This is a genomic window from Hyphomicrobium sp. (genome assembly GCF_019744875.1).
Classification (GTDB): domain Bacteria; phylum Pseudomonadota; class Alphaproteobacteria; order Rhizobiales; family Hyphomicrobiaceae; genus Hyphomicrobium_C.
In genome coordinates, this window is record NZ_JAIETU010000005.1 from 796,975 (window position 1) to 1,020,863 (window position 223,889).

At 63.7% G+C, this 223,889-nt stretch carries 216 protein-coding genes, 1 tRNA gene, 1 pseudogene and 1 riboswitch (2 of these 219 only partly in view); of the genes and pseudogenes, 127 read left to right on the forward strand and 91 right to left on the reverse strand.

The genetic code is table 11. From position 1 onward, the window contains the following. The 6 genes from phoB to K2Y42_RS13725 form a co-directional block, all read right to left on the reverse strand. Positions 1-233, reverse strand: partial view of a phosphate regulon transcriptional regulator PhoB gene (gene phoB, locus K2Y42_RS13700; protein ID WP_291153425.1) — the beginning only. Its footprint begins 463 nt before the window's first position; only the first 233 of its 696 coding nucleotides appear in the window; it begins with the start codon at positions 231-233; its stop codon lies off the left edge, out of view. A 25-nt stretch (positions 234-258) separates the two neighbouring features. Continuing rightward, positions 259-969: a phosphate signaling complex protein PhoU gene (gene phoU / locus K2Y42_RS13705; protein ID WP_291154059.1), complete on the reverse strand. Its 711-nt coding sequence runs from the start codon at positions 967-969 to the stop codon at positions 259-261. Positions 970-1,127: 158 nt separating this feature from the next. Then, on the reverse strand, positions 1,128-1,943 hold the full coding sequence (pstB, locus tag K2Y42_RS13710) for a phosphate ABC transporter ATP-binding protein PstB (protein WP_291153428.1): 816 nt from the start codon (positions 1,941-1,943) through the stop codon (positions 1,128-1,130). Between the two features lie 27 nt (positions 1,944-1,970). Then, positions 1,971-3,272, reverse strand: coding sequence for a phosphate ABC transporter permease PstA (gene pstA / locus K2Y42_RS13715; protein WP_291153430.1), 1,302 nt, complete (start codon positions 3,270-3,272; stop codon positions 1,971-1,973). A gap of 20 nt (positions 3,273-3,292) precedes the next feature. Beyond that, positions 3,293-4,756 (reverse strand): phosphate ABC transporter permease subunit PstC, encoded by a 1,464-nt coding sequence (gene pstC, locus K2Y42_RS13720; protein WP_291153433.1) that lies wholly within the window; start codon positions 4,754-4,756, stop codon positions 3,293-3,295. Positions 4,757-4,941: 185 nt separating this feature from the next. After that, positions 4,942-5,970, reverse strand: coding sequence for a substrate-binding domain-containing protein (locus K2Y42_RS13725; protein WP_291154061.1), 1,029 nt, complete (start codon positions 5,968-5,970; stop codon positions 4,942-4,944). Positions 5,971-6,365: 395 nt separating this feature from the next. Between K2Y42_RS13725 and K2Y42_RS13730 the strand changes: the two genes are divergently transcribed. Both K2Y42_RS13730 and K2Y42_RS13735 read left to right on the forward strand, forming a co-directional pair. Then, entirely contained in the window at positions 6,366-7,145 is a 780-nt protein-coding gene (locus K2Y42_RS13730) for a succinate dehydrogenase iron-sulfur subunit (protein ID WP_291153435.1), read from the forward strand. Positions 7,146-7,193: 48 nt separating this feature from the next. After that, positions 7,194-7,580, forward strand: coding sequence for a VOC family protein (locus tag K2Y42_RS13735; protein ID WP_291153437.1), 387 nt, complete (start codon positions 7,194-7,196; stop codon positions 7,578-7,580). Between the two features lie 134 nt (positions 7,581-7,714). Here the strand turns inward: K2Y42_RS13735 and K2Y42_RS13740 are convergent, their stop codons facing one another. Together K2Y42_RS13740 and K2Y42_RS13745 are read right to left on the reverse strand one after the other, a co-directional pair. Continuing rightward, on the reverse strand, positions 7,715-7,894 hold the full coding sequence (locus K2Y42_RS13740) for a hypothetical protein (protein WP_291153440.1): 180 nt from the start codon (positions 7,892-7,894) through the stop codon (positions 7,715-7,717). A gap of 274 nt (positions 7,895-8,168) precedes the next feature. Beyond that, entirely contained in the window at positions 8,169-8,744 is a 576-nt protein-coding gene (locus K2Y42_RS13745) for a GNAT family N-acetyltransferase (protein ID WP_291153443.1), read from the reverse strand. A 317-nt stretch (positions 8,745-9,061) separates the two neighbouring features. Here K2Y42_RS13745 and zapE point away from each other — a divergent pair, with 317 nt between their 5' ends. The 7 genes from zapE (at position 9,062) to lpdA (ending at position 19,690) form a co-directional block, all read left to right on the forward strand. Next, entirely contained in the window at positions 9,062-10,171 is a 1,110-nt protein-coding gene (gene zapE / locus K2Y42_RS13750) for a cell division protein ZapE (RefSeq protein ID WP_291153445.1), read from the forward strand. 202 nt (positions 10,172-10,373) lie between these two features. Next, positions 10,374-11,339: a malate dehydrogenase gene (gene mdh, locus K2Y42_RS13755; RefSeq protein WP_291153448.1), complete on the forward strand. Its 966-nt coding sequence runs from the start codon at positions 10,374-10,376 to the stop codon at positions 11,337-11,339. Between the two features lie 296 nt (positions 11,340-11,635). Then, a complete protein-coding gene (gene sucC, locus K2Y42_RS13760) occupies positions 11,636-12,835 on the forward strand; it encodes an ADP-forming succinate--CoA ligase subunit beta (protein WP_291153450.1) in 1,200 nt (399 codons plus the stop codon). A gap of 61 nt (positions 12,836-12,896) precedes the next feature. Then, positions 12,897-13,796 (forward strand): succinate--CoA ligase subunit alpha, encoded by a 900-nt coding sequence (gene sucD / locus K2Y42_RS13765; RefSeq protein ID WP_291153453.1) that lies wholly within the window; start codon positions 12,897-12,899, stop codon positions 13,794-13,796. A 122-nt stretch (positions 13,797-13,918) separates the two neighbouring features. Continuing rightward, complete coding sequence (locus K2Y42_RS13770; RefSeq protein ID WP_291153456.1) at positions 13,919-16,867, forward strand: 2-oxoglutarate dehydrogenase E1 component; 2,949 nt, start codon at positions 13,919-13,921, stop codon at positions 16,865-16,867. Positions 16,868-16,930: 63 nt separating this feature from the next. Further along, the gene (gene odhB, locus K2Y42_RS13775; RefSeq protein ID WP_291153459.1) at positions 16,931-18,208 is read left to right on the forward strand and encodes a 2-oxoglutarate dehydrogenase complex dihydrolipoyllysine-residue succinyltransferase; all 1,278 of its coding nucleotides are present in this window, start codon (positions 16,931-16,933) and stop codon (positions 18,206-18,208) included. Between the two features lie 78 nt (positions 18,209-18,286). Then, positions 18,287-19,690: a dihydrolipoyl dehydrogenase gene (lpdA, locus tag K2Y42_RS13780; RefSeq protein WP_291153462.1), complete on the forward strand. Its 1,404-nt coding sequence runs from the start codon at positions 18,287-18,289 to the stop codon at positions 19,688-19,690. 22 nt (positions 19,691-19,712) lie between these two features. On the opposite strand, the gene K2Y42_RS13785 is transcribed toward lpdA, so the two are convergent. Together K2Y42_RS13785 and K2Y42_RS13790 are read right to left on the reverse strand one after the other, a co-directional pair. Further along, positions 19,713-20,711 carry a TraB/GumN family protein gene (locus tag K2Y42_RS13785; protein ID WP_291153464.1) on the reverse strand — a complete coding sequence of 333 codons (999 nt, stop codon included), beginning with the start codon at positions 20,709-20,711 and terminating at the stop codon, positions 19,713-19,715. A gap of 77 nt (positions 20,712-20,788) precedes the next feature. Continuing rightward, a complete protein-coding gene (locus tag K2Y42_RS13790; protein ID WP_291153467.1) occupies positions 20,789-21,757 on the reverse strand; it encodes a tyrosine recombinase XerC in 969 nt (322 codons plus the stop codon). 505 nt (positions 21,758-22,262) lie between these two features. On the opposite strand from K2Y42_RS13790, the gene K2Y42_RS13795 reads away from it, so the two are divergent. Then, positions 22,263-22,628, forward strand: a complete 366-nt coding sequence (locus K2Y42_RS13795; protein WP_291153470.1) for an HU family DNA-binding protein — start codon at positions 22,263-22,265, stop codon at positions 22,626-22,628. A gap of 119 nt (positions 22,629-22,747) precedes the next feature. On the opposite strand, the gene fsa is transcribed toward K2Y42_RS13795, so the two are convergent. After that, complete coding sequence (gene fsa / locus K2Y42_RS13800; protein WP_291153474.1) at positions 22,748-23,401, reverse strand: fructose-6-phosphate aldolase; 654 nt, start codon at positions 23,399-23,401, stop codon at positions 22,748-22,750. Between the two features lie 218 nt (positions 23,402-23,619). On the opposite strand from fsa, the gene K2Y42_RS13805 reads away from it, so the two are divergent. Then, complete coding sequence (locus tag K2Y42_RS13805; protein ID WP_291153477.1) at positions 23,620-25,845, forward strand: primosomal protein N'; 2,226 nt, start codon at positions 23,620-23,622, stop codon at positions 25,843-25,845. A 31-nt stretch (positions 25,846-25,876) separates the two neighbouring features. Here the strand turns inward: K2Y42_RS13805 and K2Y42_RS13810 are convergent, their stop codons facing one another. After that, complete coding sequence (locus tag K2Y42_RS13810; RefSeq protein WP_291153480.1) at positions 25,877-26,158, reverse strand: hypothetical protein; 282 nt, start codon at positions 26,156-26,158, stop codon at positions 25,877-25,879. 195 nt (positions 26,159-26,353) lie between these two features. Beyond that, a complete protein-coding gene (locus K2Y42_RS13815) occupies positions 26,354-26,980 on the reverse strand; it encodes a BA14K family protein (protein WP_291153483.1) in 627 nt (208 codons plus the stop codon). A gap of 365 nt (positions 26,981-27,345) precedes the next feature. Here K2Y42_RS13815 and K2Y42_RS13820 point away from each other — a divergent pair, with 365 nt between their 5' ends. From K2Y42_RS13820 to atpC, 7 genes are all read left to right on the forward strand, one after another. Further along, positions 27,346-27,906, forward strand: coding sequence for a F0F1 ATP synthase subunit delta (locus K2Y42_RS13820; RefSeq protein WP_291153486.1), 561 nt, complete (start codon positions 27,346-27,348; stop codon positions 27,904-27,906). Positions 27,907-28,028: 122 nt separating this feature from the next. Further along, on the forward strand, positions 28,029-29,558 hold the full coding sequence (gene atpA / locus K2Y42_RS13825) for a F0F1 ATP synthase subunit alpha (RefSeq protein ID WP_291153489.1): 1,530 nt from the start codon (positions 28,029-28,031) through the stop codon (positions 29,556-29,558). 88 nt (positions 29,559-29,646) lie between these two features. Beyond that, positions 29,647-30,537 (forward strand): F0F1 ATP synthase subunit gamma, encoded by an 891-nt coding sequence (locus K2Y42_RS13830; protein WP_291153492.1) that lies wholly within the window; start codon positions 29,647-29,649, stop codon positions 30,535-30,537. Between the two features lie 43 nt (positions 30,538-30,580). Continuing rightward, positions 30,581-30,982: an organic hydroperoxide resistance protein gene (locus tag K2Y42_RS13835; protein WP_291153495.1), complete on the forward strand. Its 402-nt coding sequence runs from the start codon at positions 30,581-30,583 to the stop codon at positions 30,980-30,982. Between the two features lie 20 nt (positions 30,983-31,002). Continuing rightward, on the forward strand, positions 31,003-32,436 hold the full coding sequence (gene atpD, locus K2Y42_RS13840; RefSeq protein ID WP_291153498.1) for a F0F1 ATP synthase subunit beta: 1,434 nt from the start codon (positions 31,003-31,005) through the stop codon (positions 32,434-32,436). A gap of 54 nt (positions 32,437-32,490) precedes the next feature. Beyond that, positions 32,491-32,742, forward strand: coding sequence for a hypothetical protein (locus K2Y42_RS13845; RefSeq protein WP_291153501.1), 252 nt, complete (start codon positions 32,491-32,493; stop codon positions 32,740-32,742). Between the two features lie 63 nt (positions 32,743-32,805). Next, complete coding sequence (atpC, locus tag K2Y42_RS13850) at positions 32,806-33,195, forward strand: ATP synthase F1 subunit epsilon (protein WP_291153504.1); 390 nt, start codon at positions 32,806-32,808, stop codon at positions 33,193-33,195. Between the two features lie 89 nt (positions 33,196-33,284). On the opposite strand, the gene K2Y42_RS13855 is transcribed toward atpC, so the two are convergent. The 5 genes from K2Y42_RS13855 to K2Y42_RS13875 form a co-directional block, all read right to left on the reverse strand. Next, positions 33,285-33,830 (reverse strand): nuclear transport factor 2 family protein, encoded by a 546-nt coding sequence (locus K2Y42_RS13855; RefSeq protein WP_291153507.1) that lies wholly within the window; start codon positions 33,828-33,830, stop codon positions 33,285-33,287. A gap of 100 nt (positions 33,831-33,930) precedes the next feature. Next, the gene (locus tag K2Y42_RS13860) at positions 33,931-34,455 is read right to left on the reverse strand and encodes an RNA pyrophosphohydrolase (RefSeq protein WP_291153510.1); all 525 of its coding nucleotides are present in this window, start codon (positions 34,453-34,455) and stop codon (positions 33,931-33,933) included. Positions 34,456-34,630: 175 nt separating this feature from the next. Next, positions 34,631-35,143, reverse strand: coding sequence for an RNA pyrophosphohydrolase (locus K2Y42_RS13865; RefSeq protein ID WP_291153513.1), 513 nt, complete (start codon positions 35,141-35,143; stop codon positions 34,631-34,633). 71 nt (positions 35,144-35,214) lie between these two features. Then, positions 35,215-36,663: a S41 family peptidase gene (locus K2Y42_RS13870; RefSeq protein ID WP_291153515.1), complete on the reverse strand. Its 1,449-nt coding sequence runs from the start codon at positions 36,661-36,663 to the stop codon at positions 35,215-35,217. After that, positions 36,663-38,282, reverse strand: coding sequence for a peptidoglycan DD-metalloendopeptidase family protein (locus K2Y42_RS13875; RefSeq protein WP_291153518.1), 1,620 nt, complete (start codon positions 38,280-38,282; stop codon positions 36,663-36,665). The genes K2Y42_RS13870 and K2Y42_RS13875 overlap by 1 nt, the downstream gene beginning before the upstream one ends. 346 nt (positions 38,283-38,628) lie before the next feature. Between K2Y42_RS13875 and K2Y42_RS13880 the strand changes: the two genes are divergently transcribed. The 8 genes from K2Y42_RS13880 to K2Y42_RS13915 all read left to right on the forward strand — a co-directional run bounded on the left by K2Y42_RS13880 (position 38,629) and on the right by K2Y42_RS13915 (position 44,448). Then, a complete protein-coding gene (locus tag K2Y42_RS13880; RefSeq protein WP_366512399.1) occupies positions 38,629-38,853 on the forward strand; it encodes a twin transmembrane helix small protein in 225 nt (74 codons plus the stop codon). 79 nt (positions 38,854-38,932) lie between these two features. Then, positions 38,933-39,511, forward strand: a complete 579-nt coding sequence (locus tag K2Y42_RS13885; protein WP_291153521.1) for a cob(I)yrinic acid a,c-diamide adenosyltransferase — start codon at positions 38,933-38,935, stop codon at positions 39,509-39,511. A gap of 41 nt (positions 39,512-39,552) precedes the next feature. Then, positions 39,553-40,254 carry a rhomboid family intramembrane serine protease gene (locus tag K2Y42_RS13890; protein ID WP_291153524.1) on the forward strand — a complete coding sequence of 234 codons (702 nt, stop codon included), beginning with the start codon at positions 39,553-39,555 and terminating at the stop codon, positions 40,252-40,254. A gap of 263 nt (positions 40,255-40,517) precedes the next feature. Continuing rightward, positions 40,518-41,273 (forward strand): electron transfer flavoprotein subunit beta/FixA family protein, encoded by a 756-nt coding sequence (locus tag K2Y42_RS13895; RefSeq protein WP_291153527.1) that lies wholly within the window; start codon positions 40,518-40,520, stop codon positions 41,271-41,273. Further along, positions 41,273-42,217, forward strand: coding sequence for an FAD-binding protein (locus K2Y42_RS13900; RefSeq protein ID WP_291153530.1), 945 nt, complete (start codon positions 41,273-41,275; stop codon positions 42,215-42,217). The genes K2Y42_RS13895 and K2Y42_RS13900 overlap by 1 nt, the downstream gene beginning before the upstream one ends. A gap of 35 nt (positions 42,218-42,252) precedes the next feature. After that, on the forward strand, positions 42,253-43,182 hold the full coding sequence (locus K2Y42_RS13905) for a 3-hydroxybutyryl-CoA dehydrogenase (RefSeq protein WP_291153533.1): 930 nt from the start codon (positions 42,253-42,255) through the stop codon (positions 43,180-43,182). 13 nt (positions 43,183-43,195) lie between these two features. Continuing rightward, on the forward strand, positions 43,196-43,957 hold the full coding sequence (locus tag K2Y42_RS13910; protein ID WP_291153536.1) for an SDR family oxidoreductase: 762 nt from the start codon (positions 43,196-43,198) through the stop codon (positions 43,955-43,957). Between the two features lie 95 nt (positions 43,958-44,052). Beyond that, complete coding sequence (locus K2Y42_RS13915) at positions 44,053-44,448, forward strand: hypothetical protein (protein ID WP_291153539.1); 396 nt, start codon at positions 44,053-44,055, stop codon at positions 44,446-44,448. Positions 44,449-44,583: 135 nt separating this feature from the next. Here K2Y42_RS13915 and K2Y42_RS13920 read toward each other — a convergent pair whose 3' ends face one another. From K2Y42_RS13920 to K2Y42_RS13935, 4 genes are all read right to left on the reverse strand, one after another. Beyond that, complete coding sequence (locus K2Y42_RS13920; protein ID WP_291153541.1) at positions 44,584-44,850, reverse strand: PepSY domain-containing protein; 267 nt, start codon at positions 44,848-44,850, stop codon at positions 44,584-44,586. A gap of 121 nt (positions 44,851-44,971) precedes the next feature. Beyond that, positions 44,972-46,363 (reverse strand): HAMP domain-containing sensor histidine kinase, encoded by a 1,392-nt coding sequence (locus tag K2Y42_RS13925; RefSeq protein ID WP_291153543.1) that lies wholly within the window; start codon positions 46,361-46,363, stop codon positions 44,972-44,974. Beyond that, positions 46,360-47,025, reverse strand: coding sequence for a response regulator transcription factor (locus K2Y42_RS13930; protein ID WP_291153545.1), 666 nt, complete (start codon positions 47,023-47,025; stop codon positions 46,360-46,362). Before K2Y42_RS13930 ends, K2Y42_RS13925 begins: the two co-directional genes overlap by 4 nt. Continuing rightward, entirely contained in the window at positions 47,025-47,351 is a 327-nt protein-coding gene (locus tag K2Y42_RS13935; protein WP_291153547.1) for a PepSY domain-containing protein, read from the reverse strand. Before K2Y42_RS13935 ends, K2Y42_RS13930 begins: the two co-directional genes overlap by 1 nt. Before the next feature lie 178 nt (positions 47,352-47,529). On the opposite strand from K2Y42_RS13935, the gene K2Y42_RS13940 reads away from it, so the two are divergent. Next, on the forward strand, positions 47,530-47,829 hold the full coding sequence (locus K2Y42_RS13940; protein WP_291153549.1) for a PepSY domain-containing protein: 300 nt from the start codon (positions 47,530-47,532) through the stop codon (positions 47,827-47,829). A 95-nt stretch (positions 47,830-47,924) separates the two neighbouring features. On the opposite strand, the gene K2Y42_RS13945 is transcribed toward K2Y42_RS13940, so the two are convergent. Then, the gene (locus K2Y42_RS13945) at positions 47,925-48,230 is read right to left on the reverse strand and encodes a plasmid stabilization protein (RefSeq protein WP_291153551.1); all 306 of its coding nucleotides are present in this window, start codon (positions 48,228-48,230) and stop codon (positions 47,925-47,927) included. Positions 48,231-48,459: 229 nt separating this feature from the next. On the opposite strand from K2Y42_RS13945, the gene serA reads away from it, so the two are divergent. The 3 genes from serA (at position 48,460) to K2Y42_RS13960 (ending at position 51,798) form a co-directional block, all read left to right on the forward strand. Continuing rightward, entirely contained in the window at positions 48,460-50,058 is a 1,599-nt protein-coding gene (serA, locus tag K2Y42_RS13950) for a phosphoglycerate dehydrogenase (RefSeq protein ID WP_291153553.1), read from the forward strand. Between the two features lie 97 nt (positions 50,059-50,155). Then, on the forward strand, positions 50,156-51,319 hold the full coding sequence (locus K2Y42_RS13955) for a phosphoserine transaminase (protein ID WP_291153555.1): 1,164 nt from the start codon (positions 50,156-50,158) through the stop codon (positions 51,317-51,319). Between the two features lie 260 nt (positions 51,320-51,579). Next, on the forward strand, positions 51,580-51,798 hold the full coding sequence (locus K2Y42_RS13960; protein ID WP_291153557.1) for a hypothetical protein: 219 nt from the start codon (positions 51,580-51,582) through the stop codon (positions 51,796-51,798). A gap of 55 nt (positions 51,799-51,853) precedes the next feature. Here K2Y42_RS13960 and K2Y42_RS13965 read toward each other — a convergent pair whose 3' ends face one another. Beyond that, positions 51,854-53,089: a hypothetical protein gene (locus tag K2Y42_RS13965; protein ID WP_291153559.1), complete on the reverse strand. Its 1,236-nt coding sequence runs from the start codon at positions 53,087-53,089 to the stop codon at positions 51,854-51,856. Between the two features lie 256 nt (positions 53,090-53,345). Here K2Y42_RS13965 and hisC point away from each other — a divergent pair, with 256 nt between their 5' ends. From hisC to crcB, 4 genes are read left to right on the forward strand one after another with little or no spacing between them, the layout of a single operon-like run. Beyond that, the gene (gene hisC, locus K2Y42_RS13970; protein WP_291153561.1) at positions 53,346-54,449 is read left to right on the forward strand and encodes a histidinol-phosphate transaminase; all 1,104 of its coding nucleotides are present in this window, start codon (positions 53,346-53,348) and stop codon (positions 54,447-54,449) included. After that, positions 54,446-55,402: a prephenate/arogenate dehydrogenase family protein gene (locus K2Y42_RS13975; RefSeq protein WP_291153562.1), complete on the forward strand. Its 957-nt coding sequence runs from the start codon at positions 54,446-54,448 to the stop codon at positions 55,400-55,402. Before hisC ends, K2Y42_RS13975 begins: the two co-directional genes overlap by 4 nt. A gap of 18 nt (positions 55,403-55,420) precedes the next feature. After that, on the forward strand, positions 55,421-56,146 hold the full coding sequence (locus K2Y42_RS13980; RefSeq protein ID WP_291153564.1) for a gamma-glutamylcyclotransferase: 726 nt from the start codon (positions 55,421-55,423) through the stop codon (positions 56,144-56,146). A gap of 4 nt (positions 56,147-56,150) precedes the next feature. Then, positions 56,151-56,531 carry a fluoride efflux transporter CrcB gene (crcB, locus tag K2Y42_RS13985; RefSeq protein ID WP_291153566.1) on the forward strand — a complete coding sequence of 127 codons (381 nt, stop codon included), beginning with the start codon at positions 56,151-56,153 and terminating at the stop codon, positions 56,529-56,531. Positions 56,532-56,641: 110 nt separating this feature from the next. On the opposite strand, the gene K2Y42_RS13990 is transcribed toward crcB, so the two are convergent. Beyond that, positions 56,642-57,076: a hypothetical protein gene (locus K2Y42_RS13990; RefSeq protein WP_291153568.1), complete on the reverse strand. Its 435-nt coding sequence runs from the start codon at positions 57,074-57,076 to the stop codon at positions 56,642-56,644. A 317-nt stretch (positions 57,077-57,393) separates the two neighbouring features. Next, positions 57,394-59,790: an adenosylcobalamin-dependent ribonucleoside-diphosphate reductase gene (locus tag K2Y42_RS13995; protein WP_291153571.1), complete on the reverse strand. Its 2,397-nt coding sequence runs from the start codon at positions 59,788-59,790 to the stop codon at positions 57,394-57,396. A 125-nt stretch (positions 59,791-59,915) separates the two neighbouring features. Between K2Y42_RS13995 and K2Y42_RS14000 the strand changes: the two genes are divergently transcribed. Both K2Y42_RS14000 and K2Y42_RS14005 read left to right on the forward strand, forming a co-directional pair. Next, the gene (locus K2Y42_RS14000) at positions 59,916-60,065 is read left to right on the forward strand and encodes a hypothetical protein (protein WP_291154069.1); all 150 of its coding nucleotides are present in this window, start codon (positions 59,916-59,918) and stop codon (positions 60,063-60,065) included. After that, entirely contained in the window at positions 60,037-60,213 is a 177-nt protein-coding gene (locus tag K2Y42_RS14005; RefSeq protein WP_291153573.1) for a DUF1905 domain-containing protein, read from the forward strand. The genes K2Y42_RS14000 and K2Y42_RS14005 overlap by 29 nt, the downstream gene beginning before the upstream one ends. An 18-nt stretch (positions 60,214-60,231) precedes the next feature. Here the strand turns inward: K2Y42_RS14005 and K2Y42_RS14010 are convergent, their stop codons facing one another. From K2Y42_RS14010 to ftsE, 4 genes are all read right to left on the reverse strand, one after another. Further along, complete coding sequence (locus K2Y42_RS14010) at positions 60,232-60,948, reverse strand: lysophospholipid acyltransferase family protein (protein WP_291153575.1); 717 nt, start codon at positions 60,946-60,948, stop codon at positions 60,232-60,234. Between the two features lie 180 nt (positions 60,949-61,128). Further along, positions 61,129-61,770, reverse strand: coding sequence for a YdcF family protein (locus tag K2Y42_RS14015; protein ID WP_291153577.1), 642 nt, complete (start codon positions 61,768-61,770; stop codon positions 61,129-61,131). Between the two features lie 168 nt (positions 61,771-61,938). After that, entirely contained in the window at positions 61,939-63,075 is a 1,137-nt protein-coding gene (locus K2Y42_RS14020; protein ID WP_291153579.1) for an ABC transporter permease, read from the reverse strand. After that, positions 63,059-63,715, reverse strand: a complete 657-nt coding sequence (gene ftsE / locus K2Y42_RS14025; RefSeq protein WP_291153582.1) for a cell division ATP-binding protein FtsE — start codon at positions 63,713-63,715, stop codon at positions 63,059-63,061. Before ftsE ends, K2Y42_RS14020 begins: the two co-directional genes overlap by 17 nt. A 320-nt stretch (positions 63,716-64,035) precedes the next feature. On the opposite strand from ftsE, the gene hpt reads away from it, so the two are divergent. Beyond that, positions 64,036-64,593 (forward strand): hypoxanthine phosphoribosyltransferase, encoded by a 558-nt coding sequence (gene hpt / locus K2Y42_RS14030; protein ID WP_291153585.1) that lies wholly within the window; start codon positions 64,036-64,038, stop codon positions 64,591-64,593. A gap of 31 nt (positions 64,594-64,624) precedes the next feature. Next, on the forward strand, positions 64,625-64,984 hold the full coding sequence (locus tag K2Y42_RS14035; RefSeq protein WP_291153588.1) for a response regulator: 360 nt from the start codon (positions 64,625-64,627) through the stop codon (positions 64,982-64,984). Between the two features lie 9 nt (positions 64,985-64,993). Here the strand turns inward: K2Y42_RS14035 and K2Y42_RS14040 are convergent, their stop codons facing one another. Then, on the reverse strand, positions 64,994-66,118 hold the full coding sequence (locus K2Y42_RS14040; protein ID WP_291153591.1) for a TRAP transporter substrate-binding protein: 1,125 nt from the start codon (positions 66,116-66,118) through the stop codon (positions 64,994-64,996). Positions 66,119-66,270: 152 nt separating this feature from the next. On the opposite strand from K2Y42_RS14040, the gene K2Y42_RS14045 reads away from it, so the two are divergent. Genes K2Y42_RS14045 through K2Y42_RS14060 form a run of 3 tightly spaced genes read left to right on the forward strand, consistent with a single transcriptional unit; the run spans position 66,271 to position 68,584 of the window. Then, positions 66,271-66,600 (forward strand): hypothetical protein, encoded by a 330-nt coding sequence (locus K2Y42_RS14045; protein ID WP_291153594.1) that lies wholly within the window; start codon positions 66,271-66,273, stop codon positions 66,598-66,600. Beyond that, positions 66,597-67,856 (forward strand): molybdenum cofactor guanylyltransferase MobA, encoded by a 1,260-nt coding sequence (gene mobA, locus K2Y42_RS21280; RefSeq protein ID WP_366512400.1) that lies wholly within the window; start codon positions 66,597-66,599, stop codon positions 67,854-67,856. The genes K2Y42_RS14045 and mobA overlap by 4 nt, the downstream gene beginning before the upstream one ends. Then, complete coding sequence (locus K2Y42_RS14060) at positions 67,853-68,584, forward strand: hypothetical protein (RefSeq protein ID WP_291153597.1); 732 nt, start codon at positions 67,853-67,855, stop codon at positions 68,582-68,584. The genes mobA and K2Y42_RS14060 overlap by 4 nt, the downstream gene beginning before the upstream one ends. A 266-nt stretch (positions 68,585-68,850) precedes the next feature. Here K2Y42_RS14060 and K2Y42_RS14065 read toward each other — a convergent pair whose 3' ends face one another. Beyond that, positions 68,851-70,548 carry an OFA family MFS transporter gene (locus K2Y42_RS14065; protein ID WP_291153599.1) on the reverse strand — a complete coding sequence of 566 codons (1,698 nt, stop codon included), beginning with the start codon at positions 70,546-70,548 and terminating at the stop codon, positions 68,851-68,853. Positions 70,549-70,763: 215 nt separating this feature from the next. On the opposite strand from K2Y42_RS14065, the gene moaA reads away from it, so the two are divergent. Together moaA and K2Y42_RS14075 are read left to right on the forward strand one after the other, a co-directional pair. Continuing rightward, entirely contained in the window at positions 70,764-71,810 is a 1,047-nt protein-coding gene (gene moaA / locus K2Y42_RS14070; protein ID WP_291153602.1) for a GTP 3',8-cyclase MoaA, read from the forward strand. Positions 71,811-71,845: 35 nt separating this feature from the next. Next, complete coding sequence (locus K2Y42_RS14075) at positions 71,846-72,625, forward strand: hypothetical protein (protein WP_291153604.1); 780 nt, start codon at positions 71,846-71,848, stop codon at positions 72,623-72,625. Positions 72,626-72,686: 61 nt separating this feature from the next. Here the strand turns inward: K2Y42_RS14075 and K2Y42_RS14080 are convergent, their stop codons facing one another. After that, positions 72,687-73,238 carry a hypothetical protein gene (locus K2Y42_RS14080; RefSeq protein WP_291153607.1) on the reverse strand — a complete coding sequence of 184 codons (552 nt, stop codon included), beginning with the start codon at positions 73,236-73,238 and terminating at the stop codon, positions 72,687-72,689. 227 nt (positions 73,239-73,465) lie between these two features. Between K2Y42_RS14080 and K2Y42_RS14085 the strand changes: the two genes are divergently transcribed. Then, on the forward strand, positions 73,466-74,059 hold the full coding sequence (locus K2Y42_RS14085) for an NnrU family protein (protein ID WP_291153610.1): 594 nt from the start codon (positions 73,466-73,468) through the stop codon (positions 74,057-74,059). A 26-nt stretch (positions 74,060-74,085) separates the two neighbouring features. Here K2Y42_RS14085 and K2Y42_RS14090 read toward each other — a convergent pair whose 3' ends face one another. Beyond that, positions 74,086-75,888 (reverse strand): L,D-transpeptidase family protein, encoded by a 1,803-nt coding sequence (locus tag K2Y42_RS14090; protein WP_291153612.1) that lies wholly within the window; start codon positions 75,886-75,888, stop codon positions 74,086-74,088. Between the two features lie 317 nt (positions 75,889-76,205). On the opposite strand from K2Y42_RS14090, the gene panB reads away from it, so the two are divergent. The 8 genes from panB (at position 76,206) to K2Y42_RS14130 (ending at position 86,278) form a co-directional block, all read left to right on the forward strand. Beyond that, the gene (panB, locus tag K2Y42_RS14095; protein ID WP_291153615.1) at positions 76,206-77,081 is read left to right on the forward strand and encodes a 3-methyl-2-oxobutanoate hydroxymethyltransferase; all 876 of its coding nucleotides are present in this window, start codon (positions 76,206-76,208) and stop codon (positions 77,079-77,081) included. 194 nt (positions 77,082-77,275) lie between these two features. Then, positions 77,276-78,085: a tetratricopeptide repeat protein gene (locus tag K2Y42_RS14100; protein WP_291153618.1), complete on the forward strand. Its 810-nt coding sequence runs from the start codon at positions 77,276-77,278 to the stop codon at positions 78,083-78,085. Between the two features lie 122 nt (positions 78,086-78,207). After that, positions 78,208-79,614, forward strand: a complete 1,407-nt coding sequence (locus K2Y42_RS14105; RefSeq protein WP_291153620.1) for a PQQ-binding-like beta-propeller repeat protein — start codon at positions 78,208-78,210, stop codon at positions 79,612-79,614. A gap of 196 nt (positions 79,615-79,810) precedes the next feature. Next, positions 79,811-81,145 carry a trypsin-like peptidase domain-containing protein gene (locus K2Y42_RS14110; RefSeq protein ID WP_291153623.1) on the forward strand — a complete coding sequence of 445 codons (1,335 nt, stop codon included), beginning with the start codon at positions 79,811-79,813 and terminating at the stop codon, positions 81,143-81,145. Positions 81,146-81,212: 67 nt separating this feature from the next. Continuing rightward, entirely contained in the window at positions 81,213-83,396 is a 2,184-nt protein-coding gene (locus K2Y42_RS14115; RefSeq protein WP_291153625.1) for a DUF4189 domain-containing protein, read from the forward strand. A gap of 243 nt (positions 83,397-83,639) precedes the next feature. Continuing rightward, positions 83,640-85,022 carry a ribosome biogenesis GTPase Der gene (gene der, locus K2Y42_RS14120; protein WP_291153627.1) on the forward strand — a complete coding sequence of 461 codons (1,383 nt, stop codon included), beginning with the start codon at positions 83,640-83,642 and terminating at the stop codon, positions 85,020-85,022. A 208-nt stretch (positions 85,023-85,230) separates the two neighbouring features. Continuing rightward, positions 85,231-85,527 (forward strand): hypothetical protein, encoded by a 297-nt coding sequence (locus tag K2Y42_RS14125; protein ID WP_291153630.1) that lies wholly within the window; start codon positions 85,231-85,233, stop codon positions 85,525-85,527. Positions 85,528-85,813: 286 nt separating this feature from the next. Then, on the forward strand, positions 85,814-86,278 hold the full coding sequence (locus tag K2Y42_RS14130) for a DNA polymerase III subunit chi (protein ID WP_291153633.1): 465 nt from the start codon (positions 85,814-85,816) through the stop codon (positions 86,276-86,278). Positions 86,279-86,329: 51 nt separating this feature from the next. Here K2Y42_RS14130 and K2Y42_RS14135 read toward each other — a convergent pair whose 3' ends face one another. From K2Y42_RS14135 to argB, 3 genes are all read right to left on the reverse strand, one after another. Continuing rightward, positions 86,330-86,830 (reverse strand): Csp1 family four helix bundle copper storage protein, encoded by a 501-nt coding sequence (locus K2Y42_RS14135; protein ID WP_291153636.1) that lies wholly within the window; start codon positions 86,828-86,830, stop codon positions 86,330-86,332. Between the two features lie 75 nt (positions 86,831-86,905). Continuing rightward, a complete protein-coding gene (locus K2Y42_RS14140) occupies positions 86,906-87,712 on the reverse strand; it encodes a pyrimidine 5'-nucleotidase (protein WP_291153639.1) in 807 nt (268 codons plus the stop codon). Further along, the gene (argB, locus tag K2Y42_RS14145) at positions 87,712-88,650 is read right to left on the reverse strand and encodes an acetylglutamate kinase (protein WP_291154067.1); all 939 of its coding nucleotides are present in this window, start codon (positions 88,648-88,650) and stop codon (positions 87,712-87,714) included. The genes K2Y42_RS14140 and argB overlap by 1 nt, the downstream gene beginning before the upstream one ends. A gap of 312 nt (positions 88,651-88,962) precedes the next feature. On the opposite strand from argB, the gene K2Y42_RS14150 reads away from it, so the two are divergent. Together K2Y42_RS14150 and K2Y42_RS14155 are read left to right on the forward strand one after the other, a co-directional pair. After that, positions 88,963-90,666: a Clp protease N-terminal domain-containing protein gene (locus K2Y42_RS14150; RefSeq protein ID WP_291153641.1), complete on the forward strand. Its 1,704-nt coding sequence runs from the start codon at positions 88,963-88,965 to the stop codon at positions 90,664-90,666. After that, the gene (locus tag K2Y42_RS14155) at positions 90,656-91,180 is read left to right on the forward strand and encodes a DNA-deoxyinosine glycosylase (protein WP_291153644.1); all 525 of its coding nucleotides are present in this window, start codon (positions 90,656-90,658) and stop codon (positions 91,178-91,180) included. The genes K2Y42_RS14150 and K2Y42_RS14155 overlap by 11 nt, the downstream gene beginning before the upstream one ends. Before the next feature lie 22 nt (positions 91,181-91,202). On the opposite strand, the gene K2Y42_RS14160 is transcribed toward K2Y42_RS14155, so the two are convergent. The 5 genes from K2Y42_RS14160 to rpmH form a co-directional block, all read right to left on the reverse strand. Continuing rightward, positions 91,203-92,261 carry a linear amide C-N hydrolase gene (locus tag K2Y42_RS14160; RefSeq protein WP_291153647.1) on the reverse strand — a complete coding sequence of 353 codons (1,059 nt, stop codon included), beginning with the start codon at positions 92,259-92,261 and terminating at the stop codon, positions 91,203-91,205. A gap of 161 nt (positions 92,262-92,422) precedes the next feature. Then, positions 92,423-93,073, reverse strand: coding sequence for a ribosome biogenesis GTP-binding protein YihA/YsxC (gene yihA / locus K2Y42_RS14165; protein WP_291153650.1), 651 nt, complete (start codon positions 93,071-93,073; stop codon positions 92,423-92,425). Continuing rightward, positions 93,070-94,947 (reverse strand): membrane protein insertase YidC, encoded by a 1,878-nt coding sequence (yidC, locus tag K2Y42_RS14170; RefSeq protein ID WP_291153654.1) that lies wholly within the window; start codon positions 94,945-94,947, stop codon positions 93,070-93,072. Before yidC ends, yihA begins: the two co-directional genes overlap by 4 nt. 134 nt (positions 94,948-95,081) lie before the next feature. After that, positions 95,082-95,513 (reverse strand): ribonuclease P protein component, encoded by a 432-nt coding sequence (gene rnpA / locus K2Y42_RS14175; protein ID WP_291153657.1) that lies wholly within the window; start codon positions 95,511-95,513, stop codon positions 95,082-95,084. 52 nt (positions 95,514-95,565) lie between these two features. Next, on the reverse strand, positions 95,566-95,700 hold the full coding sequence (gene rpmH, locus K2Y42_RS14180) for a 50S ribosomal protein L34 (RefSeq protein WP_291153660.1): 135 nt from the start codon (positions 95,698-95,700) through the stop codon (positions 95,566-95,568). A gap of 459 nt (positions 95,701-96,159) precedes the next feature. Between rpmH and K2Y42_RS14185 the strand changes: the two genes are divergently transcribed. The 4 genes from K2Y42_RS14185 to K2Y42_RS14200 all read left to right on the forward strand — a co-directional run bounded on the left by K2Y42_RS14185 (position 96,160) and on the right by K2Y42_RS14200 (position 101,581). Next, positions 96,160-97,680 (forward strand): FAD-dependent oxidoreductase, encoded by a 1,521-nt coding sequence (locus tag K2Y42_RS14185; RefSeq protein WP_291153661.1) that lies wholly within the window; start codon positions 96,160-96,162, stop codon positions 97,678-97,680. A 237-nt stretch (positions 97,681-97,917) separates the two neighbouring features. Further along, entirely contained in the window at positions 97,918-99,432 is a 1,515-nt protein-coding gene (locus K2Y42_RS14190) for a HAMP domain-containing sensor histidine kinase (RefSeq protein ID WP_291153664.1), read from the forward strand. 142 nt (positions 99,433-99,574) lie between these two features. Beyond that, the gene (locus K2Y42_RS14195) at positions 99,575-100,228 is read left to right on the forward strand and encodes a response regulator transcription factor (RefSeq protein ID WP_291153666.1); all 654 of its coding nucleotides are present in this window, start codon (positions 99,575-99,577) and stop codon (positions 100,226-100,228) included. Between the two features lie 3 nt (positions 100,229-100,231). Further along, entirely contained in the window at positions 100,232-101,581 is a 1,350-nt protein-coding gene (locus K2Y42_RS14200) for a HAMP domain-containing sensor histidine kinase (RefSeq protein ID WP_291153669.1), read from the forward strand. A 2-nt stretch (positions 101,582-101,583) separates the two neighbouring features. Here K2Y42_RS14200 and K2Y42_RS14205 read toward each other — a convergent pair whose 3' ends face one another. Together K2Y42_RS14205 and K2Y42_RS14210 are read right to left on the reverse strand one after the other, a co-directional pair. Then, a complete protein-coding gene (locus K2Y42_RS14205; protein WP_291153672.1) occupies positions 101,584-101,814 on the reverse strand; it encodes a hypothetical protein in 231 nt (76 codons plus the stop codon). A gap of 179 nt (positions 101,815-101,993) precedes the next feature. After that, positions 101,994-103,013: a helix-turn-helix domain-containing protein gene (locus tag K2Y42_RS14210; RefSeq protein ID WP_291153674.1), complete on the reverse strand. Its 1,020-nt coding sequence runs from the start codon at positions 103,011-103,013 to the stop codon at positions 101,994-101,996. A 210-nt stretch (positions 103,014-103,223) separates the two neighbouring features. Between K2Y42_RS14210 and eat the strand changes: the two genes are divergently transcribed. From eat to eutC, 3 genes are read left to right on the forward strand one after another with little or no spacing between them, the layout of a single operon-like run. Beyond that, entirely contained in the window at positions 103,224-104,669 is a 1,446-nt protein-coding gene (eat, locus tag K2Y42_RS14215) for an ethanolamine permease (protein WP_291153676.1), read from the forward strand. A 33-nt stretch (positions 104,670-104,702) separates the two neighbouring features. Further along, on the forward strand, positions 104,703-106,091 hold the full coding sequence (locus K2Y42_RS14220; protein WP_291153677.1) for an ethanolamine ammonia-lyase subunit EutB: 1,389 nt from the start codon (positions 104,703-104,705) through the stop codon (positions 106,089-106,091). Positions 106,092-106,117: 26 nt separating this feature from the next. After that, the gene (gene eutC / locus K2Y42_RS14225) at positions 106,118-106,930 is read left to right on the forward strand and encodes an ethanolamine ammonia-lyase subunit EutC (RefSeq protein WP_291153680.1); all 813 of its coding nucleotides are present in this window, start codon (positions 106,118-106,120) and stop codon (positions 106,928-106,930) included. A 33-nt stretch (positions 106,931-106,963) separates the two neighbouring features. On the opposite strand, the gene K2Y42_RS14230 is transcribed toward eutC, so the two are convergent. Further along, positions 106,964-107,326 (reverse strand): helix-turn-helix domain-containing protein, encoded by a 363-nt coding sequence (locus K2Y42_RS14230; RefSeq protein WP_291153682.1) that lies wholly within the window; start codon positions 107,324-107,326, stop codon positions 106,964-106,966. 153 nt (positions 107,327-107,479) lie between these two features. On the opposite strand from K2Y42_RS14230, the gene K2Y42_RS14235 reads away from it, so the two are divergent. Beyond that, on the forward strand, positions 107,480-108,199 hold the full coding sequence (locus tag K2Y42_RS14235; RefSeq protein ID WP_291153684.1) for an SDR family NAD(P)-dependent oxidoreductase: 720 nt from the start codon (positions 107,480-107,482) through the stop codon (positions 108,197-108,199). Between the two features lie 8 nt (positions 108,200-108,207). Here K2Y42_RS14235 and K2Y42_RS14240 read toward each other — a convergent pair whose 3' ends face one another. Continuing rightward, positions 108,208-108,846: a TetR/AcrR family transcriptional regulator gene (locus tag K2Y42_RS14240; RefSeq protein ID WP_291153685.1), complete on the reverse strand. Its 639-nt coding sequence runs from the start codon at positions 108,844-108,846 to the stop codon at positions 108,208-108,210. 190 nt (positions 108,847-109,036) lie between these two features. On the opposite strand from K2Y42_RS14240, the gene K2Y42_RS14245 reads away from it, so the two are divergent. From K2Y42_RS14245 to K2Y42_RS14255, 3 genes are read left to right on the forward strand one after another with little or no spacing between them, the layout of a single operon-like run. Further along, positions 109,037-109,942: an NADP-dependent oxidoreductase gene (locus tag K2Y42_RS14245; RefSeq protein ID WP_291153687.1), complete on the forward strand. Its 906-nt coding sequence runs from the start codon at positions 109,037-109,039 to the stop codon at positions 109,940-109,942. Positions 109,943-109,985: 43 nt separating this feature from the next. Beyond that, positions 109,986-111,197, forward strand: coding sequence for a TCR/Tet family MFS transporter (locus tag K2Y42_RS14250; RefSeq protein WP_291153688.1), 1,212 nt, complete (start codon positions 109,986-109,988; stop codon positions 111,195-111,197). A gap of 15 nt (positions 111,198-111,212) precedes the next feature. Beyond that, positions 111,213-111,611, forward strand: coding sequence for a VOC family protein (locus K2Y42_RS14255; protein ID WP_291153690.1), 399 nt, complete (start codon positions 111,213-111,215; stop codon positions 111,609-111,611). 252 nt (positions 111,612-111,863) lie between these two features. On the opposite strand, the gene K2Y42_RS14260 is transcribed toward K2Y42_RS14255, so the two are convergent. Continuing rightward, positions 111,864-113,189: an FAD-dependent monooxygenase gene (locus K2Y42_RS14260; protein ID WP_291153693.1), complete on the reverse strand. Its 1,326-nt coding sequence runs from the start codon at positions 113,187-113,189 to the stop codon at positions 111,864-111,866. A gap of 69 nt (positions 113,190-113,258) precedes the next feature. Here K2Y42_RS14260 and K2Y42_RS14265 point away from each other — a divergent pair, with 69 nt between their 5' ends. Then, complete coding sequence (locus K2Y42_RS14265) at positions 113,259-113,888, forward strand: TetR/AcrR family transcriptional regulator C-terminal domain-containing protein (RefSeq protein WP_291153696.1); 630 nt, start codon at positions 113,259-113,261, stop codon at positions 113,886-113,888. A gap of 3 nt (positions 113,889-113,891) precedes the next feature. Here the strand turns inward: K2Y42_RS14265 and K2Y42_RS14270 are convergent, their stop codons facing one another. After that, positions 113,892-114,329, reverse strand: coding sequence for an Rrf2 family transcriptional regulator (locus tag K2Y42_RS14270; RefSeq protein WP_291153698.1), 438 nt, complete (start codon positions 114,327-114,329; stop codon positions 113,892-113,894). Between the two features lie 171 nt (positions 114,330-114,500). Between K2Y42_RS14270 and K2Y42_RS14275 the strand changes: the two genes are divergently transcribed. The 3 genes from K2Y42_RS14275 (at position 114,501) to K2Y42_RS14285 (ending at position 116,852) form a co-directional block, all read left to right on the forward strand. After that, positions 114,501-115,187 carry a class I SAM-dependent methyltransferase gene (locus K2Y42_RS14275; protein WP_291153700.1) on the forward strand — a complete coding sequence of 229 codons (687 nt, stop codon included), beginning with the start codon at positions 114,501-114,503 and terminating at the stop codon, positions 115,185-115,187. A 38-nt stretch (positions 115,188-115,225) separates the two neighbouring features. Further along, positions 115,226-115,912 carry a glutathione S-transferase family protein gene (locus tag K2Y42_RS14280; protein ID WP_291153701.1) on the forward strand — a complete coding sequence of 229 codons (687 nt, stop codon included), beginning with the start codon at positions 115,226-115,228 and terminating at the stop codon, positions 115,910-115,912. A 67-nt stretch (positions 115,913-115,979) separates the two neighbouring features. Further along, positions 115,980-116,852, forward strand: coding sequence for an aminoglycoside phosphotransferase family protein (locus tag K2Y42_RS14285; RefSeq protein ID WP_291153703.1), 873 nt, complete (start codon positions 115,980-115,982; stop codon positions 116,850-116,852). Positions 116,853-116,908: 56 nt separating this feature from the next. Here the strand turns inward: K2Y42_RS14285 and K2Y42_RS14290 are convergent, their stop codons facing one another. Beyond that, a complete protein-coding gene (locus K2Y42_RS14290; RefSeq protein WP_291153704.1) occupies positions 116,909-117,949 on the reverse strand; it encodes an aldehyde reductase in 1,041 nt (346 codons plus the stop codon). A gap of 68 nt (positions 117,950-118,017) precedes the next feature. Between K2Y42_RS14290 and K2Y42_RS14295 the strand changes: the two genes are divergently transcribed. The 6 genes from K2Y42_RS14295 to K2Y42_RS14320 all read left to right on the forward strand — a co-directional run bounded on the left by K2Y42_RS14295 (position 118,018) and on the right by K2Y42_RS14320 (position 124,926). Further along, positions 118,018-118,575, forward strand: a complete 558-nt coding sequence (locus tag K2Y42_RS14295) for a TetR/AcrR family transcriptional regulator (protein WP_291153706.1) — start codon at positions 118,018-118,020, stop codon at positions 118,573-118,575. 257 nt (positions 118,576-118,832) lie between these two features. Further along, positions 118,833-119,486, forward strand: a complete 654-nt coding sequence (locus tag K2Y42_RS14300) for a response regulator transcription factor (protein WP_291153709.1) — start codon at positions 118,833-118,835, stop codon at positions 119,484-119,486. Between the two features lie 2 nt (positions 119,487-119,488). After that, positions 119,489-120,841 carry a HAMP domain-containing sensor histidine kinase gene (locus tag K2Y42_RS14305; protein WP_291153711.1) on the forward strand — a complete coding sequence of 451 codons (1,353 nt, stop codon included), beginning with the start codon at positions 119,489-119,491 and terminating at the stop codon, positions 120,839-120,841. Positions 120,842-120,952: 111 nt separating this feature from the next. Then, a complete protein-coding gene (locus K2Y42_RS14310; protein WP_291153713.1) occupies positions 120,953-121,834 on the forward strand; it encodes a MurR/RpiR family transcriptional regulator in 882 nt (293 codons plus the stop codon). Between the two features lie 313 nt (positions 121,835-122,147). Continuing rightward, positions 122,148-124,352 (forward strand): TonB-dependent siderophore receptor, encoded by a 2,205-nt coding sequence (locus tag K2Y42_RS14315; protein ID WP_291153715.1) that lies wholly within the window; start codon positions 122,148-122,150, stop codon positions 124,350-124,352. A 70-nt stretch (positions 124,353-124,422) separates the two neighbouring features. After that, the gene (locus K2Y42_RS14320; RefSeq protein WP_291153718.1) at positions 124,423-124,926 is read left to right on the forward strand and encodes an Rrf2 family transcriptional regulator; all 504 of its coding nucleotides are present in this window, start codon (positions 124,423-124,425) and stop codon (positions 124,924-124,926) included. Between the two features lie 298 nt (positions 124,927-125,224). Here K2Y42_RS14320 and K2Y42_RS14325 read toward each other — a convergent pair whose 3' ends face one another. The 10 genes from K2Y42_RS14325 to K2Y42_RS14370 all read right to left on the reverse strand — a co-directional run bounded on the left by K2Y42_RS14325 (position 125,225) and on the right by K2Y42_RS14370 (position 137,773). Further along, on the reverse strand, positions 125,225-126,598 hold the full coding sequence (locus K2Y42_RS14325; protein WP_291153719.1) for a DUF1254 domain-containing protein: 1,374 nt from the start codon (positions 126,596-126,598) through the stop codon (positions 125,225-125,227). Then, entirely contained in the window at positions 126,595-127,611 is a 1,017-nt protein-coding gene (locus K2Y42_RS14330) for a DUF1254 domain-containing protein (protein WP_291153722.1), read from the reverse strand. Before K2Y42_RS14330 ends, K2Y42_RS14325 begins: the two co-directional genes overlap by 4 nt. A gap of 26 nt (positions 127,612-127,637) precedes the next feature. Then, a complete protein-coding gene (locus K2Y42_RS14335; RefSeq protein WP_291153724.1) occupies positions 127,638-128,279 on the reverse strand; it encodes a hypothetical protein in 642 nt (213 codons plus the stop codon). 54 nt (positions 128,280-128,333) lie between these two features. Beyond that, entirely contained in the window at positions 128,334-130,211 is a 1,878-nt protein-coding gene (locus K2Y42_RS14340; RefSeq protein ID WP_291153727.1) for an alkyl sulfatase dimerization domain-containing protein, read from the reverse strand. An 839-nt stretch (positions 130,212-131,050) separates the two neighbouring features. Beyond that, positions 131,051-132,955 (reverse strand): propionyl-CoA synthetase, encoded by a 1,905-nt coding sequence (locus K2Y42_RS14345; protein WP_291153730.1) that lies wholly within the window; start codon positions 132,953-132,955, stop codon positions 131,051-131,053. A 72-nt stretch (positions 132,956-133,027) separates the two neighbouring features. Continuing rightward, positions 133,028-133,807, reverse strand: coding sequence for a 3-oxoacyl-ACP reductase FabG (fabG, locus tag K2Y42_RS14350; RefSeq protein WP_291153732.1), 780 nt, complete (start codon positions 133,805-133,807; stop codon positions 133,028-133,030). Positions 133,808-133,823: 16 nt separating this feature from the next. Next, a complete protein-coding gene (locus K2Y42_RS14355; RefSeq protein WP_291153735.1) occupies positions 133,824-134,630 on the reverse strand; it encodes an ABC transporter permease in 807 nt (268 codons plus the stop codon). Then, positions 134,630-135,484, reverse strand: coding sequence for an ABC transporter permease (locus K2Y42_RS14360; protein WP_291153739.1), 855 nt, complete (start codon positions 135,482-135,484; stop codon positions 134,630-134,632). The genes K2Y42_RS14355 and K2Y42_RS14360 overlap by 1 nt, the downstream gene beginning before the upstream one ends. 1 nt (position 135,485) lies before the next feature. Beyond that, entirely contained in the window at positions 135,486-136,643 is a 1,158-nt protein-coding gene (locus K2Y42_RS14365) for an ABC transporter ATP-binding protein (protein ID WP_291153741.1), read from the reverse strand. Further along, positions 136,640-137,773, reverse strand: coding sequence for a PotD/PotF family extracellular solute-binding protein (locus tag K2Y42_RS14370; protein ID WP_291153744.1), 1,134 nt, complete (start codon positions 137,771-137,773; stop codon positions 136,640-136,642). The genes K2Y42_RS14365 and K2Y42_RS14370 overlap by 4 nt, the downstream gene beginning before the upstream one ends. A gap of 209 nt (positions 137,774-137,982) precedes the next feature. Here K2Y42_RS14370 and K2Y42_RS14375 point away from each other — a divergent pair, with 209 nt between their 5' ends. Together K2Y42_RS14375 and K2Y42_RS14380 are read left to right on the forward strand one after the other, a co-directional pair. Then, entirely contained in the window at positions 137,983-138,981 is a 999-nt protein-coding gene (locus K2Y42_RS14375) for a phosphotransferase (RefSeq protein WP_291153746.1), read from the forward strand. A 12-nt stretch (positions 138,982-138,993) separates the two neighbouring features. After that, positions 138,994-140,343 (forward strand): aspartate aminotransferase family protein, encoded by a 1,350-nt coding sequence (locus tag K2Y42_RS14380; protein WP_291153747.1) that lies wholly within the window; start codon positions 138,994-138,996, stop codon positions 140,341-140,343. A 9-nt stretch (positions 140,344-140,352) separates the two neighbouring features. On the opposite strand, the gene K2Y42_RS14385 is transcribed toward K2Y42_RS14380, so the two are convergent. The 9 genes from K2Y42_RS14385 to K2Y42_RS14425 form a co-directional block, all read right to left on the reverse strand. After that, positions 140,353-141,120, reverse strand: coding sequence for a DeoR/GlpR family DNA-binding transcription regulator (locus K2Y42_RS14385; protein ID WP_291153750.1), 768 nt, complete (start codon positions 141,118-141,120; stop codon positions 140,353-140,355). 412 nt (positions 141,121-141,532) lie between these two features. Beyond that, complete coding sequence (locus K2Y42_RS14390; RefSeq protein WP_291153753.1) at positions 141,533-142,474, reverse strand: efflux RND transporter periplasmic adaptor subunit; 942 nt, start codon at positions 142,472-142,474, stop codon at positions 141,533-141,535. Continuing rightward, on the reverse strand, positions 142,471-142,716 hold the full coding sequence (locus K2Y42_RS14395) for a DUF3302 domain-containing protein (protein WP_291153756.1): 246 nt from the start codon (positions 142,714-142,716) through the stop codon (positions 142,471-142,473). Before K2Y42_RS14395 ends, K2Y42_RS14390 begins: the two co-directional genes overlap by 4 nt. Positions 142,717-142,755: 39 nt before the next feature. Continuing rightward, entirely contained in the window at positions 142,756-144,174 is a 1,419-nt protein-coding gene (locus tag K2Y42_RS14400) for a DUF1254 domain-containing protein (protein ID WP_291153759.1), read from the reverse strand. A gap of 57 nt (positions 144,175-144,231) precedes the next feature. Then, positions 144,232-144,699 carry a hypothetical protein gene (locus K2Y42_RS14405; protein WP_291153762.1) on the reverse strand — a complete coding sequence of 156 codons (468 nt, stop codon included), beginning with the start codon at positions 144,697-144,699 and terminating at the stop codon, positions 144,232-144,234. A 51-nt stretch (positions 144,700-144,750) separates the two neighbouring features. Continuing rightward, positions 144,751-146,055, reverse strand: a complete 1,305-nt coding sequence (locus K2Y42_RS14410; protein ID WP_291153764.1) for a DUF1214 domain-containing protein — start codon at positions 146,053-146,055, stop codon at positions 144,751-144,753. Positions 146,056-146,069: 14 nt separating this feature from the next. Further along, the gene (locus tag K2Y42_RS14415) at positions 146,070-147,518 is read right to left on the reverse strand and encodes a DUF1254 domain-containing protein (protein WP_291153767.1); all 1,449 of its coding nucleotides are present in this window, start codon (positions 147,516-147,518) and stop codon (positions 146,070-146,072) included. An 11-nt stretch (positions 147,519-147,529) separates the two neighbouring features. After that, positions 147,530-148,528 (reverse strand): HAD family hydrolase, encoded by a 999-nt coding sequence (locus tag K2Y42_RS14420; protein ID WP_291153770.1) that lies wholly within the window; start codon positions 148,526-148,528, stop codon positions 147,530-147,532. Positions 148,529-148,537: 9 nt separating this feature from the next. Next, positions 148,538-148,891 (reverse strand): DUF1622 domain-containing protein, encoded by a 354-nt coding sequence (locus tag K2Y42_RS14425; protein ID WP_291153773.1) that lies wholly within the window; start codon positions 148,889-148,891, stop codon positions 148,538-148,540. Between the two features lie 242 nt (positions 148,892-149,133). Here K2Y42_RS14425 and K2Y42_RS14430 point away from each other — a divergent pair, with 242 nt between their 5' ends. Next, on the forward strand, positions 149,134-149,352 hold the full coding sequence (locus K2Y42_RS14430; RefSeq protein WP_291153775.1) for a hypothetical protein: 219 nt from the start codon (positions 149,134-149,136) through the stop codon (positions 149,350-149,352). A 61-nt stretch (positions 149,353-149,413) separates the two neighbouring features. Here K2Y42_RS14430 and K2Y42_RS14435 read toward each other — a convergent pair whose 3' ends face one another. The 5 genes from K2Y42_RS14435 to K2Y42_RS14455 all read right to left on the reverse strand — a co-directional run bounded on the left by K2Y42_RS14435 (position 149,414) and on the right by K2Y42_RS14455 (position 153,499). Next, entirely contained in the window at positions 149,414-150,976 is a 1,563-nt protein-coding gene (locus K2Y42_RS14435; RefSeq protein ID WP_291153778.1) for an arylsulfatase, read from the reverse strand. Positions 150,977-151,073: 97 nt separating this feature from the next. Next, positions 151,074-151,703 carry a DUF202 domain-containing protein gene (locus K2Y42_RS14440; RefSeq protein WP_291153781.1) on the reverse strand — a complete coding sequence of 210 codons (630 nt, stop codon included), beginning with the start codon at positions 151,701-151,703 and terminating at the stop codon, positions 151,074-151,076. Then, positions 151,700-152,209, reverse strand: coding sequence for a hypothetical protein (locus K2Y42_RS14445; protein ID WP_291153784.1), 510 nt, complete (start codon positions 152,207-152,209; stop codon positions 151,700-151,702). The genes K2Y42_RS14440 and K2Y42_RS14445 overlap by 4 nt, the downstream gene beginning before the upstream one ends. A 4-nt stretch (positions 152,210-152,213) precedes the next feature. Next, positions 152,214-152,555 (reverse strand): hypothetical protein, encoded by a 342-nt coding sequence (locus K2Y42_RS14450; protein WP_291153787.1) that lies wholly within the window; start codon positions 152,553-152,555, stop codon positions 152,214-152,216. A gap of 29 nt (positions 152,556-152,584) precedes the next feature. Beyond that, positions 152,585-153,499, reverse strand: coding sequence for a formylglycine-generating enzyme family protein (locus K2Y42_RS14455; RefSeq protein WP_291153790.1), 915 nt, complete (start codon positions 153,497-153,499; stop codon positions 152,585-152,587). Positions 153,500-154,248: 749 nt separating this feature from the next. Here K2Y42_RS14455 and K2Y42_RS14460 point away from each other — a divergent pair. The 3 genes from K2Y42_RS14460 to K2Y42_RS14470 all read left to right on the forward strand — a co-directional run bounded on the left by K2Y42_RS14460 (position 154,249) and on the right by K2Y42_RS14470 (position 159,211). Beyond that, positions 154,249-155,181, forward strand: coding sequence for a transporter (locus tag K2Y42_RS14460; RefSeq protein WP_291153793.1), 933 nt, complete (start codon positions 154,249-154,251; stop codon positions 155,179-155,181). A 40-nt stretch (positions 155,182-155,221) separates the two neighbouring features. Then, a complete protein-coding gene (locus K2Y42_RS14465; RefSeq protein WP_291153796.1) occupies positions 155,222-155,455 on the forward strand; it encodes a hypothetical protein in 234 nt (77 codons plus the stop codon). A 300-nt stretch (positions 155,456-155,755) separates the two neighbouring features. Further along, entirely contained in the window at positions 155,756-159,211 is a 3,456-nt protein-coding gene (locus K2Y42_RS14470) for a polysaccharide deacetylase family protein (protein WP_291153799.1), read from the forward strand. 38 nt (positions 159,212-159,249) lie between these two features. Here K2Y42_RS14470 and K2Y42_RS14475 read toward each other — a convergent pair whose 3' ends face one another. Then, a complete protein-coding gene (locus K2Y42_RS14475) occupies positions 159,250-160,095 on the reverse strand; it encodes a chitosanase (protein ID WP_291153802.1) in 846 nt (281 codons plus the stop codon). Between the two features lie 196 nt (positions 160,096-160,291). Here K2Y42_RS14475 and K2Y42_RS14480 point away from each other — a divergent pair, with 196 nt between their 5' ends. The 10 genes from K2Y42_RS14480 to K2Y42_RS14525 all read left to right on the forward strand — a co-directional run bounded on the left by K2Y42_RS14480 (position 160,292) and on the right by K2Y42_RS14525 (position 170,012). Next, entirely contained in the window at positions 160,292-160,936 is a 645-nt protein-coding gene (locus tag K2Y42_RS14480; protein WP_291153804.1) for a DUF2076 domain-containing protein, read from the forward strand. Positions 160,937-161,016: 80 nt separating this feature from the next. Next, positions 161,017-161,277 carry a PsiF family protein gene (locus K2Y42_RS14485; protein WP_291153807.1) on the forward strand — a complete coding sequence of 87 codons (261 nt, stop codon included), beginning with the start codon at positions 161,017-161,019 and terminating at the stop codon, positions 161,275-161,277. Between the two features lie 462 nt (positions 161,278-161,739). Next, positions 161,740-162,993, forward strand: a complete 1,254-nt coding sequence (locus K2Y42_RS14490; protein ID WP_291153810.1) for a hypothetical protein — start codon at positions 161,740-161,742, stop codon at positions 162,991-162,993. A 148-nt stretch (positions 162,994-163,141) separates the two neighbouring features. Further along, positions 163,142-163,438, forward strand: a complete 297-nt coding sequence (locus tag K2Y42_RS14495) for a metalloregulator ArsR/SmtB family transcription factor (protein WP_291153813.1) — start codon at positions 163,142-163,144, stop codon at positions 163,436-163,438. 2 nt (positions 163,439-163,440) lie between these two features. Beyond that, complete coding sequence (locus K2Y42_RS14500) at positions 163,441-164,280, forward strand: phosphate ABC transporter substrate-binding protein (RefSeq protein ID WP_291153816.1); 840 nt, start codon at positions 163,441-163,443, stop codon at positions 164,278-164,280. A gap of 33 nt (positions 164,281-164,313) precedes the next feature. After that, a complete protein-coding gene (pstC, locus tag K2Y42_RS14505; RefSeq protein ID WP_291153819.1) occupies positions 164,314-165,180 on the forward strand; it encodes a phosphate ABC transporter permease subunit PstC in 867 nt (288 codons plus the stop codon). Next, positions 165,173-166,066: a phosphate ABC transporter permease PstA gene (pstA, locus tag K2Y42_RS14510; protein WP_291153822.1), complete on the forward strand. Its 894-nt coding sequence runs from the start codon at positions 165,173-165,175 to the stop codon at positions 166,064-166,066. Before pstC (K2Y42_RS14505) ends, pstA (K2Y42_RS14510) begins: the two co-directional genes overlap by 8 nt. Beyond that, a complete protein-coding gene (locus tag K2Y42_RS14515) occupies positions 166,063-166,926 on the forward strand; it encodes a phosphate ABC transporter ATP-binding protein (RefSeq protein ID WP_291153824.1) in 864 nt (287 codons plus the stop codon). The genes pstA (K2Y42_RS14510) and K2Y42_RS14515 overlap by 4 nt, the downstream gene beginning before the upstream one ends. 25 nt (positions 166,927-166,951) lie before the next feature. Continuing rightward, the gene (locus tag K2Y42_RS14520; protein WP_291153826.1) at positions 166,952-167,482 is read left to right on the forward strand and encodes an arsenate reductase (azurin) small subunit; all 531 of its coding nucleotides are present in this window, start codon (positions 166,952-166,954) and stop codon (positions 167,480-167,482) included. Between the two features lie 10 nt (positions 167,483-167,492). Next, positions 167,493-170,012, forward strand: a complete 2,520-nt coding sequence (locus K2Y42_RS14525; protein WP_291153828.1) for an arsenate reductase (azurin) large subunit — start codon at positions 167,493-167,495, stop codon at positions 170,010-170,012. A gap of 7 nt (positions 170,013-170,019) precedes the next feature. On the opposite strand, the gene K2Y42_RS14530 is transcribed toward K2Y42_RS14525, so the two are convergent. Genes K2Y42_RS14530 through K2Y42_RS14540 form a run of 3 tightly spaced genes read right to left on the reverse strand, consistent with a single transcriptional unit; the run spans position 170,020 to position 172,786 of the window. Next, positions 170,020-170,655 (reverse strand): TIGR04282 family arsenosugar biosynthesis glycosyltransferase, encoded by a 636-nt coding sequence (locus K2Y42_RS14530; RefSeq protein ID WP_291153831.1) that lies wholly within the window; start codon positions 170,653-170,655, stop codon positions 170,020-170,022. Next, positions 170,652-171,341: a TIGR04283 family arsenosugar biosynthesis glycosyltransferase gene (locus tag K2Y42_RS14535; RefSeq protein ID WP_291153833.1), complete on the reverse strand. Its 690-nt coding sequence runs from the start codon at positions 171,339-171,341 to the stop codon at positions 170,652-170,654. The genes K2Y42_RS14530 and K2Y42_RS14535 overlap by 4 nt, the downstream gene beginning before the upstream one ends. Before the next feature lie 17 nt (positions 171,342-171,358). Next, positions 171,359-172,786 (reverse strand): FAD-dependent oxidoreductase, encoded by a 1,428-nt coding sequence (locus K2Y42_RS14540; protein ID WP_291153835.1) that lies wholly within the window; start codon positions 172,784-172,786, stop codon positions 171,359-171,361. A 1,030-nt stretch (positions 172,787-173,816) separates the two neighbouring features. Here K2Y42_RS14540 and K2Y42_RS14545 point away from each other — a divergent pair. The 5 genes from K2Y42_RS14545 (at position 173,817) to K2Y42_RS14565 (ending at position 179,981) form a co-directional block, all read left to right on the forward strand. Next, on the forward strand, positions 173,817-175,142 hold the full coding sequence (locus tag K2Y42_RS14545) for a site-specific integrase (RefSeq protein WP_291153837.1): 1,326 nt from the start codon (positions 173,817-173,819) through the stop codon (positions 175,140-175,142). A 234-nt stretch (positions 175,143-175,376) separates the two neighbouring features. Further along, complete coding sequence (locus tag K2Y42_RS14550; protein WP_291153839.1) at positions 175,377-175,568, forward strand: AlpA family phage regulatory protein; 192 nt, start codon at positions 175,377-175,379, stop codon at positions 175,566-175,568. Positions 175,569-176,152: 584 nt separating this feature from the next. Beyond that, the gene (locus K2Y42_RS14555) at positions 176,153-178,039 is read left to right on the forward strand and encodes a bifunctional DNA primase/polymerase (RefSeq protein ID WP_291153841.1); all 1,887 of its coding nucleotides are present in this window, start codon (positions 176,153-176,155) and stop codon (positions 178,037-178,039) included. Between the two features lie 243 nt (positions 178,040-178,282). Further along, the gene (locus tag K2Y42_RS14560) at positions 178,283-178,615 is read left to right on the forward strand and encodes a hypothetical protein (RefSeq protein ID WP_291153843.1); all 333 of its coding nucleotides are present in this window, start codon (positions 178,283-178,285) and stop codon (positions 178,613-178,615) included. 175 nt (positions 178,616-178,790) lie between these two features. Continuing rightward, entirely contained in the window at positions 178,791-179,981 is a 1,191-nt protein-coding gene (locus K2Y42_RS14565; protein ID WP_291153845.1) for a phage major capsid protein, read from the forward strand. 121 nt (positions 179,982-180,102) lie between these two features. Here K2Y42_RS14565 and K2Y42_RS14570 read toward each other — a convergent pair whose 3' ends face one another. Continuing rightward, positions 180,103-180,333 (reverse strand): hypothetical protein, encoded by a 231-nt coding sequence (locus K2Y42_RS14570; RefSeq protein ID WP_291153848.1) that lies wholly within the window; start codon positions 180,331-180,333, stop codon positions 180,103-180,105. 31 nt (positions 180,334-180,364) lie between these two features. Between K2Y42_RS14570 and K2Y42_RS14575 the strand changes: the two genes are divergently transcribed. The 4 genes from K2Y42_RS14575 to K2Y42_RS14590 all read left to right on the forward strand — a co-directional run bounded on the left by K2Y42_RS14575 (position 180,365) and on the right by K2Y42_RS14590 (position 184,064). Then, positions 180,365-182,008: a hypothetical protein gene (locus K2Y42_RS14575; RefSeq protein ID WP_291153850.1), complete on the forward strand. Its 1,644-nt coding sequence runs from the start codon at positions 180,365-180,367 to the stop codon at positions 182,006-182,008. Positions 182,009-182,028: 20 nt separating this feature from the next. Then, entirely contained in the window at positions 182,029-182,223 is a 195-nt protein-coding gene (locus K2Y42_RS14580; RefSeq protein ID WP_291153853.1) for a hypothetical protein, read from the forward strand. Between the two features lie 94 nt (positions 182,224-182,317). Beyond that, positions 182,318-182,782, forward strand: a complete 465-nt coding sequence (locus K2Y42_RS14585) for a P27 family phage terminase small subunit (protein WP_291153855.1) — start codon at positions 182,318-182,320, stop codon at positions 182,780-182,782. 355 nt (positions 182,783-183,137) lie between these two features. Next, a complete protein-coding gene (locus K2Y42_RS14590) occupies positions 183,138-184,064 on the forward strand; it encodes a helix-turn-helix domain-containing protein (protein ID WP_291153858.1) in 927 nt (308 codons plus the stop codon). Here K2Y42_RS14590 and K2Y42_RS14595 read toward each other — a convergent pair. After that, complete coding sequence (locus K2Y42_RS14595; protein WP_291153860.1) at positions 184,044-184,322, reverse strand: hypothetical protein; 279 nt, start codon at positions 184,320-184,322, stop codon at positions 184,044-184,046. The genes K2Y42_RS14590 and K2Y42_RS14595 overlap by 21 nt on opposite strands. Positions 184,323-184,381: 59 nt before the next feature. Between K2Y42_RS14595 and K2Y42_RS14600 the strand changes: the two genes are divergently transcribed. After that, positions 184,382-184,891 (forward strand): hypothetical protein, encoded by a 510-nt coding sequence (locus K2Y42_RS14600; protein WP_291153863.1) that lies wholly within the window; start codon positions 184,382-184,384, stop codon positions 184,889-184,891. Between the two features lie 48 nt (positions 184,892-184,939). Here the strand turns inward: K2Y42_RS14600 and K2Y42_RS14605 are convergent. Next, positions 184,940-185,016: transfer RNA gene (locus K2Y42_RS14605), tRNA-Arg, on the reverse strand. Positions 185,017-185,444: 428 nt separating this feature from the next. Next, entirely contained in the window at positions 185,445-186,473 is a 1,029-nt protein-coding gene (locus K2Y42_RS14610) for an NAD-dependent epimerase (protein ID WP_291153866.1), read from the reverse strand. Between the two features lie 296 nt (positions 186,474-186,769). On the opposite strand from K2Y42_RS14610, the pseudogene K2Y42_RS21285 reads away from it, so the two are divergent. The 17 genes and pseudogenes from K2Y42_RS21285 to K2Y42_RS14695 form a co-directional block, all read left to right on the forward strand. Next, a pseudogene (locus K2Y42_RS21285) lies at positions 186,770-187,237 on the forward strand (acyltransferase family protein); the annotation flags it as partial. Positions 187,238-187,325: 88 nt separating this feature from the next. Continuing rightward, on the forward strand, positions 187,326-187,742 hold the full coding sequence (locus tag K2Y42_RS14620) for a hypothetical protein (RefSeq protein ID WP_291153870.1): 417 nt from the start codon (positions 187,326-187,328) through the stop codon (positions 187,740-187,742). A gap of 161 nt (positions 187,743-187,903) precedes the next feature. Next, the gene (locus K2Y42_RS14625) at positions 187,904-188,236 is read left to right on the forward strand and encodes a MarR family EPS-associated transcriptional regulator (RefSeq protein ID WP_291153872.1); all 333 of its coding nucleotides are present in this window, start codon (positions 187,904-187,906) and stop codon (positions 188,234-188,236) included. A gap of 39 nt (positions 188,237-188,275) precedes the next feature. Continuing rightward, the gene (locus tag K2Y42_RS14630; protein WP_291153874.1) at positions 188,276-190,051 is read left to right on the forward strand and encodes an ABC transporter ATP-binding protein; all 1,776 of its coding nucleotides are present in this window, start codon (positions 188,276-188,278) and stop codon (positions 190,049-190,051) included. Positions 190,052-190,087: 36 nt separating this feature from the next. Beyond that, positions 190,088-191,119: a UDP-N-acetylglucosamine 4,6-dehydratase (inverting) gene (gene pseB, locus K2Y42_RS14635; protein ID WP_291153876.1), complete on the forward strand. Its 1,032-nt coding sequence runs from the start codon at positions 190,088-190,090 to the stop codon at positions 191,117-191,119. Then, positions 191,116-192,276, forward strand: coding sequence for a UDP-4-amino-4,6-dideoxy-N-acetyl-beta-L-altrosamine transaminase (gene pseC / locus K2Y42_RS14640; RefSeq protein WP_291153878.1), 1,161 nt, complete (start codon positions 191,116-191,118; stop codon positions 192,274-192,276). Before pseB ends, pseC begins: the two co-directional genes overlap by 4 nt. Next, entirely contained in the window at positions 192,273-192,968 is a 696-nt protein-coding gene (gene pseF, locus K2Y42_RS14645; protein ID WP_291153880.1) for a pseudaminic acid cytidylyltransferase, read from the forward strand. The genes pseC and pseF overlap by 4 nt, the downstream gene beginning before the upstream one ends. Next, positions 192,965-194,476, forward strand: a complete 1,512-nt coding sequence (pseG, locus tag K2Y42_RS14650) for a UDP-2,4-diacetamido-2,4,6-trideoxy-beta-L-altropyranose hydrolase (RefSeq protein WP_291153882.1) — start codon at positions 192,965-192,967, stop codon at positions 194,474-194,476. The genes pseF and pseG overlap by 4 nt, the downstream gene beginning before the upstream one ends. A gap of 3 nt (positions 194,477-194,479) precedes the next feature. Continuing rightward, a complete protein-coding gene (pseI, locus tag K2Y42_RS14655) occupies positions 194,480-195,541 on the forward strand; it encodes a pseudaminic acid synthase (protein ID WP_291153884.1) in 1,062 nt (353 codons plus the stop codon). Continuing rightward, complete coding sequence (locus K2Y42_RS14660; protein WP_291153886.1) at positions 195,538-196,563, forward strand: zinc-binding alcohol dehydrogenase; 1,026 nt, start codon at positions 195,538-195,540, stop codon at positions 196,561-196,563. The genes pseI and K2Y42_RS14660 overlap by 4 nt, the downstream gene beginning before the upstream one ends. After that, on the forward strand, positions 196,548-197,633 hold the full coding sequence (locus K2Y42_RS14665; protein ID WP_291153888.1) for a Gfo/Idh/MocA family oxidoreductase: 1,086 nt from the start codon (positions 196,548-196,550) through the stop codon (positions 197,631-197,633). Before K2Y42_RS14660 ends, K2Y42_RS14665 begins: the two co-directional genes overlap by 16 nt. 51 nt (positions 197,634-197,684) lie before the next feature. Beyond that, positions 197,685-198,989: a hypothetical protein gene (locus K2Y42_RS14670; RefSeq protein ID WP_291153889.1), complete on the forward strand. Its 1,305-nt coding sequence runs from the start codon at positions 197,685-197,687 to the stop codon at positions 198,987-198,989. Further along, positions 198,986-199,591 carry an imidazole glycerol phosphate synthase subunit HisH gene (gene hisH, locus K2Y42_RS14675; RefSeq protein ID WP_291153890.1) on the forward strand — a complete coding sequence of 202 codons (606 nt, stop codon included), beginning with the start codon at positions 198,986-198,988 and terminating at the stop codon, positions 199,589-199,591. The genes K2Y42_RS14670 and hisH overlap by 4 nt, the downstream gene beginning before the upstream one ends. Continuing rightward, positions 199,588-200,352: an AglZ/HisF2 family acetamidino modification protein gene (locus tag K2Y42_RS14680; RefSeq protein ID WP_291153892.1), complete on the forward strand. Its 765-nt coding sequence runs from the start codon at positions 199,588-199,590 to the stop codon at positions 200,350-200,352. Before hisH ends, K2Y42_RS14680 begins: the two co-directional genes overlap by 4 nt. Continuing rightward, a complete protein-coding gene (locus tag K2Y42_RS14685) occupies positions 200,349-201,476 on the forward strand; it encodes an N-acetyl sugar amidotransferase (RefSeq protein WP_291153894.1) in 1,128 nt (375 codons plus the stop codon). Before K2Y42_RS14680 ends, K2Y42_RS14685 begins: the two co-directional genes overlap by 4 nt. Continuing rightward, on the forward strand, positions 201,473-202,585 hold the full coding sequence (locus K2Y42_RS14690; protein ID WP_291153896.1) for a hypothetical protein: 1,113 nt from the start codon (positions 201,473-201,475) through the stop codon (positions 202,583-202,585). The genes K2Y42_RS14685 and K2Y42_RS14690 overlap by 4 nt, the downstream gene beginning before the upstream one ends. Then, the gene (locus tag K2Y42_RS14695; protein ID WP_291153897.1) at positions 202,582-203,766 is read left to right on the forward strand and encodes a glycosyltransferase family 4 protein; all 1,185 of its coding nucleotides are present in this window, start codon (positions 202,582-202,584) and stop codon (positions 203,764-203,766) included. Before K2Y42_RS14690 ends, K2Y42_RS14695 begins: the two co-directional genes overlap by 4 nt. A 57-nt stretch (positions 203,767-203,823) precedes the next feature. Here K2Y42_RS14695 and K2Y42_RS14700 read toward each other — a convergent pair whose 3' ends face one another. Beyond that, on the reverse strand, positions 203,824-204,378 hold the full coding sequence (locus tag K2Y42_RS14700) for a sugar transferase (protein WP_291153899.1): 555 nt from the start codon (positions 204,376-204,378) through the stop codon (positions 203,824-203,826). Positions 204,379-204,742: 364 nt separating this feature from the next. Here K2Y42_RS14700 and K2Y42_RS14705 point away from each other — a divergent pair, with 364 nt between their 5' ends. Then, complete coding sequence (locus tag K2Y42_RS14705; RefSeq protein ID WP_291153901.1) at positions 204,743-205,900, forward strand: glycosyltransferase; 1,158 nt, start codon at positions 204,743-204,745, stop codon at positions 205,898-205,900. A 32-nt stretch (positions 205,901-205,932) separates the two neighbouring features. Here K2Y42_RS14705 and K2Y42_RS14710 read toward each other — a convergent pair whose 3' ends face one another. Then, positions 205,933-206,883 carry an NAD-dependent epimerase/dehydratase family protein gene (locus tag K2Y42_RS14710; RefSeq protein WP_291153902.1) on the reverse strand — a complete coding sequence of 317 codons (951 nt, stop codon included), beginning with the start codon at positions 206,881-206,883 and terminating at the stop codon, positions 205,933-205,935. Between the two features lie 362 nt (positions 206,884-207,245). Between K2Y42_RS14710 and K2Y42_RS14715 the strand changes: the two genes are divergently transcribed. Together K2Y42_RS14715 and K2Y42_RS14720 are read left to right on the forward strand one after the other, a co-directional pair. Continuing rightward, complete coding sequence (locus K2Y42_RS14715) at positions 207,246-209,234, forward strand: acyltransferase family protein (protein ID WP_291153904.1); 1,989 nt, start codon at positions 207,246-207,248, stop codon at positions 209,232-209,234. 188 nt (positions 209,235-209,422) lie between these two features. After that, positions 209,423-210,364, forward strand: coding sequence for a hypothetical protein (locus K2Y42_RS14720; protein ID WP_291153905.1), 942 nt, complete (start codon positions 209,423-209,425; stop codon positions 210,362-210,364). Between the two features lie 126 nt (positions 210,365-210,490). Here the strand turns inward: K2Y42_RS14720 and K2Y42_RS14725 are convergent, their stop codons facing one another. Continuing rightward, positions 210,491-210,787 carry a hypothetical protein gene (locus tag K2Y42_RS14725; protein WP_291153906.1) on the reverse strand — a complete coding sequence of 99 codons (297 nt, stop codon included), beginning with the start codon at positions 210,785-210,787 and terminating at the stop codon, positions 210,491-210,493. 265 nt (positions 210,788-211,052) lie between these two features. After that, positions 211,053-211,131: riboswitch (SAM riboswitch) on the forward strand. Positions 211,132-211,210: 79 nt separating this feature from the next. Between K2Y42_RS14725 and K2Y42_RS14730 the strand changes: the two genes are divergently transcribed. Together K2Y42_RS14730 and metW are read left to right on the forward strand one after the other, a co-directional pair. Continuing rightward, complete coding sequence (locus K2Y42_RS14730) at positions 211,211-212,449, forward strand: homoserine O-acetyltransferase (protein WP_291153908.1); 1,239 nt, start codon at positions 211,211-211,213, stop codon at positions 212,447-212,449. After that, positions 212,449-213,081 carry a methionine biosynthesis protein MetW gene (gene metW / locus K2Y42_RS14735; RefSeq protein ID WP_291153910.1) on the forward strand — a complete coding sequence of 211 codons (633 nt, stop codon included), beginning with the start codon at positions 212,449-212,451 and terminating at the stop codon, positions 213,079-213,081. Before K2Y42_RS14730 ends, metW begins: the two co-directional genes overlap by 1 nt. A 113-nt stretch (positions 213,082-213,194) precedes the next feature. Here the strand turns inward: metW and K2Y42_RS14740 are convergent, their stop codons facing one another. Then, positions 213,195-213,908 carry a class I SAM-dependent methyltransferase gene (locus K2Y42_RS14740; protein ID WP_291153912.1) on the reverse strand — a complete coding sequence of 238 codons (714 nt, stop codon included), beginning with the start codon at positions 213,906-213,908 and terminating at the stop codon, positions 213,195-213,197. A gap of 141 nt (positions 213,909-214,049) precedes the next feature. Here K2Y42_RS14740 and gloB point away from each other — a divergent pair, with 141 nt between their 5' ends. The 3 genes from gloB (at position 214,050) to K2Y42_RS14755 (ending at position 217,606) form a co-directional block, all read left to right on the forward strand. After that, positions 214,050-214,820 (forward strand): hydroxyacylglutathione hydrolase, encoded by a 771-nt coding sequence (gene gloB, locus K2Y42_RS14745; RefSeq protein WP_291153914.1) that lies wholly within the window; start codon positions 214,050-214,052, stop codon positions 214,818-214,820. Between the two features lie 38 nt (positions 214,821-214,858). Beyond that, entirely contained in the window at positions 214,859-215,296 is a 438-nt protein-coding gene (locus K2Y42_RS14750; RefSeq protein ID WP_291153916.1) for a cupin domain-containing protein, read from the forward strand. Positions 215,297-215,485: 189 nt separating this feature from the next. Then, a complete protein-coding gene (locus K2Y42_RS14755) occupies positions 215,486-217,606 on the forward strand; it encodes an NYN domain-containing protein (RefSeq protein WP_291153918.1) in 2,121 nt (706 codons plus the stop codon). Between the two features lie 191 nt (positions 217,607-217,797). Here K2Y42_RS14755 and phbB read toward each other — a convergent pair whose 3' ends face one another. Both phbB and K2Y42_RS14765 read right to left on the reverse strand, forming a co-directional pair. Continuing rightward, positions 217,798-218,526, reverse strand: a complete 729-nt coding sequence (gene phbB / locus K2Y42_RS14760; RefSeq protein ID WP_291153919.1) for an acetoacetyl-CoA reductase — start codon at positions 218,524-218,526, stop codon at positions 217,798-217,800. 171 nt (positions 218,527-218,697) lie between these two features. Next, complete coding sequence (locus K2Y42_RS14765; protein ID WP_291153921.1) at positions 218,698-219,888, reverse strand: acetyl-CoA C-acetyltransferase; 1,191 nt, start codon at positions 219,886-219,888, stop codon at positions 218,698-218,700. 226 nt (positions 219,889-220,114) lie between these two features. Here K2Y42_RS14765 and phaR point away from each other — a divergent pair, with 226 nt between their 5' ends. After that, positions 220,115-220,786 carry a polyhydroxyalkanoate synthesis repressor PhaR gene (gene phaR, locus K2Y42_RS14770; RefSeq protein ID WP_291153923.1) on the forward strand — a complete coding sequence of 224 codons (672 nt, stop codon included), beginning with the start codon at positions 220,115-220,117 and terminating at the stop codon, positions 220,784-220,786. Between the two features lie 61 nt (positions 220,787-220,847). Here the strand turns inward: phaR and K2Y42_RS14775 are convergent, their stop codons facing one another. The 4 genes from K2Y42_RS14775 to mtgA all read right to left on the reverse strand — a co-directional run. Next, complete coding sequence (locus tag K2Y42_RS14775) at positions 220,848-221,639, reverse strand: EAL domain-containing protein (RefSeq protein WP_291153925.1); 792 nt, start codon at positions 221,637-221,639, stop codon at positions 220,848-220,850. A 28-nt stretch (positions 221,640-221,667) separates the two neighbouring features. Next, on the reverse strand, positions 221,668-222,114 hold the full coding sequence (locus K2Y42_RS14780; protein ID WP_291153927.1) for a hypothetical protein: 447 nt from the start codon (positions 222,112-222,114) through the stop codon (positions 221,668-221,670). Positions 222,115-222,299: 185 nt separating this feature from the next. Continuing rightward, positions 222,300-222,485, reverse strand: a complete 186-nt coding sequence (rpmF, locus tag K2Y42_RS14785) for a 50S ribosomal protein L32 (RefSeq protein ID WP_291153928.1) — start codon at positions 222,483-222,485, stop codon at positions 222,300-222,302. 198 nt (positions 222,486-222,683) lie between these two features. Beyond that, positions 222,684-223,889 carry the 3' portion of a monofunctional biosynthetic peptidoglycan transglycosylase gene (mtgA, locus tag K2Y42_RS14790; RefSeq protein ID WP_291153930.1) on the reverse strand. The gene runs 477 nt beyond the window's last position, so the window shows 1,206 of its 1,683 coding nt (coding positions 478-1,683); its start codon lies off the right edge, out of view; the stop codon is at positions 222,684-222,686.

Here is a 223,889-nt window from a genome sequence, read left to right on the forward strand (position 1 = left end):
GGGATGGACTTGGTTTCCATGCGCGCGCGCATGCGCCGACAGATTTCGATGCCGGAGACGCCTGGAAGCATCCAGTCGAGCACCAGCAGGTCGGGCTTTTCTTCCGCCACCAGGATTTCCGCCTCCTCGCCGTTTTCGGCGTGGGACACACGGAAGCCCTCAGCTTCGAGATTGTAACGAAGCATCTCGGCGAGAGGCGCTTCGTCCTCGATCAGTAGAATCTTGGCGGTCATCTATCTGAGATTCCGTCTCTCTGGGTCAGCTCTTGGAGAAGAGCGTCGAGCTTGTGTCATCGCTCTTCGGGCGATCGTCAGCAATGTTCACGCCACGGACCAGGAAGTGCACGGTTTCGGCGATGTTGGTGGTGTGATCGCCGACACGCTCGATGTTCTTCGCACCGAAGAGGAGGTGCGTAGAGAGGCCGATGCTGCGCGGATCTTCCATCATGTACGTCAGAAGCTCGCGGAACAGCGAATTGTACATCGAGTCGATCTGTTCGTCCGAGCGCCAGACAGCGAGTGCACGGTCGGCGTTGCGCGCGGCGTAGGCGTCGAGCACTTCCTTGAGCTGGGCAAGGGCCAGATCGCCCATGTGGCGCATACCGGTCATGAGGGGCTTCGGATGCGATTCGTGGGCGATGGCGAGGGCGCGCTTGGCGATGTTCTTGGCCAAGTCGCCGATGCGCTCCAGGTCGCCGGTGACGCGGAGCGCCGCCATGACATGGCGGAGGTCGTTGGCGAGCGGCTGGCGGCGGGCGATCATCGAGATCACCTGCTCTTCGATTTCACGCTCGAGCTGGTCGATCTGCTTGTCGGCCTTGACCACCTGCTCGGCGAGCTTCGGGTCGCGGCGCTCGATGGCGTCGAACGACTGGGCGAGAATGTGCTCGGCGAGGCCGCCCATCTGGGCGATCTTCCGGTCGAGAAGTGCGAGCTCGTCCTCATAGGACTTTACGATGTGCTCGTTCATGTCGTCTCCTTTGGGCCGCAGGGCCGGTTCGGCTCGGGTCAGTTCGTTCGAGGCGGCCGCGGTTGCCTTGGTCGTTTCGGGCGTCGACGTCCGCCACGGCATGAAGCCGGACAGCAGCGTCTTGCGGTCGGTTGTCATTGCACAAACTTTCGCCTGGATCAGCCGAAGCGGCCAGTGATGTAGTCCTGCGTGCGCTTGTCAGTGGGGTTCTGGAAGATCTCTTCCGTGTTGCCTTCCTCGACGATGACGCCGAGGTGGAAGAACGCGGTACGCTGGGATACGCGAGCGGCCTGCTGCATCGAGTGCGTAACGATGATGATGCAGAAGTTCTGCTTGAGCTCGTCGATCAGCTCTTCGATCTTGGCGGTGGCGATCGGGTCGAGGGCCGAGCACGGCTCGTCCATCAGGATCACCTCGGGGTTGACGGCCACGGCGCGCGCGATGCACAGGCGCTGCTGCTGGCCGCCCGAAAGGCCGGTGCCGGGATCGTTCAGGCGATCCTTCACTTCCTTCCAGAGCGCGGCGCGCTCAAGGCTCTTCTGGACGATTTCGTCCAGCTCCGCCTTCGACGACGAGAGGCCGTGAATGCGCGGGCCGTAAGCCACGTTCTCGTAGATGGACTTCGGGAACGGGTTCGGCTTCTGGAACACCATGCCGACGCGGGCGCGAAGCTGAACGACGTCGAGGGAGGGATCGTAGATGTCCTCGTTCTCGATGGTGATCTTGCCGGTGACGCGGCAGATCGGGATGGTGTCGTTCATGCGGTTGATGCAGCGCAGGAACGTCGACTTGCCGCAGCCGGACGGGCCGATGAAGGCCATGACGCCACGGTCGGGGATGTTGACGCTGACGTCGAAGAGCGCGCGCTTTTCGCCGTAGTAGACGCTGACGTCCTTGGCGACGACCTTCGGCTCCTGGAGATGAGGGGCCTGGGCGGTGGCGCGCTGAAGGGACGAGGGTTCAACATTTAGCATCGTTTGAAACTCCAGCTTTCGTATTTTCTACCAGCGACGCTCGTAGCGGCGGCGCAGAATGACGGCGGTGACGTTCATGACGACGAGGAAGGCCAGCAGGATCAGCGTGGCGCCGGCAGTGCGTTCGACGAAGCCGCGTTCAGCGGCCGTCGCCCACATGTAGATCTGCACGGGCAGGGCGGTTGCGGCATCCATCGGCGTCGACGGATATTCGACGACGAAGGCGACCATGCCGATCATGAGCAGGGGAGCCGTTTCGCCGAGAGCCTTGGCGAGGCCGATGATGGTGCCGGTCAGGATGCCCGGGACCGCCAGCGGCAGCACGTGGTGGGTGATGGACTGCATCTTCGATGCGCCGACGCCGAGGGCCGCTTCGCGAATGGAGGGCGGCACGGCAGATACGGCGGCGCGCGTGGCGATGATGATCGTCGGCAAGGTCATGAGCGCCAGCACCAGGCCGCCGACGAGCGACGCTGAGCGTGGAATGCCCATGAAGTTGATGAAGATCGCAAGGCCGAGCAGACCGAAGACGATGGAGGGGACAGCGGCGAGGTTGTTGATGTTGACCTCGATCGTGTCGGTGATGAAGTTCTTCGGAGCGAACTCTTCGAGATAGACCGCCGCTGCAACGCCGAGCGGTACGGCGACCAGAAGCACGATGGTCATCATGTAGAGCGAGCCGACCAGGGCGACGCCGACGCCAGCCGTTTCAGGCTTGCTGGACGCGCCGTAGGTGAAGAGGCCGGTGTTGAACTTCTTCGTCAGGATGCCGGACTCGATGGCGCGGTCGAGCCATCCGAGCTGCTTGTCGGAGAGCTTGCGGCGGCTTTCCGCGACGGACCGGTCGAACTGGCCCTTGAGAAGGCTGTCGACGTTACCGTGCGCGAGAACGTCGACCTTGACCGTCTGTCCGACGAGCGAAGGGTCTGCGGTCACGATCTTGCGGATCTGCGTGTCGGCATTCTGCGACAAGAGATCGGCGGCGGCGCGGGCGTCGGCCTTGTTGTTCGGATCGACGCCGAGCGCCTGCTGGATCGCGCGGTTGGCGATCTTGGTGTAGTCGGCCATGCGCAGTTCGGACGGCGTCGGCGCGGACGAGCCGAAGGCGGCCTGATCGAGCACCACGCTGAGCGTGAAGGTCGATTGCTGGAACGCCGTGTAGCCGCGCGCGAAGATGGTCGAGAACAACGCCACGAGGAAGGCCAAGCCGAACAGGATGGCGGCGATGCCGTAAGCGCGGAAGCGCCGTTCGGCGGAGTAACGCCGCTTGATGCGCGCGCGGATGGCTTCGTTCTTGCGACTTGCCGACAGTGCTGAGTCTGGTGTCATAGGAGCTGTTTCTACCGCCATTATTCGTATTGCTCCCTATACTTGCGCACGATGTAGAGCGCGTAAATGTTGAGCGCGAGCGTGAACACGAAGAGGGTCAAGCCGAGCGCGAATGCGACGAGCGTCTGAGGTGAGTTGAACTCGAGGTCGCCGGTGAGCTGGCTGACGATCTTGACCGTGATGGTCGTGACCGGCTCGAATGGGTTCAACGTCAGGTTCGGAGCGATGCCGGCGGCGAGCACCACGATCATGGTTTCGCCGATGGCACGAGAGGCGGCCAGCAGGATGGCGCCGACGATGCCCGGGAGGGCGGCCGGCAGGATGACCCGCTTGATCGTCTCGGACTGAGTGGCGCCGAGGCCGTAGGAGCCTTCGCGCAGAGACTGCGGGACGGCGTTGATGATGTCGTCCGACAGCGACGAGACGAACGGGATCAGCATCACGCCCATGATGAGCCCCGCGGTGAGCACGCTCGTGGCCGAGATCGACAGGCCGACGTGCGCGCCGAGATCGCGGAGCAGCGGACCGAAAGTGATCAGGGCGAAGAAGCCGTAGACGATGGTGGGGATGCCAGCCAGGATTTCGAGCAGCGGCTTGGTCATCAGGCGGACGCTGCCGGAGGCGTACTCCGACATGTAGACGGCGCTGAACAGACCGACCGGAACCGCAACCAGAAGAGCCACGAACGAGATGTAGAGCGTGCCCCAGAGCAGTGGGAGGAGACCGAACTGGCCGCCCGCCTCGCCGGAAGAGCCGGCGGCGGAGAAGCGCGGATCCCAGACCGTGCCGAAGAGGAAGTCCTGGATCGGCACGATGCCGAAGAAGTGGATGCTCTCGAACAGCATCGAGAGAACGATGCCGAGCGTGGTGAGAATGGCCACCATGGAGCAGGCGAACAATCCGGCCAGGGCGACGCGTTCAACCGCGTTTCGCGACCGCAGCTTGGGGCCGACCTGGAAAAGCGCAAAGCCGAGACAGAGGAGCGCTAGGCCGATTGCCGAGATCGTCAGCAGCAGCTGGCTGGAGCGCTTCGCCTGAAGCTGGAACAGTGCGGCGTTGACGGCGTAGGGCTCCGGGTTGATGGCGAGCGGCGCGCCCTTGGAGAGCAGCAGAGCCTTGACGTCGGTGTTCGGCTGGGCGGCCTTTTCGAGATCTTCGGCCGAGAGCGTGGCGAGGCCGCGCTCGATCGTGTTGATGGCTGATGTCGTGAGCGAGCGGGCCTGCGTGACGCCGTCCTGCACATTCTGCGGCAGGCGCGACGACACCATGTTGGAAACAACCATGGGCGAGATCGCAGACCAGAGCACGATCAGGAAGAACGCCGGCAGGATCGTCCAGCACAGCACGTATGCGCCGTAATAGCCGGGACGCGAATGGAGCGTTGAAACTTTGCCGCCGACGGATGCTTTCGATCGCCAACTGCCGAGCAGCCAACCAATGGCCCCCAGGGCGACTACTACCGCGGCAAGAAGAGGTGTCGACACCGGGTTGTTCCTATTCCGAGTTGAGAGACGGCCGGGCCCGAGAACGTGGGTTGCGCCGGAGGTCTTGGATCAAAGGGCCGGAGAATAATGAGTGGAGCAGAAAATCAGGGGAGCGCGATTTTGAAATCGCCGCTCCCCCTTCGATCAGATGTCCTGCGGGCCGTTCAAGCGGCCGCAAGCCAGTCTTACTTCGCAGCCGTCGAGAGGGTCTTGCCCGACTTCACGAGTTCCTGAACTTCCTTGCGCTCTGCATCGGGAAGCGGAACCAGGCCGTACTCAACGAGCGGGCCGTCAGCCGAAAGGATGCGGTCGCTGGTGAAGAATTCGACGTATTCCTTGAGGCCAGGGATCACGCCGAGGTGAGCCTTCTTGACGTAGAAGAAGAGCGGACGCGAGACCGGGTACTTGCCCGAGGCAACGGTTTCGAGCGAGGGCTCGACGCCGCTGACGGTCGCGACCTTCAGCTTGTCCTTGTTGTTCTCGTAGAACGAGAGACCGAACACGCCCACGCCCTGCTTGTTGGACTGGATGCGAGCCAGCGTCTCGGTGTAGTCGCCGTCGATGTCGACTGCAGCGCCGTCCTTGCGGACCTTGTTGCAAGCCTTGTCAGCGGCCTTCTTCTTGGCGTCGTCGTCCTTGCCTTCGGCCTTAGCAAGCTGGAGCTTGTCGCCGCCGGAGGCCTTGCAGCCAACGTGCAGGATCTTTTCTTCGAACACTTCGCGCGTGCCGTGCTTTTCGCCCGGGATGAAAGCGGCGATCGGCGTGTCGGGGAGCGAAGCGTTCACTTCCTTCCAGGTCTTGTAGGGGTTGGCGACGAGGGCGCCGTCCTTCGGAACTTCAGCGGCGAGGGCGAGGTAGAGGTCCTGGGGCTCGAGCTTCCAGGTGCCGGCGCTCTCGTCCACGGCGAACACGATGCCGTCATAGCCGAACTTCACTTCGACGATGTCGTTGACGCCGTTCTTGGCGCACTCTTCCTGCTCGCCTGCCTTGATCTTGCGCGAGGAGTTGGCGATGTCGAGCTTGTCCTCGCCGACGCCGGCGCAGAACTGCTTGAGGCCGCCCGACGAACCGCCCGACTCGATGACCGGGGTCTTGAGATCGCCGAAGGCCTTGCCGAACTGCTCAGCCACGATGTTGGCGTAGGGCAGAACGGTGGATGAGCCTGCAACCTTGACCTGGTCGCGCGCCAGTGCCGCACAGGCGAACGCGCCCATTCCGACAGCCGCTGCCGTCGTGAAGGCGATGAACTTGTTGTTCACGCTAATCTCCATTGTCTCGTGGACTATGCAACGACGCGGCCCTCCGCCAGCGCGTTGCTGCCGGGGCGCTTGCCTCGGCGCCACCGTTCTAGGCCGTGGAGACTGTGGATTTATGACAGATCATCAGTCTGATATAAATAGAAAATATGTCGTTGACAGCGGGCTGATGAATATTGCTGCGTAGGCGTGCAAAGCCTGCCGGCTCGCTCATTCGGCAATGGCAAAAGCCGCTGCGCGTATTCGACTTTTCGCCGTTGCCGCAGTGCACATCCGTTCGTTGACAGCGGGCGTGCGCAGTTTCATGGATAGCAAACGCTCACATTCACCGTGTTCGACCGAGGCTCGTTTCCATGGTTCAGCTCACGCTTCCCAAGTCTTCGAAAGTTCAGACGGGTAAAACCTGGAATGCGCCCGAGCTTAAGGGAACCTGGCGCGAGTTCCGCATCTACCGCTGGAACCCCGACGACGCCGACAATCCGCGCATGGACACCTACTGGGTGGACGAAGAGCAGTGCGGGCCGATGGTGCTCGATGCGCTCATCAAGATCAAAAGCGAGATCGATCCGACGCTGACGTTCCGCCGCTCCTGCCGCGAGGGCATCTGCGGATCGTGCGCCATGAACATCGACGGCACCAACGATCTGGCCTGTCTCAAGGGGCTCGACGAGGTCAAGGGGCCGATCAAGGTCTATCCGCTGCCGCACATGCAGGTGATCAAGGACCTCGTGCCGGACCTCACCAATTTCTACGCCCAGCACCGCTCCATCGAGCCGTGGCTGCAGACGGATACGGCCGCGCCGCCCAAGGAATGGAAGCAATCGCGCGAAGATCGCGAAAAGCTCGATGGGCTTTACGAGTGCATCCTGTGCGCCTGCTGCTCGACCTCGTGCCCGAGCTACTGGTGGAATTCCGACCGTTATCTCGGGCCCGCCGCGCTGCTGCAGGCCTATCGCTGGGTGATCGACAGCCGCGACGAGGCGACGGGCGAGCGGCTCGACAATCTCGAGGATCCGTTCCGGCTCTATCGCTGCCACACGATCATGAATTGCGCGAAGGCGTGCCCCAAGGGCTTGAGCCCGGCGAAGGCGATCGCGGAACTCAAGAAGCTGATGGTGCAGCGGCGCGTCTGAGCCAAGGCGCATCGACAGGGCGTTCCAGCAGACAGCGGAGGATCACGCGTGCTCGACCATATCGGTTTGCCGGTCTCCGATTTCGAACGCTCGAAAGCGTTTTATACCGCGGTGCTCGCGCCGCTCGGCATCAGCCTGCTTCTGGAAAAGGATTTGTCGGACGAAGGCGGCCCCGCCGGATATTGCGGTTTCGGCGTTGATCGGCCCCAGTTCTGGATTGGAACCGGAAAGCCATTTACCGGCCGCTTGCATGTCGCATTTGCTGCTACAAGCCGAAATCAGGTTTCGGACTTTTATAAAGCGGCCCTGGCGGCCGGTGCAAAAGACAATGGTCCGCCCGGCCTTCGCCCGCATTATCACGCGAACTACTTTGGTGCCTTCGTCATTGACCCGGACGGTCACAATGTCGAAGCCGTCAGCCATCTGCCGGAATAAGCGCGCGCCCAAAAACAACAAGACCGGTGGCGCGTCCCGCAGCCACCGGTCTTCAAGTTGGAACTGAATCCAAAAAAGAGCCGCGACACCCGCGCCCTGTTGCCCAGACAGGTGCGGGGAGGCGGGTCCGCCTATTAAGCGGCCTTCTTCTTCTTTGCAGCCGGCTTCGCAGCCTTGCGAGCGGCAGGCTTAGCGGCCTTGCGAGCAGCCGGCTTCGCGGTCTTGCGAGCGGCGGGCTTTGCAGCGGCCTTACGAACAGCCGGCTTCTTCGCCTTAGCGCGAGCCGGAGCCTTCTTCACAGCAGTCTTAGCCATAGGTTCTCTCCCTCTAAATCGTCCGAATCATTTCGAACAAAAAAATCATGAGCAAATTCGATGATTTTGTTGACATGAAAAGTGGATTCGTCCTGCAGATTCATCGGAATTCGACCAAAAGTGTTGCGCCAAGTCTACAATTTTGTCGATATTTGAAAGTGCTACGGCGAATTTCTCATAGCGACGTGAGCTTCGCGACGCGAAAGCGAGCGCGAAAAACGGCGTCGCGAGTCGCGAAACGGACTCGGATTCGGAAAATTCTGGGAGCGGAATGCTACGCCGCGAGGCCGACGCGGCGTTGCAGATCGAGGACCGCCATCATGAAGTCCATGCGGTCTTCGACGGCCTCGGCGAAGAGCGAAAAGTAGTTCGCTTCCTGCGGGACGATCTCGCCGATCACTTCGCCGAGCTCGAAACGGAGCTCTGCATCGTGCTTGCGGGCGATGGCCTGCATGCCGGCGTTCGATGCCAGGCAGCTGATATAGAGAAGGTGCACACCGCGGTTGCGGGCGGCGCGGATGACGCGGCCCATCATCTCGGTTCCGAGACCCTGGTCCTGGAATGCGCTCTCGACCGAGAAGGCGGCTTCGGCTTCATTGCCCCAGATGGGACCCAGCTTCTTCAGCTCGGCCGCGGCGCGAACCTGGCCGTCCTCGACATAAGCAAAGACAGTCGAGCCCGCGTCGGCCATCTGGCGCGCGTAGTCCTCGATGAAGCTGTCCGAGACACCGTGCGCGAACCGCATGGCCCGGCTCGTCTTGTCGAGCCGAAGCAGGTGGTCGCGGAACAGCGCCTGTTCGTGCGGCCATAACTTGCGGAACGTGCCGTGGACATTTGTCGTGTCGGTCATCTGTGTTCTCCCCGGAGGCGGGGCATGAGCTTTCGCCATATCCGTTCTCCGTATCGCAGGGCGCAGCGGGATCCGCCGCGGTGCTCTGTAGATATGTTGAGTTGTGCGCTGCACAATGGCGCAAATCTATGACATTTAAGCCATTCCGTGATTTTCTGTGGGGCTGTGGCCCCGAAAATGCGCTGCAGTGCAAGAAACGCGGGGCAGCGTTGTTCGCACTGCAGAGGCGGGCGCTTGCGCAATTCAGTTTGAGGGGCCGGGCGCATCTGGCAGGGTCGCGGCCCGGCGACAATGGCGGTCAGCGGCGGGGTCGGTGATTGGGCAATTCGGTTCTGGAGCACTACGAGCGGCGCGTCGCCCTCGGCGAAATCGAGCCCGATGCGGCCCAGCATGACGCCGCGCGGCGGCTCGATGCGCTGTCGCGTGCGCTCGACGACTGGCGGCTGCAGCGGCAGGGCGGACGGCTCGCCGCCTTTTTTAAATCCAAGGTGCCACCACCGCGCGGGCTCTATCTGCACGGCGGCGTCGGGCGCGGCAAAACCATGCTGATGGATCTCTTTCACGATGCGACGGCGTTCACGCCGAAGCGCCGGCTGCACTTCCACGCGTTCATGAGCGAGGTGCACGAACGAATCCAGCGCGGGCGGGCCACCACGGACGGCGATCCCATTCCCTTCGTGGCGGCGGAGATCGCGGCCGAGGCGGGGCTATTGTGTTTCGACGAGCTCACGATCACGGACATCGCGGACGCGATGATCCTGGCGCGGCTGTTCAAGGCACTGTTTGCGCGTGAGGTCGTGGTGGTCGCAACCTCGAATGCGCCGCCCGAGCGGCTTTACTGGAACGGTCTCAACCGCCAGCTCTTCCTGCCGTTCATCGCGCTGCTGGAGCAGCACATGGATACGGTCGAGCTCAAGTCCGCCAAGGATTTCCGCCTCGACAAGCTCGTGGGGCGCCCTCTTTATTTCACGCCGTGCGATGCGGCGGCGGCGGCCGGCGTCGAGGACCATTGGGTGCGGCTGACCGGTCAGCATCCGGGCGCGCCGACGTTCCTGGACGTCAAGGGGCGGCAGGTGCGCGTGCCGATGGCCTCCATGGGGGTTGCGCGCTTTTCATTCGCCGACTTGTGCGAGAAGCCGCTCGGGGCGCTCGACTATCTCCATATCGCGCATGCCTTCCATACGGTCGTGATCGAGGGCGTGCCGGTGCTGACGCCGGAGCGGCGCAACGAGGCCCGGCGGCTGATCCATCTGATCGATACGCTCTACGATTGCCGGACGTCGCTGATCATGTCGGCGGAGGCGGAGCCGGATCACCTTTATCCCGAGGGAGAGGGATCGCAACTGTTCGAGCGGACGGCGTCGCGCCTCATGGAAATGCGCAGCGAGGCCTATCTTGCCCGGGCGGCGGAATTGCGCGGTGATTAGGCACACGCGTGTTCGGAGCCTGCGCATTCCGTCGAATCACGGCGATCAACAGCCGTCGGACTTGAGCGCACTCACATTTCGTCCTACCAAAGCCGGATATTTTCTCGTCTCCAGATGACTTACCGACATATCCGTCTTACGCACTGCAGCACGGAAACCTGGGCCCGGCGCAAGGGTCTCAGCCTTCAGGGAGAAAGCAAGTATGGCGCGGAGCAAGATCGCGTTGATCGGCGGTGGCATGATTGGCGGCACGCTCGCCCATCTGATCGGGCTGAAGGAGCTCGGTGACGTCGTCATTTTCGACATCGCAGAAGGACTGCCGCAAGGTAAGGCCCTGGACATCGCCCAGTCGGGCGCGGTGGAAGGTTTCGACTGCAACCTCAAGGGCACCAACGCCTACGCCGATATCGAAGGCGCCAGCGTCTGCATCGTCACCGCAGGCGTGCCGCGCAAGCCCGGCATGAGCCGCGACGATCTTATCGGCATCAACCTCAAGGTCATGGAGCAGGTCGGCGCGGGCATTCGCAAGTATGCGCCGAACGCGTTCGTCATCTGCATCACCAATCCGCTCGACGCCATGGTGTGGGCGCTGCAGAAGTCGTCCGGGCTGCCGCGCAACATGGTGATCGGCATGGCGGGCGTGCTGGATACGGCGCGCTTCCGTCATTTCCTCTCGGAGGAGTTCCGGGTGTCGGTCGAGGACGTCTCGGCCTTCGTGCTCGGCGGCCACGGCGACGACATGGTGCCGCTGGTGCGCTACTCGACGGTCGGCGGCATTCCGCTGCCGGACCTCGTCAAGATGGGCTGGATCCGCCAGGAGCGCCTCGACCAGATCGTCGACCGGACGCGCAAGGGCGGCGGCGAGATCGTGGCGCTGCTCAAGTCGGGCTCGGCCTACTATGCGCCGGCCGCTTCCGCGATCGCGATGGCGGAGAGCTTCCTCAAGGACAAGAAGCGCGTGCTGCCATGTGCCGCTTACCTCAACGGCGAGTACGGTGTTAAGGGTCTCTATATCGGCGTGCCGACCATCATCGGCTCGGGCGGAACGGAGCGCGTGGTCGAAATCGACCTCAACTCCGCGGAACGCGCGATGCTCATGAAGTCGATCGAATCCGTGAAGGGTCTGGTCGATGCGTGCGTGAAGATCAACCCGCAGCTCGGCGCGTAGAGATACTCGGATCGCACAGGTTCGCCGGTGCGATCCAATTTGAGAAATCCGCTCGGAGCCGTGCTGCTGGAGATGGAGATTTTCTCGGCCATCCCACCAGCCGCCGGTCCCCGCGGATCGCGAAGGGGACACGACACTTGCGCGGGGCAGCGTGCTCCGCGCGCCCTCCGGTTGCGTGCCGCTCGGTCACGTGCCGTTGCTACTAATTGCCAGCTTCTCTTCAAAATTCGACGTGCTCTTGTCTCGCCGCCCGTGCGCCAGACGTCTGTAGCACCCCAAGAGGGATCTCGCCCGTCATGAACATTCACGAACACCAGGCCAAAGACCTCCTCCGCAAATATGGCGTCGCGACGTCGGGCGGCGGCGCGGCATTCTCGCCCGAAGAGGCCGAGAAGATCGCCGCCACGATCCCGACCGAGGTCAAGGTCGTGAAGGCGCAGATCCACGCGGGTGGGCGCGGCAAGGGTCACTTCAAGGAAAAGGAAGCGGGCGAGAAGGGTGGCGTCCGGTTCGCGAAGTCGCCGGCCGAAGCGCGCGCGCTCGCCGAGCAGATGCTGAACCATACGCTCGTCACCATCCAGACGGGACCGGCGGGGCGCGAAGTGAAGCGCCTCTATCTTTCGGAAGCGACCAGCATCGGGCGCGAGCTCTATCTTTCGGCGCTCGTCGACCGCGCCAGCTCGCGCGTCGCGTTCATCGCTTCGACCGAAGGCGGCATGGACATCGAGAAGGTGGCGCATGACACGCCCGACAAGATCCTGACGCTCACGATCGATCCGGCATCCGGCCTGCAGCCCTTCCACTCGCGCAAGATCGCTTTCGCGCTGGGTCTCACCGGCGGGCAAATCAAGGAATGCGCGGCGATGATCGAAGGGCTTTATCGCCTCGTGCTCGAAAAGGACGTGAGCCTGATCGAGATCAACCCGCTGGTCGTGACGACGGACGGCCACCTGATCGCGCTCGACGCCAAGATGAGCTTCGACAGCAACGCGCTCTTCCGCCATCCCGATATCGTGGCGCTGCGCGACGAGAACGAAGAAGATCCGATGGAGATCGAGGCGGCGCGCCACGAGCTCTCTTATATCAAGCTCGACGGCTCGATCGGCTGCATGGTCAACGGCGCCGGCCTGGCCATGGCGACGATGGACATCATCAAGCTCTACGGCTCCGAGCCCGCCAACTTCCTCGACGTCGGCGGCGGCGCTTCCAAGGAAAAGGTGCAGGCGGCGTTCAAGATCATCCTGTCCGATCCGTCGGTGAAGGGCATCCTGGTCAACATCTTCGGCGGCATCATGCGTTGCGACATCATCGCGGAAGGCATTGTCGCGGCTGCCCGCGAGATGGCCATCACGGTGCCGCTCGTCGTGCGCCTCGAAGGCACGAACGTCGATCTCGGCAAGGAGATCCTGGCCAAGAGCGGTCTCAAGATCGTGCCGGCCGATGATCTCGCGGACGCCGCAGCCAAGATCACATCCGCCATCAAGGTCGCAGCCTAGGAGGCGCTCGCGCAAAGCGCGGAGCCGCCACCGTTAGACATTTCAGGGTTAGAGAGACGACATGGCCATTCTCGTCGACAAGTCGACCATCACGATCTGCCAGGGCCTGACAGGCAGCCAGGGAACGTTCCACACCAAGCAGGCGCGCGCCTACGGCACGAAGGTGGCCGGCGGCGTCACGCCGGGCAAGGGTGGCACCAAGCCGGCCGATCCGGAGCTGGCGGATCTGCCGCTGTTCAATACGGTGCAGGAAGCCAAGGCGAAGACCGGTGCGACGGCGAGCGCCGTCTACGTGCCGCCGCCGTTTGCGGCCGACGCCATTCTCGAAGCCATCGATGCCGAAATTCCGCTGATCATCTGCATCACGGAAGGCATTCCGGTGCTCGACATGGTGCGCGTGAAGCGGGCGCTTGGCGGTTCCAAGTCGCGCCTGATCGGGCCGAACTGCCCGGGCGTGCTCACGCCCAAGGAATGCAAGATCGGCATCATGCCGGGCAACATCTTCCGCAAGGGGACGGTGGGCATTGTCTCGCGCTCCGGCACTCTTACTTATGAAGCGGTCAAGCAAACGACGGACGCGGGCCTCGGCCAGTCGACGGCGGTCGGCATCGGCGGCGACCCGGTGAAGGGCACCGAGTTCATCGACGTGCTCGAGCTGTTCCTTGCCGATCCGGATACGCATTCGATCATCATGATCGGCGAAATCGGCGGATCGGCCGAGGAAGAAGCCGCCGAGTTCCTGATCAGCGAAGCGAAGAAGGGCCGCAAGAAGCCGATGGCGGGCTTCATCGCCGGCATGACGGCGCCTCCCGGTCGTCGCATGGGTCACGCGGGTGCGATCATCTCCGGCGGGCAGGGCCGCGCCGAAGACAAGGTTGACGCGATGCGCCGCGCCGGCATCTCCATTGCCGACAGCCCCGCTTCGCTGGGGACGACTTTGACGAAAGTTCTAAAGGGCTGAGATCGGCCCTATACATACTATACATAAGTGTGTCATGTGAAACGCGGAGAATCGCCTAAGTCCCGGGCAAAGTAGACGGCCATGGCCCGGGACGGGCCGGGTTCAGACAGGCGGGGTCACTCATGTCACGTCAGGCGCTCAACGACAGGTTCGGCAGAACGTCGTTTCTCAACGGCGTGAACGCGCCGTACATCGAAGAGCTACAAAGCCAGTACGAAAAGAATCCCGGGTCCGTCAGTGACGAATGGCGGCTGTTTTTCGAGAGCATGCGCGGATCGCGTGATGGGATCTCGCACGACGGGGACGCAGATCGCGGCGCGCGGGAGCCCTCATGGGCACTGCCGCTCGATCGGATCCAGGGCGCGCCAACGGAGCTCGTTTCAGCGCTGACCGGAGACTACGGCGAGGTCGAACGCGGCCTACGCGACAGGATGCAGGCGAAGGCCTACAGCAACGGGCTCGACATCACGCCCGCCGCATCTGTTCGTGCCATCCAGGACAGCGTGCGCGCGATCATGCTGATCCGCGCCTATCGCGTGATGGGGCATCTCGCGGCCAATCTCGATCCGCTCGGGCTCACCGAACGGCGCGTCCACAAGGAGCTGAGGGCCGAGACCTACGGCTTCACGGAGGCCGATCTCGACCGGCCGATCTTCATGGACCGCTACCTCGGCCTCGACACGGCGTCGATCCGGCAGGTGCTGCGCATCCTGCGGCGCACCTATTGCCGCAAGATCGGCTACCAGTTCATGCACATCACGTCGCCGGCCCAGAAGTCGTGGATCCAGCATCGCATCGAGGGCGATGAAAAGGACATCACCTTCACCGAAATGGGCAAGAAGGCGATCCTGCGCAAGCTCATCGATAGCGAGATGTTCGAGCGCTTCGCCGACGTCAAGTACACCGGCACGAAGCGCTTCGGGCTCGATGGCGGCGAGTCCGCGATTCCGGCGCTGGAACAGATCATCAAGCGCGGCGGCCAGCTCGGCGTCAAAGAAATCGTCATCGGCATGGCGCATCGCGGACGCCTCAACGTGCTCTCGAACGTGATGGCCAAGCCGTTCCGCGCCATCTTCAACGAGTTCAAGGGCGGCTCGTGGAAGCCGGACGACGTCGAAGGATCGGGCGACGTCAAGTATCACCTCGGCGCATCGTCCGACCGGCAGTTCGACGGCAACGCGGTGCATCTGTCGCTGACGGCGAACCCTTCGCATCTCGAAATCGTCGATCCCGTCGTGCTCGGCAAGGTGCGCGCCAAGCAGGATCAATTGAAGTGCGATCCGAGCGATCGCACGGCCGTGCTGCCGCTGCTCATCCATGGCGACGCGGCGTTCGCGGGCCAAGGCGTGGTGGCGGAGTGCCTGGGACTCTCCGGCCTCAAGGGGCACCGCACGGGCGGCTCGATCCATTTCATCATCAACAACCAGATCGGCTTCACCACCAACCCGCGCCATTCGCGTTCGTCGCCTTACTGCTCGGACGTGGCGCGCGTGATCGAGGCGCCGATCTTCCACGTCAACGGCGACGATCCGGAAGCCGTGGTGCACGTGGCCAAGATCGCCACCGAGTTCCGGCAGAAGTTCCAGAAGCCGGTCGTGATCGACATGTTCTGCTACCGGCGGTTCGGCCACAACGAGACGGATGAGCCCGCGTTCACGCAGCCGCTCATGTACGACCGGATCCGCAAGCATCCGAGCGTGGTTGAGATCTACTCGAAGGACCTGATCGAGGAAGGCGTCGTCACGTCGGAAGAAGTGGACGGCATGAAGGGCGAGTTCCGCTCGTTCCTCGAGACGGAGCTGGCGGCCGCGGAAGCCTACATGCCGAACAAGGCAGACTGGCTGGACGGCCGGTGGAGCGGCGTCGGCCATGCCGATGACGACGAGCGGCGCGGAAACACCGGCGTGTCGATGGAGACGCTGCGTGAGGTCGGCAACCGCCTCACCGTCATGCCGTCGGATTTCGCGGCCCACAAGACGATCGCGCGCCTGCTCGAGCGGCGGCGCGATATGATCACCAAGGGCGAGGGTGTCGACTGGGCGATGGCCGAACATCTGGCGTTCGGCACGCTGGTGTCGGAAGGCTTCCGGGTGCGCCTGTCGGGTCAGGATTGCGAGCGCGGCACGTTCTCGCAGCGCCACTCCGTGCTGATCGACCAGGAAACGGAACGGCGCTACACGCCGCTGCGGCACATCTCGCCGAACCAGGCCAACTTCGAAGTCATCAACTCGATGCTGTCCGAAGAAGCGGTGCTCGGTTTCGAGTACGGCTATTCTCTGGCGGAGCCGAATGCGCTCGTCGCGTGGGAAGCGCAGTTCGGCGACTTCGCGAACGGTGCGCAGGTGGTGTTCGACCAGTTCATCTCGTCGGGCGAGCGCAAGTGGCTGCGCATGTCGGGCCTCGTGTGCCTGCTGCCGCACGGCTACGAGGGGCAGGGGCCGGAGCATTCGTCGGCCCGCCTGGAGCGCTTCCTGCAGCTCTCGGCCGAGGACAACTGGCAGGTTGCAAACTGCACGACGCCGTCCAACTACTTCCACATCCTGCGGCGGCAGCTGCATCGCAGCTTCCGCAAGCCGCTGATCCTGATGACGCCGAAGTCGCTTCTGCGCCACAAGCGCGTCATCTCGCGGCTGGACGAGATGGGTCCCGGCACGACGTTCCATCGCGTGCTGTGGGACGACCTGCGCAAGACGGACGCCGAGATCAAGCGCGTCGTGCTTTGCTCGGGCAAGGTGTACTACGACCTCGCCGACGCGCGCGACGCGGAGGAGCTGCACGACATCTACATCATGCGTGTCGAGCAGCTTTATCCGTTCCCGGCGCGCGCGCTGCTGCATGAGATCGGGCGCTTCCCGAACGCGGATCTGGTCTGGTGCCAGGAGGAGCCCAAGAACATGGGCGCCTGGACCTTCATCGAGCCGAACATCAATTGGGTGGCCGATCGCCTCGCGCCCGCTGGGCGGCGCGTGCGTTACGCGGGCCGCAGCGCTTCGGCGTCGACGGCGACTGGTCTCATGAGCAAACACATTGCCGAACAGAAAGCCCTGGTGGCCGATGCGCTCAAGGGCTGATCACTTCTTGACGTGCGGGAGGCCGGGCGCATCGGCGCCTGGCATGGAAAGGGCTGGACAGACATGACGATCGAGATCCGCGTGCCGACTCTCGGAGAGTCGGTTGCCGAAGCGACTGTTGGCAAATGGCTCAAGAAGCCGGGCGATGCCGTGCGTGCCGACGAGCCGCTGGTGGAGCTTGAGACCGACAAGGTGACTGTCGAGGTGCCGGCGCCGGCCGCGGGGCAGCTCGCGGAAATCCTCGTGCAGCAGGGACAGACGGTTGCCATCGGAGCCGTGCTCGGCGCGCTGGCAGAGGGCGCTGCGGCAAAGCCCGCACCTGCCGCCGCGAAATCTGAGGCCAAGTCTGCCGCTCCCGCAACGGCCCCGGCGCCTGCGGCATCGAAAGCGCCGCCCAGCCCGGCGGCCCGCAAGCATCTCGATGAGGCCGGTCTCTCGGCCGACGACGTCAACGGGTCCGGCCGTCGCGGTCAGGTGCTGAAGGAAGATGTGGTCGCCGCAGTCGCCAGCGCAGTGAGCGGCCAGAAGGCGGCAGCGGAAGCGCGCGCCGAAGCGCCCGCGCCGGCGCAAGTGCCCGCCAAGCAGCAGATGCGCGAGTTCGTGAAGCCGGATGTGCGCCTGCCAGCCGCCGTGAGCGAAGAGGGCCGGGAAGAGCGCGTGCGCATGACGCGCCTGCGCCAGACCATCGCGCTGCGCCTCAAGGAGGCGCAGAACACCGCGGCCATGCTGACGACGTTCAACGACGTCGACATGAGCGCCGTGATGGCCATGCGCGCGCAGTATAAGGAGCTGTTCGAGCGCCGCCACGGAACGAAGCTCGGCTTCATGGGCTTCTTCGTCAAAGCCTGCATCCAGGCGCTGAAGGAAATTCCGGCGGTGAACGCCGAGATCGACGGCGAGGATATCGTCTTCAAGAACTACTATCACATTGGCGTGGCCGTCGGCACGGACCGCGGCCTCGTCGTGCCGGTGGTGCGCGAAGCCGACCAGCTGTCGATTGCCGAGATCGAAGCGAAGATCGCCGAGTTCGGCAAGCGCGCGCGCGACGGCAAGCTCGGCATTGGCGACATGCAGGGCGGCACGTTCACGATCTCGAACGGCGGCGTCTACGGGTCGATGCTGTCGACGCCGATCCTCAACGCGCCGCAGGCCGGCATTCTCGGCATGCACCGCATCGAGGAGCGGCCGGTCGTCAAGGACGGGCAGATCGTTGCGCGGCCGATGATGTATCTCGCGCTCTCCTACGACCATCGTCTCGTTGACGGCAAGGAGGCCGTGACGTTCCTCGTGCGCGTTAAGGAATGCCTGGAAGATCCGCAGCGGTTCATCCTGGAGCTTTAGCTCCCTCTCGTTGTCGCCCCGCCTTTCGTGGGGAGATGGGTGGGGATCTACGACATGCATGACGAGGACGCGCGACACATGGCTGATACCTTTGATCTCATCGTGATCGGCGCCGGACCCGGCGGCTACGTGTGCGCAATCCGCGCGGCGCAGCTCGGGCTCAAGACGGCGATCGTCGAGAAGCGCGCGACGTATGGCGGCACGTGCCTCAACGTCGGGTGCATTCCCTCGAAGGCGCTGCTGCACGCCTCCGAACTCTATGAAGAGGCAGGGCACGGGTTCGCCCGCATGGGCATCAAGGTGTCGCCCGAGCTCGATCTTGACCGCATGCTCGCGTTCAAGGACGAGGCGATCAAGGGCAACGTCGACGGTGTCGCGTTCCTGCTCAAGAAGAACAAGATCACGCCGTTCCATGGCGCGGGGCGCATCTCTGCCGCTGGACGCGTCGAGGTCACGACTGAGGACGGATCGCGCCAGACGCTCGAGACGCGTTCGATTGTCATTGCCACGGGATCGGACGTTGCGCGGCTGCCGGGCATCGAGTTCGACGAAACACGCATCATTTCGTCGACCGGCGGACTCTCGCTGGCCGAGTTTCCGAAACGGCTGCTCGTGGTTGGCGCCGGCGTGATCGGCCTGGAGCTCGGCTCGGTGTGGCGGCGGCTCGGGGCAAGCGTCACGGTCGTTGAGTATCTCGACCGCATTCTTCCGGGCATGGATGGCGAGATCGCCAAGTCGCTCGAGAAGATCTTCATCAAGCAGGGGCTGTCTTTCCGGCTCGGCACCAAGGTTTCGGCCATCGGGCGCGCGGGCAGCGGTCTCAGCGTCACGCTCGAGCCCGCGCAGGGCGGTACGCAGGATAAGATCGAAACGGACGTCGTGCTGATCGCCATCGGCCGCGTGCCCTACACGGACGGCCTGGGGCTCGATGAGCTCGGCGTGGTGCGCGACAATCGCAAGCGCATCGCCGTCAACGGGCAGTTCGAGACCAACGTGACCGGTATCTACGCCATCGGCGACGTGATCGCGGGGCCGATGCTGGCGCACAAGGCCGAGGACGAGGGCATCGCGGTGGCGGAAATCCTCGCGGGCCAGGCTGGTCATGTGAACCACGACGTCATTCCGAACGTGATCTACACGACGCCGGAAGTGGCCTCGGTCGGCAAATCCGAGGAAGAGCTGAAGGCCGCCGGAGTGGGCTACACGGTCGGCAAGTTCCCGTTCCTCGCCAACGGCCGCGCCAAGGCCAACCGGACGACGGACGGCTTCGTCAAGGTGCTGGCGGACGCGACGACGGATCGGATCCTGGGCGTGCACATCATCGGCGCCAACGCCAGCGAGCTGATCGCGGAGGCGGCGGTGATCATGGAGTTCAGCGGATCGGCGGAAGATCTGGCGCGGACCTGCCATGCGCATCCGACGCTTTCGGAAGCCGTCAAGGAAGCGGCGATGGCCGTCGCCAAGCGCGCGATCCACATGTGAGGCGCGCGCCGCGTAACGGAGGTTACTCGATGGCCGTGAGGGTATAGCCCGCCTCGCGCAGCAACGAGACCAGCCCCGTCTTGCCGGGCAGATGCAGCGCGCCAACGGCAATGAACGCGCCGCCCTTGTCGAGGTGAGGGAGCGCCCCGTCGCGCATCTTGCGGTTTCGCTCGACGATGATGGCCCGCTCGAAGGATGCGAAGTCCTTGGCCGCAACGCCCGCCTTTTCGGCGAATGCAAGCTGCAGCTCCCAGAGGGCGCCGACACGGCGATCCAGGTAGACCTGCACCATCGTTTCCATGAGGTTGTCGGCTTCGTCCGCGAGGGCGAGATTGGCGCGCAGGATGCCGGCCTGCTCGTCGTCCGGGATCGAGGAGAGGGCGGCGAGCTGCTCTTGCGTCGACTCCAATCCCGCGAGCGGAATGTTGTGGTTGCGAGCGTACTCGGCGACGGTCATGTCGAGAACGAGCGCCCCTTCGCTGACGCGCTGGCGCTCGCATTCCGATCCGGTCAGCATCAGCGAGACGATCCAGGGACGATAGGGCCGAAGCGATTCTGGTGTTCCCCGCACCGAGCGCTGCAGCTTTTCGAACTCTGCTTTTGACAGCAGCTTGTCGAGCGTCTGGCCATTTTCGAAGAGGGCGGTTTTCTCGGCCTCCTGGTAGGCCTTGGCGGCCGCTTCCGGGGAGAGGTCCGAATTCTCGATGACGATGGTGCGCGCGCCCTTGATGGCGCGGCGCGTGGTCTCGCTCATGCGGACGCGCGCGTCCGAGAGGTGCACGGTGCCGAAGATATGGGACGGCGCGCGGCCGGCGCGCTCGACCTTCCAGAGCACCGCGTTGCCGTTTTCGATCTTTTCGGCGTTGGCGACGATGCGGTCGTGCAGACCTGGATCGGTTGCGGCGAGCTTGTCGAGGAGATTGAAGCCATTGCAGCGGACGACGCCCGTTTCACCGGCGTGAGCCGTGCCGGCGACGAGAATGGCAATGAGGGCACCGAGCAACCGGTTTCGCAGGATCATGCGCATGGCATCCGAGACGATACCGGTTTTGGCGGTTCGGGCAAGGCAGGCGGGCCGGGACACGCCCGCCGCCGCCGTCAGGCGCGCGGGTGGGCGGTGTCGTAGACGGCGAGGATGCGCTCGCGGTCGACCTCGGTATAGACCTGTGTCGTCGAGAGCGACGCGTGGCCCAGCAGTTCCTGGATCTGGCGCAGGTCCGCCCCGGCCGACAAAAGATGCGTGGCGAACGAGTGGCGCAGCGCGTGCGGCGTTGCGGTTTCGGGCAGGGTCAGCACGTCGCGCAGGCGCGCAATCGCGAGCTGGATGAGGCGCGGCGAGAGCGGGCCGCCTTTCGCACCCACGAAGAGCGCGTCGTCCGGTTCGCGCGGATAAGGGCAGAGCGCGAGATAGCGTTCGACGGCTCGCTGCGCTACCGGCAGCACCGGCACGAGGCGCTCCTTGCCGCCCTTGCCGGTGATGCGCAGCACGTCGCGGCCGGGGAGGGGAGCCTCGCGGCGCGTGAGGCCGAGAGCTTCCGAAATGCGCAGCCCCGCGCCGTAGAGCAGCAGCATGACCGCGACGTCGCGGGCGCGGATCCAGTCGTCGCCGTCGCTTTCGCCTTCAACGAGGGCCTTGGCTTTGTCGATGGTCAGCGGCTTCGGGACCGAATGGGGAATGCGGGGCATGGCCATCTGCGCGAACGCCCGGTTGGCGATGCGGCCGGTTGCTTCTAGCCAGCGATGGAACGTGCGCAAGGCCGAAAGGCTGCGCGAGAGCGAGCGGCTCGTGACGCCGCTTTTTCGGCGCGCGGCCAGGAAGCGGCGCACGGTTTTGACGTCGAGACGGGCGAGGTCGGCGAGGCACGGAGCGTGGCCGAGTTCGCGCGTGAGGAAGCCCGCGAACTGGCGGAGATCGCGCTCGTAGGCGGTGACGGTGGCAGCCGAGTGGTTGCGCTCGTGCGTCAGGTGATCGAGCCACGCGGTGGCCGCGTCGACGAAATCACCGGCGAGCGGCAGCTCTCCATCGGCGTCGAGCAGGTGTTCCAGTGGGTGTCCGTCGCTAGTCATTGCGGCATCATCGGGGTGGCGAGGTAAAAGAAACGTATGTGATTTGGGCCTTTTTGCACACGCGCGAAGGTGCGAGCGCGGAGCAAACGCGTTGCGGTGCACACGTCACGTCCGTTCGGAGCCTGCGTCGGGTGCGGCTCGATTCGATCAAAAGTAGGCTGTTTTCAGTGGTTTTTCGAAGGTCGCCCGACAAGGCTTAAGATAGCGCGATGGGTGCGACGTGACGGCAGAGCCCGGTTTTAAAGGCGAATCGCAACTTTTTCAGTTGCTCTCGATTGCGCGCATACGCGCGGCGGTGCTATGCAACTTCGATGCTTGGCCCCTCACTCATCACATCAAACACGGTCTGATTGGCAGGGAAACGCGCTCCGTTGCGCGTGCAAGCGTGGCCGAAACTCCAAGTGTAAGGCAAAAAAGCGCAGGCTTTTTATATCCGTAGCCGCGAAAGCTCATTCTTATTGTATCTTTTCGCGGTCATTGATTCTTTTTTCCGAGGAAACATCCCATGGCTAAAACTCTCACCAAGGCTGCCCCTAAGCCGGCAGCGAAGGCAGCGTCCAAGACCGCTGCAAAGGCGCCTGCAACGAAGACCGCCACGACCGTCACGCTGCGCCACATCGGCGTTGCGCTTTCGGAATCGCACGACATGCCGAAGAAGCAGGCCAACGCCGTGCTCGAAGACATGGTCGCTCTGATCACCAAGCATCTCAAGAAGGGCGACCGGATCCGCATCGGCGGTCTCGGCATCCTGCAGGTTCGCAAGCGCCCGGCTCGCATGGGCCGCAACCCCGCGACCGGCGAAGCGATCAAGATCAAGGCCAGCAAGAAGGTGGCCTTCCGCGCCGCCAAGGATCTCAAAGAGCAGATCTAAGGCCGAAAAAGCCCGATTTGCTTGGAAAAGGCGAGTGGTCCGTAGAACGGCCGCTCGCCTTGTTCTTTTTGTGATGTGCTTGGCTCGCGGCGCGCAGGCGTTCGATTGAACGGCGGACGCTAGATCGTCTGGCCGGTCTTCTTCCAATCGGCAACGAACTGGGCGAGGCCTGCGTCCGTGAGCGGATGCTTGACGAGCGCCTTCAGGATCGACGGCGGCACGGTCGCGACGTCGGCGCCGATCAGAGCCGCCTCCTTGACGTGGTTCACCGTACGGATGGAGGCGGCGAGAATGTCCGTCTCCAAATCCTGGTAGTTGTCGTAGATGGCGCGGATCTCGCGGATGAGGTCCATGCCGTTCAGGCCGATGTCGTCGAGGCGGCCGATGAACGGCGAGACGAACGTGGCGCCGGCCTTCGCGGCAAGAAGCGCCTGATTGGCCGAGAAGCAGAGCGTGACGTTGACCATCGTGCCGTCGGACGTCAGCGCCTTGCAGGCCTTGAGGCCGTCGAGCGTGAGCGGCACCTTGATGGTGACGTTGCGGGCGATCTTGCGCAGGATATGCGCTTCTCTCATCATGCCGTCGTAGTCGGTGGCGGCGACTTCGGCCGAAACGGGGCCCGGCAGCACGGCGCAGATCTCGGCGATCGTTTCCTTGAAATCGCGGCCGGATTTTGCAATCAGCGAGGGGTTGGTGGTGACGCCGTCCAGCAGCCCGGTGGCAGCCAGCTCCCTGATTTCGTTGACATCGGCAGTATCGACGAAGAACTTCATTCTTGGCCCTTTGTGCTGCCCCGAGCGGGGCATCCCCATGTATGCGCGTTCGTGTGTGCGAATTCGTGCGTGTGAACTAGTTTGTCTTGGTGCGGCCGTCAGCCGACCCCATCTCTGTCGTGTCGTGTTTGTGCGTCTAAACGGAAAACGGCGACGTTTTCCGGGCACACCATCGCTGATGACCTCGTTTGATAGCTTCTAATCCGGCGGCGGGACACTTGGATAGCCTTCTTGGCCTTAATGAAAAGGGTGAAAACGTGGCGCGGGGCACCGTGCCCGTGCTGATGCCCGGTGCGCCGCTCGATCAGACTTACGATTACTTTGTGCCGGAAGGGCTCGAAATTGAGCCCGGCTGCTTCGTGCTGGTGCCGTTCGGTGCGCAGACCCGGATCGGTGTGGTGTGGGATGCGCCGGTGGGCGAGGCGCGCGCCGTCGACCCCAAAAAGATGAAGGCGGTGAGCGAGCGGCTGGACGTGCCCGCGCTGCCCCTGATCTCGCTTCGCTTCGCCGAATGGATCGCGGGTTATACGTTGACGCCGCTCGGCATGGTGGCGCGCATGATGATGAGCGCGCAGGCGGCTTTCGAGCCCGTGAAGCCGCGGTTCGGCGTCCGGATCGTGGCGGATGCGGGTGAACCGGCGCGCATGACGCCGGCGCGCCAGCGTGCGCTGGAGCTTGCGCGCGACGGCATGATCCGCGCGAAATCCGCGCTCGCGGCTGAAGCGCAGTGCAGCACGGGCGTGGTGGACGGGCTCGTCGCGTCGGGCAACCTCGTCGAGGTGGCGATCCCGGAGCGGCGCTTTCCGGAGCCCGATCCCGATCACCGCGTGACGGACTTCACGCAGGCGCAGACCGAAGCGGTGCATGCGCTCGTGTCGTCGGTGCATGCGGGGGCCTATTCCGTATCGCTGCTCGATGGCGTGACGGGATCCGGCAAAACGGAAGTCTACTTCGAAGCGGTGGCCGAGACGCTGCGGCGCGGCAAGCAGGCCATGATCATGCTGCCGGAGATTGCGCTCACGGGCCAGTTCATGAGCCGGTTCGTGGCGCGCTTCGGGTGTCTGCCGGCGGAATGGCATTCGGCGCTGTCGGGGCCCGAGCGCGGGCGGGTCTGGCGGGCTGCGGCGACGGGCGAAGCGCGCGTCGTGGTGGGGGCGCGCTCGGCGCTGTTTCTGCCGTACAGCGATCTCGGGCTCGTGATCGTCGACGAAGAGCACGATCCCGGCTTCAAGCAGGATGACCGCGTGCACTACCAGGGCCGCGATCTCAGCGTCGTGCGCGGGAGCCTCGGCAAGTTTCCGGTGATCCTTGCGTCGGCCACGCCGTCGATCGAAAGCCACGTCAACGCACGCAACGGCCGCTACCGGCACATCGTGCTGCCGGGACGCTTCACGGGCGCGGACCTGCCGGAAATCACGCCCATCGACATGCGCACGCATCCGCCCGAAAAGGGCCAGTGGCTGTCGCCGGTGCTCGTCGATGCGCTCAAGGATACGCTGGCGGACCGCCAGCAATCGCTGCTGTTCCTCAACCGGCGGGGCTATGCGCCGCTGACGCTGTGCCGGAGCTGCGGGCATCGCTTCGAATGTCCGCAGTGCACGGCGTGGCTCGTCGAGCATCGGTTTCGCCGCAAGCTCAACTGCCATCACTGCGGTTTCTCGCTGCCGATGCCGGAGACGTGCCCCAAGTGCGGCGAGGAGGGCTCACTCGTCGCGTGCGGTCCGGGCGTGGAGCGCGTGGCGGAAGAGGTGCGCGAACGGTTTCCGGAGGCGCGGCTCGCACTCCTGTCCTCGGATCTCATTCCGGGTCTCGATGAAATGCGCCGCATCATCGGATCCATCGAGAGCGGCGAGGTGGACATCATCATCGGGACGCAGATCGTCGCCAAGGGCCACAACTTTCCGCTGCTGGCGACGGTCGGCATCGTCGACGGCGATCTCGGATTGTCGATGGGGGCGGATCCGCGCGCGGGCGAGCGTACGTTCCAGCTTCTGCATCAGGTGACGGGACGCGCGGGGCGCGCGCTCACCAAGGGGCGCGGCTTCATCCAGACGCACATGCCGGAGCATCCGGTGATGGAGTCGATCATTCTCGGCGACCGGGACGCGTTCCTCGATCGCGAAATCGACATGCGCCGGCGCGGACTGCTGCCGCCGTTCGGGCGGCTCGCGGCGCTCGTGATCTCGGCGCGCGACAAGGATCTGGCGGAAAAGTTCGCGCGTGAAGTCGCGCGGCGGGCACCGCAGGCCGAGCAGATCGAAGTGCTCGGGCCCGCTGAAGCGCCGATCTCGATCGTGCGCGGGCGGCATCGCTGGCGCTTGCTCGTGAAGGCACCGCGCGACAGGAACATCCAGGCTTATCTCAGAGCGTGGGGTGAGGCGCTTCCGAAAATCGGAGGAGATCTGCGCCTCACCGTCGACATCGATCCGTACAATTTCCTGTAGCTCTCGGAAGCGTTCCGGCTACGTGCGCCGGTTAGCGGCCGTGAGCCAGGATCGATCCGACCGCAAGGACGCCGAGGCCGATTGCGAGACCCTTTGCAACGTCTCGGCCGTGGTTGTGGCGCTTCTTGACGTAGCGATAGCGGGGGCCGTGATCGTAGTACTGACGCGGGCCGTCGTAGTGGCGCGCGTAGCCCCGGTTGTATCCGTCGTTCCAGCGTTCGTGTGCGCTTGCAGCGGTTGCAAGCGGGCCCAGGTTCGCCGCGATGAGGCCGGTCATGACTGCGGCTGAGGTTGCGAATTTCTTGAAGGACATATCTTTCCCCTACCAACTGATCCCAAGTGCCGGGACTTTCCTGGCACGTTGGAGATCACGGTAGCGGTGGCGCACTGAACCCGTCCTGAATGGCGCGTGCAGCTTAGGTTCATCTTCGTTACCAGGCGTAAAGAGAAAAGCCGCGCATGAGATGCGCGGCTTTTCCTAGTGCTGGGTTCGCGTTTGCGCTGCCCGCTATCTGAGGTAGGGGCAGAGCTGGCGTGGCCTGCCGCCGCCGGGGTTGTAGGTTCCGGTGCGCGGATCGAACGAGCGATAGCGCGACGCGCAACGCGCTACGGCGTCGCCGTCCCCGCGTCCGCGATCTTCGTAAACGTAATAATCGTCGTCGTAGTAATCGTCATAGTAGCCACCGTAGTCGTAGTAGTACGGCACGCCGTACCAGCGCGGACGATGGTGGTGGTGATGGTGCCCATGTCCCGGGTTGCCATGCCAGTTGCCGGGTTTGCCGGGCTTGCCAGGCCACGGACGACCGGGGCCGCCGGGTTTGTATCCGCCGCCTTTCCAACCGCCGCCACCGCCGCCTAGGGACGGGCCGCGGCCGCCTCCGCCGCCTTTCCAGCCGCCGCCACCGCCGCCGCCCAAAGACGGGCCGCCGCCTCCGCCGCCGCCTTTCCAGCCACCGCCGCCTCCGCCTCCGAAGCCGCCCATGTTCTTTTGCACAGTCACGATGTCGGCCGGGGCGCCGATCGCGGCTCCGGCTTTACCGATGCCTGCGCCGGCTGGCGCCGCGGACACCGCCGTGGCTCCTGCCATCGGCAGCGCGAGGAGTGTCGCGAGGGCAAATATCCTCGATCCTCTCATGCCTTGATGCTCCTTGCTCGTCATTTGGTTGCTTGGTCGAGCTCCGCGCTCCAGAGGGCGCGGGCATGCCCGTGTATGTGGGGGCTCATCCGTAGAAATCCCACCGGGAGGAAGGCGGTTCTCGATTATTTCCAGACCGTCGCCCGTGGAGCGCTGAAAGGCCGCGCAAATGCCGCGTCTCGCCTGCGCCTCGCCGGTTGATGCGCCGTGACGCACATGATACAGAACCGCGGGTTTTCAGGTGGGGTTCGCGCTCGTTTCTTGCGCGGTACTGTTCTCGCCTGCTTTCCCAGAATTCATGAAAAGGGCTGTGGCTTCGGCCGCGGGGCTTCCTACAACCCCTTGAGCACGCGAGATTTCTTGACGTGGCGACAGATCAACCAATCGTTTCCGGCGTTGCAGGCCGCTATGCGGCCGCCTTGTTCGATCTCGCGGTCGAGCAGAACAAAGTTCCCGAGGTCGAGCAGGATCTCGCCAAATTCCAGCAACTTTACGACGAAAGTGCCGATCTGAAGCGCCTGGTGCGCAGCCCGGTCATCGCGGGCGAAGATCAGGCGCGAGCGCTCAGCGCGGTGCTCGACAAGGTCGGAGCGGGTGCGCTCTCGAAGAACTTCTTCAGTCTGGTGGCTCGCAACCGGCGCCTGTTCTCGGCGCCCGACATGGCGCGCGCCTTCCAGGCTCTGGCTGCGAAATCGCGCGGTGAAGTGACGGCCGACGTGGCCAGCGCTCATCCGTTGACGGATGCGCAGTCCACGGCCCTCAAGGCCGCTCTCAAGGATGCCGTCGGCAAGGACGTGACGCTCGCAACCAAGGTCGATCCTTCGCTGATCGGTGGCCTGGTCGTGAAGCTCGGCAGCCGCATGGTCGATTCGTCCCTCAAGACGAAGCTCGCCAATCTCAGTCTTTCGCTCAAGGGAGGGCACTGACGCCGGGTTCGCCCGACGCCTTCCTCCCTAGCGCTCCACGAACGTCAATGAGCAGGCCGGTTTGAGGCCCGCTCGCACGAAGAAACAACCAGAGAAAACGCCCCAGAAGACGAGGTCAAGTTATGGACATCCGGGCTGCAGAGATCACCTCGATCCTCAAGGATCAGATCAAGAATTTTGGTAAGGAAGCCGAAGTTTCGGAAATCGGCCAAGTGCTGTCGGTGGGCGACGGCATTGCACGCGTTTACGGCCTCGACAACGTCCAGGCCGGTGAAATGGTCGAGTTCCCGGGCGGCATCCGCGGCATGGCGCTCAACCTCGAAGCCGACAACGTCGGCGTCGTGATCTTCGGCGACGACCGCACCATCAAGGAAGGCGACACCGTCAAGCGGACCGGCGCCATCGTGGAAGTTCCTGTCGGCAAGGGCCTTCTCGGCCGCGTCGTCGACGGTCTCGGCAACCCGATCGACGGCAAGGGCCCGATCAAGTCCGACACGCGCAAGCGCGTCGACGTCAAGGCTCCCGGCATTCTGCCCCGCAAGTCGGTGCACGAGCCGATGGCAACCGGCCTCAAGGCCGTGGACGCTCTGATCCCCGTCGGCCGCGGCCAGCGCGAGCTGATCATCGGCGACCGTCAGACCGGCAAGACCGCGATCATTCTCGACACCTTCCTCAACCAGAAGCCGGCCAACGCCGGTACGGACGAGACCGCAAAGCTTTACTGCGTGTACGTCGCTGTCGGCCAGAAGCGTTCGACGGTTGCGCAGTTCGTGAAGGTTCTCGAAGAGCGCGGCGCTCTCGAGTATTCGATCGTCGTCGCTGCAACCGCTTCCGATCCGGCGCCGATGCAGTACCTCGCGCCGTTCACCGGCTGCACCATGGGCGAGTACTTCCGCGACAACGGCATGCACGCCGTGATCGCCTATGACGACCTCTCCAAGCAGGCCGTTTCTTATCGTCAGATGTCGCTGCTGCTGCGCCGCCCGCCGGGCCGCGAAGCCTACCCGGGCGACGTTTTCTATCTCCACTCTCGTCTTCTCGAGCGCGCCGCCAAGCTCGGCGACGCAGCCGGCAAGGGTTCGCTCACGGCGCTGCCCGTCATCGAGACCCAGGCCAACGACGTGTCGGCCTACATTCCCACGAACGTGATTTCGATCACCGACGGCCAGATCTTCCTCGAAACCGATCTCTTCTATCAGGGCATCCGTCCGGCCGTGAACGTCGGTCTCTCGGTGTCGCGCGTCGGCTCGTCGGCTCAGACGAAGGCGATGAAGCAGGTTGCCGGCAAGATCAAGGGCGAGCTCGCGCAGTACCGCGAAATGGCGGCCTTCGCTCAGTTCGGCTCCGACCTCGATGCGGCCACGCAGAAGCTGCTTGCACGCGGCGCACGCCTGACCGAGCTTCTCAAGCAGCCGCAGTTCTCTCCGCTCAAGATGGAAGAGCAGGTTGCGGTGATCTTCTCGGGCACGCGCGGCTATCTCGATGCGCTGCCGGTTTCCGCCGTCGGCAAGTTCGAAGCTAGCCTCCTCACGGGTCTGCGCGACGAGAAGTCGATCCTTGGCGCAATTGCCGCCGACAAGGCGATGAGCGACGAGACCGAGAAGAAGCTCGTCAGCTTCCTCGACACGTTCGCGAAGAACTTCGTCGCCTAATGGCTTTGCCTGCTCGGCTCGGGCGCTTCGGCGCCCCGGCCGGGAAGGCGGGGTAGTGGATCGGATCAGCTAAGGAAGCTAGGGCGCCATGCCGAGCTTAAAAGACCTCAGAAATCGCATTGCCTCGGTCAAGGCGACGCGCAAGATCACGAAGGCCATGCAGATGGTGGCGGCCGCGAAGCTGCGGCGCGCGCAAGAGGCCGCGACGGCTGCGCGCCCCTACGCCGAGCGCATGGCCACCGTGCTTTCCGCGCTCAACCAGCGGGCCGTTCGTGAAGGCGCCTCGCCCCTGCTCGTCGGTACCGGGCGCGAACAGACGCATTTGCTGATCGTCATGACGGCCGAGCGCGGCCTGGCTGGCGGCTTCAACTCGAACATCGCCAAGCTTGCCCGCGCCGACGCCAACAAGCTGATTGCGGCCGGCAAGCAGGTGAAGATCCTGACCGTGGGCCGCAAGGGCGCAGACAACCTGCGCCGCGACCTCGGCCGCAACATCATCGAACGCATCGAGCTCAAGGGCATTCGCCAGCTCGGGTTCGTCAATGCCGAAGACATCGCGAGCAAGGTGCTCGCCATGTTCGAAGCGGTCGAGTTCGACGTCGCGACGCTCTACTTCTCGGAGTTCAAGAGCGTCATCGCGCAGAAGCCGACGGCTCTGCAGCTCATTCCGGCCAAGCTGCCGGAGGCGAACGGATCGGACGACGCCAAGGCTGCCGGCGCGCAGGCCGTGGTGGAATACGAGCCGGACGAGGACGCGATCCTCGGCTACCTGCTCTCGCGCAACATCTCGACGCAGATCTTCCGCGGCTTGCTCGAGAACGCGGCGTCCGAACAGGGCGCACGCATGAGCGCCATGGACAGCGCGACGCGCAACGCCGGCGAGATGATCAACAAGCTGACGGTCAAGTACAACCGCCAGCGCCAGGCGAACATCACCAAGGAGCTCATCGAAATCATCTCGGGCGCGGAAGCGCTCTAGCTATTATCGGTGAGTTTCAAGCTCAGCGTCGAGGAGTGGTCTCATGGCTTACAAAACGACAGCAACGACGAAGGGCGGCCGCGACGGCCGCGCGATCCTCGAGGATGGCAAGCTCGCGCTTGCTATGGCGCTGCCGAAAGATCTCGGCGGCTCGGGCGAGGGTCACAACCCGGAGCAGCTTTTCGCGCTCGGATATTCGTCCTGCTTCGGCCAGGCGATTCTCGTGCTCGCCAAGAAGCATGGGCTCGACGGCCAGGCCGCGAAAGTGACGGCCGAGGTCACGCTGAACACGACCGACGGCTTCTCGCTTGCCGTCGATCTCAAGGTTTCGCTTCCCGGCGCCGATCCGGCCGCACTCAAGGCCCTCGTCGACGAAGCGCACACGATTTGTCCCTACTCAAAGGCGACGCGCGGGAACGTTCCCGTCACGCTGTCGATCGCCTGAACATTTGACTGGAGAGGAAAATGGCTAGCAAGGTTGGTAAGGTTCGCCAGGTTATGGGCGCAGTCGTCGACGTTCAGTTCGACGATCATCTGCCGGAAATTTTGAACGCGCTCGAGACCCAGAACCAGGGCAACCGCCTTGTGCTCGAAGTCGCGCAGCACCTCGGCGAGAACACGGTTCGCACCATCGCCATGGACAGCTCCGAAGGTCTCGTTCGCGGCCAGGTCGTGACGGACACGGGCGCGCCCATCGAAGTGCCGGTCGGCGAAGAGACGCTCGGGCGCATCATCAACGTCATCGGCGAGCCGGTGGACGAAGCCGGCCCCGTGCCGACCAAGTCGCGCCGCGCCATCCATCAGCCCGCTCCTTCGTTCGCCGAGCAGGCGACGGAAGCGCAGATCCTGGTCACGGGCATCAAGGTCGTCGACCTGCTGGCTCCTTACGCGAAGGGCGGCAAGATCGGCCTGTTCGGCGGCGCCGGCGTCGGCAAGACCGTTCTGATCATGGAGCTGATCAACAACATCGCCAAGGCGCACGGTGGCTACTCCGTGTTCGCAGGCGTCGGCGAGCGTACGCGTGAGGGCAACGATCTCTATCACGAGATGATCGAGTCCAACGTGAACGTGGACCCGAAGAAGAACAACGGCTCGACCAAGGGCTCCAAGTGCGCTCTCGTGTACGGCCAGATGAACGAGCCGCCGGGCGCACGCATGCGCGTCGCACTCTCGGGCCTCACGGTCGCCGAGGACTTCCGCGACAAGGGCCAGGACGTGCTGTTCTTCGTCGACAACATCTTCCGCTTCACGCAGGCCGGCTCGGAAGTGTCGGCTCTCCTCGGCCGCATTCCCTCGGCGGTCGGCTATCAGCCGACGTTGGCCACCGACATGGGTGCTCTCCAGGAGCGCATCACCACCACGCAGAAGGGCTCGATCACGTCGGTGCAGGCCATTTACGTTCCGGCCGACGACTTGACCGACCCGGCGCCTGCCGCCTCGTTCGCGCATTTGGACGCGACCACGGTTCTTTCGCGCTCGATCGCAGAAAAGGGCATCTACCCGGCGGTCGATCCTCTGGACTCGACGTCGCGCATGCTCGATCCGCGCATCGTCGGCGAGGAGCACTACAAGGTTGCCCGCCAGGTGCAGTCGATCCTGCAGCGCTACAAAGCTCTCCAGGACATCATCGCAATTCTCGGCATGGACGAGCTGTCGGAAGAAGACAAGATCGCGGTCGCACGCGCCCGCAAGATCGAGCGCTTCATGTCGCAGCCGTTCACGGTCGCTGAAGTCTTCACCGGCTCGCCCGGCAAGCTCGTGTCGCTCGCCGACACGATCAAGGGCTTCAAGGGTCTCTGCGACGGCGATTACGACCACCTGCCGGAACCGGCGTTCTACATGGTCGGTTCGATCGACGAAGCTATCGCGAAGGCTGAGAAGCTGGCCGAAGCCGCCTAACGCATTTAGAAACACCGCAACGTTCCTTCGTCAGGCGAAGGAGCAGGAGATCACATGGCTGGAACATTCGGCTCGTGCTGCGAAGAACTTAAGGACGCGATGAGCGGCGAAGAATTCGAGCCGCTGATCACGCTTGGAGACGACGGCGTTCTCTACATGTCGGTTGGCCTCGTCGAACTCGACGAGGAAGAGCCCGGCATGGTCGATCACCCGGTGTTCTTCTGCCCGTTCTGCGGCAAGGGCCTGCAGACGCCGGAAGAAGTCAAAGAAAAGACCGGCGACGACGAAGAAGAAGACGACGCGTAAGGCCAACGCCGGCGCGGCTGGCCGCCCACCTAGGGGCGGCCTCAGGATCAGGACAGGAAGTCTATGGCTCAGACGTTTACATTCGAGCTCGTCAGCCCCGAAAAGGTTCTCCTTGCCGGTGAGGCGGAGCAGGTTCAGCTTCCCGGCGCGGAAGGCGATATGACCATTCTTCCCGGGCATTCGCCGCTGATCTCGACGCTTCGTCCGGGCGTGATCGATGTGATGCTGGGCGGCACGCGCTCGCGCATCTTCGTGCGTCAGGCGTTTGCGCAGGTTGAGCCGGACCGGCTGACGGTGCTGGCGGAGAAGGCGCAGGACGTGGCCGAGCTGACGAGTGCCGTCATCGCCGACGAACTGGCGGCCGCCGAATCGGAACTGGCGCAGGCCAAGACCGACGAGCAGCGTCTGGTTGCGAACCAGGCGATCGCCACGCTTTCGAGCCTGCGCGCCTAAGCGGTTCGCGGCTTCTCAGATCTAGGAATTAAAAAAGCGCCCGGGTTTCCCGGGCGCTTTTTTGTGTTTCGGTCGCCGATCGGGCGGCGCTACTTCTGTTCGGCCGTATCGAGCTTACGGTTGATGCGGCGCAGGAGCTGGCCGACGTTGGCGATCAGGCTGTGCTCGATTGCGAAGTAGATGCGTTCGCCCTTGAACTTCTTGCGCACCGGGTCCCAGGGGAACAGCAGCACGACGTCGAACTCGATCGGCTGGTTGGTCTGGGGGAGATCCAGGAGGCCCGCGCCGTGATGGACGCCGTTGAAGTGAGCTTCCTCGACCACGCCCTGGGGGCCGATGAACACGTTCGTGACCGCGAAGCAATTTTCGGGGAAGCCGGTCAGGAAGCCTTCGTAGAACTTTGCCGCGCCTTCGTGCCCGTACCACGTCTTGCCGTTGTTCAGCATCGTGTAGACGCAGTCGTCGGTGAGGGTGGCGAGAAGCCCCGGAATGTCACCGGCGTGCTCGGCTGCGATGTGATCGAGCCAGAGGTCCTTGATGCGGTCGTACTCGGCCTGATCGAAAGGCTGTCCGGTCTGGTAGTTCGCGCCGTCGGCAAACGGCGGAAGCGTTCTCGTGAACTTGCGCTCGGACATGGGGACTCAACTCGATCGAATGGGCGGCCGAAAGGGCGGGCATTGTTAAAACGGCGCCTTGGATCAAGGCGCCGTCTGATCAAACATATCGCTCTTATTTTCAGGTTTGAGCAAGATATGCAAATCTCTCTACGACGGATTGGTAAACCGGCCGCTTAAAGTCGACGATAAGATCCGGCAGTTCTGACATTTCGCGCCAGCTCCAGCGGTCGAACTCCGCCTTGCCGTGCCGCGGGCGGATCTCGATCTCGCTGTCGTCGCCCCAGAACCGCATGGCAAACCAGCGCTGCCGTTGGCCGCGGTACTTGCCCTTGAGGGCGACTCCGAGCAGCGGCTCCGGCAGGTCGTAGGTCAGCCATTGGTGGAATTCGTCGACGACGTCGGCGCTCGTGATGCCGGTTTCCTCGCGCAGCTCGCGGATGGCCGCCTCGACGGGCGGCTCGTCCTTTGCGATGCCGCCTTGCGGCATCTGCCAGATGTAGGCCGAAGTATCGCCGGCCCACTTCGGCAAGCGGCGGCCGGTCCAGACGCGGCCTGCCTTGTTCAGCACCATGATGCCGACACACGAGCGGTAAGGAAGCTCAACCAGGGCGGTTTCGGAGTTGGCGATCGTGGCGTGCTTCATGGCGTGCTGTAGACCTGCAAAAGCGGTTGTTCGAGCTAAGGATGGCTCCCGCGGCTCTGCGCCGCCGGCCGAATCACCTCTTATCTAACTGATGAAAATAGCGGATGTTTGACCAGCCGTCTGTATCGTGAGGAATATCCCGGGGCCGCGGCCCCCCTGCTTCAGCTCTTCCAAGTCAGTTTTGGGCCAGGAACGGGCTGAACTGGCGCAGCACCTCCAGGTAGAGGTCGCGCTTGAACGGCACGATGGCCGCGGGCAGCTCTTCGATCGTGGACCAGCGCCAGGCGATGAACTCGGTATGCGGGTGGCCGGGGACGCCGAGATCGATTTCGCTTTCGTCGCCGACGAAGCGCACCGCGAACCACTTCTGGCGCTGACCGCGATATCGCCCGCCCCAGACCTTCGGGATCAGCTCGACGGGCAGGTCGTAGGCCAGCCAGTTTTCGGATTCTCCGAGGAACTCCACGTTTGTCATGGAGGTCTCCTCGCGCAGCTCACGGAGCGCGGCGAGGCGGGGATCCTCATGCTCGTCGATGCCGCCTTGCGGCATCTGCCACCACGTCGCTTCGGCGTCGCCCGGAGCGTCGGCACGGCGGCCGACCCAGATTTTCGAGGCCCGGTTCAGGACCATGATGCCGACGCAGGAGCGGTACGGCAGGGTTTCGGGATCGATAGCGGATTTGGTCATGTCGTGGCTCCAAAACGGCGATGGGCGCCTTTCAGCGCCCATCGTAAATTATCGCTGATGTCCGTGGTGCCCTAGTTGGGCACGGTGCTCTTGTTGGCGTCGGCGGCGCCCTCGGTGCTCGAAGCCGGCGGGGTGGCCGGTTTCTTGGCGACCGTCTCGCCGGTTGCGGTGCCGCGCAGGAAGCTCAGCGCATACTGGAGCTGCGTGTCCTTTTCGGGCTCCTTCGGCACGTAAGCCGACGAACCGGACTCTTCCTTCACGGGCTCCTTGTTGGTCTCGTCCTTGTTGGCGGCGTCCTTCGCCTCGTCGGCCTTCTTGGCGGCCGCTTCGGCGTCCTCGCCTCTCAGATGGCCGCGCAGGCTCGCTTCGCCGCGGGGCTTCTCGGGCGTCTTGCTCTTCAGCTCTTCCGGAAGCTCCTGCTCGATCACGATATCCGGATCGATGCCCTTGGCCTGGATCGAGCGGTTCGACGGCGTGTAGTAGCGGGCCGTCGTCAAGCGGATGGCGCCGTTGGCTCCCAGCGGGATGATCGTCTGCACGGATCCCTTGCCGAACGAGCGCGTGCCGATGATCGTCGCGCGCTTGTGGTCCTTGAGGGCGCCGGCAACAATTTCCGAAGCCGATGCCGAGCCGCCGTTGATCAGCACGACGATGGGCTTGCCTTCGGCGGTGTCGCCGGGGCGGGCCTGGGCGCGCTGGGTTTCCTCGTTGTTGCGGCCCTTCGTGAGCACGATGGCGCCGCGGTCGAGGAAGTCATCCGATACCGCGATGGCCTGATCGAGCAGGCCGCCGGGGTTATTGCGCAGGTCGATGACGATGCCGCGCAGCTTCGGGCCGATCTCCTTCTTGAGGGCGTCCATCGCCTTCACGAGGTTGGCGTGGGTCTGCTCGTTGAAGGTCGTGACCTTGACGTAGGCGATGTCGTCGCCTTCCTTGCGGGCCTTGACCGCGTTGATGCGGATGAAGTCGCGCGTGATCTTCACGTCGAAGGGCTCATCCTTGCCCTTGCGGACGATGGTGAGCGTGATCGGCGTGTTGACGGGGCCGCGCATCTTCTCGACCGCCTGCTCGAGGGTCAGGCCGGAAATCTGCTCGTTGTCGAGATGCGTGATGAGGTCGTTCGCCTGGATGCCGGCCTTCGAAGCGGGCGTTTCGTCGATGGGCGAGACAACCTTGACGACGCCGTTCTCCATCGTGACCTCGATGCCGAGGCCGCCGAATTCACCGCGCGTCTGCACCTGCATGTCGCGATAGTTCTTCGGGCTCATGTAGGACGAGTGGGGATCGAGCGCGGCCAGCATGCCGTTGATCGCGCTCTCGACCAGCATCGTGTCGTCGGGCTTCTCGACGTAGTCGGACCGCACGCGCTCGAAGACGTCTCCGAACAGATCGAGCTGACGGTACAGCTCGGAGTTGGGCGAGTTCGCCGAGTAGGTCTGCGTGACGTTGAACACCGTCGTTGCGCCCGCGAGACCCGTCATCGTCAGAAACGTCCAGAATACGAGGTCGGTCTTGCGCATTAGTCCTGCACCTTCTGATGAGAGGCGGCCCACCATGGATTGGAGTCTATGGGTTGCCCGTCCTTGCGGAATTCAATGTAGAGAACCGGCGCGCTGGAATGCGGCGCAGATTGGCTCGTGTCCGTACTTTCGGTTGCCAGTTGTGCTGTGCGGGGCGCACCACTCATCGTCCCGATCGGTTCGGCAGCCAAAACAAATTGACCTGGCCCGACGTCCATTCGCGACAGCCCGGCCACCAGAACATGATATCCGCCGCCGGCGTTAATGATCAAGAGTTGCCCGTAACTGCGGAATTCACCCGCGTATACTACCCAGCCATCACACGGCGACGTAACCCGCGCACTGTAACGGGTTTCAATCACCATGCCTTTCGACGTTCCTCCATATTGGGTTTTTTCACCGAAACCCAAGACCCTGCGGCCGCGGGCGGGCAAGGAAAGTTTGCCCTTGGCGTTCTGGAAGGCGATGGCGGGACGGATACGGTCCGGGTTGCCGGGCATGAGGCCGGCGGATGTCGGCGCAAGCTCGACGATGGAGGACGACGGTGGTTCGGGGGCCGCGGGCGGGGCCGACGGGGTCAGGAGGGCGACTTCTTCGGTCTTTTCCTGAGGCGCGGCGGCGGCGGGCGGGACCGAGACGGCGGCATCGCGGGCCACGGCCGGGCCGCTCGGAGCGGGCTGGACCGGAGCGGCGGGCGGGGCAGCCGAGGGCGGCAGCACGGCGACCACCTGATCGCGGTTCTCGCGCTCCATCTGCGGCATGGCCGGGGCGGTATTGACCTGCTGGCTCAGCTTCGAGATCAGCTCGCTCAAATCGCTGACGTTCTTCGAAATCTCGGCGGCGGACTCGCGGACCTGGCGCAGCTCCGTCTGCCGTTCCGCCAGCGTCTGCTTCTTGGTTTCGAGGAGGCTCGCCAACTGGGCTTGCACGGCGTTCAGCTTCTCGCGCTCGGCGCGCAGCGTCTCGCCGTCGCGGCGGATGCGCGTCATGATCGACACCAGCTCCGTGAGCTTGGTCGAGAGCGCTTTCGCTTCCTCCTTGAGGCCCGGAAACGCGACGCCGATCAGCATGGCGCTGCGCACCATGCGGAGCGCGTCCTCGCGACGCGTGATGATGACCGGGGGCGGGTTGCGGCCCATGCGCTGAAGGGCGGCGAGCAGGCCCGAGATCTTGCCGTGCTCCTTGGCCAGCGAGTCGCGGATCGCCTTTTCCTGCCGTTCGAAGCCCGCCAGGCGGTCCTCGACGGCCGTCATCTTTTCTTCGCTGGCCTGGACGCGGGCTGCCGTTTCGACGAGGCGCGCGTTGATCTCGCGGCGGTCCTCCGACAGCCGGGCGAGGTCGCTCTGAAGCTCGCGGTCGCGCTTTTCCTTGGCTTCCAGCTCGTGCTGCTGGCGGTCACGCGTTTTCGAGACGGATTCGGCGGACTGCGGAGTGGCTGCGGTTTCTGTTGCGGTTTTGGGGGGCGTCTGGGTGGCCGTCTGGGCGCGCGCACCCGGAATCGACGCCGCCAGCGCAAGGGTGGTCAGCGCCGCGGCAGTCACGAACGTCCGCTCGGGGCGTTTCGGTCCGGTTGCAGCCCGTGTGCATCGGGACTGCTTTTTCGCCTGTGATCGGCTCACGCCTTCGTCCACCTCATTCGTCGCCAGAGCCCGCGATTGACGTGCCAAATAACCGAATCGCACATGTTCGGCCGTCAGATCTGCCGGACGCATTCCAGCGAAACCGGTTGCCGGTTCGCCGTCCCCGAAGCGTCCACTGCAGAAGGCGCGCCCCCGGGGCGTTTCGGCCCGGCGCGGCGCATGCCCTCCGTGGACCACCACGCCCGTATAAGTGGTTAGAATTAGGGCATGGAGATTACCAAAGCGATAGGCGCGTTCCGTCTGGTTGGGGAAGTCCCCGCCTTTTGCCGCGGCACGTGGTATTTGAACGTCCGGGCACCTAAATGGTAAGCCGTCGCAGCTCAACTTGTCCGAGGCGAATTTTCCGATGCAGTCCGCGCTGTCCTTTTTGTCGTTTGCCTTCATGGTGGCTGTTGCGATCGTCCTTCTCGCGGGCCTGACGGTGATGCTCCGGGGCAAAAGCTCCAACCTCAGCCAGACGTTGATGCGCTGGCGCGTGGGGCTGCAGTTCGTGGCCGTGGTGCTGCTGGTCGTCTACGCCTACGTCGCGAACATCTGGCCGGCCCCCTAGGCTCAACTGGCCGACGCCAAAAGCGGTTTGCATAGGCGGTGAAGCTCTTTAGGGTGTGCGCCGTAAGAGGGGAAGGCGCATGGTTCGGCTCAACAAGATCTATACGAAGACCGGCGACGCAGGCACGACGGGGCTCGGCACCGGCCAGCGTGTGCGCAAGGACGATCTCAGGATCATCGCCTACGGCACGGTCGACGAGACGAACGCGACGCTCGGCGTCGTGCGCCACCATCTGTCGGGCCATCCGGGCCTCGACGCCAAGATCCTGCGCATCCAGAACGACCTGTTCGACCTCGGCGCGGACCTGTGCGTGCCGGATCGCGGCGAGAAGCTCGAATACGAGCCGCTGCGCATTACCGAGGGCCAGGTGACCCGCCTCGAGGCCGAGATCGACGAGATGAACTCCGAGCTTAAGCCTCTGAAGTCCTTTATTCTTCCAGGTGGTTCTCCGGCGTCGGTCGCGTTTCATGTGGCGCGCACCGTGAGCCGCCGCGCCGAGCGCGACATGGTTGCGCTGGCGGGGGCCGAGAACGAGCCGGTCAGCGCCGCGGCGCTGAAGTATATCAATCGGCTATCGGATTACCTTTTCGTGGCTGGACGTTACGTCAATGACCGGGGCAAAAGCGACGTGCTCTGGGTGCCGGGCCAGAACCGTTAGAACGATCGTTAGAACGAGCAAGGTTTTGACGGGGGGTCACGATGTTTGTTCCGCTGCATGACGAAAATACGCTGAAGTCGATCCGGTTTCAGTTCGTTACCCTGGCGATTATCGTCATCAACATCGTCATTTACCTTCTCGAGGCGACCCGTCTCGAAGACGTCGCCATCGCGAGCTTCGCGATCATCCCGAGCGAGCTGTTCGACACCAGCCTGCTGCCGTTTCCGACCGGGCAGCCGGGGCCGGCGTTCAATGAGCGGCTGACCCTGCTGACGTACATGTTCTTCCACGGCGACGTGCTCCATCTGGCCGGAAACATGCTGTTTCTCTGGGTTTTCGGCGACAATGTCGAAGATGCGATGGGGCACGTGAAATTCCTCATCTTCTATCTGGCCTGCGGGGTTGCGGGTGGCCTTCTGCACGCCTGGATCGAGCCGACGTCCGAGGTTCCGCTGATCGGGGCCAGCGGGGCGGTGGCGGGTGTGATCGCCGCCTACCTCATGCTGCATCCCCGCGTGCGGGTGTGGGTCTTGGCGCTCAAGGCCATTCCCTTGCGCATTTCCGCGGCCTTCGCGCTCGGAATCTGGATCGCGATCCAGGTCGTCATGGTATTTTTGCCGCAGGTGGGGCCGACCGCATGGTGGGCGCACATCGGCGGGCTTCTGGCCGGCGCCTTTCTGGTGGTGTTCCTGCGCCGACCCGGCGTCCGGCTGTTTGACCGCGGGCTCGGCGCGGGCGCCTGACCGGCGGCCATCCACTGCGGTATCGGCCGGGGTGGCGAGTGCCCTTGGTTGGCCGCATTGACTTGGGGGATAACGGCTCGTAATTTCGGCTCTCGCAACTGCGAAGAGCTCGAATTGTCACACGGTTGGCATGTTGGCCCAGTGGCAGACAAGAGGGGCGAGCGACGCTGTTCGACCGCACATCGACCCTCGCGGCATAATTCGGAAACAACCAGGACACCAATGACAACAAGAAGGCAGTGCGCCGGGGAGCGTCGCGCATCATGAAGATCATCGTCGCGGTTAAGCGCGTCGTCGACTACGCGGTCAAGATCCGCGTCAAGGCGGATGGCTCGGGGATCGAGCTTGCCAACGTCAAAATGTCCATGAACCCCTTCGACGAAATTGCCGTCGAGGAAGCGGTTCGCATCAAGGAAAAAGACGCGTCGACCGAAGTGGTCGCAGTGTCGATCGGAACGGCGAAGTCGCAGGAGACGCTGCGCACGGCGCTCGCGATCGGCGCGGACCGCGCAATCCTCGTCGAGACCGACGAAGGAGCGCCGGTCGAGCCGTTGGCCGTCGCCAAGCTCCTGCGCGCCATCGTGGATGCTGAGAAGCCGGACCTCGTGGTGCTCGGCAAGCAGGCCATCGACGACGACAGCAACCAGACGGGCCAGATGCTGGCCGCACTGCTCGGCTGGCCGCAAGGCACGTTCGCCTCGAAGGTCGTGCCCGAAGCTGGCGCCGTCGCAGTGACGCGCGAAGTGGATGGCGGTCTCGAAACGCTCAAGCTCACCTTGCCGGCGATCGTGACCACGGACCTCCGGCTCAACGAGCCGCGCTATCCGTCGCTGCCGAACATCATGAAGGCAAAGAAGAAGCCGCTCGACGTGAAGAGGCCCGCCGACCTCGGCGTCGATATCGCGCCGCGCTTGAAGGTGATCAAGACGACCGAGCCGCCGGTGCGTAAGGCCGGTGTCATGGTTGCGGACGTGGCGGAGCTGGTGCGCCGTCTCAAGACTGAGGCGGGGGTGATCTAATGGCTGTGCTTCTTCTCGCAGAACACACGAATAGCGCGCTCAGCGGCGCGACCGCGAAAGCGCTCACCGCTGCAAAGGCGATCGGCGGCGATGTGCATGTGCTCGTTGCGGGCCATGGGTGCGCACCCGCGGCCGAGGCCGCAGCCAAGCTCGACGGCGTCGCCAAGGTGCTGGTTGCGGACGCGCCGCATCTCGCCAACGGCCTCGCAGAGGAAGTGGCGGCGACGGTGCTCAGTCTCGCTGGCGGCTACGATACGATCCTCGCGCCTGCGACGGCATCGGGCAAAAACGTTCTGCCGCGCGTGGCGGCCTTGCTCGACGTGATGCAGATCTCCGACATCACCAAGGTTCTGGCTCCGGATACCTTCGAGCGTCCGATTTATGCCGGCAACGCCCTCCAGACGGTTCAGTCGGGCGAAGCAAAGAAGGTCATCACCGTGCGCACGGCCGCGTTCGCGGCGCAGGGCGAAGGCGGATCGGCGGCCATCGAGAGCGTGCCTGCGGCAGCCGCCGTCGGGCGCTCGTCGTTCGTCGGGGCGGAGCTCACGAAGTCCGACCGTCCGGAGCTCACGGCTGCGAAGATCGTCATTTCCGGCGGTCGCGGCATGGGCAACGGCGAGAACTTCACGAAGTACATCGAGCCAGTGGCCACCCGCCTCGGCGCGGCGATGGGTGCGTCTCGCGCGGCAGTCGACGCCGGGTTCGTTCCGAACGATCTCCAGGTTGGCCAGACGGGCAAGGTCGTGGCGCCGGATCTCTATCTGGCGGTCGGCATTTCGGGCGCCATCCAGCATCTGGCGGGCATGAAGGACTCCAAGGTCATCGTTGCGATCAACAAGGATGCCGAGGCGCCGATCTTCCAGGTGGCGGACTACGGTCTCGTGGCCGATCTCTTCCAAGCCTTGCCTGAACTCGACGCGGAACTCGGCAAAGCCGGCCTTTAAGCCAGCCGGGCAGCGGATCAAAAAGGACATTCACCATGGATGTTGCAGTCAAGGCCGATGCCAAGGGTAAACCGGCTCCGCGGCCCGTTCCCGTCATCAAGCAGGTCGGCGTGATCGGTGCGGGACAGATGGGCAGCGGTATTGCCCATGTCATCGCGCTCGGAAAGTACGACGTGCTGCTGACCGATATCCGCAAGGAAGCCTACGACAAGGCGATTTCGGTCATCGAGAAGAACCTGAGCCGGCAGGTTGCGAAGGGTGTCGTCAAGGAAGGCGACATGAAGGACGCGCTGGCGCGCATCAAGTTCGCACCGAACCTCGATGCGCTGGGCGACAGCGACATGGTGATCGAGGCGGCGACGGAAGACGAATCCGTCAAGCGCAAGATCTTCCAGGAGCTGTGCCCCAAGCTGAAGCCTTCGGCGCTCGTCGCCACCAACACGTCGTCGCTGTCGATCACGCGTCTCGCATCGACGACGGACCGGCCCGAGCACTTCATCGGCATGCACTTCATGAACCCGGTGCCGCTGATGGAACTCGTCGAGCTGATCCGTGGCATCGCAACGGAAGACGAAGTGTTCGGCGTTGCGCGCGAGTTCGTCGAAAGCCTCGGGAAGACGACGGCGGTGTCGGAGGATTTTCCGGCCTTCATCGTCAACCGTATCCTGCTGCCGATGATCAACGAAGCCGTCTATACGCTCTATGAGGGCGTCGGCACGGTGGAAGGCATCGACAAGGCCATGCGTCTCGGCGCGCACCATCCGATGGGGCCGCTGGAGCTTGCGGATTTCATCGGTCTCGATACGTGCCTCGCGGTGATGCAGGTGCTGTACGAAGGCCTGTCGGATTCCAAGTATCGTCCGTGCCCGCTGCTCGTGAAGTACGTCGAGGCGGGTTGGCTCGGACGCAAGACCAACCGCGGTTTCTACGACTATCGCGGCGAGAAGCCGGTGCCGACGCGCTGAGCGCGGCCCTCTCATGGCGGAGACAGTCAAAGCGGCCGTCGTAACCGGTGCGGGAAGCGGCATCGGGCGCGCGGTCGCGGTTGCGCTGTTCGACGCCGGGTTCGATGTCGCGCTCGCGGGGCGACGGGCGGCAGCCTTGGACGAGACGGCGGCGCTGTGCGCGCCTCATGCAGGCCGGCGCGTTCTCACGATTCCAACGGACGTGGCGGACGAAGCGGCGGTGGCGCATCTTTTCGAGACGGCGGAGCGCGCGTTCGGGCGCGTCGACGTGCTGTTCAACAATGCCGGAGCATCCGCGCCTGCCGTGCCGATCGATCAGATCACGCCTGCCCAATGGCGCGCGGTCGTCGATGTCAATCTCACCGGTGCGTTTCTCTGTGCGCAGGCGGCGTTTCGCATCATGAAGGCGCAACGGCCGATGGGCGGGCGCATCATCAACAACGGCTCGATTTCCGCCGTCACGCCGCGTCCGTTTTCAGCGCCCTACACGGCCACCAAGCATGCGATTACCGGGCTCACGAAGTCGCTGTCGCTCGACGGGCGCGCGCACGACATCGCGTGCTCGCAGATCGACATTGGGAACGCGGAAACGGAGATGACCGAGCCGATGGCGCGTGGCGCGTTTCAGGCGGACGGGTCCGTGCGTCCCGAGCCGCGCATGGATGTGTCACACGTTGCTGAGGCCGTGGTCTACATGGCCGGTCTGCCACTCTCTGCCAACGTTCAGTTCATGACGCTGATGGCCACCAAGATGCCGTTTATCGGCCGCGGGTGAGCCTCTTCTGTCACATATCCGTATTGCGCGGGGTTAGACGCTAACCTACATCTTCGCGAGACGTTTTGCGTTCAGCAGTCCGGGGTCGGGCCTCGATGCCGTCGAATGTCGCCATTTCTTGGGTCGTGTTGCCGCTTGCTGCCATTCTCATGGCGGCGGGAGGCTGCGCGTCTGTCCAGGATTTCGCGGGCGTTCCGCGCACCGGGCATCAGAAGGACGGCACGTACATCGTCAGCGAAGAGGACGAGAAGCTTGCCTGCCGGCAGATCCACGATCGCCTGGAGATGCTGAGCCGCCAGCTCAAGATGTTGCCGCAGCAGGCGGCCATCGAGGAAAGAAGCCGGCCCATGACCGTCACGGCCGCGTTCGGGCGCATGTTCGGCGAGCCGGGAGCCGGGCTTACGGCGACGACCGAATACCAGAAGGCGTCGGCCGAGTCGGACGCGCTCAACGCGCTGCTCGTCAAGAAGAAGTGCATTCAGAACAATTAGCGCCGTTTCGGATCCGGCAGCGCCTGCGACCTTTGGTTCAGGTCTACTCGCGATCGGCGCCAAAAAACGAAAATGGCGGCCCGTTTCCGGACCGCCATTCTCCCCCTCGGCGCGGAGCGCGTGCCGAGCGAGCGGTTAGTCGCGCTCGCGCTTGATGATGGCGCCGTTGCGGATGTCGACGTCGTACACGCCGCCGTTGGCGTGGCGGGCGTTGTCGACTTCAAACTTGCGGTCGTCGCGATCAAATTCGATGCGCTGCCACGACGTGAAGCCATTGGCGCGCAGGACGCTGCCGACGCTCGAGCGTTCGGCGGCGGTTGCGGGACGGTCGTCTGCGAGCGCGGGGGCGGCGAGCGTTGCGGCGAGTGCGAGCGAGCCTGCGAGGGCGGCAATCTTCTGCATAAGTTCGTTCTCCATCTGAAAGTGAATTGGGGCGGCTGCCCGATAGACCAGCCAGCGTTCAACGGAGCCACCATGCCTTGGGACCCCTGACGGTGGCCTGATGGAGGGTGTCAGCGGATTGTCAGGCGCGCGGCTTCGACTGGCTGGAGCGCGCGGCTTGCTCTGGGCGCGGCAGGCGCACGGTGGCGGAGAGGCCGGGCTTTGCGTCCGCGAGCGACAGGGTGCCGCGCCAGGATTCGAGAACGTCGGTGACGATGGCGAGGCCGAGGCCCGCGCCCGAGCCGCTTTCGTCGAGCCGGCCGCCGCGGCGCAGGGCCTCGGTGCGTTGATCGGCCGGGATGCCGGGGCCGTCGTCGGCAATGGTCAGCACCGCGACGGCGCCGTCTTCGTTCGCCGTGATGGTGACGGTGTGCGCGGCATGGCGCGCCGCGTTCTCCACGAGATTGCCGACGGCTTCCGACAGATCGTCGCGATCGATGGCGGCCATGAGACCGCGCGGCAGCTCCACGATCCAGTCCAGGCGCTGGCCTTCCGGCATCTTCTGGACGACGCGGACGATCTGCTCGATCGAGGTGGCGATGTCGGTGACGGCTTCGCGATGCGGGCGCGCGAGCCGGACGCGCGCCAGCTCCCGCTCGACGGTACGCTGCATCGTGCGGATGACGGTCGACAAGCTTAGCGCGGCGGCGGTCTGGCCATCCTTGGCGAGGCGATCGACTTCCGTCTGCAGCACCTGCAGCGGCGTGCGCAGGCCGTGCGCGAGATCGCCGGCGCGGGTTTTGGCGCGCACGATCTCGACGTCGCGGGCTTCGATCAGGGCGTCGATCTCCTGGGCCAGCGGGCGGACCTCGTCGGGGAAGCCGGACGAGCCGAGCTGGCTTTCCTTGCCGGCGCGAACGGTGGCGAGGCGCGTGCGCACGGCATCGAGCGGGCGCAGTCCGATCGTGACCCAGGCCCATGTTGCAGCCAGCAGGAGCGCGCCGATGATGGCGAGCAGCGGCGTCAGGTCGAGCGCGAATTCGCGCGTCGCCTTCGAGATCTCCGCTGCGTCGATGGCGGTGGCGATGCGCGCCGTGCCGCCGCCCACGCGCGCGGGAAGCTCGACGCGGCGCTGTAGGAGATAGAGCTGCGTGTTGCCGGGTCCGGGTATGCGGTGATGATGGATGGCGTCATCGACGGTGGCTTCGGGAGGAAGCGCCAGATCCGTATCCCAGAGCGAGCGCGAGCGAAGCACGGTGCCGTTCTGCTCGTGGATGATCTGCCAATAGAGACCGGAGAGCGGCACGTCGAAGCGTGGATCGGCGGGTGGGGCGGCGAGCCGAAGCTGGCCCGAGGCGGTGCGTTCGAGGTGGGCGGTGATCTGGTTCAGGTGCACGCTGAGCTCGGCGTCGATGCGCCGCCCCGCGTGGCGTTCGAACAGGATCGTCAGGCCGTACGCGGCGAGCGTGAGCGCGACAAGCGTGGATGCTGCGCCGGCCAGCAACAGCCGCAACCGGAGCGATCCGAAGCTCATTCGGTACCGTCCGACAGCACGTAGCCGAAACCGCGGCGCGTCTGGATAACGTCGGCGCCGAGTTTCCTGCGCAGGCGCGTCACCACGGCTTCGAGGGCGTTGGCGTCGCGAGCGTCGTCGTCGCCGTAGAGGTGCTCGATCAGCTCGCTCGGCGAGACGACGCGACCCTTGTGGTGCATGAGATAGGCGACGAGGCGATATTCGAGCGGGGAAACGGCGATGTTGGCGCCGTTGATCAGCACCTTCATCTGGCGCGTGTCGATGGTGACGGGCCCTGCCTCCATGACCGGCGATCCGTGTCCGGCCGAGCGGCGGATGAGGGCGCGGACGCGGGCCATCAGCTCTTCGACCTGGAAGGGCTTGGCGAGATAGTCGTCGGCGCCGGCATCGATGCCTTCGACGCGTTCCGGCCAGGCACCGCGCGCGGTGAGAATCAGCACGGGCATCTGGCGCCCGGCCGTGCGCCAGCGCTTCAGCATCGTGAGGCCGTCGAGCTTCGGTAGTCCGAGGTCGAGGATGACGAGGTCGAAGTCTTCGGTGTCGCCCATGAACCACGCATCCTCGCCGTCGGAGGAGACGCGGCACTGATAGCCGGAGGCGCTGAGCGCGGAGGAAATGCCCGCAGCGATGGCGGGTTCGTCTTCGACGACGAGGATGCGCATCAGTCGTCATCCTCGATGGACAGGATGGCTCCGGTGGCGGCATCGACATCGACTTCGAGCAACTTGCCGCGGGCGTCGATGACGTCGAATTCGTACACGAGGCGGCCGCCGTCCTCGACCTCAAGCTCGACGGCGAGGATTTTTCCGGGAAGCTTCGGCTTGACCATCTCGGTGATCTCGGAGAGCGAGCGGATGCGCCCATCGAGAAGCGCCTTGCGCGCGATCTCCTGGTCGCGCGCGTCGTCTCCGGCGCGAACGGGCGCGGTGTAGCCCGCGAGAACGAGCGCCGCGGCGAGGGCCAAGGTCCGCGCGAGGGGCGCGCGCAAGAGGGGCGTCCGCAAGTGGGGCAATGTTGTCCAAGTTATCATCGCTTAGTGGTGCACTTTTCTGGCTGACACGACGCTGACGGCGGGCATCAGCGGGAGATCAGGGCGGGTCCCGCATAACGGGGCATCGGCGGGTGCTTGGTGCTCCCGCTCCCTCTTTATAAACGGAGACGATATCATGACGAAGCTTTTGGCCGCATCCGCCCTTGCCCTGTCCATCGCGCTTTCTGCAGCCGCTGTTCCGGCTCTGGCGGGCGACGACGACTATGTGGGCGGCCCGAACGTGCCGCGCGACCAGTGGATGACGACCTCGGCCGCTGTCCAGAAGATCGAAGCCCAGGGCTACAAGGTGCACGAGATCGAGGCCGATGACGGCGTGTTCGAGTTCGAGGCGACCAACTCCTCGGGCGCGCGCATCGAGGGGCATGCCCATCCGGCTACGGGTGAAATTCTGAACACCCGCCCCGATAACGACTAACACCGCTCCGGCTGCGTTCGTAGCCGGGTCCACGACACGCGGGAGCCGCGGTGCCTGATGCAGGTGCCGCGGCTTTCTGTTGCGCGGCGCTCTGCTCAGGTGCCGTGGCGTTTGCGCGTTGCTGCGGCTTTTCTTGCGGATGCGGATCTCGCGGCGGCGGGGCGTGCCGCCGCGGCGCGGCCGCCTGCTTTTCCACCCTTGTGTGCGGCGGGATGGCCCGTCGTCTTGCCGCGTCCCGATCCGCCCGGTTTCTTGCCGCCGCCGTCATCCTTGTTGACCGTGGCCCATGCGCGCCGCTCGGCTTCCATGGTGCCGACGCCCTTCTTCTCGTAGCCCTCGGCAATGTGGTCCGCCTTGCGTTCCTGCTTGGCGGTGTACTTTCGTTTATCTCCCTGCGGCATGTGAGCCTCCTTGTGCACGATGCGTGATCAACAGCGCGCTCTTGGATGAGTTCCCTCGTGCCTCCGAATGCTCGAGCCCGGGTGCGTCGCTTCGCTCGTACGATAGTCGAGAGTGCGAGTTTGACCTTGCTCTCGCTGCGTCGCGCGGCAATGGTACGTGCAGAGCGTATCGCATGCCATGGCGTGGCCTCGCGGCGCTCGACCTCAGCATCGAACAAAGGACGGACGGATGACCGAGACCTTTCGCGTGCTCATTGCGGACCCCATTCACGACGACGGTCGCAAGCTTCTCGAGCAGTGCGGTGATCTGTCGGTCGACGTCGCGCTGGGGCTGGACGAAGCCGCTCTCGTTGCACGAATTCCCCAGTATGACGCGCTGATCGTGCGCTCGAAGACGCGTGTGACGGCGCCTGTGATCGCGGCCGGAACCGCGCTCAAGGTGGTCGGGCGCGCCGGCATCGGCGTGGACAACATCGACGTGCCGGCCGCGACGGAGCGCGGCATCGTGGTGTTCAACACGCCGGACGCGAACGCGACGACGACGGCGGAGCTGACGATCGCGCACCTGTTGTCGCTCAGCCGCCATCTACCGCAGGCCGATCGCTCCGTGCGGAGCGGCGCGTGGACGCCGACGAAGTTCGTCGGCGCGGAACTCGCCGGAAAGACGGTCGGCATCATCGGATTCGGCACCATCGGCCGGCTCGTCGCGCAGCGGTGCGCGGGCCTCAAGATGCGCGTGCTCGCGTTCGACCCCTTTGTGCAGCCGGACATCATGGCGCAGTCGGCGGCCGAGCCGCACGATCTCGACGCGCTGCTGGCGGCGTCCGACTACGTGACGCTGCATTGCCCGATGATCGACAAGACTCGCAATCTGATCGACGCCAATCGCATTGCGCTGATGAAGCCCGGCGCGCGGCTGATCAACTGCGCGCGTGGCGGGCTCGTGGACGAAGCCGCACTCGCGGACGCGCTGACGCGGGGGCATCTGGCCGGCGCGGCGCTTGATGTGTTCGTGCAGGAGCCGCCGAAGGAGTCGCCGTTTTTCGCGCTCGACAACGTCGTGCTGACGCCGCACCTCGGCGCCTCGACCGAGGAGGCCCAGCAGGCGGTGAGCGTGCGCATCGCCGAAGACATCGCGCGGTTCCTGAAATCCGGGGCGGCGGAAACGGCCGTCAACCTGCCGCGGATTTCAAGCGAACAGTTCGGCCGCACGCGGCCCTACCAGGAGCTTGCTCATGCGCTCGGCCGTCTTGTCGGCGCGTTGAGCGACGGGCCGATCAGCGAACTTGTGGTGCGCCTGTTCGGCGCGGTGGCCGACCTCGATGCGCGGCCGATCACGGCGGAGGCTCTCGTCGGCGTGCTGGATAAGCGTCTCGCCGGGCCGGTCAACAGGGTCAATGCGGCGCATCTGGCCAAAGCCCAGGGTATCGCGTTTCGCGAATCGCGCTCGGAGCAGTCGCGCGACTATGTCTCGCTTATCGAGGTCAGCGCCGTGTCGAACGGCGTGACGACGACGGTCGCGGGAACGCTGCTCGGCGGGCGGTCGCCGCGCCTCGTGCGCATCGACTCCTTCGATGTCGAAACTGTGCCGCGGGGCCATTTCCTGTTCACGAGGCATTCCGACCAGCCCGGCGTCGTCGGCGCGCTCGGCAACATCCTGGCGGCGGAAGACCTCAACATCTCGCGCATGCATGTCGGCATCGACGGCAACGGCGGGGGTGAGGCGGCGATCGCGCTGATCAGCATTTCGTCGCCGATCTCCGACAAGGGGCTTGCGGCGGTGCGCGCGCTTCCGGCCGTCGACACGGTCGTGACATTTGAACTATGACGGACGAGCGGACGCGCGGGCTGTCCGCGCGGCGCACCTCATCTGCGCGGCGCATTGCCCGGCCCATGCCTGAAACGCGATTGAACGGTTCAATACGATGACATCCAAGCCCGCCCTCAGGCCGTCGAACCCGCAGTTTTCGTCGGGACCGTGCACCAAGCGTCCCGGCTGGTCGACGGCGGCGCTCGACGGCGCGTTTCTCGGCCGGTCGCATCGCTCTAAGGAGGGGCGTGCGCGCCTCAAGCGCGCGATTTCGAAGACGCGCGCCTTGCTCGCGCTGCCCGACGACTTTCACGTCGGCATCATGGCGGGATCGGACACGGGTGCGTTCGAAGCGGCGATGTGGTCGCTGTTGGGCGCGCGCGGCGTCGACGTGCTGGCGTGGGAGAGTTTCGGCAAGGGCTGGGTGACGGACATCGTCAAGCAATTGCGCCTCACGGACGTGCGCGTGCTCGAAGCCGACTACGGGGCGCTGCCGGATCTTTCGGCCGTCGATTTCTCACGCGACGTCGTGTTCACATGGAACGGGACGACTTCGGGCGTGCGCGTGCCGGATGGATCGTGGATCCCGGATGCCCGCGAGGGCCTGACGCTGATCGATGCGACGAGCGCGATCTTCGCGCAGCCGATCGACTGGACGAAGGCCGATGTCGTCACGTACTCGTGGCAGAAGGTGCTCGGCGGCGAAGGCGCACACGGAATGCTGATCCTGAGCCCGCGGGCGGTGGCGCGGCTTGAGGCCCATGTTCCGGCCTGGCCGATGCCGAAGCTGTTTCGCCTGACGAAAGCGGGCAAGCTCGACGCAACCATTTTTCAAGGCGACACCATCAACACGCCCTCCATGCTGTGCGTGGAGGACTATCTCGACGCGCTGTCGTGGGCCGAAAGCGTGGGCGGGCTCGCGGGTCTGATGGCGCGCGCGGACCGCAACGCGCAGGTGCTGTTCGACTGGATCGCGCGCACGGGCTGGGTCGAGAACCTGGCGCAGGATGCCGCGACGCGCTCGAACACGTCGGTCTGTCTTCGCATCGTCGATCCGGCGGTTCTCGCGTTGCCCGACGCGGCTCAAGCCGCGTTCGCAAAAGAGATCGCGCAGAAGCTCGAAGGCGAAGGCGTGGCGCTCGATATCGGCTCGTATCGCGATGCGCCGGCGGGTCTGCGCATCTGGACGGGCGCGACGGTCGAGAGCGCCGATCTCGAGGCGCTGACGCCCTGGCTCGACTGGGCCTTCGCCGAAGCCAAGGCCGGGCTCGGGGCATAGACCCGGGGCGCGTAACACAGACTTCGCTGTCCGTTTTTCCGATCGCCTATCGGCTGAGCGGTACGAGAACCTGTGTCCTCTGGCGGACGCAGGACAATAGCGGTCCGATGTTTGTTTTACTCTCGCAACCCAATGAAATTGCGGAACATTTTGTAGTGCCTCATAAAGGTTGTGCCAAGCGCGCTGGCAGCCTCTTCAAACTCACAAACTCCTCACTCTCACGTGCCCCCATTCCAGAAAAAACGTCGGAGGACTTTCGAATGATGAAGCCTGCCTGCACCGCACTCGTCGCAACCCTGATGGCCGCTGCGGCGGTTCCCGCTGAAGCCGGTGGCCGCGGCGGTCACGGTGGCCACCGTGGTCCCAGCATCAATCTCGGCGCAATCGTCAACACGGCTGCGAAAATCAACGTGCTCAACGTCGTCAAGGCCCGCGTCGGCCTGGGCCTCGGACTCGGCCTGGGCATCGGCGGGCGCTGATCGTCCGTTCGTCCTTTCGGGGCGGCGCGCCCTCCTTGCGTCGCCCCGGCTATCGTTATCGCGTGACCGCGTAAGACATGCCGATCATCGCGGTGAGTGCGTCGGTCTCCACGAAGCCGAACGAGCTTTCGTAAGCGAGATACGAGAGGCGCGCGTTCAACGACATCGTCTTGTCGAGCGGCAGGTCGCCGGAGATCGCGAACTCCGTCTTGTCGTCGGATCGCCCGAGTGCGAGCAGGCCGAGGCCGTCATAGGTGCGCCACGAGCGGGAGGCCGCGAAGGTCAGCGTGCCCTGCGGCAGCGTCACCGTGATCCCGCCCAGCATGACCCGTTCGTAGGCCGAGCTTGCGATCAGGAAGTCGGTCTCCTCGAAGCCGTATCGCGCGGCCCCGAACACCTTCCATTCGTCCGATAGCTTCGCCTCGCCTTCGATCTGGTAGCCGTGCTTCCAGGCTTCGTCGAACAGCGGTTCGCGGTAGAGGCGCAGAAACGGCGTATAGACGGCGCGGAAACTCGCGTGCTCGCCGGCATAGGCAAGACCGATCAGGGGGAACAGGCTCACGCTGTCGCGCGCGACCCCAAAATCATCGGTGGGTTCGAGGTAGGTTTTGACGTCGACGCCCGCGCCGGCCTCTACCGTGATCTGCTCGGTGAGCGTGCGGCGAAGGCCGGCCAGCACGCGCGACGCGATGCGGTCGCGGTCGTCCTGGTTCTGGAAGGGACCCGCGGGGCCGGGCAGATCGCGATACTGCAGGAGGGCCGCTTCGGCGCGGATGTAAGGCTTCGTGTCGCCCGCCGTCACGGCGTGCTCGAACACCAGGCTGGTTTCCGTGAGCCGTTCCTCCACGTCGCTGCCGCTCGATACGGTGAGCGCGAGGGACGATTGCGCGCCGCCCCAGTCGTGGATCAGCGCCGCGGCGGCGGTGCCGCTCAGCTCGTCGGCCTCGCTGAAGCTCATGTACCGGCTGTTGGCGAGATTGACGCTCACGTCCACGCGGCCCGCGGCCGTCTTGAAGATCTGCGCGTAGCCGATGGTGGTTTCCAGGATACCGCTGGGTTCGGCGAGCAGCGTCGGCCCGGCGTTGGTCGTGGCGCCCACGCTGGTGCCGAACACGAGCGCGACGGTGGCGCCGTCCTCGCTGATGCGGCCCTTGAGGGACGGCTTCGACGGCGGAAGGTTGCTGCCGCCGACGCGATCGGCGGCCGCGTGCGGCGTCCATCCGAACACCACCGCGACGGCGGCCATGGTGCAGGGCGCGATCCGCCTGCTTCCGGCATGCGTCCGCCTCATCGGCAAACTCCTATAACCTGCAAAGAACTACATGATTTTATCGAACTATTTCATAGTATTAGCATGCCTTCAGCGCGCCTAAGAGTTGGTAAAGGCGGCCGGCGGATCGGGGCATGCGGGCTGTTTTTTCGCGGCCCTGCGGAGGCCTCGCGGGCGCTTAAACCTTTGCGCTTTGGCGGTGCGCTCGGTATCACGGGGCCCGCGCCAGCGATCGCTGAGCGTCATCAATTTCAAAGCCTGAAAGCCGAGCCTCTCCATGGCCCTCAGTCCCACGCCACGTCCGGGTGTTCTCGATATCGACGCTTACGTTCCGGGTGCCAGCCAGGTGCCGGGCGGTCTCAAGCCGATCAAGCTCTCCTCGAACGAGACGCCGCTGGGGCCGAGCCCGCAGGCGATGGACGCGTTTACGGCGGCGGGCGCCAAGGGGCTCGAACGCTATCCGGACGGCGAGGCGGTCGCGTTGCGCGAGGCTATCGGCCGCCGGTTCGGGCTTGCGCCGGAGCGGATCGTTTGCGGGGCGGGGTCCGACGAACTCATCAGCCTGATCGCGCACGCCTATCTCGGCCCCGGTGACGAAGGGCTGTTCACCGAGCACGGGTTTCTGCTCTATCGCATCGTCGTGCTGGCGGCGGGCGCGACACCCGTCGTGGCGCCCGAAATCAACCTCAAGGCCGATGTTGATGCCCTTCTGGCCAAGGTGACGCCGCGCACGAAGGTCGTTTTCCTCGCCAACCCGAACAACCCGACCGGTACCTATCTCGGCATCGACGAAGTGCGCCGGTTGCGCGCGGCTCTGCCGGGCAATGTTCTGCTCGTGCTCGACGCGGCCTACGCGGAATACGTGCGCCGCAACGACTACGAAGCCGGGCTCGAACTCGTCGCCACCACCGACAACACGGTGATGACGCGCACGTTCTCGAAGATCTTCGGGCTTGCGGGCCTGCGCATCGGCTGGGCGTACTGCCCGCCCGCGGTCGCGAACGCACTCAACCGCATTCGTGGTCCGTTCAACCTTTCGTCGCCTGCCATCGCGGCGGGCGCGGCGGCCATGGCGGACTGGGCGCACATCGAAGCCGCCATGCGCCACAACGACGAGTGGCTGCCGTGGGTGACGGCCGAGATCGAGAAGCTCGGGCTCACAGTTACGCCGAGCGTGGCGAACTTCGTGCTCATCCATTTCCCGACCGAGCCCGGAAAGGATGCCGCGGCCTGCGACGCGTTCCTCAAGGAACGCGCGATCATTCTGCGCCGCGTTGCGGGCTATGGCCTGCCGGGGGCGCTGCGGCTCACCATCGGATCCGAGGCTGACAACCGCAAGGTGATCGACGCGCTCGCCGCGTTCGTGGGGGCGCGCTCATGAGCGGCAAGATGTTCGACAGGATTGCGCTGATCGGCATCGGCCTGATCGGCTCGTCCATCAGCCATGCCGCGCGGCGCGCGGGCCTTGCGGGCAGCATCGTCGGTTCGGCGCGTACGCCCGCGACCGTCGAGACGGCCATGCGCCTCGGCATCATCGAGCAGGGTTTCGTGTCAGCGGCCGAAGCGGTGGAAGGGGCGGATCTCGTCATCCTCTGCACGCCGGTGGGTCTCTGCGGGCCGATCGCCAAAGAGATCTCCCGCAGCCTCAAGCCCGGCGCGATCCTGACCGATGTCGGCTCGGTCAAGGCGTCGATCGTGCGAGATGTGTCTCCGCATGTCCCCAAGGGCGTGCATTTCGTGGCCGGTCATCCGATCGCGGGGACCGAGCAGTCGGGCCCCGAAGCGGGGTTCGCCGAGCTGTTCGATGGCCGCTGGTGCATCCTGACGCCCGAGCCCGACACGGACGGCAAGGCTGTCGAGAAGCTGCGGAGCTTCTGGGAGGCGCTGGGCTCCAAGGTCGACGTGATGACGCCCGAACACCACGATCTGGTGCTCGCCATCACCAGCCACGTTCCGCATTTGATCGCCTACAACATCGTCAACACCGCCGCGCATCTCGAGAAGGTGACGGACAGCGAAGTCATCAAGTTCTCGGCCGGTGGGTTCCGCGATTTCACGCGCATCGCCGCCTCCGATCCGACGATGTGGCGCGACGTGTTCCTGAATAACAAGGACGCCGTGCTCGACATGCTCGGCCGATTCTCCGAAGACCTGTCGACGCTGCAGCGCGCGATCCGGTTCGGCGACGGCGACACGCTGCACAAGCTGTTCACCGACGCGCGCGCCATCCGCCGTGAGGTCATCCAGGCGGGGCAGGATACGTCGAGCGCCGATTTCGGGCGCGGCGCGGTGCGCGGGATTGCGGAGCCGGAGCGAAAGAAGCCCGGCGCCTGAGCGAGAAGGAGCGGCAGGATGACCCTGAGGCCGGCCGAAACCTGGGTGTTCGGTTATGGGTCTCTGATGTGGAACCCCGGCTTTGCCTATGCCGAGGCCCGCCCTGCGACGCTGCGCGGCTTTCATCGCGCGTTCTGCATCTACTCGGTTCATTATCGCGGCACGGCGCGCCAGCCTGGGCTGGTGCTCGGGCTCGACCGCGGGGGTGTGTGCCACGGCCTTGCCTTCCGGCTCGCGCCCGAGATGCATGCCGAGACGCTGGCCTATCTGCGGCGGCGCGAATTGATCTACGGGGTCTACCGGGAGGCGTTTGTGCCGGTAGAGCTTGCGCGCGATCATCCTGGCGCTCCGCTGCGAAGCGTGTTCGCGCTCGCCTACATCGCGGAACGCGCCCATCCGGCCTATGCCGGCGCGCTGGCGTTGGCGCGCGAGGCGACGCTGATCCGCCGCTCGGCAGGGCGCAGTGGGACCAATCTCGACTATCTCCTGAGCACGCGCCGGCATTTGCAAAGTCTCGGCATCCAGGACGCGCGGATGGACCGCCTCGTGGCGTTGACGGGTGCGCTGGCGGGACGCGCGGCTGCGCAGGGGGGGGCGGCCCGCAGCACCGTGGGGCAGACGCGGGCGTGGGCCGCGCGGCCGACCCGCGTGCCCCTGACCGTGCAGGACAATCGCTTCGGGTACCGCGCCAAGTGCGTGCACGCGCAAGCGCGGGCGAGACAGAGACCAACGAACGAGGAGTGACGCCATGAACGCGGTTGTTACGGTTTTTATCGGTGCGGGCATCGGCGGCGTGCTGCGTCACTGGCTCAACGCGGCGGTCACGGCGTGGCTTGGCGCGGCGTTTCCGTACGGCATCCTCACCATCAACGTTCTCGGCTCGACGGTGATGGGGCTGGTGGCGGCGTGGTTCATCTCGTCGGGCGATGCGGATCCGTCGATGCGTCTGTTCCTGGCGACCGGCATCCTCGGCGGGTTCACGACCTTTTCGGCGTTCTCGCTGGATACGGTGGCGCTGATCGAGCGCGGCGAAGTCGGAGCGGCCGCAATCTACGTGGTGGCCAGCGTCGGGCTGTCGGTGCTCGGCCTGGCTGCCGGAATGTGGGCGATGCGCGCGTGGCTCGCTTAGGGCTGCACCGGGGACCAGAGAGGACCAAAAAAAAATCGCGCCGGCTCGGGGGGGAGCGGCGCGACGTGTGTGTCGTGGTCGGGACGCCAGCGGCGTCCGGCTGGGTCGCGTTAGTGGCGCGTGGCCGTGATGCGGTCGTCCGACACGCCGTCGATCTTGCCCGCGCGCAGATCGAGCTCGATCATGCGGCGCTGCTGGGCAGACGTGCCGAGAAGATGAACATGGACCTCGTTGGCGCCGAGGCGCGCGGCGCGCTGGCGGATCTGGGCGAGGTTGAGCGAGCCTGCGGCATGCGTGGCGTGGCCGATGGCGAGCACCGTGCGGCGGCCGGACTTCTCGCGGTGGACGAGAAGGAAGTTCGCCGCGGGAAACTCGGGGCAGTCGATCAGGTCGTAGACGGTGTGCACGTAGCGCTGTCCGGATGCGCCGCTCCAGAAGTGGAAGCGATCGGTCAGCTCCGAGGTGGTATCCAGGACTGCGAGCTCGGGGTTCAGGGCCGAGCGGCGGGCTCTATAGTCTGCGAGTTGAATGACACGCGCTCCCATGACCAAAATCCTTTGCCGTTTACGCGGCGCTCGACGCTACATACGAACCACTGAACTCCACCCAGAGTGCTGAGAGTTTTCAGCCGAAATGTGGCTCCATCTCAGTCATTTCTGGGCATTTGCGACTGACCCGACCTTAGCAATGGCAAGCCAAGACCGGCTGTTCCCTGGGGAACGTGTGCGGAAAGTCATGGCCTTAACCATCGGCATCTTTGCTCACCTGCCCCACGAGCCTCAGGCGGATTTCCGGCGCTTGCCCCGGAAATGTCATGATCTCGCGCCGGATTTCCTGGGCCCGCTCCAGCAGGCCGCGCCGGCTAGTCGCAGCGTGAGAAGCCGCAGGCGCGGCATGTCCAACAGCCGCTTTCCTTGACGAAAGATTGCGCCGCGCAGCGCGGACAGCTACGGCCGCCGTGGACGCCGGGGCCGCTTGCACCACCGGACACACCCGGCGCGCCGCCGTCGCCGAAGGAGGCGATCGGGACCGCAGCCGGAGCCTCCTGCGCGTCATCCGGCGTCATGAAGCCGATGCGGCGCATGTGGGTTTCGATCACCTCGCCGATGGCGGCGAGCAGGCTCGGGACATACTTTCCGCCGATCCAGCGGCCGCCCTGGGGATCGAAGACCGCTTTCAGCTCATGGGCGACGAACGACACATCGCCGCCGCGGCGGAAGACGGCGCTGATCATGCGCGTGAGCGCGACGGTCCAGGCGTAGTGTTCGAGGTTGCGCGTGTTGATGAAGATTTCAAACGGGCGCCTGCGACCGCCGACGTCCATATCGTTGAGCGTGACGTAAATGGCGTGGTCGCTCTCGGGCCATTTGATCTTGTAGGTGTAGCCCGCGAGGACGGGATCGCGCTCCAGAGGCTGCGTCATGTAGACGATGTCGCCGTGGCGTGCGGCGGGTGCGGGCATCACCGGCATGGCGTGTGGTGCCGCCATCTCCGCGTTGCGCGCGTCGTCCGTTTCGACCTGCTCGATGACGGGCGCTGCGATCGGGGCAAGGATTGCGCCCGTGACGTCATTCGGCCGGTAGGCAGTGCAGCCCTTGAGGCCGAGGTCGAAGGCTTCGAGATAGATCGTCTCGAAGGCCTCGAACGAAATATCGGCCGGGCAATTGATCGTCTTCGAGATCGAACTGTCGACATGGCGCTGGAGCGCCGCCTGCATGACGAGGTGCTCGTGCGGGGTGAGGTCGGCGGCGGATACGAACTCGCGACCGAGCGGGGCGTCCGCGCCGCGGGCGCGGCGGAAGCGTGCATGGGCCAAGTCCTCGACTTCCTCGACGTGCGGCGCACCATCCTTGCCGAGGACGCGGCGCGTGTAGCGAAAGTCGAACACCGGCTCGACGCCCGACGACACGTTGCCCGAAAAGAGCGAGATGGTGCCAGTCGGTGCGATCGAGGTCAGGCAGCCGTTGCGGATGCCATGGCGGGCGATCGCGGCGCGCACGTCATCCGGCAGGCGCGCGACATTGGGCGAGCCGAGGAAGCGCTTCTTGTCATAGAGCGGAAACGCGCCCTTCTCGGCGGCCAGCTCGGCGCTGGCGAGATAGGCCGCGCGCTCGATGATCGCCATCCAGGATTGCGCCAGCGCTTGTGCCTCCGGGCTGCCGTAGCGCACGCTGTGGGCGATCAGCGCATCCGCGAGCCCCGTCACGCCGAGGCCGATGCGGCGCTTGGATTTGGCTTCATGACGCTGCTCGGGCAGCGGATAGCCCGAGATGCCGATGATGTTGTCGAGAAAGCGGACGGCTGTCGCCACGCGCTGCTCGAGCGCGGCGGTGGAGATGGCTGCTGCGGCGCTGAACGGCTGCGTGACAAGCTCGGCAAGATTGATCGAGCCCAGCAGGCACGCGCCATAGGGCGGCAACGGCTGCTCGCCGCACGGGTTCGTGGCGCGGATCTCCTCGCAGTAGGCGAGATTGTTGCGGGCGTTGACGCGGTCGATGAAAATCACGCCGGGCTCGGCATAATCATAGGCGGCGCGCATCAGGCGGCGCCAGAGATCGCGGGCGCGCACGGTGCGGACGACCGCGCCGTCGAAGACGAGATCCCACGGCCCGTCGGCGCGCACGGCGGCGATGAACGCATCGGTGACGAGCACCGAGAGATTGAAATTGCGCAGGCGCGCCGGGTCCGACTTGGCGTCGATGAAGGCTTCGATGTCGGGATGGTCGCAGGCGAGCGTGCCCATCATCGCGCCGCGTCGCTGACCGGCCGACATGATGGTGCGGCACATCGAATCCCAGACGTCCATGAAGCTGACAGGGCCGGACGCGTCCGCCCCGATGCTTTTCACGAGCGCGCCGCGCGGGCGTAGCGTCGAGAAATCATGGCCGATGCCGCCGCCCTGCTGCATCGTGAGGGCGGCTTCCTTGACGTTCTCGAAGATGGCGCCGAGGTCGTCCTCGATGCGGCCCATGACGAAGCAGTTGAAGAGGGTCACGGCGCGGCCGGTGCCGGCGCCCGCGAGGATGCGGCCGGCGGGCAGAAAGCCGAAGTCAGACAGGCTGTCGTAGAATGTCTCATTCCACTTGGCGCGGGCGCGCTTGCCCTTTTCGGCAGATGCCGCAGCCTTCGCGACACGCCGAAAGGTATCGGCCAGCGTTTTGTCGCCGGCATTTTCGCCTGAGGCGTCGCCCTCGAAGCGGTATTTCAGCCGCCAGATTTCTTCCGAAATCGGGGCCAGGAATTCGGGAGTGTCGTTCATCCGCGCCTCACCTCTACCCAGCAAATATAGGGTCGAGGCGGCGTTGCGTCAATCAAATGTTCTTTTTATGTTCTTATTTGTTCTTTTCCGTGCCACCTTAGCGCGTATGAGGAAGGAGAGATGACGTGCTGACCCTGAGTTTCGAGGCCAAAATCATCCATTGGAAAGGTCCGCCTCCCTTCTTTTTCGCGCCGGTGCCCGCGCCGCAGAGCGCGGAGATCCGGGGCATAGCCAAGTTCGCCACCTATGGTTGGCGTGATCCCCGTGGAGGCTGAGATCGGCGGCATTCGGTTCCGAACGTCGCTGTTTCCGAAAGACGATGCGTACCTGCTGCCGGTGAAAGTCGACGTCCGACGCCGCGCCGGGATCACAGAGGGCGATACGGTTTCAGTGTCGATGACGGTGCGGCCGGGTGGGACATGAGCTCGCCGGAGTCTCGGCTCATCTTCGGCCTTCAGCGACCAGCCGGTTCGCGGCTTCTTCAAGCCGGGCTTCGAGGATTTTGCGGAACTCTTTGCGCGGCAGGCCGGGCGGGATCGGGTCGAGGAATTCGACGACGATGGTGCCGGGGTAGCGCATCAGCGTGCGTCGCGGCCAGAAGAGGCCGGAGTTGAGCGCCAGCGGCACGCAGGGAAGCTCCAGCGCCTCATAGAGCGCGACGTAGCCGGGCTTGTAGTCGGGGGGCGCGCCGGGGGCCTGGCGCGTGCCTTCCGGGAAGATCACGATCTCGCGGCCATCTTGCGCCCGAGACTGCGCGTCGGTCGTCATCTGCTTCAGGGCCTTCGCGGCCTTGTCGCGCTTGACGAGGATGTGCTCGAACTTGACGCAGAACCAGCCGTAGAACGGGATCCACTTCAGCTCGTCCTTGAGGACGATCGCCGGATCGCGGAACAACGGGATGAGCCCGAACGTGTCCCACGCGCTCTGATGCTTCGAGACGACGAGGCAGGCGCCTGCGGGAAGCTTTTCGTGGCCGCGCACTTCGAGTTTGGTGCCCGCGATGGTGCGCAACAGCCAGACACAGATGATGCCGTGCAGCTTGAGGCCGGCCATGGCCCAGCTTCGCGGCGCGATCAGCAGCCACGAGCCGAACACGAGCATCAGCGCCGTCGTAACGTAGAAGGCGAGGGCGAACAGCAGAGAGCGGAGGAGAAGCATCGGCGAGGATCAGTCGGTGAGAGTTGGCCAATCGGCGACGATGGCTGGGAAACGGCTTGCGCCGGCAGGGCTGCCTTCAAGAACCCGAACAGCGTTGCCTTGGGTTTCGCCCCGAGAGACGGACCGAGCTTCGCGACTTTCTTAGCGTGGTTTCGTCACGACTTTCCTAGCGCGACTTCGTCACGATTTGCTCGGCGTGCCCGATGATGCCGTGATGGAGTCGGCTTGCCAAGGGGCCATGCCGCGCGTCACGGCGAGGCGGATCGCGGCGGGCAGGAATTTCACGTATTCCTGGGCCAGAAGACGCGTGGTGGTGACGTCGAGCCACCAGACCTTGTGGCGCAGGTCGTCCGGCGCGACAGGGTGGGGCATGAGCTCGATGTCCGGCATGGCGCGGGCCAGCTCGGCGAGGCTGCGCGGCATGTGATAGCTGGCGGTGACGACGATCAGCTTGTCGTAGCCGAAGGCTTCCGCCCATCGGCGCGTCTCGTCGGCGTTGCCGACCGTGTTCAGGGCCGCATAGCCGAGGTCGACGCAGCAGTTGAAGGTCTGCTCGTCGAGGCCGGAAATCTTGATCAGCGACGACCGGCCGATCTTGGTGTTGACGCCCGAGATCAGGAGGCGCTCGCCGCGGCCGTCCTTGAGCAGGCGGGCGGCTTCCTCGATGCGGGTCTGGCCGCCGGTGAGGACAACGATGCCGTCAGCGCGCAGGTCACGGGCCTCCGGCTCCCGCATGACGGCGTTGGCGAACAGCACAAAGCCGAACCCGACGACGAACAGCGACAGTCCCAGGAAGCCGACGATGGCGCGTCTCGACCGCATTCCGCTTTCAAGGTCTTTTGCATGCCGCCCGTGGGGGCACGCGTGTTTCTCAAGCAACGAGCAGACTAGCTGATTTGGCCGGCCTTGTGACAGGCCACGGTGGGCCGACCGAATACCTTGATTAACAGGCAAAAAACGCGGCAAACCCGCCAGTTGTCCCAGGCTGTCTCAGTGCCGGCTGTTCAGGATCCGGAAGACGCCGAATCGGGACGTGAGCATGCAGATGGCCGCGATGACGACCACGACGATGCCCATCAGGACGTAGCCCGCCAGGTCGAGTGCGCCGGAGCCGACCAGGCGGTGCAGCTCCGTGAGCGTCATGCTGCCGCCGCCCAGGATCTGGACGATGGTCGGCATCAGCAGGAAGACGGAGAGCGCGAGCGCCGCCCCGACCAGCCCGGCGCGGACACCCAGGCGCAGGAAGTGCTTTTCGAACTCGCGCGCGATGAAGCGGTCGTTGGCGCCGACGAAGTGCAGCACCTCGACGATTTCGCGGTTCGAGGCCATCGAGCTTTTGGTGGCCGAGACGATGATCGCCGTCGTGGCCATGGCGACCAGCGCGAGGATGGCGAGCCCGCCGAGCGAGAAGCTGTTGGTGATGGTGGCGATCTGCTGCTGCCAGCGGCGGTGGTCGTCGAGGGTGGCGCCGTCGAACTGGGCGGCAAGCCCGGTGCGCATCATGTCGACGTCCGGGTTGCCGGAACGGTCCAGCTCGATGGCGATGAGCCGGGGCAGCGGCAGCGCCGCGAGATCATCCATTGCGCCGAGCCACGGCTCCAGCAGCTCCGCGGATTCGGAGGCGGACAGCACCTTGACCGAGCTGACGCCGCTTTGCTGGTTGAGGTAGGCGGCGACGTCGCGGACGACCTTTTCGGTGTCGGTGCCGTCCTTGGGAATGACCTGGACGGTGATCTCGCTCGCGATGTCCTTGAGCCACGAATTGGCCGACTGGCGGATCATGTACACCGCGCCGACGGTAAGGCAGGCCAGGAAGCACATGATCGTGATGACGAGCGTTAGCGAGCGGCCCGTGACCGATCCGGCCGGCACGATGGGCGCGGCCATCGACTGCTCTTTTTGCGCCTCGCGGGGCGGCGCATAAATGTCGGGCCGGGACTGGCGCTCGTATTCCGACCTCAGCGCGGCTTCCGAGTTGGGGTCGTAGGTGCCCTGCGTGTGGCCGCCCTGAGTCACCACGCCGCCCTGAGTGACTGAGGCGTCGTCATAGGGATCGTACTCGTAGCGTTGCGGCTGATCGAGGCCGCGCAGCATCGGTCGATCGGGTTTGTCATACGATGCGGACATGACCGTCGTACAGCTCCAGGCGAGAGGCTTTGAATTGCCGCATCAGTTGATGGTCATGGGTGGCGATCAGCACGGACGTGCCGAGGCGGTTCAATTCGATGAAGAGGCGCAAGAGGCGGCGCGCCATCTGCGGGTCGACGTTACCGGTCGGCTCGTCGGCCAGCAGCAGCTCGGGCTTGGCGATGACGGCGCGCGCAATGGCGGCGCGCTGCTTCTCACCGCCCGAAAGAACGGAGGGATAGGCGTGCATGCGATCGCCGAGGCCGACCCACTGCAACAGGTCCGTCACATCCTCCTTGTAGTCGTCGAGGCGCTTGCCGACGACGCGGAGCGGAAGGGCGACGTTTTCCCAGGTGGTCAAATGTTCGAGCAGACGGAAATCCTGGAACACGATGCCGATGCGCCGCCGCAGGGGTGCGCGCTTGCTGGTCGTGATGCGGCTCACGTCCTGGCCGAACAGCTCGATCTGGCCGCGCGTGGGGTGCAGCGACATGAACAAGAGCCGCAGCAGCGAGGATTTGCCGGCGCCGGAGGGGCCGGTGAGAAAGTGGAACGAGCCCGCGCGGAGGTGAAAATTCACGTCCGACAGGACCTCCGGACCGCGATCGTATTTGAGACCGACATTGTTCAACCGTATCACGGGTCTCTCGCTCCGGGCATCTCATGAGGGGTCAGGCGTCAGTGCGCCTATATGCGTGAAGGCGGCGGCAGTATCAATTGGTTACGAATATGGCAGCGGCATGTACAAGAATGATTGGTGTTCACGACTTCTGGCCTGGCCCACTTGCCTTCCCGGCCTCGTGACCCAATAGTCCGGGGCAGGGCCTGCGGCGGCTTGCCAGACACTTGCCAGACATCGGGTTCGAGCAAGCATTCCCCCGCAAACTCATGATTCAACGATGATTCGCGGCCCCCTTGGGGCAGCGCGTGGTGCGCCGGAGGCGCCGAGAGGTACGAGGTATGACGGAGCTGACATCCGACACGCAATCCGGCGTGGAAGTGATCTATTCGGCAGACATGATCGCGACCCGTCTTGAGGGGCTGGCGCAGGAAATCATCGCGCGCGGGCTGGAACGGCCGCTGGTTGTCGCCGTGCTCAAAGGCAGCTTCGTGTTCGCCGCCGACCTGATCCGGGCGCTGCACCGGTCGGGCCTCGAACCGGAAGTCGATTTCCTGACGTTGTCGAGCTACCGCAAGAGCCGGACGTCGTCGGGCAAGGTGGAGATCCTGCGCGACCTCGATCTCGGCGTGGACGGGCGCAACGTGCTGCTGGTCGACGACGTGCTCGATTCGGGCCGCACGCTGGTGTTCGCCAAGGACCTGATCTCGGCGCGCGGCGCGAAGGAGATCCTGACCTGCGTGCTAATCGACAAGAAGGTGCCGCGTGCGGTCAACGTGCACGCCGACTTCAGCGCTTTCGAAGGTGGTGACGAGTTCGTGGTGGGCTACGGCATGGACGTGGCGCACCGCTATCGCGAACTGCCGTTCGTGGGACGGATGATGCAAAAAGAGACCTAGGTCTTCTGCCGGGTCCTCGGGGGAGCGCACGATGGCACGGATCCTACTCGCCGATGACGACGGGGCAACGCGCGATCTCGTCAAGCGGGCGCTTGAATCGGATGGCCATACGGTGTCGATCACCCAGGACGGCATGGAGGCGCTCGAAACGCTGACCACGGGGCCGGGGTTCGATGTGCTCGTGTCGGACGTGCACATGCCGGGGCTCGACGGCGTGGAGCTTGCGCGGCGTGCGATCGCGGCGGCGCCTGAGCTCAAACTGCTGCTGATGTCCGGTTTCGCCGAGGAGCTCGAACGGGCGCAGGCCCTGAAGACCGCGAGCCTCGGCGTCATCATCAAGCCGTTCTCGCTCGACCAGATCCGGGCGGCGGTGCGCGCGTTGCTGGCCTAACGGCCGCCGCTACAACGCGTTCTTGCGCTGCTGGATCATCATGTAGGTGTCCATCGTGTGCTCCGCGAGCTGGAACCACAGGAACTGCTCGGCACGCACGGCGGTCATCGCATCGTAGATTTTCTTGAATGCGGGATTTTGCGCCGACAGCTCGGCGTAGATGTCGTTCGAGGCTTTGAAGCAGGCGTCCAGCACCGGCTCGGAAAACGGTTTCAGGATGGCGCCGGCTTTGACGAGGCGGCGCAGAGCTGCTGGGTTCTGCGTGTCGTAGCGGGCCATCATGATGGTGTTGGCGGTCTGGGCGGCGCCGCGCAGGATGGCCTGATACGTCTTCGGCAGGCTTTGCCATTTCTCGAGATTGAAAAACAGGTGCAGCATGGCTTGGCCTTCCCACCAGCCGGGATAGTAGTAGTACGGCGCGACGCGGTAGAAGCCGAGCTTCTCGTCGTCGTAGGGCCCGACCCATTCCGCCGCGTCGATCGTTCCTTTTTCGAGGGCCTGATAGATTTCACCACCGGCGATCTGCTGGGGCACAGCGCCGAGCCGGGACATGATGGCGCCGCCGAATCCGCCGATGCGGATCTTGAGGCCCTTCCAGTCTTCGGCCGTTTTGATTTCCTTGCGGAACCAGCCTCCCATCTGCGCGCCCGAATTGCCGCTCGGCAGGGCGAAGATGTTGTAGCGCTTGTAGAAGTCGTTCATGAGGTCGATGCCGCCGCCTTCGTACATCCAAGCGTTCTGCATACGGCAGTTGAGCGCGAACGGAACGCAGGTGGCGAGCGCGAAGGTCGGGTCCTTGCCCCAGTAGTAGTAGGATGCCGTGTGGGCCATTTCGACGGTGCCGTCCGAGACGGCATCCATGGCCTGCAGGCCGCCTACAATCTCGCCGGCAGCGAAGACCTGGATGTTGAAGCGTCCGTCCGTCATTTCGCCGACAATCTTGGCGAACACCTCGGCGGCGCCGTGGATCGTATCCAGCGATTTCGGGAAGCTCGACGTGAGACGCCACGTCAGGTTGGGCATGCTCTCGTGGACGGCCGGGGCCGTGGTGGGAGCGTCGCATGCGGCAAGGCCGGCTGCCGCGCCGCCTGCGCCGGCCACCTTCAGGAATTTGCGGCGATTAACGTTCGTCATGGTTCCCCCGGTCCCGATTCCGGCGGGACTATAGACATATCGTGGCGCGAAATCAGCCCGCGCGGAAGGCTAACCGTCGAGTCCCGTGTTGCGCTCCCACGCCCTTGAAGTAGGCTGAGCATGCCGATCCGCTTCAGCCAGGGATTATCTCGATGCGCCGTCGTTCTCTCGCAGGCCAGACCGCCTTCGCCGCGGCAGCCCTCATCCTGATGACGCCGCAGCTCATGACCGAGGCAGGAGCGGCCGACTGGTGGATGCTGCAGCAGACAGAAACCGGGCGCGAGTGCTCGCCGCCGATCGAGGCCGACGGCATCAAGCTGACGCCGGACGTGCTGATGAAGCAGCATTCCGAATGCAAGCTGATGGATGAAACGCCGTCGCTCGACCTCGAGACCGTGATGGTCAATTGCGAGGGCGATATCGGCCGCGTGTTCATTTTCAGTAAGAGCAAAGCGTCGTGCGAGCGGCTGGCGCAGGAGTGAGAGCGACGACAGGCTCGACGGCCGGCGTGACGCTCGGCGCGCTTCTGGCCGGCGGGCGGAGCCTGCGCATGGGCGGCGGCGACAAGGCGTTGCGGACGCTGGCCGGGCAGCCGCTGATCCAGCATGCGATCGCGCGCCTCAAGCCGCAGGTGGCCTCGCTCATGCTTAGCGCGAACGGGGATCCGGCGCGTTTCTCAGCCTTCGGTTTGCCGGTTGTCGCAGACGAGACGGCCCAGTTTCAGGGGCCGCTGGCGGGTGTGCTCGCGGCGCTGCGGTTCTGCGCTGCCTTCGATCCGCGCGTGAGGTTCGTCGCCAGCGTGTCGACGGACGCGCCGTTCATTCCCGACGATCTCGTCGCGCGTCTCGGCGAAGCGCTCGAGGCCGACGCCGGTGCCCGCGTTGCGGTGGCGTGCTCAGGCGGGCGGCGCCATCACGTCATCGGCCTCTGGAGGATCGAGGCGGCGGACGAGATTGCGGACGCGCTGGCGCGGGGGGAGCGCCGCGCCGAGACGATGGTCGATCGGCTGGGAGCGGTCTCGGTGACCTTTCCCGATGTTGTTGTCGGGGGGCGGGCCATCGATCCGTTCTTCAACATCAACACGCCGGATGAACTGGCCTTCGCAGAGGCTGTGCTCGCGGAGGGGGATTCGACGCGAACGCTGCGGGTTCCCCCCCTCCTAACCTCCTCCACAAGGGGGGAGGAACAGCGTTGTGCTCCGATCCTTGCGGTGAAGCCATTCGTGGTGGGCGTGGCGGGATGGAAGAATTCGGGGAAGACGACGCTGGTCGCGCGGCTGGTGGCGCATCTCGTCGCGCAGGGGTTTCGCGTTTCGACCGTCAAGCATACGCACCACGACATTTCTCCAGATGAAGCCAACACGGACAGCGACCGCCATCGCGCGGCGGGCGCGCACGATGTTGCGTTGGTCTCGCCGCGCCGCTGGCGTGTGGGAGGCGTCATGCGCGAGGAGGCTGAGCCGCCGCTTGAGGCCGTCGTCGCGGCGCTCGCGCCGGCCGATATCGTAATCGTCGAGGGCTACAAAAGGGCGGCGATCCCGAAGATCGAAGTGCGCCGCGCAGGCCAGGGTGACGGCGCGCCGCTCGCGGGACGCGATCCGCTCGTTTTCGCCGTGGCATCGGATAGCGCCGTGCAGGCTGACGCGGTCCAGACTGACGTGGCGACGTTCTCGCTCGACGACGTGGCGGGTCTCGCGGCGGCGCTGCTCGCCAAGGGATTTCCCGAGGGCGGGTCATGAGCTTCGGTCGTGTCGCGTGGGCCAGTGCCCTTCTCGTGTTCGGTAGTGTGCAGGTGTGCGGCGACAAGGCCTCGGCAGGCGACCCGCCGTTGAAGCCGGGACGCGATCCGGGTGGCGTCGCTGTGGCGGTGCTGGCCGACGGGTTCGACTATCGGCTGCCAGAGGTGGCGGGCGTCCTGGCGCGCGACGGGGAAGGCGTCGCGATCGCCTGGGACAGCATCGGGCGCGATCCGTTGCCATTTCTCGCCGACGGCAAGGGCGCCAACGCGGCCCGGGCCGTGACGGCGCTGGGCGGCGTGCGCGTGATCGCCATCCGCGTTGATGCGCGCGATCCGGCGTCGGTGGGGCAGGGCATCGCGTTCGCGGCCAATACGCCGGCGCGGATCGTCGTTGTGGATCTTTCGGATCAGGAGCTGGCGGCCGTCGGCGTGCTGGAAGCCGCGGCGAAGAAATTCACGGATCTCGTGTTCGTCGCTTCCCCGGCGCGGGACGCTGCGGGCCCAGACGCGGACGGCCCGCAGAACTTCGTTCGCGTCGCACGTGGGGCGTCCGCCGTTGCGGCGGCGGATGCGGTAGCGGCTGTGCTCGGCTGCGGGCGGGGCGCGCTAGCCGGCGGAGACGGGGCGCAGCGTGGCGCCGATTTTCGCAAACGTTTCGGCGGGGAAGCCAAGCCGGACGCCGCGTCCTGCGATCCAAAACGCGGCTCCGAGTCCGGACAACAGAAGTAGCCACAGGCCGGTCATCGTGCGGGCGGACCCGCGCGTTTCAGATATTTGTTTGTGTGGCGCGTCGTCGTTCCGGAACAGGCGCGCGCGCCGGAGCTGCGATGCGTCGGATGCGCGCCAGGCGGCTTCGGATGAGACCGGCGCAGGGGACGGGCCCCTGGCCGGGATCGTAGCGGCCGCCGCAAGCGCGAGCGCGCAAGCGAGAACGATGGCCGATGTCCGCATGAGCGAGCGTCCCTCTCCTCGGGGAGAGGAACGCTCCCCGGATGCTACTGGAACAGCACGAGCGCCTTGACGGCGGTCTGCCAGACACCCCACGCAAGCGGCACGCCAACCAGCAGCCAGAACAGAACGGCCTTGGCATCGAGCCCGCCTCTGCCAATTCCGAACGATCCGGTCGTGGCGCCTGCGGCCGCGTTGGTCAATTTAGCCTGCTCGGCGGCGACTTCGGCGTCGCTCATGTGCCATTTCGGATCAACAGGACGGATCAGGAGATTGGCGATGAAGCCGACCACCAGCATGCCGCCGAGGATGTAGAAAATCTGGCCGTAGAGCTGATCGGGCGCGATGCCCTCGGCATAGCGGGTGTCGTGGAGATAGTTGACGACCACCGGCCCAACGATGCCCGCCGTGGACCATGCCGTAAGCAGACGCCCATGGATGGCGCCCACGAACTGCGTGCCGAAGATGTCGGCCAGGTAGGCGGGCACGGTCGAGAATCCGCCGCCGTACATCGATGCGATGATACAGAAGCAGCCGACGAAGAGCGCCAGGATCTTCCAATCCGCCGAAAACGCGGCCAGCACATAAAGGGCTGCGCCCAGCGTGAAGAAGATGAAGTAGGTGAGCTTGCGGCCGAGTTTGTCGGAGGCGGATGCCCAGGCGAACCGGCCGAAGATGTTGAAGAGCGAAATGAGGCCGACGAAGCCCGCGCCCACCGCCGCCGCAGATGCCGCGAGGACGGCGTCCTTCTTCATATCGAGATAGCCGACGCCGGGCTGGCCCGCGAGCGCGCCGCCGAATGTTTCCTGCAGCATGGGCGAAGCCGCGCCGATGATGCCGATACCGGCGGAAACGTTCATGCAGAGCGCCAGCCAGATCAGCCAGAACGCGGAGGTCTTGTGGGCGTTATCGAGATGCACGTGGTTGGACGTGATCATCGACTTGGCGCTCGGCGGCGGCGTCCAGCCCTCGGGCTTCCAGCCGGGAGGCGGCAGACGGTAGCCGAACGAACCGATCGTCATGAACACGACATAGATGGCCGCCATGGCGACGAACGTTTGCCAGACGCCGGGTTCGGTGGCTGTCTTGAAGATCTTGTCCATGAGGAACGTCGCAAGCGGCGAGCCGATCATGGCGCCGCCGCCGAAGCCCATGATGGCCATGCCGGTGGCCATGCCGCGCCGGTCAGGGAACCATTTGATCAGCGTCGAAACCGGCGAGATGTAGCCGAGGCCGAGGCCGATGCCGCCGATGACGCCGGAACCCAGCCACATCAGCCACAGTTGGTGCGTGTAGACGCCGAACGCGGAGATCAGAAGGCCACCGCACCAGCAGATCGTGGACACGAGCCCGGCCTTGCGAGGGCCCGCGCGTTCGAGCCAGCCGCCCCAGATCGCCGCCGAGACGCCCAGCAGCACGAAGAAGAACGTGTACATCCAGCCGAGATCGAACTGGCTCCAGTTGCAATCGGTGGCGGTGAGCGCCGTCAACGTGCCGGCCGCCTTCTCGCTGAAGGTGACGGCGCCGGCCGAGCATTCGGCGAGCGGCTTGCCGTCCGCGCCGGTCAGCGCGCCCTGCAGCGGCTTCCAGAAAACGGAGAAGCCATAAGCCATGCCGATGCAGAGATGGATGCAGAGCGCGGCCGGTGGAACGAGCCACCGATTGAAGCCGGCCGTCGCGACAATTCTCTCGCGATCCAGCAAGCCGGGTGCGCGCAGCCCCCCCGCTACGTTGGTCTGTGCCATGGTGTTTCGTCCCCCGAAGCCTATGCTCGCCCAGATACCCGGGCAATTTTTTTGCCTAGCAGTACCGTGCTGCAGCACGACGAACAAGCCCCGGGCGGGGTTGAAGTCGCGGCTAACACCGCTACTCTATAGGGAACAATTTGCATTCGAGGCCAAAGCCGCCGCATGATCCCGAGCAGGATCGGCCGGGCAGGCAGGCCGACAAGGACCGCTGAATGACGTTTTCGCCGCCACCTCAGACGTCGGACAAAGCCGCCGCCTCCGAACCGGCGCTGGTCGATCCGTTCGGGCGTCACGTGAGCTATCTGCGCGTGTCCGTCACGGATCGCTGCGATTTCCGCTGCGTCTACTGCATGAGCGAGCACATGTCCTTTCTGCCGAAGAAGGACCTGCTGACGCTCGAGGAGCTGGACCGTCTGTGCTCCGCCTTTATTTCCAAGGGCGTGCGGAAGCTTCGCATCACGGGCGGCGAGCCGCTGGTGCGGAAGAACATCCTGTCACTTTTCAAGTCGCTGTCGCGCCATCTGGAAACCGGGCGGCTCGAAGAGGTGACGCTGACGACCAACGGAAGCCAGCTCGCCAAGTTCGCCGGAGACCTGCGGACGGCCGGCGTGCGGCGCGTCAACGTCTCGGTCGACACGCTCGATCCGGTCAAGTTCAAGGCCGTCACGCGCTGGGGCGATCTCGCGACCGTGCTCGACGGCATCAAGGCGGCGCAGCGCGCGGGCCTCGCGATCAAGATTAACGCGGTGGCGCTCAAGGATGTGAACGAGCACGAGATCGACGACCTGATCCGGTTCGCGCACGGCGAAGGGCACGACCTGACGCTCATCGAAACGATGCCGCTCGGCGAGATCGAGGGCGACCGCACCGACCAGTACCTGCCGCTGTCGCGCGTCCGCGCCGACCTGCTCGAGCGCTGGACGCTGGACGATATTCCGTTCCGCACGGGTGGGCCCGCCCGCTATGTGACGGTGCGCGAGACCGGCGGCCGGCTCGGCTTCATCACCCCGTTGACGCACAATTTCTGCGAGAGCTGCAACCGCGTGCGCGTGACCTGCACGGGCACGCTGTTCATGTGCCTCGGACAGGAAGATGCCGCCGACCTGCGCACGCCCTTGCGCGCGAGCCCCGACAACGGCCTGTTGTTCGAGGCGATCGACGCGGCCATCCAGCGCAAGCCGAAGGGGCATGACTTCGTCATCGATCGGCGCGCGCAAAAGCCCGCCGTGGGACGTCATATGAGCATGACGGGGGGGTGAGCTTCCCGGCGCTCGTGGAGTAGGGGGCGAAGAGCATGTCGAGAGCACTGCTGCGCCACGCCCGCCTCTCGCGACGCCAGCTCATTACGTTCGCACTCGCGTCGGCGGTGTTGAACGGCATCATCACCGCCAGCGTCGGCGCGTGGCTGGCGCAGACCTACTCCGCCTATCAGGCGCGGCGCCACGCCATCGAAACCATCGCCAACCTCGTTTACGAGCGACGCACGCGGGCGGGCATGGTCGCGTCCGCTATCCGCCGCAACGCCGATCTCGAAGAGGTGCGCCACCGCAAGCAGGCCTATGACGAAGCCTATGTGGAGTGGAACAAGAACGTGATGCTGAACCTGTTCGCCATTCGCGAGGCGGCGGGCGATCTCAGGTTCTCGGCGCTGGAGCCGCTGTTCGAAGACCACCTGATCGCGGCGATGGCCGACGTGGATCGCTGCGTGACGAAGGCCTACGACGCGCGGGTCGTCAATGGCGATGCCAAAGCGATCCTGGAAGCGTGCCGCATGACAGACCTGCACCAGTTCGTGCTCGATTGCGGGGCGACGTTCACCAACGAGCTCTACAAGCTCACGCGGCTCACGTTCATTCCGTTCACCGGAGAGTTCGACCGGACCAAGGCGCTCGCGGAAACGCACATTCGCGATGCCTGCGGGGTAGTGCCGAAGCCGGTCGCGCCGGCGCCGTCGCCTGCTCAGGCGCCGGCACCCGCTTCCCCCGAAGTTTCGACAGCGCCTGCCGCGCCGCAGCCGACGGCGCCCGCTGGCGCGACTCCGTCGCCCGCGTCTGACACCGCGGCTCCCAAGTAGCAGCTCTCAAGTCGACGAAGCGCGGCGTCACACGGATTGCGGCAGCGATTGCCGCCGTGAGCTACGGGCGCGCCTGCATGGCTTCGAGAGCTCCTGGAACGCCGAGAAGATTGTGCGGCACAGCGAGGTAGCGCCCCGTGACGCCGACAATGGCTCCGGCGACGACGAGCGTCATGACCCAGCCGAAGGTGTTCATCATGCGGGCGTGGCGGCGTCCGCGGCGCGCGGCCCGCATCCACGGTGGCGGCGACACGACGCCCTGCGGTTCTACCAACGCCGGTTTCCGGTTGAGGTCCTTGAACAGCGCGAGGCTGGCGTGGCTCGGGCCCGAGACGATAGCGCCGCCGCTCCGCTCACGGTCGGCCAGGTCATGGTCGTCCGGTTCATGCTCCCAGGCTTCATGCTCCCCGGCGCTGGGCTCGCGCGATTGGGGGTCACTTTTTTTCTGGTCGCCTGGCCGGGGCTTTCTCGGTTCCGAAGCAGCCGCGCGCATCCGCGCTGCAAGCTCCCGGCTCGCCGCGGACATTCCGCTGGGGGCCCCATCGGAATAGCGATCGCCGAAGCCAGCCTCGGTGAGTGCGGCTTTAAGGGATCTGTTGCCCGCTTGTGCCATCGACAAAACTCCGCAAGTGCGGGACGCGTACAAACACTTATCGCTGCCACAACGTGTTGCCGCTGTCGCAACGCCGGACCGCTGTCGCAACGGCGGTACTCGAGGACGCGTTCCGCCTTCGCACGATTATGCTAAAAAGCTGCGCATCGGGCAATGTTGGTGCACTGCGAAATTTTTCGGCCCGCGTGGCTGTTCGCGCCGGCCGCTCACTCTGGGGGATCTTGACCATGCTTTTGCTGATGATCGGCCTCGTGCTGTTCCTGGCCATTCACCTCGTGCCGACGTCTCCCAGCTTGCGTGACGGGTTGATCGAGCGGTTCGGCGCGGGCGCGTACAAAGTCGCGTTCTCGGTGGTTTCGCTGATCGGGTTCGCGCTCATCGTGGCCGGGTATCACAAGCTTCAGATGATGCCCGGAAAGAACCCGGTGCTGTTCGATCCGCCGTCGTGGACGCGCCACATCGCGTTCCTGCTGATGGTGCCGGCGATGATCCTGATCGTTGCGTCGGCCATCCCGTCGCGCATCCGCACGGCGGCCAAGCATCCGATGCTGGCGGCCATCAAATTCTGGGCGCTGGCGCATCTGCTCGTGAACGGCGATCTCGGATCGCTGATCCTGTTCGGAAGCTTCCTCGCGTTCGCCGTCTACGATCGGATTTCCATCAAGCGGCGGCCGGGCGTTGCGGTGCCGCCGACGCCGACGAGCCCGCTCAACGACGTGGCGGTCGTTGTCGTGGGCCTTGCGCTCTACGCATTCCTGATGTTCGGCGGGCATGGCGCGCTGATCGGCGTGCCGCTGACGAGCTTCAGCTTCGCGCCGTAACGCGCCGCGTGGGCTGATCGCCGCGATCAGTGCAGCGGAACGATGAAGTCCGTGTATTCGCCGGTTTCATTGCCGATGCCGCCATCGGAAATGATCATCGAGGACCCGGGCTTCATCACGTCCGCGATCTGCTCGCGCACGTCCTCGGGAATGGCGATGCGATCGAGGGCTGCGGCGGCGGTCTGAGGCGAGGTAGAGACCGGCGCGGGCTGTTGTTCTTTCGCCTTCGCCGTCTTGTCCTTCTTCGACTTCTTGACGTCGCTTGCCTTGTTGTAGGGGATCGATGCGACGCTCCACTGCATGCCCGTCCGGTCCGCCGTGTAGTCGAGCGCCGTGAAGACGTGCGTGCCGATGGGCTCGTCGGGTTTGTCGAAGGCGACCTCGACGTCGAACATGTCCTCGTAGCCCTGGCGGACGTAGAGGCGCTTCTTCGCGCGGCTGACGAGCACGGAGACGGGCAGGTTGCGCTTCTGCTCCATGCGCTTGGCGGCGAGTTCTTTCGAGAGGCCCCGCTGCAGGCGGGCATTGGCGCTCGCGAGTTCGTTCATGGCAGCGGTGCGCCTGGCGTCTGCCTCTGTCGCTGCGGCTTCGGCTGCCTTGAGCGCGGCGTCGGCCGATGCCCAGGCGACGCGAGCCGCTTCGGCGAGCGCCGGGTATTCCAACAGCTCGTCCTTGAGCTCGGCGATGCGTGCGTCGCGTACGGCCGGGTCCACCTTTTTCGCGGACACCTTCCTGGCGGCGGCCTTCTTGGACGCGGATTTCTTCGACTTACGCTCTTCGCGCGTGACGGGCGGGGCCTCCGGCTTTTCGAGCTCGGCAAGCTCGCGGTCGGCGCGGGCCTTGGCCTGTTCCAGCTCCTTCATTTCCGTCCTGGCCTTTTCAGCCTCTGCGCGCGCGGCGATCAGCGGCTGGCGTGCTGCGGCGGAAGCTTTCTGGGCCTGCTCGAGCAGGTTGGCTTTCTCGGCACGCTCATAACCGGCCGCGCGGATTTCGCCCGTCAGGGCTTCCATCTCGGCGCGGCGGCGCTCGCGGTAGGCGGATCGCGGGGTCGTCATGTCGGGCGTTTCCGACGCGACCGCTGTCGAGACGCCGAGGACCTGCGAAACGGTTGAAGCGCCCGCGGCGCCCGAGGCATCGGCAACCTTTACGTTGGCGGGCGCGGTGGCAACGGCCTCAGGAGGGAAAGCGGCAAACAGGCGGTCGTGCACAATCGGCACAGGCGTCACGGGCTCGCGGCTGACGATGACGCGCGTGCCCATGCTCGTCATGCCGAACAGCTTCTGAGAAAAGCCATGCGGGAGACGGATGCAGCCGTGGGACGCCGGATATCCGGGCAGCGCGCCCGCGTGCAGGGCCACGCCCGACCAGGTGATGCGCTGCATGTTCGGCATCGAGGCGCCGGCGTAGAGGTTGGAGTAGTGCTGGCGCTTCTTCTGCACGATCGAATAGACGCCGGCCGGCGTGCTGTATCCGACGCGGCCCGAGGAAACGGGCGATTCCGCGATGGGGCCGTTCGCGTCGTAGACCACCAGGCGCTGGCGGGAGAGCGATACGTTGATGACGAGCGGGCCTTTGGCCGCCGCGCGCTCCACGGCCGCCTGCGAGCCCTTCTTTTTCTTGCCGGACGGCTTGGCGTCCTCGTTCTCGATGACGGCCGGCTCAGCGCGGCGCTTGACCTTCTGCAGCTTGGCTTTCGGCGGGGCGTCGTCCCAGTTGCCGAAGAGGCCTTGCGCTTCGGCGCGGGTCGGGGCCAGCCCGGCTCCGGCGGCGAGCACGGCCGCAAGGGCGATCAGCGACAGGGCCCTGGCCGGCGAGGGCTTTACTGCCACAGGCGCGGAACACGTTGCGGGCTTGCGAATTGCAAAAAGGGGCACGACCAACCATCCCTGCCAAGCGTTTCTGGAAAAACCCAAGCGAAACAAGGCGTAGCGTCTGAGCTTTGAAAGTCTTTTATAAGACCTCAAGGTTACCAGAACATTTTCCACCTGTGCAATTCGGGAGATCACCGGTGTGAAATCTGGATGATCAGTGTGGCTGCAATGTCGATGGCGCGACCGTTGACGATGCCCGAACGCACGGCTGGCGTCGCTGCACTGCGGGGTTTAGGGTCCGCCTCCCAGAGTTTTCTTGGAGACATCAGCAGGATATGTCCCTCCATCCGCTGAGCCGCCGTTTGATGGCTCCCGACATCACCGCCATGAAGCGGGTGAAGCCGATCATCTCGCTCACGTCGTATCACGCTCACACGGCGGCGATTGCCGACAAGTACTGCGATTTCCTGCTCGTCGGTGACAGCCTGGGCATGGTCATGCACGGCTACGAAACGACCGTGCCGGTGACGCTCGACATGATGATCGTGCATGGGCGCGCCGTGGTGCGGGGCGCGAAGAAGGCGTTGATCGTGGTCGACATGCCGTTTGGCTCCTACGAGGAGAGCCCCTCGGTCGCCTTCCGGAACGCGGCGCGGGTGATGAAGGAGACGGATTGCGGGGCGGTGAAGCTCGAGGGCGGCCAGCGCATGGCGGAGACGACGCGCTACCTGGTCGAGCGCGGCATCCCTGTGATGGCGCACGTCGGTCTCACGCCCCAATCCATCAATGTTTTCGGTGGGTTCAAGACGCAGGGCCGGACGCGCGACCAGTGGGCCGCGATCGAGAACGACGCGCGCGCGGTGGCGGAAGCCGGAGCGTTCGCGGTCGTGCTGGAAGCGATGGCGGAGCCGCTCGCGGCGCGCATCACGAGCGCGATCCCGATCCCGACCATCGGCATCGGCGCGTCGTCGGCCTGCGACGGGCAGATCCTGGTGATGGAGGACATGCTCGGGCTGTCGCCGCGGGTGCCGAAGTTCGTCAAGAAGTTCGGCGCGGTCGCAACGGCCATCGAGGAGGCCATCCAAGCCTACGCCGACGACGTGAGCGGCCGCCGCTTCCCGGCCGAGGAGCACGTCTACGGCATGAAGGACGACCCCGAGCCGGAACCCCCTCAGGGCGCGGCCCAGTCACGAAAAAGCCGGAAAAGCTGAGCATTTTGCGGCCGCGGTTGAGAACCGGCAGCAGCCCGGTTCACATCATTTGCTCTCGGCGGGGTTAGCGCGCTATCAAGCGCATCTCAGCGGGCCGGTGGTCCGATCGAGTTGCGGGAGCCCCCAGTCGTGGTCACGGCTGGTCTTTCACGGCTCGGGGACGCGTTAATCACAATGGGTGCTACGGGGCTTTTATGGTCGACAATAACGACGCGCTGATCCGCGAAGTCAACGAGGAGATGCGCCGCGAGCAACTCGCAAGGCTCTGGGAACGCTACGGATATTACATCGCGGGCGCCGCTGTGGCGATCGTTGTGGTGATCGCCGGCGCCAAGCTCTGGGAGACCCAGCGGATTGCGGCGGCCAACCAGGCGGGCTCGGAGTACGAGCAGGCCGTGGACCTCGCCAAGTCGGGCAAGATCGAGGATGCCGGGAAGGCCTTCGACAAGCTCGCGGAGACCGGACCCAAGGGCTATGGCGCCCTCTCTGCGCTGGCGCACGCCGGTACGCTCCTCAAAACCGACAAGCGGCCCGAAGCCCTGGCGGTTTTCGACAAGATCGTCGCCGACAAGTCGACCGATCCGCTGCTCGCAGATTTCGCACGTATCCAAGCCGCATCGCTGCGTCTCGGAGAGGCCGACTTTACCGAGATGGAGAATCGGCTCAAGCCTTTGACCGGTGAAGGCAGCTCGTGGCGCTACATCGCCGGAGAGCTGCTCGGCACCGCGGCGCTGAAGGCCGGCAAGCTCGACGAGGCGCGCGCTACTCTGCTGCCTCTGCTCGCCGAACCCGGACTGACGCAGTCCGCGAAAGAACGCATCGATCGCCTGATGGGCGGGATTGCCACTTCGGAGCTTTCGAACGCCGCTCCGGCACCGACGACGCCTGCTGCAGCACCGGCCGAAAAGGCGGTTGAGCCGTCCGCGGCGCCCGCGGCAAGCCCGGCCAAGCCTGAGACGCCGCCGGCCGCGAAAGACTCGGAGAAGCCCGCATCTGCCCCCTAGAGTCGTTCCGGCTCAAGTGGATCGCGGAACATCTGTCGTTCTTTGTTTATCGTGCTTCGTGTTGGAAAGCCGGTGCCCACTTGTTCCGAAAGCACTCTGAGGTCGGTCCTGGAGGGTTGAATATGACGCCGCGTCGCCCGCGCAGGGCTGCAATCCTCGGTGGGCTCGCCGCGCTGGCGGCCAGCACGCTCATGGGCGGCTGCTCCGATAGCCTGCCCAGCCTGCCGAAGATGAGCGAGCTCAACCCGTTCAAGGAGACTGTGCCGCCACTGCCCGGCAAGCGCATCGCGGTGCTTCCGGCGCAGGAAAAGGCGTTCGGTGAACTCGCCGAAGCCAATGCGCCGATCGTGCTGCCGGCTCCGCACATGAACGATGCGTGGGCGCAGCCGGGCGGAGACGCCAACAACGCGCCGGGTCATCTGGCGATTTCCGGCGACACGCTGCGCCAGACGTGGAGCGTCAGCGCGGGCAAGGGCACGAACAAGGTCGGCCGCGTCTCGGCGCCGCCCATCGTTTATGACGGGCGCGTGTATGCGCTCGATTCCGACGGCAAGGTTTCCGCGTTCGCGGTGTCCGGCGGGGCCGCTGTCTGGAGCGCTACGCTCGCGCCCACGACCGACAAGACCGGCCCCGGCTTTTCAGCCATCACCCAGAACATCATGAACCTGACGGCCGACGACGGCGGCGGCTACGGCGGCGGCATCGCGGCCGATGGCGGGCGTCTCTATGCGGTCAGCGGGTTCGGCGCCGTGATTGCGCTCGATCCGGCGACCGGCAAGCGGCTCTGGGAGAAGAATATCGGCGTGCCGATCCGCGCCGCCCCGACGACGGCCGCCGACCGGCTGTTCGTGCTGACCATCGAGGGCAAGCTCTACTGCCTGTCCACGACCGACGGCACGGAGCTCTGGGTTGTGCGCGGGTTGCCCCAGCAGGCGAGCCTCGGGCTCAACGCCAGCCCGGCGGTGGACGGCGACGTGGTCGTCGTTCCCTATCCTTCGGGCGATCTCGTTGCACTGCGCATCTCGGACGGCAGCGGTCTCTGGTCGGAAAGCCTGTCGCGGTCGCGCACCACCTCGCAGCTCGCTTCCATGAGCGACGCGGCCCGGCCTGCGCTCAACAACGGCACGGTGTTTGCCATCGGCCATGGCGGGCGCATGGTTGCAACTGTCGCGTCCAGTGGCGAGCGGCTCTGGTCGCTCAATCTGCCGGGCACGCAGGCGCCCTATGTCGTCGGAGATTCCGTGTTCGTCGTCGATACGACGGGCCAGCTGATGGCGCTCAACCGGCGCGACGGCAAGGTGCAGTGGACGGTGAAGCTGCCCAATTCAAACACGTGGGCGGGTCCGGTGCTGGCCAACGGCACGCTGTGGCTCGCCTCCAAGGACGGCCAGCTTGTCGGTGTGGACGCTGCAACCGGGCGCGTGACTGGGCAGATGGGTGTCGGCGGGCCGGTGTTCATCACGCCGGTCGTGGCCCAGGGCAAGCTGTTCGTGCTGACCGACGACGCCAAGCTCATCGCCTTCAACTGAGTGGCCGGGTGAGTGGCCGGCGGGCCACGCGCGCCTCCCGTACCTCCTTGTTACTGCCGCGCTATTCGGTAAGCACATCTCCGTAAGCGGACTAGCCTCGCGAACGGCTTTGCCATTATACTCATCTTCAGTCGACCTCGCGCTCAGCGACACTCTCCTGAGCACCGGACGGGGCGGCCCAAGATGGGGGCAGAAGATGGCGGTGCCTGCCGTGCCGAAGCGTTGGAAATTTTTCGCCCTCGCCGCACTCCTCACCTTCCTGCATGTTCCTGCCGGGCGTTTGGCCGCCAGCGAAGCTTTCGATACGTCAGCCATCGAAGCGAGCGTCGTGCGCGTGATGGCGCCGATGATCGCCAATCCGGACCAGATGAGCATCGGCACGGGCTGGATCGTGCATGGCCGGCGCATCGTCGTGACCAACAACCACGTCGTTGAGGGCGGAGCGAGCTTCCATCTCGCCATGCTGGTGGACGGCAAACCGAAGGTGATCGACGCCAAGCTGCTCAGGCGGTCGCCGGACAAGGACCTCGCGGTTCTCGAAGCGGTGAGCGATCTGCCGGGCGAGGCCCTGCCACTGGCGGGCTACGAAACGAAAGCCACCACGCGCGTCATCGCCATCGGATTTCCGGGCACGGCGGACGTGGCGCTGTTCGCCGACAAGAGCACCGGCGAAATGAAGGCCGTCCGCTTCGGTCCGCAGGACGAGGACTTCTACCGGCCGACGTGGACGGAAGGCGTCGCCTCGCGCAACCTCAGCTATTTCCGCAGCATCGACGGGCCAGCGCTGCAGCATTCGGCCGCCATCAACCAGGGCAACAGCGGCGGGCCGCTGATCGACAGTTGCGGGCGCGTGCTCGGCGTCAACACGATCCGCGCGGTCGAGAACGATCCGCAGGGCGTGTTCTATGCCATTCACCCGAAGGAGATCACGCGCTTCCTGGAAGTCGCGAGCTTCTCGCCGAAGGTGATCTCGAGCACCTGCAACATCACGCCGACACAGTCCAACGCGTTCGTGTTTCCGATGTTCTTTGCGAGCCTCGCGCTCGCGGCCGCCTCGCTCTTCATCGCCTACCGCAAGCAGGTTCCGGCCGTCGTGCGGCCCGTAACGGCGGTCGCCAACCGGGTCAGCCGGGTGGTGGCGGACGCGGGCTTCGGCGACCGTGCTGCCCAGGACCGGGCGAAGCGCGAACGGCTCGCGCCGCCTCCCGCACGGCGCGCCAAGGCGCTCACGCTCGTTCCCGGGGCACCGGGGCCGGAATTCGTCATCGACCGCGAGAAGCTTTCGAGCGGGCAGCCTCTGATCGTCGGGCGTTCGCGCAGCTCGGATGTGGTGCTGACGCACGAAAGCGTGAGCCGCCGCCACGCCCGCCTCTGGCTCGACAAGTCCAACGCGCTTTGGGTCGAGGATCTCGGATCGAGCGCCGGCACGTTCATCGGCGCCGAGCGCATAACCAAGGCTATCGTGCCGCCGGGCAAATCCGTCCGGTTCGGCGCGGTGGGATATACGTTCCAACTGGGGCGAGACTTATGACATCGGCTTTCCGCTTCGCCAGCCGCTCGCGTCGCGCGGGCTGACACTCCTCACGTCAGGGCCCTGAATGGAACACGAATTCTCGCTCCCCATCGGCACGCTTCTCGCGGACGAATATCGCATCGACGGCATTCTCGGTGCGGGCGGGTTCGGCATCACTTATCGCGCGCGCGACGTGAAGCTCGATATCGACGTCGCCATCAAGGAATACTTTCCGCGCGATTTCGCCAGCCGGTCGAACACGGTGACCGTGCAGCCGCGCGGACGCAGCGAGGTCGAGCAGTTCAAGTGGGGGCTGTCGCAGTTCATCGACGAAGCGCGCCGTCTCGCACGCCTGCAGCATCCGAACATCGTGCGCTGCATGCGCTACTTCGAAGGCAACGACACCGGCTACTTCGTGATGACGTTCGAAGAGGGCCAAACGCTCGAGAACCGGTTTCCGAAGCCGCCGCAGCAGCGCGAACTCGACCAGGTGCTCGAACCGCTGCTCAACGCGCTCGAAGCGCTGCATGGGGCGGGCATCTATCATCGCGACATTTCACCGGACAACATCCTGATCCGCGACGACGGCAGCCCCGTGCTGATCGACTTCGGCGCCAGCCGGCAGGCGCTCGCGCGGCGCACGCAGACGGTGGCGGCGATCGTGAAGCCCGGCTATTCGCCGATTGAGCAGTACGACCGCGAGACGAGCCAGCAGGGCGCGTGGTCGGACATCTATTCGTTGGGCGCCACCATCTACAGCGTGATCTCGGGCGGGCCGCCGCCGGATGCGCTGTCGCGCGTGCGCAAGGATACCTACGTGCCGGCGAGCGAGACGGCGCGCGGGGCTTACAGAAGCGACTTCCTTGCCGCCGTGGACTGGGCGCTGCAGACGGATTCGGAAAACCGGCCCGTCACCATTCGCGAGTGGCGCCGCAGGCTGATGGGCAATCCGAGCGGCCGGGGTTCGGTGCCGACCGCCGCGACGCGTTACCGCCCGGACGAGGATACGAAGACCAAGGTCACGCGCTACTTCGGCGGCGGCGGCGGGGACGGCAGCTCGCCGGCCGACACCGGCAAGAGTAAGTTGCGATGGCCCGACTACGTGCTGCGCGGGGCGGCGCTCGTGATGCTCGCCGTGTTTCTGATCCGCAACTTCGGCGGCGACCCGAAGTCGACGGCGCCGCCCGGTCCCACGCCCTCGACGACGGTTGCCGATCTGGACACCTCGGAAGAGCGGCGGCTGCCGATCTTCTCCAACCACGATGCAAACGCGGTATGGGGCCGCGTGGAGCTGGTGCTGCGCCGGCTCGGCCACATGACGGGCTCGGGGACCGCCTCGATCTCCGACATCCGCGAGGGGCTCAAGGCGTACCAGGGCGCCATCGGCGAGCACCGGACGGGTATTCTGAACCAGGCGACCGTCAACCGGATCCTCGAGGAGCCGGTGGAGCTCGATGCCTACACGGTGCCGGGCGCGGTCGCGGACGGCCGCTGGCTGTATGAGCAGAATTCGGAGACGTGCACGATCTCGACGGGCGCCACGCAGATCGACGGCCGCACGCTGCTGACGCAGCGGCCGACGCTGATGTTCTCGCGCAAGCGCAACACCGATAACGTGGACGAGATCGACATCTACATGGCGAAATCGAACCTGTTCGACACGTCGCTGCCGATCAGCATGACGGCGGGAGGCACGCATCAACTGCTGCATGTGGACGCCGAGAACATCACGATGGCCCAGCAGTCCGACGGCTCGTGGTCGCGGGAAGTGACGCGGACGCTGCGCTATCACCAGGGTGAGGTGCAAATGGTGGGCGCCTCGACCTTCGGCGGCACGCTGAAACTTACGTTCTCGACCGACGGGTTCGAGCGCGCGTTCCGCGCCATGGCGGCAGAATGCGGGCCGGGCGCGACGTACTGGATCGACGATTGGGGCGCGGTGGCGAAAGATTCGGATTCGACGATCTGGCACACGACCAAGCATGGCAACGAGGAGAAGGCCAAAGAGGCCGCCATGAAGGAGTGTACGTCACGCTCGCAAACCGGCGGATGTGCGCACTATGCCTCGTTCAGGGATCAGTGCTGGTCCATTGCGAGCGGCCAGCGTGGCAAGGACGATTGGGGCACGGGCTGGGCGAATGACACGACGCTCGAATCGGCCAAGACGCTGTCGCTCGAAGCCTGCGCCAACGACGGCGGCAAGAAATGCGAGATCGTCATGCACGTGTGCGCCGACGGCTCGAACGAATGGGAAGCTTCGGCGGAGTGATGGCAGAGCCGAGGTCTGATCCGCGTTCGGCCGACATGAATGGGTTTTCGCCTCGTGCCGGATCGCAAGTTCGGGCCAATTGGCGGGGTCTGACGGGCCTGACTTAACCAAGTTTGCGGCTTTCCGGACACCGCGACAGGGCGCGGGCCCGGCGGTTCTGGCAGGTTTGCGGGCGGCTCGCCGTTGTGCCGCTTTGCTTTTCACGCCGTTTCAGGCCATAAGCGCGCCTCAGCAGAGCGTGACATGACCCCAAAAATCGCCATCGTCGGCCGCCCCAACGTCGGCAAGTCGACCCTATTCAACCGGCTCACCGGATCGCGGGACGCACTCGTCTCGGATTTGCCGGGGCTTACGCGCGACCGCAAGGAAGGCGCGGCGGAGCTTGGCGGCCATGCGATCAGCCTGATCGATACGGCCGGCCTCGAAGTGGCGCAGCGCGGCTCGATTGCCGACCGCATGCGGGCGCAGACCGAGGCCGCGATCGAGCAGGCCGATCTGGTGCTGTTCGTGATCGATGCGCGGGCGGGCGTGACGGCCACGGATCAGACGTTCGCCACCACGGTGCGCGCGTCGGGCCGTCCGGTGGTGCTGATCGCCAACAAGTGCGAGGGTCGCACCTCCGACAGCGGGTTCTACGACGCCTTCAAGCTCGGGCTTGGCGAGCCGGTGGCGATTTCCGCCGAGCATGGGCTCGGCCTTTCCGACCTCGAGCGCGACGCAATGGCGGCGCTCGGTCTCAAGGCGAAGTCCAAGCCGAAGCGGCGGGATGGCGATGCGCCGGAGGAAGAGCCTGCCGAGCGCGTCAAGCCGCTGCGCGTGGCGATCGTCGGCCGGCCGAACGCGGGCAAGTCCACGCTCGTCAACGCTCTGATCGGCGAAGATCGCATGATCACGGGGCCGGAGCCGGGGTTGACGCGCGATACGGTCGCGACCGACATCCAGTGGAACGGGCAGACCATCAAGCTGTTCGACACGGCGGGCCTCAGGCGCCGCGCCAAGATCACGGAACTGGCAGAGAAGCTTTCGGCGGGAGATTCGCTGAAGGCGATCCGCTTCGCCGAGGTCGTCGTGCTCCTGATCGATGCGGACCGCGGGCTCGAACACCAGGATCTCAGCATCGGCGAACTCGTGACGGAGGAGGGGCGCGCGCTTGTCATCGCCGTCAACAAGTGGGACCTCATCGAGGACAAGCAGAAGTTCCTCAAGGCGATGTTCGACAAGATCAGCATAGGTCTGGCCCAGGTGCCGGGCGTTGCGGTGGTGCCGATCTCGGCGGCCAGCGAAAAGGGGCTCGACAAGCTGCTCCGTGCCGTCGTGACAGCGTCGGAAATCTGGAACCGGCGCGTTGCGACGCCGAAGCTCAACCGCTGGCTTCAGGAAGCGCTGGCGCGTCATGCGCCGCCGGCTCCCTCGGGGCGACGCCTCAAGATCCGCTACATGACGCAGCCCTCGACGCGTCCGCCGACATTCGTTGCGTTCTGCACGCGGCCCGATGCGTTGCCGCAGACGTACCAGCGCTATCTGGTGAACAGCCTGCGCGAGGCGTTCGATCTGCCCGGCGTGCCGATCCGCCTCAATCTGCGCAGCGGCGACAATCCGTTTGCGCCCAAACGGCGGGGCGGCTAGGTGGTTTCGCTAGCGCGCTGTATTGACCGCATTAATTTCGACTGCCGGGTGCTTTTTCTGCGCGGCCCAAGCCGCGCAAGAGGCGTTTTCCCGCCCATTTCACGTCTTCGACAGCGCCTACAATGACGCTGGCGCGGGCCAGGCGTGCGGGCTAATTTCCGGCAGGGATCCGGCCGGCCAAGAGCAAAAAACCAAAACAGGAAACACGATGTCCGAAAGTGTCAGTTCAGTTCCGGCGGCGGCCGTGCGGCGCGCCATTCGTACCGCGGTGATCGCGATGGTCGCGACCTCGTTCGTGTCCTTCGAGGCGAGCGCCTACAGCAAGAAGGTCGAGAACGCGTGCCGCGGCGATTACAACACGCACTGCCCGGCCTACAAGGAGGGCTCGTCGGCCCTGCGCAGCTGCATCACGCTGGCCGGCAAGCGCGGCAATCTCAGCAAGCAGTGCTTCGACGCGCTCGTGGACGCAGGCATGGTGCCGAGGAAGTATCTGAAGAAGAAGTAGTGCGTCTCTGCTTGGCCCGACGGGAGACGATGCGTCTTCGCGGGCTGTCGCGTGATCAGGAATCGCGCGGGGAAGGCTGGGGCGAGCTGGAATCGCAGCGGGCGGGAGCATGGCAGCGAACCCGAAGATGCTGCCTCACTCACCGCCCGCACGGGCGTCACCACTTGATGGCGCCGCACCGGACTTCGGTAGATAGGTGACGCGCTCTCAAACATCAAGGCCTCAATTTTCCTGAGTGCCTCGATGACTCGTTTTCGTTTCTCTCTTTCGTGAACCCTTGGCGCGCATGACAGATGAGACGGCAGAGGTTCTGTTCTACCACCTCGAGCGCACATCGCTCGAGGGCGTGCTGCCGTCGCTTCTCGCGCGCACGCTCGAGCGCGGCTGGCGCGCCGTGGTGCAGGCGGGCAGTCAGGAGCGGCTCGACGCAATCGATCTGTTTCTCTGGACTTACGACGATGCGAGTTTTCTACCGCATGGCACGCTGCGCGACGGCGATCCCGCGCGCCAACCGGTCTATCTGACGCTCGGCGACGATACGCCCAATGGAGCGGGCGTGCGCTTTGTCGTCGACGGCGCGGAACTCGCGGAATACCGGGGTTTTTCGCGCATCGTGTGCATTTTCGACGGCCGTGACGCCGAGGCGTTGGGGAGGGCGCGAAGCCAGTGGCAGGCGGCGCGTGCAGCCGGATGCACCGTGACCTACTGGCGACAGTCAGCCGACAGTGGACGTTGGGAGAAGCAGGGCTGAGGCAGGCGATTGCGCGCCGTCCCTCCTGTTGTCCTGCTTGGCTGAAGCTCCCTAAGCGTCGGTCAGTTTCTTGCTTTCCTTGACGAACGCCGCGCAGGCGTCGGCGCACGCCTTGCACACCTCATGATGGCCTTCGTGCTTGCGGCAGACCTTCTCACAGTCGGCGCAGATGTCGCCGCATACTTTCGCCAGCTCCTTCAAGCGAGGCGCATCGTTTGCCGCGAGGCGTGCGACGGCGGTGCACACCGGCATCATGGCGAACACGCTTTCCAAGCACTCGGCGAGCATGGTGTCGCCCTTGGAGAGGCTCTCGACGCAGTGCGGCACGCAGGCTTCGCCGCGGCGCACGCAGTCGATGGCCGCATCGACGAGAGCCTGATGCTGGGAGGACGCCTTGCCGTTTGCGCCATGGTGATCGTGATGGTCGTGGCCGGCGTGCGGATCCTCGGCGCGGGCGGCTGTTCCGCCGGCGACGAGGGTGGCGGCTCCTGCGAGTGCGGCGCCGCCAAGGGCCAATGCAGACCGGCGGTTCAGACCTTCTTGCGTGCTCATGGTGCGATCCTCGCTGTCAGACAGAGATGATACCTCGACAAACTTCTACGTGTGTCGCGCGGAGCTTCGCCAAACCTAGCCCGGCTGAGGCTCTTTGGAATGCACCTGATCGATCCGTCCGGGGCGCTCCTTCAGGAAGGCCGTGAGATCGAGCGTCATGTGGTGAATGTGGTCCGGCAGCTCGGTCCACGTCTTCATCTGCTGCTGGACAGGATGGTCGAGATAGCTCGAATGGACGAGCACTGTCGTCATGCCGAGGTCATGCGGTACGGCAAGGTTCATCGGCATGTCCTCGAACATCGCCGCGCGGGTCGCATCGACGCTGTGGCGGCTGATCATGCGCTGGAACGCGTCGGCCTCCGGTTTCGGGACATAGGCGCATGCGGCGACGTCGCAGATGTCCTCGAACAGGTCGAGTACGCCGAGTTTTTCCGCTACGCGCTCGGCGTGGCGGTACGATCCGTTGGTGAAAATCAGCCGTCGACCCGGGAGCGCTTTGATTTCCGCGCGCAAGGCCGGTGACGCTTGGATCGCCGAGAGGTCGATGTCGTGCACGTAGGCGAGATACTCGGCCGGATCGAGCTTGTGGATTTTCATGAGGCCGGCGAGCGTCGTGCCGAACTGCCGGTAGTACGTTTTCTGCAAATGGCGGGCATAAACCAGCGGCACGCCCAAATATCGGGCGATGAACTCGCCCATGCGCCGGTCGACCTCGGCGAAGAGGTTGCACTCGGCGGGATATAGCGTGTTGTCGAGATCGAAGATCCAGACGTCGGTGCGGTCAAAGCCACGCGGGAGCTGCCCTGCGCGCGGCGCGAGCAATGCCGGTTTCCCGGCGCCGGCCGCTTCCGGCGGTTGCTTGGTGGCGCGGCCTGCGGTCATCAGGCTTTCTTCGGTTTGGGTTTCCGGCGGCCGACGAGCGTGCCCGCGCCGTGATCGGTGAGCAGCTCGAGCAGCACGCTGTGCGGCACCTTGCCGTTGATGATGACTACGGCCTCGACGCCGGCCTCGACGACCTCGATGCAGCCTTCGATTTTCGGAATCATGCCGCCCGTGATGGTGCCGTTGCGGATCAGCTCCTGGGCTTCGTCCACCGCGAGGTCGGCAATCAACTGGCCGTTCTTGTCGAGCACGCCTTCGACGTCGGTCAGAAGCAGCAGGCGCTTGGCCTTCATGCGGGCCGCGAGCGCGGACGCGAACGTGTCGGCGTTGATGTTCAGCGTCTCGCCATCGGGAGAAATGCCGATCGGGGCGATGACGGGAATGAGATCGGACTTCGAGATGACGTCGACGATGTGCGGGTTGACCTGCAGCGGGTCGCCCACGAAGCCGATGTCGACGTCGGTGATCTCGTTCGTCTTGGGGTCGGCCATCCTGGTGATCTTGCGCGCGATCATCAGGTTGGCATCCTTGCCGCAGATGCCGACGGCCTTGCCGCCCTGACGGTTTATGGCGAGCACGATGTCCTTGTTGATGCGGCCGGCGAGGACCATTTCAACGACTTCGACCGTGGCCTTGTCCGTCACGCGCAGGCCGTTGACGAACTCGGAGGTGATGTCGAGCTTCTTCAACATGGTGGCGATCTGCGGACCGCCGCCGTGAACGACGATCGGGTTCACGCCCGACTGCTTGAGGTAGACGATGTCCTTGGCGAAGGCGTCCGAAAGCGCCTGGTCGCCCATGGCGTGGCCGCCGAACTTCACGACGACGGTCTCTTCGTCGTAGCGCAACATGTTGGGCAGGGCTTCCGCAAGAATGCGGGCCTGGACGTGTGCCGAAACTTCCTTCGGATCGAAGCTGCCCTGGGCCACGCCCGGCATATCCTTCACGTTCGCCATCGTTCGTTCGGCTCCTGCTGCGCGCCGCTCACCCCGGATTTCCGGCCCGGTCCGCGTCCGGCAGGCACATATACCTGTTGGGGGCCGCGTCTCAACGGATTTCCTACACAATCGCGCGCCAAGATTACGCGTTGAGTTCGCCGGGCTTGGGGTCCAACATTGCCTGAACTGGGATCATAACGTCATATCCCGTATGGGAGATTCGGCGGAGATTCGGTTCGTTTTGTCCTGGCTGCGCCTGTTTTCGGCAGCGGCGGGGACGGGCGGGCGGGCGGCGTTCAAAGGGAAGCCTGAATGACGACCATGATCGTCGACGATCTCGGCAGAATTCCTATGTCGCCCTACCTGACGGCGACGCTGACGCGCGCGGCGGACTATGCAACTGCGCAGAGCCACCGCGAAGTCGGGCTCGAGCATCTGCTCCTGGCGCTGACGGAAGACCCCGAGGCGACGGTCGTCCTCAAGGCGAGCAACGTCGATCTGGCGCAGCTCTCGGCCGAGGTGTCGGAGTATCTCGGCCGTTCCGACGACCGCCTGCAGCCCGACAGCAACCAGACAACGGCCATCTCCACCGACCTGAGGCGCATCCTGGAAGCCGCAGCGGCGGCCGCGCGGCAGGGACGGCGCCGCGAGATCAACGGTGCGATCGTGCTCGCCGCCATCGTCGGCGATGGAACCAGTGCGGCGGCGAATTTCCTGCGCGTGCAGGGGTTGACGTTCGAGGAGGTGATCCGGGCGCTGCAGCGCGCCGCGCCGGTTGCGCCGCCACCGCCGGCTCCTGCTCCGACAGCACCAGGTCCGGCACCAGCCCCGGCCCCTGTTTCCGCGCCGGCCCGGCCGCCGGCTCCCGCCCCCGCGCCTCCTCCTCCGCCCCCGGTCGCAGCACCCGTGCCGCGTCCCGAGCCTCAGCCGGCACCGGCTCCTATTCCCGCGCCGCCGCCGCCAGCACCTGCGCCGGCTCCGCGCTATCCGTCGCCTCCGCCGACCGATTTCACGCAGCCTGCCAGCACGGAAGAAATTCTGGCGTCGGCGCGTGAGCGGCTGCAGAACCGTCCCGATCCGCGCGAAAGCGCGTCCGGTTCCGGGTCGGTCACTTTGCCGCGCGCGAACTACCCGGATCTCGGCGGCCCGCCGCATCCGGCCCCTTCGCCCGCCGCGCCGCCGGAGCCGGAGGCCGACCCTTACGCGAACTTCGGGCAGACCGCGCCGGGCGCGCAACTCGACGACGGGCTCGACAACATTCCGGCGCCCTGGCCGGCGGAGCCCGAGGAGCCGATTGCCGCTCCCGCGCCGTCGCTCGATGCCGGGCGACACACGCCGCGCGCGCCTGCGCCGTTTCCGCAATCTCCCGTGCCGAACGCACGTGCGCAGGACGTGCCGCGGACTGGGCCGCCCGCCGCTTCGGAACGGCGGCGCGCTGCGTCGTCAGGGCCGTTCGTCGGCTCCTGGCCGCTTATCGAAGCCGGGCAACTGATCGAGAACATTCCACGCCGCATGCGCGTGGCGCTGCCGGTCGTGGTGGAAGCGCGGATCGCGCGCGCCGACGTCAAGGCGCTGGCCGAGGGGCTTGCGGGCGGCGGGGCGGTGTTCCGGCACGAGGTCGTGGTGACGAAGGCGATGTCGGTGCGGTTGCGCGCGCCGGAAGGCGGCTTCTCGATCGAAAACCGCTCGCCCGAAACGCAGTGGATCGAGAACGTGCTGGGGCTTGCGAGCGATGACTTCGCGAGCTGGCGCTGGACGGTGACGCCGCGAACGCGCGGAAAGCGGCAACTGCAGCTCATCGTGTCGGCGCGTACGGTCGGCGCGGACGGCGTGACGGCCGAGACGGCGCTGCCGGATCAGGTCATCGAGGTGCGGGTCGCGACGAACTACGGCCGCACGGCCAAACGCTGGGCGGGCTGGATTGCGGCTGCCGTCGTGGGCGGCCTGCTGGCCAAGTTCGGCGAGATGGGGTTCGTGATCGTGAAGCTTCTCATCGCCAAGCACCTTGGCGGCTGACGTCGTCTCCGGGCCGATGCCGTCTCCCATCATCCGCAGCTTCCCGCCCATCGCCGCTCCGGATGCGCGTTTGCTGATCCTGGGCAGCATGCCCGGCGTCGCCTCGCTCGACGCCGGTCAGTACTACGCCCACCCGCAGAACGCATTCTGGCGGATCATGGGGGAGATCGCCGGCGCGGGACCCGACAAGGACTACAAAGAGCGAGAGCGCATTCTCCATGCGCGCGGGATCGCCGTCTGGGATGTGCTGAAATCGTGCGTGCGTCCCGGCAGCCTCGACGCCGATATCCGCGATGAAGTTCCGAACGACTTTGCGGCCTTCTTTGCCGCGCATCCGGGCATCGTTCGCATCGGCCTCAACGGCGGTAAGGCGGCGGCGAGCTTCAAGGCGCACGCGGCGCGCTTCTGCCCGCAGGGCGTGATGGTCACGACGCTGCCCTCGACGAGCCCGGCGCATGCGGCGCGGAGCTTTGCCGAGAAGTGCGAGATGTGGCGCGCGGGGCTTTGCTTGTAGGGCCCGGAGGTTTCGCCGAGCCTTAGAACGGCGCTTTGTCGAGCTTCTGGAACTTGGCCGAAATATCGCCGGAGAGGTCGATGTTGTCGGGGTCGATCTCCCATGCGGGGGCGCCTTCGGTCAGATCGAACTTGGCGAGGTCGGCCCATACGACGTTCGGGCTAGTTGTGAGCTCGAAGAAGTAGCGCTTGTCCGTGAGGTTGAGCGCGGTGCGGTATTCGGTGTTGTAAATTCCGAAGCCCTTGTACGGCGCGCCGAACGGCACGGAGACGTTGCGCATGATGGCGAGGATCTGCGCGATGGCCTGGCGCTCGTTTTTCGGCTCGGTCAGCATCGCGGAGTAGTAGGCGGCGCGCTGGAAGCGATCCCGAGGATTGACGTTTCCGGGTAGCGTCATGTCGCTGCTCGGTTTGGAGAAGTCGAGTTTCCCCAGAAGGGCGAGCTGCTGATCGAACGGCGGGTCGTTGGTCATGATCCGGAATTCGCTGCCGTGATGCACGACCGGTTTGCCTTCGATGTACTCGATGATGGCCGAGTCGCCGGTTGCGTCTTCGAGCGCGAAATAAACGTTGGCCTTGTGCCCGTGCGCTTCGGCCATCACGATCTGGACCTTGTCGAGCAAGGCCAGGGCTTCGGCGACGGTGGTGGCGTTGTCGAGCGCGTATTGGGCCCAAAGACCTGCGTGAATGGCGGGCTTGGCGGCGTCGCGCGGGCCGAAGTCGGTCGCGTTCAGATAGAGCAGGTGGGCGCCGAGCCCGTGTTCGTTGAGGCCGTCGACCGTGCCGATGCCGTAGATCGTGGTGACGATGCTGCCGTACTTCGACGTCCACTTCGCCGCGTTCTCTTTGACGGTGACGTCGGGGCCGACCTTGCCGCCGTCGCGCGCGGTGCCCCGCGGGAATACGGCGAGCTTGGGCATGGTGCTTTCCGGCCAGTCCATCGTGCGGCCGCTGACTTTGGCGAGCGCGTTGGTGTTCCAGAATACGCGGGTGCAGGCGAAGGCGTCAGTGGTGGCCAGCACGGCGATGCTGGACCCAAGGGCCGCAGCGGTCATCGCTACGGTGTTCAGCTTGCGGATCATTGGAGCCCCACATGACTGCGATGAAGACTGCCGAAGTCTCGACTTCCCGGTGCGGGGACGCAAACGCGCACGCCCAAGCCGGTTAATAAGGTGATCTAGTGTCGAACTGAGGTCGCGGGGCGCCGCGTCAGGCAGCGAGGTGGCGACAAGAGGCGGTTTCGCTACTCGCGCAGGAGAGCCGCAATCGTGGCGCGAAGCTCAGCCATGCCGTCGCCCTGCTCGGATGACGTTGCGAGCACGATCGGGAAGGCGGCCGGATGGGAGGAGAGCTCGCTCTCGGTCTTGGTCCGCACGGCTGCGAGGGCGGCCACGGAAATCTTGTCGGCCTTGGTGAGGACCACCTGATACGGCACGGCGGTCGTATCGAGCATCTTCATGATCTCGCGATCGACGGCCTTGATGCCGTGACGGCTGTCGATCAAGAGAAACACGCGGCGAAGCGTGGGGCGGCCGCTGAGGTACGTGCGGACGAGCGCCGTCCAGGCTTCCACCTTCTCCTTCGGCGCCTTGGCGAAGCCGTAGCCGGGCATATCGACCAGATAGAGCGGGTCGTCGTGCGGCGTGAAGAAGTTCAGTTCCTGCGTGCGGCCCGGCGTGTTGGACGTGCGCGCGAGGCCGCCATGGCGGACCATGGCGTTGATCAGGCTCGACTTGCCGACGTTGGAGCGGCCGGCAAAAGCGACCTCCGTCCAGCCGTCGACCGGCAAACCTTCGAGCGCCACCACGCCCTTGACGAACTGCCACGGCCGCAGCACGAGGCGTTCACCGGCCTCGATGTCTTCAGGCGTGAAGAGGGCGTCGGCGGCGGTCATCCCTTTGATTCTGACTTACGGCCGAACAATCGACCAAAGGGAGCGAACGTGCGCTTGAGATTGTCCATGAGGTGGACCGGCACGCCCTGCTTGCTCGAGATGTACCACTGCTGGGCAATCGAGAGCACGTTGTTCCAGGCCCAGTAGATGACGAGGCCGGCCGGGAAGGCTGCGAGCAGAAATGTGAACAGCAACGGCATGTAGCTGAAGATCTGCTGCTGGACCGGATCAGGCTGCGGCGGGTTGAGCTGCATCTGGACCCACATCGTGATGCCCATGATGAGCGGCCAGACGCCGATGTGCAGGTATTCCGGCACCATGAAGGGCAACAGGCCGAACAGGTTGAAGATCGAGGTGGGGTCGGCCGACGAGAGATCGCGAATCCAGCCGAAGAACGGCGCGTGGCGCATGTCGATGGAGACGAACAGCACCTTGTAGAGCGCGAAGAATACCGGGATCTGAACCAGGATGGGCAGGCAGCCCGCGAGCGGGTTGATCTTTTCCTTCTGGTAGAGCGCCATCAGCTCCTGCTGCTGCTTGGCCTTGTCGTCCTTGTAGCGCTCGCGAAGCTGCTCCATCTGCGGCTGCAGCTTCTTCATCTTGGCCATGCTCTCGTAGCTCTTGTTGGCGAGCGGGAAGAACAGGCCCTTGACGATCACGGTCACGGCCAGAATGGCGAGACCGAAGTTGCCGAGGATGCCGTAGAGCCAATCGAGAACGTAATAGAGCGGCTTGGTGATGAAGTAGAACATGCCCCAATCGACGAGCAGCTCGAACTTCTGGATGTTGTGCTCGACCTCGTAGGCTTCGATGACTTTCACCTGCTTGGCGCCGGCGAACAGCTTGCCATCGGTCTTGTAGGTGGAACCGGCGGCGACGGGCACAACGCCGAGCTGATAGTCGGTCCAGAACACTTCCTGGCCGCCTGCGCCCGCGCGCTGGCCGCGGAAGCTGCCGGCGTAGGTCGCCTTCTGATCCGGGATCAGGGCCGCGGCCCAATACTTGTCCGTGATGCCGAGCCAGCCGCCGGTCTTGCCGTCGAAGCTCTTGGCGCCGCCGTCCTCGAGGACGTCGTGATAGGTGATCTCCTTCAGGCCGGCGTCGCCGGGGACGCCGATCAGGCCTTCATGGATGACGCTGTAGCCCGACGTCTTCGGCGTGCCGAAGCGGTAGAGGCGCGCGTAGGGCGTGAGGATGACATCGCCCGAGGTGGTGTTTTCCACCTCGTCGGTGATGGACAGCATGTACTGCTTGTCGACGGAGATGACGCGGCGGAACTTGAGGCCCTGGCCGTTGTCCCAGTTCAGGGTGACCGGCGTCTCCGGCGTGAGCTTAGCGCCTGCTTGAGCCTGCCAGACGGTTTCGCTGTCCGGCAGCGGCACCTGCGAGCGGGCGGCGCCCTGCCAGCCGTATTCGGCGAAGTAGGCGTGTGCTGCGCCGAGCGGCGAGAACAGCACGACCTTCGGGCTCTTGGGATCGACGGTCTCGGTGTAGTTGACCAGCTTGAGGTCGTCGATCAGGCCGCCCTTGAGCGAGATCGAACCGCTCAGAGAGGGCGTCTCGACCGGAACGCGTGCCGACTTCGAGAGCGCCTCGTCGCGCGTCGCGGTCGGCAGCGCCGTCATCGATTGGGCCGGGGATGTGGTGCTCGGCACGGCCGCGCCGGGGGTGGTGGCGCCGGGCAGGGCGGGAGTTGCGGCGGGCGCCTCGGCCTGGCGCGCGGCCTCCTGCTTGGCGGCGGCTTCGCGCTTGGCGTGCTCCTGCTGCTCCTTGATCTGGGGTCCGGCGTAGAACACCTGCCAGCCCAACATCACCGCCATGGACAGAGCGACGGCAATGAGCAGGTTTTTATTGTCGTCCGGACGCTGGCTCATGAAGACCTCAGATAGCGCGGTTTCGGCTGCGCGTGTCCCAAGGACGGCGGCCCCGCAAATTTCAGCTCGGCTCTCTTACATCCCGCGCGGCGGTGCTGGAACGGGTGATTTGAGCGCGGTCCCAATCAGCCCCGTCAGGGCGATCGCTCTTTTTTCGTGACCGCCGCAGGGTGATGCACGCGTTGCAATGCGCGTTCAAGGTCTTTCTTGAGGTCGGCGAAGGTCCGGTCGAGAGCGGCCAAACGGGCGACCAGCACGTAGTCGTGGTTGGAACGGGCAAGCGTCGGAGCGACCATTCCGACGACAGCCTTCAGCCGGCGGCGGATGCGGTTGCGGATCACGGCGCCGCCGAGCTTTTTGGTGACGGTGAAGCCGAAGCGGGGGCCATCCGTGGCTTGGGCTGCGGGCGTGGCGTGGGCTGCGGGTTCGGATGCTTCGGGCGAGGAAGGGCTGGCGACGCTGGAGATGCGCGGGCGCGTTTCCACGACGAATGAGGGCGTCGCGAACCGCGCGCCCCCTCTAAGTCTCAGGAATTCCGAACGTTTTTTGAGCGTTGCAACCGCCACGGCGCCGCCTCCCGATCAACGGGTCACTGCTGCGCCAGGGCGTCGCCCGGCACTAGGCCGACAGGCGCTTGCGGCCCTTCGAGCGGCGACGTGCGATGACCTTGACGCCACCTGCGGTTGCCATGCGGGCGCGGAATCCGTGCCGGCGCTTGCGCACGAGCTTGCTCGGTTGATAGGTCCGTTTCACGGGAGTACTCCAGTCAAAGCCAATTGCGAACAGCAACGAGGACGGCGAAATGCGCCATCCCAGGCCGCTCGTGATGAGATGAGCGGCTTATAAGTGGCACGCTGCGGCAAGTCAATTGCGTTGGACCGCCCGATGGCAGCGGCTGGCCGCGCATCCGGTCGCGCGCGGGAAGCTCCTGGCGCTTTGGTGCTGCAACCTTCACCAACGTCGCTTTTAAGGGCGGGGCACGCAGGACTCAAGCCGCGGTGGCGGCGTGCCTTACGGCGCAAGGACCTTCTGGCGCGAAGGTCTTCTGGTGCAAAGACATGGGGCGAATGGTCCGAATGCGTGGCTTCAGAGCCGGATTCACACCCTGCACCCAACTTGGTCGTTCGCATCTCCGTCGATGAGCCTCTAAGGCCTTGCCTTGGCGGCAAAGACCGAGGAAATCTCGGTTAACACGATCCGGAGCGCATGTTCATGAGCCAACCTCCCCGCTTCACCCCGCAGACGCAGCGTTCCCCGGAGAGCGGCGGTGGCGGCGCGCCCTCCGAGACGACAGGCGACGTGCATGTCGCAGGGGAGCCGCTGGAGGTCGATATCTGCGTCATCGGCGCGGGTGCGGGCGGGCTCGCGGTTGCGACCGCGGCGGCCGCATTCGGACGTCGGGTGGTGCTGGTCGAAAAGCAGAAAATGGGCGGCAGCGGGCTGCATGCCGGCTGCGTGCCCGGCAAGGCGCTGATCGCTTCGGGGCGGCGGGCGCATGCCATGCGGACGGCGGGGGCATTCGGCATTGCGCCGGTCGAGCCGCAGATCGATCTGCGCGCGGTGAGCGCGCATGTACGCGGCATCGTTTCAACGCTGGCCCCGAACGCCTCGCTCGAGCGCATGACCGGGCTCGGCGTGCGCGTGATCCTGGCGGCTGGGCGGTTTCTCGACAAGCGCACGCTGCTGGCCGGGGACTATCGCATCACGGCGCGGCGCTTCGTGATCGCGACCGGCTCGTCATCGACCGTGCCGCCGATCGAGGGCCTCGAAGGCTGCCCCTTCTATACGGACGACACGATCGGGGAGGTCGATCGCAAGGTGACGCATCTCGTCGTCATCGGCGGCGGGGCGACGGGGCTCGAGCTTGCACAGGCGCATCTTCGCCTCGGCGCGCGGGCGACCGTCATCGATGGAGCGCGCGCGCTCGGCCGCGACGATCCCGAGGCCGCGTCCGTCGTCGTGGCGGCGCTGCGGTCCGAAGGCGTCGACATCCGCGAGGGCACCAAAGTCGAGCGGGTCGAGAAGATGGCGGGGTTCGTGCGCGTGCACGTCTCCACTATTCACGGCTTCGAGACGGTGGACGCTTCTCATCTCGTGATCGCGGTCGGGCGCACGCCCAATCTCTCCGATCTCAATCTTGCCGCCGCCGGCATCAAGCACACGCGCAACGGGATCGCGGTCAACAGGGGCTTCAGAACGTCGAACCGGCGCATCTATGCCATCGGCGACGTGAACGGCAGTGCGCCGTCCAACCATTCGGCGGCCTATCAGGCGGAGGTGGTTCTTAAACGCGCCCTGTTCTGGCTGCCGGCGAAGGCGAACAAGGCCATCGTGCCAAGCGTGACCATGACCGATCCGGAGCTCGCACAAGTCGGCATGAGCGAGGACGAGGCGCGGGCCGCGCGGCATCGCGTGCACGTGCTGCGCTGGCCGTTCTCGGAAGTCGACCGGGCGCAGATCGATCGCACGGTGCTGGGGCACGCGAAGATCGTGACCAGCAGCAAAGGGCAGGTTCTGGGCGCGACGATCGTGGGGCCGAGCGCGAGCGAGCTGATCCAGGTGTGGTCCCTCGCGGTTGCGGAGAAACTGCACGTCAAGGCGATGGCCGCGCACGTGGCGCCGTATCCGAGCCTTGGAGAAGTTTCCAAGCGGGCCGCCGTGCGCCATTTTTCCCAGCTACCCGGGAACCCGAAGACCCGCAGAATCATCGATCTTCTCTCCCGGCTTGGTTAGCGCGGCGCGTTGCGGCGTATACAAGGCAGGGTTGCCGTAACGGGTTCATCGTGACGTCGGGCGACGGGTGACATCACGGGCTCGAAGTGTCAGAGTCAGCCTCGCCTTTTCGCGTCGGGCCGAAGGCGGCCGGGCGCACGCATGTGCGCAGCCCTCACGTCCGGCGCGTGTGGCGTGTCTCCCTTCGGCCGCCCGCAACGCGAGGCCTCACTTACTTGAGCGAGCAAATTTTTCGACATGGACGAGCGTGTCAGCGAACCGACGGAGAAGAAAGGCACGGCCATCTGGCCGTGGCTCCGCGAGCGCATGGCTGCAGCGCGTCATGGGTGGCTCGGCATCGGGCTCTCGGCCAAGCTGCTGGTGCTGACCGCACTGTTCGTCACGCTCGCTGAAATTCTGATCTTTCTGCCGGCCATCGCTAACTACCGGATCAGTTGGCTCAACGACCGGCTGACCGCGGCCAACGTGGCGGCGCTCGCGGCGGAAGCCGTTCCGGGACGCACGGTGCCGCCGGCGTTACGCAACGAGCTGGTGCGAACGGCGCTGGTGCGCGCGGTCGCCATTCGCCGCGGCGGCGCGCGCCGCCTGGTGCTGCCGCCGGTGACGGAGCTCACCATCGACCAGCACTTCGACCTGCGTGAGCCGACCGATCTCACCCTCGTGCAGCAGCTCTCGCTGCGCCTGTCGCAGATCGGCGATGCGGTCAACGTGTTCTTCGCGCCCGACGATCGCGTGATCCGCATCGTGGGATTGCTCGGGCCGCGCTACGACGACGTCATCGAGGTGGTGCTGCCGGAGGAGACGCTGAAGCGGGCGATGGTCCGCTATGGCATGAACATCGTCTATCTCTCGATCATGATCTCGCTGATCACGGCGGCGCTCGTCTATTTCGCAATCAGCGCGCTGCTCGTGCGGCCGATGATGCGGATCTCGCACAACATGCTGAGCTTCGGAGAGAACCCAGAGGATTCGAGCCGCATCATCACGCCGTCCGGCCGGGCGGACGAGATCGGCATTGCGGAGCGCGAGCTGGCGCACATGCAGCGGCAGTTGACGCAGGCGCTGTTCCAGAAGAACAGGCTGGCGCAGCTCGGGCTCGCCGTCAGCAAGATCAGCCACGACCTGCGCAACATGCTCGCGAACGCGCAGCTCATTTCGGATCGCCTGACGACGATCCCCGATCCGACCGTGCAGCAGTTCGCGCCGAAGCTGATCGCCTCGCTCGACCGCGCCATCAACTTCTGCAACACATCCCTGCGGTTCGGGCGCGCCGAGGAAGCGGAGCCGCGGCGCGAGCTGATGCGCCTCAAGCCGCTGCTCGACGAGGTGGCGGAGGGTCTGGGGCTCAGCCGCGATGGAAAAATCGCGTGGATCGCCGACGTCGACGACCAATTGCTGATCGACGCCGATCACGAGCACTTGTTCCGCGTCTTGAGCAACCTGACGCGCAACGCGGTGCAGGCTATCGAGAGCAAAAGCGACCATGACAAGGCCGACGCCATCGAAGTGAAGGCGTGGCGCGACGGACGCCGGGTGTTCATCGAAATTTCGGACACCGGCCCGGGCGTGCCGAAGCGCGCGCGCGAAACGCTGTTCCGTCCCTTCCAGGGCACGACGCGCAAGGACGGGTCGGGCCTCGGGCTCGCCATTGCATCGGAACTGGTCGGCGTGCACGGGGGCAAGCTGGAGCTGGTCGATGCCGGGCTCGGCGCGGCCTTCCGGATCGAAATCCCCGACCGCGCCGTTCGCTGAGACGCACCACGCGCTGGGCGGGGCCCGCGCCTTCTTTCTCCAAGTGCTTGTGCGCGCCTCAGTATTTCCGGGCGCACGTGCCCTTCAGCTTGTTGTCAGGTTCGGCCTTTAAGGGCCTGTGACGCTGCAAGCAACGGGCGCGATGAGAATCCTGCTGATCGAAGACGAGGCGCTGCTGGGCGGGGCCGTAGCTGCGCACCTGCACAAGCTCCATGCCGTCGACTGGATGCAGTCGCTGGACGCGGCTTCGGAAGCCATGCGCACCGTCGACTACGATCTCGTGCTGCTCGACCTCGACCTTCCCGACGGCCATGGGCTCGACTTTCTGGTTTCCGTGCGGAAATCCGGGCGGGACGTTCCCGTCATCATCATCACGGCGCGCGATCAGGTGCGCGACCGGATTCAGGGCCTCAATGCCGGGGCGGACGACTACGTGCTGAAGCCGTTCGACCTCGACGAGCTGTCGGCGCGCATAAATTCCGTTCAGCGCCGGGCGATCGCGATGGCGAACCCGCAGCAGACCATCGGCGATCTCGTGATCGATCAAACGGCGCGCCGGGTTTCAAAAGGGGGCGTCGAGATTTCTCTCACGGCGCGCGAGTGGGCCGTGCTCGAGTGCTTCACGCAGCGTCTCGGCGCCGCCGTGTCGAAGGCCAAACTCGAAGACGTGCTTTGTGCATTCGGCGCCGAGATCGAGAGCAATGCGGTCGAGGTCTATGTCAGCCGGTTGCGCAAGAAGCTCGGAGCTGAGTCTATCCGCACGTTGCGCGGCCTCGGCTATCGGATGGATCGCTGAGCCATGGCGCGCTGGACCATCAGGCAGCGGCTTCTCAAAACCCTGATCGGGCTGGTTGCCGTGCTCTGGGTGTCGGGCGTGACGATTGCCGGCCTTACGGTGCGGCACGAACTCGACGAGGTGTTCGACAGCGCGTTGCGGGAGACGACCGGGCAGATCATTCCCATTGCCTTGCATCAGTACAAGCTGATGGGCCCGGAGGCGGCCGTGGCGAAGGCGGGGCAGGGCCAGACCACGTCGTTTCAGGCCAGCCGCGGCCATGTTCATTACTATCTGCAGGACCCCCAGGGCGTGGTGCTCGTCGCCTCGGACGGCGCGCCGGGCGTGCCGCCGCCGGGGTCTTTGCGGGACGGCTTCCACAACAGCGGCGGGTTTCGCTACTACTCGAAGTTCCTGCGCCAGGAGAAGGTGCGGATCGTGGTGGCGCAGGAGCTGAAAGAGCGCTCGGAGGCAGCCGTCGGGCTGTGGCTGGGATTGGCGTCGCCGCTGCTCGCGCTGCTGCCGCTCGCGGTGTTCGCCATTCTGCGCACCGTCAATCGCGCGACCGAGCCGATGGCGCGCGTGTCGCGCGAGCTTGAGGCGCGCAGCGGAGACCACCTCGATCCGCTCGACAGCTCGGACCTGCCGGGAGAGCTGACGTCCGTCATCGAGGCCACGAACACGATGATGGAGCGGCTCAAGGCGGCCATCGGGTCAGAGCGTGCGTTTGCCGCCAACGCGGCCCACGAGCTGCGCAATCCGATTGCGTCGGCGCGGGCGCAGATCCAGTTGCTGGCGGCCAATCTCAAGGGAACGCCCGACAGCGTGCGGGCGGAGAACGTTGCCTCGCAGCTCGGCCAGCTCGGGCGGCGCGTGGAAAAGCTGCTGCAGTTGGCGCGGACCCAGGCTGGCCTCGGGCGCGGCCGGGAGCGGAGCGACCTCGGCGCCGTGACGAATATGATCGCGGATGAATATGCGTGGCGGCCAGAAGTCTCCGCCCGCCTGGCGCTCGAGACACCCGCGGATGCGTGCTGGGTGGCCATGGACCAGGATGCGCTGGCGATCGTGCTCCGGAACGTGATCGAGAACGCCGTGCATCACGGAGACACGACGGCGCCGATCACCGTTCGCGTGCAAGGCGACCACAGCGTGCGCGTCACGAATGGGTGCGCCACGATCCCGCCGGATGTGCTGGCCGGGCTCAAGAAGCGGTTTCGCCGCGGCGGTTCTCCGGGCAGTCCCGGCGACGGGCTGGGTCTTGCGATTGTCGATGCGTTGATGCGGCAGGCAGGCGCGGGGTTCGAGATGTCATCGCCAGCCGAGGGGCGTGCCGACGGGTTCGAGATTGTGCTCAAGTTCCCGGGCGCGCTCTAGGCTTAGAGCGAGGATGCGGTCGCCATCAGCGGCGGGGCGTGCTGCACGACCCAGAGAATGTTCGTCGAGCCGTCGACGATGTCGCGGGCGATGGCGATGCCACAGGTCATCAGCGCCAGGCCGGCAAAAATCAGAAACGTTTCGAAGCTGCGCTTGCCGCTGCGCTGATAAATCAGCGTCAAGCCGCCTGCGGCGATCATGGAGGCGGCAAGCGATGCCAAAGGAAGCGTCATGGTGCCCTCGAAGGTCCTGTGTGCGGGCACCATGACTCCTCAACATGAAAGTAACCTGACAACGAGAGGCCCGCCGCGCAAATGGCTGCGGACAGGGAAATCGGGAGGGATTTGGACCGAATTCGGTGGGTTGTGTGCCGCAGAGCGCCCGCCGGAAACCGGGTGTTCGGGCGATGCGGCTAGTCGACCGGCAGCGATTTCGAGCGGTGAAAGCGCCGGAACGCCTCCGACGGCAGCTCGCCGAACATCGATTTGTAGTCGTGCGCGAACCGCCCGAAGTGCCAGAACCCCCAAAGGGCGGCCGCGTCCGCCACCGAGGTCGCGTGCTTGATCGAGCGGCGGGCGCCGTTCAGCCGGACGGCGCGCAGATACGTCGACGGGCGGATGCCCACGGTCTCCAGGAAGCAGTACTGCAGGGCGCGCCGGCTCACGCCGAGGTTGCGGCATAGGTCTTCCACCGTCAAAGCGCTGCCGTCACGCCCCTGGGCGGCAAGCTCCCGGACCTGGCTTACGATGTGGGAGCGGCGCGACGGACGCAGCGGCTCCCCGACTTCGTCCGTTTCGAGGGCAAGCGCGCTCGCAAGGCCGGCGGTGATGTCGCGTGTCATGGCCGACAAGCGAAGCGTGTCGAGCGCGATACCGGGCGACTGGGTGAGCACGTCACAGGCATCGACGAAGAGCTGCCGGAGGCGATCGGCGTTCTGGGCCGATACCGATCGCAGGTGCGGCTTGCGCAGGACGCCCATGACGGCGTCGCACTCGTCGGCGGTGAGCACGCTGCGCAAATTCTCCTCGGCGAAGACGAAGCCGGCCATGTCGAGGCCGCAGGGCGAGAAGAACTCGAAAGCCTCGTCGCCGGAGAAGACGTGAAGCTGCGTGCCGTCGCACTGCCGGCCGCAGAAGGTGGCGTTGCCGCTCAGCGCCAGCGGCACGCCGACGGCGACGGTGCCCGCGCCCAAGACGCCGGTCTGGTAGAGAGCGTTGCTCGTCACCTCGCGGAAAAGTTGCACGCGCTCGATGTTCGCTTCCAGAAACGCACCCTGGAACGATCCGGCCGACATCTGGTCGTAGGTCTGGTTCCAGCCGCGCAGAAGGGCAGCCTGCTCGTCGATATCGTGCGTGCGCGCGACGTGCATCTGCGCGTGGCCGGCTGGCGGCGGCGGTATCCCTTCAGGCGCGTTCTGCGATCGGTTCGACAAGGTCGTGACGCCGCTCTGCTTGAACCACGGACCACCGAGTGCGAACGACCGCTGGGATCCCTTGAACTAAAGTCGACGGCAGGCACGACCTGCCAAAATTGGATAGACGACATAGTAGCGCAGTTCTAGCGTCGATCGCTACTGCACGTCGAGCGGTCGATGCTGCATTGCAGCGCGACCCCAATAAAAACAGTGCTCAAGGGGAATGCCATGGAAACGTCGGGTCACGGCGGTGTCGAGTACGATAAAGTCGACAAGGAATATTTCGAAAAAAGGCAGTTGAAGCGAGGCGCGGCCGGGCCATTGCTGCTCGTTGGCCTGGGCATCGCCTACGTTATTTCCGGCGACTATGCCGGCTGGAACTTCGGCCTTGCCCAGGGTGGCTGGGGCGGCTTGATGATCGCGTCCGTGATGATGGCGCTCATGTACACCTGCATGTGCTTCGCCCTAGCCGAGCTCGCCACCATCGCTCCGACGGCGGGCGGCGGCTACGGTTTCGCCCGGCGCGCCTTCGGCCCCTGGGGCGGCTTTCTGACCGGCACCGCGATCCTGATCGAGTATGCCATCGCGCCCGCGGCGATCGCCGTGTTCATCGGCGGCTACATCAAATCGCTGTTCGAGATCGACATCGCCCAGTGGGTCGTGTCGGCGGCGTTTTTCGGCATCTTCCTCGGCATTCACATTTACGGCGCCGGTGAAGCTCTGCGGCTGATCTTCGGCATCACGGCCTTGGCGGTGATCGCGCTCATCGTCTGGATCTTCGCCATGGCGCCTTTCTTCGACAGCGCGAAGTGGTTCGACATTGCCGTCAATCCGGAAGCGACCGGCGCATCGTCGTTCCTGCCGTTCGGCTATCTCGGCATCTGGGCGGCCATTCCATTCGCCATGTGGTTCTTCCTCGCGATCGAGGGCGTGCCGCTGGCGGCTGAGGAAACGAGCGATCCGAAGCGCGACCTGCCGCGCGGTCTTATCGGCGGCATGTTCGTGCTGTTGGCGTTCTGCGCACTGATCATGATCCTCGGGCCGGGCGGCGTCGGCTCGGAAGCGCTCAAGGCCAACACCAATCCGCTGGTGGCGGCGCTCGAGCATCCCGCGACGTACGGCGGGCCGACCTGGATTTCGAAGTTCGTGAACTTCGTTGGTCTCGCCGGCCTTATCGCCAGCTTCTTTTCGATCATCTACGCCTACTCGCGCCTGGTGTTCGCCATGTCGCGTGCGGGCTACCTGCCGCGCGGCCTGTCGCTGACCAACGCGCGCCAGTCTCCGTGGGTGGCGTTGATCGTTCCGGGCATCGTCGGCTTTCTTCTGTCATTGACCGGCCAGGGCGATCAGTTAATTCTGATGGCCGTGTTCGGAGCGACGATTTCGTACATCCTCATGATGGCGTCTCACATCAAGCTGCGCCTTGCCGAGCCTGATCTGCCGCGTCCCTATTCGACGCCGGGCGGTGTGCTGACGTCGGGCATCGCGCTGGTGCTGGCGTGCATCGCGCTCGCGGCGGTGTTCGTGGGCGACACGAAGATGATGGTCGGCGATCATGCGGTCAGCGTCGCCTTCCTCTCGGCCATCGCCTACGCGATCCTCGTTGCCTACTTCGCAATCTACAGCCGGCATCATCTTGTGGCGGCTGCCCCAGGCGAGGAAGCGCCCTACTAAGTCATCGGAAACCTCCATCGGCGAGTGCGCATCATGTCCTATCTGCAAACTGTTGGCGGCCACCGCTACGTCTTCGAGACCCTCAAAGTGCTGATGGCGAAAGCCACGCCGGCACGATCTGGAGATTATCTCGCGGGCGTTGCGGCGGGTGACGACGAGGAGCGGGTGGCGGCTCAGATGGCGCTCGCCGATGTACCGTTGCCCGTGTTCCTTTCCGAACACGTCGTGCCCTACGAAACGGATGAGGTGACGCGCCTCATCATCGACGATCACGACGCGAAGGCGTTCAGTGTCGTTTCGCACCTGACGGTCGGCGGATTTCGCGACTGGCTGCTCTCGGATGCGGCCACGGAAACGTCGCTCGCGGCGCTGGCTCCGGGCCTGACGCCCGAAATGGTGGCGGCCGTGTCCAAGATCTGCCGAGTGCAGGACCTGGTGCTGATCTCGCAGAAGTGCCGCGTGGTCACGAAATTCCGCAACACGATCGGGCTCAAGGGGCGTCTCTCGACGCGGCTTCAGCCCAACCACCCGACCGACGACCCGACCGGGATCGCGGCCAGCATTGTCGATGGTCTCATGTACGGCAACGGAGACGCGGTGATCGGCATCAACCCGGCCACCGACAGTATCGCCGCCGTCACGACGCTGATCGAGATGCTGCACGAGGTCATTACGCGCTACAACATTCCGACCCAGTCGTGCGTGCTGACGCATGTGACGACGAGCATCGAAGCCATCAACCGCCGCGCGCCGCTCGACCTCGTGTTTCAATCGATCGCCGGTACGCAGGCGGCCAACAGCAGCTTCGGCATCAATCTCGCGCTGCTCAAGGAGGGCTATGACGCGGCCCAAAGCCTGCAGCGCGGTACCGTCGGCAACAACGCCATGTATTTCGAGACGGGCCAGGGCAGCGCGCTCTCGGCCAACGCGCACCACGATGTCGACCAGCAGACGCTCGAAGCGCGCGCCTACGCGGTGGCGCGCAAGTTCCGCCCGCTGCTCGTGAACACCGTCGTCGGCTTCATCGGCCCCGAGTATCTCTACGACGGCAAGCAGATCATTCGCGCCGGTCTCGAGGATCATTTCTGCGGCAAGCTGCTCGGCGTGCCGATGGGTTGCGATATCTGCTACACGAACCACGCCGAAGCCGACCAGAACGACATGGACACGCTGCTGACGCTGCTCGGCGTATCCGGGATCACGTTCATCATGGGCATCCCCGGCTCGGACGATATCATGCTCAACTATCAAACGACGTCGTTCCATGACGCGCTCTATGCGCGGAAGGTTCTGGGCCTCAAGCCGGCGCCCGAGTTCGAGGCGTGGCTGCATCAGGCGGGCATCTTCGAGGATGGCGCCGACCTCAAGCTGGCCGACACGCTGCCCAAGCCCTTCCAGCGCGCGCTCGCGCATCTGCACTGAGATCCTGCGTCCATCCGAGGCTGCCCATGTCAGACGCACCGAAGACCATCGTCGTCACCAATCCGTGGAGCAAGCTGCGCCAGTACACGCCGGCGCGGATCGCGCTCGGGCGGTCCGGCACGAGCCTACCGACGACGCCGCATCTCGAATTTCAGTTGGCGCATGCGAGAGCGCGAAACGCCGTCCATCACGAGATCAATGTCGAGGCGCTCGAAGCGGCGCTTCAGAAGCGGGGTCATGCAACGCTGGTGCTGCACAGTGCCGCCGGCAACCGGCCCGTCTACCTGCAGCGGCCCGACAAGGGCCGCAAGCTGGACGACGCCTCGCGCGAGGCGCTGGTCGCCGCGCCGAAGCCGGCTGTGCCCTACGATGTCGTTTTCGTCATCGGCGATGGGCTTTCGTCCTTCGCCATCGAGGAGAACGCTGCAGCGTTTCTCGACGTGATGGTGCCCGCGCTGGGGGCCTCGCATTGGAACATCGCGCCGCTGGTGCTCGTCAAGGAAGCGCGCGTGGCGGTCGGCGACGAGGTGGGCGAGCTCTTGGGCGCGAAGATGGTTGTGGTGCTGATCGGCGAGCGGCCGGGGCTCAGCTCGCCCGACAGCATGGGAATCTACATGACGCTCAATCCGCGCGCCGGATTGACGGACGAGTCGCGCAACTGCATCTCGAACGTTCGCCGCGAGGGCCTCTCCTACGAAGGCGCGGCGCACAAGCTGCTCTACCTGATGACCGAAGCGCGCCGGCGCGGGCTTTCGGGCGTGCAGCTCAAGGATGAGGCCGAAGCGCTGCCGAGCACGCTGACGACGTCAGGCGAGAACTTCCTGCTCGGAAACGAGTGAGCGGCGGGAGCGCGACCAGCGAGCGCGCAAGTATCACGGTTCCCCTGCGAGCGCTGGGGCGGTGTCCGGGTTCATGTCATCGTCTCCCTGCTCGGCGTCGAAACGCCGTCGGGCGCTGTCGATCCGATGCAGATTGTCGCTGATCCACGCCGCGAGGTCTTTTAGGGGACCGACGATGTCGCGCCCCAGATCGGTCAGGTCGTATTCGACGCTCGGCGGTTTGGTGGGGTGCACGGTGCGCGTGACGAAGCCGTCGCGCTCAAGGCCGCGCAGGGTGTTGGCGAGCATTTTCTGAGAGACGCCGCTGATCGAGCGACGCAGCGCGCTGAAGCGCTTCGGTTCGGACGCCAGTTCCAAGACAACCAGCACGGTCCACTTTTCGCCGATGCGCCCCAAGGCGGCCGTGAGGCAAGAGTTGGAGGCGGTTTCTCCTGAGTGACCTCGTTCCAAAAACGTGCCTCCTTGTGATGGTCCGGCGTGGTTCCCACTATGCAGCATGTCACCAAGGGAGATCATCTCCTTTCGGGGTAGGGGGAGTGATCCGGACTTATGAAACAGACGATTTTGATTACCGGCGGAACGGCCGGGATCGGGCTTGCGCTGGCAGAAGCCTTTCTGAGCCGTGGCGACGACGTTGCGGTTTGCGGGCGATCTCCCGAAGCGCTCGCACGCTTTTCGGCCGCGCATCCTGAAGCGCTCGCCATTCCGGCCGACGTGACCGATGCCAAGGCGAGGGCCGCGATGCTGGATGCCATCGCCAGCCGCTTCGGGAAGCTCGACGTGTTCATCAGCAACGCCGGCACGTTCGTCGAGCGAGACTTTACCGGCGCGGCGGAGGCTGCCGAGAACCTCGAACAGGAAGTTGCTCTCAATCTCACCGCGCCCATCCAGTTGACGGGCGAAGTGCTCAAGTGTTGGCCGGATATCGGTGCAATCGTGTTCGTCAGCTCGGGCTTCGCCTTGGTGTCTCCGGCCCGCGCGCCGACCTACGGTGCTGTGAAGGCCAGCTTGCACGGCTTCGCGGAAGGGCTGCGCCGGCAGTTGCTCGCCAAGGGGACGCATGTGCTCGAAGTTCTTCCGCCCGCGACGGACACCCGGATGAACGCGGGCCACGAGGGAAAGAAGATGGCGCCGGCGGAGGTTGCCGCCGTCACGCTGGAAGCTCTTGCGCGCCGCAGGCCGATGGCGCTGCCTGGGGTCATCCGGATGCTTCCGGCGTTGCTGCGGATCGCGCCGAAGAGCATCAATCGCATGGTCGGGGCGATGTGAGCGGGCGTTCAGGCATAGGGCGTGCGCGCCATCGCTGCTTTGAGGCCCACGCTTCCCTTGTCGACGATGGCGAGGAATGCGGCGTTCGCTTTTGCCGTGTCTCTCGTCTCGCGAAAGGTGAGGTGAGCCTGGAGAAGCGCGACTGCCCACGTCGCCAGGAGCGTCGCGGCGGCCAGTCGGGCGTCGGGGTCGGTCGGCTCGCGCCCTACGCTTTCGGCCATAGCGGTTGCAACGACCTGCGCGAGTTCGTCGCGGATGGCCCTGGCGCGCGCCTTGAGCGTTTCGCTGCGCTCGATGGTTTCGACGAAGCTCTGGCTGCGTTTTGAAAACTCGACGTAGGGGCTCTGCTCCGCCACCAGCCGGTGAGCGAGCAGGCGGAGCGCCTCGATCGGCACGATCCGGCGCGGCCGATTTCGCAAGGCTTCCCGCAGGATATCGCGGCCCTCCTCGTCGCGATCGAAGAACATGTCTTCCTTGCGGGCGAAGTGATTGAACACGGTCATTCGCCCCACGTCGGCGGCGGCCGCGATCTCGTCCACGGTCACGTTGTCGAAGCCGCGCTCGAAGAAAAGGCGCGTGGCGACATTGGAGATGTTCTGCCGCGTGGCGAGGCGTTTGCGGGATCTGCGGTCGGTGGGTGTTGACATGGGGCGATAGGTACCACATCTCATGGCTGTACTAAGTATATTTTTGTGCTTAGTACACATCAATAGTCCAGGGCGGCCGTTTTGCCCGATGCGCGCCAGTTGGCGCGACGCGGGGAAGCGCTCTCGCGTCCAGGTTTTCCGAGTTTCCAGGCTTACCGGCCGATAGGCCGAGGGCCGGCAGGAGCAGGTCATGAAAGCAGTTCAGTTCAGCGGATACGGCGGCCCGGAAGTCGTCCGCGTGGTCGAGATCGATGCGCCGCATGCCGGCCCAGGCCAGGTGCGGATCGCCGTGCGGGCGGCCGGCGTCAATCCGTCGGACTGGAAGCGCCGGGATGGCCAGTATCGCGCCTTCGAGGATGTGACGTTTCCCGCAGGCTTCGGCGTCGAGGCGTCGGGCCTCGTGGACGAGGTCGGTTCAGGCGTTTCCGGCGTCGCAGTTGGAGACGCGGTGTTCGGCTTCGGTGAAAACACCATGGCCGAGTCCGCGCTTCTGACGTACTGGGTTCGCAAGCCGGACGATCTGCCCTTCGAGGTAGCGGGTGGACTGCCGGTGATCGTGGACACGGCGACGCGTGCGCTCGAGGAAGTGGGCGTGTCGTCCGGCCAGACGCTCCTGGTGAGCGGCGCGGCGGGCGGCATCGGTTCCGCTGTCGTTCAGCTCGCACGGAACAAGGGCATCTCGGTCATCGGCACGGCGAGCGCGCAAAAGCACGACTATCTCCGCGAGCTCGGCGCAATCCCGACGACCTATGGTCCGGGCCTCGCCGAGCGCGTGCGGGCGCTCGCGCCGCTCGGCGTGAACGCTGCAATCGACGTCGCCGGATCCGGGGTCATCCCCGAGCTGATCGCGATCGTCGGCGATCCCTCGCATGTTCTGTCGGTCGCCGACTTCTCGGCCGAGACCTACGGCGCGAAGTTTTCCCACGGCCCCCCGAAGGATCCGGAACGAATCTTTGCCTTCGCGGCGCGCCTCCATTCCGAAGGCCGTTTTCGCTTGCGCATCGAGCGCGCCTTTCCGCTGGAGCAAACCGCGGACACGCAAAAAATCAGCGCCGAGGGGCGCGTGACGGGAAAGCTCATCATTTCCATTGGCTGACGCGCCTGCAAATTCCTCCCGGCCCCGCTCTTCAGAGCCCGCAATGAACACCCCCCTTGTCGTCATCTACGCTGCGATTTGTCTCGATGCCGTGGGCGTCGGGCTCATCTTTCCTATTCTCCCGCGGCTTCTCGAAGATGTGGCCCACACGCAGCACATCGCGCCGACGATTGGGATCATGGTCTCGCTCTACGCGCTCATGCAGTTCATCTTTGCGCCGGTGCTTGGCGCCCTGAGCGACAACTTCGGGCGGCGTCCCGTCCTTCTCGTCTCGCTGGCGGGCGCCACGGTCGACTATCTCGTCATGGCGTTCGCGCCGCAGCTCTGGATGCTGATGCTCGGGCGCGCCATTGCCGGCTTGACCAGCGCCAGCACTTCGGTTGCCGCGGCCTACATCACGGACATGTCTCCGGAGGATGTGCTGGCCCGCCGGTTCGGCCTGTCGAACGCGATGTTCGGCATTGGCTTCATCATCGGACCGGCGCTCGGCGGAATTCTCGGCGACCAATGGCTTCGGCTGCCGTTCATCGCAGCGGCCGTGCTCAATGGCTGCAATCTGCTACTGGCACTGTTCGCCCTGCCGGAATCTCGCACGCCCACGCGCCAGAAGCTCGAACTTGCGTCGCTCAATCCGCTGCGGCCGCTGCGCTGGATGTTCCAGATGAAAGGGCTGCTGCCGATTGTGTTCGTCTACTTCCTGCTGAGTGGCGCCGGCGAGGCCTATGGCACGTGCTGGGCGCTATGGGGGTTCGATACGTTCCAGTGGAACGGGATGAGGATCGGCTTGTCGCTCGGCGCGTTCGGCATCTGCCAGACGCTGGTGCAGGCGTTTTTGCCCGGTCCCGCGGCCAAGTTTCTTGGAGAGCGCTGGGCCGTCGTTGCCGGTCTCACGTGCGCCTGCGTCGCTCTTTCTCTCATGGCTTTCGCCAACCAGGGCTGGATGGTGTTCGCCATCATGCCGGTCTTTGCGCTCGGCGGAATCGGCACGCCCGCGTTCCAGGCGTTGGCGACGCGGCAAGTCGATGCGGCGTCCCAAGGCCAACTCCAAGGCGTGCTGGCGTCGGCCGTCAGCCTCGCGTCCGTCATCACGCCGCTGGTGTTCTCGACGTTCTACTTCCTGGTTCAGAAGGAGTGGCCGGGCGCCATCTGGCTCCTTGTCGTCGCTGTCTACGCAACTGCAGTTCCGCTGGTTTTTCTCGGCACACGGAGCGCACGCGGGGCACTGCCCCTGCTCACCGCGCGCCGTGCGTCTTAATCGATGGAGGTTCTCATGAAATTCGCATCCACCCGACTGATTGCCGCCGACGTCAAGGCGATGGTCGCGTTCTACGAAATGGTGACCGGACAGAAGGCGCAGTGGCTTGCGCCGGTGTTCGCGGAAATCGTCACGCCGGGTGCGACGCTCGCGATCGGATCGGTCGAGACGGTGGCGCTATGGAAGGATGGGAGCGCGGAGCCCGGTGCCAATCGCACCGCTGCGCTCGAGTTCCAGGTGGCGGATATCGACGCCGACTACGCGCGGCTCAAGGACAAGGTTCCGCTCGTCCATGAGATCAAGACTATGCCTTGGGGGAACAAGACGTTCCAGTTCCGCGACCCTGAAGGCACAGCGGTTTCGCTCTACATGCCGGCGACGGAAGAGGCGAAGAAGCGCTTCAGCGGCAGGTGATCCGGTCGGCGTTTCTCTGGTTCGCAGGATGATCGCGGAATGGAGAGACGGCCATCTTGGGAGACGTCGGGTATCAGCGGGCACGGTCTTTGATGGCCGTGCCTTCGTGCGTTGGTGACTCTGTTTTCACCGCGGCGGTTCGGGATAGCGAGTGGCCGCAAGAGTTACGGCCATCAGCAGCGAGACGCGCGCGGGATCCGGACAGCTGCCCGCGTTGGACGGCCATGCGGTTCCCCACGCGCGGTCTCATCGTCAGATCTTCGTCTCGATCATTGGGGCTCGTTCGCTAAGCGGCAGCTCCTGCCGAGTGAGCTCGATGAGTGCCGGGTCGCTCTGCGTGGTTTCGGGATACTCCGGCAAGCGCCAGTCGCCGCCCCTGTCGTGCGACTTGAACCTCGCGATCAAGTCCGGAATGCGAAGGGCGCTCGCTAAGCGGGCCAACAAGAGCAGGAGGCCAACGCCGAACTTCGTCTTGGGCATGCCCATGCGCAAGAGGGTGGGGCTGATGTTCTGGATTTCATTGACGAAGGGCCGCAGCGTTCTGTCGTAGCGCTCGAATGCGCGCGGGAGATTTTCGACATCGCGGTTGATTTCGCCTGCCAAGACGTAAGCGCCCACCAGCGCGCCTGATACGCCCATGCCGCTGAACGGCGAGGCGCAATGCGCGGCGTCGCCGACGAGCACCACGCGCCCGCTGTGCCAAGTGTCCGTGCGGACCTGCACGACTTCCTGCGAGTAGAAGCTGGGCGTCGTTTGCATGCCCTTGATGAAGCGGTCGGTCTGCCAGCCGGCGTCGCGGAAGCGCTTGGCCCAGAATTCTTTCTGCCTCTCGGGCGATGCCCTGTGCACGGCTGAGGCTTCCTCGGAGGTTTCCCGGAGCACGAAGTAGACCTGCGTTTCCGTGGGATTGTGGCTTCGCCGCATGATCATGCGGCCGCCGGGGGCGAGATAGGTGTTGCGGATGTTGCCGTCGTCGGCGTGCGTGCGGGGGATGAACCAATAGGCCATGTGGATGCCCATCCGCAGATAGGGATCGGGCGCATCGAGCGGGAGAATGTCTCGTCTTATCCGCGAGCCCTGACCATCGGCCCCGACCAGAATATCGAACGTGTCGGACGTACCGTCGGAAAACTGAGCCAGCACCTTCCGCCCGTTCTGCATGAACCTCTCGACGCTCGTGCCGAAGACGTACTCGACGTCGTCCTTGGTCGCGTCGTGGAGAATCCGCACCACGTCGCCCCGCATGATCTCGTAGTCGGACGTCAGGGATTGCACCCCTTGGCCAGACCGGTTGGCCATGATCGTCGCGCCGGTGCGGCCGTGGGAATCGATGAACGAAACGCCCGCCTCGTCGACGCGCTTGCTCCGAATGGTGCCGATGAGGCCCATGCGCTCGGCCGCCTCGATGCCTTGCCCACGCAGATCCACCTGCGCGCCCGTTGCCCTGAGGGCCGAGAAGCGCTCGACGACGACGACGTGATGGCCGCTCCGAGAGAGCCAGTAGGCGAGGGCGGGGCCTGCGATGCCGCAGCCGCAAATCAGAACCTTGAGGGAAGGCTTATTGGAACGCTCAGACATGGGGGAACTCCGCAAATCTATCACTGATAGGGAGCTTGCAACATTCCCTATCACTGATAGATTGTCAATATGAGCAAACTGAATCGTGAAGCCGTTATTGCCGCAGCCCTGGATCTGCTCGACGAGGTTGGCCTGGACGCCATCAGCACCCGGCAACTCGCAAAGCGCCTCGGCGTCGAGCAGCCGTCGCTGTACTGGCACTTTCGGAAGAAGGAGGACCTGCTCGCCGCGATGGCCGCGACGGCGATGGCGCCTCATGCGACCAAGCCGCTTCCGACGGCATCCGACGACTGGGCCGAGTGGTTCCGCGAGAACACGCGCAGCTTCCGGCGAACGCTGCTGATGCGGCGTGACGGTGCACGGCTCCATGCCGGCTCGCGACCCACAACGGAGGATATGGAGCGGATCTTCCGGAAGTTGGATTTCCTGATTGCCTCCGGCGTGCCGGAGCACGATGCCCGCGCGGCGATGATTGCGTCAGGCCGCTTCACGGTGGGCAGCGTGCTGGAGGAGCAAGCGGAAGCCAGTTTCGACGTGGCCAAGGGCGAGCCGCCGGCAGATGATCCTTCGATCGATCATGAAGCTGTTTTCGAGGACGGGCTGAGCCTCATCCTCGATGGTCTTGCGGCAAGACTGCCAGGCGGCGCATCGGCGGGTGCAGGTGGGGGAGCCGTTAAGCGGAAAGGCCGAAAGAGCTAAGCGCTACGAGTTGCACCGCCGCGATGCAGGACCAGTTCGTTTCGGCAAAAGCTGATCGAGGGTGATCTCTCCGAAGCGCTCGACGAACAGCGCCTCTGCCTGCGCCATCGTGTCCGTGAGGGCCGCGTTCACGTTTTTCTGGATCATGCAGTCAGGGCGCTCGCTCCGATTGCCGATGGCAAACAGAGTGGGGCGATTGAGGGCCTCGTAGACGTCGAGCAGCGTGATCTGCTCCAGCGGACGCGACAGTTGCCAGCCGCCGCCGTGGCCTTTGCCGGACTGGACATGGCCCGCTTCGCGCAATCCGGCCATCGTCCGGCGAAACACCGCCGGGTTGGTGCCCATGCTTTTGGCGAGCACGTCCGAGGTCAACGGTTCATCAACCTGCGCCATGTGCAGCAGCACGTGCAGCACGTCCGACAGCCTAGTGTCCTTGTTCATTCGCATGTCCGTTCGGTGAACGCCGTGTGCGACGATCCGATTCAATTTCTTACGTATCTGTTGTTGATACGTGATGGATTGCTCGCTATATGTATCTATAACTGATACATGAGGTGATCGCGCGATGTCCACTGTTGCCGGCTCAGTGCTTGTGTTCTCCGGGGTGGCGCGATGACCGGCAATCTTGCGCCATTCCTGGATCCGGCCTCTGTCGCGGCCTACGCCGGTGAAACCCCGAAAAAGGTGCCGGGCCTGTCGGACCTTCACCGGATGACGGAACTTCTGCTCGCCGAACGGGCGCCTGGGGCCGCTCATATGCTCGTGGTTGGCGCGGGAGGCGGGCTCGAGGTTCGCGCCATGGCACAGGCGCGGCCGGGCTGGCGGTTCACAGGCGTCGATCCATCGCCCGCCATGCTGGATCTTGCGCGGCGGATCGTTGCGCCTCACGCCGACAGGGTCGAGCTGATTGCCGGAACGGTCGATCAGGCGCCACTTGGTCCCTTCGACGGCGCGACGTGTCTTCTTACGCTGCACTTTCTCGACGGGGGCGAAAGGGTGCGGACGCTTCGGGAAATCCGGCGTCGTCTGAAGCCGGGCCGCGCACTCGTGGTCGCACATCACACGGCGCCCGATGGCGATCCGGAGCGCTGGCTTGCCCGTTCGGCCGCGTTCGCAGACCACGCGGGCTCTGATCCTGCGAAGGCGGCGGGGTCTGCAAAGGCGATGGCCGCGCGCCTGCCGCTCCTAAGCCCCGCCGAAGAAGGGGCGATGTTGCGTGAGGCCGGTTTCGAGGAGCCGGCGCTGTTTTACGCCGCGTTCTCGTTTCGCGGCTGGGTGGCGACAGCTGGTCAATCCTGACCGCGTCCATCGATTTCTCATGAGGAACGGGATTGCCGATGAAGCTCTACAATTTCGCGTTCGGGCCCTATCCGCAGAGGCTCAACATCTATCTGGCCGAGAAGGAGCCGGTGGGCATCGAGCAGATCATCTTCGATGAGCCGGACCGGACGGCCGATGTCCCGCCTGCGTCGGTCAAAGCGCTCGCGCCAAACGGCTCGATGCCGATGCTCCAGGACGAGGACGGCACGGTGGTCGGCCAGTCGCTCGCGATCCTGGAGTACATCGAGGACAAGAGGCCGGACCCCGATATGCGCGGGAGCACGGCTGCCGCGCGGGCACGCACCCGCCAGTTCGTTCATGTGTTCGATGAGGCGCTGACGTTTTTTGGGCTCTGGGCGCGCCATGGTAGCCGCCTTGGTCATGGAGTGGTGCGCACGAGCCAGGCGGTCGCCGAGGTCTGCGCCAGCAGGTATGCGGGACAACTCCGCCTAATCGAACGCATGATGATGGCGGACGACGCGTTCATCGCCGGCGATCGCGTGACAATTGCGGATTGCGTCGCGATGGCGACCTTGCAGTACGCCGCGGACTTCTATGCCGTGCCGCTCCTGCCGGGCTGCCCGAAGCTCGAGGGCTGGTTCGAGCGTTTCTCGTTACGCCCGAGCGCCGCGCGGCCCAAGTATCCGGAAGACAAGCGTGCCAGGGCGTTGGGCCTCATGGAGCAGACCGGCGTTGTCTTCTAGCCGGGAGGTCAGCGCCCGCGTATTGAAGCGGAAGCCCAAGGGAATGCGCGTACGGTCGAGCGTGCTCATGTTGAACATTGGCGTTGGTCTTGCCGAAAAACTCATCGGAACACAGTTTCCGGAATGGGCGGGCCTTTCCATTGTGCCGGTCGCCGCCAGCGGCTGGGACAACCAGAGTTTTCGCCTCGGCGATGATTTTCTCATTCGTCTACCGCGTTCGGAAGCCTATGCGGGTCAAGTCGACAAGGAGCATCGGTGGTTGCCGGTGCTCGCTCCGCACTTGCCCGTGGCAATCCCGGTGCCCGTGGCGCAAGGCCACCCGAGCGTGGACTATCCGTTCAAATGGTCCGTCTATCGTTGGCTCACGGGAGAGGACGCCGGGCACGCGACCATCACGGACCGCGACGCGTTCGTGCGTCGGTTGGCGCGCTTTCTGCGAGCCTTGCAGGAGGTCGATGCGACCGGCGCGCCGCGTCCCGGCCGTGAGAACTTCCATCGTGGTGGCTCGCTCGGCGTCTATGAACCGGAGTTTTATGCGGCGGTCGCGCGCCTCGGTTCCTCGTGGGACCGGTCTGCGCTGATCGCCATGTGGGAGCGAGGTGTGGCGGCGAGATGGACGGGCTCGCCAGTGTGGGTGCATGGCGATATCTCGCCCGGCAATCTCTTGGTGTGCGACGGCGCGCTGTGCGCCGTGATCGATTTCGGGCAGCTTGCTGCGGGTGATCCCGCCTGCGACTTTGCAATTGCCTGGACGTTTTTTAGTACGGAGGAGCGTGAGGTCTTCCGGCAAGTCGTGCAGGCTGATGAGGGTACGTGGGCGCGCGCTCGATGCTGGGCGATGTGGAAGGCATCGTTGCTCGCCGCCGGATTGGCGTCGAGCAACGCGGTTGAGCTTGCCTCGGTCTGGGCGACGCTGCGCGGCCTCTTGGAAGAGCCGTGACGGCCGACAACCAATCCGATGCCGCTCACTCCTCCACTTGCGCGCTCGTCATGCGCTCATTTGGGACCGGCATTCAACGATAGCAATCCTTGCTCGATGAGCGATTTGCCCGTGGCGATGATGGCTTCGCGCGCCGGGATCAGCGGCCGGCCGATGAGCGAAGTCGCGCTCGCCGTCTCCATGACGCGGCGGTAGCCGAGTTCGGTGCTGATGTTCCGCATGTCCTTGTTGAACGGCGCGAACAGCCGGATCAGCCATGCCGGAACATGGCGTGTCGGCACCTTGGCGCCCGGGAAATTGCGCGCCAGAAGGTCCGCGATCTCGCTGAAATGCAGCGTGCTTTCGCAGAACGGAAACCGTTTGCCGCCCGCGCCCGGCTTGATCATCGCCTGGAGGTGCGCTTCCGCGATGTCGCGAACATCGACGATCGGGCTCTCGATTGGCGGCATCGCGGGAATGGACCCGTTGAGCAGCCCGAGGATGAGCGCCGCCGTCGTGCCCGGATCCTTGTCGAGCACCGGCCCCATGATGCCGGCCGGGTTGATGGTCACGAGATCGTCTGTGCGGCTCGCTTCAGCCATCAGCTCCCAGGCGCGGCGCTCTGCCAGCGTCTTCGATTCCGGATAGGCCGCGACGTAGACGGGTCCGTTGAGCTGGGTCCAGTCGGCGGCGGAAAAGGGCGTCGTGCGCGATTTAGGGTAGCCGTAGGCAATCGCCGCCATCGAGGATGTCAGCACGATCCTCTTGACGCCAGAGCCGAGCGCCGCGCGGATCGCTCGTTCCGTGCCTCCGACGGCGGGGCGGATGAGCTCCATCTTGTCGGTTGGAGTCTGGAGGTTGAAAGGCGACGCGACGTGCTGGACATACGTGACGTCCGCCATCTCCTCGCGCCATCCGGCGTCGTTCTCCAGGTCGAGGGTCGCGAACTCCAGGCGATTGATATCGGCGCCATGAGCGGCCATGGTCTTGCGGACCTGATCGGCCTTGTCCGGTTTGCGTACGCTTCCCCTGACGGTGTAGCCATTCTGCAGGAGCTTCAGGGCGACATGCCCGCCAAGGAAACCGGAAATGCCAGTGACGAGGACGCGATCGCTCATTTTTGGCCTCTTGGATCTGCCATTTAACGAAATATAGCATTGTCGTTCAATTCGTTCAACTTGGTGCTATGGAAAAAGTCGATCGCAGCTCGGCCAAGCGGCTCCGAAGCCTGGAGGCGGCACGCTTTCTCATCCTGCGCGACGGTTTGCGCGCGACGACGATGGAGGCCATCGCGCGCGAGGCCGGCATCGCGAAACCGACGCTTTATGCGCAATTTCCCGACAAGACCGCCGTGTTCGCCGCCCTCGTCGACCTCACGTTGACGGAGGTTTTGGAAGCGGCCGATGCGGGTTTCGCGACGCAAGGCGCGGTGTACGAGCGCATCGGAGAGGCGCTGGCGCGGCAGTATCTGGCGATCTCGGCCATTCTCAGCGGGTCGCCGCACGCGGACGAGCTGATGGAAGAGCCGAGGCGGACTGATCTGCAGCTCAAGGAGCGGCATTTCAGGATCGAAGCCAGGATCGTCGAGGAGTTGCGCGCCGCCGGAGTCGAGGACGCGTCCTATCTTGCGCGCGTGCTGATCGCGGCTGCCCACGGCATCTCCATCAAGATCCGGGAGCCGGACGTGATGTCGTCCGCGATCAAGCTCGCGACGCGCCGGCTGGTGGAGCCGGAACTGACCTGATAGCGATTGCGGGCGCGGCGGGAGGCTTGACCTTTCCGCTGTGGCGGTGCTCGAAATTCGTCTCCGACGCGCGCCCGTGCTGCGCGATTTGCGGGTTCTCTTCTGCCGCTAAAATTCATCGTCAACGGCTTTGGCTGCCGTGCTCGCATGCCTAGCGTGGGATGGTTGGTCTTGCGGATGCGTGGTGGCTGGCGCAAGTCTTGGCCGTTCTGCCTCTGTCCGGCTCTTTTATGCTTCCGATTGAAGCCAGGTATTCAATGAGAATCCTTCTGGTCGAGGATGAGCCCCTTCTGGGCGAAGCTGTTGCGACCCATCTCAAAAAACTGCACGCGGTCGATTGGCTGCAGACGCTTGAGGCGGCGTCGGGGGCGATGCAGGCGATCACCTACGATCTGATGCTCCTGGATCTCAATCTTCCGGATGGCGGCGGGCTCGATCTTCTGCGGTCGTTGCGGAAATCGGGCCAACGCATTCCGGTGATCGTCATCACCGCGCGCGATCAGATCCGCGACCGCATCGAGGGCCTCAACTCCGGGGCCGACGACTATGTTCTGAAACCGTTCGATCTCGACGAGCTGACTGCGCGCATTCACTCGTTGCAGCGGCGCGCCGACGCCATGCCCAATCCCCGCTTCATGATTGGGAACATTGAGGTCGATCTCGCCGCGCGCACGGTCTGGCGCGAGGCGCAGGAAATCCGTCTCACGGCGCGCGAGTACGCCGTGCTGGAGTATTTTGCGCGCCGGCTCGGGGCCATCGTATCGAAGACGAAGCTCGAGGAGGCCCTGTACGAGTTCGGCGCGGAGATTGAAAGCAACACCGTCGAGGTCTATGTCAGCCGCCTGCGCAAGAAGCTGGGCAGCAGCGCCATTCGCACTGTCCGCGGGCTCGGCTACAGGATGGACCCCTAGCGATGCACCCCTGGTCAATCAAGCGCCGCCTCAGCCGAGCGCTCATCGGATTCGTGACGTTGTTCTGGATCGCGGGTGTCGTGGTGGCGGCCTTTGCCGTTCGCCTGGAAATCATCGAGGTTTTCGACGGCGCGCTGCGCGCCACGGGGAGCGAGTTGGTTCCGGTCGCGCTCGAGGAGTATCGGCGCAAGGTTTCTGGGCAAGCCGATCTTCGGCCGTCCGAGGCGCGCTCGTTCGCCTTCAGCGCCAGCCGCAGCCACGTCCACTATCTGCTGCGCGACGGGGCAGGCACGGTGGTGTTCGCCTCCAGGGGAGCACCCGACAAGCCGCCATCGATTCCACTCAAGAAGGGCTTCTACGACTACGGCGACTATCGGTACTATACGCATTTCCTGAAAGACGAAGGTGTCTGGTTCGTCGTCGCCCACGAACTGCAGGAGCGCCGGGAGGCGGCGGTCGGGATGTGGGTCGGCCTTGCCTCTCCGCTGATCGCGCTTCTGCCGATCGCCGTATTTGCGGTGTGGCGAACCGTTGACCGCACCACAACGCCGATCTCGCGCGTTTCCGATGAACTCGAAGCGCGCAGTGGAAGCGATCTCAACCCTATCGACCCTGCCGGCCTTCCGACCGAACTCACTCCCGTCATCGACTCCGTCAACAAGCTGATGACGCGGCTCAAGGCGGCCATCGAGTCCGAACGTGCGTTTGCGGCCAATGCCGCTCACGAATTGCGCAATCCCATCGCTGCGGTGCGGGCGCAGATTCAAGTTCTGGCGGCCAATCTCAAAGGGACGTCCGACAGCACACGGGCGGAAGGCCTGGCCTTGCAACTGGCAGGCCTGGGGCGGCGTGTCGAGAAGATGCTGCAGATGGCGCGCGCCGAGGCCGGTCTTGGCCATTCCCGGGAGCTCACGGATCTCGCGGCGATCGCCGCGCTGGTGGTCGACGACTTCCGCCAGCAGTCGAATGTCGGAGCCCGGTTGAGGTTCGACGCGGATGACGATCAAGCCTGCTGGGTCGCGATGGATCAGGACGCCGTTGCGATCGTCTTCCGCAATGTGATCGAGAATGCGGTTCATCATGGCCGCGACGGAGAGCCAATTGAAGTTCATGTTGGCCGCGACCGCACCGTTCGTGTCGTCAATGCGGGCGATGCGCTGCCGCAGGCCGAACTCGGTAAACTCATGGCCCGCTTCCACAGAGGCGATGCCCGCCAGGCTTCCGGCAGCGGGCTCGGCCTCACGATCGTGGACATGATCATGCGCCAAGCCGGAGGCAGGCTTGTTCTTGCGTCGCCCGCCCAAGGCCGCGCGGACGGCTTCGAAGCCGTCATTGAGTTTCCTCGCGCCGTTTGATCTGAGCGCCCCAGACCCGCTTTCAGGTGATTGTCAGGTTCATGCCGGACAGTTCTCCGCCCCGCGTGCGTCCGGCGCGAAGGGCGCGGGGCGGCATGTTCAGTCAACACCATGAAATTCGAAGACAATCCAGAGACACCCGCCGACAAGCTCGGCAGTCGCATCCGGTCGCGGATGGCCGGCCTTCCGCCGTCTTTGGTGCGCGTTCTCGAGTTCATCGATGCCAACAGGCTGGACGCGCTCACCAAGTCCGCCGTCGAGATTGGCACGATGATCGGCACTTCGGATGCGAGTGTCATTCGCGCGGTGAAGGCGCCTGGGTTCGCGGGTTTCAAGGAGCTCAAGCAGGAGCTGGCCGCCACGTTCGGCCATGGCCAATCGGCCGCCGACAACATGGCGAGGACGTTCTCGGGCATCGGCGACCAGCACGATGGCGCAATCGATCGCGCGCTCGATGATCATGGTGCGGCGTTCGAGGCGCTCACCTCGCCCGAGACGCGCGAGCAAATGTCGACGGCGGTGAAGCTGCTCGCATCGGCGCGCCGGGTCGGCGTTTTCGGGCTCGGGCCCTCGTCCTACCTCGCGCGATACTTTGCTCTTCATCTGACGCGGAGCGGGCGCGTCGCGCATGTGTTCGACGGCAGCGGATCGCCACTGGCAGATCAATTGCTCAGCATGCAGGACGTGGATGTCGTTGTGATGCTGGCCTACGGCCAGCCCTACAAGGAAGCGATGGCCTGCATTACCGAAGCGCGCCGGCTCCGCAAACGCATCCTTCTTGTGACCGATTTCGCGGAGAAGGGGCTCGCGTCGCACGCGACCACGGTCGTGAACGTGCATCGAGGAACGGCCGGCCGTGTGGCCCTGCACGGGGCGACGTTCGTCTGCCTCGAAGCCATGACGCTGGCGCTTGCCCATCGCAACAAAGACCGCGCGATCACGACCCTTGAACGCTTGAACGAGTTACGGAAATCCGTCGGAAAAGCGCCGTAAGTCGCGTCGTCCAGCGCGCCGTTGCGATCCTGCACCGGCGGGGCTTTGTCGAGGTTTTCGCGGATTGGGGTTTATTTACTACTACAGTACGCAATCCAAGTCTGACCCCACGTGAGTAAGCCAGCCACCGACGCGCAATCTCGTCCACTAGCCAGCCAACTTGCGAACCAAAAGGCCGCGCCGCGACGACTGCATTCGTCGCGGCGCGATCTCTCACTGGGGCTCACACTTGGGGGACTGTCATATGCGTGACGTCAAAAGCCGCGGCGCTCGTTCCGCGGCACTTTTTATCAGTACGATGCTATCGGGGAGCGTGGGGGTTGGGTCAGGCGCGTTTGCGCAGGAAGCTGCGACGCCCGCCGAGCTGCCACCTCTCGAGGTGACGGCGCAGGCGAAGAAGAAGGCCGCTGCGGCGAAGAAGAAAACCGCAACGTCTCCCGTTCCGCAGGCGCCGGTGGCTGCCGCGGCCGCGCCTGAGCCGGTGGAGAAAGGTGCCTCCACAGACGCGGACGGGGGACTCTCCTCCGGCGGTGTCGATGGCTATCTTGCAACGCGGACATCGAGTGGCACGAAGACAGACACGCCGCTGATAGATGTTCCGCAGGCCATCACGGTCATCACGCAGGAACGCGCGAAGGATCAGCACGCCGTCGACGTCAACAAGGCTCTTCAGTACGTGCCGGGTGTGCTCGTTGCCCAAGGTGAAGGCAACCGAGACCAGATCGTCATTCGTGGCCAGAACACGACGGCGGACTTCTTCATCGATGGCGTTCGCGACGACGTGCAGTATTTCCGCGATCTCTACAACGCCGATCGGCTTGAGGTTCTCAAGGGCCCCAACGCCATGATCTTCGGTCGCGGCGGCGGTGGCGGTGTCGTCAATCGCGTATCCAAGAAGGCCGGCGAGGACGTCCGCGAAGGCACGGCGTGGATCGGATCGTTCGATCACTATCGTGCGACCGCCGATGTCGGCGCGCGCGTCAGCAACGATTTCGCGGTGCGCTTGAATGGCGTCTTCGAGGACTCGGGCAGCTACCGTGATGGCGTCGATCTCGAGCGTTACGGCATCAATCCGACCGCGTTCTTCCGGCTGACCGATCATACGCGCGTGTGGCTGAGCTATGAGTATTTCCACGACGACCGCACGGCCGATCGCGGAATTTCCTCCGTCGCAGTTCCGGGAAGCACGGAACGGCGCCCTTATCCCGGTACGATTAAGGCGTTCTTCGGTGACCCCAACAAGAGCGTCTCGGATTTCGACGGCCACACCACCACGGCCACGATCGAGCACAAGTTCAGCGAGGACCTGAAGGTTCGTAACCACACGTCATACGGAAACTTCGACAAGTTCTACGACAACGTCTTCGCCGCAACGGGCGTGTCGGCGGGCGGGCTGTATTCGGCCGGCGTGTACGACAACCTCACGACGCGCTCGACATTGGTGAACCAGACCGACGTGACCTACGAGTTCGACGGCGGCTGGTATGGCCACACCCTGGTGGTGGGAACGGAGTTTTCGCGCCAGGACACGGAAAATACGCGCAAGACGGGCGCCAACGTCGTTGGCATCCCGGCGTCGAATCCGACCTTTACATTGCCATCCAACTATCCCATCCCGGTCACGGGGCGGAATGAGACGGAGCTGTCGACAGCGTCCGTCTATGTTCAGGATCAGTTCGACATCACCAAGTACTTCCAGGTGATCGGCGGCATACGCTTCGACCGCTTCGACATCGACGCGACGAACCTATTCAATGGCAACCAGTTCGGCCGCGTTGATGACATGTGGTCACCGCGCGTCGGTGTCGTCGTCAAGCCAATCGAAAACCTGTCGTTTTACGCGAGCTACTCCAAATCGTTCCTGCCCTATTCGGGAGAGCGGTTCGGATCGCTCGACGGGACGGCTGCGGATCTCGAGCCCGAGACGTTCATCAATCATGAGATCGGCGTCAAATGGGAAATCGCGCCCCGCCTGATGCTGTCAGCGGCTTTGTATCGCCTCGATCGCGAGAACACCCGCGCGGTGAACCCCGTCAACGTTGCTCTGCCGCCCGTTCAGATCGGCAGTAGCCGTACCGAAGGCGGCGAGATCGAGATGGCGGGCTACATTACCGATCAATGGGAAATCGCCGGCGGCTATGCGCGGACGTTCGGGGAGATCACCGGGGCCCAGGGAACCACCGTGGGCAACACCGTGCCTGTCGGCCGGTCGCTCGCCAACATTCCAGAGGACATGTTCACCCTTTGGAACAAGTACCGGTTCACCCCGATGTTCGCCGCCGGTATCGGCGTCGTGCACCGGTCTGAGATCTTCGCCTCGACGAGCAACACGACCGTGCTGCCCGAGTTCACGCGGGTGGATGGTGCGCTGTACTTCAATCTCACCGAAAATCTCGATGCCCAGCTCAACGTCGAGAACCTGTTCGATGAGACGTATTACGCAAGCGCGCACTCGGATCACAACATTACGCCCGGCTCGCCGCGCGCCTTCTATTTCGGCGTGACGAGCAGGTTCTAGGTCAGGGGGCATGGCGGCGGAGACGCCGCCATGCCCATTCGGTTCGTGTCGTTGCCAAGGACAAAACACCATGTTTGTTGTGTCCCGTGCATTCGTGGCGCTCAGGATCTTGAACTATGTCGCCATGTGTCCCGATGGGATCGCCAAGAAGGGCGCGATCGCGAAGGGCATAGCCGCGCCTGAGCCGTACACCGGAAAGATCGTCCACGAGCTTCTCATGGCGGGGTTCATCACGAGCGTCCGCGGGCGGCAGGGCGGATACGCGCTCGCCCAGCCTGCATCGTCAATACGCGTCGGCGACGTCGTGCAGTTCGTGGAAGACACGCGAAGCTGGAGAACGCGGACGGATCCGGTCGACACGTGCATGCGCGATGCGTTGAAGGATGCGCGAGACAAGTTCTTCCAGGTCCTCAACGAACATTCGATCGCTGATCTAGGGATGCTGAACCAAAGCGCGACGGCAGGCGCGTATGTCGGAGGTTTGGCCGAGGATTTCGATGCGCGGGCCGGCGACCCTAGTTCGGACAGACGGGCGGCCTATGATGCGCGGGGGATCAGGAGCGCGCCTCAATAATGGGTTTTGAGGATGCGCCCGACCCTTGAGTAAAGTGGTCGTGGGCCGCAGTCGCGGAAAATCTGGATGCCGAGATGTCTTTGATCTGCTCATCAAGATCGGGGTCGCGAAGGCGGAGTGGATCGCGCTTCTTGCGAGGACAAGCGAGGAAGGCCGCGGCGGCTCGGAAGGTTGAGGCCAAGCGCAATCTAAACAAGAAGCCCGTCGGCAAGACGTCTGCACGGCGACCACCTGGCCAAAGCTGAACGGCGGGCAATCTTCGAGCTCACATTGATTTAGCGGGGCGGCGACGAACCCGTCACGTTTGCCTCTCGACGTGCGGAGCGATCCAGCTCTTGTCGAGGGCTTCGGGCTTCGGAAGATAGAGCCGCATGACGGCATAGAACGGTGCGGACGGCGCCGGGAGCCAATTGCTTTCCAGCTCTTTGCCTGGACTCTCGTGCTGGAGATAGAGAAGGATTTCGCCGCGCTCGTTCGCCTTCAACCCAGGCAGCATGGCGGAATTTATGAGGTATCGGTCGAGCGGGTTGTCCACCAGAAGCTGCGAAGCCGTGTCGTACATCGTCAGCGACCAAAATGCGTCGACAGGCGGCAACTGGGCCTTCGAAGCGAAACTCAGCACGTAGCGATGCTTGCTGCCATCCAGCGTCTCGCGCTGCTCGTCCCGATTGAAGGTCAGATAGAGCGCTTCTTCGACCGAGTTGCCGTAGATGCCACCCATTGCGGCCGCGGCGCGCGTCAAATAGCGGCCCTTCATAAACTCTGGGGTGCCGAAGATCGTCGACGAGTCACCGAGGTTCTTGACCTCCGAGAAGATCGCTTTCAGCTCCGGCTGCACCATGGTGCGCATTTCATCGGCCAGCTCGGCTGACATAGCTTTGTCTGGCCATGCGCTGCCGGCGGTGAGTCCAACGCGTTCGAAGCCGCCTCGCAATTCCGTTTCCCAGGGCAAGGGCGGGGCGAACTTCAGCAGGAACGAGGCAAGCGGCCAGAAGTCCGTTGCAAGCTTTGCATCGTTTATTACTGGCCAATCGAGCGCGGGGGCGGCTTGAGGCGGCGGATTTCCCGTGTAGGCCGACAGTGGCTGGGCTTTGTAGCCGGCCTGGATCTCCGCGATGCGATTGATGTCAGCAGGGTCGAAGAGCTGTGTCCGCACAATCCCTACGGCCAGCGTCGTCGGCATCACAACAACGCGGCGGATGCCCGCGGGTGCCGTGCCGCGCCAGTCAGGTCCGGCAACCAGAAAATCGCCTCCGCCGTTACCGTCCAGACGCGTGCCGACATAGTCCACATTGTGGGTGTAGAGGTCGACGAGCTGGAGCGAATAATATCGGCCCGCCTCGATCTCCGGCATGGAGATCACGACGGGTTCAGCCCGCAGGTCGAAGACAATGAAGGAATACGGCGTGTCAGAATTCGGCGTAATGACCGCCGTGTCTTTCGGAGTGTAGACGCGGGCCGCGCTATTGAGGGTGTTGAACGGACCCTTGTACTGGCTTCCACCCGGATCAAGGGCATACTGAAATATGGTGAGGTAGTTCTTCACGAGAGGATAGGCGTATTCGAATGCCTGGCGCACCAAGTCGGATTGACCGGGCTCGGCTTGCGCTCGTATTGACCACGGCGTCAGCAAAGCCGCCGCGCACATTTTGAGGCAGCTACGACGGTTCACTTGATCTCCTCCAGGTCAGGGAATGTCCAACTGTCATTCTGGATTTCGGCTTGGGGACGATACAGGCGGACCATCCAGCTCCAGCCGTTGGGTGTCGGAAGGCAGTTCGAAATCTTGCCGTCGCAGCCGCCGAATTGCACGGTTGTGGTGCCGCTCGCATCCGGCTTGGCCGTCAGATTGTTGAGCGTGTAGGCGTTGTAGCTGTTGGGCGTGTAGTAGCCCTTGGAATCATAGACCGAGATCGACCAGAACCCGTTGACGGGGACCTTTCCCACCTTGAGCCGGTAGACGGTTTTTCCATCATTCTTGGGAGCGACCCGATTGAGATAGAGGGCTTCCGTTTCCGGATTGCCGCCCCAGGCCATTGCCGAACCAATCAAATGACGAACAGGGTCTACCTCTCCCTTCCTGCCGAACATCCCGCGCGTGTTTGGAAGGAGGTCGCCGAGGGTATTGAGAGCGTTGCGCGTGGTGGTCTGGGTTTTGGGGTCCCATTGGGGCAGCTCGAAACTGCCGGCTGAGGCTTGTTCGACACTGATTGCGTCTTGGATCGCATGCACCTTTGCCATGTCGGCGGGATCTTCCGGGTTCGCCAGAATCCGGAAAGCTGCGAGGACATAGCGTGTGCCGATCTCGTCGCGCTTCAATGTGATCGCGCCGGGTTTGTCGTAAACGCCATGGGTGTAGTGATCTTCATCGATCACCTGCAGAGAGATGAATCGCGCACCCGCGTCGGGGAGGGAGATCGTCACTGGCCCGGCGTCAAGATCGAAGACCGCCGATGAATAGAGCGTATCGCGGTTCAGCCGAATAACGGTCTGCTTATCGAGCGGCGCCATCTCTCGCGTGTGGTTGAACTTTCCGAATCCACCGAGCCCGACGACGCCCGCGAGGTAGCGATCGCTCTCTGCTCGCACGAAATTGTCGGTGCTCACCGGAATCGGCTCAGCGAGAGCGTGAGTGGGTGCCAGTGCGAGGGCCAAGAGGAACGCGGAGCGCGAGAGTGCAGTCACGATGGGTACTCCTGCTAAGGTCGTGATCATCGCTTCGTCTTCGGCTTTCCGAAGAGTAGAAGGCCGCGGTGCTCGACCTGCGAGACGGTCGAAGCACTATTGTTCAGAGTGAACGCGGACCGAAGCCATCCTTGAGCCTGCGCAGGATTTTCTCCCCGCACTTCGATCAGTCCGCGCCGCATGGCAACGTCGATGGGGATGCGGTTGGCGAGCAATTCGGTGACAATTGCTTCACTCGTTATGATCTCGGCATCGCCTGCTTCCGCGCCCGGTGTGTGCAAGGAAACCGTGACGCGCCCGTCGGCGACATGGAAGCGGGCCCAGAGATTTGAATCAATGAACAGGACGGAAATCGGCGGCGTTGCAGCCTGCTCCCGTGCAGAGGCAGCGAGCCGTGCGTGGAGGCTCTGCAGGTGGCCAACGGCACGCCAGTAGCCTGCGGAGCCCGGCACGATCGGGTTCAGCACGGAGGCGGGCGTGATGCCCTCATCTACGGCGTCTCTGATGGCGAAGGCCACGTGGATCGAGCGAGGGTGGAGCGCGGCGAGACGATTTCCCGACAGTCCATCGAAGCCGCAGCCATACGCGTAGGCGGGCGCGAACAGCAGAGCGGCCAGACTAAGGGCTCTGATGGACGCCTTTCGCGAGATGGTGATGTTGAAGTTCACGCCGCACCACAACAAAAATTGGGGGGACGGAGCTCGATGCTCCGCCGCTATCGATCAAGGAGTGACAATCGGGAAGCTGGGGTCGAACTTGTCGAACAGGCCGAAGAACTCGGCAAACGCGCCGCGCGTGCCTTCGACCTTGATGTCGCCCGACTGAATTTTCTGCTCGATGGTCGCTGCACCAAGCTGCACATCGTCGAGTGCCGCTTTTGTCAGATGCGCTGTCGCGTCTGGCTTGTCCGACTGTTGCTCGGTGTAGTTCAGCACGGAATTCGCGACGGTTACGGTGTACTTCTTGTCGATGTCCGTGAAGTTGATGTTGAGCGTCAGGTTCGTTCCCTCGGCTTTTTCAGCGTTCAAGAGAACGGCCAGATAGTCGAACAGCATTTCCGGCGCCATGGCCCGTATCACGTCGGGACTGGCGCTGCTGCCCATGGCGGAGAGATCCGGCGCGCCGTTGCGAAGTTCGTAGGCGGCCTGCAGGTAGACCGATCGCCATGGCGCGGATTCTGCCTGGTAGCCCATCTGTTCGAGCGCCTTGGCCAACAACCGCTTCGCGTCGCTGTTCGACGGGTCTGCGAACACCACATGCTTCACGGCTGTGGCGACCCACCGGTACTCGCCCTTGTCGAAATCCGTTTGCGCTTTGGCCAGGATCGCCGCGGCACCGCCCATGTAGTCGACGTACTTCTTCGCCGCATCGACCGGCGGAAGCGCATCCAGATTTACCGGATTTCCGTCGTACCATCCCATGTAGCGCTGATACACGGCACGCGCGTTGTGTTTCAGCGTTCCGTAGTATCCACGGGCTGGCCAGAAACCTTCGAGGCTCTTCGGCAAGGAAATCAACTCTGCGATCTCCTCGCCCGTGTAGCCCTTGTTCATCAGGTTGACGGACCGATCGTGGATGAATTTGTAGACGTCGCGCTGCTTGTGCAGGTGCTCGACGACGTCGGCATTTCCCCACTTGGGCCAATGATGCGACTGGAATTTCACGTCGATCTTGTCGCCGTAAAGATCGATCGTCTCGTTGATGTACTTTGCCCACTCGAGCGCGTCACGGACCTGCGCCCCGCGCAGCGTCAGGATGTTGTGCATGGTGGCGGTGGTGTTTTCCGCCATCCACATCGCGCGCCACTTCGGGAAGTACGTGTTCATTTCCGCCGGGGCTTCTGTGCCAGGCGTGAGCTGGAACTCCATCTCGACGCCGTCGACAGTCAGCTTCTCGCCCGTGCGCGATATGGTCTTCGTCGGAGCGATAAGGGTCGCTGTTCCGATCGGCGTCGTCAGTCCGAGGCCCGCGCCGACGCTGCCTTCGGCGTTGCGCGGCAGCAGTGCGCCATACATGTAGCTGGCGCGGCGGCTCATGGCGTTGCCGGCGATGACACCCTCGCTGACTGCATGCTCCATGAAGCCCGCAGGTGCGATGATGCTTACCTTGCCGGACGCGACGTCCGCTTCGCTGACCAGTCCCTTGACGCCGGCGTAGTGATCGAGGTGGGAGTGGCTATAGATGACGGCGACGATGGGGCGGGGACCGAATTGCTCGGTGAGCAGCTGGTAGGCAGCCTTCGACGTCTCGATAGCCGTGCCGACATCGTAGGCGATCCACCCGCTATCGCCCCGGATGAATGTGATGTTGGCGAGATCGTAGCCTCGCACCTGGTAGATGCCGTCGACGACCTCGAAGAGTCCGTACTGAACGTTCAGCTGCGCATTCCGCCACAAGCTCGGATTGACGCTGGCGGGGGCGGGAGCATCCTGCTTGATGAAGCTCTTGTAGCTTTCCAGGTCCCAAACGATGTTGCCTTTTGCTCCGAGGATCGTGAGCGTGTCCGGCTTGCGGAGGAACCCGCGCGCAGCGTCTTCAAACTCTCTGCGATCACCGAAAGGCAGTTTGCTCAGAACGGCTGCATTCTGAGCTTCGGTCACGGAGGTGGGTGGCTCTGCGGATGCGGTGGGAGGAAGCGCATAAAAAATTGCAGCAGTTAGACCTGCTACGGCAGCCTTGCTGTAGATGCGACGCATACGTCCTCGCAATACTTCAAAACATTCTCTGTGGTCTCGCCCCTAGCGTCATCTCACCGTCCTCGAACAATGGACGATGGGCAAGTTGTGGGCTGGACCTAGCTGTCAATTGGGTAAAAATCTGTGCTGGACTGCGGCAAGGAAATTTTCCTCCGAGTTTTGTTTCGTCGAGGTGGCTGTGGATCAAGTTATTGATTTTTCGTGATTATATGAAACATCTCTCAGCGTCGTCCTGACCAACGCTCGTGAGAAGAGAGGGTGTGCAACGTTGACGGCACGTCGCCGCCTCGCTCGTTTCTGCAGTGTACGTCATGTGAAGGCGCGAACGCGACGTGCGTGCCTGCTGACGTAGCGCGAGACCTCGGGGCGTCGAGGCGAGATCCCGCGCGGTCTGCTTCGTCTTGCGCGCGCTTTGCTGCGCATCTCTGAGCGCCAAACACTCGTTGTGGCGAAACGGCATCTGCGAAGTTTGCGAACCCCGGTCGCTGTCCTTCGACGTTGACTCCTGGAGCTTCACTAGCGCTCTTACGCCTCCTTTCACGAATTCGAGGGCTTCGAATTGTTCGAGGGCGGGCGAGATTGAACGAGGCGTTATGCTTGAGGCTTTGCACGTCACGAGGGACTTCGGCGACAATCGCGCGCTCGATGACGTGACCCTGACGGTCGAGCCGCGAGGTGAGCCGCGAATTGCATGAGATAGAAGCGATGCCTCCCCATCAAAGGAAGCGGCAAAAAAATTCGGTTCACCCCACAACTGGACGGTTTGAAAGAACGGTCTCGATCTCAGCGAGGATTGCGGGATCGTCGATGGTTGGCGGCACCTGGTATTCAATGCCGTCGGCAATCTTCTTCATCGTGCCGCGCAAGACTTTACCGGACCGTGTCTTGGGCAAGCGGGCCACTACGCGCACGGTTTTGAACGCTGCCACCGGCCCGATGCGCTCGCGCACGAGCGCGACGATTTCACGTTCGATGTCGGCGTGCTCCCGCGTGACGCCGGCCTTGAGCACAACGAAGCCCATGGGCAATTCGCCCTTGAGAGCGTCCGCTGCGCCGATCACCGCGCATTCGGCGACGTCCTTGTGCGACGCGAGAACTTCCTCCATGGCACCCGTCGACAAGCGATGCCCGGCGACATTGATGATGTCGTCGGTGCGCCCCATGATGAACAGGTAGCCGTCCTCGTTGCGAAAGCCCGCGTCGGCGGTTTTATAGAAACCCGGAAATTCGTCGGTGTAGCTTGGGCCGAACCGCTCGTCCGCGTTCCAGAGCGCCGGCAGGCAACCCGGCGGCAAAGGCAGCTTCACAACAATGTTGCCGAGCGTCCGTTGCGGTACGGGATGACCTTCGTCACTGAGAATATGAATGTCGTAGCCCGGCATGGGGACGGTGGACGAACCCGGCTTTACGGGTAATGCGCCAAGGCCAATCGGATTTCCGGTGATGGCCCAGCCCGTTTCCGTCTGCCACCAGTGGTCGATCACAGGAATGCCAAGCGCGTGCTCGGCCCACGTCACCGTGTCGGGATCGGCGCGCTCGCCGGCGAGGAACAGCGTGCGGAGATGCGATAGATCGTAGTTCGAGATCAGGCTCCCGGTCGGATCTTCCTTCTTGATTGCGCGCAGTGCGGTCGGGGCAGTGAAAAACGACGCAACTTTGTATTCGGAAAGAACGCGCCAGAACGCTCCCGCATCCGGTGTACCGACCGGCTTGCCCTCGTAGATGATCGTCGTGTTTCCGTGGAGAAGGGGACCGTAGATGATGTACGAGTGGCCGACCACCCAGCCGACATCGGAGGCGGACCAGAACACCTCGCCCGGCTCTACGCCGTAGAGGTTCTTCATCGTCCACATCAGCGCGACCATGTAGCCGCCGGTGTCGCGCACTACGCCTTTGGGCTGCCCCGTGCTGCCCGATGTGTACAGGATATAGAGCGGATCCGTTGCCGCGACGGGCACGCAGGCCGCCTTTGCCCCCTGCGCCCGCATGTCGTCCACCAGCGCGCTCCAGTCGAGATCGCGGCCGTCGATCAAGGCGGCCCGTTCCATCGGCCGCTGCAGGATGATGCAATGCTCCGGCTTGTGCGCCGCCATCGCGATCGCTGAATCGAGCAACGGCTTGTACTTGATGATGGCCTTGGGCTCGACGCCGCACGAGGCGGAAACGATGACCTTCGGTTTCGCATCGTTGAGCCGCACGGCGAGCTCGTTGGCGGCGAAGCCTCCGAACACGACCGAATGGATGGCGCCTAGCCGCGCTGTGGCAAGCATCGCGATCGCCACCTCCGGCACCATCGGCATGTAGATGACGACGCGGTCACCCTTGCTGACGCCGAGGCTCGCAAGCCCCGCGGCGAAGATCTCGACCTCGTCCAGCAGCTCGGCATAGGTCAACGCGCGCTTGGTGCCCGTGACGGGACTGTCGTAGATGATTGCCGGTTGCTGCCCACGGCCTGCCGCAACGTGGCGATCCAGGCAATTGTGGGCGGCGTTGCACGTCGCGCCGGCAAACCACCGCCCGTAGGCGCCCTGCGACGCATCGAAAACGCGATCGGCGGGTTTGAACCAGTCGACGGCTTTCGCTGCCTCGGCCCAGAACGCCTCGGGATTGCTCTGCCAGCTCTTGTAGACGTCCGGGTATCTGCTCATGCGCGCGACTTTCAAAAAAAGGAGCCCCGAAACCGCAGACGGCTCCGGGGCTCAAGGGCTCACGAAAACGCGTCAGATGCTGTCTATCGCCTCGGCCGATTCCGGCAGCGTCTGGCCGCCATCGACGACGATTGTCTGGCCGGTGATGTAGCTGGCTTCCTTCGATGCCAGGAACAACGCGGCATATCCGATATCCTCGACGTTGCCGAGCCGCTTCAGAGGAATAGCCTTTGCCATGCCGTCGAGATAGCTCTGACCCAGGTCTTGCAGGCCTTCGGTGATGATGTTGCCAGGCAGCACGGCGTTGATCGTCGTTTTATAGCGTGCCAGCTCCATCGCGGCCGTCCGCATGAAGCCGAGCTGACCGGCTTTCGTTGCGCCGTAGTGCGACCAGCCTGGGTAGCCGGTGACCGGACCTGTGATCGATGACGTCACGACCACGCGCCCGCTTCCTGCCGCCTCAAACGCCGGAATGCACGCCTTGACGCACAGGAACGTGCTCTTGAGGTTGCTGTGCATCACCTGGTCCCAGTCGTCGGGCGACAGGTCCACGATCTTCTTCTGCGGGAACGCGCCTGCATTGGCGCAGAGCACGTCGATCTTGCCGAACGACTGTAGCGTCTTCGTCACTAGCCCCTGCACGCTGCCCCAATCCGAAACGTCCGTTTCGTGCGCGATGGCCGTTCCCCCGGCCACGCGGATCTCGTGCGCGGTCGCTTCGGCAGCATCCATGCCGCGCGCCGCGATCACGACCTTCGCGCCCTGCCTGGCGAATACCCGGGCGATGCCTTTTCCGATTCCCTTCGACCCGCCCGTCACAATGACGCTCTGGCCTGCGATTGACGTCAGCATATGAGAGATCTCCCCGTCAGTTCGTGGTGTTGCGCTTGAAGCGAGTGGTCAGCATCGACACGGCGAAGGCGACGACGACGAGCACGATCGAAGCCGCCACCGACAGCATGCCGACAGTTGGAACCAGAGGCGAGTAGCCGGAGACCATTTTCGCGTAGAGCCATTCCGGCAGCGTCAAGTCTGCTCCGGTCGTGAACAGCGACAACGGAAAATTGCCCCAGCTGAGCAGGAAGGAGAACAACCCCGCCGAGATGACGCCCGGCATTAGCAGCGGGATCGTCACCTCGCGCAGCGTTTGCCAGGTCGAGCAGCCCATGTCGCGCGCGGCCTCTTCCAGTGCCGGATCGAAGCTGTAAGCACGGATAGCGATGATCAGCGTGGCGATCGGCGCGATCCATACCAGATGCGCAATGATTGCCGTGTGCCAGGTCGGCGTAATGCCAACGGCGTTGAACCACATGAGCAGCGCCAGCCCGAGCACCGATTGCGGAAAGAAAATCGGAAGCAGGATGAGCTTCTGATAGAGTCTGCGAAACCGCCAATGATAGCGCGCAAACGCCAGCGCGCCGAAGAAGCCCAGTACCATCGAGATGATTGTCACGATGGTTGCCACCTGCAGCGAGATCCACAGGAGATCTGAGACCGTGTCACTCTCGAGCGCCTGCCCATACCATTGCGTGGTGTACTGGCGGATCGGGAATGAGAGATAGCGCGCCTGCGAGACCGACGCGAAGCCGACCGAGATCAGGGGCAAATAGAGAAACGCCAGGATCAGAATGCCATAGGCATAAAGCCCAATGCGACCGCCCTTGGAGGGGTTCATCAGCGCCTCCTCCCCATGATGGCATCGAGATCGATCCGCGATACGCCGAAGATGGCGAGTGTGCCCACGACGCCGATCAGCGTCACGGCGAGCGCCGATCCCAAGGGCCAGTTCTGTCCGTAGGTGAACGCACGCTCGATCTCGTCCGAGATGACGATCACTGCGCGCCCGCCGAGCAGCTTGGATTCCGCGATGGCACCGGCCGTGAGCACGAACGTGATCAGGCAACCGACCATGATCCCGGGAGCTGCAAGCGGCAACTCCACTTCGCGGAAAATCTGCCACCGATTGGCGCCGAGATCGAAAGCGGCCTGCCGAGCGTCATCAGGCACCATCGAGATACCCTGGGCGAGGGGAAACAGCATGAACGGCAGGTAGACGTAGACCAGACCGAAAATGATCACCGGCACATTGTACAGCAAGCCGTCGAAGCTCTGCCCGGTCCAGGTGCGCCAGTAGCCTTCGATGAGGCCGCCTTTCATCAACGTCAGCACCCAGCCGAAGAGGCGGATGTTCTCCGATACGAAAAGCGTCATCACCACACCGATTGTGAGCACCAGCGTGAAGCGACCGAAAACCTTGGCCATAGCGAATGCGAGCGGCCAGCAGATCACGAACAGGATGAGCGTCGCCGCAAGCGCCATGGCCAGCGAAACCAGCAGCGACTCCCAATAGCCTTCCTTCACCATGATGGCGTAGGAGGAGAAGTCGGGCAGGTTCGCGAGCGAGAACACCTTCTGCGGCATCATCGAGAACGCGGCCACCACGATCAGCGGCGCCAGAAATCCAGCCGCGAGAAAAAGTACGACCGGGAGTGCGCTCAGAGCACCGAGACGCTGGTTGATGCGCTCCACGCTAGGCCTCCTGGATCAGATGCGCCCGATCGAGATCGAAGCCAATCCGCGTTCGCGCGCCGGGCTCCCAGGACACGCGGTTCTCGCGCGAGAGTTCGACCGTCACTTTGTAACCGCTGGCAAGACGAACGAGATACTGCATGCGGGAACCGAGCAGATATTCGGACTCGATCACGCCGTCCGCCGTCGCGTCCGCGACCTCTCCGGCAGCCAACAGCCGCACGCTTTCCGGGCGCGCCATCAGGTATCCCTTGAACTCCGGCGACAAGCCGCGCGCCTTCGCGACGGCCGGATCAATCGAAACGTCCTCAAACGCGATCGAGGCGGCACCGTCTCGGGTGTGGAAGAGATTGACCTCACCCATGAACTCCGCGACGAAGCGGCTCTTGGGCTTGGCGTAGATTTCCTCGGCCGGTCCGATCTGCTCGAAGCCGCCGGACTTCATGATCGCGATCCGGTCGGACATCACCATCGCCTCCTCGAGGCTGTGGGTAATGTAGATGAACGTCTTTCCCGTCCGCTGATGCAGGTCTTTGAGCTCTTTCTCCAGCATCTTGCGCAGTCGGAAGTCGAGTGCCGACAACGGCTCGTCGAAGAACAGGATTTCGGGATCGAACGCGAGGGCGCGTGCCAGCGCCACGCGCTGCCGTTCTCCGCCCGAGCACTGCTGGATGCGCTTGTCGTAGTAATGCTGCGGCAGGCGCACCACGTCGAGAAGCTCCAGAGCGCGAGCCCGCCGCTGCGCGGCATCGACGCCGCGGATCTTCAGCGGAAACTCGATGTTTTCGCCGACCGAGCGATGCGGAAACAGCGCCAGCGACTGAAACACCATGCACGTGGGCCGCCGGTTTGCGGGCACGTCGTCGATGCGCCGATCCTTGAGCCAGATCTCGCCGCTGGTCGGCTCTTCCATGCCGACCAGGAGACGGATCAGCGTGGTCTTGCCGCTGCCCGAGGGGCCGACGATGGCCAGAAACTCGCCGTCATCGACAGTAAGATTGACGGAGTCCAGTGCCGTAAATTCGTCGAACGTCTTTTTGAGATCGACAATCCTGAGAATGGGCTGCGTCTGCGTCATGGCTCTCGGTACGGGCGGGGCGCCGGAATGAGAAACGCCCGCCTTCTCATCGAGAAGGCGGGCCGGGGTCACGAGGTTCATCGACGCTTCGCCGCCGTGTAGATCTTGAGCAAATCGTCGTAGTTGGGAACAACCGAGAAATCGACGGAGCGTTTCAGTTCTTCTCCGAGACTATCCCACTGGATCGCATCGAGCTCTGCCGTATTCCAGAGCTTGAAGGTCTCCGGATCGCCCATCTGGCTGACCGGATTGTAAGTGCCCTCGGCGAAGCTGACCGCTTTGGCAATTTCGCCCTTCTGCACGAATTCGAGGAAATCTTCGGCGCGCGGACTGCCGTCCGGATTGTTGACCACCGACGTGAGCTCGATCCAGACACAGCCGCCTTTGCCGTCCACCGGGCCACTCTTCGGCGTGATGGCGCGAATGTTGTTCGCGCCGTCGAAGCGTGCCGGGCTGGCCGTGTAGGTGCCGCCCGTGAAGTAGGCGTCGATTTCGCCGTTGATCAGCGCGGTGTTCATAGCGACGAGGTCGTCGCTCAGCATCTTGGCGCCTTCGAATACAGCCTTCGTTGTGTCGGTGAACTTTTTGACACCGGCGTCATCGACCGCTTTGAACGGGTCGATGCCGGCCGTCATGCAGAGGTGAATGACGTTCCAGTTGTCGTAGGTGAGGACGCCGTAGCGGCCCTTCATCTTCGGATCGAGGAACAGCGACCAGCCCTGGTCTTCGGCGGTTTCGCGACTGATCTTGTCGGTGTTGACGACGAAGCTGAAAGGACCGTAGCGCTGCGGCATGCCGATGAGCTCGCCGCTCTCGGCGAACGCCAGCGGATAGGGCGCCGAGAATTCGGGCGACATCTTCGCGAAGTAAGGAAGAAAGCGCTCTTTGTTGAGCGGCTTGATAAGATTTTCCGGAAACAGCTGCTGGCGGGCCCACGGCTGGTTGACGTTGATGAGATCCCAGACCTTCAGTTCGCCCGCGCGAAGCTTGTTGATCATGTCGGGATCGGACGTGCCGCTTTCGGCGCGCGTGGTGACGCCAGGGAAAGCTTTTCGGAAGGGACCGAGCACGTTGTCGGTGTTGTAGCCCTCCCAGCAGAGGATGTTCATTTCCTTGTCGCGAGCGGCGAAGGCTTTGCCCGCTGGTCCGAGCGCCGCCAAACCTGCGGCTGCGCCAACGCATTTTGCGAACTGACGACGATTGAGGTGCATACACTTCTCCCTGGGTCGAAGTACCCGGTGTTTCCCCTAGATGTCGGTGGACCTGTTTTTTGGGTCCGTTTTTACCCGCCGCGTGCATTTCGCATCTCGCCGGATTGCAGCTAGGTTCAGCGAGAATTGTTGCAAAACGCAAGCGGAATGTTGCAGGTCGCAGAAATTTTCCGTATGTCGGTTGCTGACGGAAGCGATAGGACACGCCGATGGCAGGGCTCTACGGGGACAAATTTGTCGAGGAACTGCGTCAGGGGCTGACAGGGCTCGTCAACCGCTGGGGACTGCCTGCCTCCTGCACGGTGCAAACCCTCAATGTTTCGGAGAATGCCACCTTCAAGGCGGTCGATCCCGATACCGGCAGGCAGATCATTCTGCGCGTCCACCGCCCGGGCTACCATCGGCCGGACGAGATCCAGTCCGAGCTGGACTGGATCCTCGATCTTCGCTGGCACGGCGTTGTTGCAACCCCCAAGCCCTTGCCGATCGACGACGGCAGCTACATCGGCAGCATGTTCGCCGCCGGCGACGTGCGCAAAGTCGTGGCTTTCGAATTCATGACCGGCGTCGAGCCTGAGCAGAACGCCGGAATTGTTGCGGGCTTCCGCGAGTTGGGTGCGATCAGCGCGCGTCTGCATCGTCACGCACGCACCTGGCAGCGGCCGGACTCGTTCCGTCGCAAGGCGTGGACCTACGAGACAATGCTTGGCGGGGCTCCGTTGTGGGGCGACTGGCGGGACGCGCTCGGCCTCACGTCCGACGGCAAGGCCATCCTCGAACGGGCGAGCCTCGAATTGCAGAAGTTTCTCGCGGCCTATGGCGAGGGGCCCGAGCGCTTCGGCTTGATCCATGCCGACTTGCGGCTCGCCAACCTGTTGGTCGATGGCGGTCGCCTGGGCGTGATCGATTTCGACGACTGTGGGTTTAGCTGGTTCGTCTACGATTTCGCGTCGGCGGTGAGCTTCATCGAACACGAACCCATCGTGCCCGAGCTGCAATCGGCTTGGGTCGAGGGTTATCGTACGGTCCAGCAGCTTTCCGAAGACGACGTCGCCGCGATCCCGACATTCGTGTTCCTGCGCCGCTTCCTTCTGACCGCGTGGGTCGCCAGCCACGCCGAAACACCTACCGCTCAAGCGCTCGGCGCACCCTTCACAGCGGGCACCATCGAGCTTGCGGACGCCTTCTTGTCGAAGATTGGGAATTAGGTATTAGCCACCATGGCCACACTCAAAACGCAGGCGGCAGCGCGTCAGATCCTCGATATGAACGCTTTCGATGCCGGCGCGCATGAAGGCAATCTCAATCCGTTGCTGGCGCGCCGCATGGCGAATGCCGGCGCGGCTGCCGTGCTGTTCTATCGCGAACCGATCGAGGTCGTATCCGCCAAGGGTTCGTGGATGACCGCCGCGAACGGCACGCGGTATCTCGATTTCTACAACAACGTCCCGTCAATCGGACACACGCATCCGCGCGTCGTGGCGGCTGTTGCCGATCAGATCGCGCGCCTCAACATCAATACGCGCTACCTCAACAGTGTTGTCGATCTCTACATGGACGCGCTGAAAGCGACGTTTTCGCCCGAGCTGTCCAACGTTGTCTTGTCGTGCAGCGGTAGCGAAGCCAATGATCTCGCCGTGCGCATTGCGGGGGCGACCTCCGGCGGTATCGGTATCATCGTGTCCGAGAATGCCTATCACGGCAACACGTCGATCATCTCCGACATCTCGCCGTCGGGACGCAAGAGCCGCAAGCTGCCCGATCATGTCGTCACGGTTGCTGCGCCGTCGGGGCCTGGCCAGAGCGCATCTGTTGAAGACGCATTCGACGCCGACATGAAGCGGGCCATCGCGGAACTCGAGCGCAGAGGTCACACGGTCTCGGCCTTCGTTTGCGATTCCATTTTTTCGAGTGATGGCGTCTACGCCGATCCGCGCGGCTTCATGCGCAAAGCCATCGACACCCTGCGCAAGGCGGGCGGTCTCTACGTCGCCGACGAAGTGCAACCAGGTTTTGCGCGCACGGGCGATGCCTTCTGGGGCTTCGCGCGCCACGATGTACGGCCTGACATCGTCACCATGGGTAAGCCGATGGGCAATGGGTTCCCAATGGCCGGCCTGGTCACGCGTCCGGAGCTTCTGGAGCGCTTTTGCGAAGATACCGGCTACTTCAGCACCTTTGGCGGCAACCCGGTGGCGGCTGCGGCCGGCATGGCTGTTCTCGACGTCATCCGCGAGGAAAATCTTCAGGAGAACGCGCTGCGCCAGGGCAATTACATCAAAGCGCGCCTTGCCGATCTCGCCTCCAAGGATGAGCGGATCGCGGACGTGCGCGGCGCCGGCCTGTTTCTCGGCATCGAGCTTTGCCGTCCGGGACAGAAGGACCGTCCGGACGCCGAGGTCGCATCGAGCGTCATCAACGGCCTCAAGGATCGGGGCGTGCTGATTGGCGCCGCCGGCCGCTACGGCACCACCTTGAAGGTGCGCCCGCCTCTGTCGTTGTCCGAAGAAGAGGCGGATATCTTCGTCGACCGTCTCGCCGACACGCTCGCCGATCTCAAGCTCTCGTGAGCCCGGAGGCTAGACTTCGGACGCCACTCTAATCTCGACTTCGGCCGTCTGCATGGACTTGAGCAAGGGCCCGGCCGGATTGCTATCTGTGACGAGCAGATCGATCTGGCTCCAGCTCGCATAACGGGCCGTGAACATCTCATTGAACTTGGATCCGTCGGCCACGATCATGCGCCGGTTGCCGCGCTCGATCATGGCGGAATAAATCTCGGCCATCTCAATCAGCGCGTCGCTCGCACCTTCGGGCGCAAGCCCGCTCGCGCCCAAAATGACCCACTGGGCGTTGTATTGTTCCAGGAAACGCAGCGTTTGCGCGCCGTAGGTCGCGCCTTCTCCAGCAAGGTAGAAGCCTGGTGTCATCAAGACGTTGATCGTCGGATTTGTGCCCAGGGCCATGGCAATTGCGAACGAATGCGTGATGACGGTGATATTCTGCATGGTGGCGGCCATGCGCCGCGCCACGTGAAGCGTTGTCGCGCCAGATCCCATCATGAACACGCTCGCGCCGCTGCAGGCTTCGCACGCCGCCTTGGCGATGCGCGTGCGTTCTTCGATCAGCAGCGTATGCCGTTGCGCGACCGAGGGTTCGGCCGCCTTGCGCAGGATGGCGCCGCCGTAGGTTCGGTTGATCACCCCTTTGTCCGTCATCTCGTCGAGGTCGCGACGGATCGTTTCGGTGGTGACGCGGAGCGCATCCGCGAGCTCGCTCACCCGCAATGTTGGTTGGTTGGAGAGCAACGAGACGATTTCCCGCTGGCGGACGGATTTCTTGTTCATCTTGCCGCGCTCTCACCACGCAAAGGAGTAAAAGTCTCAGGACGACCTAAACCAATCGTCGCAAAACTAAGTGTTTACACCGACATGTCACCTGGAAAGTCGAGCCCGTCCCGTGCGCTTGCAGCGCGCGCGTGCGATGGGTCGCCGACGAATGGAAGCGTACGCCCGCTTGGCCATGCGTGAGGTGAGCGTCACGGACAAGCGAGATTCGAATGAAACCGTTCTCGAGACTGCTACGGGCGCAGCATCCACATCGGAGTTAGACCCTGGCGACTGTAAGGTTTGGTTAACGGCACATCTCCGCTCCGCGCACTGGGGAGCAGCACGTTTCCGCTAGGCTGTGAAAGCGGTCATGGTTGTTAACTGCCATCAGCTTTCCGAAACTCGGCAGTCCCGGAGCTCACGTCAACGCTCAAAACGGGTTCACGTAATTCAGAATAGCCGTCATCCGCAGCATGACGCGGCGGATGACGTGGGTTGCCTGGGCGTGATCGGTAAAGATGGCGGCCTCGCCGGTGGCGCCGGCAGGCAATCGCTTCGCAAGGTCGTCATCGTCGATCTTGAGCCGCACGACAAACGGAGCGGATTTCACTTCCGATGGTGCGACCGCAAAACCGGATGGCTTGAGCTGACCGGTCGAGACCGCCTGCAGCACCGTATCGACTTGGCCGGTGAAAATCCGGCCGGGGTGCAGTTTGAACGTCAGCTCCACCTTCTGGCCCGGCTCGATGTAGCGCGCATCGATCTGGGCGATTTCCGTTCCGATGATCGTTTCCGACGTGTCTATGAACGCCATCACCGGAGAGAGCGGCAGGTTCGCGACGCGCGCGCCCTTGCGGAGCGCAATGTTGGTGACGAAGCCGTCGGCCGGTGCGCGCACCACCGTCTTGTCGAGGTTCCATTGCGCGCCTGAGAGCTGCGCCTTGAGTTGCGCCACTTCCGACTCGCGCTGCTGAACGTCGAAGAGACGCCCCGCATCGTGCGCCTGCAATTGTCCCATCTGCTCGCGCCGCAACTCAGCGAACTTCAACTGCGCGGTCAATGCGTCGACCTGCGCTTTGAAGGGCGTCTCGTCGATGCGGAACAGAACATCTCCCGCTTTCAGGGGCCGGTTCGCCTGAACCGGAACCTCGACAACCTCGCCGGCGACGTCTGGCACGATCTGGACGGAATGGCGGGCAACGAGAACCGGCCCTGACGGCGCGCCCCAACCCATGGGGATGAACAGCGCGATGTTCAGAATGAGCAGCCAGACAAGCGGAGATGCTTTCCAGAAGAGGTTCGACGGCACGATCTCGAGGTGCATCAGAAGAAGCAGAACCCCCAGATAGACGAGCAACAGGAAGACCATCATGGCCCGGGCGTCCTCTGTGCAGGAGCGGGAGCATCGACGAACGCCCAAATCAAAGCCAACGGCCAAAGGACGAAGCCGCAGATCAGAGTGACCCAGCCCGCAACCTCGACGGCCTCAGCCCATGGATGGTTACGCCGTTTCGCAAAGTGCCCTGGCGCCATTCCGAGGGCGACAAACACGGCGATCGCGCACACGATGAGGACGACGAGTATGAAGATCGCGAAGTAGTCGATGAAGCCCATGTTTCGCCTCCATCAGGCAGCCGGCCCGCGCGCGACGCCCTACGCCTTGATGACCGCAGGCGGTGTCCAAGACCCGTCTGTGACGGCCGTCTTCGGCCAGTAGGCGCGCATGTAAAGCGAGAAATCGCCCTTTGGTGCCGGTAGCCAGTTGGCGCGCTGTACCGGATCGGTTGGTTCGTCGGCTTGAACATGAATGCTCAAAGAGCCGTCGTCCGCGACCTTCAGGTCCTTGTTCTTCGTCCCGACCGAGAAGCGATTGATTGCGTTGGCGACGAAGAAGTGATGCTCGTTGTAGATCGACAGCGACCAGAATCCGTTGACCGGCGGCGCACCGTCCTTTGGGAACGTCACGCGGTAGCGGTTGTCGCTGTTGAGACGCGCGCCCGAGACATCGAGGTCCTGGTAGAAATATTTGGTCTCGTCGGGTGAATTGACCAGGATGTTCGACTTCGCAACCGCCGTGCGGGTGAAGTAGTCGGTGCCGAACGCGGATTCGTTCGAGATCGTGCTCCAGTGGTGCGGCAATTGCTGGCCGTAGTTGCGGAACTGAAACAGCGGCGTAACGAGTTTCTCTTCGGCGTCCTTGGCCGCCTCGATCATCGCCTGCTTCATCTTCGGATTGTCTTTGGCCGCGGCGAGCACTGCCGCCACCTGGGCGTAGCGCGCCTCTTCGCCGGGCAGTGGCGGGGCATCAGCCAGCACCGCCGGAAGTTCGTCGAAGAATTTTTCCGGGAATACCCAACGTGTTTCCACTTCACCCGGAGGGGCACCGGCAATTCTCGGCAGCTTGCTCCACTCCATCCGCTTCATGCGTCCGTCGTAGTCGGCCAGCGGATACATCACGATGCCGGTCAGCACGTCCTGGATCGCGCGCTTGTCTTCAGGGGTATCGTCCTGAAAGATGCGAGGGCCGGCCAGCGCGGTGCGGGTCGAAGCGCGAAAGACCCTGGTGATCCCCTTCGGGACGTCGCCCTGCCAATCGGGACCGGCCAGCAGATAAAAGCCCGGCGTTGATCCATGCATCTTGCCGAGCTGAACGAAGCTGTCGGTGCGCAGATCGACGATCTGATAGACCCAGAAGCGATCGCCGAAATCCGGCACCTGGATGACTACGGGTGAGACATCCAGCGCGAGCAGGCCGAGACCATAGACCACGTCCTGGTTCGGGCAAGCGACGTTGCGTTCTTCCGGATTGACGTAATCCGTGAGCATGGTGAGCCCGTTGAGCGGCGCCTCGAGCAACGGCCCGGCGTACCTGAATTCCTTGAATTTCGAAAACGCGAGGCGGCGGTTGTACATGTTGACCAGCGGCCAGGCCCAGAAGAAGACATCGCGCGCGACATGCGCCGCATAAGCTTCCGTGATCTTCACGCGCGCATCAGGCACGGTCGGCAGAGCTTGCGACCAATTCGGCGACAGGGGCATTTTTGAAGTGTGGACGGATGTAGCCGATGTCATGTGGCGGGCTCCTACACGGAATAAAGTGCGCGTTCTCGTAGTTCGACTTTTGCAACGTCAAGACGCTGAGGACAGGGCATCGAGATCACGCCGCACGCCGGCGAGCGCGAACATCATTCCCGCGAAGTAAATTCCGATGAAGAACGCTTGGCCGACCAGCCAGGCGTTCTTTCCGTCGGCAACCGGCGAGTAGTAGAAGCTCGGCCAGATCGCATCGAACACGAAGTAGCCGGGGTACCCGACGGCAAACACGCCGAGCAGTCCGCTGATGCAGAGCCAAAGCGGCAGGTCGCCGAGATCGTTGTCGGTGCTCGGCGAGACGCGCGCTGCGGTGATGAGCGTGAGACCTATTGCGGCCATCCCGAGCCCTCCCGCCTGGACGGCCGCGACCGAGAGCGTCCACGGACACGCCCACCAAAGCGAAATGTTCTGCATGAACAGCTCGCCCGTAGGCCAGCGGGCGCCGACGCAGTAGTGCGCGATGATCCCGAAGGTCAGAAAAAGCGCCGAAGATAAAAAGGCCAAGACCCCACTTTGCGAAGCGCGCACCCAGTGCCATGGCGTCCTCCTCTCGCATCAGCGTTTGACAAGGGGTGGCGGGTAGTACGTGCCGTTCGCCACGCCCTCCGTCGGCCGGTAGAAGCGGAACGTGAGGCGATACTTCTGTCCCTTCGGTGTCGGCAGCCAGTTCGCGTCGGGCACATCGGCCGGCTTCTGATCGGCGAAGTAGAGCGTGAGCGATCCGTCCGGGCCGTATTGCACGCCCGAGTGATTGTTGATCAGAAAGCGATGGAGTGGGTTGGGAAGGACGCGGAAGCGGTGACTGTCGACGGCGATCACCGACCAGAAAAACGTGGCGTACTGCGCAGGCAGGCCATCCTTCGGGAACGTCAAAGTGTAGACGTTGTCACTCTGGAGTTCGGCCCCGGCCTCATCCAGGCTGCCACGATAGTAGAGCACTTCCGGCTTGATGTTTGCCCAGATGCCGCCGTTGTTCACCATCGTCCGCGCGAGATAGTCGAGACCGTACTCTCCGACCACGCCGGGGCGCGCCCAGCCGTTTTGCACCGTGCCGTGCCCAATGCGTGCGCTGGCCTTGCCGATATCGCCGAAGGCGCGGCTGCGGATCACCTTGTCGACACGCGCGCGCTCTTCCGGATCTTTGACGGCGCGTCCGATCGCGTGAGCCTTGTCGCCAAGCCCCTCTAGCCCGACGCTGAGATCTGGTTCGCCGTCGAGCGCGACATCGGCAGCCTCGAAGGCCTCGACGCCCGGAAGGTGCTCGAGTTCGAAAATCGGAGTCGCCGGGATGTCCGGCAGCTTCGGTGTGCCAGTTGCCTGAAACTTGAATTGATGCTGCAGCTCGATGGCCCGTTCGGGATCCGAGCCGAGTTCGACCCGCGCAAGAACTCGCGAGTACTTCACCGGCAGGTCGATGCGCGTGGCGCCGTCCGGAATATCAACTTTCGCGCCCCTCATGCACATGGCGAACTCACCGAAGGGCCGCTTGGGAAAGAGGCGCTCGTTGATGTTCGCAATCGTTTCACCCCAGCCGTTGAGGAAGTGGACGGTGTAATAGCGGCCTTCGACCTTCGGCACGCTCACGATCGTGCAACTGCTTTCGTCGACCGCGACCCACGCCTCCGAGTACGCCACATCGAGATTGGGATTGGGCCAATCCACTTCTCCGGGCTTGCGATGCACCAGCTCGTTCCATTTGAATCCATCCTTGAAGTCGAGCTGCTGCTGGCGCGTGATCAGCAATCTGCCGAGCAGATAAATGTACGCGTCGCTGATCTCCTGATCGGAATAGCTGGGCGCTTGCGCGAACCCGGGGCCTGCCAGCGTCAGCGTAAGGAGAAAAGCCAGAATTCTCTTCATCTCGTTCCTTCCTCCTATTGCACGGCACTCTTGGTCTCGACGATTTTTACGGCCGGCGGGTTCCACCTCCCCGTCAGCGCATCAGACTTCGGTCCATAAAGGCGCATGGTGAGGTTGAACGCCCCCTTGGGCGCGGGCAGCCAATTTGCTTCCTTGTCGGGGCCAGGGTTCTCGTTCTGGAAGTACAGATCGAGAGATCCGTCCGGGTTGGCTTTGAATGGCATCCAGCTCGACACGGCGAAGCGGTTCAGGGCATTCGCGGTCTGGAAGCCTTCCTGATCGTAGAGGGTGATCGACCAGAACGCCTCGACGGGCGGCAGGGCTGCTTTGTCAAACGTAAGTTTGTACTTGTTGGAGCCATCGAGGGGCTTGCCCGTGTCGTCGGCGAGGTTCAGCGGATAGATTGCGTCCTCGGGCAGGTTGGCGCCGAGGCCGACTTGCGCGACGATCGCGCGCTTCAAATAGTAGTTGCCGTAGACCCCCATCGTATCGGTATTCATCGACCAGCCGTTGGCCACGCGGGCAAGGGTTGCGACCTTCCATTCCATAAGTTTCTGCGCATCGGCGGGCGCGCTCTCGATCGCCTTTTTCACGGCGGGCTCGAGGTCGGCGAGGGCGAAACTCGTACCGGGCACTAGCCCGATGCGCCGCATGCGGGCGACGATCGGCTGGTCTGTGATGTGCGGGGGATGACGCTTCATGAGTTCGGCAGCGTACGCGAAGTATGCGGCGGCCGGCATGGCGTCGACCTGCGTCTTCGGAGGCGTTTTCATGTCGACCGAGGCGTCGAGCTTGGTCGACACCGGCGTAGGGGTCTTGCCCCATTCGGAGAGCGGCGTGATCCCATAACCAGCCTGGATTTTGTGAACGGCCTCATAGTCTGCCGGACCATCGGTTTTCGTGCGGCCGATCACCCAGACATATGGTGTCGGCGCGTCGATGCGCTGCACGCCGCTCGGCAGCTCCGCTCCGGATGTCCAACCCGGCGGGGCCAGCAGGAAATTCGCGGCCTTAGTGCCCGTCGTGCGCGATCCGGGAGACGCGAATACATCGGACCACATGTCGAGCATGGGAAGGAGATAGAAGCGGCCTGCCGTGTCCGGTGCCGAAACGATGACGGGGCCGGATGTCAAGTCGAGCCAGCCGCTCGAATAGAGCGTGTCGAAGTTGGGGCGCACGACCGCCCGCGCGTCGGCGGAGGGGAAGGCCTTCACGTTCACGAACGTGTTCATCGGGCCGCCGAATTCGGTTTTTCCCGCCTCCATGTTGGTGAGCTGGCGGCGCGTCACGTCCATGGTGACGAGCGGATAGAAGTACACGTATGCATCGACGGCGATGGCGTGGGCCGCCTCGGGCGTCATGTCCTCGGCGCGCGGCGCCGACGTTATCGGGAGGACCGCAAGGCTTAGTGCGGAAATGAGTGCGGCGCCCTGCCTGCCCGTTACGCGCACGTTCGCTTTCATGATCGAACTCCTCAGTTTTGCGAAAAAACCGCGTTCCAGTCCTGCTTCATGTCGACGACGGTCCAGCCCTTGGCGGCGGCCTCGTCGAGCCCCTTGTCGAGCATGCCGATATGAGACGTGCGGTCGTACGCCCACTCCCGCTCGGCATCGGTGTGGTGCACGTAGAGGCAGAGGCGCGCGCCGGGGGCACTGCAGGTCCATTGCAGCATCTGCAGGTCGCCGTCGGAGTTGCCGAACGCGGCAATGGGGCGGCGGCCGATGTGGCGCTGGATTCCGACGGGCTTGCCCGCCTTGTCGTCGTTGAGCACGAGCTCCGGGAGCTTGACGATGACTGGGCCGGTCTCGCGCATTTCGAGCTTGAGGCCGCCCGTTGACCCGACGACCTGCTCTGGCGGGATGCCGTACACGCGTTCCGTCCAGGGACGCATGAACTCGATGCCGCCGCCGGAGACGATGTAGGTCTTGAACCGGTTCGCCCGCAGGTAGGCCAGCAGTTCCAGCATCGGCTGATACACCATCTCGGTGTAGAGGCGGCCGCTCTTCGGGTGCTTGGCCGTGCCGATCCAATCGCTGACCGTGGCTGCGAACTCATCCGTCGTCATGCCGGCGTGTGTGGCCGCCATCAGCGCGGCGATACCGGCTTCGCCGCTTGCCGCAACGCCCTTGAGATCGCCCTTAAGAAGGGACGCGAACGGTTCCTTCGTCTCCCAGTCCGGATGCTGCGGCGCGAGCGCCTTGACGCGGGCGACAAGAAACTCGACCTGAAAATAGACGGGCTGCTCGGCCCACAGCGTGCCGTCGTTGTCAAAGACGGCAACGCGCTCGGCCGGTGCGACGAAGTCTTTGCCACTCTCATTGGTGACGCGCGCCACGAAGTTGACGATTGCATCCTTTGCCGGCGAGGCGTTCCACGACGGCAATGGGTCCGCTTGTGCGCACGCGGCATCGTGCGCGCCGAGCCCGGCCGATGCGACCGCGAAGGCGATGACAATCACGCGAACGAGATGCATCTCAATTGCTCACTGTTGCGGTGCTTCAATCTGACGTTGCCGGACTTCGGCCAAATCGCGTTCGAGGAAATAGTTGAGAAGCGTGCGGATAGCGGCGATCAGCCCGAGCCGCGCGACCGACTCCCAGTCGGTCGTGACCGATGTCTCGACGATGTCGGCGGCGAGCTGAAAGGTCAGGCCGGCGACCAGCCAACGCGAATAACGGATCCAGATGTCGCGTTGCTCGTGTCCGCCTGCCCCCGTGGCCAAGGCCTTCGCAATCGCCACTGCGGCTTCGATCGTCCCAAAGCAGATGACGATGAGCGCGATGAAGTCGATGGCCGCGATGGCATGGCGTGTAAGCGGTTCGAGAGCCTCGATCATGGACGCGCTCCCGCGGTCCGGGCGAAGTGCTCGCGACAGTGATTGCAGTCGTTTTCGCGAGCGAAGCGGGCATCGAGCGCAACGCAATCTGTCCGGCCCACTCGCCGAAAAAGCGACACCCGGCCTGGACTTGAGGGGATAGCGGGCAATCCGTCCACAACATGCGACCGCGTTGCTCTTGGCCGCGAAGCGGCCCTGTGTAACCTTGAATGAACGATGTGCTTTGTTGGGGGGGCTGCCTCATGCCTTTCGATGCATTGCCTGACGGCGAGGAGCCGCAGGGGCCGGTGTGTGCGGCTTGCAAGTCGCCGATCCGGAAACACGAGCGCTCGCGCCGCGTTCATTTCGACACCGACCCGCATGGCTTTGGCGGCCTCACGGGCGACTACCACGAGAGGTGCAGCAAGCCGATGGAGCAGCTTGCGCACGTCGTAAATCTCAATTGGTTCGGAAAATTCTAACCAACGCATGTTCGGCCCATCTTGATCGAGGGGCGGCGAGCACACTCGCCGCCCCTCTGGCTTATTGGCCGCTCGTCGAGGCGTCCGCCATGGCGCTCAAAGCGTCGTCGATGGTGAAGCTGTTGGGCTTCTGGATCGCCGGGAACTCCTTGAACGTCTCGGCGAACTTTCCAGCGATCGTCTGGGACGCCATGATCATGTAGCCCTTGCGCATGTACCAATCCCAATAGGTATTCGAGGTAACATCCGCGAACTCATAAGGATCGGTGCGTAGGTTGAAGAGCTTCGGCACGCGCAACCGCGTGAACGGCTCTGCCCAGACCTGCAGCGTCCCCTTGCAGCGCTGCTCCATGAACGTCATTTTCCAGTTGTCGAAACGGATCGCCAAAACGTCGCCGTCATCGCTGATATAGACGAACAGATTGCGCGGGCTCTCCTTGGACTTGCCGGTGAGGTAGGAGAGCAGGCTGAACCCGTCGATGTGGTTCTTGTAGGTTCGTCCGATCGCCTTGTAGCCCTTCTTCAACTGGTCGACGACGTCCAACGCGCCAGCCATTTCGAGGAACGTCGGCATCCAGTCGTGATGCTGCACGATCCCGTTGGCGATTGAGCCGGCCTCGATCTTGCCAGGCCAGCGCACCAACTGCGGCACGCGGAAGGCGCCCTCCCAGTTGGTGTTCTTTTCGCTACGGAACGGCGTCATGCCGCCGTCCGGCCAGGTGTTGCGGTGCGGACCGTTGTCGGTCGAGTACACGACCATCGTGTCCTCGGCGATGCCAAGCTCGTCGAGCAGATCGAGCATTTCGCCGACGTTTCGGTCGTGGTCGATCATTGTGTCGTGATACGCCGACTGCCAGCGTCCGGCCTGGCCGCGACTTTTCGGCTTCGTGTGCGTCCAGGCATGCATGTGCGTGGTGTTGAGCCAGACGAAGAACGGCGCGCCGTCCTTGTTCTGCCGCTTGATGAAATCCGTGGCGGCGGCGACGAATTCGTCGTCGCATGTCTCCATCCGCTTTCTATTGAGCGGACCGGTATCCTCGATCTTCTGCTTGCCGACCCGGCCCCACCGCGGCATCTCGGTCGGATCGTCCTTGTCGGTCGCCCATGAATGAATGACGCCGCGCGGCCCGAGGCTCTTTTTGAAGCCCGGGAAGTCCTTTTCGGACGGATAGTCGTATTCCTCGGGATCTTCCTCGGCGTTGAGGTGGTAGAGGTTGCCGAAGAACTCGTCGAAGCCGTGGTTGGTCGGCAGCATATGGTTGAGATCGCCGAGATGGTTCTTGCCGAATTGCCCCGTCGCGTAGCCCTGCTCCTTCAGCAACGCCGCGATCGTGACGATCTTCTCGTTCATGCCGACCGGCGCGCCGGGAAGCCCGACTTTCGATAGGCCGGTCCGGAAAACGCTTTGTCCTGTAATGAAGGATGAGCGGCCGGCGGTGCAGGATTGTTCGCCATAGCTGTCCGTGAACAGCAGGCCTTCCTTGGCGATGCGATCGATGTTGGGCGTTTGATAGCCCATCAGCCCGTGAGTGTAGCAACTCAGGTTCGATTGCCCGATATCGTCGCCCCAGATGACGAGGATGTTCGGCTTTGCCGACTTTCCGTTCTTCGCTGCTTTGGCCATACGCATACTCCGTTCTGTTCAGTGTTTCCTGCCCCCCGGGAATGCGACTTGCTGCGATCGGTCGGTGGTGTCCGCGTTCAATGCATGGTGTGCCTCCTCAACCAAATGGACCGATGTCGAAGACCATGCTCAAGACGGCGAGAATGCCGATCAGCAGCAGGATCCCGGCAGTGATGAGCGTGATCGAAATCGGAAACCCGCTCTCTCCATGAATGAGCCCGCCGCCTTTCATATTCGCTCGCTCTTGGCGCAGGCCCGTCATGAACTGCACGTGGTAGATGATGCCGCCTCCCAGCATCGCGATGCCGAGGAGCACGAGCGCGATGCCGAAGTTGCGTGGAGCACCTGCATGCGTGATCGAACCTGCCTCGCGCAGCTTCTCGAACACCTGGTAGATCGTGAAACCGAAGCTGATCAGCGACAGGGACGTGCGGATCACGGACATCAGTGTGCGATCCGCGCTCATGCGCGTACGCTGGAACGACATGCCCGTGCGCCGCATCGACATCTCGGTACGGCCCGTCGAAAGATCTGTCCGGTACTCGGAGAGCGACGTGCGATGTTCGGACAGGCCGGTGCGGTGCGTCGACAGTTTGGTGCGGAAGCGGGAGTACTGAACTGACGCCACATCCGGCTTCGTTTCGTCGATCGCCGGGATGGACGGCACGGGCGTTTCAGGAAGCCTCTGCGGACGTTCCGACAAGGACATGAGTGCGTCCTGCGTCATGGGCCATCTCCCGTATTTGCGTGACGGAGCTTCCGGCGTGCCACCAGCTCGACGAGCCATCGCACGATGAAGTAAGGCACGACCGCGAGAAGAATGGCGATCATCACGGCCTCGGCCGGATAAAAGCGGTCAAAGACCTGGTGCTGGTAGAGGACATCCATGGCGATGCCGAGCAGCATGATGCGCGCGGTCGCTGTCAGTCCTTCGCGCAACCGCCCCGCGGGCTGGGACGGATCCCATAGCGCCGTCCAGAAGAAGGCCTTGTGCCCGCTGCGCGCATCCCTGAGCCCGTCGTGCACGGCTGCGATCGCCGCCATCGTCGGCTGCAGGAAAAAGCGGAATGTCATCGGGCCATCGGTGCGTCCAAAGATGTCGGCCCAGAAGCGCTGATGCACCTCCGTCGACAGGCCGTGCTTGAAGAACCCCCACCCGACAAGCGCGAGCGCCAACGCAACCACGACCCACGTCATGGCCTGCTCGAGCGGTATGGGGGCGCTCCGGGCCATGGGATCAGCCGCACCCATGATCGCGATACTGATCCCGCCAGTACGCGCTTCCCGTTTCGCGCCACTTGCGCCAGTAGTAACCGCAGTTGCTCGCGGTGCCGACGGCGACGCTGGCCGCCACACCATTCACGATCCAAACGCCGTTGACCCAACGGCCGGCGCGGCGTACGTCGCGCGCAACGTGGCGCGCGGCGTGCCGTGCACGCGGATGGCTATGGGAAATTTTGCCGGCTTTGATATGGGCTCGGCCGCCGATCCTGCGCGCGTCCGCATCAGGACTGAAGGAAAAGAGACCGAAGCAGAGCGCGAATGCCCCTGCTGCAAGCGTCACATGTCCGATCTTCACGTCATGTACTCCCTTGTCTCGGTTCATTTTTACGTTTGGCGCACCACGCATCGAAAGCCGACGTGGCTGGTCGAAGTGTCGATGGGTTCCGGATGGCGGGCGGCGGGCCGATAGCGGCGACAGTAGTTTGGCGCGCAGAGATGCGAGCCGCCTTTCAGCACCTTGCGTGGAATGCGGATCTGCGGCTGGCAGGGATCGAAGCTCGCCTCGCGGCGCGCACCACGCGGGTTCTCCGGGATGCAGCAGGCTTTGGCCGCGTCGGCCGGGTGCTTCGGGGCGTACCAATCGCTCGTCCACTCCCAGACGTTTCCGATCATGTCGTAGAGATCGTAACCGTTTGGCGGGAACGCGCGGACCGGAGAGGTCCGCTCGTAACGATCAAGCTTCAGGTTCTCGTGCGGAAAGTTGCCCTGCCAGGTATTGGCCATGTGGCGTCCGCCGGGCGTGAAATCATCGCCCCATGCGAACTCGCTATTTTCGAGGCCGCCCCGGGCGGCAAATTCCCATTCCGCTTCTGTTGGCAGCTCTTTCCCTGCCCACGCCGCATACGCCTCGGCATCTCTGTAGGCCACGTGGACGACGGGGTGGTCGTCGAGGCCCTTGATCCAGCTTCCGCGGCCATACGGCTTGCGCCAGTTGGCGCCAAATCGAAACTCCCACCATTGCGCCCATTGGCGGAGGTCCACGTGGCCGGAGGGCGGTTGGAAGACAAGCGATCCGGCCTTGAGCATGTGAGGAAGCGCGCCGGGATAGTCCTCGGCCTTCGGCGCGATCTCAGCAAAGGTGACGTATCCCGTCGCATCCACGAACTTGCGGAACTCGGCGTTGGTGACGGGCGTCGAATCAATCCAAAATCCGTCCACTGTCACGCGATGGACCGGAGCTTCTTCCGGGTAGTGTTTGTCCGAGCCCATGGCGAAGGTGCCGCCAGGCACGAAGATCATGCCTTGACTAGAATGGCCCGTCTGGCGACGATTTTCATCTCGCGACGCTAAGCACGCATCTCTTGAGTCGGACGCCGTCATTTGAGGTCCTTTTACGATCGTGGCGAATACGCACTCTCAAGAACCGTTTATTGAAGTACCGCAATTGCGGCTCACCAAGCGCCCGAGGCTTCGTTAGTGATTATCGAAACGTTTCGTCGCGCCGCACCAATCGGACGACGAAGCTGCTTATGTTCCAATCGAAGCCAGAGGCGTGAACACCGCAATTCCCGACGACAACGGGAGCGGCCTGAAGGGTGGAGCAATCCATTTTTTTCTATTGAATTGAAGACGAAGCAGGTGACGTTGCTTCGCATCGAGCGCACCGGGAACCGCGAGCCGGAGAGGGCGCTTTCGCACTGCACCAAAATTGCCGCTCGTTGCGACCGAGGCAGCTCGGAGAAATCCCGAAAAAATGACATCGGAGTGCAAGACGTGGCGGCCCATTAGCATGGCGCACCCTCGGATGGTTACATAGCTCCCGCCCCGTCGTCTCAGTAGAGATAATGCGCTAACTGTAAATCGTGTCAAACTAATTCAGGTGTGCGCGTTTTTTCGATGCGCGCTCGACGAGCTTTTGAAGCAAAAAATCAAAAACTGAATTATCGCGGCTGTGGTGCCCGGTCGACACCAAAAACCTCTTGGCTCGCTCTATGAATGATGAGGGATTCTCTTGTCGCGTGCTGAGCCTTGGACAGAGGAGCAATGCGATGAACCGGAACTTTCCTTGTGTCGCAGCAGTCGTGCTTTTCACGTCGCTGACTTGCGCCGACGCGCACGCGGATGAGTTCGCGTTTTCTTCATATGGCCTCGGTGCCGCCGCGTTCGGCGCGGGCGTCACGCCGCCCGCCGGCACATACGTCACGTTTGCATCCGCGTATTACGAAGGTGAGATCAACGGGCCGGTCACGATCGGTGGTCGCGTCATCAACGTGGGCATGGGCGCCGAGTTCTTCTCGCAAGCAACGAACATTCTGTACGTGCCTGAGGCGAAGATTTTCGGTGCGAACCTAGGTCTCTCCGTGACCATTCCGGTCGGACACATCGACATCGAGGCCCAAGTCACCGGCCCGCTCGGCAATACCGTGACGGAATCGGTCGATGGTTGGGGCTTCGGCGACGTGAACGCGCGCGCTCAACTCGGCTGGTCGCGCAAGGACTTTTCCCACACGGCCTACGTCCAGGTCGTGGCGCCGACCGGAAAGTACGATCCGAACGGGCTTCAACCGAACATCGGGCTCAACCGGCCCGGGATCGACGTCGGCTGGGCATTCACCTGGACGGTGTCGAAACTGCAAGTCAACGGTGCCGCGGGCGTGACGTTCAACTCCGAAAACAAGGAGACCAATTACGATAGCGGCACCGATTTTCACTTCGAGTGGGCGGTCGGCTACGAGATTTGCACGGGGCTAGTTCTCGGTGTGGTCGGATATGATTATCGTCAGATCTCCGGCGACTCCGGCCCTGGTGCCGTGCTGGGGCCGTTCCAGGGCGACGTCGATGCCATTGGCGGAGGCTTGTCCTACACGACGCTGGTGGGGCAAACGCCCGTTGTTCTGAGCGCACGGCACTACGAAGAATTCAACGCCAAGCGTCGTATGGACGGCAGCACGTCGATGTTGTCCGGCACAGTACGGTTTTAGGACTCGTCTCACCCGGCGATCCCAGAACGGATTGCGGGATGTGCGTATTCCGGATGCCGAGCGGCCGCCCGATGTCCTTGATGCTGACGTTCGAGTAGGTCTGCCGGGCGAACAACTCGAACGCGCTGAACTGCAATTTCAAAGCGACGTCCGACGGATGGTCCCGGTCGGCAGTTTTGGCGGCCACGGCCCGCCGTCGCTACTGCGCCTCCTGCTGCGGATCGATTTCATCGTGAAGGTCCTGTTTTCTCGGGGCATTTCAGCCCATTGCTAGATAACAGGCTGGCCGCGATCGTGAGGCGCGCGTGAACGCCTGCGATACAGCAGCTTTGCAAATAGTCTTGGAGATATGCCGGATTTCTCGCTGGTTTCGGTGGGCTCATCCAACGCGTCCGGTCAGCTCCCACAAACTGACGCGATATGGATCGCTGGATCGGCAGCGTGCTCCTGACCCGAAAGTTTCCGGGACGCCGGCAGCGTTTACTTTACCGCGCCCATTCCGCCAGCTTACGGAACTTTGAGGCCGTACGCAGGATCACCGTGGTATAGCTTCAGCCCCATCTCAGGTCAGCACGTGACACGTCATCCCGTCTTCTTCGACCCGACGAAACGCCGCTCGGTTGTCCTCGGACATCTCGGTCGGATCGTCTCCGTGATCAGCACGATCATGCTGCTCGCCTTCGTGGCGAGCGTGCTGTTCTTCCCCGGCGTCTCTGTTCTGCCTCTCGCGCCGCCGCACAAGCGCTCGCCGCTGACGGTCGCCAACGACATTGCGCAACGGCGTGAGCTTTTGCCTGCCGCGCGCCGGCTCGCGGATGACGCGCGCTCGAACAAGGCCGGCCTGCCGAAATGGGCCAAGCATCAAGTCATTCCCAAGCCGTCGTCGAAGCAGCTTGCGGGAATCCGTGCGCGTGAGGGCAGCCGGCCACTCACGATCGGCTTCTACGTGACGTGGGACGACAGCAGCTATGCGTCGCTCGCGAAGGCGATGCCGAAGCTCGACTGGGTGGTGCCGAGCTGGCTCGAGCTCGTCGGTCCCGATATGGAACTCAAGACCGGGGTCGACCAGAAATCGGTTGATCTTCTGCGCAGGCAGAAGGTGCCGCCCGCCGTTCTCCCGATGCTGCAGAATGCAAGCGACGGAAAGTGGGATGGCCCGGGGCTCGCGCGGATGCTTGCCGACCCCGCCAAACGCCAGGCCCGCCTCAACAACCTCGTTGCCTTTCTCGAGACGAACGCCGCCCAAGGCCTCGTGGTCGACTTCGAGGAAGTTCCCAAAGAGGCGCACAAGAACCTCATCACGTTCCTTCGCGAGATGCGCCAGGCGTTCGCGCCCCACGGCTGGCTGGTCGCCATTTGCGCGCCATTTGACGATCCCGACTGGACCTATCGCGTCTACGCGACCGTGACCGACTACCAGATCCTGATGGCCTACGACGAGCACTTCGAGGAAGGCTCGGCAGGAGCCATCGCGTCACAGCCATGGTTCGTCGATAAACTCAGCCAGCGCATGAAGGAACTCAATCCTGCGCACACGATCGTCGCGCTCGGGAACTACGGTTACGACTGGGGCGGCAAAGGGCCTGCGATCGACATGACGTTCCAGGAAACGGTGCTCTCGTCCAAGGAGTCCGAGGCGCCGATCCTATTCGATCCGGCTACGCTCAACCCCTATTTCCAGTACAAGGAGGACGACGGCAGCACCCACGACGTCTGGTTCCTCGATGCCGTGACCGCCCACAACCAGATCCGGGCGGCGGACGTGTTCCGCCCCATGGGCTATGCCCTGTGGCGCCTCGGCTCGGAAGACCCGTCGATCTGGTCGCTGCTCGGCAGACCCTACGACGCGGGCGTGCCCGAGGAGCTCAAGACCATCGTTCCCGGCAGCGATATCGACATCGAGGGCGAAGGCGAGATTCTCAGCATTGCGGCCGAACCCGCCAGTGGCGCCCGTACGTTTGAGATGGGCAAGAACCAGATCATCACGTCTGAGGCGTTCACCACGATTCCGACTTCCTATGTCATCCGCCGCTCGGGGTTCGTGCCCAACAAGGTGGCGCTGACGTTCGATGACGGGCCGAGCGCCGAGTGGACGCCGCAGATCCTCGACATCCTGAAGGAAAAAGGCGCCAAGGCGACGTTCTTCATCGTGGGCGAAAACGGCGAGGCCAATCCCAGTCTGGTCCAGCGTCTTCTTGCGGATGGCCACGAGATCGGCAACCACACGTTCACGCATCCCAACCTCGGCGAGACCTCGGAGCAGGTATCGCGCATCGAGATCAATGCCACGCAGCGACTGGTCGAGGCGCTGACGGGGCGCTCGATGCGGCTCTTCCGGGCGCCGTTTTTCGGCGATGCGGAACCGACCACCCCGAGCGAGATCAATCCCGTCAAGCTCGCGCAGACACTGGGCTACGTATCGGTCGGACTCCGAGTCGATCCCGACGACTGGCAAAAGCCGCCGGCAGACCTCATCGTCAAGCGGGTGCTGGATCGCATGGCCGATACCAACCCCGAGACGCGCGGGCAGATCGTGCTGTTGCACGACGCCGGCGGCGACAGATCCCAGACCGTCAAGGCGCTGCCGCGCATCATCGATGCCTTGCGCGCCAAGGGTCTCAAGATCGTGCCGGTCTCGGAGCTGGCCGGCTGGACGTTCGACCAGGTGATGCCGCCGGTTCCACCCGAGGACCGCTCGACGCTCGTTAACTGGTACGTGTTCATCACGGCGAGCTGGCTTCAGTCCACGATGCATTTCCTCTTCAAGCTCGCAATCGGCCTTGGCCTGGCTCGCCTCGCAGCGCTCTGCGGACTCGCGCTCTGGAGCCACTTCAAGCGCGGACGCACGCCCCCTGTCAGTGCAAGTGACGGCATCGCGGTGACGGTGTTGATTCCGGCGTTCAACGAGGAGAACGTCATCGGGGAGTCTGTCGTACGGATCCTTGAAAGCCGCCACGTCACCCTCGAGGTGATCGTGATCGATGACGGGTCGACCGACGGAACGAGCGACGTCGTACGCCGCAGTTTCGGGGCCGATCCGCGCGTCACGCTCATCACGATTGCGAACGGCGGCAAGGCGCACGCGGTCAACACAGGGCTCGAGCGCGCGGCGGGAGAGGTCATCATCGCGCTCGATGCCGATACGCAGTTTGAGCCGGACACCATCGCCAAGCTCACCCGTTGGTTCGGAGACGCGACGATCGGAGCCGTCGCCGGCAACGCCAAGGTCGGCAACCGCATCAACATGCTGACGCGCTGGCAGGCGCTCGAATACATCTCGGCACAGAACCTCGAGCGGCGCGCGCTCGCGGCGCTCGACTGCATCACGGTGGTGCCGGGCGCGGTGGGCGCCTGGCGACGCTCCGCCCTGGCGGAACTCGGCGGATTTCCAGGGGACACGCTTGCCGAGGATCAGGATCTCACGATCGCGATCCAGAAAGCCGGCTACCGAGCGATCTTCGATGCCGACGCAGTGGCATGGACTGAAGCCCCGGATACGGTCGCCGGGCTCGCCAAGCAGAGGTTCCGCTGGTCGTTCGGGACGTTGCAGTGCTTGTGGAAGCACGCAGACGTCACCTTCCGGCCGCGCTATGGCGCGCTCGGCCTCGTCGCGCTTCCGCAGGCCTGGCTGTTCCAGATCTTGCTCGGGCTCATCTCGCCATTCGTGGACCTGATGCTCGTGGTTCAGGTCGTGACGGCGACGCTCGACTATCTCGAGCACGGCGCGCAGTTCGATCCGACCAACCTCGAGATCACCCTGTTCTACTATGCGCTATTCATGACCGTCGACCTCGCCACGGCGGCGATCGCATTCCTGTTCGAGAAGAAGGAGGACTGGCGACTGTTGTGGTGGCTCGTCCTGCAGCGGTTCGGCTACCGCCAGCTTCTCTACTATGTCGTCGTGAAGTCCGTCATCTCGGCGGCCAAGGGGCACCTCGTTGGCTGGGGTAAGCTCGACCGCAAGGCGACGGTGAACCAAGCGGCGTTGCCGCCGAAAGCGCCTCCTTCCGAGGACACACGATCAAGCTGATCACGATTCGCACTGATGAGATCCGAAGCGATCCTGGTCTAGAGCACGACGACGTGGATGTCGGCGTTGCTGACCTCGATAGGCGGTGCGAGATCCGGATTGCTGTTGAGCAGATTGAGCAAGGCTTCGACGCGGCGAGCGGAAGCGCGCCATACCTCGCGTGTCTCGCGGCTGGCGGGCTCGTGCAGCACCGACTTGCGGATCGCCAGAAACGTCCTGAGAAATTCCGCTTCAGAGCTGTCGCTCACGCCGCCGATCTTGGCATTCACGCGTTTGAGGATCGAGGGCAACGAGTCCGGATCCGTGCTCGCGCCGTGCTGCAGCCAAGTATCGTAGAAGATCGCCTTGCCGATTGCGGAGTGGATGCCGGCGGCCTTAGCGGCGGCCAGGGCGGGGCGCAGATACAGCCTGTCGGCCTCGGCGTCGCAGGCACGGCCCAGCAGCTCCGAAGCCTTCACCTCTTTGCGCCACGCCGCTGGAAAGCCCGCCAGCTCCGCTTTGCGTGCCGTCATCGTCACGGGCGGGAGATGGGGCAGGAAGCGCGTGAGCGTCGTCGCGGGGACGTCCTTCGCGTAGCGCCGGATCACCTCGGCAACCTCGCTGTTGTAAGTGCAGAAACCGTACTGTGTAACGGTGAAGCCGCGGCCGTCCTCGAGGTCCTCGACGTAGGCAAAGTCGGGTTCGGCGCTCCCGACCTCAAAGACATTCGAGATCGCCTTGATGCGCCGGACGAGTGCGTGATCGGCGTTCCCGCTGGGCGGCGTCGCGGCGGGCCCCTCCTCAAGCTCGACAGCTTCCGCGTGCGCACCTGCCACGGCTGCGACCGCCGAGATCAGGGAGATGTGTCCCGCGAGACGCAAGATATCGCGGCGGCTCTTTTGCATTTCAGCACTCCGAGGTTGCGATTGCATGAGCGTGATGCCCGCGCGGAGCGGGCACTCTTTGAATCACATATGCGGCAGCATCGGGATCATCAATTCCTAAATCGGGTCGCCTTACGCATCTGTAAAGCGCCAGCCACCGCGCCGTAAGCCGACAGGTCCACACTAGGCGCACGTCACGATTGAAAGGAAAGTCGCCATGACCCCCGAGGAGCGGCAGCTGGTCACCGGTTTGTTTGACCGTTTGCAAAATATCGAGCCCGTTGCGAAGGACCGCGATGCGGATCAATTGATCCGTGACGCGGTTAGACAAGTGCCCGACGCGACCTACTTGCTGGTGCAGGCTGTGCTCGTACAAGAACAGGCGCTGTGGCAAGCCGACGCGCGCATTCGCGAGCTCGAGGAGCGCGTGGCCACTCTTCCGTCCGGCGCCATTGGGCCAGATCAGAGCACTGAAAGCCGTAGCTTTCTAATCGGTGCGGGCGGTCTTCAGTTTCGAACGGCCGGTTCGGTTCCGTTGGCAGGCAGGCAAGTAGCGGATCCGCCCGCAATCGATGGGCGACCCCGCGCGCGGGACGCCGACCGCTCGCCGCTACCTGTACCTTCCGGAGGCGGGTTTCTCGCTTCCGCACTTTCAACGGTGGCCGGAGTTACCGGTGGAATGCTCCTGGCCGACAGCATCCGAAATGTACTGGGTGGCGGCCATCTTGGCGAAGGTGCATCCAGTTCTATGGCGGCCGTCGATCGCGCGCAGGACGAAGCGCAAGATGCCCGCGAAGCTCTTGCCGCGGATGACGCACAAGACGCCTTCGATGAGGTTGATGGCGAGGGCATTGACGTTTGATCCCCGACCCTTCCGAGACATGACAAGCCATCCTGATCGGTCAGTCATGCGCTCCACAACAAGACAGAAGGAGAAGTCAGATGAAGTCCAACGCCAAGTTTATGGTACCCGTTGCGGCGCTCATTGTTGGTGCGAATTCGATTTTCGCAGCCGGCGTTGCAGCGGCGGCGGCGAATTCAAAAGTGCATTCACCGGAGTCAATCCAGTGTTCTAAGGATGCCGACGCCAAGAACCTGCACGGCAAGGAGCGTCAGAAGTTTCGCTCGGAGTGCAAGAAGGAACTCAAAGCGAAGTCCGCGGCAGCTCTCAAGAGCCCCGCCGCGGTAAAGAAACCATACTAGCGAAGACCCGCTGCGTGATCTTGTACAAGGAGCCGCTAGATTACGAGGTGCTCGAGAAGGATTTGCTCGCTTGCGGGGCGTTATCCGCTTAGGGCCGGATTGCACCGGTTCACAATCCCGTGTCATCACGCTCGGTCGCTTGAGGCCTCACGATTTGACCAGGCTTTGTGGGCGACCGGGATAAGGGCGACGACGGCGAGAAGGCCAAGCGCGATCAGCAACTGCGGCGTGACAAGCGCTCGCGTATCAATTGAGTAGACGCACGCATCCGGGCTGGCGGCGTTGTTTGCGATACAGGTCGTGTAAAGAGCGTTCTGCGCTCAATGATGTCGGCCGCTAGCGGCGGCACGATCCGTCGCTCCGGCCATCGCTGAGCGCTCTGTAATCGTGCGGCTTCACTCCTCGACATCGTCTCCATCCCTTCCGCAAGGGGGCCTTGTGGCTGGGCTTTTCCAGTGGACAATGTTTGCGCCTGTGCTGATCCTTGCGGCCTTCGCAAGCCTCGCGTGGCTTTCGCAAACGCCGCCGGTTGAGGCGTGGCGCTTTTCGCTCAGCCTTTTCGTCGCGTGGTTGGGCTTCGGCTGGTTTGCTGCGGTTGTTCCAACGCGGGCAACATTGGCCGCTGGTGTGCTGTGCGCCCTTGCTCTTCGCGTCGTTGGCTTCTGCACGGTCCCAATCTACGAAGACGATTGGGCGCGATACCTTTGGGACGGATACAGGTTTCTGCAGGACGGCACACCATATGGATACGCCCCTGAAGCGTACACCGACGACGCCAGCCTGGATGACATCTGGACGGCCATCCTCGCACAGGTCAACAATCCCGCTGTTCCCACCATCTACGCGCCGACGCTGCAATACGTGTTTGGCTTTGCGGCCTGGGCGGCGCCGGCGAGCCTCACCGCGCTCAAGGCGATCTTCATCGCTGCGGATCTCGCCATTTGGGCGATGATCGCGCGGATCGGGGGATTGGCTGCCGGTCTACGGTACGCACTGTGCCCGCTTGTGATCTTCGAGGTGTCGATGAATGCGCATGCGGACATCGTTGGCGTGGCTTTGATGGTTGCCAGCTATGCGCTCATCCGGAGCGAACGCTTGCTTGGAAGCGGGGTCGTGTTTGCACTGGCGCTGGCGTGCAAGCCTTTTGCGATCATCGTCGCGCCGTGTTTTCTGCAAAGGAAATGGTATCTTGTCGCGCTCGGCGCCGGCGTCGCATTTGCGCTGCTTTACTTGCCGTTTGTCGTGGCCGGCGCCACCGAGTTCGAGGGCTTGCAGGTCTTCTCGCGCTGGTGGGAATTCAATTCGTTCGGGTTCGCGGGGCTAAAGGCGGTCTTCGGAGATCCTGCTGCGCGGCCGCTCGGATTCCTGCTCGGTGCTGCTTTGGCCACGGCGCTTGCCTTACGCTGGCGGACCAAGGAGCCGGAGACGGTTCCGCCTGCGGATCTGTGGCTGATGGCGCTTTTGTTTTTTGCTCCGGTCATCAACCCTTGGTACCTGCTCTGGGTCGTCCCCTGGGTCTGCCTGCGATCGAACGCGCTCACGTGGTCCATCCTGCCGGCGATCTCGGTTTCGTATCTGACGGCAGGAGCTCTCGGATTGGCCGGACCGGGGTTTCACGATCATCCGGACTGGGTGAGGCCGCTCGAGATCGGCGTCGCGCTCGCGACCTATATCGCCACTCACCGCATCCGGCAGAAGATCCGTGTTGATGCGTGATTCCGCTACACATTGTGCGTCGTCGTCCCAATAAGCTTTGCATGAATTCTTAGTTGGACAAAGCGCGGTTCAATGGAACTAGCGTTCAACTAAGGGCGGCACCACGCGCGGCCCGACTGACCCTCACTCCAGTCCGAGGTGATCGCTCGTGTCCTGCGCCGACATCATGAAAGCCCTTTCGGACAAAACGAGATTGGCCGTTGTGGAGCAACTATTCTTCGGTGCGCGCCGGGTCAACGAGATCAATAGCGAGCTGAACCTCGAGCCGACGCTGTTCTCCCATCATCTCCGCGTCTTGCGGCAGGCGGGGATCGTCGTCACGCGGCGCGAGGGAAAATCGATCGTCTACTCGCTGTCACCTGCGGTCACAAATGGCCACACCAGTCCCGTGCTCGACTTCGGTTGCTGCACACTCAGCTTCAACATCAAATCTGAAGGTTCGTGACTATGATCCGCGAAGCCGCCCTTGGTTTGTCTTTCGCAACTCTGACTCTGCTCGCCGTCACCGCTTTTGCCGCAGAAGAGCCCAGCACCGCCGCGCCTCTCTCGGGCCAGCTGACGATTACAGGGGCCAGCACCATTGCGCCACTGGCATCGGAAATCGGCAAGCGCCTGGAAGAGACGAACCCTGATCTGCGCATCGATGTGCAGACCGGCGGGTCGGCGCGTGGCGTCGCCGATGTCCGCGCCGGTCTAGCCGCGATCGGCCTCGTGTCGCGCAACCTGAAAGACGACGAGACGGATTTGACGGCCTTCACTATCGCGCGCGATGGCGTGGGTATCATCCTCAACACGGACAACCCGGTCTCAGTCCTGACCGACGAGCAGATCGTCGACATCTATCTCGGCAAGATCGCGAACTGGAAAGACGTCGGCGGAAAGGACGCTCCCATTACGGTCGTCAACAAAGCCGAAGGCAGGTCCACGCTCGATCTCTTCACGAACTATTTCAAACTGAAGAACAGCGACATCAAGGCCAGCGTCGTGATCGGCGACAATCAACAAGGGATCAAGACCGTTGCCGGCAACCACAATGCCATCGGCTACGTTTCGATCGGCACGGCTGAGTTCGAATCAGAACAGGGCACGCCGATCAAGCTGCTGCCGCTCAAGGGCGTCGCTGCGTCTGTCGAGAACGTCCGCAACGGGACATTTTCTCTCGCCCGTCCGCTTAATCTCGTCGTCAAAGCTGCGCCGGAAGGTACGGTCAAAAGCTTTATCGACTTCGCGCAATCCAAGGACGTTCGCGATCTCGTCAAGGAACAGTTCTTTGTGCCTTTGCAGTAGTGGTGGCGGCTTCGTGTCGATCGTGATCGTGTGATGGTCAAGACGCTGTCTCCTAACGTCCGTGACCGGCGGCTGCTGTGGACGCTTTCGCTGTCTGCCGCGACCGCCGCCGGATTGCTGCTCCTTATTTTGATCTTCCTGGCTAAGGAAGCCTGGCCGGTACTGTCCACCGTCGGTGTCACGTCGTTTGTCATGGATAGCTCGTGGCATCCGCTCGAAGGCACCTTCGGCCTGACGCCGATGTTGGCAGCTTCGGTGGCGATGTCCGCGCTCGCCATTCTGATTGCGGCCCCTCTCGGTGTCGCGCTGGCGCTTTTCTGCCGCTTCTATGCGATGGGTCCTGTCGCGCGCCTTTTCCGATGGGCAGTCGTGCTTCTGGCCGGTATTCCGTCGGTCGTGCTGGGCCTGTGGGGACTGACGACGCTTGTTCCATTGATCAACGACCTGCGCGCGCCCGGCACCAGCCTTCTCGCCGGCAGCGTCGTGCTCGCCCTGATGATCCTGCCGACCATTGCCCTGACGACAGAGGCCGCACTGACGTCGGTCTCGCAGTCGTATTGGACAGGAGCTTCGGCGCTTGGCCTGTCGCGTGAAGCGATCATCCTAGCCGTCGCGTTACCAACGGCGCGCAATAGCATTGCGGCCGGAGTTCTGCTTGCCTCGGCGCGAGCGCTCGGCGAAACGATGGCCGTTCTGATGGTCAGCGGCAACGTCGTGCAGTTGCCGTCGAGCCTGTTCGATCCCGTGCGCACGCTTACGGCCAACATTGCTCTTGAGATGGCGTACGCCACCGGCACGCACAGAGCCTCGCTCTTCGTATCCGGTCTCGCTCTCACGCTTCTGGTGCTGGCGCTTGCGGCAGCGGCTCGACGCAGCGGAGGTCAGGTTGTCCATGCCTGATGCGGTTCTATACCCGGGTTCTGCGCGCGCCGGATCGACGCCGACGTTCTTCTGGAGAAACCTCGCGCTCCAGAGCTTCGTCTGGCTGGCATCACTGCTCATCATCGGAGTGTTTCTCTGGCTTCTTGGCGACATCCTGTGGCGCGGCGCAAGCCGTGTCGATTGGGAGTTTCTGATAAGTGTGCCGAAGAGTGCCGGCCGCAGCGGCGGTATCGCTCCCATCATCGTCTCGACGGTGCTCATACTTGTCGTCGCCATCGCAGTTGCGTTCCCGTTGGGGCTCGCGACCGCCGCTCTCCTTTCCGAATACGCTCGACAGGGCGGCGCTAAAGTTCGGGGCGTCGGTCTCAGCCTCGATGTCCTCGCGGGCGTGCCGTCCATTGTCTTCGGATTATTCGGAAACGCGTTCTTCTGCGTTTGGATGGGGCTCGGATTCTCGATCCTGTCCGGCGGATTGACGCTGGCGTGCATGATTCTGCCGATCGTCATCAGAACCGCGGAATCGGGACTGCGGATGGTGCCTGACGAATGGCGCCTTGGTGCGGCGGCGCTCGGCGTTTCCCGCAGCACAACCATCGTACGGATCTTGATCCCGGCGGCTGCGCCGGCGCTCGTCGCGGGCTTGATGCTTGGGATCGGGCGGGCCATGGCCGAGACGGCGGCTCTCATCTTCACGAGCGGATACGTCGATCGGATGCCGCGATCGGTCTTCGATTCAGGCCGCGCGATCTCGGTTCATATCTATGACTTGACCATGAATGTCGCCGGAGGAGATCCGAACGCGTACGGCAGTGCACTGGTCCTCATCGCTCTCCTTATTGTCATCAACAGCGCCGCTCTGTGGCTTGCCAATCGCGCCCTAGATCGAAAGCCCTCACGCTCATGAACACACCCTTCGTCGGCGATCTCGTGCCGGACAGCAAAACCGGAGAGGCATTCACGCTCGGACCGCTCGTTACGGGGCCACCTTGCTGTGAGCCCGTTCCGAAAATTCGGGTCGAGTCGCTCTCGCTGAGCTACGGGCAAAACGAGGTTCTACGCAACATCAGCCTCGACATCTACGGCGGCTGCATCACGGCGCTCATCGGGCCTTCCGGTTGCGGCAAGACGAGTTTGCTTTCGAGCATCAATCGGCTGACGGATTTGGTTCCCGGCTGCCAGGTACAGGGACGCATTCTGCGCGAAGGCGGCGACATTCACGCGCCGGGCGTCGACGTTCACGCATTGCGGCGCGACGTAGGCATGATTTTCCAGCGGCCTAACCCCTTCCCATTGTCGATCCGGCGCAACCTCGCACTGCCGCTTCGCGAGCACGGCCTGCGCAACGCTCGCGAAATCGACGATCGCATCGAGCGTTCGCTCAAGGACGTGGGCCTTTGGGACGAGATCTCCGATCGGCTCGATGCGCCGGCACAAGCGTTGTCCGGCGGCCAGCAGCAACGTCTTTGTATTGCGCGCGCGCTGGTGCTTGAGCCGTCGGTGCTGCTGATGGATGAGCCCTGCAGTGCGCTCGACCCGATCTCATCTGCCGTGGTGGAGGATCTCGTTGAGAGCCTCAGGGGGCGCTACACGGTCGTGATCGTCACCCACAATCTGGCGCAGGCGCGTCGCATTGCGAACTACGCCGCGTTCTTCTGGGTCAAGGATCGGGCGGGCACGCTGGTCGAGTTCGATCACTGCAAGCGGCTGTTCGAGTCTCCCCGGGACGAACGTACGGCAGCGTATGTGAGCGGCGCACGCGGCTAGCATGTCGCTACTGCTGGAGGGACACATGCCACGATGCGAGCGGCTGATCGATATGGGACGTCGCCAGTTCCTGAGGGGAAGCGCCATTGCGGCTGCGGGAGCCGCCGCGGCGGTCAGCGTACCGTCCGGAGCACAGGAGGTGAGGACGCAGGCGGCCATGGCCCGCGTCGAGTACCCGTCGATCAGGCTGGCAAACATCGCCGACCTCACGATCAACAGGCCTCTCGAGGTCGCCTTTCCGGACGACGACGCCCCGGGCGTGCTCTTGAAGCTCGGCTCGCGGGTCGAAGGCGGAACGGGACCGGACGAAGACATCGTCGGCTTCTCCACGACCTGCCCGCACAAGGGATTTCCGCTTCTCTATAACGCCGACGACCGCACGTTGAACTGCCGCAACCACTACTCCCGTTTCGACTGCGAGGCCGGCGGGCAGCAGATCTGGGGCCACGCAGCGCAAAACCTGCCGCAGTACGCGCTTCGGATCGACGAGAACGGCGACATCTACGCCGAAGGTGTCGACGAGCTTCTCTACGGCCGCCTTTCCAACGTGCTCTAAGGGCAGACATATGGCCTACAAGCGACAGATCGACCGCCTTCCGATTATTCCTGCGGATGCGACGAAGCACAACGTTGTCTGCCACTACTGCATCGTCGGCTGCGGCTATCACGCCTACAGCTGGCCCGTGAACAGACAGGGCGGGGTCGCCCCCTCCACCAACGTGTTCGGCGCCGATCTTTCCCGGCAGCAGCCTCCGGATACCGCCGCTTGGTACGCGCCATCCATGTACAACATCGTGAAACAGGACGGGAAGGACGTGCATATCGTCATCAAGCCCGATGATGCATGCATCGTGAACTCCGGCCTCGGTTCGGCGCGCGGCGCCCGCATGGCGGAGATGAGTTACTCGCGTGCGCGCACGACACAACAGCAGCGTCTCACTGATCCGCTCGTCTGGCGCTACGGGCAGATGCAGCCGACGAGTTGGGATGACGCGCTTGACCTCGTCGCTCGTGTGACGGCGCGGATCGTCGCGGAGAAGGGTGAGGACGCGCTCTTCGTCTCGGCGTTCGATCACGGCGGCGCCGGAGGCGGATACGAAAACACTTGGGGCACGGGAAAGCTCTATTTCGGTGCCATGAAAATCAAGAACATCCGCATCCACAATCGCCCGGCGTACAACTCCGAGGTCCACGGCACCCGCGACATGGGGGTGGGTGAGCTCAACAACTGTTACGAAGACGCGGAGCTTGCCGACACGATCATGGTTGTGGGCGCGAATCCGCTGGAGACCCAGACCAACTACTTCCTCAACCACTGGGTGCCGAACGTGCGCGGCTTTTCGCTCGACAAGAAGAACGAGCAGTTGGCGGGCGAGGCGCACGACCGCGGTCGGATCATTATCGTCGACCCGCGACGGACGGTGACGGTCGCCGCATGCGAAGCGGAGGCCGGACCGGAGAACGTTCTGCACCTGCAGATCAACTCGGGCACCGATCTCGCTCTCTTCAACGCACTGTTCACCGAAATCGCAGACCAAGGCTGGGTCGATCAGGACTTCATCGATCGGAGCACCACATCCGAGGCAGGAGCCGGCGATGGATCCGATCCCGCGTGGCCCGCTGTCCTGACTAGCTTCATCGCAGCGCGAGCGGGCAACAGGATGACTGTAGAAGAGGCTGCGGAGATCACGGGCCTTTCGCCGGACGACATCCGCAAGGCGGCGCGATGGATCGCGCAACCCAAGCAAGGTGGCGCCCGCCGCCGCACGATGTTCGCATACGAGAAAGGCCTCATCTGGGGCAACGACAACTACCGCACCAACGGCGCGCTGGTGAACATTGCACTTGCGACGGGCAATGTTGGCCGTCCCGGTGGCGGTGTTGTCCGGCTTGGCGGGCATCAGGAAGGGTATGTCCGTCCCAGCGACGCGCATGTCGGCCGGCCGGCGGCTTATGTCGACAGGCTCCTGATAGACGGTCAGGGGGGCGTTCATCACGTCTGGGGCTGCGATCATTACAAGACGACGCTCAACGCATCCGAGTTCATGCGCGTCTACAAGCAGCGCACGGACAAGGTGAAGGATGCCATGAACGCGGTGCGCTACGGCGACCGCGAGGCCATGGTCGACGCCATCGTCACCGCGATTAACGACGGAGGGTTGTTCGCGGTCGACGTAGACATCGTGCCGACGAAGATCGGCGAAGCCTGCCATGTAGTGCTGCCCGCCGCCACCGCAGGTGAGATGAATCTCACCTCCATGAATGGCGAACGGCGCATGCGTCTCACTGAGCGCTACATGGACCCACCCGGCCAGGCTATGCCCGACTGCCTGATCGCTGCCAGGATCGCCAACCGCATGCAGCGCATCTTAACCGACCTCGGCAAGGCGGATATTGCCGCCAACTTCGACGGGTTCGACTGGAAGACTGAGGAAGACGCCTTCACGGATGGCTACAATGCAACCGCGAAGGGGGGCGAGCATGTCACCTACGATCGGCTGCGCGCCATGGGAACCAACGGCTTCCAGGAGCCTGCGGTCGGTTTCGAGAACGGCAGGATCGTCGGCACGCAGCGCCTCTATGCCGACGGCAAATTCGGCACCGAGGACGGCAAGGCCCGCTTCATGTATGCAGAATGGCGCGGCCTCGAGGCGCCCGGCAAACAGAAGCAGCGGGACAGCTACGCCTTTCTCATCAACAATGGGCGCGCCAACCTTGTCTGGCAGTCCGCCTATCTCGACGTGGACAACGACTTCGTGATGGATCGCTGGCCGTTCCCATTCATTGAGATGCATCCAAACGACATGGCCAAGGTCGGAGTCAAGAAAGGCGACCTCGTCGAAGTCTACAATGACGCCGGGTCGACGCAGGCGATGGCCTATCCGACGCCCTCCGCGCGTCCGGGAGAGACGTTTATGCTCTTCGCCTTCCCGACCGGCGTGCAGGGCAATGTGGTCAACGCAGGAACGAACGAACTCGGTATTCCCAACTACAAGCAGACCTGGGGCAACATCAGAAAGATCGCCGACGCTCCTGCCTCAGTGGCGCACCTGTCGTTCAAGTCCAAGGAGTATAATGCGACGTAGAACGCCGCTACCTGCGTGTTGCGCTAGATATCTTAGCCGCGGCGATCGTGCCGTGGAGCAGGCCCCACTTCGGATAGCTGGCGAGCGACGCGGCATCGTCGACGTCATCGATCTCAGGTAGGAGGGCTACCCTCCGTCCTTGAAGGTTCCGCATGGAGTCGCTAAGTGCGTGCGCGGTCGACCAGCGGACATCATGAAACGGATTTGGCGCGTTTGGCCTTCGCCGCAGCCCGACGGCCCAGTAGCCGCCATCGCTCGAAGGACCGAAGACGGCGTCTTGGCCTTCCAGCAGGCTGAAGCCCTTTGCGATCAGGTCGGGGGGGATGCCGGGCACATCGCTGCCGATAATGAGCACGGGCCCGGTGGGCAGGCGATTGGTCACGCGCATCAGGCGCTGCCCGAGATCGCCCGTGCCCTGCTGCAGTATGCCGTATCGGGATGGCCAAGGGCCTGAATGATCTGGCGTCACCGCGAGCCACGTCGACCATCGGGCGTCGTTGCCCAGTTTCAGCAAAGTGTTGGCCAGGCTCACGCGCTGGAATCGGAGCGCCTCGACCGCGCCGGTCTGAGCGGCGAGGCGACGCTTTCCCGTGCCAAGCCTAGGATAGCGCGTGAAGATGACCAGATGGCAGTTGGTCTTCATGACGAACCGTAAATGCGCGCGATCAGCCGCGGCGGCACATTGAGGTAGTAGAGCGAAAGACAGAACAGATTGCGTGCGCTGCGCGTGAACCATCCCTCCTGCTTCCAGCGGAAGGCGGAGGTGTTCGCTGCGATCGCCAAGATCACCAAACGTTTGCGACCGATGCGACGGACCAAATCGACATCTTCCATGAGCTCCCAAGCGGGATACCCGCCAACGGCGGTGTAGAGATCTCGATGGATCAACAACCCTTGGTCTCCGTAGGGAAGCCCCAGGGTCCGCGTGCGCAGCGCGACGATCCATTCCAAGCGCCGGGCCTGCGGAGACATGTCGTCGAGCGTGAAGCTGAAAGCGGCAGCCTTTTCCTTATTGGGAGGACTGGCAATGAAGTCGGTGACGGCGGATTTCCAGCCAGGTTCCAGGTGCGTATCCGCATGGAGGAAAAGGAGCCACTCGCTGCGAGCCAGATCCGCTCCGGCTGCAAGCTGGTAACCGCGTCCCTTTGCGGCTCGGACAAAACGAGCGCCGTGTCGGATCGCAACGTCCTGCGTGCCGTCGCGGGAGCCGCCATCGACAACGATGATTTCTTCCACGCCGCCCAGCATTTCCAGCGTTGCGGAAAGGGTCGCTCCAGCGTCCAGGGTCGGGATAACGACCGAGATGTCGAGCGTGCCGGTATTCACCACAGAATGCGTCCCGTGCTTTATCCGAACAATCCGAGGAAGCGAACAAGTCTCCTGGTTCGCGCGGAGAACAGTGCTGGCGTAAAGTAGCTCCCGGCCGCGCGTTTGCTGATCTCGGAGAGCGTCGGGTATGGCACGATCAGGGACGCGACGTCGCCGATCTTGTGATCTTTCGAAATCGCGAGGATCCACGGCAATAGCAACTCGCCCGCATGCGCGCCCACCACTGTCGCGCCTAGGATCCGCCCCCGTTTTCCGATGACCACCTTGAGGAAGCCGTCCGTGTGGCCCTCGGCTTGCGCCCGGTCATTGTGGGCGAAGTCCGCGCGCAGGACGCGGACCTGGTCTCCATGGATCTCGCGCGCGGCCGCTTCGGCCAGTCCAACCTGGGCGAGTTCAGGATCGGTGTAGGTGACCCACGGCAAGGCCTTCGGAGCGTTCTTGGCGGGCAGGCGGAACAGCGCATTTCGCAGCACGATGCCGGCGTGATAGCCCGCAACGTGGGTGAACTGGCGGCCCCCGATGACGTCGCCGGCGGCGAACACGCGCTTGTTCGTGGTGCGCAACCGGGCGTCCACGTTGATGCCTTTCGGTGTGGCCTCCACGCCAGCCTTGTCGAGACCGAGCCCATCGATAGTCACCTGGCGCCCGGTTGCGATCAGGAGATGGGAGCCTCGGATGGCATTCTCCCGTCCCTCGTGCTGCAGAATGACGGTGATGCCTTCGCCGGTCTTTTCGATCCGCGTGATTGCCGCCGCCTCAAATGTTGAAATGTTCTCGGCCGCAAATTGTTTGCGGATGACTTCGACGGCTTCTGGGTCGTCCTTTGACAGCATTCGCCCGGCGTCGATGAGCGTAACCGCTGCTCCCAAGCGGCCATGCGCCTGGGCCAGTTCGCACCCGATCGGACCTGCACCTATGACAATCAGGTGCGATGGCAGAACGGTGTTCTCGAAGATGGTCTCGTTCGTGAAATACGGAACGCTGTCGAGACCCGGGATGCGCGGAATGGACGGGCTGCTGCCGGTCGCGATCACGAAGCGGCGGGCGCGGATTGTGACGTCGCCGGCCGCAATTGTGCGATGATCAATGAACGAGGCGCGTGATGTGATGACCCGGCAGCCAAGACCGGTGAAGCGCTCGACCGAGTCGTGCGGAGCGATTGTCTGGATAACGCTGTGGACGTAGCGAGTGGTCGTGGCGAAATCGATTTGCGCGTCATGCGGGGTAAGGCCATAGCGATGACCACTTCGCGCCGTGTGCGCCACCTTGGCCGCCGCAAGCAGTGACTTCGACGGTACGCAGCCGGTGTTGAGACAATCGCCGCCCATGCGATGAGCTTCAATAAGCACCGTGCGGGCGCCCATCTGCGCGGCGCCTGCTGCCACAGAGAGGCCCGCCGAACCGCCTCCGATGATGCAAATGTCTGCCTTCAGCGCTTCTGACACGTGGCCTCCCGGGCTGGTCAACGAACGACCAATCTCCAGCGAGTGGCCCGAGGGAATGCTAGTTGATCGCTCGCGGCCTCGCTAGGTACGACGCGTGCGACGGATTTATCAAATCGCTTGGAATGCGCCGTCTGCAAAAGCAGACAACATAGGGAATATGACACGCAAGTTGTGGCGTCGGACGCATCGTGGTGGGGAAGACGACGCGAAGGGTCGGTCTTCCCGCGTCATCGCTTATTGCTGGCCGTTGTCTTCGAGGATCATATTTCTTGCAACTCGTAACTCCGCTTCGCTCTGATCGCTTTCGGCACCTTTTTTTGCCTTGTGTGCCCCCTCCGCAAGCGTCTGCCATCAGGCCGGCGTGGCACGAAGGGTCGCCAGCAAGTTCGCATTATTTCATCTCGCAATTTCAGCGTCCGTGAAATCCGGACTACCGATGGCAGCTTGCTTTGCCAAGCAGACCTGGACCCGCGCCACGTTCGCGTGCGAACGTCCGCTTTGGGTCGGGAGCGAACGTTACGTAGCTCCATTCGTTGAATTGCAAGTGCATGGGTCGCGAACGATACCGCCTTGATATTCGACACTTGCCGCAACAGGCATTCGAAGTCAGTTGTCGACCAGTCGCGGCCCTCGCCCGATGGTCGATCGAAGCAGTTCTCAACGGTCTGCTCGAGTTCCGGCAAGCCTATGCCTGCCTGGCCATGCGCGAGGTTACTGTCACGGACAAGGCGATCCGGATCTCTGGCTAGAAAGCGGTCTTGGCCAGGGCCGCAGCACAGGGCTTAGACAGCGCTCCGCCCGGAGTTCTCTCATTTGTTCGTGAATGGCGCGCCCGAAAGGATTCGAACCTCTGACCCCCAGATTCGTAGCCAGTTCGACATGGCTCTCTAACCCGCATCGTTATTTGAGGTCAGCAGCGTAAGCCGATAATTTCTGGGAAGAAACGCGGCGAGCGGTGGACCAATAGTGTCCTAGGGAATTCACCCAGTTCCACCCTTCGCCGGGACCCGTACGGGACCCCGGAAAGCTCATGGCTACGCTCAAATTCACTGCGCTGTTCGTTGAAAATATCAAGGTTGAGAATGGCCGAACCGCCTTTCTCGATACCCACACCCGCGGCTTAGAGCTTCGCGTGACCGGAGCCGGCGCTAAAACCTGGGCCGTTCGCTACACCCGGAAGAGCGACGGCCGGCGCAGGCGTGTCACGCTCGGCACCTTCCCAGCAATTTCGTTAGAGGCGGCCCGCGTCGCCGCCCAAGAAAAGCTAATCGCGGCGGCTCGTGGCGCAGACCCGGCTAGCCAGGCGCAGGAACGCAGGGACGCGCAGACGTTCCGCGAGGTCAGCGACGAGTGGGAGAAGAGGCACGGCCAGCCGAACAAGGGTTACAAGTCGCTTAAAGACGATCGCCGCATGCTGGACCGGCACATCCTTCCTCAGATCGGCGGGATGATCGTGGGAGAGATTCAGAAGCGCGACATTATCCGCCTCTTAGATGTCGTGGCCGCAACCCCTGACGCCCGCAAGAGCAAGGGGCAACGGCGAATGACTCACCGGCCTAACCGGGTGTTTGCACTGGTCCGGTCGATTTTTAGGTGGGCGCTGGGGCGCGATCTCGTGAAGTCCGATCCGACCGCAGGCGTCTCTGCTCCCATACATAAAGAGAAGCCGCGTGAGCGTGCGCTATCGCGAGGCGAAATCGGGACTGTCTGGACCACGCTGGCCGCGGCACCGGATAGGCGCGCGCTGGCCGGCAAGGGCGACTTCCCCATGACTAGAGCAACGGCGTTGGCGATGAAACTCGCGCTCGTGACTGCGCAGCGCATCGGAGAAGTGTCGGGAATAGAGAAGTGCGAGTACGACCTCGCGGCGGCCATGTGGGTTGTGCCCGGGGAGCGCAGCAAGAATGGTGAGCCCAATCGCGTGCCGCTCTCATCACTAGCTATAGAGCTAATCCGCGAAGCCGAAACCTTGGCCGGCGATTCTCAATGGCTGTTTCCGAGCCCCAAGCTCTCAAGATCAGGGACGGTTAGGGGGCCGATCGATCCTCACGCCGCCACTAAGGCGCTCGCCCGGTCAGCTAAATTTATTAAGGTCGATAGATTTAGGGTCCACGACTTAAGACGCACCGCGGCGACTGGTATGGCTGAGCTGGGGGTTTCTCCGCACACTATATCTCTGGTCTTAAACCACCGAAGCGCCCGGAAAGGTACCGTGACCGGCGCCGTCTACGTCCAATACACCTACGATCGGGAGAAGCGGGAAGCCCTAGATAAGTGGGCTATGGCTGTGGAGACAGCCGTTTTAGCTTCATCGGGTGACAACGTTTATGATTTTAAGGCCGCTGCGACCGCCTAACTTAAACTTAGTTGGACTCGGATACACGATTTGACACGGCTTAAAACGCCTTCTGACCGCCTTAAACTGCCGTAATCGGTATAAGTCCGATATAAATTTATTATGCGAGAGTTGAAATGTGAGGTTCTAGGACGCTGTTTGTCCTAAACCGGTTTCACGATTTTGAGCGGAGCGAGTTCGCAACTACCTTTTCAAGATGCCCTGTTAGGGCGCCTCTTGAATGGAGTTGTGGCCATGGCCTACGTGCCTTCCCGCCTTATCCGTCAGCCCGAAGCGTCGTTTGTGACGGGGCTTTCGAAGTCAATGATGTACCTGCTCATCGCGCGCGGTGACTTCCCCAAGCCGAGAAAGATCAGTAAGCGCGCGGTTGCGTGGAGCCTCGAAGAGATCGAAGCCTGGGCTACTTCCCGCAAGGTTGCTGCATAAGAAAAAAAGCCCGCGGCGCCAACCGCGGGCTCTTTTTAACTTGTGATTTTAATGGCGAGTGGAAGATGTTTTGCAGCCACACTATCGTAAATTTAGGCTCGAAAGTCAAATCTACGAAGTGCTTCCCTTCGCGAGTTTCGAAAGGAAAGTACTTTGTTTGGCGTTGTTACTCCCGGCCTTAGCGCCGCACTTAAGCGAACTAACCCGACCGCATATTGGGCCGAATACGACGCGGCTGAAGGTGAACATAGGGACCGCTGGTTCTATGGCCGCCATGGGTGTGAATGGCACGTCCGCGAAGCGCTCCCATGCGAATATCGGGGCATCCTAAATCGTTGCGGCGGCACCGTACCCGCGGGTTGGCGGAAGAACCCGCACGCGGTCGTAGCTATCCGCTATCGAGATGGCAGCTTAGAGCGTTGGTTCGGGCCCGTATCATCATACAAGCTTCTGGTCGGCGCCGAGCGGCTGAGAACTCTGTGCCGTTACACCGAGGAAGGTTGGTGGCGCTATCTCGAAGCCATGCATGAGCAAGGCAACGGGATGGTTCTTTGGGACATCCTCACGGCGCCGGAGGTTCCGCAATGACATCCGGCCAAGAACTAAGCCCGGTCGACGGCGCGCTTCTCATCGCGTCTCGCGGTTGCCGCGTCGCCCGCTTCCCACTTGGCTCAAAGATTTCGGCAACTAAGGGATGGAAGGCGCAAGCCACCAATGACCCTAACCGCATCAGAACTCTTTTCGGCGGAGCCCGCTGTAACGTAGCCGTGCTGACTGATGGGAAGCTCATCGTAGACGTGGACATCTACAAGGGGCACGCCGAGTGGCCATTGCTGAAGGAGCTGCCGCCAACATTCACGATCAGATCGGCCCGCGGCGGCTTGCACTACTACTTCAATAGACCCGAAGGCGTTCATGTCTCCGGGTCAGCAAGCAACCTTGCGCCGGGCGTAGACATCCGCGCGGATGGCAGTCACGTGATGGGGCCGGGCTCCACATTCGAAGGTCAACCCTACACTGTCATTGATCACGCTCCGATCGCGATGGCGCCCGTCTGGTTGATTGATCTCCTGCAAGCGTCTCGGCAGTCAAAGGCGGATAAGGGTCCAGTTGGCGAGTTGGACACGACGGCGGCTATTGAAAGTGCACGCTCATATCTCCTAACCGCAAGGGAAGCGATCGAAGGGTGCGGCGGTAACGAAACCACCTACAAAGTGTCTTGCTCAGTAAAGGACCGCGGCGTGTCTAAAGAGACGTGCGTGGATCTGATGCTTGAGCATTACAACCCGCGGTGTCGGCCGGAGTGGAACGTTGATGAACTACAGTCGATCGTCAACAATGCTTACGAGTATGGGCAAGCCGTTCCGGGTCGCGACAACCCGGCGGCCGGCTTCTGCGTCATCGAAATGCCGAAGCAGGAGATTGCGGCGTCTCTCTCGTATTGGGTTCGGGACGAACAGATAGATGCAGAGATCGACTGGCTCGTTGATGAGGCGATCCAGCGTGGCGGCATTGGCTTTCTCGGCGGAAAATCCGGTTCCGGAAAGACGTTTCATCTTGTTCATATGGCGCTAAGCGGCGCCAAGGGGCGCTCGTACTTCGGTCGCAAAATCGGGGAGCGCTTTGGCACGTACATCGTCGCAGCAGAAGGCAGCTATTCGATCACGCATCGCGTCAAGGCGGCGGCCGTGCACGCCTTCGGGATTGAAACCCGAGATGCGCTAAACCTGCCCATCGCATTCACCAAGGGTGCAGTGGACGTGATGTCCGCGGCCGGCTTAGCCTCATTCATTGCCGATCTAAAGCAAGTGGACGCAAACATGCGCCGCGATTTTGGGGTCCCGCTCGGGCTAGTCGCCTTCGATACGTTCGGGCAGGCATTCACCTTACGAGATGAAGATGCTTCGACCGAGGTGACACGCGCAACGAAGATCATGCATGCCGTCAGTCAGAGCATCGGGACGACATGCGTTGCTACCCACCATTTCGGACACGGAGCAGAACGTCTCCGCGGGTCATCAGCTCTAAGAGCTAATGCGGATTTCGTGATTGAGCTTCGCAAGAACGGCGAAGTCTTCTTGGAAAAATGCCGCGACGCCGCTGAGGTACGCCTCGGATGGGGTGATCTGCCGATTGTCCAGGTTGGCGCTAAGGCGGATGGAAGACCGATAACGTCGTGTCACATACGCGAGCGTTCGGGCCCTAAAGGAAAATCAGACGATCCGGCTGCCGGCTTCGCTCTTGTGCAGAGCGGCCATGACTTCGAAGAAGCCTTCGTCAACTCGGGCGCAGACGGCGCCGATTTGCCGGCGGTCGAAGCGGCATTCATCGGCGGCCGACTCGGCAAGCTCGACAGCCGAAAGAAGGCATTTAAACGTGCACTCACAAAAGCTTTGGCCACGGCCTTCGTATTAGAGCGCGGACGGCTTTACAAACAGGCGCCGGACAGGACGGACATGTCCAGATTTTAGCGTGTCCGTGTCCACTGGACATCTGGACGGACAACCAACCATCTCTAGGAGATGGTTGTCCGTGTCTGGACGAAACTAGGCACCGGAAGGCTATGGCCGATTAACTTTTGTAACTCGCGGTCGTTCGTAGATTTTATGCGATATTTCCGCGATATAAACGATTTTCCGTACATAATATGTGTACAGAGTATATTAACGAGTTCGGTGGTATTGTCTGGTCTTCCGAAATGGATGGAGGGTCCGATGACCAATGAGAACACTGACGAAATGAAGGCGCCGAAGTGGCTCCAGGTGACTAAGCTCGCAACCCAGCTCGGGCGCGAAGGCCCCGGTAGGTATCGCGGCCTTCGTCGCATCGCTGAAGACGCACTTGAGCTTGTTGAGGCCGGCACCGAAGCCCGCCGAGCCGTTAGGGTTAGGAAGTCCCCTTCGGCAGCTTGTGCTAAGGCCGAACGGGTTTGCGAGATTTATAACGCGCGTCTCGTGACGCCGGGCGAGGTCGAGGGCGTCACGCTCGGCCTTCGTTTTTGGAGCGGCCTGTACGGCCATGCCGGCGCAGTCTTTAAGTTGGCTTAGAATTTTGCCTACTGCGAAGTTTCAGCGATCATGCCTTGGCCCCAGCTTCCGGGGCCTCCTGATAACGCCGACCAATAACGCCCGACCCTGATCTAGAGGGTCGGGCGTTCGTTATTTTGCGGACGCGCCGATTTAGCGGACACTTCAAAATTGGTTTGCAAATAGGAGATTTCATTTGTCGCGTATTATCAAAACTATTCCCCGCTCGGCAGGCGTTTACGCCAGCGCCGGTATAACGGTGGCTGACATCCTCGCTAAGATTGGCGAGATCAAGGGCGGTTTCGACTCCTTCAAGGCCCGTAATGAAGCGCGATTGAATGCCATCGATGCCGATCTGCGTGAGCAGAACAGCCGGCGCGAGACTGCGAAGGCGCTCGGAGCTGGCGCGGCCCGCGTTGATATCAGCGCCGTTCGCAAGGAATTTCTCAGCGTCGCAGCCGGCCGTGTGCAAGCGGCTCTGACCACTTCGAACAATCCCGAAGGTGGCTATCTTGTACCAAACGAGATTGATCGTTCGATCGGCCGTCTCATCGAGGACGAGTCTGCGCTGCGTAGAATCGCAACCGTTCGTCCAATCGAAACCGATGAATACTCGCGCCTCTTTAACCTGAAGGGCACAGAGGCGGCTTGGGTTACGGAAACGGAATCTCGGCCAGACACCGCGAATAGCAAGTACGCCAAGCTGACGTACAAGGCGCACGAGATGTACGCCCAGCCTGCGGCCACTCAGCAGGTCTTGGACGATTCAGACCCGATGATCGCAAGTGAAATTGAGATTGATATTGCTTCGGCCTTTGCTGACCTTGAGAGCGCCGCTCTGATCAATGGCTCGGGCACGAAGACGCCGCACGGTCTCATCGGCGGGTATAACGTCGTCGCAAATTCGAGCTGGGTTTGGGGCAAGCTTGGATACGTTGCGACGGGCGATGCTTCAGGCTTTGTCACCACGACGGCTTCTGTATCGCCGGCAGATTGCCTCATCAATCTGATCCACAGCCTCAAGGCGGGATACAGACGGAACGCTGCGTTCCTGATGAATGACAGCACGGCCGCGATCGTTCGCAAATGGAAAGACAACGAAGGCCGCCACCTTTTGGTAGACTCGCTTGCGTTGGGCGAAGCACCGACCCTCTTGGGATACTCGGTCTATACGGACCCTAACATGCCGGACGTTGCAGCAGGCGAGACGCCGATTGCGTTCGGTGACTTCCAGCGCGGATATCTGATCGTTGACCGCAAGGGTCTCCGTCTTCTTATCGATCCCTATACCTCAAAGCCCTGGGTAAAATTCTACGCCACGCGTCGCGTTGGCGGCGGTGTGCAGGATTTCGCCGCTATCAAGCTCTTGAAGATCGCGTCGTCTTAAGGCGCGAGTTAGTAAAGGGTCTGCCGCTGTGGTCATCGAATTGCCTCCGGAAATAGCGGCAGACCCACGCTATGCGCAGCTAGTTGCGGCGTGTAACGAAATGTTCGTGACGCCGGCAGAGCTAGCGAAGCGTTGGCGGATTTCGATTGGGCACCTCACCAACCTCCGGCGCTATAGCAAAGGTCCCGCATACCTCAAGATTGGAACGGGCGCGGTTCGTTATCGCCTTCGAGACATCCAAGACCACGAACATGTCCAGGCTAACGGGCAGATAACACGCGAGCGCGTGATAAGCGCCGTGAGTAGCCTGCCCGATTTCTCTGACGTTGAGCGCATGCACGTCGCGCTCCATCTCGTCTCTATCCTGTTTGGGAAGCAAGCAAATGGCCGGTGAACTAGACAGTCTTATTATCCGGCTCGAAGCAGACACTTCGCTTTTGCGTCGCGCGCTCGCGGATGCTGACAAGCAAGTGGCCGGCTTCAGCTCAAACATCGATCGGCAATTAAGCCGCGCCGAAAGCAAGTCGGCCTCCGTATTCAGCGCAATGAGTGCGAACCTCAAACGTCTCAGTGTCGCGTATCTCGCGGCGCAAGCCGCGATGAAGGCGTTCTCTGCGGTCAGCGTCGCTGGCGAGATCAACGATTTATCGCGCAATGCGAATTTGAGCACGAAGGCATTTCAGGAGTTCGCTTACGCCGCTGCGAAGGCGGGCACGTCTCAGGAAGATGTTGCTAAGTCCACCAAAAAGTTCGCTGTGAACATGGCAGAGCTTCGCGCGAACACGGGTGCGCTCAATACGTTCTTGCAAAAGCACTTGCCGCTTTTGCGGCAGCAGTTACAGCAATCGACATCGCTTGAGCAAGCCTATTCAATCATGGCGGACGGTATGGCCGCGCTTACTGACGAGGGCGATCGCAGCGCACTAGCAATGGCAGCGTACGGGCGGACTGGCGCCGATCTTGTCGAAGTGCTCGAAAAGGGCTCGTTCGGCCTCCGGAATATGGCCGATGAAGCTCAGAAGCTCGGCGCTATTCAGTCGGGCGATATGCTCGATAGCGCGGAGAAGCTGAAGGAGCAATACGCACAGCTTACGACCTCGCTTGAGGCCGGCTGGCAGAGGGCCGTCGTGTCGGTTTTCGATTATCTGAAAGCTGTGAAGGACGCGATCGGGAACACTGAAAACTTCATGAGCGCAGGTCGCGGTTCGGACAACCGCGGTGGACGCACGCCCACGAACTTGGGGCCGGGGCGCTTAGCCAATGGCGAGGCTTCGAGTGCTTCGGGTGCACCCCTGACAGGTTGGGAGGCGACGCTCACTGCGGGCTCCGTTCCTTCCGCTGGCAAAGAGACAAAGTTGCGCTCGGAGAATGCTGACCCTTGGGCCGCATTTATCATTCCGCCGACTTACGAAGAACAGATGCGCGAGTTCAAGGAACAGTGGGACGCTGTTCATGACTCAGCGATGACGGCGCTGCGCGATATCATCGAAAGCGACACCATTCCTATCCAAGAGAAACTTAACGCACTGACCGAAGCCGTGAAAGCCGGCGAGATCGGGTGGCGCGATTACCTTGACGGTATGAAGGCGGTCAATTCGCAGTCTACGGCGCTGATGGACGACTTGCTTTCGACCACGAGTCAGACGCTCGGCGCGATCTTCAAAGAAAGCAAGACGGCAGCTATCGCGCAAGCGCTGATCAATACGTATCAAGGCATCACGAAGGCGTTGACGCTCCCGCCTCCGTATAGTTTTGCAATGGCGGCACTGACGGCTGCGCAAGGCTTTGCTGCGGTCAGTTCTATTCGTAGTCAGTCGCAGAGTGGCGGCGGGGGCGGCGCGCGTCCGGCCGTTTCAGCCGGCGGCAGTGCAGCCGCAGCGGCACCGGCAGCTTCAGCGCCGCAAAGCTCTACGCTTACTGTGCAAGGGCTTAACAAGGGCGCGTTTTTTGACGCCAAGACGATGCGTGAGTTCGCTGCGGCCCTGATCGAACATCAGCGCAACGGTGGAAAGATTCTTCTCGCATGACTCCAAAGAGAGAAGCGTTCATGGCCTATGCGAAGGCAGCGGCCATTGGCACCGAACGCCTGGCTGCCGCTACCAAAGCAATTGAGCGAGCCGAGCGCGAGGGCCGCGACACGACGGCTCTACTGGCAGCAGTACATGCATATGCTGAAAAGCTGAAGGTGATCGTAGAGCGCCGCAATCAGCTTGAACGCGAGATCGATCCGCGCCTTTCGTGACCGCAAAAGTTTCAAGCAAATCGCTTGGGCAACCGTCGCATGGGGTCGCATTTTCAAATAGGCAGGTATTGAAATTTTTCGAAGGGGTACCCCGATGGGCAAGAGAGGCCCAAAGCCAAAGAGCAACATCATCCGGCTACTAGAGGGCAATCCGAGCGGCCGTCCGATCCGGTTGGACGAACCGATTTGCGAGGCACCGCCCTGCAAGCCGGCTACAGTGAAGGCAGACACGTTGGCTAGCGACGAATGGGACCGCCTTATGCGAGTGATGCCGGATGGCATGTTCACCGCGCTTCACAATCCGGTGCTCGCAATGCATGCGCTTGCCTGGTCCATGCTTGTGAAGTCGCAAGCCGAGATCGCGGAGCATGGCCTCACAGTGTTCACGGCGAAGGGGCGAACGACGAACCCGGCAGTGAAGGTCTGGAAGCTCGCGAGCGATACGCTGCTGAAGACGTCTGACCGGCTCGGGCTTCATCCCGGCGCACGCTCCAATGTGCCAAAGCGCGGCGAGACGCCGTTTGGAGGGAAATTCTCAGGCTTGCTTGGGAAGAACTAGGTCGGCCAAGGTAACCAGCCCTTACTGTTCAACTTTATCGGCATGCCTCTACCCTCAAGGTACTTAATCAGGTGAGGATATGTGCTCGGCACAATGCCGTCCCAATTGCTGGCGTAGCAAATTCGACAGACCGCAATTTCCCAAGGCCGAATGAAATTGCCCGTTTCATATGATCCGTGGCCGAATTTGAACTGGCGCGAGCACAGGAAGCAATCATAGGTCAGGGTCTCGGTCATCAAAGCCTCTTGAGCTAAAATTTGGCCGTTCCGGAACGCTCCCACAAAATAAAACGACCCACGGGCGATTGCAGTCGCGCCGCGGGTCTCAAGGCACTTGCTAGTGTGGAGCAAGCACTATGTCCGCGAAATTTAGCGGGTCATTGACCCGTTGCCTAGCCTATTTGGGCGCCGCGCTGTTCATCGGCGTGAGCGCGGCTCAGAACATCAGCCACGGCTACAGCCTCGGCCTGGCGCGGTCGGAGATGGCTGCTCTGATCTTCGCCGCAGGCAGCTTGGCAGGCGCGCTTATGGCCCCCATCAGTTTCCTTGCAGCTTGGAACGCGTTTCGAAATTGGCGGATCGGCTCCGGCCTAGTCGCTCTGACGCTGGGATGTGTCTGCGTAATTTACGCGGTCATAAGTTCGCTTGGCTTTGTCGGGACGGCGCGTGACACCGCTGCGGCTTCCCGCAACGCGAACGCCGACGCCTACAAGATTGCAAAGGCCAGCGCTGAAGCCGCCACCGCGGAACTGAAGACGCTGGCCGACGCGCCGCGCGGCAATCGGAAAGCTGAGGACAAGCGCATTGAGCGGCGCCGCGAGCTGGATAAGAAGCTGGCCGATGGGCTGACGATTATGAGCGAGCACGCCGGCACCGGAGCGGCTGATCCGGTCGCTGAGGCCATTGCCTCGTATGCCGGGGCTTTGGGGCGGGAGATCGACGCTGACAAGCTGAGCCCGTGGCTGACGTTGCTGGCCGTCGTGTTCTTTGAGGTTGGCGCCGCGGCGTCTCTGATCGTGGTCGCCGCGCTTCCGGACATCGGGGTCGCACAAAAACTAGCCGTCTCAAACGCACGCGGGCGGAAACGCGCCGCTCCGCTGGAAGACGTGATGGCTGCGCTTAAGGACGCGGGCGGGAGGCTTGAAGGTTCGATGGATCAGCTTGGCGCGCGGCTCGGCTTGTCGAAGTCCAGTGCGCACCGAGCGCTTCACGCGCTATCGGGTGCCGGCCTTGTCAGCGTTGCCACTTCGGCGGCGGGGACGCTAGTCCAGCTTCGAACGTAAAACCGCAGCCACAGCCCGTTCAGTCGCCCAAGACCCGCGGGTCTCAGTGTCCAAAAGCGCTTCGCAGTTGTGAGTGTGCTCGGACAACCAGCGCATCAGGTCCGGTTCTCTATCGACAAGCTCGGCGCTGAGCTTCCGCATCGCCATCTCGGGTGCTGCGTTGTCCGGCAACTTTCGAACGAGCGTCACTAACGCAGTCGCGATGCGGCGCGCAGCTTGCTCAACGGCAGTGTCAACCTTGTTGAAATCGATATCCATCCACCTACTGTAGCAAGAAGTCGTAAATAAGAGCTTTCGAACTCGCCCGGGGCTGAATCATGGACAACTTCATATTCACCAACTTGCCGCCTGAAGTGCTTGAGGCGGCGCTAGCCTCAGACGATGACGTAGGCATCTATTTTCGGGCGCATCACCTCATTGAACAAGCGGCGGAAAAAGCAGCCGAGGCGCTTTATGAGAAATACGGTTCTCTACAACACGACAGCTTGCACAAGCACTTGAACGCATTGGAAGCTCGGGGCGCCCAAGGACCTGTTTTTCGCGCCGCGCGAACGGTTGCCAATCACAGAAGACCCTTTGCTCACACTCGTACGTTTTTGGTGACCGACGCTCACGTTGCGCAAGTTCGCTCTCAGCTTGAGAAGCCAGATGTGGACGCTTGGGCCGTCCCTATCAAAGGACAACTTGTAGACTTCAAAAAGCTGAGACCCGCCCACCAGTACCTGGTGCTTGCCTTAAGCATCGCAGGGACAATTGATATAATCGGGGTTCGCTACCGCGAACTGTTTGAGACAACGCAGCCGGATAGCGTGAGCGCAGCAGGATAGCGTAATGGGACCCGAAGGGGACCCCAAGCGGGTGATGATGTGCTAAGATGGCGCGCCCGAAAGGATTCGAACCTCTGACCCCCAGATTCGTAGTCTGGTGCTCTATCCAGCTGAGCTACGGGCGCATCCTGCCAAAGACTGTCGAAACAAGCCCCGAGACGGCGCGTCGGCCGTCTGTGACATGGCAAGGCGGCAACTTCTAATCGGTGTATTGAGCGAGCGCAAGGGCCTTGCTCGCGTCCGGTTGCCTCAAGGGGGGCTCGCGGCCAACTCCCTGAGAATTCTGGGAGGTTGAGGCGTTGGGCGCCGCCGTGCGGACTTCGAAGTGAGGTGGCTTCGCTCTCCGGCAGGCCCGTTGGTGCCAGAGTGCCGGGCTGAAGGTGCCGGGGCTCCTGAGTGGCAAGTCTCAGGGGCACCGGTGCCAGGATTGGTCGAGGGGCAGGCCGGTCTCTGGGATTGGGCGCGGCCGGGGGGCTGTGGCGCCTTTCGGGGTGCAGGGCGGCCGAGCACTGGAGGGCTGACGGTCGGGCCGGCTTGCTCGCCGACAAAGCGCTCAGACGTTGTGGTACGTGCGATACCACGTCACGAACGCGTTGACGCCGTCCTCGACATTCGTGGCCGGCTTATAGCCGACGGCGCGCTCAAGCTCCTTCACGTTCGCCCACGTGGACGGCACATCGCCTGGCTGCAGCGGCAGCAGCTCGCGGATCGCCTTCTTGCCGAAGGCGTCCTCCATGGCGCGAATGAAGGTGTCGAGCTCGACGGGCGTGCTGTTGCCGATGTTGAAGATCCGATAGGGCGCGTTGCTGCTTGCGGGATCCGGCTTGTCGCTGTTCCAGTCCGGATTGGGTGCGGCCACCCGATCGCTGGCGCGAATGACCCCTTCGACAATGTCGGCGATGTACGTGAAATCACGCATGTGATTGCCGTTGTTGAACACCTTGATGGGCTCGCAGGCCGCGATCGCCTTGGCAAAAAGAGACGGCGCCATGTCGGGCCGGCCCCAGGGGCCGTAGACGGTGAAAAACCGAAGCCCGGTGGTCGGCAGCTTGAAGAGGTGGCTGTAGCTGTGCGCCATCAGCTCGTTGGCGCGCTTGGTCGCCGCATAAAACTGTAATGGGTGGTTGGCCCCTTCGTGCTCCGAGTAGGGGATCGCCGTGTCGGCGCCATAGACCGACGACGTGCTCGCATAGGTGAGGTGCGCGGTTTCGTTGTGGCGGCAGGCTTCGAGCAGGTTCGTGAAGGCGACGATGTTGCTTTCGACGTAGGCGTGCGGGTTGATCAGGCTGTAGCGCACGCCGGCCTGCGCCGCGAGATTGATGACGCGATCCGGCTTGTGGGTCTTGAAGCAGGTGTCGACCATGGCGCGGTCGGCCAGGTTGGCGCGGATGAAGTGATAGCTGTTCTTGCCGCCGTGGGCCTCAGCCGTCTTTTCCAGAATGGCGAGGCGCGCGTCCTTGATAGCGGTGTCGTAGTAGTCGTTGACGTTGTCGATGCCGATGACCTCGTCGCCTCGTTCGAGCAGGCGCTTGGCCACGTGGAAGCCGATGAAGCCCGCATTGCCTGTGACAAGAAACTTCATGTCGGATTCCCAAGCCTTTCGCAGGTTCCGTGACGCCGCGTCAGTGACCGGCACTCGTCATGGGGTCTTGTAATCACGCGGTCTTGGCGGTCGCAAGGCCTATGCGGCCCCGGGGGAGCGCGAACTGTCTTGGAGGGCAGTGCGTGGCGCAGCGCGCAAGCCCGCCGTCCATACTCTTGCTAGACGGTGGGGGGAAGCGTCACTACGTTGGCCGCCTTGGGGGAAATTCGATCAGGTGTTCGATGGAACGACTGCACGGGCTAGACTTGGTGCGCGGCCTTTGCGCCATTTCAGTGATGATTTACCACGTTTTGACCTGGACGAAGGTTGCAACCATCGATGCAATGGGCACTTTCGGTGTCTACATTTTCTTCGTTCTCTCGGGTTGCTCCCTGGGATACGCCTACGGGCGCGCTCCGTTTGGCGATCAGGGGCTCCGCGATTTTTTCATCGCGCGCGCGTTTCGCATCATCCCGCTCTATGGGGCCGTGGTGCTGCTGAACTATCTTCAGCGCGGTTCCGACCTGTCGCTCGTGCTCCTCAACGTTACGCTGCTGTTCGGCTTCACGAACCCCGGGGCGACATCGCTGCCGACCGGCGGCTGGAGCATCGGCATTGAAGCGGTTTTTTATGTGTTGTTTCCCATTCTGATGCTGTTTCGAAACGTCTACGCGCTGGCTGGCGTGGTCGCGGCTTCGATCCTGATCAATCAGCTCTATGTGCCGCTCACGCTCACCAAACCTTTCGTCGACGACCACTGGAACTATTACACGCAACCCGTGACCTTCCTCTGTTACTTCGCCGGCGGTGTGCTGATCTCTCGCATCATGATCGAGAAGAGGTGGTGTCGGGGTGGCGGCCGTTCTGGTCTTCCTTGCGGGCATGTTTCTGCTGCCGGAGATCGCGGGCCTGTCCAGGAACGAAATCATTTCCGGACCCGTGTCCCTGGTGATGATCCTCGCGTCGATTGCGGTGGTCGCTTTGGCTGCGCACATTTCGATGCCGCAGGCCTTCGTCGGGGTGTCGAAGTTTCTCGGAGACATCAGCTACTCGGTCTATCTGCTTCATCCGTTCGTCTATCTCTATGCGGTGAAGATCGCGGCCGGTGTCTCGCCCTTCCTGGTGCTCGGCATCACCGCGGCAGCGTCCATCGTTCTCTCAAAGCTCGTGTACGTGTTTCTCGAGAAACCAGCTCGCGACTTGCAGTTTCGCTTCAGGTCGCCGCGGCCTGCGGTTGTGCGAGACGGGGGTGTTGCCTCGCACACGTGATGGGGGGGGGGGGATCTCGCGCCGCGGGTGCGTGCGTCGGGTTGCGCATTGGCTGGGGCCGGAAAGCGCTATCCAAGCTGGTCGTTCCATGGTAGTCGTTCAAAATTGAACGCTAAGGTCCGTGGCAAGACGAAATCGAGATCGCGAGTTCCTTCGACCCGATGGCCAGCAACCAGGACGATACGCGCTTCCGCGTGCTGCATCTCGTTCAGCAGAACCCGGATATTTCGCAGCGCGAGCTGGCCAAGGCGATGGGGATCAGCCTCGGACGGGTCAACTTCGTGCTGAATGCACTTGTCGATAAGGGGTTGATTAAAGTCAGCAATTTCCGAAAATCGGATAAGAAGATCCGCTACACCTACATGCTGACGCCTTCGGGCGTGGCCGAGAAGATCGGCCTCACCGCCAGCTTCCTCAAGCGCAAGATCAGTGAATACGAAGCGCTCAAGGCCGAGATCGAAACGCTGCGGCGGGAGGCCAAGGGTGGATCGTAACGTGCTGCATCATTGCCCGCCCGCGAGCGGGGGCCCCGCATGACCGACCGGTCGTCGTCCGAGCTTCTGCGCCGCTTGTGGAGCCACATCACTCCGCGCCGTCGCGTGCAGTTCGCGATCTTGTTCGTGCTCATGATCCTCGCGTCCTTCGCGGAGATCCTGAGCATCGGCGCCGTGGTGCCCTTCCTCGGCGTGTTGACGGCGCCGGAGCGGGTGTTCTCGCACGAGCTTGCCCAGCCGCTCGTGCGCGCGCTGGATCTCAAGGAGCCCAAGGACCTGATGCTGCCGCTGACGATCGCGTTTGCGACGGCGGCTCTGTTTTCCGGCATCATGCGGTTGGCGATGCTGTTTGCGCAGACGCGGCTCAGCTACGCGGTGGGGGCGGATTTCAGTCTCTCGATCTACCGGCGCACGCTGTATCAGCCCTATGCGGTGCACGCGAAGCGCAACAGCAGCGAGGTGATCGCCGCGATCACGACGAAGACGACGTCTGTCGTGCATCACACGCTGCTTTCTATCCTCAGCATCATGAGCTCGATCCTGCTCATTGTTGCGATTGCGGCGACGCTGTTCCTGATCGAGCCGCACATCGCAATGATCGCCATGGGCGGGTTCGGGGCGATTTATCTCCTCATCATTCTGTTTACGCGCCGCCATCTCCTGCGCTTCAGCCGCAGCGTCGCTTATGAGCAGAACCGGGCGATCAAGGCGCTTCAAGAGGGGCTGGGCGCTATCCGCGACGTGCTGATCGACGGCGCGCAGGCGGCCTATTGCAAGGTCTACCGCAGCGCCGACATGCCGATGCGGAGGGCGCAGGCCAACATCCAGATCATTGCCGGCAGCCCGCGCTTCGCCATCGAAGCGCTGGGCATGGTGTTCATCGCTGTGCTTGCCTATTCGCTCGCCATCCGGCCGGAGGGGCTGCTAGCTACGATCGCCGCGCTGGGCGCATTGGCGCTCGGCGCGCAGCGCATGCTGCCGATCCTACAGCTCTGCTTTGCGGGATGGTCCAACCTGCGCGGCGGACAGGCGGCGCTGAGCGATGCGCTCGACCTGCTGGATCAGCCCATTCCGGCCTACGCCGACGCGCCGCAGCCCGCGCCGATCCCGTTCTCGCGCGCCATCAAGCTCGACAACCTGCGCTTCCGCTATTCCGAGGACGGGCCCTGGGTGCTCGACGGCATCACTCTCGACATTGGGAAGGGAAGCTGGATCGGCTTCATCGGCTCGACCGGCAGCGGGAAGAGCACGCTGATCGACATCGTCATGGGGCTGCTGCCGCCGACCGAGGGCGCGCTCCGCATCGACGGGTCCGCCATTACCGACGAGAACCACAGATCCTGGCAGGCGCATCTCGCGCACGTGCCGCAGGTGATTTTCCTGACCGACAGCACCGTGGCCGAGAACATCGCCTTCGGCATTCCGGCCGCTCAGATCGACCGCGAGCGGGTGCGCCAGGCCGCACGCGATGCGCAGATCGCCGAGACCATCGAGAGCTGGGAGGACCAGTACGACACGGTGGTGGGCGAGCGCGGCGTGCGTCTTTCCGGGGGGCAGCGCCAGCGCATCGGCATTGCGCGCGCGCTCTACAAGAGAGCCGACGTGATCGTGCTCGACGAAGCCACGAGCGCACTTGATAGCGCGACGGAAGAAGCCGTAATGCAGGGGATCGAACGCCTGGGCGATGGGCTTACGGTGCTCGTCGTTGCGCACCGGCTCACCACATTGCGAAAATGCACTCATGTGATCGAACTGCTGGACGGCAAAATCAAACGGATCGGCACGTATCAAGAGATCGTAGGGGTAGCTTCGTGAACAACGACCGAAACAAGGGGCAGCGGAGCTGACGCCATGACCACCACTTTCGACCTTCAGCGCAGTCACATCTTCATCACGGGCGGGACGGGCTCGTTCGGTAAGGCGTTCGTGCGCACGGTGCTGGAGCGCGCGCCGAACATCGAGCGTCTCGTCATCTTCAGCCGCGACGAGCTCAAGCAGTTCGAGATGGAGCAGGAGTTCAATCGCGCGAAGTACCCGGGGTTGCGCTACTTCCTCGGCGACATTCGCGACGAGCAGAGATTGCGCCGTGCGCTCGAAGGCATCGACGTGGTGGTGCATGCGGCGGCGCTTAAGCAGGTGCCGGCGGCGGAGTACAATCCGTTCGAGTTCGTGAAGACGAACATTCTCGGCGCCCAGAACCTCATCGAAGCCTGCCTCGATAACCGCGTGAAGCGCGTGGTGGCGCTTTCGACCGACAAGGCGGCCGCGCCGATCAATCTTTACGGCGCGACGAAGCTCTGTTCGGATAAGCTGTTCACGGCCGCCAACAACATTCGCGGCTTACGCGACACGCGCTTTTCCGTCGTCCGCTACGGCAACGTGATGGGCAGCCGAGGATCGGTCATTCCGTTCTTCCTCGAAAAGAAGAAGACCGGCGTGCTGCCGATCACGGACACGGACATGACGCGTTTCAACATCAGCCTGCAGGACGGCGTGGAGATGGTGCTTTGGGCGCTCGAAAATGCCCAGGGCGGCGAAATTCTCGTACCGAAGATTCCGAGCTACCGCATCACAGATCTGGCGCAGGCGATCGGGCCCGAGTGCGAGCACCGGGTCATCGGTATCCGACCGGGCGAGAAGATCCACGAAGAGATGATCACGACGAGCGACAGCATCAATACAGTCGATCTCGGGCGCTACTTCGCGATCCTGCCGACGCCGGACAAGGAGGCGAAGGCGCGCTACTGCGAGAAGTACGGCGCCAAGCCGGTGCCGCTCGGATACGCCTACGACAGCGGCACCAACCCGGAGTTCCTTTCCGTCGATGAGCTGCGTGGCCTGATCGACGGGCTCACCAAGCCGGCGGGAGGCGCGAAGGCATGATCCCCTACGGGCGCCAGTCGATCAGCGAGGACGACATCGAGGCGGTCGTCGCGGTTCTGCGCTCGGACTGGCTGACGCAGGGGCCGGCCGTGCCGCGCTTCGAGCGGGCCGTTGCGGACTACACGGGTGCCAAACACGCGCTTGCCATGAGCAGCGCGACGGGTGCGCTGCACGTTGCGTGTCTCGCGCTCGGAGCGGGGCTGGGGAGGCGGGTGTGGACGAGCCCGATCAGTTTCGTGGCGTCGTCCAACTGCGCGCGCTACTGCGGGGCGGATGTCGATTTCGTCGATGTGGATGCGCGCACTTCCAACATGTGCGCCTCGGCGCTGGCGGCCAAGCTCGAGAGCGCGGCGGCGTCGGGCGCACTGCCGCACATCGTCATCCCCGTGCATCTCGCGGGGCAGTCGTGTGACATGGAGGCGATCCATGCGCTGTCGCAGCGCTTCGGGTTCCGGATCATCGAGGATGCCTCGCATGCGATTGGCGGGCGCTACAAAGGCACACCGGTCGGTTCCGGGCACTTCAGCGACGTCACGATTTTCAGTTTCCACCCCGTGAAGGTGATTACGACGGGTGAGGGCGGCATGGCGCTCACCAACGACGCAGCGTTGGCCGGGCGGATGGAGCTTTTGCGCAGCCACGGTATCACGCGAGATGCGTTGCTCATGGTCAATCCGTCGGATGGCCCGTGGTACTACGAGCAGCTTACGCTCGGCTTCAATTATCGCATGACCGATCTCCAGGCGGCGCTTGGGGCGAGCCAAATGGAGCGGCTCGACAGCTTCATCGCGCGCCGGCACGAGATCGCCGCGCGCTACAACGCCGAGCTCTCCGGGCTTCCGCTCACGACGCCGTGGCAGCATCCGGATACGCATTCGGCCTATCATCTCTACGTCATCCGGCTTGATGTCCGGCGGAACTCGATTTCGCATCGCGCGGCGTTCGAGGCGCTGCGCGCGCGCGGCATCGGCGTCAACCTGCACTACATTCCGATCTACCGGCAGCCGGACTACGCGAGCCTGGACCTCAAGCGCGAGGATTTCCCGCAGGCGGAGGCGCACTACGCGGAAGCGATCAGTTTGCCCATGTATCCCGCGATGACCGATGCCCAACAGGACGAGGTCGTGGCCGCAGTCAGGGGCGTCGTAGCCGCATGAAGCTCGCCGTCATTCCCGCGCGCGGTGGCAGCAAGCGCATTCCGCGCAAGAACATCCGCGCCTTCGCGGGCAAGCCGATGATCGGCTACGCCATAGAGGCGGCGCGGGCAACCGGTGTGTTCGATCGCATCGTCGTCAGCACGGACGACGCGGAGATCGGTGAAATTGCGGAAGCGTTCGGCGCGGACGTGCCGTTCGTGCGGCCGCAGGAGCTTGCCGACGATCACACGCCGACGGTGCCGGTGATCGCGCATGCGATTCAAACCTGCGATGTGCTTGGCTGGCGCGCGACAGAAGTCTGCTGCATCTACCCGGCCGTGCCGTTAATTGCGGCGGGTGATCTCGTGCGCGCCTTGCGCGCGCTCGAGGAGGGCAGCGCGGCTTATGTTTTTCCCGTGGCGCCGTTTCCGTCGGCGATCCAGCGGGCGTTGCGGCGCTTGCCGGATGGCGCGGCGCAGCCGTTTTTCCCGCAGTACGTCGAGACGCGCACGCAGGATCTCGAGCCGGCCTACTACGACGCCGGGCAGTTCTACTGGGGCCGCCGCTCGGCGTGGCTCGACGGCCTCAACATTCATGCGCACGGTGCGACTGTCGTGCTGGCCGAGGACCGCGTCGTCGATATCGATACGTCGGAGGATTGGGCGCGCGCGGAAGCATTATTCCGGGTGCTGTCGCAAGGAGGGCGCGCATGAAGCTCGCTATCCGCGCGGATGCGTCCCTCGCCATCGGCAGCGGCCATGTCATGCGCTGCCTGACGCTGGCGGAAGCAGTCATGGCGCGCGGCGGCGAGGTGCTGTTCATTTGCCGCGCCCACGATGGGCATCTGGCGGAGATGATTGCGACGCGTGGCGTGCGGGTTGTCTGCCTGGAGACGCCGTTGGATGGGCGTCCGTCGCGCGGGACGTATGGCGACTGGCTCGGGGTCGATGCCGAGACAGACGCGCGCCAGACGCTCGCGGCGCTGGACGAGCGCGATTTTGAGCCCGACTGGATGGTGGTCGACCATTATGGCCTCGGCGCGGACTGGGAGACGGCGCTGAGGCGCGCGGCGCGCCGGATCATGGTCATCGATGATCTGGCGGATCGCCCGCACGACTGCAATCTGCTGCTCGATCAGAACTGGATCGCGGATTTCGAAACGCGCTATGCGGCGTTGGTCCCGGCCGGGTCGCGGTTGCTGCTCGGTCCTGCCTACGCGCTCTTGCAGCGGCCGTATCGCGAGCTTGCCGGCCGCGCGGAAATCCGCTCCGGCGGCCCGCGCCGCGTCCTCGTCTACTTCGGTGCAACCGACGCCGCCGGGCTTACGCTCCAGACCTTGAATGCGTTCCTGGGGCTGGATCGGGAGGATGTCACGGCGGACATCGTCGTCGGCTCGGGTAATGCCGATAGAAGCGCCCTTCTTGACCGCGCCGCTGGGCGGGCGAACGTCGACGTGCATCTCTCTCTGCCGTCGCTTGCGGAGCTGATGCTTGTGGCCGATCTCGCGGTCGGGGCCGGTGGGACGACGAGTTGGGAGCGCATCTGCCTCAAGCTTCCGGCGTTGGTCGTGACGTTGGCTGACAACCAGCGTCCCATCGCGGCCGAGATCGACAGGCTCGGTTTGGCGCGCTGGCTCGGTGACGCGGCTCAGGTGACGACAGCCGGGATCGCGTCCGCCTTGCGCGACAGCCTAGGGCTAGACGGGACGAGCTGGTTCGACGGCCGTCTCGCGTCAAAGATCGATGGACAGGGTACGGAGCGGGTGGTGGATGCGCTGTTCGGCGGCGACATCGTTGTTCGCCGCGCAAATCTGAGCGATACCGAGCGGACTTTCGATTGGCGCAACCATCCGAGCATTCGCGCCGTCTCACATAACTCCGAGGAGATCGAGTTCTCGGATCATAAGAAATGGTTCGCCGACGTGTTGTCGTCGACTTCGCGTTTCATGCTCATCGGGGAGCGCGGGGGCGAGCCCGTCGGGGTTGTTCGCTTCGACGTCGATGACGGCGTTGCCGTCGTTTCCATTTATCTTGCTCCTGGACATTCAGGCAAAGGTGACGGCGGGAAACTGCTGCTCGCCGCGGAGGCGTGGCTTGCGCAAGAGGTTCCTCGTGTTCAAACCGTCGCTGCCGATGTCCGGCCCGGCAACGAAGCTTCGGCGAAGATGTTCATGCGCTGCGGATATAAAAATCACTTCGATCGGTTCAGCAAAAGCCTCTGAAACATGCAATCAGAAAACACGATAATAATCGGCGAGCGGAACATTGGTCCGGGCCATGCGCCATTTATCATCGCTGAGATGTCGGGCAATCATAACCAGTCGCTCGACCGGGCGCTGGCGATTGTCGATGCGGCGGCGAAGGCGGGGGCGCATGCGCTGAAGCTGCAGACCTACACGGCCGACACGATGACGATCGATGTGGCCGACGGCGATTTCGCCATTACGGATCCGAACAGCTTCTGGTCCGGCAAAAACCTGCATGAGCTCTACCAGCAGGCCTATACTCCGTGGGAGTGGCACAGCCCGATTATGGAACGGGCCAAGGCGCTCGGCATGGTCTGCTTCTCGTCTCCGTTCGACGAGAGCGCGGTGGACTTTCTCGAAAGCCTCGATGCGCCGGCATACAAGATCGCGTCGTTCGAAAACACGGATTTGCCGCTGATCCGTAAGGCTGCGCGTACGGGCAAGCCGCTGATCATCTCCACCGGAATGGCGAACGTGGCCGAGCTCAGCGAAGCCGTGAATACGGCCCGTAGTGCAGGGTGCAAGGATCTCATTCTTCTCAAGTGCACGAGCACCTACCCGGCGACGGCGGACAACACGAACCTCCTGACCATCCCGCACATGCGCGATCTGTTCGCGTGCCAGGTCGGCCTGTCCGATCACACCATGGGGGTCGGCGTGTCGGTGGCGAGCGTCGTGCTCGGGGCGACGGTGATCGAAAAGCACTTCACGCTCTCGCGGGCCGAAGGCGGCGTCGACAGCGCATTCTCGATGGAGCCGCACGAGCTTGCCCAGCTTGTGATTGAAACCGAGCGCGCCCATCAGGCGCTCGGCAACATCCGGTACGGCGCGTCGGATGCGGAAAAGAAGTCGCTCCAGTTCCGCCGGTCGATCTATTTCGTGAAAGATGTGGCGGCCGGCGAGATATTGACGGAGGCGCACGTGCGCATCATCCGGCCCGGCATGGGGCTGGCGCCCAAGCACATCGACAAAGTGATCGGACGCAAACTCAAGGCGGATGTCCGCCGGGGAACGCCGGTGAGCTGGGATTTGCTCGCATGACGCAACGCCCGATGCCGCGAGACGCCATTGTCGTCAATCTCGTCGCGCCGCGACAGATCGAACTTGCGCCGTTGCCGCTCGCCGCCCTCTCATCCGGCGACGTGCTGTGCGAGACGCTGGTGACGGCGATTTCGCCCGGGACCGAGCTTGCAGCCTACACGGGCGCTCCGGCGTTGCGTCCCGGGATCGGCTATCCGCGCCTGCTCGGCTATTGCAACGTGGCGCGCGTTCTCGCGGTCGGCGACGCTGTGCGCGACGTCCGTGTGGGCGACCGCGTGCTCAGCTTCACGTCGCATCGGAGCCATTTCGTCCTGCCGGAGTCGGGGGTGCAGGTGCGCTTGCCGCCCGACGCAAAGACCGAGGACGCGGTGTGCGCGTATCTGTTTCATCTCGGCTACAACGCGGTGCTGCGGTCGGATGTGCGCGCAGGCAGCCGCGTGCTCGTCATCGGCCTTGGCGCGCTTGGTCTCACGTCGGTTCGGATGGCGGCTCTGGCGGGTGCGGATGTCGTCGGCATCTCGGATCATCCCGTGCCGGCCGGCATCGCGCGCGATTTCGGAGCGTCGGCCGTTTATAGCCGGGCGGAGTTCGAGCGGTTGCTCGAGAGCGCCGGTCATGCGCTGGCCGACGTCGTGATCGCGACAACCAACGCGTGGGCGGACTGGGATCTGGCGCTCAAGGCGGCCGCCCAACGCGGCACGATCGCGGTGCTGGGGTTTCCGGGACGCGGGGTGGAGCCTCCGCTGCGCAATCCGCTCGACAGCCGATACTTCTACACCAAGCAACTGCGCATCGAAGCCGTGGGGTTGTCGCCGGAGAAGCCGGATGACCGGGGCTTCGCGCGATACAATGTCAAAGCCAATCTGGCGTTCATCGTCCAGCGCATCGTCGCCGGAGATCTCGACGCGGCTGCTCTCGTCTCCGGCACCTATCGGGGTGCCGACATCGAGCGCGCCTATCAGTATCTTCTCGCCCGCAACAAGTCTCCAATCACATATACGCTCACATGGTCACAAGACTGAACAGCGCTGTCATCGGTTGCGGGAGAATGGGCGCGTTCACGTCCGAAAGCCTGCGTGGCCAAGTTCCGAACTTCTGGTTTCCTTTGAGCCATGCGGAGGCTGTGCTGCGTCATGAGCGGCTGCACTTGAGCGCGCTCTGCGATACGAGCGCGGAGGCGGTTGCAAAGGCCGCGAAGGCGTATCACGTCCCGGCGACCTACATCGACGCGCGCAAGCTCATAGAGGAGGTGCGGCCGCAGCTTCTGTGCATCGCGACGCGAACGGTGGGCCGCGCGGACCTCATGCTCGACGCGGCTGAGATGGGCGTTCGCGCCATGCATGTCGAGAAGCCGCTGTGCAACAGCGTGAGCGAGTTCGGGCGGCTCACGACGCTTCTCGGCAGCGGAGATGTGTTCGCCACCTACGGCGCCGTCCGGCGGTTCATGACCGTCTACCGCTTTGCCAAGGGGCTTGCGGATTCGGGACGGTATGGGCCGCTGCGGGAGATCCGCGTGAATTTCGGCTCGGCGGCGCTCTATTGGACGCACGCGCATTCCGTTGATCTCATCTTGTTTGCGGCCGGTCAGCGCCGCGTGACGGGTGTGCAATGCCGATTGAGCGGAGCCATAGAGGGCGCTTCGCGAACCGAGATCGAGAGCGATCCGACGGTGGTGTCCGCCGCAGTCTATTTCGATGACGGCGTGGCGGGGATTGTCACCCAGTCGCTCGGCGCCGATCTCGTGCTTTGCTGCAAGGACGCCGAAATCGCTGTCCGCGCCAACGGTGGGCGCGTCGAGGTCTATGCGTCGCGCGATGGCGCTATTTTTCCGTCCGCGCGTCCGTTCGACGGCACGCTGCCGGCGGCCGACGCGGAGGGTACGTTTGCTCCGGTTTCAGAACTCGTCGGCTGCCTCGACGGCGAGGCGGGCGCCATTGCGCACAATGCGGTCAATCGGCGCGACATTCTCGAGGGCCAAAGGATCCTGTTTGCGCTGGTGCAATCGCACCTCGAAGGCTCGCGCATCGTTGAGCCGGATGCGGCAGATCCGAGCATGGTCATTCACGCGCGTACGGGTGACCGCTATGCGTGAGGGGCAGGTATCCGCGCAATCTCGAACGCGCCTGACGCGGGGGTGCACGGCATGAGCCTGCAGACCAAGTTCCGCGCGCTGTCGCGTCTCGGGCATGCTTTCACTGTTCCGGACCGCTCTGTGGCGCGCCCTGAGGGGGACGTGGTCCTCTACTCGTGCCATGACGTCGACAGGTCCATGGTCGAGGACGGAAAGAGGTTCTCGCCGCTTCTTGAAGGTATTCGCCGAACGGTGAGCGAGCTTGGCTACAAGGCCGTCAATCTCACACATCCGTTGGCTCTGTTTCCAGGCTCCACCATCAAGGGCGGGAGCATGACTATGAACTATCGCGCGCTGGCTCTGCGCGGACGCGCGGTTGCTGCCCGATCTTTGGGGCTGGGAGGCAGCACTGCACGCCTTGATCTAGAGATGGCGTTCTACGGTCGCCTCCTGGACCGGATCAAGCCTCGGATGCTGATCTCCATCCAACCGCCGGCCGCGTTGTGCCGGGCCGCTCGACAACGCGGCATCCTCGTCGCCGAAGCGCTGCACGGATCGAACTACAGCCTGAACAACACGATCATGACCGCGTACATGGCGGTACCGGACGATCATCTGCCCAATGTTTTGATCAGTTTCGACGATGTGTCCCAGGCCACAATGACCACGATTTGTGCGGGACGGGACATCACGGCACTGCAAACCAACCATCCGTGGCTGCACAGCTTGCGCAAGGCGCGCGGCGCGCATTCCAGACACGCGCAGGCGCAAGGCGGACGCAAGAAGGTTCTGGTCACGCTGCAGTGGGGCTATGACGGGGAGCGGGACTATCTCAGCAACATCATTCCGAACGGAATTCTGCATCCCGTGCTGGAGGAGGTGTTTGCAAAGGGTGCCGACGCCTATGACTTCCTCATTCGCATGCATCCGATCCAAATGAACCAGAACGGCTACCGCCATCACCGCGCCTACATCGAAGCGCTGCCGACGCGATTTCCCAATGTCGAGTGGCGGGAGGCGAGCACGCGGCCGTTGCCGCTGCTGCTCGACGAGGCGGTCGGGCACATCACCATGTCCAGCAGCTCCGTGGGCGAGGCGGCCGCCACGCGGGTGCCGTCGCTGATGATCTGCCCGACGCTGCAGCCGGGAGGCGCGCTATATGGCTTTTTCAGGGAGCTGGAAACCGAGGGGCTCGTGACGTTCGGAACACTCGAAGCAGGCGCGATTTTGGATTGGATCGGGGCGCGTGCGGCGAGCGACAAGGTGCGGGCGCCGTACGACGTCGAAAGCCGGCACGCCGAGGAGCTGGCCTTCTATCGCGCGCTTCTTGCACGGGCGGCGACAGTTTCTCCTTCTCACGCGCGGACATCCTCATGATCGTGATCGTGGATTATGGCGTCGGGAACGTGGGGTCGATCCTCAACATGCTGCGCGTCAACCGGACGCGCGCGCGTCTCAGCGCCGATCCGGCTGAGATCGAAGCGGCGGACAAGCTCATCCTTCCGGGGGTCGGGAATTTCGGCCACGGCATGGAAAAGCTCGCCGCGACCGGGCTCATTCCGCTGCTCGAACGGCACGCTCTTGAGCAGGGCAAGCCGTTGCTCGGGATCTGCCTCGGTATGCAGATGATGACGCAAGGAAGCGAGGAGAGCCCCGTTCCGGGACTTGGCTGGATCAAAGGGGCGACGCACAAATTCTCGATACCGGGTCTGCGCGTTCCGCACATGGGTTGGAATGCGGTGCGGCCGGTGGCAGGCGCGCGGCTGTTCGATCCGGCGCCCGAGAGACCCGAGCGCTTCTACTTCGTGCATAGCTACTGCGTCAGAACCGACGACCGCTCCGCCATGGCGGCCGGGTGCCTCTACGGGCAGGAGTTCGTCGCCTCTTTCGAGGTCGGCAATCTGTTCGGCGTGCAGTTTCACCCCGAGAAGAGCCAAGGTTTCGGCAAGGCACTGCTGAAGAGGTTTGCCGCTCTATGACAACGCTCTTCCAACGCGTCATTCCCTGCCTGCTGCTGCAAGACCGCGGACTGGTCAAGACGCGGCGCTTTTCGCGGCCGAAGTACGTCGGCGATCCCATCAACGCCATCCGGATTTTCAACGACAAGCTCGTCGACGAGCTGATCCTGCTCGATATCGTCGCCTCGCGGACAGGGGCTGATCCTGATTTCGAGCTGATCGCGCGCGTCGCCGGCGAATGCTTCATGCCGCTCTGCTACGGAGGCGGGATTCGCACGCTCGACCAGGCCCGCCGCATTATCGCGTGTGGGGTGGAGAAGCTCTCCTTGAACAGCGCGGCGATTGACGATCCGGATCTCGTGCGTGCTCTGTCGCGCGAGCTGGGAGCGAGCAGCGTCGTGGCCGCCATCGATGTCAAGCGCGACTGGCGCGGCCGCCAGCGTGTCTATCATCCGGGCCGTCGGAGGTTAACGGGGCTGGATCCGGTCGAGCACTGCAAGGCTCTGGTGGATGCGGGTGCGGGTGAAATTTTCCTCAACAGCGTTGACCGCGACGGGCAGTTCTGCGGCTATGATACGGCGCTCATCGAGAAGGTGGCAGCGGCCGTCAACGTTCCGGTCATCGCTTGCGGGGGGGCCGCCGATCCCGCCGATCTCCGCACGGCGCTTCAGTGCGGCGCGTCAGCCGCTGCGGCTGGCAGCATTTTCGTGTTCTATGGTCCCCATCGGGCCGTTCTGATCAACTATCCCGACTATGCGGTGCGCGAGTTGTTGCAGACATGACGTCTAATCCTCAGGAATGCACTCATTGCGTAATGAACGCCGTCGCGTCCGACATCGTCTTTGACGACGCGGGACGCTGCAACTTCTGCAGGGATATGTCGGTGAAGCTTGCGGCGTCGAAGCACGTCGATGCGGACGAGCGGGACAGGAGGCTGAAGGCGTTTGTAGATGAGGTCCGCGCGGCCGGGCGCGGTAAGCCTTACGATTGCATCGTTGGCCTTAGCGGTGGCGCCGACAGCGCGTTTGCGCTTTATACGGCGCGCCAGCACGGGCTTCGGCCGCTCGCCGTGCACATGGACAACGGCTGGAACTCGGAACTGGCCGTCAACAACATCGAAAACCTGGTGCGCAAGCTCAAGGTGGATCTCTACACGCATGTGGTCGACTGGCGCGAGTATCGGGCGCTCCAGCAGAGCTTTTTCGATGCGGACGTCATTGACGTCGAGCTGCTCTACGACAACGCCATGCTGGCGGTGAATTACAACCTCGCCGTCCGCTACGGGCTGAAGTATCTGCTTTCGGGTAGCAATACGAATACCGAGGGCATGCGCGTTCCACGCAATTTCAACTGGAACAAGTTCGACCGCAAAAACCTGCTTGCGATCGCGCGGCGCGGCGGCGTCAAAGTCCGGAGCCTGCCGACCATCGGCGTGCTGCGGTACGTTTTCGATCGCGCCGTGCGCGGCATCCAATGGGTGCCGTTCCTCGACTACGTCGACTACGACAAGCAGCGGTGCATGGATTTTCTGGCTAAGGAACTCGGATACCGCCCCTATCCCTACAAGCACTATGAGTCGATTTTCACAAGATTCTATCAGGGACATATCCTGCCGACCAAGTTCGGCATCGATAAGCGGCGCATGCATCTCTCGTCGTTGGTCTGCTCGGGGCAGATGAGCCGCGAGAAGGCCAAGGGGCTGCTCGAGCAGAGCCCCTATCCCGATCCCGACGACCTTCAAGTCGACATCGACTACTTCCTGAAAAAAATGGGCTGGTCCGCCGAAGATCTCGATGCCTATCTGGCCCGGCCGGAACGGGCGCACGACGAATTTCCGAGCGAAGCGTGGCTCTATGACAAATTGGCGGATTTTCATCGGCGACATTTTCCGGGAGCTGCCACATGACGGGGCGCATTCGCCAGAGCAGCCTCGTTCTTCTCTTCGTCTTCGCCGTTCTCGCCGTTGCTCTCGTTCTGCTTCGCGACGTGCTCTATGAAGCGCACATCAGCAGGGCGATTCTCAGCTTTTCATCTGACGGATCTGTCTACTTCGAACATTACGAACGCGGGTATCACAACGTCGATGTGCTCGAGAACTGGACGATCTTCCTGCGCGCGTCGCCCATCCTGTTCATGATCCTGGCCGACGGCAATCTGTTCATCATCCAGGCCGCGAACCTACTGCTCATGGCGGTCAGCATGAAAGTCGCGTTCGATTGCTTCTCGACGTTCAGCGGTCGCATGACGTTTCTGTTCTTCTCGATGATCTTTCCCTATTTCGCGTTCGGTTTCCTTGGGCTCAACAAGGAGATTTACGCGATGTGCGCCGCGATGTTTTACGGCAGCTACATGATCCGGGGGCGCCTCTGGCATCTCTTTGTGGCCATGCTGCTCGCGCTCTGCGCCCGCTACTACATGGTCGCGTCGTTTCTCATGCTTTTGTTCGCGGTGCCGCGACGCTCAAATCCGCGCTGGTTTCTGATCGTGGGAGGGCTCGTTGCGATTTCGCTTGTGGCTCCGCTGATCAAAAGCATGGTGCCCGAGTATTCGTCCGAAAGTCTGCTCGATGATTCAGGAACCATCAGCGCGATCATGAATGCGGTCGTCGAGCAATATGGATACGCCCTGCTGTATCCGGTCAAATACGTTCTGCTGCCCACGTTGCGCCCGTTCGGCTATGTGATCGGCGATCATCAGGATGTGATCGGAGCGATGGTATCTGTGTTGAGTTTGATCATATTCTCCATTGCGGGCTGGATTTGGATGAGCGGCCGGCAGATGAGCCCCATCGTGCAGCGGCTCATCGTGGCAGGGTTCGTCGCGCCGATCCCGATGATGTGGAGCGAGATCACGCACTGGCGCTACTATTCGTTCGTGTATTTCTTTTTCCTGTATGCCCTCGTGCTGCACAGCGAGGCCGTGTCGGCGCGGCAGGCGGAGCGGGACGCGGGGAGGACCGAGCCTCGCACGTCCGATACCGCCACGGGCGCGGAGACTGGCTTGGTTGCACGATGACCAGACTTGAAGCCACAGGCACCCGCGTGGATGAGGCTGCCGCGCTCGGGGGTGACAAGGACGAGCGGCGGCTTGCGCTGATCGGCAATCAGGCGTTCCTGATTCACAACTTCCGCGGTCCCCTGATCCAGGACATCATCGGCCGCGGCTGGCATGTTCTGGCGATGGCGCCTGACTATGACGACACCTCGCGGGCAGCCGTTCGCTCGTTGGGCGCGGAGCCGGTTGACTGGGTCTTTACGCGGACCGGGCTCAATCCCGTTGCAGATCTCTTCGCGATGCGGCGCCTGGTGCGCATTCTCAGGGAACAGCGTGTCGCGGTCACGCTTAGCTACTTCATCAAGCCGGTCGTCTACGGCACGATCGCGGCGCGGCTGGCGGGAGTGAAGCGCCGCTACGCGCTGATCGAGGGGCTGGGATACGCGTTCATTGAAGATACGGCGGAGAGCTTCAAGAGGTCGGTGGTTCGCTCCACCGTCAAGTCGCTCTATCGCCGCGCGCTCAGCATGGCCACGGGCGTGTTCTTCCTCAACGAGGACGATCTTTCCGATTTCAAGCGGTGGTCCCTGGTCGAGCCGAGCAAGGCGACCGTTATCGGTGCGATCGGATTGGATCTGAACGATTGGCGCCCGGCGCCTGCGGTGACCCGCCCCGTCGTTTTCCTTCTCGTCGCGCGCCTTCTGCGGGACAAGGGGATCTACGAGTACGTCGAGGCGGCCCGGCGGGTGAAGGCCACGCATCCGGAGACGTGTTTTCTGCTGCTCGGCGGCCTGGATTCAAATCCGGCGGCCATCGCCGAGGCCGTCGTGAACTCCTGGGTGGCCGAAGGCGTGATCGAGTGGCAGGGCCACGTACCCGTGCGGCCTTGGCTGGCGCAGTCGAGCGTCTTCGTGCTGCCGTCCTATCGGGAGGGTGTGCCGCGCAGTACGCAGGAGGCGATGGCGATGGCGCGGCCGGTCATTACGACCGATGCTGTCGGATGCCGGGAGACGGTCGTCGATGGAAAGAACGGCTTTCTCGTGCCCGTGCGTGATGCGGACGCCCTCGAGGCGGCGATGCGGCGCTTCGTCGACAATCCCGACATCATCGAGCCCATGGGGGCGGAAAGCCGCAAGATGGCGGAAGAGCGCTACGACGCGCGGCGCGTCAACAAAGTGATCCTCGACATCATGGAGCTTTGAGATCGCGCGCGACGCCCAAGCACTGCGTTGCGTGGGGCCGCTGCAAAAGGTGATCGCCTAGTTCTGGACCCGGTCGCCGCGTCCCGCGCCGAGCGCAGTCGCAAGGATAAGCCGAATGTCGGTGCCAAGCGACATCTGTTCCAGATAGCGTGCGTCAAGTTCCGCCAGGCGCTCCGGATCGGACATGTCTACGCCCGCAACCTGAGAAATGCCGGTGACGCCCGGCCGGATCTCGTAGAGGCCGCGCGCGCGGCGCGCAGCGACCAGCTCGACTTGCGACGGAAGGCACGGGCGCGGACCAACGAGGCTCATGTCGCCACGTATGATGTTCCAGAGCTGGGGCAACTCGTCGAGCTTCAGGGCGCGTAGCCATTTTCCGACGGGCGTGACCGAGGACGCCGAGCTTTGGTGGGTCGGCACGTCGCGGGTTTCGATAAACATCGTGCGCAGCTTGTAGCAGGTGAACGGCTGCTCATGCAGGCCGACCCGTGTCTGGCGGAAGATGGCCGGCCCCGGCGACGTCATCCTCACGACCAGGGCGCAGATCAACACCGCGGGCGCGGCGATCGGCATAACGAGAAGCGCCGCAATGAAATCGAACACGCGTTTCATATGGATAATTTTGCTTACGGTTCGGTTTACCAGGTTGTTTCCAGGCCCTTGGCGGCGCGGTGCCGTAACCTCCCGCATGCGCGGAGCGCGGCGAGGGAGCGTTCCGGCGCATATAGACGACGGGTCGGGGATTGTCCACGATTGGGCGGGTTTTGACACGCGCGCCGCGTTCACCCGGCCCGATGGGTGGAGCGGCATCGAAACGCGTGTCGCGGCGGTTGCCCGGGATGACATCGGTTCGGATCTGATCGATCTTTGGAGCGGATCTCGCCGATCTTTTCGCGTATGTGTACGGCCGTATCGTGTTCCGTTGCCGTTCCAGCGCGCTGCTTTCGGAACGATCCGCCGCCACATTGAGCCGTAGATGACCGAAAACATCGATCGCCCGCCATCCGAGGCTCGCGCCGCATCAGGCATCACGCCGGCATCTGGGCCGCGTGCCTACATCGTGATTGTGTCTCCGACCTACGGCGGCGCGGAAAAGCGCTTCTTCGACATTTTTCGTGGCATGCGCGCGCAAGGACAGGATGTCCGCTTGATTGCTCCGTCCAGCCTTTCGGGGCGCTTGCTCGGAGATCACCCGGACGAGCCTGATCTGGCGGGCGCGGTCATCCCGGTTCCGCTCGACGTCTGGCAACCGCGCGCCTTTATCCGCGAGTACCGGCGAATTCTGCGGACGCTTCCACGCGGAAGCAGCTTTCACTACCCGTTGAACTGCCTCTGGCCGCTGCATCTCGGGCGCGGCGACAGGATCAGCCTTTCCGTTGCGGACTGCGTGCATACTCCGAGGCCGACGCTCAGCAACCGCGTGGATGGCTGGACGTGGCTGTCGTTCTTCGTCGTCGATCGGGTCGACGTTCTCAGTCCGGCGATCTTCTCGAACATGAAGGGCTACCGGATGGCCCGCAAGATGAGCCTGACGCCGGGAGGGACGTTCATCGAGACACCGCCTCCGTCGGACGCCGCGCGGCAGCCCATTGTCGTGCTGGTCAGCCGGCTCGTCGCCTTGAAGGGCATCGACGATCTGCTCGACGTGCTGCCGGACGTCTGGCGGCACATCGGTAGTCGCGCGCGCCTAGGTTTCGCGATCCGGATCGCGGGGTACGGCCCGATGGAGGGGCACGTCGCTGACCGGATTGCGGCTCTGGCGCAGGGCGGAGTTCCGGTCGAGTTTGTCGGCTATGCCGACGCCAAGGCGTTGTTTCCGGGTGTTGCGGTGGCGCTGTCGATGCAGGAAGCCACAAACTATCCGTCACGCGTGGTTGCGGAAGCGCTCGTCTCGGGGTGTGGCGCGATCGTTCGCGATACGGGGGATTCGAGACAGTTCGGAGAGCTGCCCGGCCTGCTCTATTGCGCGGGTAAGCTCGATGCGGCCGAACTCGCGGATCAGATTGTCGCTCTGGTCGATGCCGTGATCCAGACGCCCGCCTTCTCCACCGAGATCAAGGATGCCGCGCTGGCGCGCTTCGGCGGGCGCAGCAGCGTCGTCTACTTCGGTGAGATGCTTGCGCCGCGTCGCTAGCGGGTTCGGGTTCCATTCGCCTGACATGCCCGTCAACGGGCCTTCGAGAACTCCGCGCCGGACCGCTGGATGCCGTCCCGAACGTTCTGCGGCGGAGACCACGAGAAAGCTTCGCGAAAGCGGGATGAGTCGACGGCCAGATCTCCCAGCAGGCTCTTGGCGATCTTCGCCTGACCGGCGGCTTGCAGCAGGCCGGACAGAAGCGCGGGCGGAACGGGGACGAGGTGCGCCGGACGCGCCATGCCCTTGCGAAGAAGGCGGAGCATGTCGGCCAGGCTTACGGGATCCGCATCGGCAACCGCGAATGCTCCAGTCGGAGCATCATCTCGCTTGGCGATGACAGCCGCGACGGCATCGGCAAGATTATCGACGCCGATCAGCGAGCGGCGGTTGGACACTGCGGCGAACGGAAGTGGAAGGGGGCTTGCGGCGAGCTTCTGCAGCAAACGCCAGTTGCCGGACGCGTCGGCGCCGTAGCCCATGACGGGACGCAACGAAATCCCGATGCGATCACCGTTCTCCGCGAAGGCCCGGACGTGAGCTTCTGCGTCCAGTTTCGAACGGCCATAGGCGGAGGCTGGTGACGGCACGGTGTCATCCGATACGGTCGCGTCCGACGCGTTGCCGGTGATGGCGAAGATGCTCGACATGAAAATGAACCGCTGGATGCCGCTTGCTGCCGCCTGTCGCGTCAATGCGGCGGTGGCTTCGTCGTTGACGATGCGGAACCGATCCTCTGAGACGCCGGCGCCCGGAACCTGCGCGGCCAGATGGACGACCGTTGTGCAGCCCTCCAGGGCGTCTCGCCAGTCGGTGCTGCCCGACAGATCGCCGACATGGACATGGCGGTGGGGGCCAGTCGCGGCCGGTACGGTCGCAGGCCGGCGGCTCGCCAGCGTGAGCGTGTGGCCCGCAGCGGCGAGGCGCGAGACGACTGTCCGGCCGAAGAAACCCGAAGCCCCCGTTATCAGCACATGTTCCATTGGCTCTCGCACAAGACGTCAGGACGGAGGGGCGGACAACCCGCCTCTTTGGCAAACCATCGCAATTGATCTGCGGGAAGGCAAAATTGAGGTCAATAGCGAAGCGCGTGCAGCCTCGTGGGCGCCTTCGCTAAGGCCAGCGTGTTGCAAGCGCGTGCCAGCGCCAGGGCTTTCTCCAGTCCCCGTCGGCGCGCGGCGATACCCGTTCCTTGACACCGGCCGCCTTATACAACAAGCAAAACGCCAGCATTCTCTGCTCGCTCGATCCGCCTCGATATGATCTTGGAGGGCGCCCCGCTGGTTTTGGACCCGCGCCCGCGTCGCGCGCCCGCAAGGCTTTGGTCAACGTTTAGGTTCGCGACATGAATGCCAGACCCGACTATCGGTCCGACATCGACGGCTTGCGGGCAGTCGCGGTTCTTGGCGTTCTCGTCTACCACTACGGGGCGACTTGGCTGCCCGGCGGCTTCACGGGCGTCGACGTTTTTTTTGTCATCTCGGGATTTCTGATCACCAGCATCTTGCGCCGTGAGATCCTGGCCGGTGAATTTTCTTTACTCGGCTTCTACGACCGGCGCCTCCGCAGAATTGCGCCTGCCCTGTTCGCCGTGCTGCTCGTGTCGCTCGTGGCCGGGTGGTTCCTGCTCATTCCCGGCGACTACGCCGACATGGCCAAGAGCGCCGCCTATTCCGCAGGCGGCCTCGGCAATCTCTATTTCTTCTGGAACACAGGCTACTTCGACCAGGCCGCCGATCTTCAGCCCATGCTTCACATGTGGTCGCTGGGCGTGGAGGAGCAGTTTTACTTCGTGTGGCCGCCGCTGCTGTTTCTGCTGATGACGCGGCTTTCGTCACAGCGCGTTGTCGCCGGCGTTTTGGCGATTGGGCTTGCCGTGGCCTTCGCCTTTGCCGTCTGGGACGTTTCAGTCCACCCCAAGGCCGCCTTCTATCTTCCGCATGCGCGCGCCTGGGAGCTCGCGCTGGGCGCGATCCTGGCGTTTCTGCCCCGGATCGGAAGCCGCCTGCTGAGCGAGGTTATGGTTGTAGCGGGGCTCGCGCTGATCGCGTGGAGCTATCTCGTCATTACGAGCAAGGATCCGTTCCCAGGCCTCAACGCCGCCTATGCCTGCGTTGGCGCGGCCCTGGTGATCTGGCCCAAGTCGCCCACCGTCTTTGCCGGTCCTTTGTCGCTCCGGCCTATGGTCTGGGTGGGCCTCATCTCCTACAGCCTCTATCTGTGGCACTGGCCGATCCTGGTCTTCTTCCGCCACTACGCCAACGGCAAGATGCCGGACCCGACGACCGCCCTCGGTCTCGGTGTGCTCTCGATCGTCGTTGCCGCCCTGTCGTGGCGCTTTATCGAGCGGCCCTTTCGCAAGCCTTTGGCATCGCCGGCGCGCACCGTGGCCACCAGCCTGGCGATCGCCGGTGGCGTGGCGGCGCTCTCGTTGTCTGTGGTCGCGGCGGGAGGCTTTGTCTCAAGGCTCCCCGCGGATCAGGCGGGCATGACCGGGCTGGACGTCATGTGGAAGTGGGATTGTCCGCGGCTCGTCACTCTTACGGCGAATGGCAAAGCCTTCACGAAGGCCTGCAATTTCGGAGCGCCCTGGGACAAGGCAGGGACCAAGGTGGTCTTGTGGGGTGAAAGCCATGCGCAGCACATGGCGCCGATCGTCAACGCCGCCATCGAGGGCAAGGATGTTTCCGTGGCCCTGGCGTACAAATGCGCCCCGGCGATCGGTGAGCCCTACAAGATGTTCATCAAGGAAGATCCCGCCTACTCGCGCAATTGCGGAATCTTCCGAGACAACGTCCTTACGTATCTCTCCGAAAACAAGGACGTGACCTATCTCGTGATCGCCGGGTTCTGGTCGAGCGTGTTCGGGAACATCTTCACGGATCATGTTCCGGCCGGGAACCTCACGAAGGGTGTCGAGCTCGTCCGCCAGAGCCTGACGAAAATCATCGCCAAAGCTGCCGCGCCGGGCCGCAAGATCGTTCTCGTCAGCGACGTCCCGTTGTTTCTGGGTACGCGGCCATCGTTGTGCAACGCGCAGGACAGAGCGGCGATCCTGCGGCAGCCTTGCACCAAGCAAACCAAAGGTTTGACCCTGCAGTCGTTCACCGCGCAGCAGGGCATGATCGTGGACCTGTTCACCTCCCTGAAGTCGCCCAGCACCCTCGTTCTGACGCCCGGCCCGGCGATGTGCGCGAGCGGCGAATGCATGACCTCACTCAACGGCGAGTTCATCTATCGAGACGTGCATCACTTAAGACGCAACCTCTCGCCGAAGACGATGAAGGATCTGTCGGTTCTGTTCGGCTTCGACGGCCTGTTCGCGGGGCGCTAACGGCCGCCTTCTTGCGGCAGGACGGCGCGCGCTGGGGTGCGGATGACCCGTCCTGTCCTGTCTCGCTCCGTCCCTAGGGCCGCGGCCCAGCGGCGACACTCCCGTCACGATGTCAGCGGCGTGTCAGAATTGCCTTGATATTGCACATATGTCCCGAATACTCGGGAAAATGTCCCTGGGGAGGGCGTATGTGTGGGTTAAGGGTGGCGGGCGCGCGCAGCGCGATCTGGGTGCTGACTGTCGCGGGGGCTGCCGGCCTTCCGGCTGGGGCTGGCGCAGGCCCGGCGATCGGCCAGTTCGAGGTCAAGACGCTCGACTCCGAGCCGGGCGAGATCGAGTTTCAGAGCCAGAACGCCTATGCGCTTGGCGTTCCGCGCCGCAAGACCGTTCTCGAAAACGGCGAACTCGAAGGCGACGACAATTCCCAGGCGCGCGACCGCAACGCCCTCGAGCTGGAATTCGGCATCACGCATTCGCTCAAGACGCGCATCGGCATCGAGTACGAGGCGGAACGGCGCGAGGAGTTCACGACGCTGCGGGAGGCGGACGGTTTCCAGGATCTCAAGCTCGACGAGTACGCGGCCGAAGTGATCTGGATCCCCATTCCGCGTAAGGGCGACGGCATCGGGCTCGGGTTCGTGGTGGAGTATGAGGTGCCGGCCGAGAGCGGGGAAGCCAAGACGCTCATTGCCGGGCCGATCTTCGAGTGGGCGAGCGGGCCCTGGCAGCTCACGCTCATTCCGACGCTCGTGCAGTTCCTGGGTGGCGAGCGAAACGACGCCGGACAGCGAGACGAAAAGATCGATTTCGCCTACGCCAATCACCTGAAATATCATTGGTCGGACAGCATCGATTTCGCGCTTGAGACCTACGGCACGATCGAACGCGTCGGCGGCCGGGGCGGGCGAAGCGAAGAGGCCGCGTTGTTCGGCGATTTCGACCAGCATCGCATTGGCCCGGTGGTCTATTGGAACTTCGATCCGGGGCTCGGGGGCACCGCGCATGCACCTGAAGGCGACGACGACGGCCACGATGAAAAGCCCGTGAGCCTCGGGGTCGGGGCCCTGTTCGGCCTGAACAGCAACACGCCTGCGACCACGCTCAAATTGAGTTTGGAAGTTTTCTTCTAGCGGCCGGCAGTCTGCATCCCGACAGGCTGCAAACCACGTCAGGCAGCGGCCAGACAAAATGAAACCCGCCGAGGCCAGGCCTGAGCGGGTTTCGAATTCCTGAGATGCAGCCGGGGCGGAGCCCGCTTACTGCATGTACGGGCTGTCGCCGCCGCGCGGAGCGGTGGGCGACGAGAAGAAGAACCCGTTGTCGAACGGCCCGCCAACCGTCTGTTCGGTCTTGGTCGGGTCGGTGAACTTGCGGGTGTCGACACCCTGCAGATACTTGTACGAGTAGCCGCCGCGCCGGGGTGCCGGCCGAACGACGCCGCGCAGCGGCTTCGATTTGGCGCCTGCGCTCTGGGCGAAGACCGGAGCGGAAACCGTGGGCAGTGCGAGCACGGCTGCAACGGCGATAATTTTAAAGAGACCGATGTTTTTCATGGCTCTACGTTAACCCACGTTGCTCGGACTGTCGATGTTGCGGTAGCGGTTTCGGCGGGTGGTGTGGCACCACTGCGCCGCTCGGCCCACTCGGTCTGGCCAAGGATCATTGGAGATGCTTGGTTGCTCTTCCGTTAACGCAGAAATGTAACGCCGCAATGGCGGCCGCCGTTCCCCGTCTCGCGCCCGGCCATGCCGCCCAAGTACGAACGACCGGGGGCGGAACCCTTGACCGGACGCGTTCAGCTCCGATATTGAAGGCCAGCTTTGCACTCGTGGTGATTTGGCCGGCCGGCTTGCAGCCACGTTAAATAAGTCGCTAAATGGGCCGTCGCGCACCCGGATCATGTTCGGTTGGGCCGGTCCAGTTCAGGCCGGTGTCGAGTGCCCGCACCCTGCTGCGGGTGTGGGAGCGCGCAAGGTATGGGCACGTCTTCGGACACTGGTACGTCTTCGGGCATTGGCGCGACCTCGGCGCCGCTCGACGGGAAGGCGGATCAGCGCCTGTCCGAGGTTCACAGCCCTTCAAGCCGCGTGGCCGTGTTTCCGGACGACGCGCCGCTCAAGCTCGAATCCGGCCAGTTGCTAGCGCCGCTCACGATCGCCTACCAGACCTATGGACGCCTCAACGCCGACAAGTCCAACGCCATCCTCGTCTGCCACGCGCTGACCGGGGACCAGTACGTCGCCGACGTGCATCCGGTGACCGGCAAGCCCGGCTGGTGGCAGGCGCTCGTGGGCGCTGGCAAGCCCGTCGACACGGACCGGTTTTTCGTCATCTGCCCGAACATTCTCGGCGGCTGCATGGGCTCGACAGGGCCTGCGTCCCCCAACCCGAAAACGGGCAAGCCTTACGGCCTCGACTTCCCCGTCATCACCATCGGCGACATGGTGGATGCGCAGGTGCGCCTCATCGATCACCTCGGGATCGACGTGCTGTTTTCCGTCATCGGCGGCTCGATGGGCGGCATGCAGGTGCTCGAATGGGCGGCGCGCCACAAGGACCGCGTGGCGACGGCCATTCCGATTGCGACGGCGCCCTGGCATACGGCGCAGAACATCGCCTTCCACGAGGTCGGCCGGCAAGCCGTGATGGCGGATCCGGAGTGGCGGGGCGGGGCTTATTCCGAGGTCGGCGTGGTGCCCAAGAACGGGCTTGCGGTGGCGCGCATGGCTGCGCACATCACGTACCTGTCGGAGAAGGCGCTGCAGGGGAAGTTCGGCCGCAACCTGCAGAACCGCGCGACGCGGTCGTTCTCGTTCGATGCCGACTTCAAGATCGAGAGCTATCTGCGCCATCAGGGCTCGACGTTCGTCGACCGCTTCGACGCCAACAGCTATCTCTACATCACGCGGGCCATGGACTACTTCGACCTCGAAGGCGCGCATGGTGGCAAGCTCGCCAACGCGTTCACGGGCACGCAGACGCAGTTCTGCGTCGTGTCGTTCACCAGCGACTGGCTCTATCCGACGCGCGACAGCAAGGCGATCGTGAAGGCGCTCAATGCGGTGGCGGCGAACGTGAGCTTCGTCGAAATCGAAAGCGACAAGGGCCACGACGCATTCCTGCTGGATGAGCCCGAATTCCATGCGACGGTGCGCGGCTTCCTGACGGCGGCGATGGCCAAGCGCGGACTTTCTCTTGGCGAGGAGCAGGGCTGATGCAGAAAGCCGTTCCATTCTCAGGGCTGGTTCGCGCCGACCATGCGCTCATCGCCGAAATGGTGACGCCGCGTTCGCGCGTGCTCGATGTGGGCTGCGCCGACGGCGCGCTGCTGCATCTGCTGGCGGAAACGAAAGACGTCGATGCGCGCGGCGTTGAGCTGTCGCGCGAGAAGGTCAACCTGTGCGTGACGCGGGGGCTTTCCGTGATCCAGGGGGATGCGGATCGCGATCTCGCCGACTACCCGGATCAGGCATTCGACTTCGCCATCCTGTCGCTCACGATCCAGGCGACGCGCGATCCGAAGACGGTGCTGGAGAACCTGCTCCGCATCGGCCGGCACGCCATCGTGTCCTTCCCGAACTTCGGGCATTGGCGGATCCGCGCGCAGCTTCTGTTCTCGGGGCGCATGCCGATGACGCCGAACCTGCCCGAGCCCTGGTACACGACCGCAGACGCGCATCTCTGCACGATCAAGGATTTCGTCGATCTCGTCGCGCTGGTCGATGCCGAGGTCGAGGATGCGGTGGCGTTCAACGCCAAGGGACAGCGGCTGCCGATCAAGCGCTCGCTCTCGCTGCAGAACCTGCTCGGCGAGAAGGCCGTGTTCAAGCTGCGGCGCAAGACGTAGATCGCGTTCGCTGTTGGGGTTCCCCCACCGTCTGGGGCTCTCCCCACCCTGGCCCTCCCCACAAGGGGGAGGGAAAAGTGCAGAGGTACAGATCAGGCGCTCGGTCTCGTGCCTCAGCGAATGGTGACCATCTCGCGCAGTGCTTTGGCGCGGACCGCCTTGCCGGAGATGGGCGCCATCGTTTCCTTGCGCGCCTCCACCATCAGGATGCCACCGAAGCGCGGCGACATCTTTGCGCCGATACGTTCCCACGCGGCGGCCGAGCGCACGAGCATGGCGCGGTCGAACGGCGGCAGGTGCAGGGCGGTCTCCCACGATACCGGCGTGAACAGAGACTCCTGCAGCAGCGTGTCGAGTTGCGAACGGCTGTAGGGGCGGCCGTGGCCGAACGGCGTCGTGTCGACGTGCGCCCATAGTCCGCGGCGGTTGGGCACGACGACGAGCACACGTCCTTCCGGCTTCACCACGCGCCACAATTCGCGCAGCAGCGGTTTGACCTGCTCGGCGACCTCCAGGCAGTGGACGACGAGCAGCCGGTCGACGGAGTTGTCGCGCAGCGGCAAGGAGCCTTCTTCGACGAGCGTCGACAGGATCGAAGCCGAAGGCGGCCAGATGAGTGCGCCCTGGCTTGCGGGCATCAGGGCGCAGATCTGCCGCGCTTCAGTGCGGTAGGCCCCGAGAAACGGCGTGCCGAACCCGAGCGCGGCCACCGTGTCGCCCGTCGCCGCGCCCCAGTGCGTGCGAATGCGCCGCGCCAGCAAGCGCCGCGCGATCTGCCCAAGCGGGGTCGCGTAGAACTCCTTGAGCGAGGCAACATCCACATGCATGCGGGTGACGGGTTCCGAATTGATCGTCTTTTTATGCAATCTGCCCTGGAAATGACCAAGCGGCATTGAAATGACGCGAGAGCGACTATAGCCTTCCGGTAAGCCGTCGGCACCCATGCAGGCCGGCTACATTGCGAAGTCATGACCCAGCCCGAAATTCACCAATTCCCGTGCCTCAAGGATAATTATGGCGTTCTCGTCCACGATCGGGAAGGGGGCGTCACGCTTGCGATCGACGCGCCGGATGGCGCCGCCGTGCTGGCAGCTCTCGACGAGCGCGGCTGGGACCTGACGCACATCCTCGTCACGCATCATCATGCCGACCACATTGCGGGCATTCCGGCGGTTCGCGCGAAGACATCGTGCAAAGTGATTGGACCCAAGGGCGAAGCGGCACGCGTTCCGGGGCTCGACCAACTGGTCGGCGAGCCGGACGTGCTTTCGCTCGGCAGTCTCAAGATCGCAGTGCTCGACACGCCTGGCCATACCCTCGGGCACGTCACCTACTGGATCGAGCAGGCCAGCGTCGCGTTCGTGGGCGACACGCTGTTTGCGATGGGCTGCGGCCGGGTGCTCGAGGGCACGCCGCAGATGATGTGGGGCTCGCTCTCGAAAATCGCGGCGCTGCCGCGCGAAACGTCGATCTACTGCGGGCACGAATACACGGTGTCGAATGCCAAATTCGGGCTTCAGATCGAGCCGGACAACGCGCGCCTGGCCGCGCGTCTCGCCGCGGCTGAAGCCGCGCGCGCTGAGGGCCGCGCCACGCTGCCGACGCGTATCGATCTCGAGCTCGAGACGAACGTGTTCCTGCGCGTCGACCAGCCTTCTATTCGCAAGACGACCGGCCTCGTGACTGCCGAAGACTGGAAAGTGTTCGCCGATCTTCGCGAGCGCAAAAACCGGGCGTAGCGCGGCTTTCGCCTCACAGCCCTTCGAAGGCCTCTCCCATGACCGCTGACGAGATCATCGCCGCGCTCGACCTAGCACCGCATCCCGAAGGCGGCTATTTCAAGGAAACGTTCCGGGATCCCGAGGGGCATGAGGGACGCGGGCATTCGACCGCGATCTACTTTCTGCTCAAGGCGGGCGAGGTGTCGCGCTGGCATCGCGTGGACGCTGTTGAAATCTGGCTCTGGCATGCGGGCGCACCCCTGATGCTCGCGACCGCGCCGCCCGCGGGAGCGGGCATCGCGGAGCGGCTCGGCCCGAATGTGCTTGCGGGTGAGCGGCCGCAAGGGGTGGTCGCGAAGGGGCATTGGCAACAGGCTTGGTCGCTCGGCGATTGGACGCTGGTCAGTTGCACCGTGTCGCCCGCGTTTCGCTTCGAGGGCTTCGAGATGGCGCCGGCGGATTTCGAGCCTGCGATCGCATTGCCAGCGGGCTGAGCGCCAATTGCCAGGGGCGAAAAGTTTTCCACCATTCATTGCGTCAAGATGGGCGTGCTAAGGCCCTGTTTTTCCTTCGTGACCTGTGATTCCCGGGGAGCGCGTCCGCGCTACGCTTGCCGCTGAAACCCGACTCGTAAACAGTAAATCTCAATCGGAAAAGTGTGCGCGCAGCGGGGGTTGCAGAATATGAGGGTGGAGTCCACCGGGGCTGTTCTCAGTACGGTATTTGTCGATTACGACAACATCTACCTGTCGCTGAAACGGAAGAACGAAGAGGCAGCCAAGCGGTTCGCCAAGGACGCGGCGCTGTGGCTGCGTGAAATCGAAAATGGCCGGCTGATCACGCCGACGCAGGGGACGAGCTTCTCCCAGCCACGCCGGATCGTCATGAGCCGGTGCTACGGAAATCCTGTTCCGCGCCGCAATGCGAGCGACAACTCGACCGACATGAACTCGTTTCCGTTCGTGCGGCATCACTTCCTGCGCGCCGGCTTCGAAGTCATCGACTGCCCGCCGCTGACGGCTCAGCTCAAGAACTCCGCAGACATCCGCATGGTGATGGATGTTCGCGACATGCTGACCCACGAAACGCGCTTCGAGGAGTTCATCCTGCTTTCGGGCGACGCGGACTTCACGCCCGTGCTGCATCGCCTGCGCGCGCATGCCCGCCGCACGGTGGTGTTTGCGAACGACCACACGGCGCAGCCCTACACCGCCATCAGCGATGGCGAGATCCGCGAAGCCGACCTCATCACGCTGCTGCTCGAAGGCCGTCTGGATGCCGAGCCGCGCGCGGGTGGCGAGCTGCGCGCGCCGACGTCGGCCGATCTCGAAGCGATGCGGAAATCCATCGTTGCCGAAGTGGTGGGGACCGTGCGCGCCGCACAGCAGCCGGTTCCGCTCGAGGCGCTGGCGGATCGCGCGGTGCGCGTGCTGGGTCACGACAAGACCGTGGGTTCCGGTTGGGGTGGAGCGGGAAGCTTCCGCGACCTGCTCACCAAGGGTCTGCCGCAGGACGTCAAGCTGTCGGCCGAGCCGCCGTACTTTGCTTACGAGCCGTCGCGCCAGATCGGGCGCGAGGTTGATGTGCGCACGCAGCCGCAGATCACGCGCGAGCCGCGTGCTGAGGCTCCGATTGCGGCGCCGCAGCCGCCCGTTCAGGAGGCGCGCTACAAGGAGCAGCCGCCGGTTCGCCAGCCGGATGCGCGTTCGGACTACGCGCGCGAGCCGCGGCTGGAACAGCCGAGCTACGCGCCGCAGCGCCCAGATCCTCGCGCGCCGGAGCGCGGCATGAACGAGCGCGCCGAGGCTCCGCGCTTCGACGAACCGCGTTATGCGCTGCCTCGCGAGACTCGCAGCGAGATCGGCGATCGCCGCCCGGTGGCTGAGCGCCGTCCGGATTTGCCGCCGGTCGATCGTTCGCTGCCGCCGCGCCTTGAGCCGCAGGCTTCGCGCCACGAGGCGCAGCCGCAGCGTCATGAGGCACAGGCTCCGCGGCATGAGCCGCTTGCTCCCTCCTACGGCCAGTCCGGCTACTTCACGCCGCCGCCGGAGCGGCCGCAGCTCGGTGCGCCGTCGCGCCCGCAGGCTCCCGAGCCCGCCGCGCCGCCGCTGGCTGCTTCGCAGCAGGGCGCCGGTTCGCAGCAGTTCGGCGCACAAGGGTACGCGCGTGCCGGTGCGCCGCAGCCTCCGCGCGGAGCGGATCAGGCGTCGCAGATCCAGCAGTCGATCGCGCGGATTCACGAGGCCTGCCAGGCGCCGCCGCTGTCGCCGCCGGAATATCGCGTGCTGTTCGAAGTGATGGCGGAGGAAATCTCCACCAACAACCTGTCTGGGCAGCAGACGCTGGTCAACATCGGCCAGCGCGCCCGCGAGATGGGCCTCGACGTGCGTCGCGACGACGTGCGCTTCGTGCTCGAAGTCGTGAGCGAGCCGGATCCGTGGTTCGAGCAGGGTGCGTCGGCGAACCTGTTCGCCAGCCGCTTCCGCAACTTCGTGGTCGCGCGCTGCAGGTCGCAGGGGCTCAACCTCTCGGCTGAAGAGATCGACCTGATCGATGCGTGGTTCGGCGGCGCGCCGCCGTCGCAGCGCACCGCGCAGGCGGCACCGCCTCAGTCGTCGCGGCCGCAGCAGCCGCAACCTCAGCAGCCGAGCTACGCTCCTCCTGCGCCGCCGCAGGGCGGAGACCGCTGGTCGGCTCCTGCTGGCGGTTCGCATGCGCCGGCTGCGCCGAACCTCGGCTCGTCGTTCGGGAACGAACCGGACGAGGAATTCCCGCGCATCGTGCGCTCGCGTCTGCGGGGCTAGGCGCAGCCATTGCTCAGGTGAAATTTCAGCCGGCAGCGACGCGTTCGCTGCCGGTTTTTCTTTGCTCGGTGGTGTTTGCGGGAACGCGCGCGACGCGGCGGGAGACGAGGCTCAGCCAATAAAAAAGCCGCGGAGGTTTCCCTCCGCGGCCTTTTCGATTTGAAGCGTCCGTCTTTAAACGTCCGTCGCAATCAGCTCGCGAGGTACTGGCCGCCGTTGGCAGTCAGCGTCGCGCCGGTGATGAAGCCGGCGTCGTCGGCGGCGAGGAAGGCCACGCAACGTGCGATCTCCTCCGGCTCGCCGAGGCGGCCGACGGGGATGGTCGGCAGGATGTTCTTTTCGAGGACTTCCTTCGGCACGGCCTTGACCATTTCGGTGGCGATGTATCCGGGGCAGATGACGTTGACGGTGATGCCTGCCTTGGCGCCTTCCTGGGCGAGTGCCTTGGTGAAGCCGATGTCGCCCGCCTTGGAGGCCGAGTAGTTCACCTGGCCCATCTGGCCCTTCTGGCCATTGATGGACGAGATGTTGATGACGCGGCCGAACTTGCGGGCGCGCATGCCTTCCCACACTTGGCGCGTGACGTTGAAGAGGCCGTTGAGGTTGGTGCCGATGACCTTGTCCCACTGCTCGCGGGTCATCTTGTGGAACATGCCGTCCCAGGTGATGCCGGCGTTGTTCACGAGCACGTCGACGGGGCCGACTTCCTTCTCCACGCGGGCGATGGCCGCGGCGCAGGCGTCGAAATCAGCGACGTCGAATTTGTAGACCGGAATGCCGGTCTCAACCTGAAACTGCTGGGCGGCGGCGTCATTGCCGGCATAGGTTGCCGCGACGCGGTAGCCTTTGTTCTTCAATGCGACGGAAATGGCGTGGCCAATGCCACGCGTGCCTCCGGTTACGAGCGCGACGCGGGTCATGAGTGCAAACTCCCTAGAGCAGGTTTCTGATTGATTTGTCGGTGAGGTCAGTAGGCTCCCGCATGGGGCGCGGGAAGCGAGCAAAGTGAAGCAGGGCAACAGGGCAGGGGTAACCTGGCCAAACGGGCTGGAAGAAAGCCCCTCCCTACGGGTAGGGAGGGGCTCCTAAACTCAGTCGCGTTCCAGGCACATGGCAACGCCCATGCCGCCGCCGATGCACAGCGTGGCGAGGCCCTTCTTGGCGTCGCGGCGCTGCATTTCGTACAGCAGCGTCGTCAGGATGCGCGCGCCCGATGCGCCGATCGGATGGCCGATGGCGATGGCGCCGCCGTTGACGTTCACCTTGTCGGCGTCGAGGCCGAGGCCCTTGTTGACGCTGAGCGCCTGGGCGGCGAAGGCTTCATTGGCTTCGATCAGATCGAGATCCTGCACCGTCCAGCCGGCCTTCTCGAGCGCCCTCTTCGACGCCGGGATGGGGCCCGTGCCCATGATCGACGGATCGACGCCGACAGTCGCCCACGACGCGATGCGTGCGAGCGGCTTGATGCCACGCTTCTTGGCTTCCGCTTCGGTCATGAGAACGACGACGGCGGCGCCATCGTTGATGCCCGAGGCGTTGGCCGCCGTGACGGTGCCTTCCTTCGGATCGAAGGCGGGGCGCAGCTTGGCGAGGCTATCCGCCGTCACGCCGTCCTTGATGTACTCGTCGGTGTCGACGATGACATCACCCTTCTTGCCCTTCACGGTGACGGGCGCGATCTCGTCCTTGAACTTGCCGGCCTTGCGAGCGGCTTCAGCCTTGTTCTGCGAGGCGGTCGCGAACGCGTCCTGCTCGGCGCGCGTGATCTGCCACTGCTTGGCGACGTTCTCGGCGGTCGTGCCCATGTGGTAGTTGTTGAAGGCGTCCCAGAGGCCGTCCTTGACCATGGTGTCGACGAACTTGACGTCGCCCATCTTGGTGCCGTCGCGCATGTGCGCGGCGTGCATCGAGCGGCTCATGCTCTCCTGGCCACCGGCAACGACAATGGCGGCATCGCCGTTCTTGATCTGCTGCATGCCGAGGGCGACGGCGCGAAGGCCGGAGCCGCAAATCTGGTTGAGGCTCCAGGCGGGCGCGTCGACCGGAATGCCGGCCGCGATCGATGCCTGGCGAGCGGGACCCTGACCCTGGCCGGCCGTCAGCACCTGACCGAGGATGACCTCGGACACTTCACCGGGCTGGACGCCCGCGCGCTGGAGCGCGGCGGTGATTGCGACTTTGCCGAGCTCGTGAGCCGGCAGGCTGCCGAGCGCGCCATTGAAAGACCCCACCGGCGTTCTGGCGGCGCTGGCGATGACGATGGTCGTGTTCTCCGCACTCATTGGTGCTCCTCCTGGGGGGATTCGGTCGTTTCTTGACTTGGATCAGCAGGCCGCGTTCGACATGCATCGAAGTTTGGGGCGGCCCTAATTTTGACGATAGCAGCAGCGTGTCGTGGCGTGCAATTAGGTCTTTCCGCCGGATGTTGCTGGGCTGATATGCAGTTAGGTCTGGTAGCGCCTCTCCCGGCTGTGCTACGATGACGCACTGCAAACAGGTGTGAGTTTGATGGCCCAGGCGATGCTCAACAAATCTGACGTAGGCTCCGAAAAGAAAGAAGCCGTCGTCATCAAGAAGTACGCGAACCGGCGTCTCTACAATACCGAGACCAGCACGTACGTGACCCTCGACGACCTCGCGCAGATGGTTCGCAAAGATAAGGACTTCGTGGTTTACGACGCGAAGTCCGGCGATGACCTCACCCATGCCGTGCTGACCCAGATCATCGTCGAGCAGGAAAGCCGCGAGGGCGGCCAGACGCTGCTGCCGATCCCGTTCCTGCGCCAGCTCATCCGCTTCTACGACGACAACATCGGCTCGATGGTGCCGAGCTATCTCCAGTTCAGCCTTGAGAATCTTGTCAAGGAGCAGGAGAAGTTCCGGACCATGTTCGCAAGTGCGTTCTCGAACCCGGCGGCGGCCTTCGAGGCGTACCAAGACCAGGCCCGCAAGAACATGGCGATGTTCGAGCAGGCCATGAGCATGTGGACCTCGTTCGGTGGGGCCGCCAAGTTCCAGGCTCAGGCCGATCGCGACGAGGCGACGGCTGCGCGCGAAGCTGCCGGGAATACCGGTGGGGTCGCAGAAACACCGAAGAGCGGTGCCGAGATCGACGAGCTCAAGGCGCAGCTCGACGCCATGCAGCAGCGCATCGAGCGGCTGGCGCGCAACCGCGACTAAGGCATTTCACCGGAGGCGCCGTTAAGGCTATTCGACGGCGGCGCCGTCAATGGGCGGGCGCTCAAAGCGGCGCTTTGCCGGGCGCGAGCGCCTGGATCTCGCCGAGCTTCTCGGCGTCCATCGGCGGTCCGTAGAAAAATCCCTGCAGGTAGGTCACGCCCGCGTCGCGCAGGAATTCTGCAGCGGCGGCATTGCCAACCCACTCAGCTACCGTCTTCAGCCCCATGTTGTGGGCCATTTCGATCATCGATTTGGTGATGATCTGGCTCTGCGGGTCATTCGGCAGATCGGAGATGAACGCGCCATCGATTTTGAGAACGTCGATGTGCAGCGCCTTCAAGTGGCGGAACGACGTGTAGCCCGCGCCGAAATCGTCGATGGCGACGCGGCAGCCGAGCGCGCGTACGTCGTCGACGAAGGCGGCGACCTGCGCAATGTCCCGGATCATCGCGGTTTCGGTGATTTCGATCGTGAGGCGCGGCGTGAGGTCAGGAGTGGCGGCCGCCAGCGTTCGTAGAAGGGCGAGCCAATCTCTATCGCCGGCCGTCAGGCTCGAGACGTTGAGCGACAGGACAAGGCCCGGATAGCGGCGCAGGAGCGCCAGACCCATCTCAAGCACACGGCAATCGATGTGCTGGATGAGGTTCTCGCGCTCGGCGCTTTCGATCAGGTCTGTCGCCGACTGCAACGTGCCGTCGCCGGCGCGCAGGCGGAGCAGCCCCTCGTAAGAGGCAATCGCTCCGGTCTGCGCGTCGAGGATCGGTTGGAAAACGAGGGCCAGCAGGCCGTTGTCGAGCGCGTTCCGCACTGCGGCCGCGCTCGTTTCGTTTGTATTGGGCCGCTGTAGCGTCATTCAGCAGCGCCTTATCGTGCGGTTGATTTCAGTTGTCGCTCGAGCCGAAGCCGATGTCGCGCTTGGCAACGCGAATGCCGATCGTGAAGCCTGCGATGACGTCCACCAGCAGTGCGACCAGCACGAGGAAGAACACCGACGTGGCCGCCTGCGGCACGACGATGAACTCGATCAGGGCTGCAATGAAGACCAGCATCGAGAGGCCGTGATCGACCAGCGAGGAGGTCGACGTGTAGGTGGCTTTCAGGATTTCGGCGAACAGCACGAACAGCGTGATGGTGAGGATCAGGTCGCCCCAGGTGAAGGACCAGGTGGCGCCGCTGATCATGGGGATGCCGAAGATCTCAGTTGCCAGGAGCGCGCGTGCCGCTGCTGCGCCGTCGCCACCTTCGGTGCCGGCCGATCCGGAGAACAGTACAAGGACGTTGTAGAGAATGAAGACAAAGAAGGTAAGCGGAATGGCTCTCAGCGACATGGCTCTCTCCTGGTGGGCCCACGGCAGCCTTGTACCCTATCCGTGGAAAGAATGCGACGGACCACGAGGGGTTCGCTACTGCGTTTGCTGGGGAGGCATCGAGCGATGCGCCGAATACGCAACCGCGATGCAAGCGGGTGCCTGCATCGCGGTTTTGGATCGTTCGTCGCTGACGAAGGAGGCGCTTACGCCTCGGCCTTCGGCGCGAGAATTTGGCGGCCGTTGTACTTGCCGGTCTTGAGGTCGATGTGGTGGGGACGACGACGCTCGCCGCTGTCCTTGTCCTCGACATAAGCCGGGCGGCTGAGCGCGTCGTGCGACTGGCGCTGGCCCTTCTTCATGCGAGAGGTCTTTTTCCTAGGAACTGCCATTGGTTAACTCCAATAAATGGGCGCCGCGCAGGGGTGCCTATGTCGTCGAATGGGCGTTTCGGGCGATGCCAACAGCAAAATGCGACGCCAACCGGTCGATCGGGCGCCGCAGGCTCCAAACCCAAAGTTGGCGGCCTTATAGCGGCAATCCCGCATTGGCGCTAGAGGGCAAATCCCGGTGACCGCGTTGGCGGCCCCTTACTGCGGGCCCATTCGAACGGAGGCGCCCCAGTCTTCGATGGTCTCGCGGCGGGGGGCCTTGCGCTGCGGGGTGGCCTTGCGGGCGGGCTGCTGGTTGCGCGGCGTCGCGGTGGTGTTGCCCTGTGCCGCGGCGGGCTCGGGCGAGGCTGCGGCACGCGGCTGGTTGCCGACAACGCAGGCGGCAATGGCGCCGTAGGCCTTCACGCGAGACTGGACGACGCGGGCCTTGCTGGAGGTCACCGTGTTAGGAGATCCCGCGTCGCGGCGCACGGGGTTGGGCAGTACCGCCGCCAGCAGGGCCGCCTCACGCTCGTTGAGGCGGTAGGCGGGCTTGTTGAAATGGTGCCGGGCTGCGGCCTCGGCGCCGAATACGCCCGGACCCCATTCAGCGATGTTGAGATACATCTCGAGGATGCGCCGCTTCGGCCAGACGATTTCCATCACCAGGGTCAACGGAATCTCGATGACCTTGCGGATGTAGCTCTTGGCGTTCCAGAGGAAGAGGTTCTTGGTGACCTGCATCGAGATGGTGCTGGCGCCGCGCGGGATGCCGCCCGACGCCTTCTCGATGGCGTCCTTGATCGCGACCGTGTCGATGCCGCTGTGCTCGCAGAAGCGGCCGTCTTCCGAGACGATGACCGCGCGCACAAGATTGGGGGAGATCTGGTCGAGCGGCACCCACGTCCGGTCGACGGAATTGCCGGTCAGCAGCTTCGTCAGCATCAGCATCGAGCCGGGCGGATTCACGAAGCGGAACAGCACGATGAGCACAAGCACGAGCGCGAGGTAGCCGCCGGCCGCATACGCCGCGTAGCGGCCCGCGATCCAGAGACGGTCGCGCCAGGTGCCCGTTTTCCACGTCGGGCGAACGTCCGTCTCGGGATCGGGCTCGTAGCGCGTTTCAACGCCCGGGCGCGGCGCGATGACCGGCGCCACGGGGCGCGGAATGCGCAACGACGGATCGAGGCGCCGACCGAGGGTGATCAGGTGCGGGTCGCGGTCGATTTCGGGCGGGCGAAAGAGATCCTGGGCGGCGGCCGTGAAGTTGGCGTCGCTCTGCTCGGCAGGCTGTTCGCGGGCGGGCTCCGTGGCCTGCGGCGGGTGTTCGGGCTGGATTGCGGGCGCTGGGCGCTCGGGCAGGAGCTCGATCGAGGCGCGCGCGTGGAGCGGCAGGCTTCCGGGGCGTGCTTCGTCCGAAGGCTG

What these genes read in the sequence shown, in the direction of transcription:
- phoU (WP_291154059.1), bottom strand. Translation starts at nt 969, where the DNA reads ATGAACGAGCACATCGTAAAGTCCTATGAGGACGAGCTCGCACTTCTC.
- pstB (WP_291153428.1), bottom strand. Translation starts at nt 1,943, where the DNA reads ATGCTAAATGTTGAACCCTCGTCCCTTCAGCGCGCCACCGCCCAGGCC.
- pstA (WP_291153430.1), bottom strand. Translation starts at nt 3,272, where the DNA reads ATGACACCAGACTCAGCACTGTCGGCAAGTCGCAAGAACGAAGCCATC.
- K2Y42_RS13725 (WP_291154061.1), bottom strand. Translation starts at nt 5,970, where the DNA reads ATGGGCGCGTTCGCCTGTGCGGCACTGGCGCGCGACCAGGTCAAGGTT.
- K2Y42_RS13730 (WP_291153435.1), top strand. Translation starts at nt 6,366, where the DNA reads ATGGTTCAGCTCACGCTTCCCAAGTCTTCGAAAGTTCAGACGGGTAAA.
- K2Y42_RS13740 (WP_291153440.1), bottom strand. Translation starts at nt 7,894, where the DNA reads ATGGCTAAGACTGCTGTGAAGAAGGCTCCGGCTCGCGCTAAGGCGAAG.
- K2Y42_RS13745 (WP_291153443.1), bottom strand. Translation starts at nt 8,744, where the DNA reads ATGACCGACACGACAAATGTCCACGGCACGTTCCGCAAGTTATGGCCG.
- mdh (WP_291153448.1), top strand. Translation starts at nt 10,374, where the DNA reads ATGGCGCGGAGCAAGATCGCGTTGATCGGCGGTGGCATGATTGGCGGC.
- sucC (WP_291153450.1), top strand. Translation starts at nt 11,636, where the DNA reads ATGAACATTCACGAACACCAGGCCAAAGACCTCCTCCGCAAATATGGC.
- sucD (WP_291153453.1), top strand. Translation starts at nt 12,897, where the DNA reads ATGGCCATTCTCGTCGACAAGTCGACCATCACGATCTGCCAGGGCCTG.
- K2Y42_RS13770 (WP_291153456.1), top strand. Translation starts at nt 13,919, where the DNA reads ATGTCACGTCAGGCGCTCAACGACAGGTTCGGCAGAACGTCGTTTCTC.
- odhB (WP_291153459.1), top strand. Translation starts at nt 16,931, where the DNA reads ATGACGATCGAGATCCGCGTGCCGACTCTCGGAGAGTCGGTTGCCGAA.
- lpdA (WP_291153462.1), top strand. Translation starts at nt 18,287, where the DNA reads ATGGCTGATACCTTTGATCTCATCGTGATCGGCGCCGGACCCGGCGGC.
- K2Y42_RS13785 (WP_291153464.1), bottom strand. Translation starts at nt 20,711, where the DNA reads ATGATCCTGCGAAACCGGTTGCTCGGTGCCCTCATTGCCATTCTCGTC.
- K2Y42_RS13790 (WP_291153467.1), bottom strand. Translation starts at nt 21,757, where the DNA reads ATGACTAGCGACGGACACCCACTGGAACACCTGCTCGACGCCGATGGA.
- K2Y42_RS13795 (WP_291153470.1), top strand. Translation starts at nt 22,263, where the DNA reads ATGGCTAAAACTCTCACCAAGGCTGCCCCTAAGCCGGCAGCGAAGGCA.
- fsa (WP_291153474.1), bottom strand. Translation starts at nt 23,401, where the DNA reads ATGAAGTTCTTCGTCGATACTGCCGATGTCAACGAAATCAGGGAGCTG.
- K2Y42_RS13810 (WP_291153480.1), bottom strand. Translation starts at nt 26,158, where the DNA reads ATGTCCTTCAAGAAATTCGCAACCTCAGCCGCAGTCATGACCGGCCTC.
- K2Y42_RS13815 (WP_291153483.1), bottom strand. Translation starts at nt 26,980, where the DNA reads ATGAGAGGATCGAGGATATTTGCCCTCGCGACACTCCTCGCGCTGCCG.
- atpA (WP_291153489.1), top strand. Translation starts at nt 28,029, where the DNA reads ATGGACATCCGGGCTGCAGAGATCACCTCGATCCTCAAGGATCAGATC.
- K2Y42_RS13830 (WP_291153492.1), top strand. Translation starts at nt 29,647, where the DNA reads ATGCCGAGCTTAAAAGACCTCAGAAATCGCATTGCCTCGGTCAAGGCG.
- K2Y42_RS13835 (WP_291153495.1), top strand. Translation starts at nt 30,581, where the DNA reads ATGGCTTACAAAACGACAGCAACGACGAAGGGCGGCCGCGACGGCCGC.
- atpD (WP_291153498.1), top strand. Translation starts at nt 31,003, where the DNA reads ATGGCTAGCAAGGTTGGTAAGGTTCGCCAGGTTATGGGCGCAGTCGTC.
- K2Y42_RS13845 (WP_291153501.1), top strand. Translation starts at nt 32,491, where the DNA reads ATGGCTGGAACATTCGGCTCGTGCTGCGAAGAACTTAAGGACGCGATG.
- atpC (WP_291153504.1), top strand. Translation starts at nt 32,806, where the DNA reads ATGGCTCAGACGTTTACATTCGAGCTCGTCAGCCCCGAAAAGGTTCTC.
- K2Y42_RS13855 (WP_291153507.1), bottom strand. Translation starts at nt 33,830, where the DNA reads ATGTCCGAGCGCAAGTTCACGAGAACGCTTCCGCCGTTTGCCGACGGC.
- K2Y42_RS13860 (WP_291153510.1), bottom strand. Translation starts at nt 34,455, where the DNA reads ATGAAGCACGCCACGATCGCCAACTCCGAAACCGCCCTGGTTGAGCTT.
- K2Y42_RS13865 (WP_291153513.1), bottom strand. Translation starts at nt 35,143, where the DNA reads ATGACCAAATCCGCTATCGATCCCGAAACCCTGCCGTACCGCTCCTGC.
- K2Y42_RS13870 (WP_291153515.1), bottom strand. Translation starts at nt 36,663, where the DNA reads ATGCGCAAGACCGACCTCGTATTCTGGACGTTTCTGACGATGACGGGT.
- K2Y42_RS13885 (WP_291153521.1), top strand. Translation starts at nt 38,933, where the DNA reads ATGGTTCGGCTCAACAAGATCTATACGAAGACCGGCGACGCAGGCACG.
- K2Y42_RS13890 (WP_291153524.1), top strand. Translation starts at nt 39,553, where the DNA reads ATGTTTGTTCCGCTGCATGACGAAAATACGCTGAAGTCGATCCGGTTT.
- K2Y42_RS13895 (WP_291153527.1), top strand. Translation starts at nt 40,518, where the DNA reads ATGAAGATCATCGTCGCGGTTAAGCGCGTCGTCGACTACGCGGTCAAG.
- K2Y42_RS13900 (WP_291153530.1), top strand. Translation starts at nt 41,273, where the DNA reads ATGGCTGTGCTTCTTCTCGCAGAACACACGAATAGCGCGCTCAGCGGC.
- K2Y42_RS13905 (WP_291153533.1), top strand. Translation starts at nt 42,253, where the DNA reads ATGGATGTTGCAGTCAAGGCCGATGCCAAGGGTAAACCGGCTCCGCGG.
- K2Y42_RS13910 (WP_291153536.1), top strand. Translation starts at nt 43,196, where the DNA reads ATGGCGGAGACAGTCAAAGCGGCCGTCGTAACCGGTGCGGGAAGCGGC.
- K2Y42_RS13915 (WP_291153539.1), top strand. Translation starts at nt 44,053, where the DNA reads ATGCCGTCGAATGTCGCCATTTCTTGGGTCGTGTTGCCGCTTGCTGCC.
- K2Y42_RS13920 (WP_291153541.1), bottom strand. Translation starts at nt 44,850, where the DNA reads ATGCAGAAGATTGCCGCCCTCGCAGGCTCGCTCGCACTCGCCGCAACG.
- K2Y42_RS13925 (WP_291153543.1), bottom strand. Translation starts at nt 46,363, where the DNA reads ATGAGCTTCGGATCGCTCCGGTTGCGGCTGTTGCTGGCCGGCGCAGCA.
- K2Y42_RS13930 (WP_291153545.1), bottom strand. Translation starts at nt 47,025, where the DNA reads ATGCGCATCCTCGTCGTCGAAGACGAACCCGCCATCGCTGCGGGCATT.
- K2Y42_RS13940 (WP_291153549.1), top strand. Translation starts at nt 47,530, where the DNA reads ATGACGAAGCTTTTGGCCGCATCCGCCCTTGCCCTGTCCATCGCGCTT.
- K2Y42_RS13945 (WP_291153551.1), bottom strand. Translation starts at nt 48,230, where the DNA reads ATGCCGCAGGGAGATAAACGAAAGTACACCGCCAAGCAGGAACGCAAG.
- serA (WP_291153553.1), top strand. Translation starts at nt 48,460, where the DNA reads ATGACCGAGACCTTTCGCGTGCTCATTGCGGACCCCATTCACGACGAC.
- K2Y42_RS13955 (WP_291153555.1), top strand. Translation starts at nt 50,156, where the DNA reads ATGACATCCAAGCCCGCCCTCAGGCCGTCGAACCCGCAGTTTTCGTCG.
- K2Y42_RS13960 (WP_291153557.1), top strand. Translation starts at nt 51,580, where the DNA reads ATGATGAAGCCTGCCTGCACCGCACTCGTCGCAACCCTGATGGCCGCT.
- K2Y42_RS13965 (WP_291153559.1), bottom strand. Translation starts at nt 53,089, where the DNA reads ATGAGGCGGACGCATGCCGGAAGCAGGCGGATCGCGCCCTGCACCATG.
- hisC (WP_291153561.1), top strand. Translation starts at nt 53,346, where the DNA reads ATGGCCCTCAGTCCCACGCCACGTCCGGGTGTTCTCGATATCGACGCT.
- K2Y42_RS13975 (WP_291153562.1), top strand. Translation starts at nt 54,446, where the DNA reads ATGAGCGGCAAGATGTTCGACAGGATTGCGCTGATCGGCATCGGCCTG.
- K2Y42_RS13980 (WP_291153564.1), top strand. Translation starts at nt 55,421, where the DNA reads ATGACCCTGAGGCCGGCCGAAACCTGGGTGTTCGGTTATGGGTCTCTG.
- crcB (WP_291153566.1), top strand. Translation starts at nt 56,151, where the DNA reads ATGAACGCGGTTGTTACGGTTTTTATCGGTGCGGGCATCGGCGGCGTG.
- K2Y42_RS13990 (WP_291153568.1), bottom strand. Translation starts at nt 57,076, where the DNA reads ATGGGAGCGCGTGTCATTCAACTCGCAGACTATAGAGCCCGCCGCTCG.
- K2Y42_RS13995 (WP_291153571.1), bottom strand. Translation starts at nt 59,790, where the DNA reads ATGAACGACACTCCCGAATTCCTGGCCCCGATTTCGGAAGAAATCTGG.
- K2Y42_RS14005 (WP_291153573.1), top strand. Translation starts at nt 60,037, where the DNA reads ATGGTTGGCGTGATCCCCGTGGAGGCTGAGATCGGCGGCATTCGGTTC.
- K2Y42_RS14010 (WP_291153575.1), bottom strand. Translation starts at nt 60,948, where the DNA reads ATGCTTCTCCTCCGCTCTCTGCTGTTCGCCCTCGCCTTCTACGTTACG.
- K2Y42_RS14015 (WP_291153577.1), bottom strand. Translation starts at nt 61,770, where the DNA reads ATGCGGTCGAGACGCGCCATCGTCGGCTTCCTGGGACTGTCGCTGTTC.
- K2Y42_RS14020 (WP_291153579.1), bottom strand. Translation starts at nt 63,075, where the DNA reads ATGTCCGCATCGTATGACAAACCCGATCGACCGATGCTGCGCGGCCTC.
- hpt (WP_291153585.1), top strand. Translation starts at nt 64,036, where the DNA reads ATGACGGAGCTGACATCCGACACGCAATCCGGCGTGGAAGTGATCTAT.
- K2Y42_RS14035 (WP_291153588.1), top strand. Translation starts at nt 64,625, where the DNA reads ATGGCACGGATCCTACTCGCCGATGACGACGGGGCAACGCGCGATCTC.
- K2Y42_RS14040 (WP_291153591.1), bottom strand. Translation starts at nt 66,118, where the DNA reads ATGACGAACGTTAATCGCCGCAAATTCCTGAAGGTGGCCGGCGCAGGC.
- K2Y42_RS14045 (WP_291153594.1), top strand. Translation starts at nt 66,271, where the DNA reads ATGCGCCGTCGTTCTCTCGCAGGCCAGACCGCCTTCGCCGCGGCAGCC.
- K2Y42_RS14060 (WP_291153597.1), top strand. Translation starts at nt 67,853, where the DNA reads ATGAGCTTCGGTCGTGTCGCGTGGGCCAGTGCCCTTCTCGTGTTCGGT.
- K2Y42_RS14065 (WP_291153599.1), bottom strand. Translation starts at nt 70,548, where the DNA reads ATGGCACAGACCAACGTAGCGGGGGGGCTGCGCGCACCCGGCTTGCTG.
- moaA (WP_291153602.1), top strand. Translation starts at nt 70,764, where the DNA reads ATGACGTTTTCGCCGCCACCTCAGACGTCGGACAAAGCCGCCGCCTCC.
- K2Y42_RS14075 (WP_291153604.1), top strand. Translation starts at nt 71,846, where the DNA reads ATGTCGAGAGCACTGCTGCGCCACGCCCGCCTCTCGCGACGCCAGCTC.
- K2Y42_RS14080 (WP_291153607.1), bottom strand. Translation starts at nt 73,238, where the DNA reads ATGGCACAAGCGGGCAACAGATCCCTTAAAGCCGCACTCACCGAGGCT.
- K2Y42_RS14085 (WP_291153610.1), top strand. Translation starts at nt 73,466, where the DNA reads ATGCTTTTGCTGATGATCGGCCTCGTGCTGTTCCTGGCCATTCACCTC.
- panB (WP_291153615.1), top strand. Translation starts at nt 76,206, where the DNA reads ATGTCCCTCCATCCGCTGAGCCGCCGTTTGATGGCTCCCGACATCACC.
- K2Y42_RS14100 (WP_291153618.1), top strand. Translation starts at nt 77,276, where the DNA reads ATGGTCGACAATAACGACGCGCTGATCCGCGAAGTCAACGAGGAGATG.
- K2Y42_RS14105 (WP_291153620.1), top strand. Translation starts at nt 78,208, where the DNA reads ATGACGCCGCGTCGCCCGCGCAGGGCTGCAATCCTCGGTGGGCTCGCC.
- K2Y42_RS14110 (WP_291153623.1), top strand. Translation starts at nt 79,811, where the DNA reads ATGGCGGTGCCTGCCGTGCCGAAGCGTTGGAAATTTTTCGCCCTCGCC.
- K2Y42_RS14115 (WP_291153625.1), top strand. Translation starts at nt 81,213, where the DNA reads ATGGAACACGAATTCTCGCTCCCCATCGGCACGCTTCTCGCGGACGAA.
- der (WP_291153627.1), top strand. Translation starts at nt 83,640, where the DNA reads ATGACCCCAAAAATCGCCATCGTCGGCCGCCCCAACGTCGGCAAGTCG.
- K2Y42_RS14125 (WP_291153630.1), top strand. Translation starts at nt 85,231, where the DNA reads ATGTCCGAAAGTGTCAGTTCAGTTCCGGCGGCGGCCGTGCGGCGCGCC.
- K2Y42_RS14130 (WP_291153633.1), top strand. Translation starts at nt 85,814, where the DNA reads ATGACAGATGAGACGGCAGAGGTTCTGTTCTACCACCTCGAGCGCACA.
- K2Y42_RS14135 (WP_291153636.1), bottom strand. Translation starts at nt 86,830, where the DNA reads ATGAGCACGCAAGAAGGTCTGAACCGCCGGTCTGCATTGGCCCTTGGC.
- K2Y42_RS14140 (WP_291153639.1), bottom strand. Translation starts at nt 87,712, where the DNA reads ATGACCGCAGGCCGCGCCACCAAGCAACCGCCGGAAGCGGCCGGCGCC.
- argB (WP_291154067.1), bottom strand. Translation starts at nt 88,650, where the DNA reads ATGCCGGGCGTGGCCCAGGGCAGCTTCGATCCGAAGGAAGTTTCGGCA.
- K2Y42_RS14150 (WP_291153641.1), top strand. Translation starts at nt 88,963, where the DNA reads ATGACGACCATGATCGTCGACGATCTCGGCAGAATTCCTATGTCGCCC.
- K2Y42_RS14160 (WP_291153647.1), bottom strand. Translation starts at nt 92,261, where the DNA reads ATGATCCGCAAGCTGAACACCGTAGCGATGACCGCTGCGGCCCTTGGG.
- yihA (WP_291153650.1), bottom strand. Translation starts at nt 93,073, where the DNA reads ATGACCGCCGCCGACGCCCTCTTCACGCCTGAAGACATCGAGGCCGGT.
- yidC (WP_291153654.1), bottom strand. Translation starts at nt 94,947, where the DNA reads ATGAGCCAGCGTCCGGACGACAATAAAAACCTGCTCATTGCCGTCGCT.
- K2Y42_RS14185 (WP_291153661.1), top strand. Translation starts at nt 96,160, where the DNA reads ATGAGCCAACCTCCCCGCTTCACCCCGCAGACGCAGCGTTCCCCGGAG.
- K2Y42_RS14190 (WP_291153664.1), top strand. Translation starts at nt 97,918, where the DNA reads ATGGACGAGCGTGTCAGCGAACCGACGGAGAAGAAAGGCACGGCCATC.
- K2Y42_RS14195 (WP_291153666.1), top strand. Translation starts at nt 99,575, where the DNA reads ATGAGAATCCTGCTGATCGAAGACGAGGCGCTGCTGGGCGGGGCCGTA.
- K2Y42_RS14200 (WP_291153669.1), top strand. Translation starts at nt 100,232, where the DNA reads ATGGCGCGCTGGACCATCAGGCAGCGGCTTCTCAAAACCCTGATCGGG.
- K2Y42_RS14205 (WP_291153672.1), bottom strand. Translation starts at nt 101,814, where the DNA reads ATGACGCTTCCTTTGGCATCGCTTGCCGCCTCCATGATCGCCGCAGGC.
- eat (WP_291153676.1), top strand. Translation starts at nt 103,224, where the DNA reads ATGGAAACGTCGGGTCACGGCGGTGTCGAGTACGATAAAGTCGACAAG.
- K2Y42_RS14220 (WP_291153677.1), top strand. Translation starts at nt 104,703, where the DNA reads ATGTCCTATCTGCAAACTGTTGGCGGCCACCGCTACGTCTTCGAGACC.
- eutC (WP_291153680.1), top strand. Translation starts at nt 106,118, where the DNA reads ATGTCAGACGCACCGAAGACCATCGTCGTCACCAATCCGTGGAGCAAG.
- K2Y42_RS14235 (WP_291153684.1), top strand. Translation starts at nt 107,480, where the DNA reads ATGAAACAGACGATTTTGATTACCGGCGGAACGGCCGGGATCGGGCTT.
- K2Y42_RS14240 (WP_291153685.1), bottom strand. Translation starts at nt 108,846, where the DNA reads ATGTCAACACCCACCGACCGCAGATCCCGCAAACGCCTCGCCACGCGG.
- K2Y42_RS14245 (WP_291153687.1), top strand. Translation starts at nt 109,037, where the DNA reads ATGAAAGCAGTTCAGTTCAGCGGATACGGCGGCCCGGAAGTCGTCCGC.
- K2Y42_RS14250 (WP_291153688.1), top strand. Translation starts at nt 109,986, where the DNA reads ATGAACACCCCCCTTGTCGTCATCTACGCTGCGATTTGTCTCGATGCC.
- K2Y42_RS14255 (WP_291153690.1), top strand. Translation starts at nt 111,213, where the DNA reads ATGAAATTCGCATCCACCCGACTGATTGCCGCCGACGTCAAGGCGATG.
- K2Y42_RS14260 (WP_291153693.1), bottom strand. Translation starts at nt 113,189, where the DNA reads ATGTCTGAGCGTTCCAATAAGCCTTCCCTCAAGGTTCTGATTTGCGGC.
- K2Y42_RS14265 (WP_291153696.1), top strand. Translation starts at nt 113,259, where the DNA reads ATGAGCAAACTGAATCGTGAAGCCGTTATTGCCGCAGCCCTGGATCTG.
- K2Y42_RS14270 (WP_291153698.1), bottom strand. Translation starts at nt 114,329, where the DNA reads ATGAACAAGGACACTAGGCTGTCGGACGTGCTGCACGTGCTGCTGCAC.
- K2Y42_RS14275 (WP_291153700.1), top strand. Translation starts at nt 114,501, where the DNA reads ATGACCGGCAATCTTGCGCCATTCCTGGATCCGGCCTCTGTCGCGGCC.
- K2Y42_RS14280 (WP_291153701.1), top strand. Translation starts at nt 115,226, where the DNA reads ATGAAGCTCTACAATTTCGCGTTCGGGCCCTATCCGCAGAGGCTCAAC.
- K2Y42_RS14285 (WP_291153703.1), top strand. Translation starts at nt 115,980, where the DNA reads ATGTTGAACATTGGCGTTGGTCTTGCCGAAAAACTCATCGGAACACAG.
- K2Y42_RS14290 (WP_291153704.1), bottom strand. Translation starts at nt 117,949, where the DNA reads ATGAGCGATCGCGTCCTCGTCACTGGCATTTCCGGTTTCCTTGGCGGG.
- K2Y42_RS14295 (WP_291153706.1), top strand. Translation starts at nt 118,018, where the DNA reads ATGGAAAAAGTCGATCGCAGCTCGGCCAAGCGGCTCCGAAGCCTGGAG.
- K2Y42_RS14300 (WP_291153709.1), top strand. Translation starts at nt 118,833, where the DNA reads ATGAGAATCCTTCTGGTCGAGGATGAGCCCCTTCTGGGCGAAGCTGTT.
- K2Y42_RS14305 (WP_291153711.1), top strand. Translation starts at nt 119,489, where the DNA reads ATGCACCCCTGGTCAATCAAGCGCCGCCTCAGCCGAGCGCTCATCGGA.
- K2Y42_RS14310 (WP_291153713.1), top strand. Translation starts at nt 120,953, where the DNA reads ATGAAATTCGAAGACAATCCAGAGACACCCGCCGACAAGCTCGGCAGT.
- K2Y42_RS14320 (WP_291153718.1), top strand. Translation starts at nt 124,423, where the DNA reads ATGTTTGTTGTGTCCCGTGCATTCGTGGCGCTCAGGATCTTGAACTAT.
- K2Y42_RS14345 (WP_291153730.1), bottom strand. Translation starts at nt 132,955, where the DNA reads ATGAGCAGATACCCGGACGTCTACAAGAGCTGGCAGAGCAATCCCGAG.
- fabG (WP_291153732.1), bottom strand. Translation starts at nt 133,807, where the DNA reads ATGCTGACGTCAATCGCAGGCCAGAGCGTCATTGTGACGGGCGGGTCG.
- K2Y42_RS14355 (WP_291153735.1), bottom strand. Translation starts at nt 134,630, where the DNA reads ATGAACCCCTCCAAGGGCGGTCGCATTGGGCTTTATGCCTATGGCATT.
- K2Y42_RS14365 (WP_291153741.1), bottom strand. Translation starts at nt 136,643, where the DNA reads ATGAACCTCGTGACCCCGGCCCGCCTTCTCGATGAGAAGGCGGGCGTT.
- K2Y42_RS14370 (WP_291153744.1), bottom strand. Translation starts at nt 137,773, where the DNA reads ATGCACCTCAATCGTCGTCAGTTCGCAAAATGCGTTGGCGCAGCCGCA.
- K2Y42_RS14375 (WP_291153746.1), top strand. Translation starts at nt 137,983, where the DNA reads ATGGCAGGGCTCTACGGGGACAAATTTGTCGAGGAACTGCGTCAGGGG.
- K2Y42_RS14380 (WP_291153747.1), top strand. Translation starts at nt 138,994, where the DNA reads ATGGCCACACTCAAAACGCAGGCGGCAGCGCGTCAGATCCTCGATATG.
- K2Y42_RS14385 (WP_291153750.1), bottom strand. Translation starts at nt 141,120, where the DNA reads ATGAACAAGAAATCCGTCCGCCAGCGGGAAATCGTCTCGTTGCTCTCC.
- K2Y42_RS14390 (WP_291153753.1), bottom strand. Translation starts at nt 142,474, where the DNA reads ATGATGGTCTTCCTGTTGCTCGTCTATCTGGGGGTTCTGCTTCTTCTG.
- K2Y42_RS14395 (WP_291153756.1), bottom strand. Translation starts at nt 142,716, where the DNA reads ATGGGCTTCATCGACTACTTCGCGATCTTCATACTCGTCGTCCTCATC.
- K2Y42_RS14400 (WP_291153759.1), bottom strand. Translation starts at nt 144,174, where the DNA reads ATGACATCGGCTACATCCGTCCACACTTCAAAAATGCCCCTGTCGCCG.
- K2Y42_RS14410 (WP_291153764.1), bottom strand. Translation starts at nt 146,055, where the DNA reads ATGAAGAGAATTCTGGCTTTTCTCCTTACGCTGACGCTGGCAGGCCCC.
- K2Y42_RS14415 (WP_291153767.1), bottom strand. Translation starts at nt 147,518, where the DNA reads ATGAAAGCGAACGTGCGCGTAACGGGCAGGCAGGGCGCCGCACTCATT.
- K2Y42_RS14420 (WP_291153770.1), bottom strand. Translation starts at nt 148,528, where the DNA reads ATGCATCTCGTTCGCGTGATTGTCATCGCCTTCGCGGTCGCATCGGCC.
- K2Y42_RS14425 (WP_291153773.1), bottom strand. Translation starts at nt 148,891, where the DNA reads ATGATCGAGGCTCTCGAACCGCTTACACGCCATGCCATCGCGGCCATC.
- K2Y42_RS14430 (WP_291153775.1), top strand. Translation starts at nt 149,134, where the DNA reads ATGCCTTTCGATGCATTGCCTGACGGCGAGGAGCCGCAGGGGCCGGTG.
- K2Y42_RS14435 (WP_291153778.1), bottom strand. Translation starts at nt 150,976, where the DNA reads ATGGCCAAAGCAGCGAAGAACGGAAAGTCGGCAAAGCCGAACATCCTC.
- K2Y42_RS14440 (WP_291153781.1), bottom strand. Translation starts at nt 151,703, where the DNA reads ATGACGCAGGACGCACTCATGTCCTTGTCGGAACGTCCGCAGAGGCTT.
- K2Y42_RS14445 (WP_291153784.1), bottom strand. Translation starts at nt 152,209, where the DNA reads ATGGCCCGGAGCGCCCCCATACCGCTCGAGCAGGCCATGACGTGGGTC.
- K2Y42_RS14455 (WP_291153790.1), bottom strand. Translation starts at nt 153,499, where the DNA reads ATGATCTTCGTGCCTGGCGGCACCTTCGCCATGGGCTCGGACAAACAC.
- K2Y42_RS14460 (WP_291153793.1), top strand. Translation starts at nt 154,249, where the DNA reads ATGAACCGGAACTTTCCTTGTGTCGCAGCAGTCGTGCTTTTCACGTCG.
- K2Y42_RS14475 (WP_291153802.1), bottom strand. Translation starts at nt 160,095, where the DNA reads ATGCAAAAGAGCCGCCGCGATATCTTGCGTCTCGCGGGACACATCTCC.
- K2Y42_RS14480 (WP_291153804.1), top strand. Translation starts at nt 160,292, where the DNA reads ATGACCCCCGAGGAGCGGCAGCTGGTCACCGGTTTGTTTGACCGTTTG.
- K2Y42_RS14485 (WP_291153807.1), top strand. Translation starts at nt 161,017, where the DNA reads ATGAAGTCCAACGCCAAGTTTATGGTACCCGTTGCGGCGCTCATTGTT.
- K2Y42_RS14490 (WP_291153810.1), top strand. Translation starts at nt 161,740, where the DNA reads ATGTTTGCGCCTGTGCTGATCCTTGCGGCCTTCGCAAGCCTCGCGTGG.
- K2Y42_RS14500 (WP_291153816.1), top strand. Translation starts at nt 163,441, where the DNA reads ATGATCCGCGAAGCCGCCCTTGGTTTGTCTTTCGCAACTCTGACTCTG.
- pstC (WP_291153819.1), top strand. Translation starts at nt 164,314, where the DNA reads ATGGTCAAGACGCTGTCTCCTAACGTCCGTGACCGGCGGCTGCTGTGG.
- pstA (WP_291153822.1), top strand. Translation starts at nt 165,173, where the DNA reads ATGCCTGATGCGGTTCTATACCCGGGTTCTGCGCGCGCCGGATCGACG.
- K2Y42_RS14515 (WP_291153824.1), top strand. Translation starts at nt 166,063, where the DNA reads ATGAACACACCCTTCGTCGGCGATCTCGTGCCGGACAGCAAAACCGGA.
- K2Y42_RS14520 (WP_291153826.1), top strand. Translation starts at nt 166,952, where the DNA reads ATGCCACGATGCGAGCGGCTGATCGATATGGGACGTCGCCAGTTCCTG.
- K2Y42_RS14525 (WP_291153828.1), top strand. Translation starts at nt 167,493, where the DNA reads ATGGCCTACAAGCGACAGATCGACCGCCTTCCGATTATTCCTGCGGAT.
- K2Y42_RS14530 (WP_291153831.1), bottom strand. Translation starts at nt 170,655, where the DNA reads ATGAAGACCAACTGCCATCTGGTCATCTTCACGCGCTATCCTAGGCTT.
- K2Y42_RS14545 (WP_291153837.1), top strand. Translation starts at nt 173,817, where the DNA reads ATGGCTACGCTCAAATTCACTGCGCTGTTCGTTGAAAATATCAAGGTT.
- K2Y42_RS14550 (WP_291153839.1), top strand. Translation starts at nt 175,377, where the DNA reads ATGGCCTACGTGCCTTCCCGCCTTATCCGTCAGCCCGAAGCGTCGTTT.
- K2Y42_RS14555 (WP_291153841.1), top strand. Translation starts at nt 176,153, where the DNA reads ATGACATCCGGCCAAGAACTAAGCCCGGTCGACGGCGCGCTTCTCATC.
- K2Y42_RS14560 (WP_291153843.1), top strand. Translation starts at nt 178,283, where the DNA reads ATGACCAATGAGAACACTGACGAAATGAAGGCGCCGAAGTGGCTCCAG.
- K2Y42_RS14570 (WP_291153848.1), bottom strand. Translation starts at nt 180,333, where the DNA reads ATGGAGCGCGACGTGCATGCGCTCAACGTCAGAGAAATCGGGCAGGCT.
- K2Y42_RS14575 (WP_291153850.1), top strand. Translation starts at nt 180,365, where the DNA reads ATGGCCGGTGAACTAGACAGTCTTATTATCCGGCTCGAAGCAGACACT.
- K2Y42_RS14580 (WP_291153853.1), top strand. Translation starts at nt 182,029, where the DNA reads ATGGCCTATGCGAAGGCAGCGGCCATTGGCACCGAACGCCTGGCTGCC.
- K2Y42_RS14585 (WP_291153855.1), top strand. Translation starts at nt 182,318, where the DNA reads ATGGGCAAGAGAGGCCCAAAGCCAAAGAGCAACATCATCCGGCTACTA.
- K2Y42_RS14590 (WP_291153858.1), top strand. Translation starts at nt 183,138, where the DNA reads ATGTCCGCGAAATTTAGCGGGTCATTGACCCGTTGCCTAGCCTATTTG.
- K2Y42_RS14595 (WP_291153860.1), bottom strand. Translation starts at nt 184,322, where the DNA reads ATGGATATCGATTTCAACAAGGTTGACACTGCCGTTGAGCAAGCTGCG.
- K2Y42_RS14600 (WP_291153863.1), top strand. Translation starts at nt 184,382, where the DNA reads ATGGACAACTTCATATTCACCAACTTGCCGCCTGAAGTGCTTGAGGCG.
- K2Y42_RS14610 (WP_291153866.1), bottom strand. Translation starts at nt 186,473, where the DNA reads ATGAAGTTTCTTGTCACAGGCAATGCGGGCTTCATCGGCTTCCACGTG.
- K2Y42_RS14625 (WP_291153872.1), top strand. Translation starts at nt 187,904, where the DNA reads ATGGCCAGCAACCAGGACGATACGCGCTTCCGCGTGCTGCATCTCGTT.
- K2Y42_RS14630 (WP_291153874.1), top strand. Translation starts at nt 188,276, where the DNA reads ATGACCGACCGGTCGTCGTCCGAGCTTCTGCGCCGCTTGTGGAGCCAC.
- pseB (WP_291153876.1), top strand. Translation starts at nt 190,088, where the DNA reads ATGACCACCACTTTCGACCTTCAGCGCAGTCACATCTTCATCACGGGC.
- pseC (WP_291153878.1), top strand. Translation starts at nt 191,116, where the DNA reads ATGATCCCCTACGGGCGCCAGTCGATCAGCGAGGACGACATCGAGGCG.
- pseF (WP_291153880.1), top strand. Translation starts at nt 192,273, where the DNA reads ATGAAGCTCGCCGTCATTCCCGCGCGCGGTGGCAGCAAGCGCATTCCG.
- pseG (WP_291153882.1), top strand. Translation starts at nt 192,965, where the DNA reads ATGAAGCTCGCTATCCGCGCGGATGCGTCCCTCGCCATCGGCAGCGGC.
- pseI (WP_291153884.1), top strand. Translation starts at nt 194,480, where the DNA reads ATGCAATCAGAAAACACGATAATAATCGGCGAGCGGAACATTGGTCCG.
- K2Y42_RS14660 (WP_291153886.1), top strand. Translation starts at nt 195,538, where the DNA reads ATGACGCAACGCCCGATGCCGCGAGACGCCATTGTCGTCAATCTCGTC.
- K2Y42_RS14665 (WP_291153888.1), top strand. Translation starts at nt 196,548, where the DNA reads ATGGTCACAAGACTGAACAGCGCTGTCATCGGTTGCGGGAGAATGGGC.
- K2Y42_RS14670 (WP_291153889.1), top strand. Translation starts at nt 197,685, where the DNA reads ATGAGCCTGCAGACCAAGTTCCGCGCGCTGTCGCGTCTCGGGCATGCT.
- hisH (WP_291153890.1), top strand. Translation starts at nt 198,986, where the DNA reads ATGATCGTGATCGTGGATTATGGCGTCGGGAACGTGGGGTCGATCCTC.
- K2Y42_RS14680 (WP_291153892.1), top strand. Translation starts at nt 199,588, where the DNA reads ATGACAACGCTCTTCCAACGCGTCATTCCCTGCCTGCTGCTGCAAGAC.
- K2Y42_RS14685 (WP_291153894.1), top strand. Translation starts at nt 200,349, where the DNA reads ATGACGTCTAATCCTCAGGAATGCACTCATTGCGTAATGAACGCCGTC.
- K2Y42_RS14690 (WP_291153896.1), top strand. Translation starts at nt 201,473, where the DNA reads ATGACGGGGCGCATTCGCCAGAGCAGCCTCGTTCTTCTCTTCGTCTTC.
- K2Y42_RS14695 (WP_291153897.1), top strand. Translation starts at nt 202,582, where the DNA reads ATGACCAGACTTGAAGCCACAGGCACCCGCGTGGATGAGGCTGCCGCG.
- K2Y42_RS14700 (WP_291153899.1), bottom strand. Translation starts at nt 204,378, where the DNA reads ATGAAACGCGTGTTCGATTTCATTGCGGCGCTTCTCGTTATGCCGATC.
- K2Y42_RS14705 (WP_291153901.1), top strand. Translation starts at nt 204,743, where the DNA reads ATGACCGAAAACATCGATCGCCCGCCATCCGAGGCTCGCGCCGCATCA.
- K2Y42_RS14710 (WP_291153902.1), bottom strand. Translation starts at nt 206,883, where the DNA reads ATGGAACATGTGCTGATAACGGGGGCTTCGGGTTTCTTCGGCCGGACA.
- K2Y42_RS14715 (WP_291153904.1), top strand. Translation starts at nt 207,246, where the DNA reads ATGAATGCCAGACCCGACTATCGGTCCGACATCGACGGCTTGCGGGCA.
- K2Y42_RS14720 (WP_291153905.1), top strand. Translation starts at nt 209,423, where the DNA reads ATGTGTGGGTTAAGGGTGGCGGGCGCGCGCAGCGCGATCTGGGTGCTG.
- K2Y42_RS14725 (WP_291153906.1), bottom strand. Translation starts at nt 210,787, where the DNA reads ATGAAAAACATCGGTCTCTTTAAAATTATCGCCGTTGCAGCCGTGCTC.
- K2Y42_RS14730 (WP_291153908.1), top strand. Translation starts at nt 211,211, where the DNA reads ATGGGCACGTCTTCGGACACTGGTACGTCTTCGGGCATTGGCGCGACC.
- metW (WP_291153910.1), top strand. Translation starts at nt 212,449, where the DNA reads ATGCAGAAAGCCGTTCCATTCTCAGGGCTGGTTCGCGCCGACCATGCG.
- K2Y42_RS14740 (WP_291153912.1), bottom strand. Translation starts at nt 213,908, where the DNA reads ATGCATGTGGATGTTGCCTCGCTCAAGGAGTTCTACGCGACCCCGCTT.
- gloB (WP_291153914.1), top strand. Translation starts at nt 214,050, where the DNA reads ATGACCCAGCCCGAAATTCACCAATTCCCGTGCCTCAAGGATAATTAT.
- K2Y42_RS14750 (WP_291153916.1), top strand. Translation starts at nt 214,859, where the DNA reads ATGACCGCTGACGAGATCATCGCCGCGCTCGACCTAGCACCGCATCCC.
- K2Y42_RS14755 (WP_291153918.1), top strand. Translation starts at nt 215,486, where the DNA reads ATGAGGGTGGAGTCCACCGGGGCTGTTCTCAGTACGGTATTTGTCGAT.
- phbB (WP_291153919.1), bottom strand. Translation starts at nt 218,526, where the DNA reads ATGACCCGCGTCGCGCTCGTAACCGGAGGCACGCGTGGCATTGGCCAC.
- K2Y42_RS14765 (WP_291153921.1), bottom strand. Translation starts at nt 219,888, where the DNA reads ATGAGTGCGGAGAACACGACCATCGTCATCGCCAGCGCCGCCAGAACG.
- phaR (WP_291153923.1), top strand. Translation starts at nt 220,115, where the DNA reads ATGGCCCAGGCGATGCTCAACAAATCTGACGTAGGCTCCGAAAAGAAA.
- K2Y42_RS14775 (WP_291153925.1), bottom strand. Translation starts at nt 221,639, where the DNA reads ATGACGCTACAGCGGCCCAATACAAACGAAACGAGCGCGGCCGCAGTG.
- K2Y42_RS14780 (WP_291153927.1), bottom strand. Translation starts at nt 222,114, where the DNA reads ATGTCGCTGAGAGCCATTCCGCTTACCTTCTTTGTCTTCATTCTCTAC.
- rpmF (WP_291153928.1), bottom strand. Translation starts at nt 222,485, where the DNA reads ATGGCAGTTCCTAGGAAAAAGACCTCTCGCATGAAGAAGGGCCAGCGC.